Raw genomic sequence first — 227228 nt, 5'->3', positions numbered from 1 at the left:
GAGCTGGTTGTGAACCTTGCGCAGGATGTTGCCACGCCAGCCGTGCTTTTCGGCGATGGCCTCTACGCGTGTAGCGCGCAGCTTGACCATGGCGAACTCCGCAGCAACGAAGAAGCCGTTGAGCAGCACCAGCAGGAAGGCAAAGATGATCATGCCGAAGTCGGCGAATAACGAGGTGAGGCTAATACCAGAGGAAGGGTCCATGATGGAGTTTTTACGGGGTCCGTCTTTGAGATAGAGAGAAAAAAAGTGCCAGCTTTTGCTGGCACAGGGGATCCAATGTAGCGGCTGGGGCCGTAAAAGCAAAGGGCAGCGGACTCATTGCAGTCTCTGTGGGAGCAGGCATGCCCGCGAAGGCCCGCGCAGCAGCCTCAATCTCAAGCCTTTTCGTTGGCCAATTGTGCTGGCGCAAAGTGACAGGTAAAGGTGCTGCCATGCCCCGGTACACTGCTGATTTCCAGCTTGCCCCGGTGGCGCATCAGCACATGCTTGACGATTGCGAGCCCCAGCCCGGTACCGCCGGTATTCGATGCACGGCTGGAGTCTACGCGGTAGAAGCGCTCGGTCAGGCGTGGCAAATGCTTAGCATCGATGCCCACCCCCGAGTCCTGCACCGACAGGTGTGCGCCCTGGGCATCGGCCCACCAGCGGATGCGGATGCTGCCTTCGTCCTGGGTGTACTTGACTGCATTGAACACCAGATTGGAAAAGGCACTGCGCAGTTCCGACTCGCTGCCCTTCAGCTTGATGCCAGGCGCAGCTTCCAGGCTGATGCGCTGGTTGCGCGGCCCGGACAGGGCCTGGGCGTCGTTCTTGATGGCGGCGAGCAGGGCATCGACCGCCACCGGCTGGTTGTCCGATGGGTAATCGGTTGCTTCCAGTTTGGCCAATAGCAACAAATCGTTGAGCAGGGTTTGCATGCGCGAGCCTTGCTGGCTCATCTGCTGCAGGGCGCGGCTCCACCGCGGGTTCACGTCCTCGACGTTGTCCAGCAGGGTTTCCAGGTAGCCGGTGATTACCGTCAGCGGCGTGCGCAGCTCGTGGGACACGTTGGCGACGAAGTCCTTGCGCATCTGTTCCAGCTGGTGAATGCGGGTGACATCGCGCACCAGCATCAGGTGTTCATTGTTGCCGTAGCGGGTGATGTGCAACTGCACACGCATGCGGTCATTGATCGGCGAAGGGATTTCCAGCGGTTCGAGGTAGTTTTCTGCCTCGAAGTACTCTTTGAAGAGCGGGTGGCGCACCAGATTGGTCACTTGCTGGCCGCCGTCCTGTGGGGTCTTGAAGCCCAGCAGGGTCTCGGCGGCGCGGTTCCACCATTCCAGGTTGCCGTCGCTGTCGAGCATGATCACCGCGTCACGCAGCGCAGCGGTGGACTCCTGCACCCGGTCGATCACTGCCTGCAGGCGGCCCCGTACGCGCTGGTCGCGGCGTTGCAGGTGGTAGATGCTATCGAATACCTCGCCCCACAGGCCGTAGCCATCGGGCGGTGCTTCGTCGGGTTGGTGATTGCGCAGCCAGTCGTGCAAGCGCAGCAGTTGCTTGAGGGTCCAGCCCAGATAGAGCGCCAGGCCAATGGCCAGGCTCCAGCCGTAGTAGCCGCTGATCAGCCCGCCGATCAGGCAGACGGTAATCAGCAACAGCAGATGGCGAATCAGGGTTGCGTGCCAGTTCTGGTTCAATTAACGGTCCTTGTACAACGACGTGCAGCTTGGCGCTCGGGAACTCGATCAGCTCTTGGTCGAGAAGCGGTAGCCAGTGCCCCGGACGGTTTGTACCAGATTCTCGTAAGCTTCACCCAGCGCCTTGCGCAGGCGACGGATGTGCACGTCGACGGTACGTTCCTCGACGTAGACGTTGCCGCCCCACACCTGGTCCAGCAATTGGCCTCGGGTGTAGGCGCGCTCCTGGTGGGTCATGAAAAACTGCAGCAGGCGGTATTCGGTAGGGCCCATCTCGGCCGGCTTGCCGTCGATGGTCACACGGTGGCTGATCGGGTCGAGCAGCAGGCCGCCGACCTCGATCGGCGCCTCGCTGTCGCTCGGACCCGTGCGGCGCAGCACGGCTTTCAGTCGCGCTACCAGTTCACGCGGCGAGAACGGCTTGGTGATGTAGTCGTCGGCGCCCACTTCCAGGCCCTGGATCTTGTTGTCCTCTTCACCCTTGGCGGTGAGCATGATGATCGGGATATCGCCGGTCAGTTCGTCGCGCTTCAGGCGGCGGGCCAGCTCGATGCCGGAGGTGCCCGGCAGCATCCAGTCGAGCAGGATCAGGTCCGGTTTGCGGTCGACGATGATCGCGTGGGCCTGTTGGGAGTTTTCCGCTTCCAGGCAGTCATAGCCGGCCATTTCCAGGGCAACGGCGATCATCTCGCGAATGGGTGCTTCGTCGTCGACGATCAGAATGTTCCTGCCTACCATGCTCAAAACCTCTCCTGGATTCGGTGTCTTGGCCCGCATTAGATAACGGAATTATTGCAGCTGTGTGACAGGGTGTTGGCCGTTCTGGCGACATTCCATGACTGAACTAGGCTACAGAGGGCCGCTTTAATGGCAACCCGAACCCATTTCCCCCCGAAACAATGGTGAATCCAATGACACGACATACGCTGAGCTGGATGGCCCTTTTCACTGCGTTGGCGCTCCCGGGGGTGGCGTTGGCCCACCATGCCATGGAGAAGGATGGCAAGTGGGTCGATGATGCCGGCATGACCCTGTACACCTTTGACAAGGATGCGGGTGGCAAGTCGATGTGCAATGGCGAGTGCGCCAAGAACTGGCCACCGTTGATGGTCAAGAAAGAAGACGAAGCACCGAAGGATAAATGGACCCATGTAGAGCGGGACGACGGTTCGATGCAGTGGGCTTACGACGGCAAGCCGCTGTATACCTTCATCAAGGACAAGAAGGCCGGTGACATGACCGGTGACGGCATGAAAGACGTCTGGCACGTTGCCAAGCCTTGAGACAGCCGGGGCCGCTGTGCGGCCCATCGCGACACAAGGCCCCACATGGTTCGACGTACGCTGATCAATGAGTGGGGCCTTGTGTCGCGATGGGCTGCGCAGCAGCCCCAAACTACTCAGCGCAACGCGTAATCCAGCACCACCCCGATAAACACCAGCATCCCTGCCCAGTGGTTGTGCAGAAACGCCTTGAAGCACGATTCCCGGTCCAGCTTGCGCGTTGACCAGTATTCCCAGGCAAAGCACGCCGCCGCACCCAGCAACCCAAGGTGGAACCAGCCACCCAGGTCGAAGCGACTACCGGCCAGCAACAGGCAGCCCAGCGACAGCAACTGCAGGGTCAGGATGATGCTGCGATCAGCGTCGCCGAACAGGATCGCAGTGGATTTCACACCAATTTTCAGGTCGTCATCGCGGTCGACCATGGCGTAATAGGTGTCATAACCCACCGTCCACAGCAGGTTGGCGATATACAGCAGCCAGGCGCCGGCCGGCAACTCACCGCCAGCGGCTGTGAAAGCCATGGGAATGCCCCACGAATACGCCGCCCCCAGCACCACCTGCGGGTAGTAGGTGTAGCGCTTCATGAACGGGTAGCAGAACGCCAAGGCCACCGCCCCGAACGACAGCCAGACGGTGCGGCTGTTGGTGCACAGCACCAGCAGGAAACTCACCCCGACCAGAATCGCGAACAGTGTCAGCGCCTCGCGTGGCCGCACCCGGCCACTGGCCAGGGGGCGGTCGGCGGTCCGCTTGACATGGCCGTCAACCTTGCGGTCGGCAAAGTCGTTGATGCAGCAGCCGGCCGCGCGCATCAGCACCACACCAAGGCCGAAGATGAGCACATTGGCCAGGGTGGGTGACCCATTGCCGGCAATCCACACTGCCGACAGGGTCGGCCACAACAGCAGGTAGATGCCTATCGGCCGGTCCATACGGCTGAGCTGGACGAAGTCCCAGGCCCGTGGGTGCAGGCGGTTGAGCGACTTGAGCAGTTGCAGGTACATCAGCGGTTTTCCTCCTTGGCCGCTTGCCACAATGCCGGCAGAAACACTTCTGCCACCAGCAGGTCCAGACCGTTGCGCTCGAAGCGCGAGCGGCGGCCCCAAAGCGCCGCATGTGCAGCTTCGGACGGCAGCCAGGCCTGTGGATAAGTGCACACTTCGAGTGGATGACGGATGAACGCCTGGTCGCAGAACAGCAACTCGCCCAGCGAGCGGCTGCCCAAGGACTCCAGGTCCAGGCCACCACGTTCCAGTGCGCTGCGGCTGGCCACGCTGCGGGCGAACACCCAAGGTTGGCCATGGCCGCGCAGGTACACTTCGCGCACCCAGCCTTCGGCGCCAGCAGCGATGCCCAGCGCTTGGCATTCGTCATCGCGCAGCGGCTGCCAGCCCTCGAACAGCGGGGTGACGGAAAAGTGATCGATGGACAGACGGGTCAGGCGGCGGGTCAGCGAGCCCTCGTCGAACAGCCAGTCAAGGGTAGGCTGGTCGATGTCGGTCGCCAGCTGTGAATACGGCAGCCACGCGACAGCGGCTGCTTGCGGGGATTCGTACGACACGTCGGTATGCTTTGTTACAGCCAGAGAGGCGGCGAGCTTAGCATGATTGCCCCAACTGCTTGCATACTGCCGGCAGGGCCGCTACAAAGCCCCCACGCATTGCGCGCTGGCCCCATTCGCGGGCAAGCCCGCCCGGCCTGCGCGGTCACTGTAGGCGCGGGCTTGCCCGCCAAGAGGCCATCAGCCGCAACACAAGCCCCAGCCCGAACCGAGGAAATAGACCTGATGAAAAAGTGGCAATGTATTGTCTGTGGCCTGATCTACGACGAAGCCGAAGGCTGGCCCGACGACGGCATCGCCCCCGGCACCCGTTGGGAGGATGTGCCTGAGGACTGGCTGTGCCCCGACTGTGGCGTCGGCAAAAGCGACTTTGAAATGATCTCCATCGGTTAATCGAGGAAAGCACGACATGACGTCCCCTGTGGTAATCATCGGTACCGGCCTTGCGGGCTACAACCTGGCCCGTGAATTTCGCAAGCTCGATACGCAGACGCCGCTGTTGCTGATCACCGCCGACGATGGTCGTTCGTACTCCAAGCCGATGCTGTCCATGGGCTTTGCCAAGCAGAAGGACGCCGACGGCCTGTGCATGGCTGAGGCGGGTGCCATGGCCGAGCAATTGAACGCCGAGGTCCGCACCCATACCCGCATCAGCGGCATCGACCCGGGCCACAAGCGGCTGTGGATCGGCGAAGAAGCCGTGGAATACCGCGATCTGGTGCTGGCCTGGGGGGCGCAGACCGTGCAGGTGCCGATCGAGGGTGATGGCGGCCATCTGGTATTCCCGATCAACGATCTGGAGGACTACGCGCGCTTCCGTGCTGCCGCCGCGGGCAAGCAGCGTGTCCTGATCCTCGGCGCCGGCCTGATCGGCTGCGAATTCGCAAACGACATGAGCCTGGGTGGTTTCAAGGTCGACGTTGTGGCGCCGTGTGAACAGGTCATGCCGACCCTGCTGCACCCGGCCGCTGCGGCGGCTGTACAGGGTGGGCTGGAGGGGCTGGGAGTACGCTTTCACTTGGGGCCGGTGCTGACCCGCCTGCAGCAGGTGACCCAAGGCCTGGAGGCGCACCTGTCGGATGGCAGCGTGATTGCCTGCGACCTGGTGGTTTCGGCCATCGGCCTGCGCCCACGTACCGACCTGGCTGCCGCAGCTGGGCTGCAGACCAATCGAGGTGTAAGCGTAGACCGCGAGCTACGTACATCACACGCCAACATCTTCGCCCTTGGCGACTGTGCCGAAGTCGATGGCATCAACCTGCTGTACGTGATGCCGCTGATGAGCTGTGCCCGGGCGCTGGCGCAAACCCTGGCCGGCAAGCCGACGGCAGTTTCCTACGGGCAGATGCCTATCACCGTGAAAACCCCGGCCTGTCCGCTGGTCGTCTCGCCAGCGCCACAGGGTTGCGAAGGCACCTGGCAGGTAGAGGGGCAGGGCAGTGACCTCAAGGTGCTTTGCCTTGATGCCGACGGCAAGTTGCTGGGCTACGCCCTGACCGGAGCGGCGGTGATGGATAAGCTGGCGCTGAATCGTCAGTTACCAGCGGTTATGGCGTAAATAGCGGCTGTTCTGTCGGATTTATCCTGTTGTTGCCTGCACAATGGCCGCCCAGATACTGGCGCGGCCCCTGAGCTCGTGCCATTCTCACTCCCGTCTGCCGCAGATTAGAGCCTGCGGTGCCTTGAGCGCTGCTCCCAGAGGCAGCACGGCATAACAACAAGAATTCCGTCAAAGAGGCTTCACTATGCGCAAACCAGAACTCGCCGCCGTCATCGCCGATAAGGCTGATCTGACCAAGGAAAAGGCCAATCAGGTTTTGAACGCGATTCTCGACAGCATCACCGGTGCCCTGGACAAGGACACCGTGACCCTGGTCGGTTTCGGCACCTTCGAAAAACGTCATCGCGGCGCGCGTACCGGCAAGAACCCGCAAACTGGGGAACCGGTCAAGATCAAGGCCAGCAATACCGTGGCCTTCAAGCCTGGCAAGAACCTGCGCGACAGCGTTAACGCCCCCGCCAAGCCAGCCAAGAAAGGCAAGTGATCGCTCCCTGACAACCCCAGTGTCGGCCAAGCGGGCGCCTCAAGGCGCCCGTTGTGCTTTCTGCAGGCAAAATGTTTCGAACTCGCATAAATAGTTCTGGAAAAGGATAAACTGCGCGCCTTAGTCACTTTTCATTCGAGGCGCGTTGATGAAGTTCCGCTTTCTTCTCTGGGCCATGGGGCTGTTGATGGTCAGGGCCAGCCGTAATAACCCCGCATTCCAGCAGCAGCTCAAGGGCAAGGACTTGGTGTTCCAGATGCAGACCTTGGACGGCAAGGTCGCCCGACACTTCATCGTCAGCAACGAGCGCATCAGCAGCAAGGGCGGCGCGCACCCACAGCCGGCGTTCGCCATTGCATTCAGGGACGCCGCTTATGGCTTCGCCACCATGCAGGCGGGTAACAAGCAGCTGGCGTTCATGCAGGGGATTCAGGAAAAGCACATCCAGATCAAGGGCAATCCGGCGCTGGTGATGTGGTTCCAAGGGTTGATGAAATACCTGAAACCCAAGAAGAAAGGCTGAAGCCCTACGGGGATGCCCATGCTTTACCTGTGGGAGCGGGCGTGCCCGCGAAACAAGCGACGCGGTGCATGGCACCGGCTTCGCCGGTGTTCGCGGGCAAGCCCGCTCCCACAGTCCAATCGCGCCAGCTTTTAGAAATTGAGCAAGACAGTTGCTGCCACAGACTATGTGTTAATGCTTAATGCGGTGTGTGGAACTGCGAAGCCAGCTCACGCAACAGGTTCTCGGCTTCGAGCACCTTGTTCACCACATCCTCAGCCTTGTCCCGGGTAATGCTCAGGCGTTCCAACAGCTCGTCAGGAATCTCTTCCTGCGGCCCTGAGCCTATACCTCGCGAGCGCAGCAGGCGGGTGGCCAGGCACACCAAGTTGGGGAACGCGAAATATTCGCCGTCGTAGGCTGGATCGTGCTGAAAGCGCAAGGCAGTCGACAGCTCTTCTGGCATGTCCCACAGCTTCATCAGCCAGGCACCGATCTGTTCGCGGCTGATGCCCAGCAAGTGTTGTTCCACATAGGTGTGGTTCAAATGCGGGTTGACCTCAAGGTGGCGGCAAATCAGCGAAAAATGCGGTGGGAACACGTGCGCCAGCAGCAGGTAGCCAAAGTTGTGCAGTAGCCCGGCCAGGTAGGTCAGCCCGGCCTCGGGGCGTTCTGCGCGCGGCATGGCGCGGGTCAGGCCTTCGATGATCGCGGCGGTGTAGATCGATTGTTGCCAGTAGGGCGTGGCCTGCTGCGGGTGGTCTTTGGGCAGGCTCAAGGTCTTGCCCAGCGCCAGGCCCAAGGCCAGGTTGATCACCAGGTCGAAACCCAGCACACGCACGATGGCGTCTTCTACCGAGCGGATCTTGCCCGGTGATCCATAGTAGGGCGATGCAGCCCAGCTCACCACCTGTGCCGCCAGCGCCGGGTCGGTTTCGACCACGCCGGTGATGTCGTCGATGCTGGCGTTGGGATCTACCCGCAGCTTGATGATCTTCTGCGCGGTGTCGGCGAGCGGTGGAATTTCGATGGTCTCTTCCAGGCGTTTCTGAATGCGTCGGGCAGTGAAGGCCTGGACCGCATCGGTGATTTCCCGGGTGTCGTCATCGGGGCGGTCGAGATTGGGGCTGATCGCTTCGACTTGCTGGCCAAAGCTGCTGGCGCTGGCCTTGGCCAGCATGCGCTTGAAGTGTGCGCGTTCGATTTCCAGCAACAGGCCGGCTTCGCCTGACTGGATAAAGACAGTTTCGGCGTCGAGCAGGCTCTTTTCGTACTGACATGGCGAGCTGGTCAGCGCCGGGATGCCCGGCAGGGCCTTGAGGTGGTGCTTGTCGAGCATCTGCTTCAGGCGCGGCACCGACACCGCGGTCAGCTTGCGCCCGGTCAGCTCGGCCAGGCGGTTGAGGTCCAGCAGGTGGCTCTGCGGGAACAGCACCATGAGGGCGCCGACCTCGTCGTCGAGAAGGACAGCCTGCACCCGCGAAGCCGCAGGCAGGTGCGAGTGTTCGACCACCTGGCGGTAGGGCACGCCGAGCTTGTCGAGCAGCAGCCTGATGACGGAGGGGGCGTGTGGGGTTGCGGTGTCCAGGGCAACTTCAGTCATGGTCCGTATCCACTGTTTCTTTTAAACGCGAAGTATAACCAGCCTGCGAGCAAATCTGGATCCATTCTGGGACTGGCGTCACACTTGGCCATATTGTTGGCCGTGGCGCAGCCAGCGGTCCAGCAGCGGGCTGACGTGTTCCGGCCAGCGTGATACCAAGGCCTGGGCCGCGTCGCGCACGGCCGGCAGCAGGTCGGCGTCGCGCATCAGGTCGGCGACCTTGAACTGCAGCAGACCGGTCTGGCGGGTGCCGAGCATCTCACCCGGGCCCCGCAGTTCAAGGTCTTTTTCGGCGATGATGAAGCCGTCGTTGGTCTCGCGCATGATCCCCAAGCGCTCGCGGCCGATCTGCGACAGCGGCGGGTGGTACAGCAGCACGCAATGGCTCACGGCACTGCCTCGGCCTACCCGGCCGCGCAGCTGGTGCAACTGTGCAAGGCCCAGGCGCTCGGGGTTCTCGATGATCATCAGGCTGGCGTTGGGCACGTCCACGCCCACCTCGATGACCGTGGTGGCGACCAGAAGCTGCAGGTTGCCAGCCTTGAACTCGGCCATGATCTCGGCTTTTTCCGCCGGTTTCATGCGCCCGTGGATCAACCCCACCCTCAGCTCGCCTAGCGCGCTGCCAAGCTCCTCGTAGGTGCTTTCGGCGGCCTGGCAGGTGAGTTCTTCGGACTCTTCGATCAGCGTGCATACCCAATAGGCCTGGCGCCCCTCGGCGCAGGCGGCGCGTACCCGCTCGACCACTTCGAAGCGGCGGCTGTCGGCCACCAGCACGGTGTTCACCGGCGTACGGCCTGGCGGCAACTCGTCGAGCACCGAGGTGTCCAGGTCGGCGTAGGCGCTCATGGCCAGCGTGCGCGGAATAGGCGTGGCGGTCATGATCAACTGGTGCGGGCACAGCTCGCCGGCCACGCCCTTCTTGCGCAGGGCCAGGCGTTGTTGCACGCCGAACCTGTGCTGTTCGTCGATGATCGCAAGGGCCAGGTGCTTGAACCTTACCTCTTCCTGGAACAGCGCGTGGGTGCCGACCACCATGGGTGCGCCGTTGGCGATCTGCTCCAGGGAGGCGGCCCGGGCCTTGCCCTTGAGTTTGCCGGCTAGCCAGGCGACTTCGATGCCCAGCGGTTCCAGCCAGCGCTTGAAGGTAATGTAGTGCTGCTCGGCGAGGATCTCGGTGGGTGCCATCAATGCCACCTGGTAGCCAGCCTCCAGCGCCTGCAGCGCCGCCAGTGCAGCGACCACGGTCTTGCCGGCACCCACGTCGCCCTGCACCAGGCGCATCATCGGTTCGTGTTGGCTAAGGTCGTAGGCAATTTCGTTGGCTACCCGCTGCTGCGCGCCGGTCGGCTGGAAGCCCAGGTTAGCCAGGTATTGCGCCTGCAGGCGCGTGGCCTTGGGCAGTACCGGCGCACGCAGGCTGCGCAGGCTTTCGCGCAGGCGTTGCTGCGACAGCTGATGGGTCAGCAACTCTTCGAAGGCCAGGCGGTGTTGAGCCCAGTGCTGGCCTTCGGCGAGCTCATCGAGGTCAGCGTCGGCCGGCGGGTTGTGCAGGTAGCGGATGGCTTCGTCCAAGGGTGCCAGCTGGTAGTCCCGGGCAAGTTCGTCAGGCAGCCAGTCGGGCAGGCTACGCGGGCCAAGCAGCGCAAGGCTCTGCTGGCACAACAGGCGCAGGCGTTGCTGGGTAAGGCCTTCGGTGGACGGGTAGATCGGCGTCAGGGTCTGTTCCACCGGTGGTGGTGGCTCGTTGCCGTTCAGCGCACGGTACTCCGGGTGGTAGATCTCCAGGCCCGAAGCGCCGGGGCGGGCTTCTCCGTAGCAGCGCAGGTGGGTGCCCCGCTTCAGGCCCTCCTTCTGCGCGTTGCTGAAGTGGTAGAAGCGCAATGTCAGCACACCGCTCCCGTCGCCCAGGCGCACCACCAGGCTGCGGCGCTTGCCCATGGTCACATCGGCACCACTGACCACGCCCTCGATAACCGCGTCCTGGCCGGGACGCAGTTGGCCGATTGGCACCACGCGCGTACGGTCCTGGTAGCGCAGGGGCAGGTGGAACAACACGTCCTGCAGGTTTTCCAGGCCGACCTTGGCGAGTTTCTCCGCCATCGCCTCGCCCACGCCTTTCAGTACTGTGACCGGGACCTTCGACAGCTCACTCATGACTCAGGCCGGTTGTTCCGCAGGGTTTTTGGCGACCGAGCACAGGCGGATCGAATCGGCGAGGATCTCGATGGCCTTTGGCCGCGGGAAGCTGGCGCGCCAGGCGATGGCGACCGTGCGGAACGGTGCCGGTGCCGTCAGCGGGCGCACTTCGATGACGCCGGGGGCATAGTGATGGCTGTGCACTGCCGACAGCGGCAAGATCGATACGCCAAGGCCGGAAGCCACCATGTGACGGATGGTTTCCAGCGAGCTGGACTCAACCGTGGTGTGCCGTGAGCCTTCACCCCCCTTGTTCAGGGTAGGGCAGGCTTCCAGTACCTGGTCACGGAAGCAGTGGCCCTCACCAAGCAGCAGCAGGCTCTTGTCGTTGAGCATGGCGGTGTCGATGGTCTTCTTCGCCGTCCATGGGTGGTCGGCAGGCATCAGGGCGCAGAACGGTTCGTCGTATAGCGGTAGCGTCAGCACGTCGGCTTCGTTGAACGGCAGGGCGATGATCACCGCGTCCAGTTCGCCGTTGCGCAGCTTTTCGCGCAGTACGTGGGTGAAGTTTTCTTCGATGTACAGCGGCATTTGCGGCGCTACGCGGTGCAGCTGCGGGATCAGGTGCGGGAACAGGTAGGGGCCGACGGTGTAGATAGCGCCGACCTTGAGCGGAGCGGTCAGCTGATTTTTGCCGGCCTGGGCCAGCTCGCGAATGCCTTGGGCCTGCTCCAGTACCTTCTGCGCTTGGGCGACGATGTTTTCGCCGACCGGGGTCAGACGTACTGCGCTTTTGCTGCGCTCGAAGATCAGAACGCCAAGCTCGTCCTCGAGCTTCTTCACACCGACCGACAGGGTGGGTTGGCTCACATGACAGCGCTCGGCGGCATGGCCGAAGTGCTGTTCCTGGGCGAGTGTGACGATGTAGCGTAATTCTGTGAGGGTCATAACGTGCGTCCATGAAGTTGCGAGCCCAGCATAGCGGCTGCAATTGATAGACGCACGTTATCAGACTTGCCGAATTGTGACAGAAACAAAAGTCTTAGCGGCGGTCCAGTGAGTAGACGAACGGTGCCACGACTTCAATCGTGCCATTGTTCAGCAACTCGGGTGGCGGCTTGGGTACCGTGCCGGCCCGACGGATCATTTCCAGGGTCGCCCGGTCCAGTGCGGCACTGCCCGAGCCACCGGCCATGGAGTACGACACGACCTTGCCTTCGGCGTCGACCACGAAGCGCAGGCGGTTCATGCCTTGCAGGCCACGACGGCGCGCGTCTTCCGGGTAACGCTTGTACTTGGCAAGGTGGCGCAGCAGGTCGCTCTGCCAGGTTGGCAGGGCGTTGCTGTTGGACGCAATGCTTGGTGCCGGTGCCGCGGACTTCTGCGGTGGCGTGTTGCTGGGCGGTGCGTCCACCGTTTGCTCGGTGGGTGGTGCTTCCTTCGGCGGCTCAGGCTTTTTCTCGGGCTTGGGCGGCTGCGGCTTGGCCTTTGGCTTGGGCGGCTTGGGGATGGCGATCTTGGGCTTGGGCGCTTCTGCCAGCTTCGGCAACGGTGGTTCCTCGACCGGTGCCGGTGGCTGCGGAGCTGCCTTTGGGGGTGGTGGTGGCGCAGGCTCCGGCAACGGTGCCAGTTCGACCATCATCGCTGCCGGGGGCAGTTCGATGGCCTGTGGTACCGACCAGTTGAGCGTCAGCAGCACGGCGACCACGTGCACACCCAGCACGATCGCCAGGCTGCCACCGTAGCGCGCCATGTTAGAGCGCGTTTTCATCATTTCTTGGCTGCCGTCTCGAGACCTACCAGACCGACTTTCAGGTAGCCGGCCGCGCGCATGTTGTTCATCACCTCCATCAGGTCGCCGTAATCCACGCCTTTGTCAGCCTGGAAGAAGATGGTGGTTTCCTTGTCACCCTTGGTCTTGGCGTCGAGCATCGGGCCAAGCTGGTCGGGTGCAGCAACCTGATCGTCGCCGACATACAGCTTCTGGTCGGCCTTGACGCTGACGAACACCGGTTTCTCTGGCCTTGGCGCCGGTTTGGCGGTTGAGGCCGGCAGGTCGACCTTGATGTCGACCGTGGCCAAGGGGGCGGCGACCATGAAGATGATCAGCAGCACCAGCATCACGTCGATGAACGGCGTAACGTTGATTTCGTGGTTTTCGGCGAGGTCGTCGCCACCTTCGTTGAGATGCAGGCCCATGGCTTACCCCACTTTCACCATGTGCGGGGCGGCGCGCTCGCTACCCTGGTGGTCCAGATCACGGCTGACCAGCAGCAGTACCTGAGCGGAGGCATCGGACACCTGTGCCTTGTAACCGGCAATGGAGCGGGCGAAGACGTTGTAGATGACCACGGCCGGGATTGCCGCGACCAGGCCCAGAGCAGTGGCCAGCAGCGCTTCGGCGATACCTGGGGCAACGACGGCCAGGTTGGTGGTCTGGGTCTTGGCGATGCCGATGAAGCTGTTCATGATGCCCCATACGGTACCGAACAGGCCAACGAACGGTGCGGTGGAGCCGATGGTTGCGAGGACGCCGGTGCCGCTGCTCATGGTGCGGCCGCTGGCATGCACCAGGCGCTCCAGACGGAAGCTGACGCGCTCCTTGATGCCTTCTTTTTCGCGAGCGTTAGCCGAAAGACGCATCTCTTCGAGGGCATCGTGGACCAGGGTGTGGGCCAGGGTGCCTTCCTTGTTGGAGACTTCGCTGGCTTCCTTCAGGGTGGTGGACTTCTTCAACTGGGCGATTTCACCCCGCAGGCGACGCTTGGCGCCCATCAGCTCGAAGCCTTTGGCAATCCAGATGGTCCAGGTGATGATGGAGGCGATGGCCAGACCGATCATGACGATCTTCACCACGATGTCGGCGTTCTTGTACATGCCCCATGGGGACAGGTCATGGGCCATGCCCAGCGAGGTGTCTTCGACCAGGGCTTGAACGCTTGGGTCTGCATCTGCCGGGTTGGTGGCAGTGGCACCAGGCGCCGGCGCATCGACCGGGGCAGCAGCGGGTGCGGCCGGGGCAGTAGCAGCCGCAGGTGTGGCGGCGTTGGTGGTTGGCTCATCGGCCATGGCCACCGGGGCCAGCACCAGGCTGAGTGTCAGCGCGGCGATGGCGCGCCAGGCGCGCGACGGGGTTGGCGAAGCGGAAGGTTGAGTACGTGTCATGCTGGCCGGACCTGATGAAGAAAAAGTGAACGTTCTCCAAGGCCTCGATGTAGGCCGAGAACAATTTGGCGGCCATTATTGCAAGTAATTCTTGTTAACAAAAGTAATATTGTAGCTTTTTTCGCCTATGGTCTAGCCGCCCATCGTGTAGCGTGGCCAGGCTGATCAATTGGTCTAGGGAGTTTAGAGATGTCAGACCTTTCCGTGATGGTGGTGGGTTGTGGTGATGTGGGTGGGCGTCTGGCCAAGCAGATGTTGGCTAAAGGCTGGCAGGTGAGCGGCCTGCGCCGTTCTGTTGGTCAGCTGCCCGCAGGGGTTCAGCCGGTTGCCGCAGATTTGGCCGAACCGTCGATACCGCAGGCCTGGCCACAGGGCCCGCTGGACTACCTGGTGTACTGCGTGGCGGCCAGCCAGCACGATGAGGCGGGTTACCAAGCAGCCTATGTCGATGGTTTGCGCCATGTGTTGGCCTGGTTGGCCGAGCGTGGCCAGCGCCCGCGTCGCCTGCTGTTCGTCTCAAGCAGCAGTGTGTATGCGCAGAAAGGCGGCGAGTGGATAGAGGAGGGCGCTGCCACCGAGCCTGAGGGCTATTCCGGGCGTGTGATGCTGGAGGCTGAACGGTTGGCACTGGCCAGCGGCATCCCGGCGAGCGTGGTCCGCCTGACCGGTATCTATGGCCCAGGGCGTGAGTGGTTGCTGAGCCAGGTGCGTCAGGGTTACCGCGTTGCCGAGGAGCCACCGCTGTATGGCAACCGCATTCATGCCGAAGATGCCGCCAGCCTGCTGGCGTTTCTGCTGCAGGCCGATGCTGATGGCAAGGCTCTGGACGACTGCTACATTGGCGTTGATGACGACCCGGCGCCGCTGGCCGATGTGGTGGCCTGGCTACGGGCGTACATGGGGGTTACCGAATGGTCCGATGAGCAGCGGGTGCGGCGTACTGGCAGCAAGCGCTGCAGCAATGCGCGGGCGCGGGCGCTCGGCTGGGCGCCTGAGTATCCGAGCTACAAGGAAGGCTACGCCGCGATTCTGGCAGGAAAAGCCTAGCTGGCAGGTGGCGCGATCCCTTGTGGGAGCAACTGTCTTGCTCAATTTCTAAAAACTGACGCGATCCCTGTGGGAGCGGGCTTGCCCGCGAACACGGGCGAAGCCCGTGCCATCCACCGCGGTGTCTTCTTCGCGGGTAACCCCGCTCCTACAGGGACCGTGCATCATCTCAGCTGCGCTCCAGCGCCCATTGACGCTTGCCCGCTGCCAGCTCTGGCATTTCATCCGGCTGGGCACGGTTCACTGCCTGGAAAATCTCCAGCTTGTCACCATCGCGCTTGATGATGAACGGTGCACCACGCTGGTTGCGCTCCAGCCACAGGCTGTCATTGTTGCCACCCATGGTCGCGCAATCACCTGCCAGGCACAGGGCGAAGCGGTCCGGCCCCGGTAGGCCGGTGACGTTGCCGGTGTCGCTGAAGCGCACGCTGGCACCTTTGCCTTGGCCGTCGACGATCTTCCAGTCACCACCCAGGTAGGCCTGGTAAAGCGCCTTCTCGAAGCTGCTGCCCAGTGGTGCATTGGCTGTCGCCGGTGCCTTGGCGCGCACGAAGGTTTGCTTGGTGCCGTTCTGGTCGACGGCCAGCAGCTCGTCGCCATCGAGCGAAAGCTGCTCGGTCTGGCCGCCTTGGAAACGGGCCTGCCATTGCTTTTCATTGGCGCTCAGCTGGCCGTCAGCGGCCTCGAAACCATTGCTATAGCTAGCTTGCTGATTGGCCACGTCGAGCTTCCACTCGAACACTGGGCCGTGCTCATTCAGCGCCTGGCGCAGGCTGCCGGCTTTGACCGCCGCAGTGATGGCTTCCTGGTTGATCCAGATACCGTTGAAATCTTCGGGTTTGTGGCTGGTGCAGCCGCCCAGTAGCAGGGCTGCCAGCGCAAAGGGCAGTGCTTGACGCATGACGGGGTAACCTTGCAGAGGAAGGAGGGTGACGGGCAGGGCCCGTCACCAGGGCATCATTCGATGACCAGGATGGCGTCCATTTCGACCTGGGAGCCTTTCGGCAACGCGGCAACGCCGATGGCGGCGCGGGCCGGGTAGGGCTGTTCGAAGTAGCGGCCCATCACCTCGTTTACCTTGGCGAAGTGGCTCAGGTCTGTGAGGAAGATGTTCAGTTTCACGATGTCCTTGAACGAACCGCCAGCAGCTTCAGCCACGGCCTTGAGGTTCTCGAACACCTGCACGGTCTGGGCTTCGAAGCCTTCGACCAGTTCCATGGTCTTCGGGTCCAGAGGGATTTGGCCCGACATGTACACGGTGTTGCCGGCCTTGATCGCCTGCGAGTAGGTGCCGATGGCGGCAGGGGCCTTGTCGCTGTTGATGACGGTTTTGCTCATGATGACTCCTTGCGGTTGGCGGACTACGTACGCATGCGGGTGATGCGGACCACACCGGTCAGGGTACGCAGCTTCTTGATCACACGCGCCAGGTGCACGCGGTCGTGCACGCTGACCACCAGTTGGACCACGCTGATACGGCCGTCGCGTTCGTCCATGCTGATCTTTTCAATGTTGCCGTCGGCGGCGTTGACGCTGCTGGCCAGCAGGGCGATCAGCCCGCGCTGGTGTTCCAGTTCGACACGCAGTTCGACATTGAACTCGCCAGTGATGTCCTTGGCCCAGGAGAGTTGCACGCACTTTTCGGGGTTGTGGCGGATTTCACTGATGTTGCGGCAGTTCTCCAGGTGCACGACCATGCCTTTGCCGGCTGACAGGTGGCCGACAATCGGGTCACCCGGGATCGGTGTGCAGCACTTGGCGTAGCTCAGCACCAGGCCTTCGGTACCGCGGATCGCCAGCGGGCCTTCTGGCGCCGGCAACTGTTCGCCTTCGGCCGACAGCAGGCGGCGCGCGACCACGTAGGCCATGCGGTTGCCCAGGCCGATGTCTTCGAGCAGGTCTTCTAGCAGCTCCAGGCGGTACTCGGCGAGAATAGACTCGATGCGTTCCTGGGGGATTTTCTCCAGGCTGCTGTCGAAACCAGTGAGCACCTTGTTCAGCAGGCGCTCGCCCAGGCTGATGGATTCGGAACGGCGCTGTTGCTTGAGCGCGTGGCGGATATTCGTGCGTGCCTTGCCTGAGACCACAAAGTTGAGCCAGGCCGGGTTTGGCCGAGCGCCCGGGGCGCTGACGATTTCCACTGTCGAGCCGCTTTGCAGCGGTTCGGACAGCGGCGCCAGGCGGCGGTTGATGCGGCACGCGATGCAACTGTTACCAACGTCGGTGTGCACCGCGTAGGCGAAGTCGACGGCCGTGGAGCCTTTGGGCAACTCCATGATCCGGCCTTTGGGCGTGAACACGTAGACCTCGTCCGGGAACAGGTCGATCTTCACGCTCTCGATGAATTCCAGGGAGTTGCCGGCACGTTGCTGCAGTTCGAGGATACCCTTGACCCACTGGCGGGCACGCGCGTGGCTGCCCTTGGGCTGCTCGTCGTCGTTTGACTTGTACAGCCAGTGCGCGGCGATGCCGTTGTTGGCCATCTCTTCCATTTCGCGGGTGCGGATCTGGATTTCGATGGGCACGCCGTGCATGCCGAACAGGGTCGTGTGCAACGACTGGTAGCCATTGGCCTTGGGGATCGCGATGTAATCCTTGAAGCGTCCGGGCAGCGGCTTGTACAGGTTGTGCACGGCGCCGAGCACGCGGTAGCAGGTGTCAACCTTGTCGACAATGATGCGGAAGGCATACACGTCCATGATCTCGTTGAAGGCACGGCGCTTGCCGCGCATCTTCTTGTAGATGCCATAGAGGTGTTTCTGCCGCCCGCTGACCTCGCCCTCGATGCCGTCGGCGGACAGGCAGTTGGCCAGCGAGTGCTCGATCTTGGCGACGATTTCTTTGCGGTTGCCGCGTGCGCTCTTCACTGCTCGATGAATCAGCGACGAGCGCATCGGGTGCATGGCCTTGAAGCCAAGGTCTTCGAACTCCACGCGCACGGTGTGCATCCCCAGGCGGTTGGCGATGGGGGCGTAGATCTCGAGGGTTTCCTTGGCGATGCGCCGGCGTTTTTCGCCAGACAGCACTTCCAGGGTGCGCATGTTGTGCAGGCGGTCGGCCAGCTTGACCAGGATCACGCGGATATCGCGGGCCATGGCCATGGCCATCTTCTGGAAGTTTTCCGCCTGTGCCTCGGCCTTGGTCTCGAAATTCATCTGGGTCAGCTTGCTGACCCCATCGACCAGTTCGGCCACGGTCTCGCCAAACTGCTGGCTGAGGGCTTCCTTGGCGATGCCGGTGTCTTCAATCACATCGTGCAGCATGGCCGCCATCAGGCTCTGATGGTCCATGTGCATGTCGGCGAGGATGCTGGCCACGGCCAGCGGGTGGGTCACGTAGGGCTCGCCACTGCGGCGGCGTTGCCCATCGTGAGCCTGTTCGGCGTAGAAATAGGCACGCCGAACCAGGTTGACCTGTTCGGGGCCAAGATAGGTCGACAGCCGTTCGGCCAAGGCTTCTATACCCGGCATGGGTTCACCTCCTGCCGAGGAAGAGGGCCTTGCGCCGTACGACGTCGACCTGGCATCAATCAGACAGCCTCGTTGTTCTCGTCCTCGAACGCGGCGAACACCGGATCCTCGGTGACGATCTCTTCAGCGGCGATGAACTCGTTGGTGACGATGCCTTCGGCAATTTCACGCAGGGCAACAACGGTTGGCTTGTCGTTTTCCCACGCAACGCGTGGCTCTTTGCCGCCGGTCGCCAGCTGGCGAGCGCGCTTGGTCGAGAGCATGACCAGCTCAAAGCGGTTATCCACGTGTTCCAGGCAGTCTTCAACAGTTACGCGGGCCATGGTCTTCCTCAGTAGCAATTGCGGTGGGCGTGCAGCCCATTAATGGGCAGGCGGACTCGATAGTATAAAAATTCACCAGCCAATAGGGAAGCGCTGTTTTGCCGGGCGGTACCTGCAAACCCTGCGATGCCTTCTTCGCGGGTGAACCCGCTCCTACAGGGACCGCGTAGCTTGTAGCGGCGGGTTTACCCGCGAAAGAGCCGGAACAGACACCCTCAGTGCATGAGCTTGACGATAACCTCAGAGCATCGCGTCACGCAACCGCGGGGTCAGCTCTTCGAACAAGGTCTGCACCGAGCGCAACGCCCGGCAATCCGGCCGGGTCAGCAACCACAGCTGAGTGTCGCAGCCGGGCAGGGGACCGCTGAGAGCATCCACCCCAGGCAGCGCATGCACCATGTAGTCCGGGAGTGCTGCCACGCCCAGGCCGGCCATTACCAACTGGGCGATGGTCGACATGCTGCTGCACTGGTAGCGCGGGCTCAGGCCCGGGTGTTGTTGGTTGCGCCAGACCACCGTAGGGTGGTCCTGCATCGAGTCGTCTGGTGCGATCCACGGCACGCTGGCGGGGGACTCGCTCAGGCGCTCGCGCCACTGTGGCTGGCCGCAGACTACATAGGAGGTCGAACCCAGGTTGCGGCCAACCAGGTGCTCCGGAGGTGTGTTGGTCAGGCGCAGGGCGATGTCGGCGTCGCGCCGGCTGAGGTTGGCGAAGGTATTGGAGGTGCCCATCTCCAGCGACAAAGCCGGGTAGTTGGACATGAACTCGGCCAGCGCCGGCAGCAACAGGCTGTGCATCACCGCCTCTGTGCAGGTCAGGCGCACCGTGCCGCTGACCACCTGCTCGCCACTGGTCATGGCAATGCGCGCCGCTTCCAGCGCCTGCTCGGCACGTTCGGCCTGCTCGGCCAAGGCCTGTGCAGTGTCAGTCGGCAGATAGCCCTTTCGGCTCTTGACGAACAAAGCAGTGCCCAGCGCTGACTCCAATCGGCGGATCGAGCGGAATACGGTCGAAACGTCGACTTTGAGCAGTTCGGCGGCTTTGGCCAGCGAGCGGCCACGTTCCAGTGCCAGGACCAGAGAGAGGTCTGCGTGGGTTATCTGATATTGCATTGATGCACGCTCTGCTTGCCAAATTGCCAATGTCTGTTGCGTCTGGGCCATTTTATAGTGAAACGGCCCCCCGGAATCAATGCGCCCGGTCGGGTAACCAGTCCCCACGATGGGAAAGTGAAAAGAACAACAGCTGCAACCATCGTCGCCCGTGAGGCGCCAGCCGTATCCCCACATCGCCGCAGCACATCAAAGGATGTACACCATGACGTCGGTAACCCCGTGCGCCAGTTCTTCCAGCGAGATGAATGACTTCCTCCAGGCCCATCCGGACACGCAGTACGTAGACCTGCTGATCTCCGACATGAATGGCGTGGTACGTGGCAAGCGCATCGAGCGGGCCAGCCTGCACAAGGTGTACGAGAAGGGCATCAACCTGCCCGCATCGCTGTTCGCCCTTGATATCAACGGTTCCACTGTCGAAAGCACCGGCCTTGGGCTGGACATCGGCGACGCCGACCGTATCTGTTTCCCGATCCCCGGCACCTTGTCGGACGAGCCGTGGCAGAAGCGCCCCACCGCCCAGCTGCTGATGACCATGCACGAGCTGGATGGCCAGCCGTTCTTCGCCGACCCGCGTGAAGTGCTGCGCCAGGTGGTGAGCAAGTTCGACGACCTGGGCCTGGATATTTGCGCCGCGTTCGAGCTGGAGTTCTACCTGATCGACCAGGACAACCTCAACGGCCGCCCGCAGCCGCCGCGCTCGCCGATCTCCGGCAAGCGCCCGCAGTCGACCCAGGTGTACCTGATCGACGACCTCGACGAGTACGCCGACTGCTTGCAGGACATGCTCGAAGCAGCCAAGGAACAGGGCCTGCCTGCCGACGCCATCGTCAAGGAAAGCGCCCCAGCGCAGTTCGAGGTCAACTTGCACCACGTGGCGGATCCGCTGAAGGCCTGCGACTATGCGATCCTGCTCAAGCGCCTGATCAAGAACGTCGCCTACGACCATGAAATGGACACCACCTTCATGGCCAAGCCCTACCCGGGCCAGGCAGGCAACGGCCTGCATGTGCACATTTCATTGCTGGACAAGAAAACCGGCAAGAACATCTTCGCCAGTGACGATCCGCTGCAAAGCGATACGCTGCGCCACGCCATTGGTGGCGTGCTGGAAACCATGCCGGCGTCGATGGCCTTCCTGTGCCCCAACATCAACTCCTACCGCCGCTTCGGTGCGCAGTTCTACGTGCCCAATGCGCCGAGCTGGGGCCTGGACAACCGCACCGTGGCCGTACGCGTGCCCACCGACAGCAGCGACAATGTGCGCCTTGAGCACCGTGTAGCCGGCGCCGATGCCAACCCGTACCTGATGCTCGCGGCGATCCTTGCCGGCGTTCACCATGGCCTGACCAACAAGGTCGAGCCCGAGGCGCCGATCGAAGGCAACTCCTACGAGCAGCTGGAGCAAAGCCTGCCGAACAACCTGCGCGATGCCCTGCGCGCGCTGGATGACAGCGAAGTCCTCAACCAATACATCAGCCCGGACTACATCGATATCTTCGTGGCCTGCAAGGAAAGCGAACTGGCCGAGTTCGAAGTGTCGATTTCCGATCTCGAGTACAACTGGTACCTGCACACGGTGTAAGCCCATGAGCGCAAATGCGGTCCCTTTGATCGGTGTCAGCGCCTGCCGTCAGCAGGTAGGGAAGAACTCCTCGCATACGGTCGGCGACAAGTATGTCGAGGCGGCCGGCTTTGCCGGCTTGCCACTGATCTTGCCGGCCCGTGATGGCGGCAGCGACACGCAAGCGCTGCTGGCCCGCCTGCACGGCATTGTTTTTACCGGCTCGCCTTCAAATATCGAGCCGCATCATTACAATGGCGCCCCCAGTGTGGCGGGTACCCGGCATGATCTGGCGCGTGATCGCCTGACCCTGCCGCTGCTGCAGGCAGCCATTGCCGTCGGTGTGCCCGTATTCTGCATCTGCCGAGGCTATCAGGAGCTGAACGTGGCCCTTGGTGGCAGCCTGCACCAGCGTGTGCAGGAACTGCCTGGCTACCTTGACCACCGCGAACCTGAGGACGCCCCCCTGGAGGTGCAATACGGCCCTCGCCACTCGGTCAGCATCGAGCCTGGCGGGTTGTTCGAGCGCCTGGGGCTGGTGGCGCAGTTCGAGGTCAATTCGCTGCACAGCCAGGGCATCGACCGTCTGGCCCCGGGCCTGCGCGTCGAGGCACGGGCCCCGGATGGCCTGATCGAGGCGGTGTCCATGCCTGCGGCGCCGGGCTTTGTGCTCGGGGTGCAATGGCACCCGGAGTGGCGCTTCAACGAAAACCCGGTTTCGCTGCGTCTGTTTGAGGCGTTTCGCGAGGCCTGCAATGCCTACGCAGCACGGGAGGGCTCACGGCAGGAATGATTCTGGCGTCAGCCGAAGGTCTCGGATGACTCGTCCCCGATAGCAAGCTTTCAATGAGTGAAAGCGAGCCTTGTACCCAAGGCTTGTTAAAACAATTCCAAAATTTACGGCAAATACTCATGAGCAATTACACAGAAGCCGGCCGCCCACCCGATGTGGCGGCCGACGCGGGCAACACTCAGCGCAGCAAAGGCCTGGCCAAGGGCCGCTTGGGCCTGCTGGCCAGCGTGGTGCTGGGCATTTCCACCATCGCCCCGGTCTATACCCTGACCGGGGCCCTTGGCCCGACCGTACGTGAGGTGGGCGCCCACCTGCCGGCCGTGTTCATCGTGGGCTTCCTGCCGATGCTGCTGGTTGCCCTGGGCTATCGCGAGCTGAACTCGGCGGAGCCGGACAGCGGTACTTCGTTTACCTGGTCGGCGCGTGCATTCGGCCCGATGATCGGCTGGATCGGCGGCTGGGGACTGGTGGTTGCCACCACGATCGTGCTGTCGAACCTGGCAGGTGTGGCGGTGGACTTCTTCTACCTGTTCCTTGGCCAGATCACCGGCAAGCATGAGCTGGCAGCGTTGGCCGACAACCTGTTGATCAACATCGTTACCTGTTGCGTGTTCATTGGTTTGGCAGTGTGGATCTGCTGTCGGGGTATCGCCACCACAATGACTGTGCAGTACGGCTTGGTGGCCCTGCAGTTGCTGGTGTTGATCGGCTTTGCTTTCGCCGCTTTCGGCGGCACCACCGCGCCGCCACCGCTGGCGTTCGATTTCGCCTGGTTCAACCCGTTCGGTGTCGAGTCGTTCTCGGCCTTTGCCGCTGGCCTGTCACTGTCGATCTTCATCTTCTGGGGCTGGGACACTTGCCTGACCGTCAGTGAAGAATCGGTGGGCAGCGAAGAGGTGCCGGGCAAGGCCGCTACCTGGACCGTGATGTTGATTCTCGGCCTGTACCTGTTCACTGCCATCGCCACCCTGCAGTTTGCCGGTATCAGTGAAACGGGTCTGGGCCTGAACAACCCGCGCATCCAGGAGAACGTCTTTGCCCACCTGGCCGGCCCGGTCATGGGGCCGCTGGCGATCCTGATGTCCATCGCTGTGCTGGCCAGTACGGCGGCGTCGCTGCAGTCCACCTTCGTGGCGCCGGCGCGCACCCTGTTGGCCATGGGTTATTACGGCGCGGTGCCGCAGAAGTTCGCCAGCGTCTGCCCGCGCTCGCAAACGCCGCGCTATGCCACCATCTGCGCCGGCCTGGCCGCAGGCCTGTTCTACGTGACCATGCGTACGCTGAGCGAGAACGTGCTGGCAGATACCATCACGGCATTGGGCATGATGATCTGCTTCTACTATTCGCTGACCGCGTTTGCCTGCGTCTGGTATTTCCGCGGCAGCCTGTTCGACAGCCTGCGCCACTTCATCATGCGCGGCCTGTGCCCGCTGGTGGGTGGGGTGATCTTGTCGGTGATCTTCGTGCGTACCGCCATCGACAGTGCGTCGCCGGACTTCGGCAGCGGCTCGCATGTGGGCGGTCTGGGGCTGGTGTTCGTGATTGCCGCGATCATCTCGGTGCTTGGTATCGGCCTGATGATGCTGTCGCGCATGCGTGCGCCGGCGTACTTCCTCGGGGCTACCCTGCGTCAGCAGGCTACCTTGCCACTGCAGGAATAAACCAATGGGGCCGCTCTGCGGCCCTTCGCGGGCACGCCCGCTCCCACAGGCCGGTGCTCAGCCTCAGCCCAGCGCGGTATCGAGAAACATCATCACCGCAAACCCACCCATCAACCCTAGGGTCGCCGTTGTTTCCTACAGGTATGAACTGCAGATGGTCATGGTGGGGCAGCAGGACCTGGCACGGGTAATGGACTGGCGGCAGTGCTGGGCATCAAGGTCGAACCGGCGCTGGAAGCCCTAAAAGTCGCCGTCCACATCTAAAGCCTGGCGCAGTCCTTGCGGGAGCGGCCTTGTGTCGCGAAAAGGCTGCACAGCAGCCCCGGGATTTCAGCGTCGATGCAAATAATGCGGGGGCCGCTTCGCGGTCCTTTTGCGACACAAGGCCGCTCCCACTCGGATCGCGCCAGCTTTTAGAAATTGAGCAAGACAGTTGCTCCCAAAGGTGTGGCACAAGCCTCAAGGCAGTGATTAACCCGTGGGAGCGGGCGTGCCCGCGAAGGGCTGCAATGCAGCCCCATCGATCTTTAGCCGATCATTTGCTTCAGCAGCGCCGCATGACGCTGCTGCTGCTTCTTCAACAGCAGGCGATTCGAGCGGAACACCGCTTTCAAGTCTGCCAGCGCCGCGTCGAAATCATCATTGATGATCACGTAGTCATACTCGTCGTAGTGCACCATCTCGCTGACCGCTTCCTTCATGCGCCCGGCAATGATCTCTTCGCTGTCCTGCCCGCGTCCGTCCAGGCGGTGGCGAAGCGCCTCCTGGCTTGGAGGCAGGATGAACACCGACAGCGCCTCTGGCATCAGCTTGCGCACTTGCTGGGCACCTTGCCAGTCGATTTCCAGGATCAGGTCGTAGCCTTGGTCCAGGGTGTGCTGCAGCGCGCTGCGCGAAGTACCGTAGAAGTTGCCGAACACTTCGGCATGCTCCAGAAAGTCTCCTTGCGCGATCAGCGTCTTGAACTCCTCGTGGACGACGAAGTGATAGTTCACCCCGTGCTGCTCGCCCGGGCGCATGGCGCGGGTAGTGTGCGAGACCGAGACGCGAATCTGCTGGTCGTCTTTGGTCAGGGCGGTGACCAGGCTGGTCTTGCCGGCACCCGAGGGGGCCGAAACGATGTAGAGGGTGCCGCTGCTGTGGTTCATGGTAGGGGTGGCCTTACTCGATGTTCTGTACTTGTTCACGCATCTGTTCGATCAGTACCTTCAGGTTGACCGCCGCTTGCGTGCTGCGTGGGTCGAAGGCCTTGGAGCCAAGGGTGTTGGCCTCGCGGTTGAGCTCCTGCATCAGGAAGTCCAGGCGCCGGCCAGCGGCGCCGCCACCCTTGAGCACGCGGCGCACTTCGGTGACGTGGGTGCTGAGGCGGTCGAGCTCCTCTGCCACGTCGCTTTTCTGGGCCAGCAGTACCATCTCTTGCTCCAGGCGCTGTGGGTCCAGCTCGGCTTGCATGTCGCCGAAGCGGTCGAGAATCTTCTGCCGCTGCGCCGCCAGCATCTGCGGCACCAGGGCGCGCAGGGTCGTGACTTCGCTGGCCATGTTGTCCAGGCGTTCGTTGATCAGCCGCGCCAGTTCCTGGCCTTCGCGCTGGCGCCCGGCCTTGAGTTCGGCCAACGCTTCGTCGAACAGCGCCATGGCTTCGGCGTTCAGTGCCTGTGGGTCGCTGGTGTCGGCCACCAGCACGCCTGGCCATGACAGCACTTCCAGCGGGTTCAGGGGGGCAGGCTGCTTGATCAGGCCCGCCACTTCTTCGGCGGCGGCAACCAGTTGCTTGGCGCGCTCATGGTCCACTTTCAGCGGTTTGCCATTACTGTCTTCGTTGAGGCGCAAGGTGCATTCCACCTTGCCGCGTGACAGGCCCTGGCGCAGGCCTTCACGTACACCGCCTTCGAGGTCGCGCAGGGCCTCGGGCAGGCGCAGGTGCGGCTCCAGGTAACGGTGGTTGACCGAACGCAGCTCCCAGACCAGGGTGCCTTGGCTGCCGGCGCGCTCGACACGAGCAAAAGCGGTCATGCTGTGCACCATGGGGAGTACCTCGCGTAGATGAATGAACGGTGGGAGCCTCTCGGCTGCAAGGCGCAGGATTGTAGCGCAGTGTCGCCGTGGCGCCCAATCCGCCTATGTTACCGACGGGTGGCTACTGCGGTAGGAAAAGGCGACGGGCTGTGCCGGGCGCGACAATAGGCATGTCTTCCCCGGGCTGCGGGCTCTATAATGCTCGGCAGATTCAAAGTCCCAGTACAGGTATCCCAGATGAAACGTCCAAGTGGTCGCGTTGCCGATCAGCTCCGCTCGATCCGCATCACCCGCAACTACACCAAGCACGCCGAAGGGTCGGTACTGGTCGAGTTCGGTGACACCAAAGTCATCTGCACGGTCAGCGTTGAAAACGGTGTACCGCGCTTCCTCAAAGGCCAGGGCCAAGGCTGGCTGACCGCCGAGTATGGCATGCTGCCGCGCTCCACCGGCGAACGTAACCAGCGCGAAGCCAGCCGTGGCAAGCAGGGCGGCCGCACCCTGGAAATCCAGCGCCTGATCGGCCGTTCGCTGCGTGCCGCGCTGGACATGAGCAAGCTCGGTGACATCACCCTGTACGTCGATTGCGACGTGATCCAGGCCGATGGCGGTACCCGTACCGCGTCCATCACCGGCGCCATGGTTGCCTTGTGCGATGCTTTGGCAGTGATCAAGAAGCGCGGCGGCCTCAAGGGCGGCAACCCGCTCAAGCACATGATCGCTGCCGTATCGGTAGGCATGTACCAGGGCGAAGCGGTGCTCGACCTGGACTACCTGGAAGACTCCGCAGCCGAAACCGACCTGAATGTGGTCATGACCAGCGCTGGTGGTTTCATCGAAGTGCAGGGTACTGCTGAAGGCGCACCGTTCCAGCCGGAAGATTTCAACGCCATGCTCGCCCTGGCGCAGAAGGGCATGAACGAGATTTTCGAGCTGCAGCAGGCGGCACTGGCTGACTGAAGCCTGCCAAGGAGGTGCGGGGCATGAGCGATTCGAACCTGTCGATCACCCCGCCCAATGCCGAAATCCGGCAATGGGCGATGTTCTGCCACCTCTCCGCGCTGTTGGGCCTGGTAGTGCCGCTTGGGCACCTGCTGGGCCCGCTGGTGCTATGGCACCTCAAGCGTGAGCAAGACCCTTTTATCGACGCCCAGGGCAAAGAGGCGCTGAACTTTCAAATCAGCGTGACCATTGCCGGGTTCATCTGCTTCCTGCTGATGTTCGTGGTTATCGGGCTGGTGCTGTTTGCCATGCTCACGGTGGCAGTGATGATATTGATCATCATTGCGGCGGTACGGGCGAATGAGGGCAAGCCTTATCGCTACCCGATGATCTGGCGGCCGATCAAATAGCCATTGGGGCTGCAACGCAGCCCCAATGGCCTTTTAGATGGTCAGCGTCCAGTCATAGTCGACGATCAGCGGCGCATGCTGGGAGAAGCGTGGCTGACGCGGCAGGCGAGCGTTGCGTACGAAGCGGCGCAGGCCCGGGGTGAGAATCTGGTAGTCGAACCGGTAGCCCAGGTTAAGCATCTCGGCCTGCTCGTTGTCTGGCCACCAGCTGTACTGGTCGCCTTCACGGCTGACTTCGCGCAAGGCATCGACATACCCCATCTCGCCAGTGATTGCATCCATCCAGGCGCGTTCTGGCGCCAGGAAGCCTGGCGACTGCTGGCTGTCACGCCAGTTTTTGATGTCGAGCTTCTGCTGCGCCACGTAGAACGAGCCGCAATAGATGTATTCGCGACGCTTGCGACGCTGCTTGTCCAGGTACTTGGCGAAGTCGTCCATCAACTTGAACTTCTGGTTCAAGTCTTCGTCGCCGTTCATGCCCGAAGGCAGCAGCAGGCTGGCAATACTGACTTTGTCGAAATCTGCTTGCAGGTAACGCCCGTAGCGGTCGGCTGTCTCGAAGCCCAGGCCGGTGATGACTGCCTTGGGCTGCATGCGCGAGTAAAGGGCCACACCACCTTGGGCAGGCACCTCCGCGTCGCAGGCATAAAGGAAATAGCCATCGAGCTGGAAAGCTGGGTCGTCGAGTTCAAAGGCCGAGGCGCGGGTATCCTGAAGGCAGATGACGTCGGCATTCTGGGCTTGCAGCCAGCTGAGCAAACCACGCTCGGCCGCAGCCTGAATGCCATTTACGTTCACACTGATGATCCGCATAAATGGCCCCATAAATCTCGTGCGTGTATGATACCCGAGCTCAACCCATTTAGCTAAATCCGTGGTGTCCGGGACTATTCATGCAGCCGTATCAGCGCGACTTTATCCGTTTTGCCATCGATCGCGGGGTACTGCGTTTCGGTGAATTCACCCTGAAATCGGGGCGTACCAGCCCGTATTTCTTCAATGCCGGCCTGTTCAACACCGGTTCCGCCCTGGCTGAACTGGGCCGTTGCTACGCCGCCGCCATCGTCGACAGCAAAATCCCCTTCGATGTGCTGTTCGGCCCGGCCTACAAGGGTATCCCTTTGGCGGCGACTACCGCCGTGGCCCTTGCCGACCAGCATCAGCTCGACGTGCCATGGTGCTTCAACCGCAAGGAAGCCAAGGACCACGGCGAAGGTGGCAGCCTGGTCGGCGCGCCGCTGGCCGGTGAAGTGCTGATCATTGACGACGTGATTACTGCCGGTACCGCCATTCGTGAGGTCATGCAGATCATCAACGCCCAGCAGGCCAAGGCCGCTGGTGTACTGATCGCGCTGAACCGTGAAGAGCGCGGCAATGGCGAACTGTCGGCGATCCAGGAAGTGGAACGCGACTTCGGTATCCCGGTGGTCAGCATTGTTTCGCTGACCCAGGTGCTGGAGTTCCTGGCTGACGATCCACAGTTGAAGCAGCACCTGCCGGCTGTGGAGGCCTATCGGGCGCAGTACGGGATCTGATCCTGGCCTAGGAATGAAAAAGGCGACCTTCTTCAGAGGGTCGCCTTTTTTTGTGCCGCCTGATCTGGCCCTTTCGCGGGTAAACCCGCTCCTACATGGGGATTTCCTTTGTAGGAGCGGGTTTACCCGCGAAGAGGCCAGTGCAGGCTAACCGATCAATCAGCGCGGCTTGCGGTTGGTAATCAGGGTGCCCACGCCGCTGTCGGTGAAAATCTCCAGCAGCACTGCATTCGGCACGCGGCCATCAATGATGTGCGAGCTGTTCACGCCGCCCTGTACCGCATCCAGCGCGCACTTGATCTTCGGCAGCATGCCGCCATAAATGGTGCCGTCAGCGATCAGTTCGTTGACCTGCTCGGTGGTCAGGCCTGTCAACACCTGGCCCTGCTTGTCCATCAGGCCGGCGATGTTGGTCAGCAGCATCAGCTTCTCGGCCTTCAGCGCCTCGGCCACCTTGCCCGCCACCAGGTCGGCGTTGATGTTGTACGACTCACCGTTGGCACCCACGCCGATTGGCGCGATGACCGGGATGAAGTCGCCCTTCACCAGCATGTTCAACAGGTCGGTGTTCACGCTCACCACTTCACCGACGTGACCGATGTCGATGATTTCCGGGGTGGTCATCTCTGGTGTCTGGCGGCTGACGGTCAGCTTGCGGGCGCGGATCAGCTCGGCGTCCTTGCCGGTCAGGCCGATGGCGCTGCCGCCGTGGCGGTTGATCAGGTTGACGATGTCTTTGTTGACCTGGCCACCCAGCACCATCTCCACCACGTCCATGGTCGCCGAGTCGGTGACGCGCATGCCGTCGATGAAGTGGCTCTCGATCGACAAGCGCTTGAGCAGGTCGCCGATCTGCGGGCCACCGCCGTGGACCACCACCGGGTTGATGCCCACAGCCTTCATCAGCACGATGTCACGGGCGAAGCCCGTCTTGAGCTCCTCGCTCTCCATCGCGTTGCCGCCGTACTTGATCACCAGGGTCTTGCCGACAAAGCGGCGGATGTAAGGCAGTGCTTCGGACAAAACCTCGGCTACATGGGAAGCGGCATCGCGATCGAGGGTCATGCAGGGCTCCTGTAAGGAACAGATAGTCGGTCAGAACGGCAGTTGCAGCTCAGGCTCTACCCGCAGCAACTGGGTGCGGAAAACATCCTTGATACGTTGCAACTCGGCGTCGCTGTCGGCCTCGAAGCGCAGCACCAGCACCGGGGTGGTGTTGGAGGCGCGAACCAGGCCCCAGCCATTGGCGTAGTCGACCCGCACACCGTCAATGGTGGTCAGGTGGGCTTCGCCCCAGTCGGCGTCGCGTTGCAGTGCATCAATGATGCTGAATTTACCCTCGTCGGTCACATCAATATTGATTTCCGGCGTGGAAATATCGTTCGGGAAGGCGGCAAACAGGTTTTCGGCGCTCTGCTGGGTCTTGCTGAGGATCTCCAACAGGCGCGCGGCGCTGTAGATACCGTCGTCAAAACCGTACCAACGTTCCTTGATGAAGATGTGACCGCTCATCTCGCCTGCCAGCAGCGAACCGGTCTGCTTCATCTTCTTCTTGATCAGCGAATGGCCGGTTTTCCACATCAAGGCGCTGCCACCGTGCTGTTCGATCAGCGGGGTCAGGCGGCGGGTGCATTTGACGTCGAAGATGATCTCGGCACCTGGGTTGCGCGACAGCACGTCCTGGGCAAACAGCATCAGCAGGCGGTCGGGGTAGACGATGCTGCCGGTGTTGGTCACCACGCCGACACGGTCGCCGTCACCGTCGAAGGCCAGGCCGATATCGGCACCGGTTTCCTTGACCTTGGCGATCAGGTCTTCGAGGTTCTCCGGCTTGCCCGGGTCCGGGTGGTGGTTGGGGAAGTTGCCGTCGACCTCGCAGAACAGCGGGATCACTTCGCAGCCCAGGGCTTCGATCAGTTGCGGTGCAACCACGCCAGCGGCGCCGTTGCCGCAGTCCACCACCACCTTGAGCTTTTTCGCCAGCTTTACGTCGCCGACGATCTGCTGGAAGTAGCGGTCGAGGATCTCGACCTTTTCCACGCGGCCTTGGGCCAGGGTCAGGTCGTTGGTTTTCAGGCGGGTCAGCAGGGCCTGGATCTGTTCGTTGGCCAAGGTGTCACCGGCGATGACGATCTTGAAACCGTTGTAGTCCGAAGGGTTGTGGCTGCCAGTCAGCATCACACCGGACTTGCCGGCCAGCACGTTGGCTGCGTAGTACAGCGCCGGGGTAGGCACCAGGCCGACGTCGCTGACGTGGCAGCCCGCATCGACCAGGCCCTTGATCAGCTGTTCCACCAGCATCGGGCCCGACAGGCGGCCATCGCGCCCTACCGAAACCTGCGGTTCGCCCTGGGCCAGGCTTTGCGCGCCGATGGCGCGGCCGATCCAGTAGGCGGTTTCGGCGTGAAGGGTCTTGCCGACCACGCCGCGTATGTCATATGCGCGGAAAATGCTGTCGGGCAATGCGGCGGGGACCAGGTGGGCCATGTCGTTCATCTCTGGAAGCTCCATTAGTCAAAGGCTTTCTGGGCAGGCGCAAACTGAACGCTTGGACGGTGGTTTCGCCAGAGAGTTCGCCATCCTTGGCCTGAACGGTCATTTGCCGGCTCAGTGGCTGCCGGAGTGACCGAAGCCGCCAGCGCCACGCTGGCTTTCGTCGAATGCTTCGACGATGTCGAAGTGAGCCTGCACCACCGGTACCAGCACCAGCTGGGCGATGCGCTCGCCCACCGCGATGGTGAACGGCGTGTTGCCGCGGTTCCAGCACGACACCATCAGCTCGCCCTGGTAGTCCGAATCGATCAGGCCGACCAGGTTGCCCAGCACGATGCCATGCTTATGGCCCAGGCCCGAGCGCGGCAGGATGACTGCCGCCAGGCCCGGGTCGCCGATGTAGATCGACAGACCGGTAGGAATCAGAATGGTCTGGCCCGGCTCGAGGAGGGTGTCTTCCTTGAGCAGGGCGCGCAGGTCGAGGCCGGCGGAGCCGGGGGTGGCGTACGCGGGTAGCGGGAATTCGCTGCCCAGGCGTGGGTCGAGGATCTTGGCTTGAAGAGCGTGCATGTAACTTATTGAACCTGGTTAAGCCGTTCGGCGATGAAGGCGACCAGTTGCCGGGCAATCTTGCCCTTGCTGGTCTGCGCGAAGAGGGTCTGGTGCTGCTGGCGGTCGATCACGGTCAAGGCGTTTTCTTCGCTGTTGAAGCCGATGCTGGGGTTGGCCACATCATTGGCGACGATCAGGTCGAGGTTCTTGTCCTTGAGCTTGCGCGTGGCGTAATCGAGCAGGTGCTCGGTTTCGGCGGCAAAGCCGACGCTGAACGGGCGGTCGGCGCGGCCAGCAATGGTGGCAAGGATATCGGGATTACGCACCATCTGCAGCAGCATGCCGTCGCCGGTCGTAGGATCTTTCTTCAGTTTTTGTGTGGCAACCACTTCGGGGCGGTAGTCCGCAACCGCTGCCGAGGCAATGAACAGGTCGCACGGCATGGCCGCTTCACAGGCCGCGAGCATGTCTCGCGCGCTGACGACGTCGATGCGGCTGACCCGGTCAGGGGTTGGCAAGTGCACAGGGCCCGTGACGAGGGTCACCCGAGCCCCTGCTTCGGCGGCCGCTTCGGCCAGGGCGAAGCCCATCTTGCCGGAGCTATGATTGGTGATGTAGCGCACCGGGTCGATGTTTTCCTGGGTCGGCCCGGCGGTGATCAGCACGTGCTTGCCGGTCAGTGCCTGGCGCTTGAAGCTTTCCGCGGCGCACCAGGCCAGGTCGGTGGCTTCTAGCATGCGCCCCAGGCCGACGTCGCCACAGGCCTGGCTGCCGGATGCCGGGCCGAACACCTGAATGCCACGGCTCTTGAGCAGCTCGAGGTTGGCCTGGGTGGCCGGGTCGCGCCACATGGCCTGGTTCATCGCCGGCGCCACGGCGACGGTGGCGTCAGTGGCCAGCACCAGCGTGGTCAGCAGGTCGTCTGCCATGCCTTGGGCCATGCGTGCCATGAGGTCGGCGGTGGCAGGGGCGATCAACACCAGGTCCGCCCACTTGGCCAGTTCGATATGGCCCATGGCAGCTTCGGCGGCCGGGTCGAGCAGGTCCATGTGTACGGGGTGGCCCGACAGCGCCTGCAGGGTCAGCGGGGTGATGAATTCTGCACCACCCCGGGTCATGACGACGCGCACCTGCGCGCCGTGCTCCAGGAGACGGCGAATCAGCTCGGCGCTTTTGTAGGCGGCAATGCCGCCACCCACGCCGAGAACGATGCGCTTGCGATACAGCCGCTGCATAGGCTTGCCTTTTTCCAGTGAGAGCGGGCGACGACGTTTGAAATGCCTGCGGCGGAACGTCGCATGTACGAGGCGAAATAGATTAACACAGGGCCGAAATGGGCCGCAGCAAAGGCAGGGGTGGAATGAACATCAGGGAGTGGCCGGCGCAAGAACGGCCTAGGGAGAAGTTGTTGCAGCGAGGGGCAGGGAGCCTGACAGATACGGAGCTGCTGGCCGTTTTTCTCGGCTCAGGCGTACGTGGGCGTAATGTCGTGGAGCTTTCGCGAGGCTTGTTGGTGAAGTTCGGCAGCTTGCGCCGGTTGCTGGAGGCCGACCGCGAGGCCTTCGTCGGCGAGCTTGGGTTGGGCCCGGTGAGGTACAGCCAGCTGCAGGCACTGCTTGAGATCGGCCGCAGGCACCTTGCAACGTCGATTGAGCGCGAGTCTGCCATGGACAGCCCGGCAGCGGTGCGACGCTACCTGAAAGCCATGCTCAGGCATGAGGCCAGCGAGGTGTTCGGGTGTCTGTTTCTCGATACCAAGCACCGGCCACTGGCATTTGAGATCCTGTTCAGGGGCACGATAGATCGGGCGAGTGTCTATCCGCGAGAGGTGGTGCGACGGGCGTTGGTGCACAACGCTGCGGCATTGATCCTGTGCCACAACCATCCTTCAGGGATCAGTGAACCGAGTCAGGACGATGTGCATTTGACCCTGTCGTTGAAGCGGGGGCTGGCGTTGATTGATGTGCGGGTGCTGGATCACATCATCATTGGTGATGGGGAGCCGTTGTCGATGGTCGAGCATGGGTGGATTGTGGCCTGAGGGACTACTGAGAGCCTTATAGGGTCAGTACGGGCCCTTTCGCGGGTAAACCCGCTCCTACAGGGGTAGCGTCAACTACCAGGCTGGCGCTGTCCTGTAGGAGCGGGTTCACCCGCGAAGAGGCCGTTACAGGCTTACTTGGTCACCGACACCTTGCTGAAATCCAGCCGCCCGAACGGGCTCACCTGGTACCCCTCGACGCCTTGGCGCAGCAAGGTCGCCGCCGTCGGGTGCGCCAGTGGCACCCACAGCGCCTGCTGCTGGATCAGTGTCTGCGCCTGTTGGTACAGCCGGCTGCGCACGCTCTGGTCGTTGGTGGTGCGCCCGGCGCTGATCAGCTGGTCGAGGCGGCTGTCGCAGAAGCGTGCGAAGTTGGTCCCTGACTCTACCGCCGCACAGGAAAACTGCGGGCTGAGGAAGTTGTCCGGGTCGCCGTTGTCGCCCGCCCAGCCCATGAACAGCAAGTCATGCTCGCCAGCCTTGGCGCGGCGTATCAGTTCGCCCCACTCGATCACGCGGATCTCCGCTTTCACGCCAATCTTCGCCAGGTCGGCTTGCAGCATCTGCGCGCCAAGGCTGGGGTTGGGGTTGAGCAGGCTTCCCGAGGGACGGGTCCAGATGGTGGTACTGAAGCCTTCGGCCAGCCCGGCCTTGGTCAGCAGGGCCTTGGCTTTCTTCAGGTCCAGCGGGTAGCCGGGCAGGTCCTTGGCGTAGCTCCAGGTATTAGGCGGGTAGGGGCCGTTGGCAGCCACCGCAGAGTCTTCGAACACGGCCTTGAGGTAGGCCTGCCTGTCGAAGGCCAGGTTGATCGCCTGGCGCACTTCCGGCTTGTCCAGCGGCGGGTGCTGGCTGTTGATGGCGACGAAGGCAGTCATGAATGCCGGGGTGGTGGCCACCTTGAGGTTACCGTCCTTGCCCGCTTCGGCAATGTCCAACGGCTTGGGCGACAGGGCAACCTGGCACTCGCCACGCTTGAGCTTCTGCAGGCGCACGTTGGCATCGGTGGTGATGGCGAAGATCAGCGGGTCGACCGCCGGCTTGCCGGCGAAGTAGTCCGGGTTGGCGCGGTAGCGCACCACGGCGTCTTTCTGGAAACGCTGGAACACGAACGGCCCGGTGCCGATCGGTTGGTTGTTGAGATTTTCCGGTGTGCCGGCCTTGAGCAGCTTGTCGGCGTATTCGGCGGAGTAGATCGAGGCGAAGCCCATGCTCAGGGTGGCCAGGAAGGTGGCGTCCGGGTGGCTGAGGGTGAAGCGCACGGTGTTCGGCGACGGTGCCTCGATCGCCTTGATCAGGCTGCCCAGCTGCAGCGATTGGGCATGCGGGTAGCCGCCCGGCGCGGTCTTGTGCCAGGCATGGGCCGGGTAGAGCATGCGCTGGAAGCTGAACAGCACGTCGTCGGCATTCAGCTTGCGGCTTGGCTTGAAGTAGGGGGTGCTGTGAAACTTGACGTCATCGCGCAGGGTGAAGTCATACACCAGGCCGTCGGCCGATACCGTCCAGCTGGTCGCCAGGCTCGGCACCACCTTGCCTTGCGCCGCATCGAACTCCACCAGGCGGTTCATCAGCACGTCGGCGGTGGCGTTGGTGGTGGTGAGCGAGTTGTACTGCACCACGTCGAAACCTTCGGGGCTGGCCTCGCTGCAAACGCTCAGCGGAGCGGCCTGGGCAGCGCCAGTGGCGAACAGGGTGGTGAACAATAAGGAAAGTGCGGCGACACGCATGGTGGCTCCTTGGCTGTCAGTGGCCCATCTGCCAGTGCAGTCTGGAAAAGGCTTACCCTAGTGCGCCCGCCGGCAAATGACCACACCCTTTTTTGCAAATCTTGCGACGAGCGGTCGACGACTGGCGGGGCCTGCCGCTATGCTGGCCCGGCGCGTTCTGGCTAGCGGTAATGTGCATCTACTGTTGTTGCAGCCAAGTCTTTCTGGTATAAAGCAGCGCTCTTTTCTAGGGGCTCGGCCTGTCGCATAAGCGGATCCGGTCGATAAGGCCTCCAGAATCACGGCGCTCAGGCGCCAAAGACTGAGAGATTAAGCGGCCAACCCATGCCGGGTTGGGCATGTGGTTTTAGAGGGCTGAGTCATGTCGAGAGTCTGTCAAGTTACTGGTAAGGGTCCAGTAACCGGGAACAACATTTCCCACGCAAACAACAAAACCCGTCGTCGTTTCCTGCCGAACCTGCAGCACCACCGTTTCTGGGTTGAATCCGAGAAGCGTTTCGTGCGTCTGCGCGTTTCCGCCAAAGGCATGCGTATCATCGACAAGCGCGGCATCGACGCCGTTCTGGTTGACATCCGTAAAGCTGGCGCCAAGGTTTAAGGGAGAGCATCATGCGTGAATTGATCCGTCTGGTTTCGAGTGCCGGTACCGGCCACTTCTACACCACCGACAAGAACAAGCGCACCACCCCGGACAAAATCGAGATCAAGAAATATGATCCGGTTGTTCGCAAGCACGTGGTGTACAAGGAAGCCAAGATCAAGTAATTGATCGGCGACCTGAAAAAAAACCCGCATCCGAAAGGACGCGGGTTTTTTTTGGGCTGCAGCAGGGTCAGTTGAAGGCGAAGCTCTGGATCATCAGGTCGGCGTCGGCCTTGATCTGGATGCGCTCGGCGTCGTAGTCGCGGGTGGACATCTCGTTGGGGCCAACCACGCGAGTGCGCCCGGTGAGGGCGCAGATGGTGCCTTTCAGTTCCGGCACGTAGCGGGTGCCGACCAGGTGAGCGAGGGTTTGCAGAACTTCTTCGTTGGTCATGCTGATTTTCCTTGTGAGGCTGAATGGCCCGAAACGGGCAGGGTCATCCTCACGCATGCCTGCAAACTCCCTGCGCTACATAATTATTTCTGCTCGAACATCACATAGATCTTGCGGCACGGCTCCAGCACCTCCCAAGTGCCTTTGAAGCCGGCGGGGATGACAAACCGATCGCCGGCACGCAGGGTTTTAGCCCCACCGTCCTGGTCGCGCAGCACCGAAACGCCCTGGACGATCTCGCAGTATTCGTGCTCCGTGTAGTTCACTGTCCACTGGCCCACCTCACCTTCCCATACGCCAGCGGCAAACTGCCCACACGGGCTGGAATAATGGTTGTAGACCGCCTGGTCCGGTTCGCCCTTGAGAATTTTCTCTGCAGCCGGGCGGTAGCGTTCGGCTTCGGTGAGGACCTGCGCGAAGTCGATGATGCTATCGATACTCATGGTTCGGCTCCTGTTGTTGTTTAATAAAATGAACATCAGTAGGCTTTTGAGCCTCTCGTGTCAAATATATTGATAGTTTACACCGGCTGGTTTAGGGTATCGCTTGCCAGTGTGCGCTTGGCGCCCGGCCAGAATTCTGACAACGCCTGTGAGTCCTCAGTGCGGCGTTGCACCTAAACAAGAGGAGGAGTTTCGTATGACCACCCTGACCCGTGCGGACTGGGAACAACGTGCCCAGCAACTGAAGATCGAAGGCCGTGCCTTCATCAACGGCGAATACACCGATGCCGCATCCGGTGAAACCTTCGAGTGCCTGAGCCCGGTCGACGGACGCTTCCTGGCCAAGGTTGCCAGCTGCGACCTGGCCGATGCCAACCGCGCTGTTGAAAACGCCCGTGCCACCTTCAACTCCGGCGTGTGGTCGCAGCTGGCCCCGGCCAAGCGCAAGGCCAAGCTGATCCGTTTCGCCGACCTGCTGCGCAAGAACGTCGAAGAGCTGGCGCTGCTGGAAACGCTGGACATGGGCAAGCCGATTGGCGACTCCTCCAGTATCGACATCCCAGGTGCGGCCCAAGCCATCCACTGGACTGCCGAAGCCATCGACAAGGTCTACGACGAAGTTGCCCCGACCCCGCATGATCAGCTTGGCCTGGTTACTCGCGAGCCGGTAGGTGTGGTCGGTGCCATCGTACCTTGGAACTTCCCGCTGCTGATGGCCTGCTGGAAGCTCGGCCCGGCGTTGGCCACCGGTAACTCGGTCGTGCTCAAGCCGTCCGAAAAATCGCCGCTGACTGCCATCCGCATCGCCCAACTGGCGATCGAAGCCGGTATCCCGGCTGGCGTGCTGAACGTGCTGCCAGGCTATGGCCACACCGTGGGCAAGGCACTGGCCCTGCACATGGACGTCGATACCCTGGTGTTCACCGGTTCGACCAAGATCGCCAAGCAGCTGATGGTTTACGCGGGCGAGTCGAACATGAAACGCATCTGGCTGGAAGCCGGTGGCAAGAGCCCGAACATCGTCTTTGCCGACGCCCCGGACCTGCAAGCTGCCGCCGAGGCCGCCGCCAGCGCCATCGCCTTCAACCAGGGCGAAGTGTGCACTGCAGGTTCCCGCCTGCTGGTCGAGCGTTCGATCAAGGACAAGTTCCTGCCGATGGTGGTAGAGGCCCTGAAGGGCTGGAAGCCAGGCAACCCGCTGGACCCGCAGACCACTGTCGGTGCCTTGGTCGATACCCAGCAGATGAACACCGTGCTGTCGTACATCGAGGCTGGCCACAAGGACGGCGCCAAGCTGCTGGCCGGCGGCAAGCGCACCCTGGAAGAGACCGGCGGCACTTACGTCGAGCCGACCATCTTCGACGGCGTGACTAACGCCATGCGCATTGCCCAGGAAGAAATCTTCGGCCCGGTGCTGTCGGTGATTGCCTTCGACACCGCCGAAGAAGCCGTGGCCATTGCCAACGACACCCCGTATGGCCTGGCCGCTGGTATCTGGACTTCGGACATTTCCAAAGCCCACAAGACCGCCCGTGCCGTGCGTGCGGGCAGCGTCTGGGTCAACCAGTACGATGGTGGCGACATGACCGCGCCGTTCGGTGGCTTCAAACAGTCGGGCAACGGCCGTGACAAGTCGCTGCACGCACTGGAGAAGTACACCGAGCTGAAGGCGACCTGGATCAAGCTGTAACCCGGTAGGTCCTTTTCGCGGGCAAGCCCGCTCCTGCAGGTCTTAGTGACCGTTGCAGGAGCGGGCTTGCCCGCAAATGGGCCCCTGGAAATATTGGCTGGGAGGCTGTAATGCGTTGGGGTACCTACTTCGCCGTACTGGCATCGGTGCTCAGTGTCGGGCTGGCGCTTGGCGTGAGCATGCCGCTGGTGTCCCTGCGCCTGGAGGCCTGGGGCTACGGCAGCTTCGCCATCGGCGTGATGGCGGCAATGCCGGCGTTGGGCGTACTGGCCGGCGCCAGCCTGGCCAGCCGCCTGGCAGGGTGGGTTGGCGTACCGTCGGCGATGCGCCTGTGCCTGTGGGGCGGGGCGCTGTCGATTGGCCTGCTCGCGCTGCTGCCTAGTTACCCGTTATGGCTGCTGCTGCGGCTGATGATCGGCATGTCCCTGACCGTGGTGTTCATCCTCGGCGAAAGCTGGATCAACCAACTGGTGGTCGAACAGTGGCGTGGCCGGTTGGTGGCGCTGTATGGCAGCAGCTACGCCCTGAGCCAGTTGGCCGGGCCGTTGGTGCTGGGTTTCCTCGGCTCTGATGACGACTTCGGTTTCTGGGCGGCGACTGGCCTGCTGCTGGCCGCGCCGCTGGTTCTGCTGGGGCGTGGTGGGGCGCCGAGCACGGAAGCCTGCAGTGTCACCTTTGGCGACCTGTTTGCCTTCTGCCGACGCTTGCCGGTAATTGCCTGGGCCATTGCCCTGTTCGCCTCGTTCGAGGCGATGATCCTCACCTTGCTGCCGGTGTATTGCCTGCAGCAGGGCTTCAGCACCGAAATCGCCTTGTTCATGGTAAGTACCGTGGTGGTGGGTGATGCGGTGCTGCAATTGCCCATCGGCGCGCTGGCCGACCATATGTCGCGACGTACCCTGTTCACTGGCTGTGCGGTGACCCTGCTGGTGTCCAGTCTGGCGATCCCGCTGCTGTTGCACACCCCGGTTATCTGGCCGTTGTGGGTGTTGTTCGGCGCCAGTGCCGGCGGCTTGTTCACCTTGTCGCTGGTGCTGATCGGTGAGCGCTACCGCGATGATGAGTTGGTACGGGCCAATGCCCACGTGGCCCAGCTGTGGGGTATTGGCTGTTTGCTCGGGCCGTTGTTGGCGGGGGCGGGGAGCCAGTGGATCAGCGGGCATGCGTTGCTGTTCCTGATGGCGGCCGGGGCTGCGGGGTTGGTGGTATTGACCCGGCGGCGCGGAGCCTTTGAGCCGGTTTCTGCCTGATGATTTTTGGGGGCCGCAAGGCCCCCGGAATCGCAGCTACAGCATTTTCTCCAAGCCAACCGCCTTGCTGATCCAGGCATTGAGCCGCCGCCAGACCCCACCCGGCTCAGACGTCAGCACGTGCCGTTGGCCATTGTCCTCGGTCGCCCATACCAGCTTGTTACCTATCAGTTTCACCTGATAGCTCAGCGCAGGTGCCATACCCTGCTGGGCCAGCTCGCGGGTGTATTCGGCCAGCTCCGGGCTGTCCACCAGTACCCCGACCTCGGTGTTCCACAATACTGAGCGCGGGTCGAAGTTGAACGAGCCGATGAAGGTCTTGCGCCGGTCGAACACGATCGCCTTGGTGTGCAGGCTAGAATCCGAGCTGCCACGGAAACTCAATCGCCCCGCGCTGGGGTCGCCTGGCTGGCGGCGAAGCTCATAAAGCTGCACCCCGTGCTCAAGCAAGGCACGACGATAGGGGGCATAGCCTCCATGCACTGCCGGCACGTCGGTGGCTTCCAGCGAGTTGGTCAGCAGCTTCACCGAAACGCCAGCGTCGGCGCGGCCGGTCAGGTACAGCAGCCCCGGTTCGCCCGGTACAAAGTAGGCCGATGCCAGGACCAACTCGCGGTGCACGTTAGCCAGGTCCGGTGCCAGTTGCTGGCTCAGCAGTAATTGCGGGTCCGGTTCGTCTTCGGCCAACACCTTGCTGGGCGCATCCCATAGCGCCTGGGCGTGAGCCCAGATCAGCTCGTTGCGCCACACATCCAGGCGCGGCTGCGACTGGTAGGCCATCAAGCGGTCGTACAGGGCCTTGCGCTGGGTCCTGGCTTTGGCCAGCGACACTTCCAGGCGCTGGCGGCTGGCCCGCAGGTCGTTGGCATCCGGGTCATGCCAGAGGAAGTCGGTGATCGGCCGGCTGAGGGCGCTGTTCCAGTACTGGTCGAAGCTGTGCCCCAACTGCTCGGCTACCGGGCCCACGCCCAGCAGGTCGATGTCGGTGAAGTTGAGGTTGGGCTCGGCATCGAAATACTCGTCGCCCAGGTTGCGCCCGCCGACGATGGCCATGCTGTTGTCCACCAGGAACAGCTTGTTGTGCATGCGCCGGTGCTGGCGCGACAAGTTGAACAGCCGGCCCACGGCGCGCGTAACGCCGGTACTGCGCCCCAGATGCAGTGGGTTGAACACTCGAATCTGGATGTTCGGGTGGGCATTAAGGGTGCCCATGACGGTGTCCAGGCCGTCGCTGGTGGTGTCGTCGAGCAGGATGCGCACGCGCACGCCACGGTCGGCAGCGCGCAGCAGTTCATGCACAAGGGCGCGGGTACTGAGGCCGTCGTGGACGATGTAGTACTGCAGGTCGATGCTCGCCTGGGCGTTGCGTATCAGTTCGGCGCGGGCGCGAAATGCCTCGTTGCTGTTGGGCAGCAGGCGAAAGCCCGAGCGGCCGCCATAGGGCGCGGCTTGGCGCAGCACCGAGCGGCCAAAGGCCGAATCGTGGGCAGGCAACGCCTGACTGGTTTCGCGGGGCGCGCTGATGCTTGTGCAACCGGCAAGGCCGAGCAACAACACCAGCAGCAGAGGCAAGGCTCGCTGGAGTCTCAAGGGTGGACCGTCCTGTGCAGCAAGGGCTTTAGGGGTTTGACCGTGACGGGCGGCGCAAAGTTACGCGTCGGCGCTTTCGTCATCCAGTAGACGAAGGGCGGTTTCACCTACCTTACGCACGGAGGCTTCGATTTGCGGCGTTGGCCTGGCGGCGAAATTCATGCGCAGGCAGTGGCGGAACTTGCCCGAGGCCGAAAAAATGCTGCCCACGGCAACCTGCACGCCCTGCTCCAGTAAAGCGCGGTTCAGCCGAAGCGTATCGAGATGTTCGGGTAATTCCACCCACAGCATGAAGCCGCCCTGGGGCCGGCTCACCCGGGTGCCCGCCGGGAAGTAGCGGGTCACCCAGTCGCCCATCAGGTCGCGGCCACGCTGGTACTGGCTGCGCATGCGCCGCACATGGGGCTGGTAGTGGCCGCCGGCGATGAAGTCAGCGATGGCCAGCTGAGGCTGGCTGGCGGTGCTGCCGGTGCTGATGTACTTCATGTGCAGCACACGCTCCAGGTAGCGCCCGGGCGCCACCCAGCCGATCCGCAGGCCGGGCGCGAGGGTTTTGGAGAACGAACTGCAGAGCAGCACGCGGCCATCGTCGTCGAACGACTTCAGGGTGCGTGGGCGTGGGTAGGTATAGGCCAGGTCGCCGTACACATCGTCTTCCAGAATTGCCACGTCATAGCGTTGGGCGAGGCTCAACAGGGCCTTCTTGCGTGCCTCGGGCATGATGTAGCCCAGCGGGTTGTTGCAGTTGGGGGTGATCTGGATGAGCTTGATCGGCCACTGCTCCAGGGCCAGTTCCAGCGCCTCCAGGCTGATGCCGGTGACCGGGTCCGTGGGGATTTCCAGCGCTTTCATGCCCAAGCCTTTGAGGGTTTGCATGGCGCCGTGGAAGCTGGGCGAGTCGACCGCGACGATGTCGCCTGGCTCGCAGACCGCGCGGATGCTGCATGACAGCGCCTCATGGCAGCCGGTGGTGATCACCAGGTCGGCCGGCCCCAGGCGGCAGCCGGAGTCGAGCATCAGCCGGGCCACCTGTTCGCGCAGGGCCAGGTTACCGTGGATGTTGTCGTAGTACAGGCCAGGCATGTCCTGGCGTCGGCTCAACTGGGCAAGGCTGCGCAGCAGCGGCTTCAGGGTAGGGCTGTCGATGTCGGGCATGCCGCGGCCGAGTTGCACCACATCCTGGCGCGGCGTACTGCGCACCAGCTCCAGCACGTGTTCCCACTGCGAGATGTCCACCGGGCGCTGGGCCGGGCGGCTAACTGCGGGCAGTGCCGGCAACTGCCGTTGGTCGCTGACGAAGTAGCCGGACTTGGGCCGCGGCGAGACCATACCGCTGTCTTCGAGTATGCGATAGGCCTGCTGCACGGTGCTCAGGCTGACCCCGTGCTCCTCACTCAGTGCGCGCACGGACGGCAGGCGCTGGCCGGGGCGATAGAGCCCCTGCTCGATGCGGGCGCCGAGTATTTCGGCGAGATTCAGGTAGAGGGTCACGGCATACTCCTGCGCTGCATTGGCATAGCGACCGGTACAGTTGGCCCGAAAATACAGCATTCAGTCGGCCAGCGGCCAATTCTGTATGGGAATAATAAGGCTGTATTGGATCTGTATTGTCGAGGGTGCCGACGCGCATGCTTTCTCCACGGTAACCACTGAACGGGAGGATGCGGTGATGGGTGGCATGAGCGATGTGCGCTTGCAACTGTTGGCCAAGGAACTGGAAGCCGGGCAGCAGGCCAAGGTGTTCAACGCGCCAGAGGGTTTGGGGCGTTGGGGGCTGATGCTGCATCGCTGGCATACCCGCAGGGCGTTGCTGCAGCTGACCGATGACGAGTTGCACGATGTCGGGCTGAGCTGGGAGCAGGCCCGGATAGAAGGGCGGAAACCCTTCTGGAAGGACTGACACGGTGGTCGCTGAAGGGCCTGTTGTGCCCCAGACTTGAAACTTGCTCCGACCCCGTGGGAGCGGGCATGCCCGCGAAGCAGGCGTCGCGGAGGATGGCACGGGCTTCGCCCGTGTTCGCGGGCACGCCCGCTCCCACAGGGGGCTAGTCAGCTCTTAGATTTTAAGCAAGACAGTTGCTGCCACAAGGATGGGGACTTTCAGGCCAGCTCTTTGAGGCGATGCCACAGCATCCCCAGCGCCAGCAGTGGCGAGCGCAGGTGCTTGCCGCCAGGGAAGGTGATGTGCGGCACCTTGTTGAAAAGGTCGAAGCACCCGCTTTCCTGGCCACTGATGGCTTCACCCAGCAGGCGTGCGGCCAGGTGGGTGGCGTTGAGCCCATGGCCCGAGTAGGCCTGGGCGTAATACACGTTCGGCTGGCTGGCCAGGCGGCCAACCTGCGGCAGGCGATTGGCACCAATGCCGATCATGCCACCCCACTGGTAGTCGATGCGCACGTCGGCAAGCTGCGGGAACACCTTGAGCATCTTTGGCCGCATGTAGGCGGCGATGTCCTTCGGGTCGCGGCCTGAATAGTGGCAGGCACCGCCAAACAGCAGGCGGTGGTCGGCGGACAGGCGGTAGTAGTCCAGCGCCACGCGCTGGTCACACACCGCCATATTCTGCGGCAGCAATGTGCGTGCGCGTTCTTCGCCCAGCGGCTCGGTGGCGATGATGTAGCTGCCGGCCGGCAGTACCTTGCCGCCCAGCTCGCGGTTGAGGTCGTTGTGGTAGGCGTTGCAGCACAGTACCAGGGTCTTGGCGCGTACCCGGCCTTGGGCAGTATGCACCTGCACTTCTGTGCCGTAGTCGATGCGGGTGACTTCGGATTGCTCGAACAACTTCACGCCCAGGCGGGCGGCTGCGGCGGCTTCACCCAGTGCCAGATTGAGCGGATGCAGATGCCCGGAGCCCATGTCGACCAACCCGCCCACGTAGCAATCGGCACCGACCACGCTGTGGATATCGTCCTTGCCGACCAGCCGCAGCTCATGTGCATAGCCCAGACTGCGCAGGTCCTCGGCGTCTTGGGCAAAGCCCAGCAGCTCGGCGGGTTTGTTGGCCAGGTCGCAGTAGCCCCAGGCCAGGTCGCAGGCGATGGCATGCTTTTCAATCCGCTCGCGCACGATCTGTACGGCCTCCAGGCCCATCAGTTTCATGGTGCGCACGCCTTCTTCGCCGATGACCGGGAGGAACTGCTCCAGACCATGGCCGACCCCTCGGATCAGTTGCCCGCCATTGCGCCCACTGGCGCCCCAGCCAAGTTTGCGCGCTTCCAGCAGGATGACCGAGAAACCACGCTCGGCCAGCTCGATGGCTGTGTTCAGGCCGGAGTAGCCGCCGCCGATGATGCACACGTCAGCGTTGTGTTCGCCTTGCAGGAAGGCGTGGTCGGGGTGTGGCGCGCTGCTGGCGGCGTAATAGGAGGCGGCGTGCTGCGCGCTGTGGATCATTGGGGCGGCCCTGAAAAATGGAGGGGGGACGAGGATAAGCTGTGCCATCGCGGCCGGGCAACCAGCGAGGGCTTCATGCTCGTTCGCGGGTGAGCCCGCGAATAAGCCTATAATCCAATCACTTTTGTCAGCTTGTATCCCGTCATGTCCTGTAACCGCCACAAGATCCACTTCCTGCGCGAACTCATCCCCTCTTTCGAGTGCGAGCCCGGCTGCCACGACTGCTGCGGCCCGGTCACCACCTCGGCGGAGGAAATGGCCCGCCTGCCGCGCAAGTCCCAGGCCGAGCAGGACGCTGCTCTGGAGCGTCTGGACTGCGTGCACCTGGGCCCCAACGGCTGCACGGTGTATGAAGAGCGGCCGATGATCTGCCGGCTGTTCGGTACCACCCCGCGCATGGCCTGCCCGCGGGGTCGTGGCCCTGAACCGATGATCGACCCCGCCGCTGAACAGTTGGTCCACCAGTTCATTGCCACCACCCGCCAGGTGCTGGTCTAGCCTCAGTCCGGGATCGGCAGGCAGAGGCTCTCCTTCACCTCTTCCATCACGATGTAGCTCTTCGATTCGCGCACGTGCGGCAGTTTCAGCAGGATGTCGCCGAGCAGCTTGCGGTACGAGGCCATTTCCGAAATACGCGCTTTCACCAGGTAGTCGAAGTCGCCCGACACCAGGTGGCATTCCAGCACGTGGGGCAGCTTCAAAACCGCGCGGCGGAACTCCTCGAAGGTATCGCCCGACTTGTAGTCCAGGCTGATTTCCACGAACACCAGCAGGCTGCCCTTGAGGTGCTGCGGGTTCAGGCGGGCGTTGTAGCCCATGATGATGCCCTCGCGCTCCAGGCGGCGAACCCGCTCGGTGCAAGGGGTGGTGGACAGCCCAACTTTCTCGCCCAGTTCGGTGAAGGAAATACGCCCGTCATTCTGCAGGATACGCAGGATGTTGCGGTCGATCTTGTCCAGTTCACGCTTGGTCTGGTGCTGGGTTCTCATAGGGGATGCCCCTCCGTGAAAGGCGATTTTGCCGAGAATTCTCGCCAATAATAGGCTTTTATATAGTGAATTGCACTGGTCTCAAATTCCTATACTGCGCCCATTCATGCCATTTCAATAAAAGTGTGCGGCGCGCCGCGTGTGAGGGATAAAACGATGCGAGTTCTGGTACTTGGTAGCGGTGTAATCGGAACCGCCAGTGCCTACTACCTGGCCCGGCAAGGTTTCGAAGTCACGGTGGTCGACCGCCAGCCGGCGGTGGCCATGGAAACCAGCTTTGCCAACGCCGGCCAGATCTCGCCCGGCTATGCCTCACCCTGGGCTGCCCCTGGTGTACCGCTCAAAGCCATCAAATGGCTGCTGGAGCGTCACGCCCCCTTGGCCATCAAGCTCACGGGCGACGTCGACCAGTACCTGTGGATGGCACAGATGCTGCGCAACTGCACCGCCAGCCGTTACGCGGTGAACAAGGAGCGTATGGTGCGCCTGTCCGAGTACAGCCGTGACTGCCTCGACGAGCTGCGCGCCGAAACTGGCATCAACTACGAAAACCGCAGCCTGGGCACCACCCAGCTGTTCCGCACCCAGGCCCAGGTCGATGCTGCGGCCAAGGACATTGCCGTACTCGAACAGTCCGGTGTGCCCTACGAGTTGCTCGACCGCGACGGCATTGCCCGCGTCGAACCCGCCCTGGCCGGCGTGAAAGATATCCTGGCCGGCGCCCTGCGCCTGCCGAACGACCAGACTGGCGACTGCCAGCTGTTTACCACCAAGCTCGCCGACATGGCGTTGAAGCTGGGCGTGGAGTTCCGCTTCGGCCAGGACATCCAGCGCCTGGACTTCGCCGGTGACCGCATCAATGGCGTGTGGATCGACGGCAAGCTGGAGACGGCAGACCGCTACGTGCTGGCGCTGGGCAGCTACTCGCCACAGATGCTCAAGCCGTTGGGCATCAAGGCTCCGGTGTACCCGCTGAAAGGTTATTCGCTGACCGTGCCGATCACCAACGCCGACATGGCTCCGACCTCGACCATTCTCGACGAGACCTACAAGGTTGCGATCACCCGTTTCGATAACCGCATCCGCGTTGGCGGGATGGCTGAAATCGCCGGCTTTGACCTGTCGCTGAACCCGCGCCGGCGCGAAACACTGGAGATGATCGTCAACGACCTTTATCCTCGCGGCGGTGACTTGAGCCAGGCCAGCTTCTGGACCGGCCTGCGCCCGGCGACCCCGGACGGCACGCCGATCGTGGGTGCCACGGGGTTCCGCAACCTGTTCCTGAACACCGGTCACGGTACCTTGGGCTGGACCATGGCGTGCGGTTCCGGTCGCTTGCTGGCCGACCTGATTGCGCGCAAGAAGCCGCAGATCAGTGCCGAAGGCCTGGATATCTCCCGGTATGGCAACAGCCGGGAAGTGGCCAAGCACGGGCAAAGCGCGCCGGCTCACCAGCAGTAATAGCCTGTGCCGGCCCATTCGCGGGCTTGCCCGCTCCCACAGGAACACCACCGCTTTTGAAAGCTGTGCACGACCTGTGGGAGCGGGCAAGCCCGCGAAGAATCCACCACCGATTTCAACCCGAACCACCATAAGGCAGCCGCCATGCGTCCCGCCCGCGCCCTGATCGACCTCCAGGCCCTGCGCCACAACTACCGTCTGGCCCGTGAACTGACCGGTGCCAAAGCCCTCGCCGTGATCAAGGCCGACGCCTATGGCCACGGCGCCGTGCGCTGCGCCCTGGCCTTGGAGGCCGAGGCCGACGGCTTTGCGGTGGCCTGCATCGAGGAGGCACTGGAACTGCGCGCCGCCGGTATCAATGCCCCGGTGCTGCTGCTGGAAGGTTTTTTCGAAGCCAGCGAACTGGCACTGATCGCCGAGCACGACCTGTGGTGCGTGGTGCACTCGCTGTGGCAGCTGGAAGCCATCGAGAAAACCCCGCTGCACAAACCGCTCACCGTCTGGCTGAAGCTGGACAGTGGCATGCACCGCGTTGGCCTGCACCCCAAGGACTACCACGATGCCTACCAGCGACTGCTGGCCAGTGGCAAGGTTTCGCGCATCGTGTTGATGAGCCACTTCGCTCGCGCCGACGAACTGGACGCTGACGCTACCGCCCAGCAAATTGCCGTGTTCGAAGCTGCCCGACAGGGCCTGGCCGCCGAATGCAGCCTGCGTAACTCACCCGGCGTGCTGGGCTGGCCGCAAGCGCCCAGCGACTGGGTACGCCCAGGCCTGATGCTGTACGGCGCCACGCCGTTCGAAGTGACGCAGGCTGAGGCCGCACGCCTGCAACCGGTGATGACCCTGCAATCGCGGGTGATCAGCGTGCGCGAGCTGCCTGCCGGCGAGCCGGTGGGCTATGGTGCCAAGTTCGTCAGCCCTCGGCCGACCCGCGTGGGTGTGGTCGCCATGGGCTATGCCGATGGCTACCCGCGCCAGGCGCCCAACGGCACCCCAGTGCTGGTCGCCGGCAAGCGTACCCAGCTGATCGGCCGGGTGTCGATGGACATGCTCAGCATCGACCTCACCGACGTACCGCAAGCCACTGTCGGCAGCCCGGTCGAACTCTGGGGCAAGCAGGTGCTGGCCAGTGAAGTGGCCGCGCAGGCGGGCACCATTCCGTACCAGATCTTCTGCAACCTGAAGCGAGTACCACGGGACTACGTCGGCGAATGAGACGCTGAAGCGGACAGGTTGGGGGCGGTGTGTTGTAAATACTGAACGGCATTGCCATGATATCGTTCACATCCACCCCCCTTTCACCGTTTCAGGAGGCTCCAGCTTTGGACGTCGGCGAACGACTGCAAGCCATCCGCAAGCTCAAGGGCCTGTCGCAGCGCGAACTCGCCAAGCGTGCTGGCGTGACCAACAGCACCATCTCGATGATCGAGAAGAACAGCGTAAGCCCCTCTATCAGCTCGCTGCGCAAAGTGCTGAGCGGCATTCCCATGTCCATGGTCGAATTCTTTTCGGTCGAGCTGGAGCCGCAAAGCCCGACTCAGATCGTCTACAAGGCCCACGAGCTGATCGATATCTCGGACGGTGCGGTGACCATGAAGCTGGTGGGCAAGTCGCACCCCAACCGTGCCATCGCTTTTCTGACCGAGGTGTACCCGCCAGGTGCGGACACCGGTGCCGAGATGCTGACCCACGACGGCGAGGAGACCGGTATCCTGCTTGAAGGCCGCCTGGAACTGGTGGTCGGCAACGAGATTTTCGTTCTCGAAGAAGGCGACAGCTACTACTTCGAAAGCACCCGCCCGCACCGCTTCCGCAACCCATTCGACCAGCCGGCGCGGCTGATCAGTGCGGCGACGCCTTCAAACTTTTGATCCAGCGCAGTGCATTGATTCGGCAATACCCCTTTCCTGTGTGGGGTCGTTTCACGGCCTCTGGGTTCCCGCTATACTTTTCAACGCTCGCCGATCCGTGGCCGCGAGCGTGATTAGCCACCATGAGGGTGTTCGCGTGAATCAAATCAAGAAGATGCTGGCCGTACCAGCAGCCGTATTCGCCCTCTGGGCAATGAGCGCAACCGCTGCGACCAATGACGACATCGCCAAACGCCTGGAGCCGGTTGGCCAGGTGTGTGTCCAGGGCCAGGAGTGCAAAGGCATGGAAGTGGCCGCTGCAGCGGGTGGCGGGGGAGCCAAGACGCCGGATGAAATCATCGCCAAGCACTGCAATGCCTGCCATGGCAGCGGCTTGCTCGGCGCGCCTAAAATTGGTGACACCGCCGCGTGGAAAGAACGCGCCGACCACCAGGGCGGCCTGGATGGCATCCTGGCCAAGGCCATTACAGGCATCAACGCCATGCCGCCAAAGGGCACCTGTGCAGACTGCTCGGATGAAGACCTGAAAGGGGCGATCAAGAAAATGTCCGGGTTGTGATTTACAGCTGAATTGCATGAGGCCCGCCGTTGATGGCGGGCTTTGTTTTTGTGATGCCTGCGCTGGCCCTTTCGCGGGCTTGCCCGCTCCCACAGGCACAGCACAGGATTCAAGGCAGTGAGGCCCCTGTAGGGCTTTAGCCGCAAAAGGGCAGGCGCAGGCTGTCAAATCGTCAGCGTCAAAACCATGGATATCCCAGGAGGCCCCAATGGGTCTGAGTCTGATCCATGAAAACTAGCATTTTTACCAGTTCTATTTTTCGGAGGGGTGGAGAACACTCAAGTTTCTGATTGCGGTGGTGGTTAACAATGGACCCGGAAATCGTGAGCAATAACTGTACTGAGCAGGATGCAGCCGCTCGAGCACTGCCGCAAAGGCTCATCTCCGGCAGCGCTATTCGGCCTCTGCCCTATTCGCCTTATGGCTATCTCTCGACGTCCCACAGCATGCTCGGTTTTAATGGTGGCCGACAGGACCCTGTTACCGGCTGTTATCTACTGGGTAACGGTCGTCGAGCATTCAACCCATCATTGATGCGCTTCATTAGCCCCGACAGCATGAGCCCGTTCGCAGCGGGTGGTCTGAACTCATATGCCTACTGTCTAGGGGATCCGGTAAACCGGGAAGATCCGAGTGGTTATTTCTCTTTATTCAAACCTATCTCGCGATTGTTCAGGTATTTTTTTCCAAAGAAAAAGCCTACGACGTCTGGTACGTTGCAACGGGCGATTGTTGTTGAAACCGAAGTAATTACCAAGACCTACAGTGATATACCTTCCGATACAAAGATCAAAGTGGTCAAATCGCTGAAAAGTGTGCCGGATGGCTATGTATTGAGGATGGTGCATGGCACTCAGAAAAAGCATGTTCAATCATTGTTGAGCGGGCTCGATCCTGGCTATGCAAAGAATGGATCCTACGGCGCGCACGTTTATGGCACAACGAATATTGATGCGGCCAGCAACTACACAGGCCAGGACGGATCTATAGTAGGGTTTTACGTCCATGAGTCTGAATCCTGGGTCCGCGGTAAGGACTATTGGTATGTTCATAAAAATGCGATAGCGATCGATAAGAGCGCGTATCACAAGGTTCATGTGAGCGAAGAAGTGGTATTTCCATTTTTAATTAGTAAGACGCTTAAAGTAATGTGGGGTTGACCAGCGTTTGCCCTAGGCAACCAACCCGCTTGAGCTCATGTCCAACCCCTGAACCCACGGATGTTTCAGGAGGCTCTGATGCACCTCTGCGCCATCGACCAGGCTGTCGAGCAGGTCTTGTCCCGGCTGCCAGCCCATATCCACATGGGCCTGCCTTTGGGCCTGGGCAAACCCAATGCCTTCGTCAACGCGCTTTACGCCCGCGTACGCGAGCTGCCCGAACGGCGCCTGACCATCTATACCGCACTTTCCCTCGGCCGCCCGCCACTGGGCGATGGCCTGCAGCGGCGCTTTCTCGAACCCTTTGTCGAGCGAGTCTTCGCTGACTATGAAGAGCTCAGTTACCTCGCAGACCTGCGCAACGACACGTTGCCACCCAATATTCGGGTCGAACAGTTCTTCATGCAGCCCGGCAGCCTGCTGCACAGCGAATCGGCGCAGCAGGACTACGTCAGCAGCAACTACAGCCATGCCGCACGGGATATCAACGCCAAAGGCCTGAACCTGATCGCCCAGTTGGTGGCCGCCACCCCTGAAAAGCCCGTGCACCTGAGCCTGGCCTGCAACCCAGACATCACCCTCGACCTGCTGCCGATGATCGCCAAGCGCCGCGCTGCAGGCGAAACCATCCTCATGCTGGGCCAGGTGCATGCCGAACTGCCCTACATGCCAGGCGATGCCGAGCTGCCCATCGATGCCTTCGACCTGCTGCTCGATGAAGTCGAGCAACGTCGGCTGTTTTCCACACCAAACATGCCGGTCGGCATTCAGGACCACTGCATCGGCCTGCACGCCAGCAGCCTGGTACGCGATGGCGGTACGCTGCAGATCGGCATTGGTGCCATGGGCGATGCAGTTGCGGCGGCATTGCTGGCACGTCAGGGCGACAACGCCGGTTACCGAGCGGTGCTCAAGGCGCTGGATGTCGGACCGTGGCAGGCGTTGATCGAGCGAGAAGGGGGCCTGGACACCCTTACCCACGGCTTGTACGGCTGCAGCGAGATGTTCGTCAACGGCCTGCTGGTGCTGGCCGAAGCAGGGCTGCTACGACGCCCGGCGGACGAGCAGGGCGCAATACTGCATGGTGGCTTTTTCCTAGGCCCGCAAGCGTTCTACCAGCGCTTGCGCGAGATGCCGCTGGAGCAGCGCGCGCAGTTTGCCATGACCCGTATCAGCTTCATCAACGAGCTCTATGGGCAGGAGGCGCTCAAGCGCCGACAACGTCGTGATGCGCGCTTCATCAACACCGCGTTTGGCATGACCCTGCTCGGCGCCGGGGTGGCCGACCAGCTGGAAGACGGCCGCGTGCTCAGTGGCGTGGGCGGGCAGTACAACTTCGTTGCCCAGGGCCATGCGCTGGAGGGCGGGCGTTCGATCCTGCTCTTGCGCAGCTGGCGCGAGGCAGGCGGGGAGGTGACCTCGAACCTGTTCTGGACCTATGGCCACTGCACCATTCCCCGGCACCTGCGCGATATCGTGGTGACCGAGTACGGCATTGCTGACTTGCGTGGGCAGACTGATAGCGAAGTGATTGCGCGGTTGTTGGCGGTGAGCGATTCGCGGTTCCAGCCGGGCCTGATCAAGCAGGCCAAAGACGCTGGCAAGCTTGCCGACGACTTTCAGCTGGAGGCGCGCTTTACCGACAATACCCCGCAACGCCTGGAGGCGATCAGGGCACAGCATGCGCGGCTGTTCCCGGAGTATCCGATGGGCACGGACTTTACGGCCGAGGAGCGGGATCTGTTGCGGGCGCTGAACTGGTTGAAGAGCAAGTTCAAGCTGAGCGAGGTGCTGGAGCTGGGCAAGGCAGCGTTGGATGCACCGGGGCCGGAAGGGTATGAGCGGCATCTGGCGCGGATGGGGCTGGAGGTTCCGCAAGGGTTGAAAGAGGAGCTTTATCAGCGGCTACTGCTGGCAGGGTTACAGGCGACAGGATAATCGTTTGCGCACACTGGCCCCATATAGGAGCGGGTTTACCCGCGAATGCGATATTGAATCTGCCATCGCATTCGCAGGTAAACCCGTTCCTACGCCGGGGCGGTGAGGCCTTATTCGATGAAGCTGACCACACCACCTTCCAGCGACTTCACCCGGGCCAGCGATTCAACGCGGTAGCCCTGGCTGTCCAGTTCGGCACGGCCGCCCTGGAACGACTTCTCGATCACGATACCCAGGCCCGCCACGGTGGCACCTGCCTGCTTGATGATCGAGATCAGCGCCTGCGAGGCTTTGCCGTTGGCCAGGAAGTCGTCGATCACCAGCACGCGGTCGCTGCTGTTGAGGTGACGCGGCGAGATGGCCACGGTGTTCTCGGTCTGCTTGGTGAAGGAATACACCGAGGCGGTCAGCAGGTTCTCGGTCAGGGTCAGCGACTGGTGCTTGCGAGCGAAGATGACCGGCACACCCAGTTTCAGACCGGTCATCACCGCCGGGGCAATGCCCGAGGCTTCGATGGTGACGATCTTGGTCACGCCGGCATCGGCGAACAGGCGGGCAAACTCGTCACCGATCAGCTGCATCAGCGCCGGATCGATCTGGTGGTTGAGAAACGCGTCGACTTTGAGAACCTGATCGGAAAGCACGATGCCTTCTTCGCGAATCTTCTGATGCAGTGCTTCCACTGTGATTTCCTCGATGTAACAAAGGTTGCCGCTGGAGGCGGCAAAGTTAAAGAGTAATGGTTGATCAGCGTTTGAGCATTGCCCGGATATCGGCCAGGGCGTTGTTGCCGCGAGCGGCCTTCACCTCGACCGGCGCATCGTCAAGGCCCTCCCAGGCCAGGTCGTCCGGTGGCAGTTCGTCGAGGAACCGGCTGGGCGTGCAGTCGATGATTTCACCGTACTGCTTGCGCTTGGCGGCGAAGGTGAAGGCCAGGGTCTGGCGCGCGCGGGTGATACCCACGTAGGCCAGGCGGCGTTCCTCTTCGATGGTGTCGGCCTCGATGCTGGAGCGGTGCGGGAGGATTTCCTCTTCCATGCCCATGATGAACACGTAGGGGAATTCCAGGCCCTTTGAGGCATGCAGGGTCATCATCTGCACACCTTCGGCGTTCTCTTCTTCTTCCTGCTGGCGCTCGAGCATGTCGCGCAGCACCAGCTTGCCGATGGCGTCCTCGATGGTCATGTCACCCTCTTCGTCCTTCTCGAGGGTGTTCTTCAGCGCTTCGACCAGGAACCAGACGTTGCTGATGCGGAACTCGGCAGCTTTGTCGCTGGCGGTCTGCTGGCGGATCCAGTTCTCGTAGTCGATGTCGCGGATCATCTCGTGCAGTGCGGCAATCGGGTCTTCCAGGGCAACCTTGTGGCGCACCCCGTCCAGCCAGTGCTTGAAACGCTGCAAGCGCTCGGTGTAGCGCGCGTCAAGGTGCTCGCCCAGGCCCAGCTCTTCGCTGGCGGCGTACATCGAAATGCCGCGCTCGGTGGCGTAGTTGCCGAGCTTTTCCAGGGTGGTGGAGCCGATCTCGCGGCGCGGCACGTTGATTACCCGCAGGTAGGCGTTGTCATCGTCCGGGTTCACCAGCAGGCGCAGGTAGGCCATCAGGTCCTTGACCTCCTGGCGGCCGAAGAAGCTGTTACCGCCCGACAGGCGATACGGCACCTGGTGGTGCTGCAGCTTCAGTTCGATCAGCTTGGCCTGGTAGTTGCCGCGGTAAAGGATGGCAAAGTCGCTGTACGGGCGGTTGGTGCGCAGGTGCAAGGTGAGGATTTCCATGGCCACGCGTTCGGCCTCGGCTTCCTCGTTCTTGCAGCGGATCACGCGGATCTCGTCGCCCACGCCCATTTCGCTCCACAGCTGCTTTTCGAACGCATGCGGATTGTTGGCGATCAACACGTTGGCGCAGCGCAGGATGCGGCTGGTGGAGCGGTAGTTCTGTTCGAGCATGACGATCTTCAGGGAGGGGTAGTCCTCCTTGAGCAGCATCAGGTTCTCGGGGCGTGCACCACGCCAGGCGTAGATCGACTGGTCGTCGTCGCCCACCACGGTGAACTGGTTGCGCATGCCGATCAGCATTTTTACCAGCAGGTACTGGCTGGCGTTGGTGTCCTGGTATTCGTCCACCAGCAGGTAACGCACGCGGTTCTGCCAGCGCTCCAGCACCTCGGGGTGCTCCTGGAACAGCTTGACCGGCTGCAGGATCAGGTCGTCGAAGTCCACCGCGTTGAACGCCTTGAGCGTGCGCTGATAGTGGGTGTAGACGATGGCGGCGGTCTGCTCGCGCGGGTTGCGCGCCTTTTCCAGGGCTTCTGGCGGCAGGACCAGGTCGTTCTTCCAGGCACCGATCATGTTCTTGATCTCGTCGATGCCGTCGTCGCCGGAGTATTCCTTCTGCATGATGTCCGACAGCAACGCCTTGATGTCGGACTCGTCGAAGATCGAGAAACCCGGCTTGTAGCCCAGGCGCTCGTGTTCCTTGCGGATGATGTTCAGGCCCAGGTTGTGGAACGTACACACGGTCAGGCCACGGCCTTCCCCCGGGCGCAGCAAGGTGGCGACCCGCTCCTTCATCTCGCGCGCGGCCTTGTTGGTGAAGGTCATCGCCACGATGTACTGGGCGCGGATGCCGCAGTTCTGGATGAGGTGGGCAATCTTGCGCGTGATCACGCTGGTCTTGCCCGAACCTGCACCGGCGAGCACCAAAAGAGGGCCGCCGACATAGTCACGGGCTTCCTGCTGCCGGGGATTGAGTCGGGACATGCTAGAAACCGGGGGTCGCCAGAAAATAGCCGCGCATTCTAACAGGCATGGGGCCGTTGTGGCGCGACCGTCTGACGTCTGAGTCAGACTTTTGTCCGCCTAATTATTAGTTTCACTAATGCTAGTAGCTGAAAAAATCATATTTGCCGGTTTGACTCGTTTCGCGCAGGATGCACGACAAAATACGTCGGAATGCTACGCTCGAAAAAACCATGTATAAAAGTGAAAATCATTTTCATTGAATGCAGTAGCATCCCGTCCAGATCTCGTTGCACCGTCAAGCCCTAAGGAGCCCGCTTGTCCACGCCTGTCGAACCTTTGCGTTTGCTGCTGTTGGCCGATGAGCCGGAATGGGCTGCCTCGTTGCACGCGTGCATGCCCGCACTGGGTGGCAGCGCCGTGTTACTGACTGCGCCAAACTGGGAGGCGGTCGACAGCCTGTTCAGCCATGATCGTCAGGCCGTCGTGCTGGCAACACCCGCCTTGCAGCCCGCCCCCGGGCGTTGCGAGCTGCCGACTATTCTGCTGCTTGAACACGAGCCTGAGGCAGCGCCCAGCGCTGTCAGTGACTGGCTGGTGCGCGACCAGCTCAACGCCGATACCCTGCGCCGCTCACTGCGCCATGTGCGAGAGCGCGGGGTGCTGGTCGCCACCTTGCAGCGCCTTGCCGAGCAGGACCCGCTGACCGGCATCGCCAACCGCCAGGGCTTCCAGGCTTTGCTCAATGCACGCCTGGCCGAAAACGAAGGCCGTGGTGTCGCGCTTGGCCACCTGGACCTGGACAACTTCCGCCACGTCAACGACGCCCTGGGCCACCAGAGCGGTGACCGGTTGATCCTGCAGGTGGTGGCACGGCTGAAGCATCAGCTGGAGGCGGGCGACCAGCTGGCACGTCTGGGTAGCGACGAGTTCGCCCTGCTGATCGACACCCGTCGCGATGCCAACCGCGCCGAATGGATTGCCGAACGCATCGTCGAGGCCTTGGCAGAGCCCTACTGGATCGACGGCGAAAGCCTGCTGCTGGGCTGCAGCCTGGGCATTGCACATGCTCGCGCGCAGAGCGGCGCCGATCCGCTGATGTGGCACGCGCACATCGCCATGCGTCAGGCCAAGGGCAGCCAGGGCTGCACCTTCCATGTGTTCAACGAACGCATCAACCGCAACGCCCGCAGCCTTGCCGACCTGGAAAGCGAGTTGCGCCGCGCCCTGCGCCGCGATGAACTGGAGCTGCACTATCAGCCCCGCCTGAACCTGGCTGACGGGCGCATTGTTGGCCTGGAGGCGCTGGTGCGCTGGCGCCATGTCGAGCGCGGGCTGCTGCCACCCAGTGAGTTCGTGCCACTGGCCGAGCAGAGCGGCCTGATCGTGCCCTTGGGTTATTGGGTTATTTCCCGTGCCCTGCGTGACATGCAGGCATTGTGCGAGCGCGGCCTGGAACCGCTGCACATGGCGGTCAACCTGAGTTTTCGCCAATTCCAGGACAGCCAGCTACTGGCCACGTTGAGTCGCCTGATCCTCGAGCACGGTGTGGATGCCCGCTGGCTTGAGTTCGAGCTGACCGAGACGGCGGTGATGCGCCGCAACGAGGTGGTGCGCCAGACCATGGACGCGCTGGGCCGCCTGGGCGTGCGCTTCTCGCTCGATGATTTCGGCACCGGGTTTTCTTCGTTCGTGCACCTCAACAGCCTGCCGATCACCTTGCTCAAGGTGGACCGCAGCTTTGTTGCGGAAATGGAAATGCGTGAAGAGAACCGCAAGCTGGTACACGCCATGATCAACCTGGCGCACAACCTCAACCTCGAGGTGGTGGCCGAGGGTGTGGAGAGTGAAGAGCAACTGGCGTTGCTGCGCGGGTTTGGCTGCGACCAGGTGCAAGGCTTCCTGGTCAGCAAACCGCTACCGATAGGGGAATTGATGGCGTATTTGCTGCAGGCGCCCGGACGCCAGTTGGAGGCTGTCCTTTAGGGCCTCTTCGCGGGCACGCCCGCTCCCACAGGGACCGCGCAATCCTGTGGGAGCGGGCGTGCCCGCGAAGAGGCCCGGAAGTCAGGCCGAAACAGCAGCTTCTGTACGAACCCCCGCCTTCCCCAGCAACCGCTTCATCCGCCACTCAAAGCCAAAGGTCAGCGCCACCGCCGCACATGCCAGCCCCAGCGCCAGCCCCCACCAGATCCCTACTGCACCACCACCCAGGGTAAAGGTGAACAGCCAGGCACTCGGCGCCCCCACCAGCCAGTAGCACACCAGCCCGATCAGGAAGGTGGTCTTGGCATCTTTCAGGCCACGGATCGAGCCCATGGCAATCGTCTGCATGCCGTCGAACAGTTCGAACCACGCCGCCACCATCAACAACTGCACGGCCACCTGGAAGATCGCGGCAAAGGCCGGGTCATTACGGTCGATGAACAGCCCTACCAGTGCTTCGGGCAGCAGCAGGAACAGCGCGGCGAAGGCAAACATGATCATGGCCCCGAACCCGATGCCCACCCGCCCGGCGCTGCGCGCCGCCAGCAGGTTGCCAGCGCCGTAGTACAGGCCGACGCGCATGGTCACCGCATAGGACAAGCCCGTCGGCACCATGAATGCCGTGGACACGATCTGCAGGGCAATCTGGTGCGCCGCCAACTCGGTGCTACCCAGCACGCCCATGCACAGCGCGGCGAAGGCGAACAGGCCCACTTCCACCATGTAGGTACCGCCAATCGGCAGGCCCAGCCGCCACAGCTCGCGCAGGGCCGCCAGTGATGGGCGTGACAGGCCCTTGCGCAGCGGGTAGGCGGCATAGGCCGAATGCCAGCGGATATACAACGCCAAGGCAGCGGCCATGCCCATCGACACCACTGCAGTGACCAGACCGATACCCATCAGGCCCAGCTTGGGCAGGCCGAACATGCCTTCGATCAGTGCCACGTTGAACAGGTAGTTAAGCACTGTGCCGAACAAACTGATGACCATCACCGGGGTCGAGCGGCCCAGCGCGCTGGTGAAGCCACGCAAGGCCATGAAGGTCAGATAGCCGGGCAGGGCCAGTGGCAGCAGGGTGAGAAATTCGGCGGCCGAGGCCACGTTCTCGGGCTTTTGCCCGAAAAGCAGCAGCACAGGTTCAAGGTTCCAAAGCACCAGCGCGGCGAACAGCGCCAAGGCCCAGGCCAGCCACAGGCCGTTCTGCGCCAGCCGGGTGGCGCCCTCGATGTCGTTGGCACCCTTGCGAATGGCCACCAGCGTGCCGACTGCGGCGATCACGCCCAGGCAGAAGATCGATACGAACGAATAGCTGGCTGCCCCCAGGCCACCCCCCGCCAAGGCCTGGGGGCTGATGCGGGCCATCATCAGGGTGTCGGTCAGCACCATCAGCATGTGCGCCAACTGCGAGGCAATCAGCGGCCCGGCCAGGCGCAGCAAAGCCTTGAGTTCTGTGGTGGGCGCGACGTGCATGGGGGCAGTCCTTCATTCTGAGGTGATCAACGAAGGGCGATTCTGAGGCTTCGGTCAACTTTGCACAAAAGGATAAAAGCGATAGTTGGCATGAGTTGAACTCATGTATATAGGCTTCTCGGTGATTTGCCTCACACGCCCATATTGCAGGTGCCTCATGCCACGCCAGCTACCACCGCTGTATGCCCTGCGCGCATTCGAAGCTGCCGCGCGGCTAAGCTCCTTCACCCGTGCGGGCGAAGAGCTTTCTATCACCCAAAGCGCCATCAGCCGGCATATCCGTACGCTGGAGGAGCATTTTGCCTGCCGCCTGTTCGTGCGCAGTGGCCGCAGCCTGCAACTTACCGAAGCGGGGCGGGTACTGCTGCCGGGCGTGCGCGAGGGCTTCGCGGCGTTTGAGCGGGCCTGTGAAACCTTGTGCGGTGAAGACGAGATATTGCGCATGAAAGCCCCCTCGACCCTGACCATGCGCTGGTTGCTGGCGTGCCTTAGCCGCTTTCGGCATTTGCAGCCGGGCAATGAGGTGCAGCTGACTAGCGCCTGGATGGATGTCGACCATGTGGATTTCAACCAGGAGCCGTTCGATTGCGCGGTGTTGCTCAGCGACGGGGTATTCCCGCCGGAGTGGGAGGTGCGCAAACTGTTCCCTGAGCTGTTGATCCCGGTCGGCGCGCCGGACCTGCTCGACGAAGAACCTTGGGATGTACGTAGGCTGGCCTCTATCGAGCTGCTGCACCCTACGGTGGACAAGCGTGACTGGCGGGAATGGCTGGAGCGTATGGGGCTTGGCGACGAGGTGTCGCTCAAGGGCGGCCAGGTGTTCGATACCCTTGAGCTGGGCATGATTGCCGCGGCGCGTGGCTATGGAATATCCATGGGTGATTTGCTGATGGTGGCCGAAGATGTGGCGCAGAAGCGCTTGAGCCTGCCATGGCCGACGGCGGTGCCCAGCGGCATGGATTACTACCTGGTGTGGCCGCGCACCCGGCGAGGCGGCGAGCGGTTGCGGCGGTTGAGTGCGTTCCTGGAAGGCGAGGTGGCGGCAATGGATTTGCCGGATGTGGAAATCCTGCCGCCTCTTTGATCACCTGCACCGGCCTCTTCGCGGGCTCGCCCGCGAAGAGGCCGGTGCAGATTTACATCGAGCCCAGGTTCAACGCCTGTGCGCAGGCCTGCAGCGACCGGCGCTCGCTTTGCGCATACAGCGCCAGCTCATCCTGTACCTGCAACCCCAGCGCCGCTTCGAACGCTTCGCGGTTGGCGTTGCTGCCGTATTCGGCCTGCGCATCGTCACCCAGGTTGGACTGGAAGATCCCCGCCGCACTCACCGGCAGGAAGTCCTCGTACACCAGCGCCTCGAAGTGCACGTGGCCCGCGTCGATCAAGCCTTGCAGGGTGGTCGGGCGGCCTTCCTGGTCGCGTGCGGCCAGGCCTTTCTCGGTGGCGAAGTAGCGGAAGTACGCCAAGCCCTGTTCACGCATCTGCGCCAGGTCATCCGGGAATTCGGCAAAGTTTGCCTGCAGCAGCGCCATGTAACGCTCGGCATTGGCTTCGGCCGGAGCGCCACCCAGCGCAGCGCGGGTAGCGTCGAGCAACTTGTCGTAAAGCTGGCGACCTTTCGGCGTCAGCGCCGCGCCGCGTTGCTCGATTTCGCCAAAGCGCGCGGTGTGGCTGCCTTCGCGGCCTTGCTGGTCGCGGAAGGCGACCGTTTCCTGCAGGGCCTTGAAACTGGTCTGGCGCAGCAGGATCGGGTGGCGGCGGGTGGGCGGGCCTTCAACCACGGCCTTCGGCGGGATGCCCTTGGCAGGCATGCCGAGCTGGATTGCATCGATATCCAGGGTACGCGGGGTCAGGTGGTTGATGTGCGGGCCCTTGAAGGCCACCACATCGGCGATCAGGCGGTGTTGGTCGTGCAGCTGCTGGTACTGCTCGGCCGTAACGGTAGCGTCCTGGTGCCAGCGGAAGGTGTGCAGCGCTTCCTGCACGAACGTCTCTGCATCCGCGGCGTCAAGGCCACCCTCGCGCTCACACTGGGCGATCAGTTCGAGGGCGCGGGAGGTGAAGATCTGGCGCTTGGCCAGGATGCTCTGTGCCAGCTCGCGCAACTGCGGGTTGTCGATCAGCTCCAGGCGCAGCAGCGAGGTGAACACACGGAACGGGCTGACATGCAGCGATTGCTCGTGCACCGCGCGGAAGGCAGTGGAATGCACCGGTACGCCAGCGGAGCTGAGGTCATAATAGCCGACCGGCTGCATGCCCATGACGGCGAACAGGCGGGCGATGGTGGCCAGTTCTTCGGCGGTGCCGACGCGGATGGCGCCGTGACGTTCCTGGTCCAGGCGCTCGATTTCGCCGGTCCAGCGCAGGGCCTCGGCCACTTCGGGTTGCTGGGCCATGACCTGCTGGTTGATTTCGCTCACCAGCTCCAGCAGCGTGCCGTACAGCGGCACTTCCTGTTTGTACATGAGCGACATGGCGGCAGAGAACTGCGCGCGGATGCTGTCTGGGCTGACGAAATCGTTGGCGGGCATCGCTAGCTTCCTGGTTGGGTTCGGACGCTTACATGAAAGCTGGGAATGCACTTTGCTCACAAGCGAAAAAAAGTGAGTGTGTCATTCCTTTTTTGATCGACCTCGACGGCCCTTTCGCGGCTAAAGCCGCTCCTACAGGGACCGTGCAAGGTTGGGGTCTTGCGCAGGGCCCCGTAGGAGCGGCTTTAGCCGCGAAGAGGCCCTCAAGCCTGAAGCTGTTCGTGGATCCACTCCACCAGCGCCCGCACCTTGGGCACCTCCGCCGCATGTTCAGCGTACGCCAGATAGTGCGCCCCGGCACTGCGCATCGCATGGTTCCACGGCACCACCAGGCTACCGTCGGCCAGTTCCTTCGCCGCCAGGTAGCGCGGCACCAGCGCTACCCCGCACCCGGCCTGTGCTGCGCTCAACGCCATATAGAACGTATCGAAGCGCGGCCCGTGGTAGGCGCTGACGCTCTGCAGGTCCTGCTCCAGGAACCACTCATGCCAGGCCTCCGGGCGCGAGGTGCTTTGCAGCAGCACCAGCTCGGCCAGCTCCTCGGCACCGGCCAGCTTGCGCCCGGCCAGCAGCTCTGGCGCACACACCGGCACCACCTCTTCGCGAAACAACTCCACGCAAGTGGCCCCCGGCCAGGTCCCCTGGCCATAGAAGAACACCACGTCAGCCGAGCCTTGCAGCAGGGCGAACGGCTCCATTTCGTTGCGAATGTCCAGGTGGATATTGCTGTGCCGTTTGCCAAACCCCTTCAGGTGCGGGATCAACCAGCGCACGCCAAAACTCGGTTGAGTGGCTACCTTCAATATCTCGGTCTGCTCGCCGTAGGTGAGTACGTAGCGGCTGGACATGTCCACCTGGGTGAGGATTTTGTTGACCTCGGCCAGGTACAGGCTGCCGGCTGGGGTCAGCTGCAAGCGCCGGCGGATGCGCAGGAACAGGTGGTGGCGCAGCATGTCTTCCAGCTGTGCCACCTGCTTGCTGACCGCGCTCTGGGTCAGGTGCAGTTCCTCAGCGGCACGGGTAAAACTCAGATGGCGGGCTGCAGCTTCAAAGCACTGCAGGGCGGTCATGGAGGGTACCAGGCGTTTTGACATAGCGGTCTCTGCGGCTCAAATCATTACCTGACGGAATGATATGCGGAATAAAGGTCGTTTGTTGTACCTATGTGATCGGATTAATACTGATCCACATCATTTTTCCACCCCATCACCGATGTAGGAGATGCACAAATGGTTGCTGGATTGCTCGAGCGCCTTGGCGTTGCCGCCGAGGCTTACACCCAGGGCGACTACCCTGTTCACACGCCGATCGACGGCAGCCAGATCGCCTCGGTGAAACTGCTCGGCAAGGCCGAGACCATCGCCCGCATCGATCAGGCCCAGAGCGCTTTCGAAGCCTGGCGCAGTGTGCCTGCTCCGCGCCGTGGCGAACTGGTGCGCCTGTTCGGCGAAGTGCTGCGTGAGCACAAGGCCGACCTCGGCGAGCTGGTCTCGATCGAAGCCGGCAAGATCACCCAGGAAGGCCTGGGTGAAGTGCAGGAAATGATCGACATCTGCGACTTCGCCGTTGGCCTGTCGCGCCAGCTGTACGGCCTGACCATCGCTTCCGAGCGCCCGGGCCACCACATGCGTGAAACCTGGCACCCGCTGGGTGTGGTCGGCGTGATCAGCGCCTTCAACTTCCCGGTTGCCGTGTGGGCCTGGAACACCGCCCTGGCCCTGGTGGCCGGCAACTCGGTGGTATGGAAACCGTCCGAGAAGACTCCGCTGACCGCCCTGGCCTGCCAGGCGTTGTTCGAAAAAGCCCTGAAAGCCTTCGGCGATGCTCCGGCTGGCTTGGCACAACTGGTGATCGGCGGCCGTGAAGCTGGCGAAGCCATGGTCGACGACCCGCGCGTACCGCTGGTCAGCGCCACCGGCAGCACCCGCATGGGTCGCGAAGTCGGCCCACGCGTTGCTGCCCGCTTCGGCCGCAGCATCCTGGAACTGGGCGGCAACAACGCCATGATCCTGGCCCCGAGCGCCGACCTGGACCTGGCCGTGCGCGGCATCCTGTTCTCGGCTGTCGGCACTGCCGGCCAGCGTTGCACCACCCTGCGCCGCCTGATCGTGCACCGCTCGATCAAGGACGAAGTGGTTGCCCGCGTCAAAGCCGCCTACGGCAAAGTGCGTATCGGCGACCCACGTAAAGACAACCTGGTCGGCCCGCTGATCGACAAGCAGTCGTTCGACGCCATGCAGGGTGCACTGGCCAAGGCCCGTGACGAAGGTGGCCAGGTATTTGGTGGCGAGCGTCAGCTGGCCGACAAGTACCCGAACGCCTACTACGTTTCGCCAGCCATTGCTGAAATGCCGGCGCAAAGTGACGTGGTGCGCCACGAAACCTTCGCACCGATCCTGTACGTGCTGGCCTACGACGACTTCGAGGAGGCCCTGCGCCTGAACAACGAAGTGCCACAAGGCCTGTCGTCGTGCATTTTCACCACCGACATCCGTGAAGCCGAGCGCTTCCAGAGCGCTTCGGGCAGCGACTGCGGCATCGCCAACGTCAACATCGGTACCAGCGGCGCCGAGATTGGCGGTGCGTTTGGTGGCGAGAAGGAAACCGGCGGTGGCCGTGAGTCGGGCTCGGATGCCTGGAAAGGCTACATGCGTCGCCAGACCAATACCGTGAACTACTCGCGCGAGCTGCCGCTGGCGCAGGGTATCGTGTTCGACTGATGTATTGATGCTGCATGGCCGGGGGCCTGGCCCCCGGTTCGCGGGTAGACCCGCTCCTACAGGGTTCGTCCAAGCGACACCGACCCCTGTAGGAGCGGGTTTACCCGCGAATGGGCCGCCCTGCGGCCCCAACAAGAACAAATTGCTGGAGCCGGCCATGTCCGAACTGCGTCAACAATGCTTGTGGGAACACGTCAGCAAACCGACCGTCGCCGCCCAGGCCCTGGCCGGTGAGCACAAGGCCGATGTCTGTGTGATCGGCGGCGGTATTACCGGCCTGTCGGCGGCCATCCACCTGCTCGAACAGGGCAAGTCGGTGATCGTGCTGGAGGCCTGGAAGATCGGCCACGGTGGCTCCGGGCGCAACGTCGGCTTGGTCAACGCCGGTACCTGGATCCGCCCCGACGACGTCGAGGCCACCCTTGGCCAGAAGCAGGGTAGCCGCCTGAACAAGGTGCTTGGCGAAGCCCCGGCTGAAGTGTTCGCCATGATCGAACGCCTCGGCATCGACTGCCAGGCCCAGCACAAAGGCACGCTGCACATGGCGCACAACGCCACCGGTATCGCCGACCTCGAAGCGCGTCACGAACAATGGCGCCGCCGAGGTGCCGACGTCGAGCTGCTGACCGGTGCCCAATGCCAGGAATACTGCGGTACTGACAAGATTTCCGCTGCGCTGCTTGATCGCCGTGCTGGCACCATCAACCCCATGGGCTACACCCAGGGCCTGGCGGCTGCCGTGGCGCGCCTGGGCGGCAAGATTTTCCAGCAGTCTTCGGTCGAAGGCCTGGAGCGTGAAGGTGATGGCTGGCGAGTGAAGACTGCGCGTGGCGCTGTGCGCGCCGAAAAGGTGGTGATTTCCACCGGCGCCTACACCGAAGGTGACTGGAGCAACCTGCAGAAGCAGTTCTTCCGCGGTTATTACTATCAGGTAGCCTCCAAACCGCTGCAGGGCATCGCAGCCGACAAGGTACTGCCACATGGCCAAGGTTCGTGGGACACCCGCACCGTGCTCAGCAGCATCCGCCGCGACGATCAGGGCCGCCTGCTGCTCGGCAGCCTGGGGCGGGTCGACAACAAGCCAGCCTGGTTCGTGCGCAGCTGGGCCGATCGCATCCAGAGCCACTATTACCCGGAGCTGGGCAAGGTCGAGTGGGAAATGCACTGGACCGGCTGCATCGACTTCACGCCTGACCACCTGATGCGCCTGTTCGAGCCGGCGCCTGGGTTGGTGGCGGTGACCGGGTACAACGGGCGCGGTAATACCACCGGCACCGTGATTGGCCGGGCGTTTGCCGAGTTCCTGCTCAAGGGCGAGGCGGACAGCCTGCCGATTCCGTTTTCGCCGATGAGCGGTGTGAGCGCGCCTTCGCTGCGGACGGCGTTCTATGAGTCCGGCTTCTCGCTGTACCACGCGGGGCAGTGCCTGAGGGTTGTGTTGTAAGTACTGGCCTATTCGCGGGTAAACCCGCTCCTACAAATTGTTCACCGCCTGAGAGGGCTATGGTGAACCTGTAGGAGCGGGTTTACCCGCGAAGAGGCCAGCACAGGCTTACTTGTGCAGCCAGCTGAGGAAGCCACCTTTCTTGATCAGGGCCGGCTTCTGCAGCAACAACGACTCCCGGCTCTGCCGCCGGAACCGCTGCAATTTGCTCAACGCCGTCTGCACTTCGCCACGCTGCTGCAAACAGCTCTTCACCTGTTCCTTGTCGATCCGGTACAGCACGCAACTGGTCAGCGTGCGGAATTCGGCCAGCGAATCTTCGTCGTCGATGATCCCCTCGATCCCCAGCACCTCTCCCGGCCCCATGCGCCCGGCCTCCAGCCGCTTGTCTCCGTCGCGCACCGAGGCCGATACCACACCGCTGCCAATCACCAGCAGATGATCGGAATGCTCGCCCACCTCCAGGATCACCTGGTCCGCCAGGTACTCGACTGCAGTCATGCGCTGGCTCAACGCATCGCGCTCTTCATCACTTAGCGAGCGGAACACTCGAACCTCATCCAGCACCTCGCGCTGGCGACTGCGCGGCGGCACAGCCAGGTCGACGTTCCACATCACCCCGCTGGCCTCCAGATGCCGGTGCGCCAGGTCGAACAACTGGTTACGTGCATCGCCCTTGGTGCCCGCATCGGCCACGAAGCCGCTGGCCTCGTACTCCACCGACTCCAGAGTCGAGGCCTTTACCGTCACCTTCGGCTTCGGGGTCGCAAGGATGGCACTGACGCCCTGCAAGGCTTTTTCCAGCGCATCGAACACACGCTTGGGCCGCACCTTGGCCGGGACCACCACGCTGATCGATACCCCGTGCACATCGGCCGGGCGACTGTGGTTGAGCAGCCGCGCCTTGGCCGCCACCGAGTTGGGGATTACCGCCAGGCTGCCGGTACCGGTCAGCAGGCGCGTGGCGCGCCAGTCGATGTCCAGGACCTTGCCTTCGGTGCCGTCGATGGAGATTGAGTCGCCAATCTGATAGGGCCGCGTGGTGTTCAGCACGATGCCGCTGAAGACGTCAGCCAGTGTGCTCTGCAGCGCCAGGCCGATGACGATGGCCATTACCCCGGAGGTGGCCAGCAGGCCCTTCACCGGCAGTTGCAGCACGTAGCCTGCGGCCGCGACCACGGCGGCGAGGAAGATCAACGCCCCCAGCACATCCTGCAGCAAGCGCCCGCCATGGCTGCCACGGGCCACCAGCAACAGGCCGAACACCACGGTCACCGTGCGCGCACCGAACAGCCACCAGCCGATGGCCAATACCGTGGCCATCAGGTTGCGCGAGAGATCGTCGGGCCACGGCGGTGGTTGCAGCGGGCTCATGCCGGCGGCCATCAGCACCGCGCTGAACAGCAGGAAGATCACCAGGCGCGCGCTGATGCGCCAGGCATGACGCTGAATGGGGATCAGTTGCCAAAGCACGAGGTCGAGCAGGATCAGGGCGCAACCGAGCAACAACGGGGACGACTGGATGAACGCCAGCATGGTGGTCTCGGGGGTGAGGGGAGGGCTGTGGGTAGTAATAGAGCAGGTTTGCCGGGCAGGCAATGCAAGCCTGTGCTGGCCCCTTCGCGGGTTTGCCCGCTCCCACAGGTAAAGCGCTGGTTTTGAACCTTGTGCGATCCCTGTGGGAGCGGGCGAGCCCGCGAAGAGGCCAGCAAAACCAACGCCAATCTATCGTTCCTAAAACAGAACGCTAAAGCCAAAAACCGCTATCTACCGCTCCAAAGGTGATGGTTTTAATCTTCTCCCATCAACGCGAAACACCCAACTTACTGAACATCAAAACCCTTAGGAGCTACCCCCATGACCCACTTCAAATACAACCGCCTGAACAAAGACGACGCCGCCGTACTGCTGGTCGATCACCAGGCTGGCCTGCTGTCCCTGGTCCGCGACATCGAGCCGGACGCGTTCAAGAACAACGTGCTGGCCCTGGCCGACCTGGCCAAGTTCTTCAACCTGCCGACCATCCTCACCACCAGCTTCGAGCAAGGCCCCAACGGCCCACTGGTGCCAGAACTGAAAGCCCTGTTCCCGGACGCCCCGTACATTGCCCGCCCTGGCCAGATCAACGCCTGGGACAACGAAGACTTCGTCAAGGCCGTGAAGGCCACTGGCAAGAAGCAACTGATCATCGCCGGCGTTGTGACTGAAGTGTGCGTAGCTTTCCCGGCCCTGTCTGCCTTGGAAGAAGAGTTCGACGTGTTCGTGGTCACTGATGCTTCCGGCACCTTCAACGCCATGACCCGCGACGCCGCCCACGACCGCATGAGCCAGGCGGGTGCGCAATTGATGACCTGGTTCGGCGTGGCCTGTGAGCTGCACCGTGACTGGCGCAACGACATCGAAGGCCTGGCCGCGCTGTGCTCCAACCACATCCCGGACTACCGCAACCTGATGACCAGCTACAACGCCTTCAACGCCAACAAGTAAGCGCAAACGCCGCGGGCACCGCCAATCGGTGCCCGCCCAGGGCAGCACACCTATCCAATCCAGCGCCCGTCCGCCGTTGCACAGTGGATGCGGGCAAGCTCATCCCAAGGAACGCCGATGAACACCGCACTCCATGACAACCGCGAAGTGGTGACCGTATGCCTGCAACACAAGGTGCTTGATAGCTCGCCGGGCACCCCCGCAGCGCAACCGCCGCGCTGGAAACAGGCGCTGCTGACCTACCTGGTGATCTGCCCGATGACCATGGTCATCCCGCAACTGCTGGCGCCGCTGTTTGCACGCTTCCCGCAACTGGGCGGCGTGATCACCGGCAACCTGATCGTCAACCTGTTCGTCATCCTGCCCGTGGTGTTCTACATCATGCCTTGGGTAACCCGCCGCTGCGCCAACTGGCTGCGCGGCTGAGCCGACGCCTTCACCTCGAAACGTTCAAGGAGATACCGCTATGAGCACGTTCGTTACCCGCGATGGCACTTCGATCTATTTCAAGGACTGGGGCAGCGGCAAGCCCGTGCTGTTCAGCCACGGCTGGCCGCTGGATGCCGACATGTGGGATTCGCAGATGGAGTTCCTGGCCAGCCGCGGTTACCGCGCCATCGCCTTCGACCGCCGGGGTTTCGGCCGCTCGAGCCAGCCGTGGAACGGTTACGACTACGACACCTTCGCCGATGACATTGCCCAGCTGATCGAGCACCTCGACCTGCGCGACGTCACCCTGGTGGGCTTCTCGATGGGGGGCGGTGATGTCAGCCGCTACATCGCCCGCCACGGCAGCGAGCGGGTGGCCGGGCTGGTGTTGCTGGGCGCGGTGACGCCAGTATTCGGCAAGCGTGAGGACAACCCTGACGGTGTCGACCTGTCGGTGTTCGAGGGCATCCAGGCCGGCCTGCGTGCCGACCGCGCGCAGTTCATCGCCGATTTCGCCACGCCGTTCTACGGCCTGAACCATGGGCAGCAGGTGTCCCAGGGTGTGCAGACGCAGACCCTGAACATTGCGCTGATGGCGTCAATCAAAGGCACCCTGGACTGTGTGACGGCCTTCTCGGAGACCGATTTCCGTCCCGACATGGCCAAGGTCGATGTGCCGACGTTGGTGATCCATGGCGATGACGACCAGATCGTGCCGTTCGAGACCACCGGCAAGCAGGCGGCGGAGCTGATTCGCGGTGCCGAGCTGAAGGTGTATGCCGGGGCGCCGCACGGTTTTGCAGTGACCCATGCGCAGCAGCTGAATGAGGACTTGCTGGCGTTCCTTCAGCGGTAATGGTGGGAAACATTCGCGGGTAAACCCGCTCCTACAGACGTTGTAGGAGCGGGTTTACCCGCGAAGAGGCCGGCCCAGGCAGCAAAAAGCTTGACCAGGACTAACCTTCTTCAACCCACCGCACATCCATTCAAGCCCAGGCCTTGCATCAACCGGCATGCTTCGCAGTCCCCCTGCCGGCCCCTAGTCGGAGAAGCCCATGTCCCAGGATCGCAACGACAAGACCCGTCGCCAGTTCCTCGCCACCAGCACTGTGCTCGGTGCCGCTGGCGCGCTCTGGTCCGCATTGCCTTTTACCGGCCAAGCCGGTTCCGCTCACGCATCCACGCAAGGAGGTTCCATGACCGCCGACCTGATTCTGTTCAACGGCAAACTGCACACCGTTGACCGCGAAAAGCCCACCGCGACCGCCGTCGCCATCAAGGACGGCCGCTTCATCGCCGTGGGCAGCGACGCCGAGGCCATGGCCCACAAGGGCGCCGCCACGCAAATCATCGACCTCAAGCAGCGCACGGTGATCCCGGGCCTCAATGACTCGCACCTGCACCTGATCCGCGGTGGCCTGAACTACAACCTCGAACTGCGCTGGGAAGGGGTGCCGTCGGTGGCTGATGCCCTGCGCATGCTCAAGGACCAGGCCGCGCGCACGCCAACCCCGCAGTGGGTGCGGGTAGTCGGTGGCTGGAACGAATTCCAGTTCGCCGAAAAACGCATGCCCACCCTGGAAGAAATCAACCAGGCTGCGCCCGATACCCCGGTATTCCTGTTGCACCTGTATGACCGCGCGCTGCTCAACCGCGCTGCGCTCAAGGCCGTCGGCTACGACAAGAGCACCCCGAACCCGCCAGGTGGCGAAATCCAGCGTGACAAGTTCGGCAACCCGACCGGCATGCTGATCGCCCGCCCGAACGCGATGATCCTCTACGCCACGCTGGCCAAGGGGCCTAAGCTGCCGCTGGAGTATCAGGTCAACTCCACTCGCCAGTTCATGCGTGAGCTCAACCGGCTGGGCCTGACCAGCGCCATCGACGCCGGTGGCGGCTACCAGAACTTCCCCGATGACTACTCGGTGATCCAGGAGCTGGCCGACAACAACCAGCTGACCGTGCGCATCGCCTACAACCTGTTCACCCAGAAGCCCAAGGAAGAACTGGACGACTTCAAGAAGTGGACCTCCAGCGTCAAGCTGCACAGCGGCACCGATTTCTTGCGCCACAATGGCGCGGGCGAAATGCTGGTGTTCTCTGCCGCCGACTTCGAGGACTTCCTCGAGCCGCGCCCGGACCTGCCGCAGACCATGGAAGAAGAACTGGAGCCGGTGGTGCGCCACCTGGTCGAGCAGCGCTGGCCATTCCGCCTGCACGCCACCTACAACGAATCGATCACGCGCATGCTCGACGTGTTCGAGAAGGTCAACCGCGACATTCCATTCAACGGCCTGCCCTGGTTCTTCGACCACGCCGAAACCATCACCCCGCAGAACATCGAGCGCGTGCGTGCGCTGGGCGGTGGTATTGCCATCCAGGACCGCATGGCCTTCCAGGGTGAGTACTTCGTCGACCGCTACGGCGCCAAGGCCGCCGAGCAGACCCCGCCGATCAAACGCATGCTCGAGATGGGCGTGCCGGTGGGCGCGGGTACCGATGCCACTCGGGTGTCTAGCTACAACCCATGGACCTCACTGTACTGGCTGGTCAGCGGCAAGACGGTCGGTGGCATGGAGCTGTACCCGGAAGGCCTGAGCCGTGACACCGCGCTGCAACTGTTCACCCAGGGCAGCGCCTGGTTCTCCAGCGAGCAAGGCAAGAAGGGCCAGATCAAGGTGGGCCAGCTGGCTGACCTGGCAGCATTGTCGCTGGACTTCTTCAGTGTCGATGAAGAGGCGATCAAGGGCATCGAGTCGGTGCTGACCATCGTTGATGGCAAGGTGGTGTACGGTGCTGGCGAGTTCGACAAGCTTGGCCCGCCGCAGGTGCCGGTGCTGCCAGAGTGGTCGCCGGTGACCAAGGTACCTGGGCACTGGCGTGTCGGTACGCCATCGTTGGCAGCCGCGGTGCACCAGTGCTCGGGGCCGTGCGGAGTGCATGCACACAGCCATGACAAGGCGCGCAAATCGAGTGTTCCGGTCAATGACTTCCAGGGCTTCTGGGGTGCGCTGGGCTGTTCGTGCTTCGCGTTCTAAGGTGAGCTGATGTGAAGAACGGGGGCCAATAACTGGCCCCCTTTTTTGAGTTTTCAGTGCCGGCCCTTTCGCGGGTAAACCCGCTCCTACGGGCGGGTTTACCCGCGAAAGGGCCGCAAAGGCCAGCATCAATGGTGAGCCTTATGCTCCCCGCCAGCCAACAAATGCCGAATCCGCACTTCAACCCCATCGGTCTGCAGCATCCTGACCCGCGCCTCGATCTTCAGTTCACCACGGGTCACCCGGTGGTGATGCCGCAGATGCTCCAGCCACGATTCCTCGAAGAAGAACTCCAGCCACAACGCCGGATCAGCACTGTCCCGCATCAACCCCCACGACAATGCGCCATTGCGCTTGCGCATCGCTTCCAGCTCCCGCGCCGCCTGCTGGAAGGCCTCGGCCTTGGTGGGGGCGATGTGGTACTCGACGGTGACCATCACCGGTCCGACTTCCGTGTCCATGTCATCGCTGAGCACCGGCACCGGCCAATGCAGCGACGGCGTCAGCTCCTCTGCCTCGGTTTCCGGCAGCGTCACCTTGCAGGTCAGCAAGGTACCCAGCGCCAGGCCGCCTGCGGCCAGCAGCAGGCTGAAGGTGATTGTTGCATGGCTGGCCAGCGTGCCCCACAGCAGGCCGCCACAGGCCATGGCGCCGAAGAAGATCAGAATGTATACCGACAAAGCCCGCGCCCTTACCCAGGCGGGCACCGAAGTCTGCGCAGCCACCTGCAGGTTGGACAGCACCGCGATCCACGCCGCGCCACTGAGCAGCATCGCGGGCAGCAGCGCATAGAAGTTGCGCACCAGCGCCAGGGCCAGCAGGAACAGGGCATACAGCAGGCTGGCCAGTAACACCAGGCGGTCACGGCTGATGCGCTCACGCAGGCGCGGCAGCAAGGTGGCACCCGCCACTGCGCCAATACCGATGGCCGCCAGCAGCAGGCCGAAGTCCGCTGCGGTGCCGCGCATCTCGCCACGCACGATCAGCGGCAGCAGCGAAGTGCCGGCGCTGGCGCAGAAAAAGAACGCCAACGCGCGTAGCATCACGGCCTGCAAAGGCTTGGCGCTGCGGGCAAAGCGCAGCCCAGTGCGCATGGCGCCAACGAAGCGTTCGGCCGGCAGCAGTGGTTCCTTCACCTCGCGCTTCCACAGGAACAACACCAGGATCACACCCGCGAACGAGATGGCATTCAGGGCAAAGGTCAGCCACGGGCCGACCATGCTCACCACCACCCCCGCCAGTGCCGGGCCGATGGCCCGTGACACGTTGATGCCGACACTGGAAAGCGCCACCGCGTTGGCCAGGTCCTCCTTGCCCACCAGTTCCGGTGTCAGTGCGCTCCACGCCGGCATCATCAGCGCTGTACCAATGCCCAGTGCCAGGGTCAGCACCAGCAGCAAGGTGACGTTCATCATCCCGAGCAACGTCAGGGCCGCCAGCACAACCGCTACGCAAGACATCCACAGTTGCACCAGCAACAGGTAGCGGCGTTTGTCGACGATGTCCGCCGCTGCGCCAGCCGGCAGGGCCAGGAAGAACATCGGCAGCGAGCCTGCTACCTGGATCAACGCCACGTGCAGCGGGCTGGCCGACAGTGTGGTCATCAGCCAGCCGGCGCCCACCTCGTGCATCCAGGTGCCGATATTGGAGGCGATGGTGGCGATCCACAGCATGCGGAAGGTGGTGTTGCGCAACGGGCTCCAGGCACCTGAAGGTGATGTGCTCATGTCAGAAGCTGCCTTTGAGTGGGTATTCGATGATCAGGTAGATGCGGTCGATATCATTGCCCGCCTGGGCCTGGTTGGCGCGGTGGCTGACGTGGGAGAACGACAGGCTCAGGTCCTTGGCAGCCCCCGACTGCACCACGTATTTCAGGTCGATGTCGCGTTCCCAGTGCTTGCCGCCGTCGCCGTACTGGTTCACGTACGCGCCGCCCGCAGGCGCATGGCTGCCGTCGATGCCGCGGCCGCTGACATAGCGGCCCATCAGGCTCAGGCCAGGTGCGCCGAGGGTGGCGAAGTTCAGGTCATAGCGCAGTTGCCACGAGTGCTCGCCAGGGCCGTTGAAGTCGGCGTACTTGATCGCGTTGGCCAGGTAGATGGCGTCGCCGCCGACGAAGTCGAACGGGGTGTCGCCCTCGACCTTCTGGTAGGCCAGGCTCAGCGCCTGGGTGCCGAAGCTGTACCTGGCCAGCAGGCTGTAGGCGAGGGTGTCGATCGCCCCGGCGCTGGCGTTGCCGGTGTCGCGGGTTTTGTACAGGTTGCCGTCCAGGTGCCAGTTGCCCTCGGCCACGTTCAGGTTGAGGTAGGCCTGGCGCCAGGTGTTTTCCAGCTGCCCGGCATACAGTGCGGCGCCGAACGGCCCGTTGGGTGCGAAGGTGGCACCGGCCAGGCTGATGGCCCGGTTGTGGGTGGTCGCGCCGTAGCCGCTGAAGTCGTCGTGGGTGGAGCTGTTGTCCTGGTTGTTGAAGGCAGTGAAACGCCCGGCCTGCAGGCGCCAGTCGGGCTGGTCGGTGTTTTCCACCCACCAGCCGGTGGCGTATTCCGGGTGCAGGCGTTTGTCACCGGTGTCGAACACCGGGGTTTCCACCATCATCTCGCCATAGCGCAGTTGGGTGTTGCCTAACTGCATTTTGAGCGCGGCACCGGCGCTGGAGTACTCGGACTCGGCGCGGCCATCGCTGTCGCGTGGCAGCAGGCCGGTGCCGCTATGGCCGCGGCCGCCGTCGAGCTTGAGGCCAAGAAAGCCATGGGCATCGATGCCGACGCCGACAGTGCCTTCGGTGAAGCCGGAACGCACCTCGCCGATGAAGCCTTGGGCCCATTCCTGGCGGTAGTTCTGACCGCTGCCGGAGGGCGAGCGGAAGTCACTGTGCAGGAAATAGTTGCGGCTGAGCAGCGAACAGCCGGGCGCCTCGGCGTGGCTCAGCGCCGGCCAGAGGGCGAGGGTGGCGAGCAGGGCGCGGCCTGGTCCGTGAGTGGCGCGGATCATGAGGGGCTCCGGGGGATGATCCGGGAGTGTGGAAGAAGAGTAGACCCAAGGTCTTGTAAGGGTGTGCTGGGTGGGGATTTGCATTACCTGTACCGGCCCTTTCGCGGCTAAAGCCGCTCCTACAGGGCCACCACCGGCCCCGAGCCTTGTGCAATACCTGTGGGCGCGGGCAGGCCCGCGAAGAGGCCGGCTCAGCCAGCCAGGCACTCAAGCCATGTCGCTGATGGCGAACTCCTCAGCCAGATGATCGATCAGCGCTCGCACCGAAGGCAGCAACCCACGTCGCGATGGGAAGATCGCATGCACGATGCCGCAACGCGGGTGCCAGTCCGGAATCAGCTCAACCAGGCGTCCTGCCGCCAGGTCCTCACGCACCGCCACCCGCGGCAAGTGTGCAATCCCCACTCCGGCTACCACGAAGTGGCGCAAGGCAAACAGGTCATCAGTCACCATGCGTGGTGTATGCGGGATGACGATGCTGCGGCTGTTGTCCTCACCCTGGAACAGTTCCCACTGGTACTCGCGCTGGGCACTGCCCCAATGCACGCTGGGTAGTGTGCCCAGCAGCTGCGGATCAAACCCTTTGGGCAGTTGCGCCAGGTATTGAGGTTGACCGACCAGGCACTGGGTGCTGTTGCTCAGCACCTTCATCACCATGTCAGTGTTCTCCAGCGGCGGAAAGCGCACCCGCAGGGCGATGTCGAAGCCCTCATGCAGCAGGTCGACACGGCGGTTGGTACTTTCGATGAACAGCTCCACCTGCGGGTACTTGAGCATGTAGCGGGTCAGCATCGGCCCGACCCAGGAGTTGAGCAGGGTGGTCGGGCAGCTGATGCGGACCAAGCCGCGCGGTTCGCTGCGGTTGCGCTCGATGATCTCTGCTGCACCCTCGGCCTCCACGCGCATGGCCAGGCAACGGTTGTAGTAGGCCTGGCCGATTTCGGTCAGCGAGCAGTGGCGGCTGGTGCGGTTCAACAGCCGCACACCCAGGCGGTCTTCAAGGTCGGCGATTCGCCGGCTGAGTTTTGACTTGGGCATGTCCAGCGCCCGCCCGGCCGGGGCGAAGCCGCCATGTTCGACGACCTGGGTGAAGTAGTAGAGGGAGTTGAGGTCTTCCAATGATCGGTCTCCGGGTATTTGGTTGCCTGTGCCGGCCTCTTCGCTTGTAGGAGCGGCTTTAGCCGCGAAGAGGCCGGCACAGCCCCTACAAATCCATCGTTCATAAATCGGAACGCTAAAGCCAGATTCTGCTAACTACCGCCGCAAAGGTGATGATTTTAATCTGTGCCCATCAACGCGAAACACCCCGAATTGCTGAAAAATTCATAACCCTTGGGAGCACAGACCATGAGCAAATTCACCTACAACCGCCTGAACAAAGACGACGCTGCCGTACTGCTGGTCGACCACCAGGCTGGCCTGCTGTCGCTGGTGCGCGATATCGAGCCGGACAAGTTCAAGAACAACGTGCTGGCGCTGGCTGACCTGGCCAAGTTCTTCAACCTGCCGACCATCCTCACCACCAGCTTCGAGCAAGGCCCCAACGGCCCGCTGGTGCCGGAACTGAAAGCCCTGTTCCCGGACGCGCCGTACATTGCCCGCCCTGGCCAGATCAACGCCTGGGACAACGAGGATTTCGTCAAGGCGGTGAAGGCGACCGGCAAGAAGCAGCTGATCATTGCAGGTGTTGTGACCGAGGTTTGCGTGGCGTTCCCGGCGCTGTCGGCCTTGGAGGAAGAATTTGAGGTGTTCGTGGTGACCGATGCTTCCGGCACCTTCAATGAGATGACCCGTGATGCCGCGCATGACCGCATGAGCCAGGCGGGTGCCCAACTGATGACCTGGTTCGGCGTGGCCTGCGAGCTGCACCGCGACTGGCGCAACGATGTCGAAGGGCTGGCTGCACTTTGCTCCAACCACATTCCGGATTATCGCAACCTGATGACCAGCTATAACGCGCTGACTGCGGGTAAGTAATCAACCACCAGCAACGCGCACAAAGGCCGGCTCTCTCTATAGAGAGCCGGTTTTTTTGTTGCGCTTTGTTCCAGTCGTTGACCTGTATTGGCGGCATTGTTAGCGTTTCACCCGAGCGCGAAGCCAGTTGTCATTCAGCGGCAGTAACTGGATCAGGAACCCCATCGATGGCTGAATCATCAGTGTAGGGTGAGACCTCCACACCCCGGCTTGAGGTGTGCATATGAATATCGAGCATCTGATGGGCCACTGGAAACAGTGGCCCTTTTCTGTGGTTGGTACTGACACCCCGTGTCGACGAGGGCTCTGTGGGAGCGGGTTCACCCGCGAAGAGGCCGATACAGGCGACTCAGTTCATGGGCTGTGACTCAATCCCATCCAGCAATGCCTCAACCAGACCTTCTGCCATTTCAAGCGCGTTCAGGTTGCTCCAGAACAGGCTCTTGCCTGTGTCATCCAGATGTTCCAAGGCTTTGTAGCCACAGTCGTAGGCACCGCGCAGGTATTGGGCGACATGCACCAGGGCATCGTGGGCGGAAACGCCGGGGTTTACGGTGAACAATGGGGGATGGCCGGCATCGCAGCGGCTGAAAGAGCGTTGTGTGGTGTTGGGGAGGGGTGGATCGGGGACGATTCTTTTCATGGCAATTCCTTCTCCAGGATTGAACTGCAACCACCCGTTTCCACGCAGAAGGCGGCAGTTGTGCGCGGGGTGGAAAACCGGGGAGAAGGCAAGCCGGTAGGCCAAACGGCCTCACGCGCACAACTGCCATAACGGCAGCCCTTCATCACATCCGGGTTTCCACACCCGATCGCTGAACCGACAGCGACCCGGTTAGCCTAGAGAGCAGGCCTTCCCTGGACAATCAGACGGGCGTCGACACGGTGTGTAGGATAATTCCTTGGGATTGGCGTGAACGTAGGAAATGGTTCGCGGGGAAGTAGGACCAAGCTGAGAATTAGACGATTTGTGATGGTTTTTGTGTGTTCGCGTCATGGCGGCGAGGTGATCGTCAGGAAATTGCAGGATGGCTTCCAGGTGCCTGGCGATAGTTTTTGGGCGCCCATGAGATCGAGCGCCGCCCGCGCGGCGCTTCGCGGGTAAACCCGCTCCTACGTTTGTTTCTGGCCAATCCCTCCTGTGCCAGGCGCGCGCGACCGCCTTGTTTGTACGACGCGATATCGAGGCGTGCGCCAGGGGGCTCGCGTGCGCGTCCCACAGGAATAACTGGCCCGAAACAAACGTAGGAGCGGGTTTACCCGCGAAGCGCCGCGCGGGCGGCGCTCGATCTCACAGGCACTACAACCCTCAAGGCATGCGCCAAAAGGCTCAATCCGCATCCGAATCAAACAACCTTTCCAACTCCACCCGCGCCTCCTTGGCCGTCTGCATCACCTTGGCCCGGTCATCACGCACTTGCCCCTGGGCCTCCAGCACCTCTTCGTCATGCTGGGTAAACCGTGCAATGCGGTCCGCCGCCTGCTCATTGCTCAAGCCCAACCCCACCAGCGCCCGGCGGGTCATTTCCAGGCTGGAATAAAACGTCTCGCGAATCGGCTCGGCGCCCACATCCGCCAGTTTGTGCACATGCTGGCGGTTACGCGCCCGGGCCAGCACCTTCAGGTGAGGGTACAGACGCTTCACCCGTGCGGCGGTATGAATGGCGGCTTCAGGGTCATCAATGGTGATGATGAAATACTCCGCTTCACCCACCTTGGCGGCGTGCAACACCTCCGGGCGCAGCGGGTCGCCGTAGAACACCGGCACCTGTTCGAACATGCGGGTCATCTCGATGGTGTCCACCGAGGTTTCCAGGGCAACGAACGGGATCTTCTGTGCCCGCAGGATGCGCGCGACGATCTGGCCCATGCGGCCCATGCCGACGATCACCACCCGCGGCGTATCCGTCTGGATCTGCTTGTATTGCTCGGGCACTTCACGCGCCGGTTGCGGGCGTTTGAGGGCGCGGGCGCAACCCAGCATCAGCAGCGGGGTAATGGCCATCGACAGGGTAATGGTCATCAGCAGCAGGTCGTAGGTCTGGGTATCGAACAGGCCTTGGTCCTTGCCCAGCTTGAACACCACGAAGGCGAATTCGCCACCGGCCGCCAGCACCATGCCCAGGCGCAGGGCGCTGGCGCTGTTCAGGCCGCCGACCAAGCGGCCGACGCCTATCAGCAACAGCAGCTTCACGGCCACCAGCAACAGGGTCAGGCCCAGCACCACCAGTGGCATTTCCAGCAGCAGGCGCAGGTTGGCGCCCATGCCCACGCTGATGAAGAACAGCCCCAGCAGCAGGCCCTTGAAGGGTTCGATCTGCGATTCCAGCTCGTGACGGTATTCCGAGTCGGCCAGCAGCAGGCCGGCGAGGAAAGCGCCAAGGGCCATGGAGATACCCGCTTCTTCCATCAGCCAGGCGGTGCCGATCACCACCAGCAGTGCGGTGGCAGTAGACACTTCCGGCAGGCCGGTGCGAGCCACGGTGCGGAACACCGGGCGCAACAGGTAGCGACCGCCGATGATCACCACGGCGATGCTGGCGAATACCTTCAGGCCGTGTTGCAGGCTGTCGCCTTGGCTGGTGTCCGGGCCACTGGCGGCCAGCAGCGGTACCAAGGCGATCAGCGGGATCGCGGCGATGTCCTGGAACAACAGGATGGCGAACGCCAGACGGCCGTGCGGTGCATTGAGCTGCTTGCTCTCGGCCAGGCTCTGCAGGCCAAGGGCGGTGGACGAAAGCGCCAGGCCCAAGCCGAGCACGATGGCTGCTGGCAGCGTCTGGCTGAAGCCGAACAGGGCGATGGCGCCGATGACTGCACCGGTCAGCACCACTTGGGCAGTGCCGACACCAAACACCGACTTGCGCATCAGCCACAAGCGTTTGGGCGACAGTTCCAGGCCGATGATGAACAGCAGCAAGACCACGCCCAGTTCGGAAATGTGCGCCACGCTTTCTGTGTCGCGAATCAGGCCAAGTGCTTGCGGGCCGATGACCACACCGGCGAGCAGGTAGCCGAGCACGGCACCGAGTTGCAGGCGTTTGGCCAGGGGGACGGCGAGGACGGCGGCAAGCAGGAAGATCACCGCAGTTTGTAGAAGGCTGCCTTCGTGTGGCATTGGCTCGTACTCCATGAGCTGCCGGGGCAGCGTTCGAACAGTTTGACGGACAATTCTGAGGGGTGGGGTGGGGTCAGACAATCATCTGACGGGAAGAAACATTGTCCTGTTCAGGATGACAATCGGTGCCGGCGCTTACCTGGGCATGCCCGCTTCCACAGGTATTACCCAGGCTTCAAGGCCATTGCTGTCTCTGTGGGAGCGGGCGCGCCCGCGAGGAAGGCAGCGCTAATCCGACTGTTCACCGCCACCAAACTGTGCCCGATACTGCGCCGGCGTCATGCCAATTCGCTCAAAGAATACCTTGCGCATGTGTCGGTCACTGCCAAACCCGCACTGCGCCGCCACCACCTTCATCGGCAGGTCACCGCATTCGAGCAGCTTGCGCGCACGATCGATGCGCGCATTCTGCAGGTACTGCAGCGGCGTAATGCCCACCTCACGCTGAAACGTCCGGGCAAAGTTGCGCCCGCTCATGGCCACCAGTTCGGCCATTTTCTGCACGGTGAACGCCTGCTCGATGTGGTCGACGATATAGGCCTGTACCCGGGCAATCGGCGAGTCATCGCGTGGTACCGCAGCCAGCAACGGCCCGTAGGGTGTCTGCCCGCCCTGACGGTGGCGGGCAACCAGCAGTACCTTGGCCACTTCCAGGGCCAGCGCCTTGCCATGGTCCTCGGCGACCACCGCCAGTGCCAGGTCTATCCCTGCAGTGATACCGCCCGAGGTGATCAGGCAGCGGTCCATCACGTAGATCTGCTCGGTCTCCACCTTGGCTTCGGGAAACGCCTGTGCCAGGCGCTCCACGTAATTCCAGTGGGTGGTGCAGCGATAGCCATTCAGTAACCCGGCCCGCCCCAGCAGGAACACCCCGGTACAGATGGCGCCGAAGCGCTTCGCCTGGCGTACGGCCTTGGGCAGCCAGCGCTCAATCCCTGGCAGGGCGGTGTCATAGGCCCCTGGGCCGCCCGGCACCAGCAACAGGTCGACGGCCTCCGGCAAGTCCTCCAGGCGCTGGTCTGCCACCACCTTCATGCCGCATGAGCCGCGCACCACTGCTTGCCCCTCGGCCAAGGTCAGCAGCCGATATTGTCGTTCTGCAGGCAAGAACCGGTTGGCGATGGCGAATGCATCCATGGGGCCGGTGACATCCAGCAGTAGCACATCGTTGAACAGCACCATGGCCACGGTGCGGTGGGCGGGTTTTTCCTGCATGCCTCTGTCGCCTTGAATGCCGGCCGCAGGTAGCGGCCAGAAGCTGAATACGAAACGCATCTTAAGGTATCGGCAAAACGCCCAGGGCCAGCAGCGCACAATTAACAACAATTCAGGTTTGGCTCAGGACTTCGTCATGTGCCGGGGGCGAGACTTTCTGCATTGAACAGGAGAGTCGCCATGTACCCTGGGACGCCCGAAGCGCCGCTGCAAACCCCCGGCGCACTCACGCCCGCGCGGCTGCGCCGGGCCAAGGAGCTGATGTTGCACAGCCCGTTGTCGATCATTGAGATCGCTGCGGTATGCAACCTCACACGCAGCCACTTTTCCCGCGCCTTCAAAGTCAACACCGGCCTTTCGCCGCAGGCCTGGCGCCTGCTGGCGCGCATGGAAAAGGCCAAGCGCTTGCTCGCCACCGAGGCGCCTATCACCCATGTGAGCCTGGAATGCGGCTTTTGTGACCAGGCCCATTTCACCCGCGCTTTCAGCCGCCTGGTCGGCCAGCCACCCAAGGCCTGGCGGCAGGCGCAGGTACTTTCTTAAGCCGAAGCTATCCACCGGTATAACCCCCTGCGGACAGTGCCGGCCCGTTATCCCAACCCAAGGAGTCACCCCCATGAGCCAACCCGATTACAAGCGCCTGAACAAAGACGACGCCGTGGTGCTGCTGGTCGACCACCAGACCGGCCTGATCTCGCTGGTGCAGGATTTTTCGCCCAATGAGTTCAAGAACAACGTGCTGGCTTTGGGCGACCTGGCCAAGTTCTTTGGCCTGCCGACCATCCTCACCACCAGCTTCGAGCAAGGCCCGAATGGCCCGCTGGTGCCCGAGCTGAAAGAAATGTTTCCGGATGCGCCTTACATTGCCCGTCCGGGCCAGATCAACGCCTGGGACAACGAAGACTTCGTCAAGGCAATCAAGGCCACGGGCCGCAAGCAACTGATCATCGCCGGTGTGGTGACCGATGTGTGCGTCGCCTTCCCGACCCTGTCGGCGCTGGCGGAAGGCTTTGAAGTGTTCGTGGTGACCGATGCCTCGGGCACCTTCAACGAAACCGTGCAGCAAGCGGCTTGGGTGCGCATGACCCAGGCGGGTGCGCAGATGATGAACTGGTTCTCGGTGGCCTGCGAACTGCACCGCGACTGGCGCAACGACATCGAAGGGCTGGGTAACCTGCTGTCGCAGCGTATTCCCAACTACCGCAACCTGATGAACAGCTACGCGGCGCTGGCCTCGCGTTGATGTAAACCTGTACTGACCTCTTCGCGGGTAAACCCGCCCCTACAATGGCCGCGCCGACTGTAGGCGCGGGTTTACCCGCGAACAGGCCGGCACAGGCTATGCGTGATGCACAGGCAGACTGAAACGAATCCGGCATCCACCCAACTGCGACACCAGCGCCTGCAGCTGCCCGCCGTGGGCCTGAGCGACCGAACTGCAGATCGCCAAGCCCATCCCCATGCCACCGGTCTTGGTGGTATGAAACGCATCGAATACGCGCTCACGCTCGTCCGCTGCGATCCCCGGCCCGTTGTCGTCCACGCAGACCTCCACCCCATCCTCGACCACCGCCGACGCAATCTTCAGCACCCCGTCACTGCGATACCCCGACAACGCTTCCAGGGCATTGGTAATCAGGTTGAACACCAACTGCTGCAACTGTACCGGGTCGGCTGTCACGCACACCCCGGCCTTCAGCTGCGTCTGCACATCCACCTTGCCCTTGGCGGCGTCGGCTGAGGTCAGGCGCACCACCTCGCGGATCAATTCGTCCAGCTTCACCGCCTTGAGTTGCATCGGTGACTGCTTGGCCAGGGACCGCAGCGCCCGCACGATGTTGCCGGCCCGTTCGCTGTCGTTGCGGATGTCTTCCAGGCCGGCAATTGCTTCTTCCAGGTCGGGATTGGGGCGTTTCAACCAGCGCAGGCTGGCCGCGGCATTGGAGGCGATGCCCAGTAGCGGTTGGCTGATCTCGTGGGCGATGGACGCTGACAGCTCATTCATCGCCTGCAAGTGCGCACTGCGCGCCAGTTCCGCACGCGAGCGGCGCAACTCAGCCTCCATCTGTGCGCGGATCTGGTTTTCTTCGGCCAGGCGTGTGTAGAACTTGGCCGTTTGTAGCGACACCGCTGCCTGTGAAGCGAGGATTTCCAGCATGGCCAGGCGCTGACCGCCGAACAGGTTGGGCACAAGGCGGTTTTCCAGGTACACCAGACCGATCAGCACGCCCTGGATCACCAGCGGCAGGCACAGCACCGAGCGGGCGCTGCGCGCCTGCAGCTGTTGGCGGAAGGCCTCCGGGCACTCACTGAGGGCATCGTTGAGCACCAGCGGTTTGCGGGTGCGCATGGTGGTGTTGATGACTGACAGCGGTGCCTGGGTCATGAACTTCTGGCAGTTGTCCATGCTCACGTGCAGCCCGGCATCGTCGATGTAGGCCAGGGCGGCCATCTGGAATTCGGCGCCGCTCACAATCAGCAGCGCGCCATGGTCGGCACCGGAGTGCTGGGTCAGGTGGCCCATCAGGGTTTCGATCAGGCCTTCGAGCAGCACTTCCTCGGACAGCGCCCGCGCGGCTTCGATGCCGGCTTCGAGGTCCAGCCTGGCCTGGTGGGTGGCGCGATAGGTCTCCTGAATCGCCTGGGTGCGCAAAAACGGATGCAACGTCTCAAGCTGATGCACCTTGCCGGTCGCGCCCCAGATGTGGAAGCAGTCGCGGGCAATGCGCAGGTGCAGGTTGGCGCCGGAGATCAGGCCGCTGGGGATGCACACCTCGGCCAGCTGTTCGTGGGCCAGTGCCTGCTCGTGGATGAAACCGGCAGCGGTGGCGGCGATTTGCGCCTGGTCAAAGCAGCGGATCGCGGCCAGGCCGTCGCCTTCGAGCTTGGCGATGACGCCCTCGATCAGCAACTGCTTGCTGCGGAAGGTGGCCGGGTTGAAGCCGGCCCAGCGGCTGAAGCGCTCGCGCAGGGCCTGCAACTGGCGCAGCTTGTCGGCAAGACTGCCCGGGGCCTCGGGGCTGCCCAGGGCCAGGCCGCGGAACAGGTGATAGTCGGCCAGATTGATGTGCGCGGGTGCGGCCCAGGTATTGTCGCCGGCCAATGCCAGGTCGCGCATGGCCTTCGGGATATTGCCCATGTAGAAGGCGCACATGGCGGCGAACAGGTGTTGGAAGAACCGCGTGGTGGGCGACCTTGAGGCGGCGGCCGGGGCCGGGCAGGGCATGCCGCTCAGGTTGGCGACGAACGCTTGCTGGGCCAGCAGGATCTGCTCGATATCGCCGTAGCCGTGGCGGCGCACAGTGGCCAGGCCTTGCGCCACTTCCTCGACCACGTCCGGCAGGTAGCGGCCCATGAACAGCGAATCTGAAACCAGGTGGTTGCAGGCATAGCAGCTCATCGCCAGGTCACCGCTCAGGCGCGCCGAGTCGACCGCGTCCAGCGCGGTACGTCGGGCGAATTCCATGGGCGAGGTCCAGGCGCTGACCTGGTCCAGGGCCAGCAGCGCGCTGGTCAGATCAGCGTCGAAACCGTGCCGTTCGATCAGCTTGAGCGCGGCCAGGCAACAGGCATGGCCATCATGGTAAGCGCCAAAACGCTCGGCAATCATCACGCCGTACCAGGCCATGCCGTAGGTGCTGCCAGGGGCAACGCCGTGCAGTAGCGACAACTCCATGAGCTTGGCCAGGTGCAGGAAGCTGATGTCGTCCTTCACGAAGAATGATGATGACAGAGTGGCCAGCAGACTGATGGCAACCGTCACTTCCTCCGAGTCGGTGCGCGGCAGTGACTCCAGGCAATGCCGGTCCTTCTGTTCGATCAACGCCTGCACATGGGCATGACTGGCCTCGACCTGTTGCCAGTCGAGGCCCCGCACCGGGCTGATACCCAGTAAGTCCAGGCCGGCCAGGGCGCTGTCGATGGCCGCCTGATAGTCACCGCGCAAGGTGTACAGCAGTGCCTGCAGCCGGCACGCCCGTGCCTGGTCCAACACCGAGCGAGCACGCTGGCGGCATTCAGTGAGGCGGGCCTCGGCCGCGAGCGTTCGTGACAGTTGCATGTCGCACTCCGTCGCCATGCAGGCGATGGCAAAGCCATGGGTGGCGCGGCTTTCCAGCGTGGCGCTGTGCTGCAGCAACTGTTCGGCGGTGTGCAGGTAGCCAGCGGCCTGCTCGAAGGTGCCGGCGTCGCGTGCGCGTGATGCGGCTTCGCGTAAAAGCCGCAGGAACGCTTCGCAGTCATCCGCTGCAAACCCGCATGGGGTGGCGCGTTGTAGCTGGCTGGCGAGCTCGAACAGCACCTCGTGCATGTGGCCTGGCCAAGCCCGGCGCATGGCCAGGGCGATACGTGCATGCAGCGAGGCGCGCTGGTGCACGGGCGTGAGTGCATAAGCGGCCTCCATCACCCGGTCATGAGTAAAGCCCAGGCCGTTCTGGCCCGGTTGCAGGAAGCCGGCGCCAATCAAGGCTTTCAAGGGTTCGACTGGCGGTTGGGCGAGCACTTGCCGAAGCAGGTGTTCATCGCAGTGGCTGCCCGCCGCGCTGACGACCCGCAACAGGTCGCGTTGCGGTGCCGGCAGGCGCTCCAGGCGGTGGACCATCAGGTCGGCGACATTGTCGGAGTAGCAGTGCCGGGCCACGGCCTGCAGGCACCATGACCAGCGCATGGCCTGGGTGTCGAAGATGAACAGCTGGTCTTCGACCATGGCCCTGAGAATCTGGTTGATGAAAAACGGGTTGCCCGCCGTCTTGCCATGCACCCGCTCGGCCAGTTGAAATGCGGCCTCGGGGGCAACATGGAAGCGCTCGCCAATCAGCTCGGCCACCGCTCCAACGGCCAGCGGCCGCAGGTTCAGCGTGGTGCTGCGCACCGCTGCGGGTATGGCCAGCGGTGCACTGGTGGTGGGCGTATCGTTGCACCGGGTGAAAATCAGCAGCAGGTTGGCCGGCGCTTCAGCCAGCAGTTGGGCCAACAGGTGCCGGGTGGCGTCGTCGGCCCATTGCAGGTCGTCGAAGAACAGCACCAGCGGTTGGCCAGGTCGGCTGAAAACCTGCAGAAATTCAATGATCGCGTGCAGCTCCTTCTGCAACACAAGGCGCGTGGGCTTGGCGGGTAATTGGGACAGGGGGCCGAGAATCAGTTGCAGGTCCGGGGCCAGCTTGCCGAGCAGACGACCGTGACCTTTGATACGGCGCTGGATTTCGCGGCGCAGGGTGACGAGGTCCTGACTGTTCTTGGCCAGCAACTGGGTAGTCAGGGCACCGAGTATTTCGATCCAGGGCGTGTAGGGCACTGCTTGGGCGTGGCTGTTGCACGTGCCGACGGCCCAGTAACCTTCGGCGTTGTCCTTGAGAGCTGCTTTGACCAGGCTCGACTTGCCCATGCCAGTAGCGCCGTTGATGACCAGGGCTTGTGGTTTGCTGTCGCGATGCAAGGCCTTGAGCAGCAGGGTGATAGCCTTTTGCTCGGCGCTGCGGCCATATAGGTGTGCGTGGTCGGGTGCTACCGGGTCGGCGCAGCCTGGGGTGAAGGGTGCCATGGTTTTGTGGGCGGCCCACTGCCGCTGGCAGTGAGCCAAGTCCACTGCAAAGGCGCGCGCGCTCTGGTAGCGGGCGTCCGGCTCTTTGGCCAAGGCCTTTGCCAGGACCAGGCTGAGGGGGGGCGGCACCTTGCTGTCCACTTCGCTGGCCGCCCGCGGCTGCACACCAGCATGCAGCTGTCGCCAGTGCTGGGTGTCGCGCCCGGCCAGCGGCAGTTCGCCTACCAGTAACTGGTAGAGGATTGCCCCCAGGGCATAGATATCACTGCGTCGGTCGCTGCTGCTTCCGTGCGGGCAAACCTGCTCCGGCGCCAGGTAGGCCCAGTTGCCGAGCGGGGTGCCCTGTTCGCTGATCCGTTCTGCTGGGTCGGCGCGAAAGAAGCCCAGGCGCACCCGCTGGTGGGCGCGCAGGTACACATGTTCGGGCTGCAATGTACCGTGCAGCGCATTGCGTTCGTGCGCTTGCGCCAACGCATGGGCAGCGTTCACCGCGATGTCAAGAAACGGCTCCAGCGCCGCAGGGCCTTCAGCGATCAGGTCGGCGACTGAGAGGCCGGCCGGGTACACCAGCAAGGGGCCTTCGGCCGAGCGCACGAACGCCGAGGGGATCACCGCCCACTGCGGGTCCAGTTGCAGGCGGTAGTCACGCTCCAGGCGCTGACAGGCGGAAGGTGCCTCGAGCGGCGCGCGCACGGCGATCCAGGCTTGATGTGAAGCGGGGTCGCGCAGGCGGAAATAGCTGAGCTCACCTTCCTTGCCCAGCGCGCTGATCTCGCACCGGTTCAGCCAGCCCTCGTCGATTGACTGGTCGTAATCGATGGGCCTGTGGGCAAGGCGTTCATCGAGCATAAAGCACCCCCGCTAGCGACATCCTGAGGCGCGAGTATACGCAGCGGGCCCAGCGTGGATGCGGGTTACATCCTGCTTGGCAGGAACGGGCACGCTGTTGTCCGTTATCGTCCCCTGAGGGCTGGCGGGCTTTTGTATAGTCCTTTGTCCAACCTATCCCTCGGGATAATTGTCTGAACGCGTACGCTGGCCTAGGCTGCCCAGGGCAGCGAAAACGCCTGTGCCCGCGCGAGGAAGCCATGATCCGAATAGGCAATGCCCAGGTGTCGCTGGAGCGGCGCGAAGTCTTTGTCGACGGCAAGCCGATCCTGTTGGGTGGGCGCGCTTTCGACGTGCTGGCCACGCTGATCAGGGCCAAGGGCCGCGTGGTCGGCAAGGACGAGTTGTTCAGCCAGGTGTGGTCCGGCACGGTGGTCGAGGACAATAACTTGCAGGTGCAGGTGTCCTTGCTGCGCAAGGCCTTTGGCGACCGTAGCCTGATCCAGACCGTGCCGCGCCGGGGCTATCGCCTGGCCGCGCAGATCAGCCTCGAGGTGCCTGGTCAGGCACTGGGCAGGTCATTGCTGCGCAGCCTGGCCGAGACTGTCGAGCCGCTCGATGAGCGCGTGAATGTGCCGGTGCTGGTGGTGGATGACGACCCGTCAGTGCGCACCGCGTTGGGCCGGCTGTTGCGCTCGCAGGACATCCCGCACCACTTGTTTGCCAGTGCCGAGGCGCTGTTCGAGGCCCGCCTGGAAACCCCCTGTGCCTGCCTGCTGCTGGACATGCACTTGCCGGGTACAAGCGGCCTGGAGGTACAGGATGCGCTGTGCCGGCTGGCGCTGCCCTGGCCGATCGTGTTCATGACCGGCTTCGGCACCATCCCGATGACCGTCCAGGCCATGCGCGCCGGGGCGGTGGAGTTTCTGACCAAGCCGTTCGATGAAGACCAGTTGCTGACCCTGTTGCAGGCAGTGCGCGCCCGTGCCGTGGCCGAAGGCCGCAAGTGGCTGCAGGCGCGTCAGGTCGAGGAAAAGTACCAGCGCCTGACTCAGCGTGAGCGCCAGGTCTTCTCACTGGTGGTCGGCGGCTTGTCGCACAAGCAGATCGCCAGGCAGATCGGCACCAGCGAGGTGACGACCAAGGTGCACAAGAAGAACATCATGAACAAGATGCAGTCCCGCTCGCTGCTGGAGCTTGCGGCCATGCACAACCTCCTCGGAGCGCGGTCTGCGAGCCTGGGCGGCGCATGAGCAGAGGGGTGTGCATCGTCGACGACGATGCCTCGGTGCGCAAAAGCCTGGCTAACCTGCTGCGCTCGGCGGGGTTCGAGACCTTGTCGTTTTCCGCCGGGCACGCCTTCCTGGCCTCGCCACTGGCGGGCGAGGCGGGTTGTGTGTTGCTGGACCTGAAGATGCCGGGAATGAGCGGGCTGGAGGTACAGCGTGAGCTGGCACAGCGGGGGAGGCGCTTGCCGGTGATCTGCATGTCGGCACATTGGGATGATGGCTCGGTACGGGCAGCGATGGGCCTTGGGGCACTGGCCTGCCTGGGCAAGCCGTTTTCTGAAGAGGTGCTGCTGAAGGTGGTTGAAGAGGCTTTGGCCGGCGGTCAGTGAGGTATTGGCTGTGCCGGCCTCTTCGCGGGTAAACCCGCGCCTGCAGGGGCATCACAACCCCTGACGCCCAGGTGGTCATTGTAGGAGCGGGCTCGCCCGCGAATAGGCCTTCTCCTTTAAGACCCCTCTCAGCACACCTGCGCAATCAATCTCTGAATAAATGCGCAATGCTCCGCAGGTTGATCGATTAGCGAGCCCCCTTGCCATGCCACGCTTGAAACCCTTTCTCGACCCCCATCCCTCAACCCTGACCGCCACCGGCCTGCTGTTCATGCGGGTAACGGCTGCCTTGTTGTTGCTGTTCATTCACGGCCTGCCCAAGCTGTTGGACTGGAGCGAGGAATTGCAGCGCATCGAAGACCCCTTCGGCCTGGGCGCGACACTGACCTTGGCCTTGGCTGTGTTTGCCGAGGTGGTTTGCCCGCTGCTGCTGCTACTGGGGATCGCTGCACGTCTGGCTTGCCTGCCCGTGCTGGCGGTGTTGCTGGTGGCGCTGGTGGTGGTGCACCCGGACTGGACACTGGAGCAGGGCCAGTTTGCCTGGTTACTGGTGGCGCTTTATGGCGGCTTGGCTTTGACAGGGCCTGGGGTTTACTCGGTTTCCGGATTCATCTGGCGGAACAGGGTTACCTGACAGCTTTCGGGACTGCAAAGCAGCCCTGGCAATCTAACTGCTCCCCGGCCGGTACTGCAGGGCCTCGGCCAGGTGCGTCCGGCCAATCGTCTCGCATCCCTCCAGGTCCGCCAACGTCCGCGCCACCTTCAACAACCGGTGCGCCGCGCGTAGCGACAAGGTCAGCCGCTCGCAGGCCCCTTCCAGCCAGACTTGGTCCGCCGCTACCAACCCACAGTGATGCCTTAAACCTTCAAGGTCGAGAAATGCATTCGCACACCCTTGTCGCCTGTGCTGCAGCTCCCGCGCTTCAGCCACCCTGACGGCGACATCGGCACTGGTTTCACCGCAAGGCTGGTTGTTCAATGTAGTGCTCTCGCGAGCCACGGTCAGGTGCAGGTCGATGCGGTCCAGCAGTGGCCCGGACAGCTTGTTGCGATAGCGCGCGATCTGCTCGGTGCTGCAACGGCAGCGGCCAGTGGGGTCGCCCAGGTAGCCGCAAGGGCAGGGGTTCATCGCCGCCACCAGCTGGAAGCGCGCGGGGAAACGCACTTTGTCGCGGGCACGGGCAATCACGATTTCACCTGACTCCAGTGGCTCGCGAAGCACTTCCAGTACGCGCCGCTCAAACTCCGGAAGTTCGTCGAGAAACAACACGCCGTGATGGGCGAGCGTGATTTCACCTGGTTGCGGTCGGCTACCGCCACCGACCAGCGCCGGGCCGGACGCAGAGTGATGGGGGTGGCGAAAGGGGCGCTGTGGCCAGCTGTTCAGCGGCGCTTTCCCGCTGACCGACTGGATTGCCGCCACTTCCAGCGCTTCGTGCTCGTCCAGCGGTGGCAGCAGCCCGGGCAGGCGGCTGGCGAGCAAGGTCTTGCCGGTGCCGGGCGGCCCGGTGAACAACAGGTTGTGCGCCCCGGCCGCAGCCAGCAGCAAGGCACGCTTGGCTGCCAGTTGGCCCTGCACTTCGCTCAGGTCCGGGTAGGGGCGTTGCTGCAGGATCAGGCCGTTGGCTGCGTAGGGCGGCAGCGGCACCTGGCCGTTCAGGTGGGCGACCAACTCCAGCAGGTGGCCCACCGCATACACCACCAACCCGCCGGCCAGGCTGGCTTCCTCGGCATTTTCCCGTGGTACCACCAGCGCCCGGCCTGCTTCGCGTGCCGCCAGTGCCGCAGGCAGCACGCCCTGCACCGGGCGCAATTTCCCCGACAGCGCCAGTTCGCCCAGGCATTCCATATCGACCAGGGTGGCAATCGGCACCTGGCCGTCGGCGGCGAGGATGCCCAGGGCGATGGCCAGGTCATATCGGCCGCCATCCTTGGGCAGGTCGGCGGGGGCGAGGTTCTGGGTAATGCGCCGCTGCGGGTACTTCAGCCCGGAGTTGACGATGGCGCTGCGCACCCGGTCCTTGCTTTCCTTGACCGTGGTTTCCGGCAGGCCGACCAGGGTGAGATGAGGCAGGCCGTTGGCCAGGTGGGTTTCGACGCTGACCGCCGGTGCCTGCACGCCTACCTGGGCGCGGCTGTGGACGAGAGCTAGAGACATGAACACTCCGTTGTTGCTGGAAAATGCCGCTTCCTGCGGCTGGGCAAAGAATAGCCAGTGCTGCCATGGCAGGCGCAACAAGTGTGCGTCGTGGTTTTTCAGGGCAGGGGTTTTCCCTGCGCTTTCATGCGCTTCGGCAAAAATGGATCCAATAGGCTTTGCGCAGTCGTCAGGTATGACTTAGTGTTGTTGGGCAACCGCAGTTGCCATGGGATGGCACTGCGTCTTCTTTCAAATGGACTTGAGGTATTGCACCGTGCAAATGCTCACCCGCACGCACCAGGCAATTCGCGAACTGGTGCAGGCCAGTGCATTCGTTGAACTCAACCGCTTTTTCGACAGGCTTGAGGCTCAATGGCGCCAAGCCCCGCCCGGCGAGTTCCCGGCCTACCTGGCGGCCATTGAAGGGCACATGCTGCTCGACCAGGAAAACCAGGGCGACAGGGCCCTGAGCCAAGTGCTCAGAGCCTGGATTGACGCGTGCCCCAGGGCTTACCACCCACAAGTGGTAATGGGTATGCACTGCTTCCACCGGGCCTGCCAGGTGCAGGTTGATGGCCCACGCAACGCTGCACGCTTGCTGGCGGTCGCGCAAATTTGTGAATCCGCCACCGCGCACCTGTTGCGTGCAATGGACCGCTCTGCGCACCCCGTGGCAGCGGCCATTGGCATGCTGCGCATCAGTGCGCAGCTCCATGAGCCTGGTTGGTTGCTCCAACTGTTCCAGGGGGAGCCTGCACGCTTCAGGCCCAGTGCCCATGCCGATGTAGAGGTACAGGAAACTGCAGCGCCGTTGCTGGTGAGGCATGGGTTGTTGCCCTTGGCCGAGCTGCCACAGGCGCTGCCGCACTACCTGGGCAAGCGGGTCGACCATGAAAACGAGGACCCTCGCTATTACTGGCTGCGCCATGCGCTGATCGCCCGCCCCGGTTGCTTCGAAGCGATCCAGGCCCTTGCTGTGTACCTGCTGCCCCGCTGGGGCGGCAGCCTCGATGCGTTCGAGCTGTTGGTCAATGGCCCGCTGTGCGCAACCTGGGACGAGCGTTTGCGTAATGCGCTGCGCTGGATGGCTGTCGAAGGCCGGCTGAAGCTGCCACAGGCTGACAAGGTGCAGGCCGTCGCCGACTGGCAGCACGTGTTCGAAGACTGGTCACAACGCCCGTTGAGGCCCAGGGAACGTGCTGTCGTTCTGGCATGGCGGGGGGCGCTGCACAGCAGGGCATTGGGCGACCATGCTGGCGCTATGCGCGACTTTGCCGCGAGCGTGGCGTGCAATGCCGATCTTGGCGCCATCCGCGCCATGGGCGTGCCGTTTCGCTGTTTGGTCGAGCTGATACTGCGCGATGGCATGGTAGATGAGAGGCAACTGCTACACGGCGCTATTGAGCGCCTGTGTGACGGCCGTTCACATGCTGCTGCCTGTGCATTACGCGCGGCCGGGCACCGTTTTGGGCTGTGGGCGCTGCCACGCTCGGCCGAGCAGGCAAGGCTATGGTTGCAACGGGCGGTGAATCGCCAGTGCGCGGGCCAGGCACCGGGGTTCGAAGTGCTTGAAGTGGCACGGGTGCTGTGGGCAGCCAACCGGCATGAAGTGGCCTGCTACCTGTACGAACGCTTCGCCGAACTGAACCTGCCGGGTGCTGCCCTGGCCTTGTACGAGCTGCACCATGGCTGTCTGGCCAACACCCCGGCGCATTACCTGGATGACGAGGCCGCCGGGTACTGGCTGCAGCGTGCGGTGGAGGCGGGCAGCAGGCAGGCCAAATACAACCTGGCCTGCCTGCGCATGGACGGCGATGAGGATTTGAACGAGCGCAGTGCCATGCTGGCGGTCAGGCGCCTGCTTGTCGACGCGCTGGGCAACCCGCAGATCAACGCGCGTGCGCGTTTGCATCTGGGGATTTTGTTGCGCCGGTTTGGTGAGGTGCAGGAGCGGACCGAGGCGGTTGCTTACCTGCTGAGCCTGGTCGAGCACCCGGACCCGTGGCTTGCAGGGCGTGCCAGCGCCGAACTGGGGCTGGCCTGGATGCAGGGGCGTGGCACCCGCAAGCAAAGCCGCTTTGCCGCCATCGAATGGGTCAACCGAGCGGCCAGCTTGCAACCAAGGGATACGGCCATTGGTGATATCCAGGCCCAGATCCTCAATTCGCACAACCGGGTGAAGACATTGTTTACTCAGTGCGGGGCGGCGTTGTTCCGCGGCACCTTGCATGCAAGCGAGCTACCACCGAAACAGGCCTTTACCCACGCCGAGTCGTTACGGGTTCAACCTGCATCGGAGGGGCTCAGGCGCGCACATAAACCCAGGCTGTCAGGCCCGATGCGAGGGTGACGGCGACACGCTTGTAGTCGGCAACTTCATAGCGGTCCGCCGCTGCCAGTTCGTCTTCGCTGATCTGGAAGACCATACCGGCCACGCTGTCGTTGGCCTGGCTGCTGGGGGAAACGATGGGATGATGGGACTTGCCGCTGGTCGCCAGTACGTCCGGGTCAGTGATCTCGACCCAGTCCAGGCGGTAGCCCGGCATACGGTCGGCCTGGCCGTTCAGCTCACGGCCAAAGTTGGCCAGTTGCACGGCTTTATCCTGCAAGGTGCCGTAGGAAAACAACAGTACCGGGTATGCGCTGGAGGGCTGCATTCACTCATCCTGTGAAGTTGGGTTCAGCCGCGCTTCCAGCTCGGCTACCTGTTTTTCCAAGGCCTCGAGGCGTGCGCGGGTGCGCGCCAGTACGACCATCTGGCTGTCGAACTCATCGCGGCTGACCAGGTCCAGCTTGCTGAAGGCACCTTGCATCAACACTTTGAACTGGCTTTCCAGTTCCGCACGGGGCTGGGCGGCATCGCTGCTGAACAGGCGCGAGGCCTGGTCGCTCAGGGCATCGAGAAGGGCTTTGGGCGCGAGCATGGGGCTGTCCACTGAAACGGAGAAATGGCCGTTAGTGTAGCACGCACAAACCTGGCGCCTGAGTGCACATTGGCCTTTGTGGGAATGGCCTTGCGTGGCGATTGGGCTGCACAGCGGCCCCGGCAATATCGGCACCAAGGCACAAATCGTAGGGGCGCTTCGCAGCCCCATCGCGACGCAAGGCCGCCCCCACAAAGAGCGCGTGCGGTTTTCAATCAGTTGCACATTTTTCGCGCAGCTTGCCCCGCCTCGGCGCACCGAAATTGTGCATGTTTCCAATGCTGGCGACTGGCCAATCCCGACCAAATCACATAACGCTCTGTTTTTCGGCGCTTTGTCCGAACTGGCAAGGTTTCTGCAAAGACCTGTACGAGCCATGCACTGAAGCAGTTCCTTGTGACCAGGCAGTGCGCACGCGGAGCCGGATGCCGACGACGCGTTACAAAGCCAACCGCTGCGCTTAGACTTGAGACGGGTTTGTTTTCCTGGGGCAAGTCCACCAAATCGGGAGAGAGTTTCATGAAGCTAGTCACAGCCATCATCAAGCCGTTCAAGCTGGACGACGTGCGCGAGTCGTTGTCGGAAATCGGCGTGCAGGGCATCACCGTCACCGAAGTCAAAGGTTTCGGTCGGCAGAAGGGCCACACCGAGCTGTATCGCGGTGCTGAATATGTGGTCGATTTCCTGCCCAAGGTGAAGATCGATGTCGCCATCGATGACAAGGACCTTGATCGGGTAATCGAAGCCATCACCAAGGCAGCCAACACCGGCAAGATTGGTGACGGCAAGATTTTCGTGGTGAATCTGGAGCAGGCAATCCGCATCCGTACCGGCGAAACCGATACCGACGCGATCTAAGCAGCAACAAAGCCTCACCAAACCCAACGCCCCAGGAGAAAACAACATGACTCTGCGTAAGATCGCAGGGCTAGGAGCCCTATTGTCCCTCGTAATGCCCGGGCTTGCCCTGGCAGAGGAAGCTGCCCCAGCGCTGAACTCCGGCGACACCGCCTGGATGCTGACCGCAACGGCGCTGGTGCTGTTCATGACCATTCCAGGCCTGGCCCTGTTCTATGGCGGCATGGTGCGTTCCAAGAACGTGCTGTCGGTGATGATGCAGTGCTTTGCAATTACCGGCCTGATGAGCATTCTCTGGGTCGTCTACGGCTACAGCATGGCCTTCGATACCGCCGGTATGGAAAAGGGCGTGCTCAACTTCAACTCTTTCGTTGGCGGCTTCTCCAAGGCCTTCCTCAGCGGCGTCACGCCCAACAGCCTGACCTCGGCCACCGCGCTGTTCCCTGAAGCGGTGTTCATCACCTTCCAGATGACGTTCGCCATCATCACCCCGGCCTTGATCGTCGGCGCCTTTGCCGAGCGCATGAAGTTCTCGGCGATGCTGGTATTCATGGGTATCTGGTTCACCCTGGTGTATGCGCCGATCGCACACATGGTGTGGAGCGGTGACGGTGCCCTGATGTGGGACTGGGGCGTACTGGACTTCGCTGGCGGCACCGTGGTGCACATCAACGCCGGTATCGCAGGCCTGGTCTGCTGCCTGGTACTGGGCAAGCGCAAGGGCTACCCGACCACGCCGATGGCCCCGCACAACCTCGGCTATACCCTGATGGGCGCAGCGATGCTGTGGATCGGCTGGTTCGGTTTCAACGCAGGCTCTGCTGCTGCCGCCAACGGTACTGCCGGCATGGCCATGCTGGTGACTCAGATCGCGACCGCCGCCGCCGCCCTGGGCTGGATGTTCGCCGAGTGGGTCGGTCACGGTAAGCCAAGTGCTCTGGGCATCGCTTCGGGCGTGGTTGCTGGCCTGGTTGCCATCACCCCGGCTGCGGGCACCGTCGGGCCGATTGGTGCGCTGATTATCGGCCTGGTTTCGGGTGTGCTCTGCTACTTCTGCGCCACCACGCTCAAGCGCAAACTCGGCTATGACGATTCCCTGGATGCCTTCGGCGTGCACGGTGTTGGCGGCATCATCGGTGCCATCCTCACGGGTGTGTTCGCGGCCCCGGCGCTGGGCGGCTTCGGTACCGTCACCGACATCGGCATGCAAGTCTGGATCCAGGCCAAAGGTGTGATTTTCACCGTGGTCTACACCGCCATCGTCACCTACGTGATTCTCAAGGTGCTGGATGTGGTGATGGGCCTGCGGGTCAACGAAGAAGAAGAGTCGGTCGGCCTCGACCTGGCTCAGCACAACGAACGCGGCTACAACCTGTAACTGCGACGCGGTAAAAAATTGCCCGGCTTGCCGGGCATTTTTTTGCCAGTTTTTCAGCATTTCCCGCACGGCAAACGGTTTATTCGGCACGTTCGTGACGTAGGTAAAAAACTTACAAGCCACAGGGCGTTTATGGTGCTTTGCTTTTTCCACGGGCGCGCTAGAATGCGCGCCGAAGGGTGTTTGACGAGTAGTCCACACACTTCGCCAGCCTTTGCTAGGCTTGCCAATAGCGTGTGGCCAGCAGGGGCTAATGGATTTGTCAGGTCCTGCCAGGAGCAGGGCCTGCTGGGTGCCGCCTCCCATCAGGAGTGCCGACCCAAGGGCAGTGGCCTAACCCACGGCCAGTTGAATTTTCACTGGTGGCTGCCGGTCTACGGCTGCACTGGTCTATAACCAACCTGCTTTTCGCAAGTCATGAGGTAGAACATGAGCGACGACGATCTGGAAAATGATGACCTCGAAGTAGGCGACGAAGACGAGGGTGATGAGGTCCTTGAAGGGGCGGCTGACGACGGCGTGGAAGACGCTGGCGATGACGACAGCAGCCCGGCACCCGTTGCCAAGGGCAAATCCAAGGCAGCAGTCTCGGTAGACGAGATGCCGAGCATGGAAGCCAAGCAGAAAGAGCGTGATGCACTGGCCAAGGCGATGGAAGAATTCCTTTCTCGTGGTGGCAAGGTGCAGGAAGTCGAGGCCAACGTGGTCGCTGACCCGCCCAAGAAGCCGGACAACAAGTACGGCAGCCGCCCTATCTGAGTGGCTGATCGCAAAAAAGCCCGCCGTCGCTGCGGGCTTTTTTACGCCTGTGGGTTTTGTGTTGCCCGTGCCGGCCTCTTCGCGGGCATGCCCGCTCCCACAGGTTCACCACAGGGTTCAGGACCTGCGCGGTCCCTGTGGGAGCGGGCGTGCCCGCGAATGGGCCGCAAAGCGGCCCCGTCAGCGCCAGCGTGCAAGCACGTCAGGTAGTTGCGACAGGCGCTGGATCTCGGCGTCCGGCGCCTGATCGCCAGCCCAGGCCTTGCCTTGCGGGTTGAACCACACCGCCCGCAACCCGGCGCGCTGGGCACCGGCAATGTCATCGCCAGGGTGATCGCCGATGTGCACTGCCGCACCCGCGTCCACCTCGCCGCGGCGCAACGCTTCAAGGAATGGTGCAGGGTCTGGTTTGCCGATGCCCAGGTCCTCGGCGCACAGCGCAAAGCGGAAGTAATCCGCCAGCCCTAGCCGGCTGACGTCGGCATTGCCGTTGGTGACCACGCCCAGGATGTATTGATGGCGCAAGATTTCAAGCACCGGCTGCACCTCTGGGAAGATCTCCACCTGGTGGCGGGCATGCAGGAACACTTCGAAGCCTTCGTTGGCCAGCGCCTGTGCGTGCTGCTCGCTGTAGCCGACCTCTTCCAGGGCATGAAACAGCACGCGCCTGCGCAGGGCACTGATGCGGTGCTTGAGGCCGGGCTCTGCTTGCACCAGGCGCTCGCGGATGGCGAACAGGTGTTCCACCGGCACGCTGCCGAGGGTGGGTGCGTTGGCCTCGAGCCAGTCGCGCAGCACGACTTCCGCGGTGGCAATCACCGGCGCGGTGTCCCACAGGGTATCGTCAAGGTCGAAGGTGATCAGCTTGATGCTCATGAGTCTGTGCCTTTGCTGCGTTTGGCCCGAGGGTGGGCGCTGTCGTACACCGCGGCCAGGTGCTGGAAGTCCAGGTGGGTGTAGATTTGCGTCGTGCTGATGTCGGCGTGGCCGAGCATCTCCTGCACCGCGCGCAGGTCCTGGGATGATTCCAGCACATGGCTGGCGAAGGAGTGGCGAAGCATGTGCGGGTGCAGGTGTTGGCCCAGCTCACGCTCACCGGCGGCCTTTACCCGCAGCCGAACTGCCTGGGGGCTGATGCGATTGCCCTGGCGAGTGATGAACACTGCACGGTCGCGTGGGTTGCCGATGCCGCGCAAGCGGTACCAGGCCTGCAACGCCTCGCGAGCCTTGCGCCCCACCGGCAGTACGCGGGCTTTTCCACCCTTGCCCAGTACCTGCACCAGGCCAGCGGCGAGGTCGAGGTGATCAAGGTCGAGGTTGGTCAGTTCCGATAGGCGTAGGCCTGAGGAATAGAACAGCTCGAGGATCGCCTGGTCACGCCGGGCAATGAAGTCGTCGTCGACGCCACCATCGAGCAGCTGCAGTGCGCGATCGGTATCCAGTACCTTGGGCAGCCGACGCTCACCTTTGGGCGCGCTCAGGCCGGTGGCCGGGTCGTGCTGGCACAGGCCTTCGCGGTTGAGGTAGCGGTACAGGCCGCGCACTGCCGACAGCAGGCGTGCCAGGCTGCGCGGGGACTGGCCATGGTGGTGCAAACGGGCGATCAGCTGGCGCAGTTGCTGGATTTGCAGTGCCTGCCACTCGGCAATGCCGTGTTCTTTGCAGTAGGCGATGACTTTTTCCAGGTCGCGACGGTAGCCCAGCAAGGTGTGCTCCGACACCTGGCGCTCGTTGCGCAGGTGTGCGCAATAAGCCTCCAGCTGGCGTTTCATCAGCGTACCGAGCGCAGTGTCTGGGTAACGCGTGGCACAACGCGGCCGAGCACTTCGGCGATATAGCCGAGGAAAAGGGTGCCGACGCTGCTCTTGTAGTGTTGCGGGTCGCGGCTGCCGATGGCCAGAACCCCATGCAGCCCTTGGTACTCAAGAGCTGCCACGGCGCTGGAGCCTACTTCCCGGCGCTGTTCTTCACCGAACAGGAAAGCCAGCTCGTGCTCGCGCAGGTTGCCACTGACGGTCTTGCCACCGCCCAGCAGGGCACCGATGGCTTGCTGCGCCTCGGCATTGCTGACCCAGCGCCCCACCGGCGCGACGTTGTCGCCGAACAGGATCAGGCTGACGAAGGGCACCTGGAATTCCTGGCGCAGGCTGTCTTCGACCGCCATTACCACTTCTTCCAGGCTACCGGCATCGAGCAGGTCAAGGATCAGCCGGCGGGTCTTGTCGAACAGCCGGTCGTTGTCGCGGGCCACGTCCATCAGTTGCGACAGGCGATGGCGCATTTCGATGTTGCGGTCACGCAGCAGCTTGAGCTGGCGTTCCACCAGCGACACGCTGTCTCCTCGCTGGTGCGGGATGTGCTGTTCGATCAGCAGCTCGTCGTGCTCGGCGAAGAAGGTGGGGTGGGCGCGCAGGTAGGCGACCACCGCTTCGGCATCGAGCTCGGCGGACTGCTTGGGTACAACCTTGGGCTGATCGGTCATGGCGGTTACTCGTTTAGAGACGAACCTGTCCTTCGTAGACGCGTACGGCCGGGCCGGTCATCATCACGGGCTTGCCGGGGCCGGCCCATTCGATGTGCAGGCGACCACCGGGCAGGTCGAGGGACACCGGGGAATCCATCCAGCCCTGGCTGATCGCCGCCACGGCTGCGGCGCAGGCGCCGGTGCCGCAAGCCTGGGTTTCGCCGGCGCCGCGCTCCCACACGCGCAGGTTGGCGCGGTGGCGGTCGATGACTTGAATGAAGCCGGCATTCACCCGCTGTGGGAAGCGTGGGTGGTTTTCGATCTTCGGGCCCAGCTCATGCACAGGCGCAGTAGACACGTCGTCGACACGCAGCACGGCGTGCGGGTTACCCATGGACACGGCGGCTATCGAGTACAACTGGCCGTCAACTTCCAGCGGGTAGCTTGGCGCTTGTGCGTCGGCGACAAAGGGAATTTCGGCAGGGATGAAGCGCGGCGGGCCCATGTTGACACTCACCTGGCCGTCGTTCTGCACGTCCAGCACGATGATGCCGCTCTTGGTTTCCACGCGGATGCGCTTTTTCGCGGTCAGGCGCTTGTCCAGCACAAAGCGGGCAAAGCAGCGCGCACCGTTGCCGCATTGCTCGACCTCGGAGCCGTCGGCGTTGAAGATGCGGTAGCGGAAGTCCACTTCCGGGTTGTTCGGCGCCTCGACGATCAGCAACTGGTCAAAGCCGATGCCGGTGTGACGGTCACCCCATTGCTTGGCGTGCTTGGGCTGAATGTGCGCGTGCTGGCTGACCAGGTCCAGGACCATGAAGTCGTTGCCCAGCCCATGCATCTTGGTAAAACGCAGCAGCATGGGCTTACTCCGGCAGCAGGCTTTCGCCAGCATACAGTTCGGCGACGGTCTCGCGGCGGCGTACTTCGAACGCCTGGTCGCCGTCGACCAGGATTTCAGCGCAACGGCCGCGGGTATTGTAGTTGGAGCTCATGACAAAACCATAGGCGCCCGCGGACTCTACGGCCAGCAGGTCACCTTCGGCCAGGTTGAGTACGCGGTCCTTGCCGAGGAAGTCGCCAGTCTCGCAGATAGGGCCGACCAGGTCATAGGCACGGCCTTCGCCTGCACGTGGCTTGACCGCGCTGACACCCATCCAGGCCTGGTACAGGGCCGGGCGGATCAGGTCGTTCATCGCTGCATCGATGATCGCGAAGTCCTTGTGTTCGGTGTGCTTGAGGTATTCCACGCGGGTCAGCAGCACGCCAGCGTTGGCGACGATGTAGCGGCCAGGCTCGAACACCAGGGCCAGGTCGCGCTCGCCCACGCGTTCGCGGATGGCCTTGATGTAGTCGGCCACCCGTGGTGGCTGTTCGTCGCGGTAGCGCACGCCGACACCGCCACCCAGGTCCAGGTGGCGCAGGTGTATGCCGCACTCGGCCAGGCGGTCGACCAGCACCAGCAGGCGGTCGAGGGCGTCGAGGAATGGCTCGACGGTGGTCAGTTGCGAGCCGATGTGACAGTCGACACCGACCACTTCCAGGTTCGGTAGCTGTGCGGCGCGTACGTAGATGGCCTCGGCATCGGCAATGGCGATGCCGAACTTGTTTTCTTTAAGGCCGGTGGAGATGTACGGGTGAGTACCGGCATCGACGTCCGGGTTGACCCGCAGCGACACCGGGGCAACCTTGCCCATTTCGGCGGCGACTACTTGCAGGCGCTCCAGCTCGTCGGTGGATTCGACGTTGAAGCAGTGCACGCCAACTTCCAGGGCACGGCGCATGTCTTCACGGGTTTTGCCAACGCCGGAGAACACCACGCGGTCGGCACGCCCGCCAGCGGCCAGTACACGCTCCAGTTCACCACCGGAGACAATGTCAAAGCCTGCGCCCAGGCGCGCCAGCACGTTCAGCACGCCAAGGTTGGAGTTGGCCTTGACCGCGAAGCACACCAGGTGCTCGGTGCCTTGCAGGGCGTCTGCGTAGCTACGGTACTGGGCCTCGATGTGGGCACGCGAGTACACATAGGTGGGGGTGCCGTAACGTTCAGCAATGGCCGACAAGGCCACGCCTTCCGCGAACAGCTCACCGTCGCGGTAGTTGAAAGCGTTCATCTGGTTTCCTTACTGCGCTGGCGACTGCTCGGACTCGGACTGCAGCTCGGGCTGCTGTTCTTGTGCCGGGGCCGGCTTGGCTTTTGGCTGGTGCTGGTGCGACGTGTGCGCTTTGCCGTTATCGCCATCTTCAGGCAGATACAGCGGGCCTTTCTGGCCACAGGCCGAAACGAGGCAGGCAACAGCGACCAGCGCCGCGAAGGAGGAAATCAGGCGCTTCATGGGTGAAATCCTTAGAAAAATGCAGTATTGCGCCCGAGTATACCGAGCGACCGGCGGCTTGCCTATGCAAGGACCGGTCCGCCGGGCGGGCTATGCTTAGCCTCTGCGTAGCCCCCCGTAGGAGCGGGCTCGCCCGCGAAGAGGCCGGTGAACGCAACGGCTAAACCTTTGCATTCGGCGGCAAGCGCCCGTATCTTGCCCGGCTTGCCTGTAACGCAGCCAATTTCGAGGTTCCTGCAATGAGTTTGAGTGAAGCGCGTTTCCATGATCTGGTCGACGCGACCCAACAGGCCCTGGAAGATCTGTTCGACGAGAGCGGTCTGGACCTGGACATGGAGAACTCCGCCGGTGTCCTGACCGTCAAGTTCGAGGGCGGCGCCCAGCTGATCTTCAGCCGTCAGGAGCCATTGCGCCAGCTGTGGCTTGCCGACCGCTCCGGTGGTTTCCACTTCGATTACGACGAAGACAGCGGCAAGTGGGTGTGCGAAAAGAGCGAAGAGTTGCTGGGTGAAATGCTCGAGCGTATCGTCTGGGAGCGGGCCGGCGAGAAGCTGGACTTCGACGAAATCTGACATGAGTAGCGCCCAGGCCCGGCCGCCCAAGCCGCTTTACAGCAACGTCAGCCCTGCAGTGCCGTCACCGTGCATCAGCGTATGCCGGCTGGACGAACAGCGGGTGTGCACCGGTTGCCATCGACATGTCGAGCACATTCGCGAATGGCGCTCGGCCGATGACGAACGGCGCCGTCAGATCTGCCGCGAGGCCCAGGTCTTGCGCGAGCAGGCTAAGGCACACTGAGCGCAGGGGCTTGAGTATTTGCCCGGCTGTGGTAGTGTCGGGTTCTGCGTCGGTGACGCCAAAGCCTTCTCAAACCCCGCCCTTGGGCGGGGTTTTGCTTTATTTGCACATTGAAAACTGCCTGTTCAAAGGAGTCTGACTGGATCATGAGCACCAAGCCTTCCCTCATCCTCACCCGATTGGACGTACAACGTCTGGAGCGTCTGATCGACAGCCTCGACGAGAGTACGCCGGGTGTGCTCGCCCTGCAGGACGAGCTTGACCGCGCCGAGCAGGTGGTCGGTCACGAGGAAGTGCCGGCGGGCGTGGTGACCATGAACTCGCGGGTGCACTGCCGTGAGGAAGCCAGCGGCAAGGACTACCACCTGACACTGGTGTACCCCAAGGATGCCGGGCCGGAAGGCAAGGTCTCGATCCTGGCGCCGATTGGCTGCGCTTTGCTGGGGCTGTCGGTGGGCGAGCAGATCGACTGGCCGGCACCGGGGGGCAAGACCCTCAAGCTGAAGCTGCTGGAAGTGGAGTACCAGCCGGAGGCGGCGGGCGATTACGACCTGTAAGGGCCAGGGGGCCGTTTCGCGGCCCGTTTGCAGCGCAAGGCTGTTGCTACAGAGAGATGCACTCTTTTGTCGCCGCCTTGTGCTGCGAGTTCAGGCGCCCTCCGCCAAAACCTGCTCCAACCCCTCATTCAGAGCCTGCTCCAGCACCCGCTTGTAGCTCAGGTAGGCCTGCGTTGCCCCCAGCCGGTCATCCAGCAACTCGGACAAATCCAGGTCGGTGATATAGCACCGGTACTGCGCTGTGCCACGGCGCTGACCGATGATCTGCCTGGCCACCACCGCATACAGCTGCTCACCATGTTCCAGCTCGGAAAACTCCTGCTGGTCGCAGTACAGCGTCACATGCGCCACGCCCGCTACACCCGCCTGGATAATCGCCTGTACCTCATAGTAAGGCTGGTCGCTGCCCTCGGCCGGGGCCAGGCGCGGCTCGATGTTGCGTGCCTTGCCTGGGCCGGTGGGCAGCAGCTGCGCGTAGTGGATATCCAGCGAGGCGGGTCGCAGGCTATCGAGGGGCAGGCGGGCATCGCGGCGCATCACCACCGAGCGCAGAAAACGTTGCAGTGGCAACAGCAGATGCGCTTCGTCATGCAGCGGCAGGCGTTGTTGCCACAATGCGTTGTATTCATCCAGCACATACACATCGGCCCAGCCGCCCTGCAGGCGGTAGAACACCTGAATGCAGGCTGGCCGGCCTTGCTCCAGCACCAGGCGCAGGTCGTGGTCCTGCAGCGCATTGGCATCCAGGTACAGCGGGCTGTAGGTGCCTCGCTCTTCGCCCAGGTAGGCCAGTAGCGCCTCATGCTCGGCCAGGGTCGTCAGGCTGACATGCTCGGGTAACAGCTCCAGCACATGGGTGTGGTGGGCCACTTGCAGCAGGTAGCGGTGGTGGAGCCCTTGATCCCGCAGCAGCTGGGCGGTGTCGAAAATTTCCTCTACGCGCTGGCCGATCGGCTGGGCGCGGCTTTGGCAGAAGCAGCGTACTCGCACCCTTGGCCGGTGGCCGCGCTGCGCCGGGCTGTTGAGGAAGTCGCGCAGGCAGCGCACCAGCGCGTGTTCACCGTCATAGCGCTGGACCAGCACCTCGTTCCAGCTGTTGACGGTGACCTGGTCCAGGGTCAGCACCAGGTTTTCGCGCACGCCAGCGTAGCTCAACGCGTCGGTGCGCTCTGTGGTCATCAAAACGTTCAGCTCGCGGTGGTGGCGCAGCGGGTCGACGCCGACGTTGACCAGCAACAACACCTCATCGGCAACGCTGGGCTGCAAAAGGCGCACTTCGCTGACGGTCGGCAAGGGCAGGGGGATACTTTGCCGCAGACAGCCCAGCAGGTTGAACAGCTCGAATTCCCCGAGGTCGCTGGCCCCTGGATGCAGCGCCATGCGGGTGCTGCTGTCGATCACTCCGTTGCGATGGGCCCAGGTCAGCAGTTCGAGTAGCTCGCGGCAGCGTTTGATCGGGCTGAAGTGCTGCACCTCATGGGTGCTCAGGTTGCCGCTGTACAGCTCCCAGTGGTAGCTGCCGGGCTCCTTGCGGTTGGGTGCCTGGACCAGCGTCAGGGTGCCTTCGGCGAGGTCAGGGGCGATGCCGGGGTTAATCACTTCGACCTTGCCGGCGCGGCGCTCGAAGGCTGCGTACAGGCGCCGGCCCAGCACATTGAGGTCGCGCTGGTCGGCGCGGCTGCTGGCGTTCTGGGTGCGAGCGAACTGGCTGAGGAAGCGATAACTGAGGTTAAGCTCGGCCACCAGCTCACGCCGCTCGACGGCAACCTGCTGCACTTTCCATTGGCTGCGGCTGTCCAGCAGGGCCAACTGGCGCTGGTCCCAGCCCCACTCGTCGGTCAGGCGCTGCAGCAGCCGGCGTTGCCAGCCATGGCTGCGGCCCTGGTCGCTGAGCTTCTTGTTCACCTTCAGGTACAGGCTGCGCCGTACCAGCTCCAGGCGCGCGGGTTCGCCGCGTTGCAGCAGGTAACGTTCGATGCGCCGGTAGACCATCACGTAGGGGTCCAGCTCGTCGAGGTCGAGCTGGTTGGCAAATACTGCCTGCTTGTAGTCCAGGCTCAGGCAGCGCACCGCAGGGTGTTCGCCGGCGTAGGCTTCGGTCAGCAGCAGTTTGAGCAGCGATTTGTAGGGCGAGTCGATGCCTTTGAACAATTGCCACAGGCCAGCGCCGACGAACTCACCGGGCGGAATGTGCGCCAGGTTGCCGAGGTCAAGGGCTTCCTGGCTGCGGATAAAGCGCTTGGACAGCAACGTCTGGGTGTAGCTGTAGTAGTTGTGTTCCTCGTACACCGGTACCAGCCACCACAGCGGCGTACGCCCGGCCAGCCACAGGGTGGTGCGGTAGAACTCGTCCAGCAGCAGGTAGTGCTGGGTGGTGCCGCAGTCGTCGGAACCGAGCTGGCCATCGCGCTGACCCTGGGCGAAGCCCTGTGTGTCGATCAGGAAAAAGTGTGCTTCGGCGCCCAGGCTTGCCGCCCAGGCCTCCAGCAGCTGGCACTTGCGGCGCAGCTCACCCAGCAGCTGTTCGGGCAAGCCGGGCGCATGGCACACCCACAGGTCCATGTCGCTGTGCTCGGCCTGCGCCAGCGAGCCCAGGCTGCCCATCAGGAACAGGCCGTGGATCGGGCGTGGCGGGTTGCCATGCTGGGCCTTGTAAGTGAACGAGCGGGCCAGGCGTTGGGCATCGGCCACCAGCTCGGCGCTTGGCTCGTAAGCCGATACGCCCGCAGGGGTGCTGCCGGAGACGTAACCCGGCAATAGCGGGTGGTTCACGTGAAACAGCAGCGGCAGCAACGACAGTACCTGTTGCTGGCGCGTTGACAGGCCTTCCTTTGCCCGCTGCAGTCGGCCCTGGTTCAGATGCAGGAAGCGCGCACGCAATGTCGCCAGGACCTTGCGGTCGATGCCTTCGTCCAGGTCAGGGCGGATTTCGTGAGGATGGTTCATTGCGCGCTCGGGCAGGCCATTGAAGCTGTGGCGAGTTTAGCCTGAGTGGCGGGGTCGGATAAGCGGTAATTGAAATTCTGGCGCCATTTTTCCAGCGCTGGCCTGCTCCAGCTTTCGCTGCGCTTCAGGCATGATGGGCGCATTGAGTTCATGTAGAGAGTGTCCAATGCGTGTATGGATCGATGCCGACGCCTGCCCCAAGGCGGCCAAGGATCTGATCGTCAAGTTCGCCCTCAAGCGCAAGTTCGAGGTGGTGATGGTGGCGGGGCAGGCGGTGGCCAAGCCGGCGTTCGCGATCGTGCGTCTGATCGTGGTGCCCAGCGGCATGGATGCGGCCGACGATTACATTGTGGAGCACGCCGTGCCTGGCGAGCTGGTAATCTGCAGTGACGTGCCGCTGGCCGACCGTCTGGTGAAAAAGGGCGTGGCCGCATTGGACCCGCGTGGGCGTGAGTTCGACGAGCGCAACATGGGCGACCGCCTGGCGGCGCGCAACCTGTTCACCGAGCTGCGTGAGCAGGGGCAGGTGGGGGGCGGGCAGGCGGCCTATGGCGAACGTGAGAAACAGGCGTTTGCCAATGCACTGGACCGGATCATTGCCCGGCTCTCGAAAGGCTGACAGATTCCTGTAGGCGACAGCCCAGGCTGGCGCGGTGGATGGCACCGGCTCTGCCGGTGTTCGCGGGTAAACCCGCTCCTACAGGCGATCGCGCAGTTGCCCCACAGGTACCGCGTGACCTTGAAGCCTGTGCTGGACCTGTGGGAGCGGGCATGCCCGCGAAGAAGCCAACGCAATAACTTACTCGTGCGTCAGCTCCAGCACTCGGTCTACCAGCTTGTAGATCCCGCCCGCCGCCTCGCTGATCGACTTGGCCTCCATGTACGCCGGGGTCGTCACGAGCTTGCGCTGGGTGTCTTCGACAATGTCGTGTACATCGCACGCTTCATGGGTGCCGCCCATCTTCTCGACAGCCGCCGCAGTGCCGGCATCGCTCCCGATGGTGCAGACCACGCCCGGCCCGTAGATCTTCGCCGCAAGCGCCGGCGAGATGCAGATCAGGCCAACGGGTTTGCAGGCGTCGGCAAAGGCTTCGGCCAAGGCCAGCACGTCTGGGTTCACGCTGCAGTTGGCGCCTTCCACGGCAAAGTTGGACAGGTTTTTAGCCACCCCGAAACCGCCCGGCACGATCAGTGCGTCGAAGTCTTCGGCCTTGGCTTCACGGATATCCTTGACCTCGCCGCGGGCAATGCGCGCCGACTCCACCAGCACATTGCGCGATTCGGGCATTTCTTCGCCGGTCAGATGGTTGATTACATGCATCTGTGCGATGTTCGGCGCGAAGCACTGCACCTGCGCACCGCGCTGGTCGAGGCGCAGCAGCGTGATCACGCTTTCGTGGATTTCGGCGCCGTCATACACGCCACAGCCGGAAAGAATCACCGCTACTTTTTTTGTCATGCTCATTACTCCAGTGTCGAGGCGCTAAATGTCCTCTAGTTTGGCAGATGTCGCCATAGGGATTCCTGCGGGGGCGGCCTAATCTTGGTGGATAACGCCTGAGGTCGCGCCCATGGACCTGATACTGCTGGCCGTGCCGTTCTTTTTTGTGCTGATAGCCGTCGAGCTGGTCGCCGACCGCGTGCGCGGCCAGCACAACTTCACCCTGGCCGACTCGATCAACAGCCTGAGTACCGGCGCACTGTCGACCAGTACCGGCCTGCTGACCAAAGGCGTAGGGCTGGTCACCTATGCTCTGGTCTTCGAGCACCTGGCGCTGTTGCAATTGCCGGCGCAGGCAGGGTGGGTCTGGTTGCTGGCCTTTGTCCTGTACGACTTCTGCTACTACTGGCTGCACCGCCTGGGGCATGAGCGCAACGTACTGTGGGCTGCGCACTCGGTGCATCACCAGAGCGAGGAGTACAACCTCACCACGGCGCTGCGCCAGACCAGTAGCGGGTTCCTCTTCTCGTGGTTGTTCTACCTGCCGCTGGCGCTGCTGGGTGTGCCGCCACTGGTGTTCATCACCGTCGCCTCGCTCAACCTGCTGTATCAGTTCTGGGTGCATACCCGGCATATCCCTAAACTTGGCTGGCTGGAGTGGGTGTTGATCACGCCGTCCAATCATCGCGTCCACCATGCGCAAAACCCTGCTTACTTGGATCGCAATTACGGTGGTGTGTTCATTCTCTGGGACCGTCTGTTCGGCACGTTCAAGGAGGAGGACCCGGCCGAGCCGGTGGTGTTCGGGGTGACCACGCCGCTGGCCAGCTGGAACCCGCTATGGGCCAACCTGCAGTTCTATGCCCAGCTCTGGCACGACGCCCGGCGCACCACCAGCCTGTGGGACAAGCTGCGTATCTGGTTCATGCCTACCGGCTGGCGCCCGGCCGATGTGGCCGCACGCTACCCACAGGCCAAACAGGACTTGGCGCTGTTTCGCAAGTTCGAGATTGCCCTGGGGCGCGGGCAGCAAGCCTATGTGGCGGCGCAGTTCGTGGTTTATGTGGCCTTGGGCAGCTACCTGATGGACGTGGCCGACCGCGTGCCGGCCGCCGCGCTGGTGCTCGGCTGGTCACTGATGGCGTTTGGTTTGTTCGTGCTGGGCGCGTTGCTGGAGAACCGGCCCTGGTCTGCACGCCTGGAGCTGGCGCGGTTGTGTCTGAATGCGCCGGCATTGTACCTGGCCGGCGCCTTGGGCTTAGCGGTGGTCGCGCCGCTGGCCTGGTTTCTGCTCGTGGCTTACAGCCTGCTCAGCTTCTGGGGGCTGGGCCTGGCTCGCCGCCCTGCGCTCCGCGCGCAGAGTACGGAAGCGCCGGCGCAGCCACAGCAGGCCGCCCAGCGCCACCAGGCCGCCAAGCACCCATAGCTCGTAACGTTTGACGTTGCCCAGCAAGCCTTCGAGGATGGCGCCGAAGTGGTAGGCGGCGGCGCCCAGGGCCACTGCCCAGATGCCCGCGCCAATCCCGTTCAGCAGCAGGTAGCGACGTGGCGGGTAACCCGACAGGCCGATGGCCACCGGCATGACCGTGCGCAAGCCATAGACAAAGCGGAAGCTCAGCACCCAGATATCGGGGTGGCGACGGATGTGGTCCAGCGCCCGGTCACCCATTGCCTGCCAGCGCGGCTTGCGCGCCAGGATCCTGCGCCCGTGGCGTCGGCCCATGAAGTACCACAACTGGTCGCCCGCGTAGCTGCCGAAGAAGGCCACCAGGCATACCAGATTGATATCCATGTAACCGCGGAACGCAAGGAATCCCGCAAGCACCAGAATGGTCTCGCCTTCAAAGAAGGTGCCTAGAAAAAGGGCGAAGTAGCCGAAATCCTGCAGGAATTGTTGAAGCATTTTCTGAGGTGCTGGCGAAATGAACGCGCAGCCTACCCCTTCGCGCGCGTTCGTGAAAGTGTCCAAATGTGTCTCGACGTGAACATTTCCAGCGCAGACAATGCCAGAGGCCACTTGCCACGGCTTGCCCATGTGTGTAACACGGGCGTCATAATGAGCGCTTATCTTGCCGCTCAATAGATGATAGGGCGTTAACGTCCTCAGGAACGCCAGATGAATAATGAAGTGCTAAGCCCTGTCGCGATCAAGGATGCTCAGGAGCTTCCAGAAGAGATGCTGCAGACCCCGCCAGACCTGCCTCCGGTGGCCGAGCCTGTAGCGGAACAGGTGGTCGAACCTGTGGCTCCGGTGCCCGCGCCGTCCCCGGCCATCGCCGTCCCTGGCCTGGACGACAGCAGCCTGTACATTCATCGCGAACTCTCGCAACTGCAGTTCAATATCCGGGTGCTGGAGCAGGCACTGGACGAGAACTACCCGCTGCTGGAACGCCTCAAGTTCCTGTTGATCTTCTCCAGCAACCTCGACGAGTTCTTTGAGATTCGTGTCGCAGGCCTGAAGAAGCAGATCAACTTCGCCCGTGAACAGGCCGGCGCCGATGGCCTGCAGCCGCACCAGGCGCTGGCGCGTATCAGCGAACTGGTGCACATCGAGGTAGAGCGCCAGTACGCGATCCTTAACGACGTGCTGCTGCCTGAGCTGGAAAAGCACCAGATCCGCTTCATCCGCCGCCGCTACTGGACACCCAAGCTCAAGACCTGGGTACGCCGCTACTTCCGCGACGAAATTGCCCCGATCATTACCCCGATTGGCCTCGACCCGACTCACCCGTTCCCGCTGCTGGTGAACAAGAGCCTCAACTTCATCGTCGAGCTCGAGGGGGTGGACGCCTTCGGTCGCGACTCGGGCCTGGCGATCATTCCGGCGCCACGCCTGCTGCCGCGGGTTATTCGCGTGCCGGAAGAGGTGGGCGGCCCGGGCGCAAACTATGTGTTCCTGTCGTCGATGATCCACGCGCACGCCGACGACCTGTTCCAGGGCATGAAGGTGAAAGGCTGCTATCAGTTCCGTCTGACGCGCAACGCCGACCTGGCGCTTGACTCTGAAGAGGTCGACGACCTGGCCCGCGCGCTGCGCGGCGAGCTGTTCTCGCGCCGCTACGGTGACGCCGTGCGCCTGGAAGTGGCCGACACCTGCCCGAAACACCTGTCGGACTACCTGTTGAAGCAGTTCAGCCTCAGCGAAAGTGAGCTGTACCAGGTCAATGGCCCGGTCAACCTCACCCGCCTGTTCAGCATCACCGGCCTGGACAGCCACCCGGAGCTGCAATACACACCGTTCACCCCGGCGATCCCCAAGCTGCTGGCGAACGCTGACAACATTTTCAGTGTGATCAGCAAGCAGGATATCCTGCTGATGCACCCGTTCGAGTCCTTCACGCCAGTGGTCGACCTGCTGCGCCAAGCCGCCAAGGACCCGCACGTGCTCGCCGTGCGCCAGACCCTGTACCGCTCGGGGGCTAACTCGGAAATCGTCGACGCCCTGGTGGACGCAGCGCGTAACGGCAAGGAGGTCACTGCGGTGATCGAGTTGCGTGCGCGCTTTGACGAAGAGTCCAACCTGCAGATGGCCAGCCGCCTGCAAGCGGCCGGTGCGGTAGTGATCTATGGTGTGGTCGGGTTCAAGACCCACGCCAAGATGATGCTGATTCTGCGCCGCGAGCAGGGCGAGATCGTGCGTTATGCGCACCTGGGCACCGGTAACTACCACGCCGGCAACGCCCGCCTGTACACCGACTACAGCCTGCTGACCTCTGACGATGCGCTCACCGAAGACGTCGGCAAGCTGTTCAGCCAGTTGATCGGCATGGGCAAGACCTTGCGCATGAAGAAGCTGCTGCATGCGCCGTTCACCCTGAAAAAGGGCATGCTCGACATGATCGCGCGGGAAACCCAGTTTGCCCTTGAAGGTAAGCCGGCGCACATCATCGCCAAGTTCAACTCGCTGACCGACGCCAAAGTCATCAAGGCGCTGTACAAGGCCAGCCAGTCGGGCGTGAAAATCGACTTGGTGGTGCGTGGCATGTGCTGCCTGCGCCCGGGCATTCCGGGGGTTTCGCACAACATCCAGGTGCGCTCGATCATTGGCCGCTTCCTCGAGCACACGCGGGTGTTCTACTTCCTCAATGGCGGCGAAGAGCAGATCTACCTGTCCAGCGCCGACTGGATGGAGCGCAACCTCGACAAGCGTGTCGAGACCTGCTTCCCGGTGGAAGGCAAGAAACTGTTGCTGCGGGTGAAGAAGGAGCTGGAAGGCTACCTGACCGACAATACCCACGCCTGGACCTTGCAGCCGGACGGGCGCTACGTGCGCAGCACCCCGACCGGCAACCAGAACCCGCGCAGCGTTCAGGCGACCTTGCTGGAGCGCCTGAGCAACCCGGTCCTCAACGTACGCTGAGGACGAAGCCGACCCGGGCCAGCCACTCCGCCTCGTTGGCGAAGTCGGCCTGGGTCAGCTGGTTCTGCTCCAGCCAACCGTCAGGGAAGGCTACATCCAGGCTGTTGTCCCCGCCGTGCAGTTCTACCTTTGGCATTTGCTGAGTGCCGCGGATGTGGTGGAACAGGATGGCAAAGCGCAGCAGCACGCACAGGCGCAGCAGTTTGACCCCTTCATCACCCAGTTCGGCGTAACGGTCCTTGGGGATGTTGCGGCGGTGGCCGCGTACCAGCAGGGCCATCATCTGCTGATCTTCCCGGGAAAAGCCTGCCAGGTCCGAGTGCTCGATCAGATAGGCGCCGTGCTTGTGGTAGTGATAATGGGCAATGTCCAGCCCGATTTCGTGCACTTTCGCGGCCCAGCCCAGTAGATCGCGCCAGTTTCCGTCTTTCAGGTTCCAAGCGTCGGCCACCTGGTCGAATGCGTGCAACGCCTTGCGCTCGACGCGCGCCGCCTGGCCCTGGTCCACGTGATAGCGCTCCATCAGCGAGTTCAGGGTGCGTTCGCGCACGTCTTCGTGGTGGTGGCGGCCAAGCAGATCGAACAGCACACCTTCGCGCAGGGCGCCGTCGCAGTGGTCCATGCGGTTCAGTTCAAGGGCATCGAAGATCGCTTCGAGAATCGCCAAGCCCGCCGGGAAGATAGTGCGGCGGTCTGGCTTGACGCCGTCGAAGTCGATCTTGTCGACCTCGCCCAGCTTGAACAGCTTGCGTTTGACCCAGGCCAGGCCTTCGGCGTTGACCTCGCCATTGCCCAGGCCACCGGCCTTGATGGCAGCGCCGATGGCGCGAATGGTGCCGGATGAGCCGATGGCCTCATCCCAGGTCAGGCGGTGCAGGGCATTTTCGATGCTCATCAGTTCCAGGCGCGCGGCCGTGTAGGCCTGGGCATAGCGGGCCGGGGTGATCTTGCCGTCGCGGAAGTAACGCTGGGTAAAGCTCACGCAACCCATCTGCAGGCTTTCACGCAGCAGCGGCTCGAAGCGCTGGCCGATGATGAACTCGGTACTGCCGCCGCCGATGTCGGCCACCAGGCGCTTGCCGGGGGTGTCGGCCAGGGTGTGCGACACGCCCAGGTAGATCAGGCGCGCCTCTTCACGGCCAGAGATGACCTCCACCGGGTGGCCGAGGATGGCTTCGGCGCGCTGGATGAATTCGTTACGGTTGCGCGCTTCGCGCAAGGCGTTGGTACCGACGATACGCACGGCGCCTGCCGGCATGCCGTTGATCAGCTGGGAAAAGCGCTTGAGGCAATCCAGGCCCCTTTCCATTGCCTCTTCACTGAGCATGCGCTCTTCGTCGATGCCGGCGGCCAGTTGAACCTTCTCGCCGAGCCGCTCAAGGATGCGGATTTCGGTATGGTGGGCCTTGGCCACGACCATGTGAAAACTGTTGGAGCCAAGGTCGATGGCGGCGATCAGGGACAGGTTCTTCGCGATGGTATGCGGCATGATCTGGTTGTTCTCGGTCGTTAACCTGGCAATCGTGCCACGATAGCAGGCTATCGCCAACGCGTGACACTCAGCCGTTGTACTGGCCTTGATGCAAGGCAATGTGCCATTCGATTCTATGACGGCCATATGACAGTTTCGATTCGCGGCGTCTTGCGCAACTATAGTTACACTCAATCGTCCGTGGCTTCCTGTCCGGCGTAGGTGCGGCTATCATGGGCCACGTTTTTTGCTTACGACCCTGGAGATATCCATGAGCAGCGATCTGATCAAACATGTCACCGACGCCTCCTTCGAAGCCGATGTCCTGAAGGCCGAAGGCGCGGTACTGGTCGACTACTGGGCTGAATGGTGCGGTCCATGCAAGATGATCGCTCCGGTTCTGGACGACATCGCTTCCACCTACGAGGGCAAACTGACCGTCGCCAAGCTGAACATCGACGAGAACCAGGAAACCCCGGCCAAGCACGGTGTGCGTGGTATCCCGACGCTGATGCTGTTCAAGAACGGCAACGTCGAAGCCACCAAGGTTGGTGCACTGTCCAAATCGCAGCTGGCCGCATTCCTCGACGCCCACCTGTGATGTGAAAAGGCCCCGCAAATGCGGGGCTTTTCTTTTTCAGAGCACTAGACGCAGAAAAAAGCAAGTGTTACATTCGGCCTCGCACTGCTTTTCCAGTGCCCTCTACATGCCGTCGCCGAAGCATCCCTAATTCGAATCAGTACGCGATCCTGTCGCCATCCAGCGGCGCGGCCTCATTAAGCCAGAAGCTTAATTCTCCCTTCTTACATGATTACGTCATTCCCCTTATGAACCTGACTGAACTCAAGCAAAAGCCGATTACCGATCTTTTGGAAATGGCCGAACAGATGGGCATCGAAAACATGGCCCGTTCGCGCAAACAGGACGTGATTTTCGCCCTGCTGAAGAAGCATGCGAAAAGCGGCGAAGAGATCTCGGGTGACGGCGTGCTGGAGATTCTCCAGGATGGTTTCGGTTTCCTGCGTTCGGCTGATGCGTCCTACCTGGCCGGCCCAGACGATATCTATGTCTCGCCCAGCCAGATCCGCCGTTTCAACCTGCGTACCGGCGACACCATCGTCGGCAAGATCCGCCCACCGAAGGAAGGGGAGCGTTACTTCGCCCTGCTGAAGGTCGATACCATCAACTTCGACCGCCCGGAAAACGCGAAGAACAAGATCCTGTTCGAAAACCTGACGCCGCTGTTCCCGAACAAGCGCCTGAAGATGGAGGCCGGTAACGGCTCCACCGAGGACTTGACCGGTCGCGTCATCGACCTGTGCGCCCCGATCGGCAAAGGCCAGCGCGGCCTGATCGTTGCCCCGCCGAAAGCCGGTAAGACGATCATGCTGCAGAACATTGCGGCCAACATCACCCGTAACAACCCTGAGTGCCACCTGATCGTCCTGCTGATCGACGAGCGCCCGGAAGAAGTGACCGAAATGCAGCGCACCGTGCGTGGCGAAGTCGTTGCTTCCACCTTCGACGAGCCGCCAACCCGCCACGTGCAGGTTGCCGAGATGGTGATCGAGAAGGCCAAGCGCCTGGTCGAGCACAAGAAAGATGTGGTTATCCTGCTGGACTCGATCACTCGACTGGCGCGTGCCTACAACACCGTGATCCCGAGCTCCGGCAAGGTGCTGACCGGTGGTGTCGACGCCCACGCCCTCGAGAAGCCCAAGCGCTTCTTCGGTGCTGCGCGTAACATCGAGGAAGGCGGTTCGCTGACCATTATCGCCACTGCGCTGGTTGAAACCGGCTCGAAGATGGACGAAGTGATCTACGAAGAGTTCAAGGGTACCGGCAACATGGAGCTGCCGCTGGACCGCCGCATCGCCGAGAAGCGAGTGTTCCCGGCCATCAACATCAACCGCTCCGGCACCCGCCGCGAAGAGTTGCTGACCGCTGACGACGAGCTGCAGCGTATGTGGATTCTGCGCAAGCTGCTGCACCCGATGGACGAAATCGCTGCCATCGAGTTCCTGGTCGACAAGCTCAAGCAGACCAAGACCAACGATGAGTTCTTCCTGTCGATGAAGCGCAAGTAAGCGAGCGTTTCAGGCTGGATTGATTGGGGCCGCCTTGCGGCCCTTCGCGGGCAAGCCCGCTCCTACACAGGTCATTGCGGCCCTTGTAGGAGCGGGCTTGCCCGCGAAGGGGTGCAAAGCGGCCCCAATGCATTTTCACCCCCAAACAAGGCCCGAACGGCGCTACACTCTGCACCCCGACCGATACGGCCAACACGAGGCTCCTGCATGCAGTATCGCGACTTGCGCGACTTCATCCGTGGCCTGGAACAGCGCGGCGAGCTCAAGCGCATCCAGGTACCGATCTCCCCCGTCCTGGAAATGACCGAGGTCTGCGACCGCACCCTGCGCGCCAAGGGCCCGGCATTGTTGTTCGAAAAGCCCACCGGCTTCGACATCCCAGTGCTGGGCAACCTGTTCGGTACTCCGGAGCGGGTGGCCATGGGCATGGGCGCCGAGTCGGTCAGCGAACTGCGGGAAATCGGCAAGCTGCTGGCCTTCCTCAAGGAGCCCGAACCGCCCAAGGGCCTGAAGGACGCCTGGTCGAAGCTGCCGATCTTCAAGAAGGTCGTGTCGATGGCGCCAAAAGTGGTCAAGGACGCGGTGTGCCAGGAAGTGGTGGTCGAGGGTGACGATGTCGACCTTGGCACGCTGCCGATTCAGCACTGCTGGCCTGGCGACGTGGCGCCGCTGATTACCTGGGGCCTCACCGTGACCCGTGGCCCGAACAAGGACCGCCAGAACCTGGGCATCTACCGCCAGCAGGTGATCGGCCGCAACAAGGTGATCATGCGCTGGCTCAGCCACCGTGGCGGCGCCCTCGACTACCGAGAGTGGTGCGAGAAGAACCCCGGCCAGCCGTTTCCGGTCGCCGTGGCCCTGGGCGCTGACCCAGCGACCATTCTCGGCGCGGTGACCCCGGTCCCGGACACCCTTTCCGAGTACGCCTTCGCCGGCCTGCTGCGAGGCAATCGCACCGAGCTGGTCAAGTGCCGTGGCAGCAACCTGCAGGTACCGGCAACCGCCGAGATCATTCTGGAAGGGGTGATCCACCCAGGCGAAATGGCCCCGGAAGGCCCTTACGGCGATCACACGGGCTACTACAACGAAGTGGACAGTTTCCCGGTGTTCACCGTTGAGCGCATCACCCACCGGCAAAAACCGATCTACCACAGCACCTACACCGGCCGGCCGCCAGATGAGCCGGCCATTCTCGGCGTGGCGCTGAACGAAGTGTTCGTGCCGATCCTGCAGAAGCAGTTCCCGGAAATCACCGACTTCTACCTGCCGCCGGAAGGCTGCTCGTACCGGATGGCGGTGGTGACCATGAAGAAACAGTACCCAGGCCACGCCAAGCGCGTAATGCTGGGTGTGTGGTCGTTCCTGCGACAGTTCATGTACACCAAGTTCGTTATTGTCACCGATGACGATATCAACGCTCGTGACTGGAACGATGTGATCTGGGCCATTACCACGCGCATGGACCCCAAGCGTGATACGGTAATGATTGACAACACCCCGATCGACTACCTGGACTTTGCGTCACCGGTGTCGGGGCTGGGTTCGAAGATGGGCCTGGACGCTACTCACAAGTGGCCGGGCGAGACTACACGCGAATGGGGCCGGGTCATCGTCAAGGATGAGGCCGTCACCCGCCGTATCGATGAGCTGTGGGATCAGTTGGGAATAGATTGATGCAGGTAACGTTGCAGCCGTCCGGGGCGGTGCTGGCGCTTGAACCCGGGGAACGGATCCTGGATGGAGCACGGCGGCTGGGCTATGACTGCCCAAACAGCTGCCGCAATGGCAATTGCCATGTTTGCGCCGCGTTGTTGGTTGAAGGACGGGTTCGCCAGGATGGCGAAGTCCGCGACCATGGCGAGTTGTTCACCTGCATTGCCGAACCGCTGGAGGACTGCGTGTTGCTCTGGGACGGTGTGCTTGCCTTGGGCGAGCTGCCAGTGCGCAAGCTGGCGTGCAGCGTCAGTGAGTGCGTCGACGTCGGCGGCGACGTCTGGCGGGTGCGCCTGCGTGCGCCTGCCGGTAAACCTCTGCGTTATCACGCGGGGCAATACCTGATGATCGAACGTGAGGGCGGCAAGCAGGCAGCTTTTTCGCTGGCGTCCGCGCCACATGCCGGGCGTGAACTGGAGCTGCATGTGCTGGCGCGTGAGCCCAGTGCGGTGCAACTGATCGACCAGCTGAGGCGAGATGGCCTGGCGCGCATTGAAATGCCGTTTGGCGACACCCACCTGGCCGAGCTGCCCGACGGGCCGCTGGTGCTGATTGCCGCCGGCACTGGCATGGGCCAGATGCACAGCCTGGTCGAGCACTGCCGGGCTCAGGGCTTCAAGCACCCGGTACACCTGTACTGGGGGGTGCGCCGGCCCGAGGATTTCTATCAGATCGAGCACTGGGACGAATGGCAGCGTCTGCCTAATCTGTTCCTGCATCAAGTGGTCAGCGACCTGTGTGGCTGGGAAGGCCGCTGCGGCATGCTGCATGAAGCGGTCTGCGACGACATTGCCGACCTCAATAGCGTGCATGTGTATGCCAGCGGCTCACCGAACATGATCTACGCCACGCTCGACGCCTTGGTCGAAGCCGGTATGGATGCGCACCGCATGCGTGCCGATGTGTTCGCCTACGCGCCGCGCGGTTAATAACCGAAGTTTGAAAGTGTCGGTATAAGGCGGTAATTGTTACCGCCTTGGCCAATAACTTTCACCGCTGCTGAAACAGTACTTCCCAGTCGTCGGAGCCGTGTATGAAACACGTGCTCAAGGGCTTGAGTATTCCTGCAATTCTGGCCTATGGTTACTGCAAGCGCCCTTGGTAAAGCGGCCTGGGGCCGCAGCGTAATCGAAGCTCGCTACATCCGTAGTTCACAGGAATAATGGCGGCAGCTTATGTCGGCACTTGAAAGTATGTCTTGGGAAGTTTCATACCCTCCGGCACTTGATTTTGGTCAGCAACATACTCGCGAACAGTTGTTCAGCTCCATGAAAACAACCATGTCCAGGCATCAGGGTGGGCCGGTGTGGCTGTTTGCCTATGGTTCGTTGATCTGGCGCCCGGAGTGCAATTCGGTGGAGCGCCAGCGCGCGCGGGTACATGGTTATCACCGTGGCTTGTACCTGTGGTCGCATGAACATCGCGGTACCCCGGAAACGCCCGGGCTGGTGTTTGGCCTGGACCGCGGTGGCTCCTGCAGCGGCTTTGCCTACCGGCTGGATGAACGCAACCTGGACGACTCACTGATGGCCCTGTGGCAACGCGAGATGCCCTATCCGGCATACCGGCCGCACTGGCTCAACTGCCGCCTGGGCGATGGTAGCAAGGTGCAGGCCTTGGGCTTTGTACTGGAGCGGCATCTGCCGTGCTATGCCGGTAACTTGCCGGATACCTTGCTCAGCCAGATCCTGGCCAGTGCCAAGGGGCGTTATGGCACCACGCGTGACTATGTCGAGCAGACCTTGAATGCACTGCGCAGTCACCAGATGCCCGATCGCAACCTGGAAGCGCGATTCAGGCGTTGCCACAATCTGCGCGAAGTGTGAGCAACCTGTTCCGGCCTCTTCGCGGGTAATCCCTGTAGGCGCGGGTTTACCCGCGAATACGGTGGTGCCGACAACGGTGAACGGCGGGTGGAATTGGCCGGCAGGCCCGGCCCTTTCGCGGGTAAACCCGCGCCTACAGGCGACCGCGCAGAGGCCGGTACTGCCTTACCTGGCCAGCACCACCAACTTACCCACCGCCTGCCGTTGCCACAGCTTCTCGATAGCAGCCCCGGCTTCTTCCAGTGGATAAGTCTGCGACACCAGCGGCTTCAACTTGCCCTCGGCATGCCAGGCAAACAGCTGGTGAAAGTTGGCCGCGTTGTCCTCCGGCTGGCGCTGGGCAAATGCCCCCCAGAACACGCCCAGTACCGCCGCGCCCTTGAGCAGCACCAGGTTGGCCGCCAGCTGTGGAATGCTGCCACTGGCAAAACCCACCACCAGCAGCCTGCCATTCCAGGCCAACCCGCGCACCGCTTGTTCGAACAGCTCGCCACCGACCGGGTCATAGATCACGTCCACGCCCTGGCCACCGGTCAGGCGTTTGATTTCTTCGCGCAGGTTGGCCTGGCTGTAGTCGATCAGCTCATCCGCCCCGGCAGCCTTGGCCACGGCCAGTTTCTCGGCACTGCTGGCCGCCGCGATCACCCGCGCGCCCATGGCCTTGCCGATCTCCACCGCCGCCAGGCCCACCCCGCCGGAAGCGCCCAGTACCAGCAGGGTCTCGCCGGCTTGCAACTGGCCACGCTGGCGCAGGGCGTGCATCGAGGTGCCGTAGGTCATGCCGAAGGCCGCAGCGGTGGTGAAGTCCATGCTCGCCGGGATCGGCAGAACGTTATAGAACGGCACCGCCACTTGCTCGGCGAACGCACCCCAGCCGGTGAGCGCCATGACCCGGTCGCCGACCTTGAACGCGCCGGCCTTTTCGCCAACGGCGGCCACCACGCCTGCTGCCTCGCCACCTGGAGAGAACGGCAGCGGTGGCTGGAACTGGTACTTGCCTTCGATGATCAAGGTGTCGGGGAAGTTGACCCCGGCAGCCTGCACGTCCAGCAGGATCTCGTTCTTCTTCGGCAGTGGGCTGGCCACCTCTTCCAGCACCAGGTTGCGCGCCGGACCCAGGATTTTGCACAACACAGCTTTCATCGGGGCTATTCCTTTGCGGGTAGTGGCCGATAAGTGTAGGAGGGCCGCTTGGCAGGTCAACGAGCATGGCCCGCCCTGATGGGCCGGCATAAGCCCGGGCTTGGGTTTGAGCGGTGTGCTGGGTAAGCTGGCGCCAACTGTATTGAGGAGCGAATTCGTGAAAGCGTGGATCTTGATGGTGCTGGCGCTGCTGCTGCCGGCTGCGGCCATGGCCGAGGAAGCCAAGGAAGGGGTGCCCAAGGTCGCCTACATCAGTCTGAGCCCGCCCTTCGTTGGCAACTATGCGCTCGACGGCAGCCCGCGGCTGCGCGTGTACAAGGCTGACGTGGCCCTGCGCGTGACGGGCGACGAAGCGGCCAAGACGGTAAAGCACCACGAACCGCTGATCCGTAACCAGCTGGTGGCACTGTTCACCCAGCAGACGGTGGACAGCATGAGCAACGTCGAGGCCAAGGAGCACCTTCGCCAAGAGGCGCTGAAACAGGTGCAGCAGGTGCTGGAGGCGGAAGAGGGCAAGCCGATCGTTGAAGACTTGCTATTCAACAACCTGATCGTGCAGTGACCTGAAACAGGGTGAGGTCCATCACTGGTAAGTCGGATTGAATTCAGGCTTACCCCGTGTGTAGGACCCTTCTGTCTTTCCTGTAAGCCCGCCAGTTTTCAGTTTTTGGGGCCATGGCCAAGCTAGATTGTGCCTTGTCTTCAGTTGCTCGAGAGTGTTGGCAATGGCTTTGAAGTACCAGCCGAAAGAGGCGACTGTACTGATGTGCGACTTTTCAGGCTTTCAAGTGCCTGAAATGATCAAGGTGCGTCCCGTGGTCGTTCTTCACAAGCACAGTCAAAATCGCCAGTTAGTGACGATAGTCCCGTTGAGTACCACGGCACCGGATCACATGGCAGGGCATCACGTTGTGCTGCCGAGTTATCTGCCTGGTTCGGCCCTGACATGCTGGGCCAAGTGCGACATGATCTACACGGTGGCTACCTCCAGATTGGACAGATGTCTGGTCAAATCGCGGCAAGGAAGTGGTCGGGAATACATGACCTTTACAATGCGGCCAGAGCATTTCGCCGCCGTGAGGGCTGCAGTTGGCTTTACGCTGGGTTTCACATATCCAGCAACAGAGCGGTCTGTTGTCAATGTTACGCTCGATGCGTGATAATCAGCCTGTTCCCGCAAGGGGCTTGTAAGACTCTGAGGATCCTGGTTCGACCAGCAATTACAGAGCCGGGCAGGTATATGGCGATGACAAGTCGACCTGTCTGTGAGTAGGGCGCCGAAAGGCGCCCTTTGTCTTTGTGCCAGTTTTCCAATTTTCGGCGGACGCTCGCGCATGCCTTCAAGACGCCAGGCTCCGACGAAACCGTGCCAGCGCCACGCTGAAGAACACCAGGCCGATCAGCGTCAGCGCCAGGATATCCGGCCATACCACCGCCCACCCGGCATCCCTGAACAGGATTGCGGCACTCAGGCTGACAAAGTGCGTTGAGGGTGACCCTTGCATCACCCACTGCAGCCACTGCGGCATGCTGTCCAGAGGTGTGCTGCCGCCGGACAGCAACAGCATCGGGATGATCACCGGGATCGCCAGCAGGCCGAACTGCGGCGTCGAGCGCGCCAGGGTGGCGAGGAAAATGCCCAGTGATGTACTGGCGAACAGGTACAGCGCGGTCACGGCCAGGAACAGCCCCATCGAGCCAGACAGCGGCACGCCCAGTGCACCTTTGACGACTACCACCAACGAAATCCAGGTGCAGATCACCACCACCAGCGCGTTGCTGCCGATCTTGGCCAGCATGATCTCCAGCGCGGTCAACGGCAGCACCAGCAGGTGGTCGAGGGTACCATGCTCACGCTCGCGCAGCAGCGCGGTGCCAGTGAGGATGATCGCCAGGATGGTGATGTTGTTGACGATCTGGATCACGGCCAGAAACCAGCCCCCCTCCAGGTTGGGGTTGAACAGCGCCTTGGGGTTGATCAGCACCGGGCTTTGCTCGTTACCACGCTGGCTGTAGTCGAGCAGTTCGCGCTCGAAGATGCGGCCGATGTAGCCGGCGCCCATGAACGCTTGGCTCATGGCTGTAGCATCGACGTTGATCTGCAGCTCCGGCGAGCGCCCGGCCAGCAGGTCGCTCTGAAAGTTCACCGGTATGTTGATGACGAAGGTGTACTGGCCGCTGTCCATGGCCTGGTCCAGGCGCTGCGGAGGCAGCGGCACGGCTGGCTGGAACTCGGGCGGTTGCAGGGCTTCGCTGAGCTTGCGCGAGAGCAGGCTATGGTCTTCATCCACCACCGCCACGCTGGCGTTGTGTACACCGATCACCGAGCCGGCTGCCGGCATGTAGATCGCCACGCTGAAGGCATATAGCAGGAACAGCAGCAGGACGCTGTCATGGCGCAGGCTGGTCAGTTCTTTCAGGCCCAGGCGCAGGGTGTGGTTCAGGCGCGACATGTCAGGCCTCCTGCTTTTTCAGCATTGCCAGGCTCAGGCCGGTGAACGCGGCAAAGAAGCTCAGCAGGATCAGGCACTGCGGCCACAACTCGCGCAGGCCTAACGCCTTGGTGAAGGTGCCGACTGCGATGTCGAGGAAGTAGCCCGCCGGGAACAACTGGCCCATCACCGCTGCCGCGCCGTCCAGCGACGAGCGTGGCACGATCAGCCCGGAAAACTGGATGGTCGGCAGGCTGGTAATGATCATGGTGCCGAGAATGGCGGCGATCTGGGTGCGGGTGAATGCCGAAATCAGCAGGCCCAGGCTGGTGGTTGCCAGCAGGTAGGCCACGCCGCCACATGCCAAAGCCAGTACGCTGCCCTTGAGCGGTACGGCGAACAGCCAGCGGTTCATCGCCACCAGCAGCGCCAGGTTGACCAGGCTCACAGCCAGGTAGGGCATCTGCTTGCCAAGCAGGAATTCCAGGCGGGTGAGGGGTGTGGCGTAGAAGTTGGTGATGGAGCCGAGCTCCTTCTCGCGCACGATGCCCAGTGCCGTGAGCATGGCCGGAATGAAGGCCAGTATCAGTGCCATCACGCCCGGGCCGATGGCGTTCACGCTGACCACATCCTGGTTGTAGCGGAAACGCGTTTCCAGGCGCACCGGGTCCTGGCGTGGCTGCGGTTGTGGGCTGGCCTTTGCCAGTTGCTCCAGGTTGGCCTGGTGCACGGCTTCCACGTAGTTGCGGCTGGTTTCGGCGCGGAACGGCATGCCACCGTCGAGCCAGGCAGCCACCACCGGCTGGCGTCCTGCGTACAGGTCGCGACCAAAGCCGGGCGGAATTTCCAGTGCCAGTTTGATTTCCGAGCGTTGCAGGCGCTGGTGCAGCTCGCTGCTGTCGCGGATCGGCGCCTGTTCGGCGAAGTAGCGTGAGCCACGGAAGGCTTCGAGGTAGGCACGACTTTGCGGGCTCTGGTCCTGATCGTGCACGGCGAAGGCGAGGTTTTCCACATCCAGTGAAATGCCGTAGCCGAAGATCACCATCATGAACAGTGCACCCAGTAAGGCGAAGGCCAGGCGCACCTTGTCGCGCAGCAGCTCCTTGCCCTCACGGCCGGCCACTGCGAGCAGGCGACGCAGGCTGAAACCCTGGCGCAGCGGTAGGGTGGGGGTGGACGCCTGTTCCAGCACGCTGCTGTCGGTGGCGGCTGGCGCCAGTTCCTGGGCCTGTTCCAGGCAGCGGACGAACGCGTCTTCCAGCGTGTCGCCCTGGTACTGGTGCTGCAGGGCATCGGGCGTGTCGCAGGCCAGCACCCGCCCGGCGTGCATCAGCGAAATACGATCGCAGCGCTGGGCTTCATTCATGAAGTGGGTGGAGAGGAAAATGGTCACGCCCTGCTCGCGGGACAGTTCTACCAGCAGGCGCCAGAAGTCGTCGCGGGCGGCCGGGTCGACGCCGGAGGTCGGTTCGTCGAGGATCAAGACTTCCGGGCGATGCAGAACCGCCACTGCCAGCGACAGGCGCTGGCGCAAACCAAGGGGCAGGGCGCCAGACGGTTGGTCGGCGATAGCGGCGAGGTCGAAGCGCTCGATCAGCTCATCGATGCGCTGGGCGCTCTCGGCTTTGGGCAAGTCGAACAGGCGGGCATGCAGGGCCAGGTTCTGCCGGGTGCTGAGCTCGCCATACAGAGAGAAACTCTGCGACATGAAGCCGACCCGCTTGCGTGTGGCCAGGTCGCTGGCGTCCACCGGGCGCCCCAGCAGGCTGGCGCTGCCCTCGCTGGCCGGCATCAGGCCGGTGAGCACTTTCATGGTGGTGGTCTTGCCGCAACCGTTGGAACCCAGGAAGCCGAAGATCTCCCCGCGGCCAATGGCGAAACTGACCTTGTTCACCGCTGTGAAGTCGCCAAAGCGCAGGGTCAGGTCGTGTGCCTCGATGGCGACCGGGCCGTCCGTGGCTTGGCGCGGCGGGATTGCCAGTGGTTGATGCTGCGCCTTGCCCGCGCCCTGGTAGTGGGTAAAGGCATCATCCAGTTTGCCGCTCGGGGTGACTGCAGCCAGTTCGTGGCTAGGGCCGGCGGCCAGCAGCCGGCCGCCATCGAGCATCAGGCAATGCTCGAACTGTTCGGCTTCTTCCATGTAGGCGGTAGCCACCAGCAAGGTCAGTTGCGGGCGTTGTGCGCGAACCTGTTCAACCAGCTCCCAGAAGCGCCGCCGCGACAGTGGGTCGACGCCGGTGGTCGGCTCGTCCAGGATAAGCAGGTCTGGCTCGTGGATCAGCGCGCAGCAAAGGCCCAGCTTCTGCTTCATGCCCCCCGACAGCTTGCCGGCCGGGCGCTGGGCAAAGCGCTGCAGGTCGGTGGCCTGCAACAGATTGGCCATGCGCTGTTCACACTCACGGCGGCCCAGCCCGAACAGGGTGGCAAAAAAACGGATGTTCTCGCTGATCGACAGTTCCGGGTACAGGTTGTTGCCCAGCCCTTGCGGCATGAACGCCACTTTGGGGTAGAGCGCCGTGCGATGGCGGCGTTGGCGGATCGAGCCACCCAGCACCTGCAGCTCTCCCTGCTGTAGGCGTTTCACGCCGGCGATCAGCCCCAGCAGGGTCGATTTGCCCGCCCCGTCAGGGCCTATCAGCGCGCAGCGGGTACCCACAGGGAGGCTGAAGCCTAGTGGGTGGAGGGCTATCACGTCGCCGTAACGGTGGCTGATGCCTTCGGCCAGCAGTGCCGGGGCGTTCATTGCAGGTTGGCCGGCCAGTCCACCTCAGCCGTGCGTACATAGCCGGCGCCTGGCATGCCTGGTTTGGCTTGCGGCACGGCGCCTGGGTCGCTCAGGCGCAGTTTGACCCGGAACACCAGCTTTTGCCGTTCGTCGCGGGTTTCCACCTGTTTGGGGGTGAACTGGGCCTTGGCTGCGACAAAGGCCACCTTGGCCGGCAGCGCGCGCTCGGGCAGGGCGTCGAGCACGATGCGCGCCTGGTCGCCTACAGTCAGCCGGCCGCTGGTAGAGGCCGGGAGGTACAGGTTCATGTACTGGTCGCTGGGGTCGATCAGCATCAGCACACGGCCGCCGGCACCCAGCACTTCACCGGGTTCGGCCAGGCGCAGCTGGATGATGCCGTTGATGGGCGCACGCAGGCTGCTGTCGTCGATTTCACTGGTGAGCTGCGCCACTTGGGCTTCGGCGGCGCCAATGGCGGCCTTGATCGCTGCCAGTTGGGCGCGGGCAGCGACTACTGCTGCATTGGCCGTGTCAAAGCGCGCCTGCTGTTGGTCGAGCAACTGCTGGCTGGCGAACTTGCGCTGGAAGATTTCGCGCACGCGCTTGAGCTCCTGGCTGGCCAACAGCAGTTCACTCTGGCGCAGTTGCACGGTGGCCTGGGCGGCGGCGTAGTTTTCCCGGGCGCGCAGCACTTCGGCTTCGGCCTGGCTGCGCTGGGCTTCCATGGTGCGTGTGTCGATGCGTGCCAGTAGCTGGCCACGGGTCACGTTGTCGCCTTCATCGACCAGTACTTCGGCCAGGCGACCGGGGATCTTGCTGGCGATCTGCACTTCGGTGGCTTCAAGGCGGCCGTTGCCCATGCTCAGGCCTTCGGGCAACTGGTCGTGAAGCGACTTCCAGTACCCCAGCCCGCCGGCTGCAGCGAGCAGTGCGATCAGTGCAGTGGCGAAGATTCTAGGGGCGTATCGGTTCATCGTTCTGCATCCTTGCGGTCATGCACAGTCCATCATGCCTGGCGGCCATGTGTGGCGTGTTGATATCGGTCAAGCCCTTGACCTTAGCTGCGCATTCAGCGCAACGCGACAATCACCGCCCATTGCTCGGGCGTTACCGGCATGACCGACAGGCGGCTGCCTTTTTGCACCAGGGGCAACTCGACCAGACCGGCCTGCTGTTTCAGCCACCCCAGTTCCAGCACCCTTGGAAAGGTTTGTACGTGGGCCACATCCACCGCGCTCCACGGGTTCTTGTCGATCGTGGCCTTGGCATCGTGATAATGGCTTTCCGGGTCCAGCGCGGTCGGGTCCGGGTAGGCCGTGCGGGTGATTTTGGCAATGCCGGCGATGCCGGGTTGCGGGCAGCTGGAGTGGTAGAAGAAGAATTCGTCACCCACGCTCATGGCCCGCAGAAAATTACGCGCCTGATAGTTGCGCACGCCGTCCCAGCGCGCTTCGCCCAAGCGTGCGAGGGCTTCGATGGAGAGCTCGTCGGGCTCGGATTTCATCAGCCAGTAAGCCATGGATGCTGCTCCTGAAAAGGTTTGAAATAACCTGTTGCACGAAACCGACAGCCGGTTGGCGTCAAGGTTTGCGTGCGGACGCATGTTGTCGGAAAATGCGCCCCGTTTAAAGCGCGTGCGCCGGCGGTACTCAGAATATCGCCGAGTACTGAACAGTTTGCCTGGGGGGCAATCTTCGATGAATCAACGTAAAAAGCCGGATCTGCTGTGGATCCTGGTGTTCATTTTTGGCCTGGGTGTGGTCACTACCGGTTATGCGCAAGGGTTCTGGGAGCGCAAGCTGGACAACGCCTATCAGATGCCGGTCGACGCCAGCCAGCCACAACGTTGATACCCCCCGCTGGCGCCGCTCAACGTGGCGCCAGGTACCAGCCACGGTCCGAGACCGTGCCCTTCAGCGGTACATCCCAACTGGCCTGCGCCAGCCGCTCGACCTTCTGGCATTCATGCGCCAGCCCCAGCAGCAACGGTTTTTTCCAGGTTTGCCGACGCGCCTGGTAGGCCAGGCTGCGATCATAGAAGCCACCGCCCATACCCAAGCGGCCGCCCACTTCGTCAAAACCGACCAGCGGTAGCAGAATCAGATCCAGCGCCCAGATCGGCCGCTGGCGTTTGCGATCGATGATCGGCTCTGGAATACGGAAGCGGTTGGGCTTGAGCTTCTCACCCTGCTCAAAACGCTGGAACACCATGCGCGTGCGCGGCCAGGCGTGCAGCACCGGCAGGTAGGTGCACTTGCCGCGACGCTGGGCTTCGCGCATCAGCAGGCGAGGGTCGATTTCACCGTCGTTGGGCAGGTACAGGGCGATGTGGCGGGCGCGGCGGAACAAGGGGTGTTGCGCCAGTTGGCGGTACAGGCCGAGGGTGGCCTGGCGTTGCTGGGCAGGGGTAAGGGCGCGGCGGGCATTGCGAAGCAGGCGACGAAGCTGGGGGCGGGTGAGCGGCACGTTTTCGGTCATGGCACGGGCAATCCCAGATGTGCTGGCTTGGTACGAACAGTGCCTGCGCGGTGAATCGTCGTACAAAGCTTGAATAAAGTCGGCCAAAACGAATTGCCCGCCTTGGGGGGCGGGCAAGAAAATTCAGGCTCCCCGATAAGACCGCTATCGGTGTAGCCCTTGAACCCGAAAGTTCAAGGTGGAGATTGCAGGGGGCGTTAAGGCTTTCCGTCGGGCGGACATGCACACCGGCCCCAGCGTGCAACCCCCGTGGTTGTGCGTATCGGCTCAGGGACATAACCGACTGGCGCATCCCCCAGGGAGTGGCGCCAGTATACCAATCTCAGCCGATTTTGGTATCCGTGTCGTCGGACAAAGCCTTATCTACCCGATCCAGCAGGTCGCGCACCTGTTCGCGGTTTGTGCCGCTGACCGGCGCATCGTTGCGGTCTTCCTGGCGGTGCAGCATTTCGTGGGTAATGTTCAACGCCGCCATCACCGCGATGCGGTCGGCACCGATCACCTTGCCGCTGCTGCGGATCTCGCGCATCTTGCCGTCCAGGTAGCGCGCAGCGCTGACCAGGTTGTTGCGCTCTTCCGGCGGGCAGATGATCGAGTATTCCTTGTCGAGGATCTGCACGGTGACGCTATTGCTTGAACTCATGAGTCTTGCTCCAGAGCCTTGAGGCGTAAAATCATCGACTCGACTTTGCGCTTGGCGATCTCGTTCTTTTCGATGAGGTGGGCGCGCTCTTCGCGCCAGGATTTTTCCTGAGCTACTAGGAGTGCATTTTGCCGTTTTAGTTGCTCGACGCGTTCGATCAGCAACTCGAATCGGCTCATCAGTGCCTGCAGGTCGTTCTCTTGCGTGGGTTGCACTCGATTCGCTCCGTCGTTGAGTCACCTGGCGATGATGCCTCTCCCTGGGCGGCAACGGCCAGTGCCGATGGTCTTGGCGCGCCTGCCGGTGCTAGGATACAAGGTCTTCATTCTAGACATTGCGCCGTCTGGCGCCTAGCTGCCCATGCCCAATACTCAATCGCCCTACAACGCTTTCGCCATGCTGCTCTCGAGCAATGGCCATCCTGTCACCCCGGCCGAACTGCACGGCCTGCTGATTGGCCGCAGCTGCGCCGGCGCCGGCTTCGATGCCGATGCCTGGTTGGCCGATGCCGCCCAACTGCTGGAAATCGAGCCTGGTGACAGTGTCCGCAACGCCTTGGTCGGCTTGCAGGAAATGGTCAAGGGCGAGCTGACCAGCGACGACATGGCGATCGTCCTGCTGCTGCCTTCCGATGATGCTCCACTGAGCGACCGCGCCACCGCGCTGGGCCAGTGGTGCCAAGGCTTCGTGACCGGTTTCGGCCTGAACGCTGGCGGTAAGGACTTGTCCGATGAGGCCAAGGAAGTGCTGCAGGACCTGGTGGCCATTTCGCAGGTCCAGGAAGCGCTCGAAGAGTCCGAAGACGGCGAGAGCGACTACATGGAAGTCATGGAATACCTGCGTGTGGCGCCCCTGCTGCTGTTCTCCGAGCTGGCCAAGCCGGCCGCACCCGCACCCAAGCCCTCGCTGCACTGATCAACCAGGGGTAGTCTGCCCATGAGCCACATTCCCAAGGCCGAGTATGCCCGTCGGCGCAAGGCGCTGATGGCGCAGATGGTCCCCAACAGCATCGCCATTCTGCCCGCCGCCGCGGTTGCCATCCGCAACCGCGACGTCGAGCACGTGTACCGCCAGGACAGCGACTTCCAGTACCTCAGCGGCTTCCCGGAGCCCGAGGCGGTGATTGCTTTGATTCCAGGGCGCGAGCATGGCGAGTACGTGCTGTTCTGCCGTGAACGCAACCCCGAGCGCGAGCTGTGGGACGGCCTGCGGGCCGGCCAGGAAGGGGCGGTGCGCGATTTCGGCGCTGACGATGCCTTCCCCATCACGGATATCGACGAGATCCTGCCTGGCCTGATCGAAGGCCGCGAGCGGGTCTACAGCGCCATGGGCAGCAACCCGGAGTTCGACCGCCGGCTGATGGACTGGATCAACGTGATCCGCTCCAAGGCACGCCTGGGCGCCCAGCCACCGAACGAGTTCGTTGCGCTGGATCATCTGCTGCATGATATGCGCCTGTATAAATCGGCGGCGGAAGTGAAGGTGATGCGTGCTGCTGCAGACATTTCTGCGCGTGCCCATGTGCGGGCCATGCAGGCCTGCCGCGCCGGGCTGCACGAGTACAGCCTGGAAGCCGAGCTGGACTACGAATTCCGCAAGGGCGGGGCGAAGATGCCGGCCTACGGCTCGATCGTTGCGGCCGGGCGCAATGGCTGCATCCTGCACTATCAACAGAACGATGCGCCGCTCAAGGATGGCGACCTGGTGCTGATCGACGCCGGCTGCGAAATCGACTGCTATGCCAGCGACATCACCCGCACCTTCCCGGTCAGTGGGCGGTTTTCGCCCGAGCAGAAGGCCATCTACGAGCTGGTGCTCAAGGCTCAGGCGGCGGCGTTTGCCGAAATAGCCCCCGGCAAGCACTGGAACCACGCCCATGAGGCGACCGTGCGGGTCATCACCGCGGGCCTGGTGGAGCTGGGCTTGCTCGAAGGTGATGTGCAGGCGCTGATCGACAGCGAAGCCTATCGCGCCTTCTACATGCACCGCGCCGGGCACTGGCTGGGCATGGATGTGCATGACGTGGGCGAGTACAAGGTGGGCGGCGAGTGGCGGGTGCTGGAACCCGGCATGGCGCTGACCGTGGAGCCGGGTATCTACATTGGCGCCGACAATCAGGCCGTGGCCAAAAAGTGGCGCGGCATTGGGGTAAGGATCGAGGACGACGTGGTAGTGACCAGGCAAGGTTGTGAAATCCTGACTTCGGGCGTGCCGCGTACCGTCGCCGAGATCGAGGCGCTGATGCAGGCTGCCCGCAAGGCCGTGGCATGAGCCGGGTAAACCTGGCGATTATCGGCGGTGGCCTGGTTGGCGCAAGCCTGGCGTTGGCCCTGCAGGCCGGCGCCAAGGCGCGCGGCTGGAAGATCCTGCTGATCGAGCCGTTCGCCCCCGGCGACAGCTACCAGCCCAGCTACGATGCGCGCTCGTCGGCATTGTCCTTCGGCACCCAGCAGATTTATCAGCAACTGGGCCTGTGGCAGGTCATCGGCCGCCGCGCCGAGCCTATTCGCCAGATTCACGTGTCCGACCGTGGTCGCTTTGGCGCCACCCGCCTGGATGCCCTGGAAGAGGGCGTACCGGCGCTGGGTTACGTGGTGGAAAACGCCTGGCTCGGCCAGTGCTTGTGGCAAGGGCTGGACAGCGAGGTGGTGAGCTGGCGCTGCCCGGCCGAAGTGACCTCGATGCAGGCCATCGAACGCGGTTACCGCCTGCGGCTGAACGACGACACCCAGCTGGAATGTGACCTGGCGGTACTGGCCGATGGTGGCCGCTCTGGCCTGCGCGAGCAGTTGGGTATCCATGTACGCCACACGCCTTACCAGCAGAGCGCGTTGATCGCCAACATTACCCCGGGTGAGGCCCACGGCGGCCAGGCTTTCGAGCGCTTCACCGAAGAGGGCCCCATGGCCTTGCTGCCGTTGCCGGAAAACCGCTGCGCACTGGTGTGGACCCGCCAGGGCATGGATGCGCGGCGCTTGGCCGACATCGACGAGCGCAGCTTCCTGCGCGAACTGCAGGGGGTGTTCGGCTACCGCTTGGGCGCGCTGCGCCAGGTAGGCGCACGGCACCTCTACCCGCTGTCCTTGATCGAGGCCCAGGAGCAGGTGCGGCCGCACCTGGTGGTGCTGGGCAACGCAGCACACAGCCTGCACCCCATCGCGGGCCAGGGTTTCAATCTGTCGTTGCGTGACGTGCAGTCCCTGGCCGAGGCGCTGCTGGCGGGGCCACAGCAGCCTGGCGACCTGACCACGCTGCAGGCCTATCACCAGCGCCAGCGCCTGGACCAGGCGATGACCATCGGCTTCTCTGACCAGGTCACCCGCCTGTTTGGCAGCAATCAGCCGTTGCTGGCTGCCGGGCGCAACCTTGGCCTGCTTGGGCTCGACCTGCTGCCACCGGCAAAAAGCTGGTTCGCCCGCCAGGCCATGGGCCTGGGCACCCGCCCTGATCCGCGGGGCCAGGCATGAGCAACCCGCGTAAACTGGCGCGTCGGGCGCGCATGCTGCGCTGGATGCTGAACCTCTACCCACCATACCTGGGTGCCGGTATCCGTGTGCAGCACATCAGCCCGGACCTGCGTAGCGTCAAGGTGGCGATGAAACTGACTCGCTGGAACCGCAATTACGTCGGTACCCAGTTCGGTGGCAGCCTGTATGCCATGGTCGATCCGTTCTACATGCTGCTGTTGATCGAGCAGCTGGGGCGTGACTACATCGTCTGGGACAAGGCCGCCAGCATCGATTTCATCTCGCCGGGCAAAGGCCCGGTGTATGCCGAATTCCACGTCGATGATGCGCTGCTGCAGGAAATCCGCCAGCAGGCCGCCACCGGCAAGAAATGCCTGCCGCGTTTGCAGGTCGATATCCGCGATGGCGCCGGCGAGTTGGTGGCGCGGGTCGATAAAACCCTATACGTGCGGCTCAAGCCGCAAGCGAGGCTGGCGTAAGGCATGGACATGCGCGCAGATCTGTTGATTGTGGGTGCCGGTATGGTCGGCAGCGCCCTGGCCTTGGCGTTGCGCCACAGTGGCCTGCAAATTTTGTTGCTCGACGGTGGCCCGCTGACGGTCGTACCCTTCGATGCCCAGGCCCCGTTCGAGCCGCGTGTCAGCGCGCTATCGGCGGCCAGCCAGCGCATCCTCGAGCGCCTTGGCGCCTGGGATGGCATTGCCCAGCGGCGCGCCACGCCGTATTCCGACATGCATGTGTGGGATGGCAGCGGCACCGGTCAGATTCACTTCTCGGCGGCCAGTGTGCATGCCCAGGTGCTCGGCCATATCGTCGAGAACCGGGTGGTGCAGGACGGCCTGCTGGAGCGCCTGCACGACAGCGACATCGGCCTGCTGGCCAATGCGCGGCTGGAGCAATTACGCCGCTCTGGCGATGAGTGGCTGCTGACGTTGGCCGATGGCCGGCAACTGCGTGCACCGTTGGTGATCGCCGCCGACGGTGCCAATTCGGCGGTGCGGCGTCTGGCCGGCTGCGAAACCCGCGAATGGGACTACCTGCACCATGCCATTGTCACCAGCGTGCGTTGCAGCGCCGGGCACCAGGCCACGGCCTGGCAGCGCTTCACTGACGAAGGGCCATTGGCCTTTTTGCCCTTGAGCCGCGATGGCCAGCAAGACTGGTGCTCAATCGTATGGTCGACCACTCCGGAGCATGCCGAGCAGCTGATGGCGATGGATGAAGCGGCCTTCCTGCAAGCCCTCGGGCGTGCCTTCGAGGGCCGCCTGGGCGACGTGTTGCAGGCCGACCCAAGGGTATGCGTGCCGCTGCGTCAGCGCCACGCCAAGCGCTATGTGGGTGAAGGCCTGGCATTGATTGGCGATGCCGCGCACACCATCCACCCGCTGGCCGGGCAGGGTGTGAACCTCGGCTTCCTCGACGCGGCGGTGCTGGCCGAGGTGCTGGTCAATGCTTGCGAGCGCGGCGAGAGACTGGCCGATGTGAAGGTGTTGAGCCGTTACGAGCGCCGGCGCATGCCACACAACCTGGCGTTGATGGCGGCGATGGAGGGCTTCGAGAGGTTGTTCCAGGCCGATCCGCTGCCGTTGCGCTGGTTGCGCAACAGCGGGTTGAAACTGGTGGAGCAGATGCCGGAGGCCAAGGCGCTGTTTGTGCGCCAGGCGTTGGGTTTGAGTGGTGACCTGCCTGATCTGGCCAAGGCTTGAGAGTGGCGGGGCCGCTTTGCGGCCCTTTCGCGACACAAGGCCGCTCCCACAGCGTGGCGCAATCACCTGTGGCAGTCCTTTGCAACATCCGGTAACGCCTAGGTAGGTGAGCCAGAAAATGGGATTCACTACCATTCGCACCTCTCATACGATCGAGGAGTGCTTAAAATGTTGCCACGCAAGCCCCTACTGGCCGCCTTGGCCCTGACCCTGTTCGGCGGCACTGCCCAGGCAGCGGACGAAGTGGTGGTGTACTCCTCGCGCATCGACGAGCTGATCAAGCCGGTGTTCGATGCCTATACCGCCAAGACCGGGGTCAAGATCAAGTTCATCACCGATAAGGAAGCCCCGCTGATGCAGCGCATCAAGGCCGAGGGCGACAACGGCGTGGCCGACCTGCTGCTGACCGTCGATGCAGGCAACCTGTGGCAGGCCGAGCAGATGGGCATCCTGCAGCCGATCAAGTCCGACGTCATCGACCAGAACATCCCGTCGCAGTACCGCGCCTCGTCCCATGACTGGACCGGCCTGAGCCTGCGTGCCCGCACCATCATCTACTCCACCGAGCGGGTCAAACCCGAGGAGTTGAGCACCTACGAAGCCCTGGCTGACAAACAGTGGGAAGGCCGTCTGTGCCTGCGTACGGCCAAGAAGGTGTACAACCAGTCGCTGACCGCCACCCTGATCGAAACCCACGGTGAGGCCAAGACCGAGCAAATCGTCAAAGGGTGGGTCAACAACCTGTCCACCGATGTGTTCTCCGACGACAACGCGGTGATCCAGGCCATCGAGGCCGGGCAGTGTGATGTGGGCGTGGTCAACACCTACTACTACGGCCGTCTGCACAAGCAGAACCCGAACCTGCCGGTGAAGATCTTCTGGCCCAACCAGGGTGACCGTGGTGTGCACGTGAACCTGTCGGGCATTGGCCTGACCAAGCATGCGCCACACCCGGAGGCCGCGAAGAAACTGGTGGAATGGATGACCGGCGAAGAAGCGCAAAAGCTGTTTGCTGATATCAACCAGGAGTTCCCGGCCAACCCGAAGGTGAAGCCATCGGAGGAAGTGGCGGCGTGGGGCAGCTTCAAGGCCGACAGCATTCCGGTGGAAATTGCCGGCAAGCGCCAGGCTGAAGCCATTCGCCTGATGGATCGGGCTGGCTACAACTAAGCGCCAGGCCTTATCCTCTTTGGGCCCGTTAGGGCCCTTTCGCGGGTAAACCCGCTCCTACGGGATCTGCACTGCCTTGCGCGGTCCCCGTAGGAGCGGGTTTACCCGCGAACGACCGCGCAGCGGTCGCAATCGCACTCGAGATTTCAGCCTTGCCCCACACCCCCCAACGCCGCTGGTACCTCCCGGTCTCCCTGATCGCCGCCTTGGTGCTGCTGCCCCTGAGCGTGCTGCTGTTGTCCTGGCAATCCATCGACCTGCAGATCTGGTCCCACCTGCTCGACACCCAGATGGGGCGCCTGCTCGGCAATACCCTGACCCTGGTGGTGGGTGTGGGTGTGGGTGTCACCGTGCTGGGCGTCAGCCTGGCCTGGCTCACCAGCCTCTGCGACTTCCCCGGTCGACGCTGGCTGGACTGGGCGCTGATGCTACCGTTCGCCATCCCGGCCTACGTGCTGGCATTCGTCTTCGTCGGCCTGCTGGACTTTGCCGGCCCGGTGCAAAGCGCCCTGCGCGAGGTGTTCGGGCCAATGCGCCTGCCTCGTGTGCGTTCCACTGGTGGGGTAATCACCGTCCTGGTGCTGGTCTTCTATCCCTATGTCTACTTGTTGGCGCGCACGGCTTTTCTGGCTCAGGGCAAGGGCCTGATGGAGGCGGCGCGGGTACTTGGGTTATCGCCCCTGCAGGCTTTCTGGCGGGTGGCCTTACCCATGGCTCGGCCGGCGATCGGTGCCGGTATCGCCCTGGCGCTGATGGAAACCCTGGCCGACTTCGGTGCAGTGGCCGTATTCAACTTCGACACCTTCACCACGGCCATCTACAAGACCTGGTACGGCTTTTTCAGCTTGTCCAGTGCGGCCCAGTTGGCCAGCCTGCTGCTGCTGGCGGTGATGCTGGTGCTGTACGGCGAGCGCCGCGCCCGCGGTGCCAGCCGAAGCGGCAACGAACGGCCGCGCGCGCAGGCGCTGTATCACCTGCGCGGCCTCAAGGCGCTGCTGGCCAGTGGCTGGTGCCTGCTGGTGTTTGCCTGCGCTTTCGTCATCCCGCTGCTGCAGTTGCTGGTGTGGTTCTGGCAACGCGGTCGGCATGACCTGGATGAGCGTTACGTCGGCCTGGTGCTGCACACCCTGTACCTGGGCAGCATGGCGGCGCTGGTCACGGTATGCGTGGCGCTGCTGCTGGCCTTCGCCCGGCGCCAGGCACCGACGGGCGGAATCCGCGCCGGGGTTGGCCTGGCCAATCTGGGGTATGCCCTGCCCGGTTCGGTGTTGGCGGTATCGATCATGCTGGCCTTCAGTTACCTCGACAACCACCTGGTCATCCCGCTGTCCAGCTGGATGGGCGGCGCCGGCAAGCCGCTGCTGCTAGGCAGCCTCTCGGCGTTGCTGCTGGCCTACCTGGTGCGCTTCATCGCGGTGGCCTACGGGCCGCTGGAGAGCAGCCTGGAGCGCATCCGCCCGTCACTCCCTGAAGCCTCGCGCAGCCTGGGTGTTGGCGGCGCAAGATTGTTTTTCAAGGTGTATCTGCCGCTGCTGGTGCCGGGGGCACTTAGCGCCGCGCTGCTGGTGTTCGTCGATGTGCTCAAAGAAATGCCCGCCACCTTGCTGATGCGGCCGTTCGGCTGGGACACCCTCGCCGTGCGGGTGTTCGAGATGACCAGCGAAGGCGAGTGGGCGCGCGCCTCGCTGCCGGCACTGACCTTGGTATTGGTGGGGCTGCTGCCGGTCATCGGCCTGATTCGCCGTTCGGCACGTCGACCCGGTCACAGTCACTGAGGATGTCAGTTTGCGACCTTGCGGCTACAATGCGCGGCATTCGCGCGGCGGGTGTGAGTAACAAGAAAAGCTGACGACCCAACGTCATCGACCGCCGCCGCTTCGCCACGCCCGGAAGGAGAAACCCATGGGACAGCGCACGCTTTTGTATGACCTGCACCTGGCGCTAGGCGCCAAGACGGTCGATTTCGGTGGCTGGGACATGCCCCTGCACTATGGCTCGCAGGTCGAGGAGCACCACCAGGTGCGCAGCGATTGCGGCGTCTTCGATGTCTCCCATATGACCGTGATCGATGTCGACGGCACTGATGCCACCGTTTGGCTGCAGCGCTTGCTGGCCAACGATGTGGCCCGCCTCGACGACACCGGCAAGGCGCTGTATAGCCCACTGCTGAACGAACAGGGCGGTGTAATCGATGATCTGATCGTCTACCGCACGGAAACCGGCTATCGCCTGGTCAACAACGCCGCCACCCGTGCCAAGGTGCTCGATTGGCTGCAATCGCAGCGTGCCGGGTTTTCCGTGGACTTCCAGGTCCGCCCTGATCTGGCCATCCTTGCCATCCAGGGGCCGCGGGCCCGCGAAAAGGTCGCGGCCCTGCTCAGCCCCGCGCGCGCTGCACTCATCCGCGAACTGCGCCCGTTCGAGGGCGTTGCTGACGGCGACTGGTTCATTGCCCGCACCGGCTATACCGGTGAGGACGGCTTGGAGATCATCTTCCCGGGCGATCAGGCGGTGGCCTTCTTCAACGACCTGGTCGGCGCCGGTATCGCCCCAAGCGGCCTGGGCGCCCGCGATACCCTGCGCCTGGAAGCCGGCATGAACCTGTACGGCCAGGACATCGACGAAAACCACACCCCGCTCACCTCCAACCTGGGCTGGAGCATCGCCTGGGAACCGGCCGAGCGCGACTTCATCGGCCGTGTCGGCCTGCTTGCGGAAATCGAGCACGGCGTGCAGGAAAAACTGGTGGGTCTGGTGCTGGAAGAGCGCGGTGTACTGCGCGCCCATCAGGTCGTGCGTGTAGCCGGCATTGGCGAAGGGGAGATCACCAGTGGTAGTTTCTCGCCTACGCTGAGCAAGTCCATTGCGTTGGCGCGCGTGCCTATGGCTACCGGTGATCGGGCCGAGGTGGAAATTCGCGGCAAGTGGTATCCGGTGCGGGTGGTCAAACCGACCTTCGTGCGCCACGGCAAGATCCTGATCTGAACAATTTATAACCGGCGGGCGTACCGCTGAGCCAATCGAGGAATTCAAGACATGAGCAATATCCCCGCCGAACTGCGTTTTGCCGAAAGCCATGAGTGGGCTCGCCTGGAAGCCGACGGCAGCGTGACCGTGGGTATCAGCGATCACGCCCAGCAAGCCTTGGGTGATGTGGTGTTCGTCGAACTGGCTGAAGTCGGCAAAGTGTTTGGCGCTGGCGACGCTGCAGGTGTGGTGGAGTCGGTCAAGGCCGCTTCGGACATCTATGCCCCGGTCGGTGGCGAAGTGATTGCGGTCAACGAAGAGCTGGCCGATAGCCCGGAACTGCTCAACGAAGAGCCTTACGGTTCGTGGATCTTCAAATTGAAGCCAAGCAACCCGGCCGAGCTGGACAACTTGCTGGATGCGGCTGGCTACCAGGCGCTGATTGGCGAGTAAGACCGCGTCGCTTGCTTCGCGGCTAAAGCCGCTCCTACACAGGTACAGCGCTGCATTCGAGACCGGTGCAGCCCCTGTAGGAGCGGCTTCAGCCGCGAAGAGGCCGGGCCTGCAGACAAGTTTCCCCGCACAATCGGCAATCCCTTCCTAGACTTGTAAGTCTCCATGAGGCCTGGTCTAGGAAGAGAGCGTCGTCATGTCCCAGTCGCCATCCCTGCATCAACTGCAAGAGCTCAACCCATTTCTGCGCCGCCACCTGGGCCCCGATGCCACAGAGCAGCAGGCCATGCTCAACGCGCTGGGTATCGCCAGCCGCAACGAGCTGATCGAGCAGACCGTTCCCCCAGACATCCGCCTCAATCGCCCCCTCGACCTCCCTGCGGCACTGGACGAGCAAGCCGCCCTGGCCAAGCTGGCCGGTTATGCCGAACAGAACCAGGTCTGGACCAGCCTCATCGGCATGGGCTACCACGGTACCATCACCCCCACGGTCATCCTGCGCAACGTGCTGGAAAACCCCGGTTGGTACACCGCCTACACGCCCTACCAACCCGAAATTGCCCAAGGCCGGCTGGAGGCGCTGCTGAACTTCCAGCAAATGGTCATCGACCTCACCGGCCTGCCTCTGGCCAATGCCTCGCTGCTTGATGAAGCCACCGCTGCCGCCGAAGCCATGGCCCTGGCCAAGCGGGTGGCACGCAACAAGAGCAACGCCTTCTTCGCCGACGAGCACTGCCACCCGCAGACCCTTTCGGTACTCAAGACCCGCGCCGAGGGGTTCGGCTTCGAGCTGATCGTCGATTCTGTGGATAACCTTGCCAAACACTCGGTGTTCGGCGCTTTGCTGCAGTACCCCGACACCCACGGCGAAGTGCGCGATTTGCGCCCGCTGATCGACCAGTTGCACGGCCAACAGGCCTTGGCCTGCGTAGCCGCTGACCTGCTGAGCCTGGTGGTGCTGGCACCGCCCGGAGAGCTGGGCGCCGATGTGGTGCTGGGCTCGACCCAGCGCTTTGGTGTGCCGATGGGCTACGGCGGGCCTCACGCGGCCTATTTCGCCTGTCGCGACGACTACAAGCGAGCCATGCCGGGGCGCATCATCGGCGTGTCCCGCGATGCCCGTGGCAACACCGCATTACGGATGGCCCTGCAAACCCGCGAGCAGCATATTCGCCGCGAAAAGGCCAACTCCAACATCTGCACGGCCCAGGTGCTGTTGGCCAACATTGCCGGCTTCTACGCGGTGTACCACGGCCCGGAAGGCCTGCAACGCATTGCGCAGCGTGTGCACCGGCTGACCTTCATCCTGGCTGCCGGCCTTGAGGCCAAAGGCATCAAACGCCTCAATCAGCACTTCTTCGACACCCTTACCCTGAATGTTGGTGGTGCCCAGGCGGCCATCATTGAAAGCGCCGAGGCCGCGCACATCAATTTGCGCATTCTCGGTCGCGGGCACCTGGGGGTGAGCCTGGACGAAACCTGCACCGAACAGACGGTGCTGCGCCTGCTCGACATCTTCCTGGGGGTGGATCATGGCCTGGAAATCACCGCCCTCGACCAGCTGGCCCTGCCTGAAGGCATCCCCGCCAGCCTGGTGCGACGCACGCCATTCCTCGCCCACCCCGTGTTCAACCTGCATCACAGCGAAACAGAGATGCTGCGCTACCTCAAGCAGCTAGAGAACAAGGACCTGGCGCTGAACCAGTCGATGATTCCGCTGGGCTCGTGCACCATGAAGCTCAACGCCACCAGTGAGATGATCCCCATCACCTGGCCCGGTTTTGCCCAGCTGCACCCGTTCGCTCCGGCGGCCCAGGCGGCAGGCTACAAGGCGATGATCGACGAACTGGAAAGCTGGCTGTGCGCGATCACCGGCTTCGATGCGATCTGCATGCAGCCCAACTCCGGTGCTCAGGGTGAATACGCCGGCCTGATGGCCATTACGCGCTATCACCGCAGCCGCCATCAGCCGATGCGCACGTTGTGCCTGATCCCTTCGTCGGCCCACGGCACCAACCCGGCGTCGGCACAGATGGCCGGCATGGACGTGGTGATCGTCGATTGCGACAACGATGGCAACGTCGACCTGGCTGACCTCAAAGCCAAGGCGCACGCGGCCGGGGAGCGTCTGTCGTGCCTGATGATTACCTACCCTTCGACCCACGGTGTGTACGAGGAAGGGATACGCGAAATCTGCGATGTGGTGCACCAGCACGGCGGCCAGGTTTACATGGACGGTGCCAACCTCAATGCCCAGGTGGGCCTGGCGCGCCCCGCAGACATTGGGGCCGATGTTTCACACATGAACCTGCACAAGACGTTCTGCATTCCCCACGGCGGTGGCGGCCCGGGTATGGGGCCGATCGGTATCCGCGCGCACCTCAAGCCGTTCGTCGCCAGCCACCCGGTGGTGCCGGTGCCTGGGCTGGACCCGAACAACAGCGCGGTCAGCGCCGCGCCCTGGGGCAGCGCAAGCATCTTGCCGATCAGCTGGATGTATATCGCCATGATGGGCCCGCAGCTGGCCGACGCCAGCGAGGTGGCCATCCTTTCGGCCAACTACCTGGCCAGCCAGTTGGGCGCGGCGTTCCCGGTGCTCTACCGCGGCCGCAACCAGCGCGTGGCGCATGAATGCATCCTCGACCTGCGGCCGTTGAAAGCGCTGACAGGCATCAGCGAAGAGGACGTGGCCAAGCGCCTGATGGACTATGGCTTCCACGCACCGACCATGTCGTTCCCGGTGCCGGGCACGCTGATGGTGGAGCCGACCGAGAGTGAATCGAAGGCCGAGCTGGACCGGTTCGTCGAGGCGATGCTGGCGATTCGGGCGGAAATTGACGAAGTACAGCAGGGCAACTGGCCAGCGGAGAACAACCCGCTGAAGCATGCACCGCATACCTTGGCTGATGTGCTGGGGGGGTGGGACAGGCCGTATAGCCTGGAGCAGGCGGTGGCCCCCAGTGCTCACGTGCGCCAGCACAAATACTGGCCGGCGGTGAACCGGGTAGACAACGTGTATGGGGACAGGAATCTGTTCTGTGCGTGTGTGCCGGTGGAGGCTTATCGCTGAGGTAGGTGTTGGATGCTTCGCGGGTGCCTGTAGGAGCGGGTTTACCCGCGAAGCAGGCGACGCAGTTACTCGGCTACTGCATTTTTGGCCAGGATGGCATTGGCCAACTCCATGTCGGAAGCCTGCATCCCTGGGTTCTCTGCCCGTGCCTCGCGCATGGCCGCTTCCAGGAACGGCCCGCGGATGGCGCCTTCGCTGGCGACGAAGCTGCTGGCGTCATCCTGCGCGGCCACTACCAGCTTGTGATCCCGCGAGGTCAGGTAGCTCGATGCCGTGGTAGCACCGGAAGTCATCACGTTACGCCAGAAGGTATCGGCCATGGCCGAGCCAAGAGGCAGCGAAAGCAAGGTAGCGGCGGCAATGGCGGTTTTGAGACGCATGTTGAAACACCTCGAAGGGTGATGGTTGAAGATGCGCGCTTGGATCTTTTCGGGCGAGGCAAGTTCCTTGAATACAAAGGACTTTTCGTCAGTTGCAGACGCGCAGCACTTCCTCGGCACGGGTCTGCCCAGCGGCCACTTTGGCCTCGCCGCAATGGCGCAGGTCAACCAGGCCATCGGCCAGTGCCTGTTGCCGCAATCGGGTCAGGTCGGCATGAGGGCCGATCAATGCACGCAAGGTGTCGCTGGGCTCGAGCAGTTCGAATAATCCTGTGCGCCCCTGAAAACCGGTGCCGCGGCAGGCTCGGCAGGTGGCTGATGAACCTGCCTGGCAGTCGGTGCAGACGGTTCGCACCAGGCGCTGGGCCATCACCCCGATAAGCGTCGCCTTGATCAGGTAGTCGGCCACACCCAGCTCTTGCAAGCGGGTAATTGCTGCACAGGCGTCGTTGGTATGCAGGGTCGACAGTACCAGGTGCCCGGTCAGCGCTGCCTGAACTGCCACCAGTGCGGTTTCGCGGTCGCGAATTTCACCGATCATGATGATATCGGGATCTTGGCGCAGCATGGCCCTGACCGCGTTGGCAAACCCCAGGTCCAGCGCGGGCTGCACCTGCAGCTGGTTGAAGGCAGGCTCCAGGCGCTCGATCGGGTCTTCGATGGTGCACAGGTTGACCTGTGGGGTGGCCAGCAGTTTGAGGCTGGTGTACAGCGTGCTGGTTTTGCCGGAACCGGTGGGGCCGGTGACCAGGATGATGCCTTGGCGCTGACGTAGCAGGCGCTGCCATTGGGCCAGTTGCTGGCCGTGCAGGCCAAGGCGGTCGAAGCCCTCTTGCAACTGGTGCGGGTCGAACAGGCGCAGCACCAGTTTCTCGCCAAACGGGGTGGGCAGGGTCGAAAGCCGCAGCTCCACTTCGCCACCACCGGGCAGGCGGCTTTGCAACCGGCCGTCCTGCGGCCGGCGTTTCTCGGCAACGTCCATGCGCCCCAGGTGTTTCAGGCGGCTGACGAGGGCCAGGGTGACCCCGGCGGGGAAGGCATAGACGGTGTGCAGCAGGCCATCGATGCGGTAGCGCAGCTGGCCCTGTTCGCGGCGCGGTTCCAAGTGGATATCGCTGGCGCGTTGCTCAATGGCGTACTGCAGCAGCCAGTCGACGATATGCACAATGTGTGCGTCGTCTGCGCTGGCCTCGGCCTGGCGTTTGCCCAGCTCCAGCAATTGCTCAAGTTCCCCCAGGCTGGCCGACTGCTGGTATTGCGCGCCTTTTACCGACTGGGCCAGGCGGTGGAACGACTGCGCTGACTCACGGATCTGCTGCGGGCTGGCCAGTACGCGACGGATCGACCGGCCGAGGCTACGGGCCAGGTCGGCCTGCCAGTCATCCTGGAAAGGCTGGGCGCTGGCGACGGTGACGCTGGAGGCATCGGCCGCGACGATGAGGATGCCGTGGCGCTGGGCGAAGGCTGGGGAGATCAGGCCGGTGACCTGGGGCAGGTCGAGTTGCATGGGGTCGATGCGCAGGTAGGGTTGGCCGACCTTGTCGGCCAGCCATTGGCAAAGGTACTCCAGGTCCAGAGGCTGACCAGGGTGCTGGCGGTTTTCCAGGCTGCAGGCGGCGATGTGTTCCAGCGGGTGGCTAGCGGGGTGGGCAGCGGCGTGTTCGAGTACTTGCAGGGTATCGCTGGCGTGCAGGTGCTGGTCAGCGAGCAGGGCCTGGAGCACTCGCTTGAGGTCGAGTGCCGGATTGTCGGGGGTATGCATGGGTGGCGTCCGTGCCTGATTGGGTAGTGCTGATCAAGGCTAGCCGGGCGGTGGGAGGCTATCGGAGGTGAAAGGTTTCGGGATTTTGCTGCGCCTGTTCCGGACGCTTCGCGGGTGAACCCGCTCCTACAGGGATCGCACGGGCCTTGAGTGCTATGCGGTACAGGCCCGGGAGAGAGGGGGTTCAGACCACTGCCAACGCCACTCGCTGCAAGTTGGTCAGGCTCACCTCACCCACACACACCAGGTTACGCAGTTTCTGTGCAATGACCTCGGCCCGGTGCCAGCTCAACCCGCCAATGCCGATTTCGATATCCAGCCAGTCATCCTGCTGGCTGACCTGCACGCTATGCGGGGTCAGGAACTGCAAGGCGAACAGGTTGAGCACCCGGCACAGGCTATCGGGCTCGGCCTCGGCCTGCAGGCGATAGTGCACGGTGCTGTGGGCGTTGGTGGCGGCCCAGGCGTCGGTACGGGGCTGTGCGTTCATGCTGGTCTCCGCAAATGAGGGAGAAATTCTTGCACGTTGGTGGCGGTTTTTTTTCGCTATTATTGGGTGATTTCGCCTTATTGGTGAATTCTTTTATTCAAAAAAATCTGATGTGGAGAATAAACAATGCACAGCGAGCTGGACGCCTACGACCGTCGCATCCTCGAACTGCTGCAGGAGGACGCTTCGCTGTCCAGTGCACAGATCGCCGAGCGCGTCGGGCTGTCGCAATCGCCGTGCTGGCGGCGCATTCAGCGCTTGAAGGAAGAGGGGGTGATTCGGGGGCAGGTGACCTTGCTGGACCGCAAGAAGGTCGGCCTGAACACGCAGATTTTCGCCGAAGTGAAACTGAACGCCCACGGGCGCTCCAACTTCACCGAGTTCACCGAGGCGATCCGCGGGTTCCCTGAGGTGCTGGAGTGTTATGTACTGATGGGGGCTGTGGACTTTCTGCTGCGCATCGTCACGTCTGACATCGAGGCCTACGAGCGGTTCTTCTTCGAAAAACTGTCGAACGTGCCGGGGATTCAGGAGGTGAATTCGATTGTGGCGCTTTCCGAGATCAAGTCCACCACTAGCCTGCCGCTATCGCGTTGAGGCCATTCGCGGGTAAACCCGCTCCTACATCGGTGAGGCCATTCGCGGGTGGACCCGTTCCTACACTGGCCCCACGCCTGGCGCGGATCGTACGTAGGAGCGGGTTTACCCGCGAAGCAGGCGACGCGGTATCACGCCTTGAGCAGGTGCTTCCAGCCGCGGCTCTGGTCCACCGCCCGAGCCTGTTCGATACGCGCTTCCAGCACTTCATCGCTGATAGGCTGCTCGGCCAGCTCGTGCAGCTTTTTCAGGTCGCCGTACAAGCGGTCCATTTGCGGCGCTTCCAGCACCTGGCGGGCGTGGTGCAGCCAAGCCAGAAGTTGCTCGATACGTGGCAGCTGCTCAGCCAGGTCTTCCGGGCGCTGGGTGTACAGCGGCAGCTTCAGCGCGCGGCCTTCCTCGCCCAGCAGGTGACCCAGCCAGCTGGCCAACTGCGCCTTGCCCTGGCGTTCGCCGCGGCCCTTGCGCTCTGTGGTCCAGGTCCGGGCCATCAGCCAGCGTGAGGTTTCCAGCGAGAACTGGCCCCAGCGTACGTCTTCCAGTTCTTCGGCGAACTGCTCGGGCGCGGCGCGACGGATGTCTTCGTCATCGTTGCCGGCCTGAACCAGCGGGCGCCAGTCTTCAAGCAAGGCATCAAGGCTGGCGCGCAGGTCGCGGGTGGTGGCGCGCGGTGCTGCCTGGCCCAGGCTGGCGGTGAGTGCGCGCAGCTCGCTCAGGCACTCGACCCAGTCCTGGAGCAGGCGCCAGTGACCGTTGTGGCGGTACTGCTCGGCCAGGCGCTGGCTGCTGCCCAGCAGTTGCCAGGCGAGGGCGGCATAGGCGTCGTCCAAGGCCATTTCGGCTTCCAGCGCGGTGTGCGGCAGGTCCAGCTCGTAGCTGTCCGGTTCCAGCAGGCGGTAACCGCGCTCAGCCTTGCTGATGTCGCACGGCATCAGTGGCAGGCTGGCGGCCAGTTCTGCAGCCAGTTCCAGCAGTGCTTGCGGTTCACCTTCACGCAGCTCCAGCTCCAGCTCGCAGATCTCTTCCTTGCGCTTGCCGGCGATCACGAAGCCTTGGTCCAGCGCGGCCTCGATCACCACCTTGCTCTTGCCACGGCCCCAGGCGATTTCAGCGTATTCACGGCTGAAGTCGGTGGTGAACAGCGGCTTGATGGTTTTCTTGTCCAGGTTGGCCAGTTGCTCTGGCCAGCAGGTGGCGTCCAGCTTCTTCAGGTCGAGCTTGACCTTGTCCAGGTTCCATTCGTACTCGTTGCGCTCGGACAGGCCAGCCACGCTCTGACCGCGGCACTTGAGGGTTTGGATGACAGCGTCGCCATCGCGGCGCAGGCGCAGGGCGACACGGGCGGCGGACAGCTCACGCTCGGGGGTGTCGAAGTACTGGTTGAGCAGTTCACGGGTCTGCCAGCCGGACTTGTTGCGCTTTTTCAGCAGAGGGTGCTCGCGCAGTGCGGCAAGGGTCTCGCGGCTGGCGCGGAGCTTCAGTTCGGTTTCTTTGTGCATCACAGACTCGAAAGAGGGGGGCGTGGTTGGCAGAGAGTCTACAGCAGTCAGCCCTCAACGGTTTATTCCAGACAGCGGATAGTCCTATGATGGGCAACGTTTCCGAGGAGTACGCGCATGCCGTTGCCGACGCTGAAAGACCAGTTTGCCGCCTTGATCGCCGCGCCTTCGGTCAGCTGTACCCAACCTGCGCTGGACCAGTCCAACCGCCAGGTTATCGACCTGTTGGCCGGTTGGCTCGGCGACCTGGGTTTCAAGTGCGATATCCAGCAGGTCAGCCCCGGCAAGTTCAACCTGCTGGCCAGCCGTGGCACCGGCCCGGGAGGGCTGGTGCTGGCCGGGCACAGCGATACCGTGCCCTATGACGAACAGCTGTGGGCCAGCGACCCGCTGAAGCTGACCGAGACCGATGGCCGTTGGGTCGGCCTGGGCAGCTGCGACATGAAGGGCTTCTTCGCCCTGGTCATCGAAGCGGTCATCCCGCTGCTGGAGCACGACTTCAAGGAGCCGCTGCTGATCCTTGCCACCTGCGATGAAGAAAGCTCCATGTCCGGCGCCCGTGCCCTGGCCGAGGCCGGCCAGCCACTGGGGCGTGCAGCGGTCATCGGTGAGCCTACCGGGCTGCGGCCGATCCGCATGCACAAGGGCATCCTCATGGACCGCATCGACATCCTCGGGCGCAGTGGCCATTCGTCGGATCCAAGCCTGGGCCGCAGCGCCATGGAAGCCATGCATGCGGTCATGGGCGAGCTGATGGGCCTGCGCCAGCACTGGCAAAACACCTATAGCAACCCCCAATTCACCGTGCCGACCCCGACCATGAACTTCGGCTGCATCCACGGCGGTGACAATCCCAACCGCATCTGCGGCCAGTGCGCCCTGGAGTTCGACCTGCGGCCGCTGCCGGGCATGGACGTGGACCAGCTGCGCGCGGCCATTCGCGAAAAGCTGGTACCCGTGGCCGAGCGCCATGAGGTGCGCATCGACTATGCACCGCTGTTCCCGGAGGTGCCGCCGTTCGAGCAGGCTGCCGATGTCGAACTGGTACAGGTCGCGGAGCGCCTGACCGGCCATCGCGCTGAAGCGGTGGCGTTCGGCACCGAAGCACCTTATCTTCAGCAACTGGGCTGCCAGACCATCGTGCTGGGCCCTGGCGACATTGCCTGCGCCCACCAGCCCGGCGAATACCTTGAAATGTCACGAATCGAGCCTACCGTGCGTCTATTGCGTGACCTGATCCGGCACTATTGCCTGCACTAAACGTCAATCGAACTGATTCGTTCCTGCCTAGAGGAGACCGCGCGTGACCGCAAGCCTGTTCCGACGATGATCCTGAACGCCCCCTGCATCGCCGTTCTCCGTCCACTTATCCACAGGCCCTGTCATGCCCGATTACGTCAACTGGCTGCGTCATGCATCCCCTTATATCAATGCCCATCGCGACTGCACCTTTGTGGTCATGCTCCCTGGCGATGGGGTGGAACACCCTAATTTCGGCAACATCGTCCACGACCTGGTGCTGCTGCACAGCCTGGGCGTGCGCCTGGTGCTGGTGCATGGCTCGCGCCCGCAGATCGAAAGCCGGCTGGCCGATCGCGGCCTGACGCCGCACTATCACCGGGGCATGCGTATTACTGATGCGGCCACCCTGGACTGCGTGATCGATGCCGTCGGCGCCCTGCGCCTGGCCATTGAAGCGCGGCTGTCGATGGACATCGCCGCTTCGCCCATGCAGGGCTCGCGCCTGCGCGTGGCCTCCGGCAACCTGGTCACTGCGCGGCCGATCGGCGTGCTCGAAGGCGTGGACTACCACCACACTGGCGAAGTGCGCCGCGTCGACCGCAAGGGCATCAGCCGCCTGCTCGACGAGCGCTCTATCGTGCTGTTGTCGCCCTTGGGCTACTCGCCTACCGGTGAAATCTTCAACCTGGCCTGCGAAGACGTGGCTACCCGCGCGGCCATCGAACTGGGTGCCGACAAATTGTTGCTGTTCGGCGCCGAGCCGGGCCTGTTGGACGCTGACGGTAGGCTGGTGCGTGAACTGCGCCCGCAGCAGGTTGCTCCGCATCTGCAGCGTCTAGGCAGCGACTACCAGGGCGAACTGCTGGATGCTGCGGCCGAGGCTTGCAAAGGCGGTGTGGCGCGCAGCCATATCGTCAGCTATGCCGAGGACGGCGCGCTGCTCACCGAGCTGTTCACCCGGGGCGGTGGCGGTACGCTGGTGTCGCAGGAGCAGTTCGAAGTGGTGCGCGAGGCGACCATCGAGGACGTCGGTGGCCTGCTGGAGTTGATCAGCCCGCTGGAAGAGCAGGGCATCCTGGTGCGCCGTTCGCGCGAAGTGCTGGAGCGAGAGATCGAGCAGTTCAGCGTGGTCGAGCGCGAGGGCATGATCATCGCCTGTGCGGCGCTGTACCCGATTGCCGATTCCGAGGCCGGGGAGCTGGCTTGCCTGGCGGTGAACCCAGAGTACCGCCATGGCGGACGTGGCGATGAGCTGCTGGAACGCATCGAGAGCCGGGCACGGCAGATGGGTTTGAGTACTTTGTTCGTGCTGACTACGCGCACTGCGCACTGGTTTCGCGAGCGCGGCTTTGCGCCCAGTGGCGTGGAGCGGCTGCCGGCGGCGCGGGCTTCGCTGTACAACTACCAGCGCAATTCGAAGATTTTCGAGAAGCCCCTGTAAGCCTGGGCCGCCCTCTTCGCGGGCACGCCCGCTCCCACAGGTAAGCCACAGGCTTCAGCCCTCGAAATTACCCTGTGGGAGCGGGCGAGCCCGCGAAGAGGGCGACACCGGTCTCAAACAAAAACGCCGCCCTTGAGGGGCGGCGTTTTCGTTTACACGGTATGCAGGTACCAGTTGTACTCGAGGTCGGAGATCGAGTGCTCGAACTCTTCCAGCTCGCTTTCCTTGCACGCGACAAAGATGTCGATGTACTTCGGATCGATGTACTTGTTCAGGATTTCGCTGTCGTCCAGCTCGCGCAGGGCATCGCGCAGGTTGTTCGGCAGGCTCTGCTCCAGCTGCTCGTACGAGTTGCCTTCGATCGGCTCGCCCGGTTCGATCTTGTTGGTCAGGCCGTGGTGCACGCCCGCCAGCACCGCAGCCATCATCAGGTACGGGTTGGCGTCGGCACCGGCCACGCGGTGCTCGATGCGCACGGCGTCCGGCGAGCCGGTCGGTACGCGCAGGGCCACGGTGCGGTTGTCCAGGCCCCAGCTTGGCGCGTTCGGTACGTAGAACTGCGCGCCGAAGCGGCGGTACGAGTTGACGTTCGGGCAGAGGAACGCCATGGACGCGGGCAGGGTCTCGAGCACACCGCCGACAGCGTGACGTAGCGCGGCGTTCTGCTCGGGATCCTCGCTGGTGAAGATGTTGTTGCCATCTTTGTCCAGCACGGAAATGTGTACATGCAGGCCGTTACCAGCCTGGCCCGGGTAGGGCTTGGCCATGAAAGTGGTGTCCATTTCATGGTCGTAGGCGATGTTCTTGATCAACCGCTTGAGCAGTACCGCGTAATCGCAGGCCTTGAGCGGGTCGGGCACGTGGTGCAGGTTGACTTCGAACTGCGCCGGGGCGCTTTCCTTGACGATGGCGTCGGCCGGGATGCCTTGCTCCTTCGCGCCTTCGAGGATGTCCTGCAGGCAGTCGGCATACTCGTCGAGGTCGTCGATCAGGTACACCTGGGTCGACTGCGGGCGCTTGCCCGAGATTGGCGAGCGCGGCGGCTGCGGGCGGCCATTCACGTTCTCCTGGTCGATCAGGTAGAACTCCAGCTCGAATGCGGCGCAGATGGTCAGGCCCATATCGGTGAACTTGCTCACCACCTGGCGCAGCACTTCACGCGGGTCGGCGAAGAACGGCTCGCCTTCCAGCTCGTGCATGGTCATCAGCAGCTGGGCGGTAGGGCGTTTTTGCCACGGCTCATTACAGAGCGTGTCGGGGATTGGATAGCAGATGCGGTCAGCATCGCCGATGTCCAGGCCCAGCCCGGTGCTTTCGACGGTGGAACCGTTGATGTCCAGGGCAAAGAGGGAGGCCGGCAGATTGATGCCTTTCTCGTAAACCTTGTGGAGGCTGGTGCGCTCTATGCGCTTGCCACGCACCACACCATTCATATCTGCAATCAGAAGGTCAACGTAGAGAACCTCAGGATGTTCCTTAAGGAACGCGTTCGCTTCGTTAAGCTGAACGGCACGCGGGGGTACCGACATGATGCAACACCTTTGTTGTTAAAAATATCAATCAAGGGGGGCTTGCAGGACCAGTCAACCGAAAAGCCATACTGATGTCAAGCCAACCCCATGACGCCCTGAAATGGCACATCTACGGCAGATTTGCTGCATATCGGGGCAGGCCATTATCCGCTATTTCTGCCTGAAAGGGTGATCTCAAACGTGCCGTGTTTTATTTTTTACGGAAGTGTTGTGTAAAAAAATGAACAAGGCTAAGCTCGGTCACAACCCAGAACACAATAATACGAGGGTCACATGGTCCGCTTGCCGCGACCTGAAAGTACTGCGTGCGCAGTGCAATCGGGTACTTCCGTCGTTTTTGCAAGCTTCGTCAATGGCGTGGTCGCCCTGGCCGCAATAATTGACGTTTGGCGTTCCCGGACCCGTCCTCGTAGCGGCTTGCCGCCCTTCGCTTCGTCTTCCTGCCTTTTGAACTCATTACGGACACAGCTGATTTCAGTGTATCCACTGTGGCTCTGCGCGTGGGTTTTTGCTTTAGCAATCGACTCCATCCAGAATCAAGTCGCGGACCACCTTACCTCCTGAGGTATTTATGAGTAACAACCTCGACCAGCTCACCGATTGGTTGAAAGAGCACAAGATCACCGAAGTCGAATGCATGATCAGCGACCTGACCGGCATCACGCGCGGCAAGATTTCGCCAACCAACAAATTCATCGCTGAAAAAGGCATGCGGCTGCCCGAAAGCGTGCTGCTGCAGACCGTGACCGGCGACTACGTCGACGACGACATCTATTACGAACTGCTCGACCCTGCAGACATCGACATGATCTGCCGCCCTGACGAGAACGCTGTGTTCCTCGTGCCGTGGGCCATCGAGCCAACCGCACAGGTCATCCACGACACCTACGACAAGAAGGGCAACCCGGTCGAACTGTCGCCGCGCAACGTGCTGAAGAAAGTGCTCAAGCTATACGCTGACAAGGGCTGGCAGCCGATCGTCGCACCGGAGATGGAGTTCTACCTGACCAAGCGCAGCGAAGACCCGGACTTCCCGCTGCAGCCCCCGGTAGGCCGTTCCGGTCGCCCGGAAACCGGCCGTCAGTCGTTCTCGATCGAAGCTGCCAACGAATTCGACCCGCTGTTCGAAGACGTCTACGACTGGTGCGAGCTGCAGCAGCTGGACCTCGACACGCTGATCCACGAAGACGGCACGGCGCAGATGGAAATCAACTTCCGTCACGGCGACGCTCTGCACCTGGCCGACCAGATCCTGGTGTTCAAGCGCACCATGCGCGAGGCGGCGCTCAAGCACAACGTGGCTGCCACTTTCATGGCCAAACCGATGACCGGCGAGCCGGGCAGTGCCATGCACCTGCACCAGAGTGTGGTCGACGTGGCCACCGGCAAGAACATCTTCAGCAATGAAGACGGCAGCATGAGCGAGCTGTTCCTCAACCACATTGGTGGCCTGCAGAAGTTCATCCCCGAGGCGCTGCCGCTGTTCGCGCCCAACGTCAACTCGTTCCGCCGCTTCCTGCCCGACACTTCGGCGCCGGTAAACGTGGAGTGGGGCGAAGAAAACCGCACCGTCGGCCTGCGTGTACCGGATGCCGGCCCGCAAAGCCGGCGCGTCGAAAACCGCCTGCCGGGCGCCGACGCCAACCCATACCTGGCCATCGCCGCCAGCCTGCTGTGTGGCTACATCGGCATGGTCGAAGGCATCGAGGCCAGCGCGCCAGTGCAGGGCCGTGGTTACGAACGCCGCAACCTGCGCCTGCCCCTGACCATCGAAGACGCTTTGGAACGCATGGAAAACAGCCGTGCGCTGGTGCAGTACCTGGGCAAGAAATTCATTACCGGGTATGTCGCGACCAAGCGCGCCGAGCACGAAAACTTCAAACGTGTCATCAGTTCGTGGGAGCGTGAGTTCCTGCTGTTCGCTGTCTGATCAACCCTGGTGCCGCAGGAGCGCGGCGGTCCAATAACGGAGAAGCACATGAGCGTCAACAACCCGCAAACCCGTGAATGGCAAACCCTGAGCGGGGAGCATCACCTCGCACCTTTCAGTGACTACAAGCAACTGAAGGAGAAGGGGCCGCGCATCATCACCAAGGCCCAGGGTGTGCATTTGTGGGATAGCGAGGGGCACAAGATTCTCGACGGCATGGCCGGTCTGTGGTGTGTGGCGGTCGGCTACGGCCGTGAAGAGCTGGTGCAGGCGGCGGAAAAACAGATGCGCGAGCTGCCGTACTACAACCTGTTCTTCCAGACCGCTCACCCGCCTGCGCTCGAGCTGGCCAAGGCGATCACCGACGTGGCGCCGAAAGGTATGACCCATGTGTTCTTCACCGGCTCCGGCTCCGAAGGCAACGACACTGTGCTGCGCATGGTGCGCCACTACTGGGCGCTGAAGGGCAAACCGCACAAGCAGACCATCATCGGCCGCATCAACGGTTACCACGGCTCCACCTTCGCCGGTGCTTGCCTGGGCGGTATGAGCGGCATGCACGAGCAGGGTGGCCTGCCGATTCCGGGCATCGTACACATCCCTCAGCCGTACTGGTTCGGCGAGGGTGGCGACATGACCCCTGACGAATTCGGTATCTGGGCCGCCGAGCAGTTGGAGAAGAAGATCCTCGAAGTCGGCGAAGACAACGTCGCTGCCTTCATCGCCGAGCCGATCCAGGGCGCAGGTGGCGTGATCATCCCGCCGCAAACCTACTGGCCGAAGGTGAAGGAGATCCTCGCCAGGTACGACATTCTGTTCGTCGCCGACGAGGTGATCTGCGGCTTCGGCCGTACCGGCGAGTGGTTTGGCTCTGATTACTACGACCTCAAGCCCGACCTGATGACCATCGCGAAAGGCCTGACCTCCGGTTACATCCCCATGGGCGGTGTGATTGTGCGTGACACCGTGGCCAAGGTGATCAGCGAAGGCGGCGACTTCAACCACGGTTTCACCTACTCCGGTCACCCGGTGGCGGCCGCGGTGGGCCTGGAAAACCTGCGCATCCTGCGTGACGAGAAAATTGTCGAGAAGGCGCGCATGGAAGCGGCACCGTATTTGCAAAAGCGTTTGCGTGAGCTGCAGGACCATCCACTGGTGGGTGAAGTGCGCGGCCTGGGCATGCTGGGTGCGATCGAGCTGGTCAAGGACAAGGCCACCCGCAGCCGTTACGAGGGCAAGGGCGTGGGCATGATCTGCCGCACCTTCTGCTTTGAGAACGGGCTCATCATGCGTGCGGTGGGTGACACCATGATCATCGCGCCGCCGCTGGTAATCAGCCATGCGGAGATCGACGAACTGGTGGAAAAGGCGCGCAAGTGCCTGGACCTGACCCTTGAGGCGATTCGATAAGCGTTTGCTAGGCTAGCGTTGTGACATTAAGTCGTTACATGGCCCTGCTTTCCTTGATACAGGGCCTTGTAACTTGCCAGACTAGCGACTGTTTCAGTCGCCGCGCGCTCTGCACCGTGGGTTCTGGCTGCTGGACAGTTGCTAAATAAAAATTCTGGAGCATTACGCATGAATAAAATGGGCAAGACGTTGCTGGCCGCCGCCCTGATGGGTGCCATGGCCTCCGCTGTTCAGGCTGAAGACAAAGTGTTGAACGTCTATAACTGGTCGGACTACATCGCTCCGGACACCATCGCCAAGTTCGAGAAGCAGACGGGGATCAAGGTCAAGTACGACGTCTTCGACAGCAACGAAACCCTGGAAGCCAAGCTGCTGGCAGGCAAGTCGGGCTATGACATCGTCGTGCCTTCGAACAATTTCCTGGCCAAGCAGATCAAGGCGGGCGTGTACGAGGAGCTGGACCGGTCCAAGCTGCCGAACTGGAAGAACCTCGACCCCGACCTGCTCAAGGCCGTTGGCGATGCCAGCGACAAGGACAACAAGCATGCCTTCCCTTACATGTGGGGCTCGATCGGCATTGGCTACAACCCGGAAAAGGTCAAGGCTGCGCTGGGCGTGGACAAGATCGATTCGTGGGATGTGGTGTTCAAGCCTGAGAACATCGCCAAGCTCAAGAGCTGCGGCGTGAGCTTCCTCGACGCCCCGACCGAAATGCTCCCGGCTGCGCTGCACTACCTCGGCAAGCCGACCGACAGCACCAAGAAAGAAGACCTGAAGGCCGCCGAGGACCTGTTCCTCAAGATCCGTCCTTCGATCACCTATTTCCACTCGTCCAAGTACATCGGCGACATGGCCAACGGCAACATCTGTGTAGCCGTCGGTTACTCGGGTGACCTGGAGCAATCCAAGGCCCGTGCCCATGAAGCGGGCGACAAGGTCAAAGTGGACTACGTCATTCCGAAGGAAGGTGCCGGTACTTTCTACGACATGGTCGCCATCCCGAAAGATGCCGAGCATAAAGACGCGGCCTACGAGTTCATGAACTTCCTGATGCAGCCGGAAATCATGGCTGAAATCACCAACGCCGTGCGCTTCCCGAACGGTAACGCTGCTGCCACCCCGTTCGTGGACAAAGACATCACCAGCGACCCAAGCATCTACCCGCCTGCCGAAGTGAAGAAGCAGCTGTACGCGATCGCTGCGCCTGACGCTTCCGTGCAGCGAGTGATCACCCGCAGCTGGACGAAGATCAAGTCGGGCAAGTAAGCCTGATGCGACACCTCTGGGCCGGGTTTGCCGGCCCAGAGCCATTGAAAGGTAATTGATGATTGCGGCATCGAAGCTGCGAAGTTAAGTTGCGCGCCGGTTTTGCGTGTGCGGCAGCATTGTCGCTACCCAGGCACTGATTGTGAGGACCCCCACTTGTCTATTTCTGTATTCCGCAAGGCCTTGATGGCCAGCGCGGGCCTGACGCTGGCATGCAGCGTCCAAGCGGCGCCGACGGTGCACTTCTATAACTGGTCCGACTACATCGGCCCGACTACACTCGCGGACTTCGAGAAAGCTACGGGCATCAAGCCTGTGCAAGACGTGTTCGACTCCAACGAAACCCTGGAAGGCAAGCTGCTGGCCGGTAATACCGGCTATGACGTGGTGGTGCCGTCCAACCATTTCCTGGGCAAGCAGATCAAGGCGGGCGCCTTCCAGAAGCTCGACAAGAACCTGCTGCCCAACTATTCCAATCTCGACCCGGCGTTGATGAAGCGCCTGGAAAAGAACGACCCGGGCAACCAGTACGCGGTGCCTTACCTGTGGGGTACCAACGGCATCGGTTACAACGTCGACAAGGTCAAGGCTGCGCTGGGCGTGGATACCATCGATTCCTGGGCCGTGCTGTTCGAGCCCGAAAACATGAAGAAGCTCTCCAAGTGCGGTGTGGCCTTCCTCGACTCGGCAGACGAAATGCTGCCCGCGGTGCTCAACTACATGGGCCTCAACCCCAACAGCACCGACCCCAAGGATTACGCCAAGGCCGAGCAGAAGCTGCTGGCGGTGCGCCCGTATGTGACCTACTTCCACTCGTCCAAGTACATCACCGACCTGGCCAACGGCGACATCTGCGTCGCGGCAGGTTTTTCGGGTGATGTGTTCCAGGCCAAGGCCCGTGCTGAAGAAGCGAAGAAGGGCGTGAACCTGGCCTACGCCATTCCCAAGGAAGGCGGCAACCTCTGGTTCGACGTGCTGGCGATCCCCAAGGACGCCAAGAACGTCAAAGAGGCGCATGCCTTCATCAACTATTTGCTGAAACCTGAGGTTATCGCCCAGGTCAGTGATTACGTCGGTTACGCCAACCCGAACCCCAAGGCTGGCGCCCTGATGGACCAGGCCGTAAGGACTGACGCCGCGGTTTACCCACCGCAGGAAGTGCTGGACAAGATGTTCGTGAACTCAGAGTTGCCACCCAAGGTGCAACGGCTGATGACCCGCAGCTGGACCAAGGTCAAGTCGGGCAAGTAAAAATCCAGACCCGCGACGGCACCGTAGAACAGGCCACGCGGGCACAAAAATCTTGTTGGGAGTTTCACTCATGGCAGTTGCCTCCGGTGCCTATAAAAAAGCCCTCGAGGGTGGCCAGCAACCCAAGCAGGTGCTGGTCAAGATCGACCGGGTCACGAAAAAGTTCGACGAAACGGTAGCCGTGGACGATGTGTCCCTGGAAATCCGCAAGGGCGAGATCTTTGCCCTGCTGGGCGGCTCCGGTTCCGGCAAGTCCACCTTGCTGCGCATGCTGGCCGGCTTCGAGCGCCCGTCCGAAGGGCGGATCTTCCTCGATGGCGTCGACATCACCGACATGCCGCCGTACGAGCGGCCGATCAACATGATGTTCCAGTCCTACGCGCTGTTCCCGCACATGACCGTGGCGCAGAACATCGCCTTCGGCCTGCAGCAGGACAAGATGCCCAAGGCCGAGATCGATGCCCGCGTGGCCGAGATGCTCAAGCTGGTGCACATGACCCAGTACGCCAAGCGCAAGCCGCACCAGTTGTCGGGCGGCCAGCGTCAGCGTGTGGCGTTGGCCCGCTCGCTGGCCAAGCGCCCCAAACTGCTGCTGCTCGACGAGCCGATGGGTGCACTGGACAAGAAACTGCGTTCGCAGATGCAGCTGGAGCTGGTCGAGATCATCGAGCGCGTGGGTGTAACCTGCGTGATGGTGACCCACGACCAGGAAGAGGCCATGACCATGGCCCAGCGCATCGCGATCATGCACCTGGGCTGGATCGCCCAGATCGGCTCGCCAGTGGACATCTACGAGACACCTACCAGCCGCCTGGTGTGCGAGTTCATCGGTAACGTCAACCTGTTCGAAGGTGACGTGGTCGACGACGCCGAAGGCTACGCGATCATTGCCAGCCCGGAGCTGGAGCGCAAGATCTATGTGGGCCACGGCATCACCACCTCGGTGGAAGACAAGCACATCACCTACGCCCTGCGCCCGGAAAAGATGCTGGTCACCACCCAGCAGCCAACCTGCGAGCACAACTGGTCGCGCGGCAAGATCCACGACATTGCCTACCTGGGCGGCCACTCGGTGTTCTATGTGGAGCTGCCGAGCGGCAAGATCGTGCAGTCGTTCGTTGCCAACGCCGAGCGCCAAGGTACCCGTCCTACCTGGGGCGATGAAGTGTACGTATGGTGGGAAGACGACAGCGGCGTGGTACTGCGGTCATGAAACTGCGCAAGCTCAAGCGAGCCTTCCAGCGTCTGGTCCCGGAGGGGCGGCACTTGGTGATCGGCGTGCCGTTCATCTGGCTGTTCCTGTTCTTCATGCTGCCGTTCTTCATCGTCCTGAAGATCAGTTTTGCCGAAGCTGATGTGGCAATCCCGCCGTATACCGAGATCTACACCTACGTCGAAGACAAGATCCAGCTGGTCCTCAACCTGGCCAACTACGGGCTGTTGACCGAGGATGAGCTGTACCTCTCGGCCTACCTGGGTTCGTTGAAGATGGCGTTCTTCAGCACCCTGCTGTGCCTGCTGATCGGCTTCCCGATGGCCTACGCCATTGCCAACGCCAAGAAGGAGACCCAGACGGTCCTGCTGTTGCTGATCATGATGCCAACCTGGACCGCGATCCTGATCCGCGTCTATGCCTGGATGGGTATCCTCAGCAACAACGGCCTGCTCAACGGTTTCCTCCTGTGGACCGGGTTGATCGACCAGCCGTTGCAGATCCTCAACACCAACCTGGCGGTCTACATCGGCGTGGTCTATTCGTACCTGCCGTTCATGATCCTGCCGCTGTTCGCCAACCTGGTGAAGCATGATCCGAGCCTGCTCGAAGCTGCCTCCGACCTGGGTTCGAGCACCTTCAACAGCTTCTGGAAGATTACGGTACCGCTGTCGAAAAACGGCATCATCGCCGGCTGCATGCTGGTGTTCATCCCGGTGGTGGGCGAGTTCGTGATCCCGGAACTGCTCGGCGGCCCGGAAACCCTGATGATCGGTAAAGTGCTGTGGCAGGAGTTCTTCAACAACCGTGACTGGCCGGTGGCATCCGCCCTGGCAGTGGTGATGCTGGCGATCCTGATCGTGCCGATCCTGCTGTTCAACCGTAGCCAGGCCAAAGAGATGGAGGGCCGCGCATGAAACGCTTCAGTTTCTCCAAGCTGATGCTGGTGCTCGGCTTGCTGTTCATCTACCTGCCGATGTTGATCCTGGTGATCTACTCGTTCAACGCCTCCAAGCTGGTGACGGTGTGGGGCGGCTGGTCGATCAAATGGTACGTCGGCCTGCTCGACAACACCCAGCTGATGGGTTCGGTGATGCGCTCGCTGGAAATCGCCTGCTACACGGCGGTGGCGGCAGTGGCGCTGGGTACCCTGGCGGCCTTCGTGCTGACCCGCGTCACCCGCTTCAAGGGGCGCACGCTGTTCGGTGGCCTGGTCACTGCGCCGCTGGTAATGCCCGAAGTGATCACCGGTCTGTCGCTGTTGCTGCTGTTCGTGGCCATGGCGCAGATGATCGGCTGGCCGCAGGAGCGGGGTATCGTCACCATCTGGATCGCCCATACAACGTTCTGTGCGGCGTATGTGGCGGTGGTGGTGTCGGCTCGCCTGCGTGAGCTGGACCTGTCGATCGAGGAAGCGGCGATGGACCTGGGTGCCAAGCCGTGGAAGGTGTTCTTCCTGATCACCATCCCGATGATCGCGCCATCGCTGGCGGCGGGCGGCATGATGTCGTTCGCCCTGTCGCTGGACGACCTGGTACTGGCCAGCTTCGTCTCCGGGCCTGGCTCGACCACCTTGCCGATGGAAGTGTTCTCGGCGGTGCGTCTGGGTGTGAAACCGGAGATCAACGCCGTGGCCAGCCTGATCTTGCTGTCGGTATCGCTGGTGACCTTCTTCGTCTGGTACTTCAGCCGCCAGGCCGAAGAGCGTCGTCGCAAGGCGATTCAGCAGGCGATCGAAGAGGGTGCTGCAGCCAACGCTTCGCAGCCGCAGGTCAAGCGCCCGGCGCAGGTGGCTGCGTCGGCCTGACCTGGCCCTTTCGCGGGCACGCCCGCTCCCACAGGGACCTCACAGCCTTCAGGGTTGTGGTGAGCCCTGTGGGAGCGGGCATGCCCGCGAAGGCTCCAGCACCGATTCAAAGCCATACCGCATCCCAATGTGGATAGTCCCTGATACTTCTGACCAATCCAGCCCTCAAGGGATTGGCAACAATGTACCGGGCTACATGAACCACACACTCTTCGCGCCGCAGCGCATGGTCCTGGTAACCCGATTGCCATATCGGCTTGTGCCCGACACCGGCCTTGCGCAAGGCAATCGCTGTGCGTGATTTGAACTTGCGCATCAGCGTTCCCAATGTCACTTCTTTCAGCTCGATCAGCCAATGCAGATGGTCCGGCATCACTACCCAGGCCAACGATTGGCAGTCCTGAATGTCATCTGAGACCCGAAGGTGTTTGACCACCAGACGGGCATGGTGGAAGTCGCGGAACAGTGGTTTGCGTTGATGCGTGATGGTGGTCAGCATGTAGAGCCTGCCAGGCTCGGAGAAGCGCCCGCGGCGCAGTCGGTGGGATTCGGCTAACGGCATTTTGATCTTCCTTGAATGTGAGCCTCCCCGTGAAAGGTAGCGGTTGGAGCGGGGATGGCAGAAGACCGATGGTTTCTGGATATGGCAGATACTGATACCTGGCTGTGGAGGCCTCTTCGCGGGCTCGCCCGCTCCCACAGGTACCGCGCAGGTCTCAAATAGTGCGCTCTCTCTGTGGGAGCGGGCGTGCCCGCGAAGAGGCCCCCACAGGCACCAAAAATGCCAGCATGGCCCCCGCCAGTGATGTTTATCGAACCCTGAACTACGCTCACAGTCGCATCCCACAAATCATTTGTGCGCAAGCAAGGAGCCAGCATGGCGTTGATGCGTCCGCTGTCGGTCATCTGTCTGGTGTTGTTGTACATGCTCACCGGCTGTAGCAAGGAAGAGGTCCCCAAGACGCTGCCTCGGGTGGGGGTGCAGCAGGTACAACCCACCGATTTCGCTGCCAGGGTCACCCTGACCGGCGACGTACAGGCACGGGTGCAGACCGATTTGTCATTCCGCGTCGGCGGCAAGATCATTTCGCGTAGCGTCGACGTAGGCGATCACGTCAAGGCCAACCAGGTGCTGGCCCGGCTTGACCCGAAAGACCTGCAGAACAATGTCGACTCGGCCAAGGCCGAAGTATTCGCCGCGCAGGCGCGGGTCACCCAGACCAGTGCGGCCTTCGTGCGCCAGCAAAAACTGCTGCCCAAGGGCTACACCAGCCAGAGCGAGTACGATGCTGCCGAGGCCGCGCTGCGCAGCAATCAGAGCGCACTCAAGGCCGCCCAGGCGCAACTGGCCAATGCCAACGAGCAGCTCAGCTACACCGCACTGGTCTCCGAGGCCGCCGGGGTCATCACCGAGCGCCAGGCCGAGGTTGGCCAAGTGGTGCAGGCGACCATGCCGATCTTCAGCCTGGCCGTCGATGGCGACCGCGATGCGGTGTTCAACGTCTACGAGTCGCTGCTGGTGGCGCCGCCCAGCGATGCCGGGGTAGTCGTGAGCCTGCTGGACGATCCCAAGGTCCAGGCCCGTGGCTTCGTGCGCGAAATAACCCCCACCGTGTCGGCGCAAAGCGGCACCGTGCAGGTCAAGGTGGGGCTCAAGGACGTGCCGCCCGGGATGCAATTGGGGGCACCGGTTACTGCCACCACCAATGCCCAGGGCCGGCCCAGCATCGAGCTGCCGTGGTCGGCGCTGACCAAGGCCTTGCATGAGCCTGCCGTGTGGGTGGTGGGCGAGGGCGACAAGGTGGAACTGCGCAAAGTCAAAATCCGCCGTTACCTCACCGGCAAGATCGTGGTCGCCAGCGGCCTGAAAGCCGGCGAGACCGTAGTGGTCAATGGCGGCCAGTTGCTGCACCCCGGCATGCAGGTACAGAAGGTCGACGCCAAGGGCCCAGGGGGTGAGCTATGAAGCGTCTGCTGCTGATGCTGTCGGCCGGGGTGCTGCTGGTCGGTTGCAGTAGCGAAGAAGAGGCACCAGAGGCGATCCGGCCCGTGCTGTCGGTCAAGGTCGAACCCCAGGTGCAGTCGCAGCTGGGCCGCTTCGCCGGCAGTATCCAGGCGCGCTTCGAAAGCACCTTGGGCTTCCGGGTTTCCGGGCGCATTGCCCGGCGCTGGCTGGACGTGGGCGCCCAGGTGAAACCGGGCGACACCTTGGCCACCCTGGACCCCACCGACCAGCAGAACCAGCTGCGCGCCGCCGAAGGCGATCTGGCCAAGGTGCAGGCACAGTGGATCAACGCCCAGGCCGATGCCCGTCGCCAGCAGCAGTTGTATGACCGTGGGGTAGGCGCCCAGGCACAGCTGGATATTGCCCAGACCAACCTGAAAACCACCAGCGCGGCGTTGGAGCAGGCACGCTCCGCCGTCAGCCAGGCCCGCGACCAGCTCGACTACAGCACCCTGCGTACCGACCACGCTGCCGTGATTACCGCGTGGCAGGCCGAAGCCGGGCAAACCGTTACCGCCGGGCAAGCCGTGGTGACCCTGGCCCGGCCGGACGTGAAAGAAGCGGTAATCGACCTGCCGATCGATCTGGCCGAGCAGTTGAGCAAAGGCCTGACCTTCACCGTTGCTTCGCAACTGGACCCGACCATCAACACCACGGCCAGCCTGCGCGAACTGGAGCCCCAGGCCGATGCCACCACCCGGACCCGCCGTGCTCGCCTGACCCTGGCCAGCACACCGGCGGCCTTTCACCTTGGCACCGCCATCAGTGTGACCCTTAGCTCGGAAGTGTCCCCGCGCAGCGAACTGCCCTTGAGTGCCTTGCTCGAGCGCGACGGCAAGACCCAGGTGTGGGTGATCGATACGCAGCACAAGACCGTGGCCACCCGTGACGTGGCGCTGATCGACCGCACCGATGACAGCATCGTACTGAGCGCCGGCGTGCAGCCCGGTGAGCGTGTGGTCACTGCCGGCGTCAACAGCCTCAAGCCTGGCCAGAAGGTCATCTTCGACGAGGATGCGCAATGAAAGGAAGCTTCAACCTGTCCGACTGGGCGCTCAAGCATCAATCGTTCGTCTGGTATCTGATGTTCGTTGGCCTGTTGATGGGGATTTTCTCCTACTTCAACCTGGGCCGTGAGGAAGACCCGTCGTTCACCATCAAAACCATGGTCATCCAGACCCGCTGGCCCGGTGCGACCCAGGACGAAACCCTCTACCAGGTCACCGACCGTATCGAGAAGAAGCTCGAGGAACTCGATTCACTCGACTACACCAAAAGCTACACCCGCCCCGGCGAGTCCACGGTCTACGTGTACCTTCGCGACACCACCAAGGCCAAGGACATCCCGGAAATCTGGTACCAGGTGCGCAAGAAGATCCAGGACATTCGTGGCGAATTTCCTGCCGGTATCCAGGGGCCGGGCTTCAACGACGAATTCGGTGATGTGTTCGGTTCGATCTATGCCTTTACCGCCGACGGCCTGACGCTGCGCCAACTGCGGGACTACGTGGAACAGGCAAGGGCCGAGGTCCGTGATGTACCCAACATCGGCAAGATCGAGCTGGTCGGCACCCAGGACGAAGTGCTTTACCTGAACTTCTCCACCCGCAAGCTGGCTGCCCTGGGCATTGACCAGCGCCAGGTAATGCAGGCACTTCAAGCACAGAATGCGGTGACGCCGGCCGGCATGATCGAGGCCGGCCCGGAGCGCATCTCGGTGCGCACGTCCGGGCAGTTTGCCTCGGAAAAAGACCTGCAAACCGTCAACTTGAGGATCAACGACCGCTTCTTCCGCCTGGCCGATATCGCCGACATCGAGCGCGGTTACGTCGACCCGCCTTCGCCAATGTTCCGTTACAACGGCCAGACAGCCCTTGGCCTCGCCATCGGCATGAAGGCCGGCGGCAACATCCAAGTGTTCGGTGCGGCGTTGAAAAAGCGCATGGACCAGGTGGTCCAGGATCTGCCGGTGGGTGTCGGTGTACACACCGTTTCTGACCAGGCCGTGGTGGTCAAGCAGGCGGTCGGCGGTTTCACCAGCGCGCTGTTCGAGGCGGTGGTGATCGTGCTGGCCGTGAGCTTTGTCAGTCTTGGCGTGCGCGCCGGGCTGGTGGTGGCCTGCTCGATCCCACTGGTGCTGGCCATGGTGTTCGTATTCATGGAGTACAGCGGCATCACCATGCAGCGGATTTCGCTGGGTGCGCTGATCATTGCACTTGGCCTGCTGGTGGACGATGCGATGATTACCGTGGAGGTGATGGTCACGCGGCTGGAAATGGGTGAAAGCAAGGAGCAGGCAGCGACGTTCGCCTACACCTCCACAGCCTTCCCCATGCTTACCGGCACCTTGGTGACCGTGGCCGGGTTCGTGCCTATCGGCCTCAACGCCAGCTCTGCGGGTGAATACACCTTCACCCTGTTCGCGGTGATTGCCGTGGCCCTGATCGTGTCGTGGGTGGTGGCTGTGTTCTTCGCGCCGGTGCTTGGCGTGCATATTCTCAAAGGCGACAAGCTCAAGGCTCACGAGGCTGAGCCTGGCCGGGTCGGGCGGGCATTTGAAGGCGGGTTGCTGTGGTGCATGCGCAACCGCTGGTTGACCATCATCGGCACCGTGGTGCTGTTTGCCCTGGCGATCTTCTGCATGCGTTTTGTGCAGAACCAGTTTTTCCCGTCCTCGGACCGCCCGGAAATTCTCGTCGACCTCAACCTGCCGCAGAACGCCTCGATCGAGGAGACGCGCAAGGTGGTCGACCGCTTCGAGGCACGGATCAAGGACGACCCGGACCTGGTGCACTGGAGTACCTACATCGGCCAGGGCGCGATCCGCTTCTACCTGCCCCTCGATCAGCAGTTGCAGAACCCTTACTACGCGCAGTTGGTGATTGTCAGCAAGGGCTTCGAAGAGCGTCAGGCCATGATGGACCGCCTGCGGAAGATCCTGCACGAAGAGTTCGTCGGCGTCGGCACCAACGTGCAATCGCTGGAGATGGGCCCGCCGGTAGGCCGGCCGATCCAGTACCGGGTCAGCGGTGCCGACATCGACCAGGTGCGCAAACACGCCATCGAGCTGGCCACCTTGCTCGACCAGAACGAGCACATCGGCGAGATGATCTACGACTGGAACGAGCCGGGTAAGGTGCTGCGCGTGGAAATTGCCCAGGACAAGGCACGCCAGCTGGGGCTGTCGTCCGAAGATGTTGCCAATGTGATGAACAGCATCGTCAGTGGCGTGCAGATCACCCAGGTCAACGACAACATCTACCTGGTCGATGTGGTCGCGCGCGCCGAAGACAGCGAACGTGGCTCGCCTGATACCCTGCAGAACCTGCAAATTCTTACCCCTAACGGCACGTCGATCCCGCTGCTGTCGTTCGCCACCGTGCGCTACGAACTGGAACAGCCGCTGGTGTGGCGCCGCGACCGCAAGCCGACCATCACCATCAAGGCCTCAGTCAATGGCGAGATCCAGCCCACTGACCTGGTGGCCCAGCTGAAGCCAAAAATTGACGAGTTCGCCAGCAAGCTGCCGGTCGGTTACGAAGTGGCCACGGGGGGTACGGTTGAAGAAAGCAGCAAGGCCCAGGGGCCGATCGCCAAGGTCATCCCACTGATGCTGTTCCTCATGGCGACCTTCCTGATGATCCAGTTGCACAGCGTGCAGAAGCTGTTCCTGGTGGTCAGCGTGGCGCCGCTGGGGCTGATTGGCGTGGTGTTGGCGCTGGTGCCTACGGGTACGCCGATGGGCTTTGTGGCGATCCTCGGCATCCTTGCGCTGGCGGGCATCATCATTCGTAACTCGGTGATCCTGGTGACCCAGATCGACGAGTTCGAAGCCCAGGGCCTGTCGCCGTGGGATGCGGTGGTGGAGGCCACCAACCATCGGCGCCGGCCGATCCTGCTGACCGCGGCGGCGGCGAGCCTGGGCATGATCCCGATTGCACGCGAGGTGTTCTGGGGCCCCATGGCCTACGCCATGATTGGCGGGATCATCGTGGCGACCTTGCTGACGCTGCTGTTCCTGCCGGCGCTGTACGTGGCCTGGTACAAGATCCGCGAGCCGCAGAAACACGCCTGAAGGCCCATATGGCCCCTTGTAGGAGCGGGTTTACCCGCGAATGCGATGGTGCATCGACCACCGTATTCGCGGGTAAACCCGCTCCTACAAGGGGCGTGTGCTTTTAAATGGTTATATAAAAATTCTTAAACAGTATTTTTAAGAATAATCCCGCCTCACTACTATTGCCCTCAAGCCAGGCGCAAATCCCCTTCAAACCTCTGCCCGGCGCCCTCACTCCAAGGAGAACGAGCATGAGTGCATCTCTGCGTAGCATCGACGGTCAGGACGAAGCCACCATCTTGCGTGAAATCCAGAGCGCCTTGCGCGACCTGCGTTTCGGTGCGGTGGAGATCACCGTGCACAACGCTCAGGTCGTACAGATCGAGCGCAAGGAGAAGTTCCGCCTGCAACAGCCCGGCAACAAGCCCGGCTGATCGGCGCCACAACATCCAAAACTAGAAAAATGCCAATCGGGAGCTTCACCATGTCCATCCGCCGTTATGCGCTCGCCGCTCTGGCCAGTGCTGTTTTTGCCGGTTCCGCCATCGCCAAGGACTACGAACTGCTCAACGTGTCCTACGACCCGACCCGTGAGCTGTACCAGCAGTACAACGCTGAGTTCATCAAACACTGGCAACAGGCCCATCCGGGTGACAAGGTGAAAATCCAGCAATCCCATGGGGGGTCGGGCAAGCAGGCCCGTGCGGTGATCGACGGCCTGCGCGCTGACGTGGTGACCCTGGCCCTGGCCGGTGACATCGACGAAGTGGCCAAGCTTGGCAAGACACTGCCCGAGAACTGGCAGACCCGCCTGCCTGACGCCAGCACCCCGTACACCTCGACCATCGTGTTCCTGGTGCGCAAGGGCAACCCGAAAGGCATCAAGGACTGGGGCGACCTGATCAAGAAGGACGTGTCGGTCATCACCCCGAACCCGAAAACCTCCGGCGGTGCGCGCTGGAACTTCCTCGCAGCATGGGCGTACGGCTTGAAGGCCGGCGGTAGCGAAGAGAAGGCCAAGGCCTATGTGCAGGAGCTGTTCAAGCATGTACCGGTGTTGGATACCGGCGCCCGTGGTTCGACCATCACCTTCGTCAACAATGGCCAGGGCGACGTGTTGCTGGCCTGGGAAAACGAGGCCTTCCTGGCCCTGAAGGAAGACGGGGGTGCCGACAAGTTCGACATCGTCGTGCCGTCGCTGTCGATCCTGGCCGAGCCGCCAGTGGCCGTGGTCGACAAGAACGCCGAGAAGAAGGGCAATACCGAGATTGCCACCGAATACCTCAAGCACCTGTACAGCCCGGCCGGGCAGAAGATTGCCGCCGAGAACTTCTACCGCCCGCGTGACGAGAAAGTCGCTGCGGAGTTCGGCAAGCAGTTCCCGAAACTGGACCTGGTGACCATCGACAAGGACTTTGGTGGGTGGAAGACTGCACAACCGAAATTCTTCAATGATGGCGGTGTGTTCGACCAGATCTATCAGGCACAGTAAGGGCCAAAGGAACGCGGGGCAGCGTTACGGCCCATTCGCGGCACAAGGCCGCCCCCACAAGGAACCATCGTCCCCTGTGGGAGCGGCCTTGTGTCGCGAATGGGCTGCCAAGCAGCCCCAGGATACAAAAGCTTGCACCGGCCCGGGATTGTTTCCGGGCTTAGTGCGTTCAACCAGGGATATTTATGTCGCGTCGCATCTCCCCCGTCATACCCGGCTTCGGGCTGACGCTGGGCTACACCTTGGTGTACCTCAGCCTGATCGTGCTGATACCGCTGGCGGCCATGTTCATCCATGCCTCGCAGCTGACCTTCGAGCAGTTCTGGAACATCATCAGTGCGCCGCGGGTGATCGCTGCGCTCAAGCTGAGCTTCGGCACCGCCCTGTTCGCCGCCATCATCAACGGTGTGATCGGTACCCTGCTGGCTTGGGTGCTGGTGCGTTACACCTTCCCTGGGCGCAAGATCATCGATGCGATGATCGACCTGCCGTTCGCCTTGCCCACCGCGGTTGCCGGTATCGCCCTGACTGCCCTGTACGCGCCGCAGGGCTGGGTCGGCCAGTTCGCCACCGACCTGGGCTTCAAGATCGCCTATACCCCGCTGGGCATCACCCTGGCACTGACCTTCGTCACCCTGCCGTTCGTGGTGCGCACGGTGCAGCCGGTACTGGCCGACATCCCGCGTGAAGTGGAAGAGGCCGCAGCCTGCCTGGGGGCCAAGCCATTGCAGGTGTTCCGCCACATCCTGGCGCCGGCCCTGCTGCCGGCATGGCTCACCGGCTTTGCCCTGGCCTTCGCCCGTGGCGTGGGCGAGTATGGTTCGGTGATCTTCATTGCTGGCAACATGCCGATGAAGACCGAGATCCTGCCGCTGCTGATTATGGTCAAGCTCGACCAGTACGACTACACCGGCGCGACCGCCATCGGCGTGTTGATGCTGGTGGTTTCCTTCATCCTGCTGCTGCTGATCAACCTGCTGCAGCGCCGCATCGAAACCCCTTGAAGGAGGCCGGCATGTCCAGTTCATCCCTGAGTGCAAGTGCCGCAGCCAACGCCGCCCGCCGTGGCAGCGCCACGTCACGGCGTATCCTGATCGGCCTTGGCTGGCTGGTGTTCGCCCTGTTCCTGCTGCTGCCGCTGGTGATCGTGGTATCGCAGGCGCTGAAGAACGGTTTTGGCACCTTCTTCGAGGCGATCTTCGAACCCGATGCGTTGTCGGCGCTGAAGCTGACCCTGCTCGCCGTGGTTATCTCGGTGCCGCTGAACCTGGTATTTGGCGTAAGCGCTGCCTGGTGCGTGAGCAAGTACACCTTCCGTGGCAAGAGCATCCTGGTCACCCTGATCGACCTGCCGTTCTCGGTGTCACCCGTGATCGCCGGCCTGGTCTACGTGCTGATGTTCGGCGCGCAAGGCCTGTTCGGTCCGTGGCTGCAGGACCACGATATCCAGATCGTGTTCGCCCTGCCGGGCATTGTCCTGGCGACCATTTTCGTTACCGTACCGTTCGTGGCCCGTGAGCTGATCCCGCTGATGCAGGAGCAAGGCACGCAGGAGGAGGAGGCTGCACGGCTGCTCGGTGCCAACGGCTGGCAGATGTTCTGGCACGTGACCCTGCCGAACATCAAATGGGGGCTGATCTACGGCGTGGTGCTATGTACCGCGCGGGCCATGGGCGAGTTCGGTGCGGTGTCGGTGGTGTCGGGCCACATCCGTGGCGTGACCAACACCTTGCCGCTGCATGTGGAGATTCTCTACAACGAGTACAACCACGTCGCAGCCTTCAGCGTGGCCAGCCTGTTGCTGATCCTGGCGCTCTTCATCCTGCTGCTCAAGCAGTGGAGCGAGAACCGTATTAACCGCCTGCGCCATAGCGCCGCGGAGGAATGATTCATGTCGATCGAAGTTCGTAACGTCAGCAAGCGCTTCAACAGCTTCCAGGCCCTGAACGCAATCAACCTGGACATCAACAGCGGCGAGCTGGTGGCTCTGCTCGGCCCGTCCGGCTGTGGCAAGACCACCCTGCTGCGCATCATTGCCGGCCTGGAAACCCCGGACCAGGGCAACATCGTGTTCCATGGCGAGGACGTTTCCGGCCATGACGTGCGTGACCGTAACGTCGGGTTCGTGTTCCAGCACTACGCGCTGTTCCGCCACATGAGCGTGTTCGACAACGTTGCTTTCGGCCTGCGCATGAAGCCCAAGGGCGAGCGCCCAAGCGAGAGCAAGATTGCCGAGAAGGTGCATGAGCTGCTGAACATGGTGCAACTGGACTGGCTGTCCGACCGCTACCCCGAGCAGCTTTCCGGTGGCCAGCGTCAGCGTATCGCCCTGGCCCGTGCCCTGGCGGTGGAGCCGAAGGTGCTGCTGCTGGACGAGCCATTCGGTGCGCTGGATGCCAAGGTGCGAAAAGAGCTGCGGCGCTGGCTGGCGCGGCTGCACGAGGATATCAACCTGACGTCGGTGTTCGTTACCCACGACCAGGAAGAAGCCATGGAAGTAGCCGACCGCATCGTGGTCATGAACAAGGGCGTGATCGAGCAGATCGGCTCGCCGGGTGAGGTGTACGATCAGCCGGCCAACGATTTCGTCTACCACTTCCTCGGTGACTCCAACCGCCTGGCCTTGAGCGAAGGGCATCACGTGCTGTTTCGCCCGCACGAGGTGTCGCTGTCGCGGCATGAGACCGAAGGGCACCATGCGGCCGAGGTGCGCGACATTCGGCCGTTGGGCGCGACCACGCGGGTGACCTTGAAGGTGGAAGGGCAGAGCGAGCTGATCGAGGCCGAGGTGGTGAAAGACCATGACAGCCTGACCGGGCTGGCGCGGGGAGAGACGTTGTTCTTCCGGCCGAAGGTATGGCAGAAGGTGGCGGATATCTGAGTCGCACAAGGAAAAGAGAGCCCGGGCATGGTCCCGGGTTTTTCTTGCCTGAACGTTTGACAGGGCAGCTTTACAGCCTTTTACAAGCGAGTGGCGGTAGCGCACTTGTTATGCCCTATGGGTATTAATAAATATCTTCTTATTCCTTTACGAATATTTCGCCCTCCCTATACTTGTCTCCAAGCACGCAAACTTACTGGAGGCGTCCCCATGCGCAATGAGTCGATTCGCTACCTGATTGTGCCGGGTTGGCAAGGATCGCCAGACAACCATTGGCAGAGTCACTGGCAGCGCACCCTGCCCAACAGTGCACGGGTTGAACAGCAAGACTGGCTCACCCCGCAGCGGCAGGACTGGGTGCACGCGCTGGAGCAGGCGATTGCCGCCGAGCGCTCGCCGGTGATCCTGATTGCCCACAGCCTTGGTTGCATCACTGTCGCCCATTGGGCAGCGCAGGCAAGCCCAGCCTTGCTGCGGCAGGTGCGTGGTGCACTGCTGGTGGCGCCGGCAGATGTCGAACGGTCCACATGCGCACCCGTGCTGCGCAACTTTGCGCCGATCCCTACCGAGGTGCTGCCGTTCCCTAGCCAGGTTGTCAGCTCGGACAACGATCCGGCCGTGAACGTGCCACGGGCGCTGTACCTGGCCCAGGCATGGGGCGCCGAAGCGGGTTTGCTGAGCAATGCCGGGCACATCAACGTCAAGTCCGGTCATGAGCGCTGGGAACAAGGCTTCGCCTACCTGTATCGCTTGCAGAGCCGGATCGAGCAGCGTGCACTGCGCCGCGCCTGATCGCCCTTACTGTTCACCCTTTGCCTGACGCCTGGCCATTACGGGCCTGGGGCGGGAGTTCGTCATGACGTTTCAAAACCCGTTCGGCCAGCCGCTGCTGACCTTCCCCGAGCTGGACAAGAGCCCGCTGAGCATTCGTGCCAAGGCGCTGGTGTTCATCGACCCGCGCTCGCAGCAGCTGCGCGAGGACCTTGAGCGCCTGGCGCCACAACCTTTGCCGGTGCTGATCCGAGGCGAGACCGGCACCGGCAAGGAGCTGCTGGCTCGGCAGATCCACCGTACCAGCGACCGTGGAGGGCTGTTCGTGTCGGTCAACTGCGCGGCCATCAGCCCCACCTACGCCGATGCCGAGCTGTTTGGCTATAGCGCGGGCACCCATGGCGGTACGGCCAGCAGCCGCGCCGGCTGGTTCGGTTCGGCCAGCGGCGGCACCTTGTACCTGGATGAGATTGCCGACTTGCCGTTGGCCATCCAGGGCAAGCTGCTGGCGGCCCTGGAAAACCGCGAGGTCACTCGGGTGGGCGCGCAGCAGCCACAGCCGGTGGATGTGCGCCTGGTAGCCGCCACCAGCATCGACCTGGCCCGTGTAGTACGTGCAGGGCGCTTCAACGAGCGCCTGTACCAGTATCTGCGCGAGGGCGCGCTGGAACTGCCGCCGCTGCGCGAGCGGCCGGGCGATATCCTGCCGCTGGCCGAGTACTTCGTGGGCATCTACAGCGTGCGCCTGCAACGGCCTGTGCCCTTGGTGAGCGAGGCGGCGCAGCGGGTGCTGGAGGCGCATTTCTGGCCGGGCAATACCCGCGAACTGGAGAACGTCATCCACTTTGCCTTGCTGGTCAATGACGGCGAAGAGATCCTGCCGGAGGATCTCGAACTGCCTGACCCCGCGCGTTAGACATCGCTCATGGGTAAAGAGGCTGATGGTATTGTGTTTTTGGAATAAGCAGCTAAGTAAAAGATATTGTTGCGGAATAAAAAATTTGGGTATCGTCCGCCTCAAGCCCACTGGTGAACCGGTTGGGCACCCGATTTGCCATCGTCGATGGCCCAGATTCAGAACAAGGACCACCATGAAGAAGACCCTGCTGACCACTGCCCTGGCTGCTGCCCTGTCGTTCTCCGGCCTGGCCGCTGCTGCCGAGAAACTGGTGGTTGCCGCTACCCCGGTACCGCACGCCGAAATTCTCGAACTGATCAAGCCGACCCTGGCAAAAGAAGGCGTGGACCTTCAGATCAAGGTCTTCACCGATTACGTACAGCCGAACGTGCAGGTGGACCAGAAGCGTCTGGACGCCAACTACTTCCAGACCCTGCCGTACCTGCAAAACTTCAACGAAGGCAAGGGCACCCACCTGGAAACCGTGGTGGGTGTACACGTAGAGCCCTTCGGTGGCTACTCGAAGAAGGTCAAGGCCCTGAGCGAGCTGAAAGAAGGCGCAACCGTTGCCATCCCTAACGAGGGCAGCAACAGCGGCCGTGCGCTGCTGCTGCTGCAGAAGGCCGGCCTGATTACCTTGAAAGACCCAAAGAATGCCCTGGCCACCCCCAAGGACATCGCCGAGAACCCGAAGAAGCTGAAGTTCCGCGAGCTTGAGTCGGCGATGCTGCCCCGCGTGCTGGACCAGGTCGACCTGGACATGATCAACACCAACTACGCCCTGGAAGCTGGCCTGAACCCGGCTAAAGATGCACTGGTGATCGAAGGTGCCGACTCGCCTTACGTGAACTTCCTGGTGGCTCGCCCGGACAACAAGGACAGTGAGGCCATCCAGAAACTGGCCAAGGCCCTGACCAGCCCTGAAGTCAAGGCATTCATTGCCAAGAAGTACCAAGGTGCCGTACTGCCGGCGTTCTGATTTCGCTAGCAACGCCTGATATGTGCCTACGCCGACACCTTGTGTCGGCGTTTTTCTTCAGCCCTGCCCGCACAGCACCGTAGAAGCCCTTTTGCTGCGAGGCGGCTGCAAAGCAGCCTCTTACTTCGGGGGTACCAGCCGTAAGGTACTTTGCGCCGGAATCACCCCCATCTGCGCCCGCTGATACTGCCCCTGCACATACCCCTCGGCTTGGTCCGCGTAATGGCGGTCAAACGGCACGCCACTCTGCCCAACCGGGTTGCTGGTCAGCGCCTGCCCGGCATCGGCAAAGTCGATCAGCCGCCGCGTCGACGGCCCGTACGTCACCGGCCATGGCGCCGGGCCGATCTTCGCCGAAAGGTTGTTCGGTACTTCATGAGTACCCGGTGCGGCAAACGGTCCAACGTTGAACAGCAGGTTCAGCGGCTTTTTCACCCCAAGCGGATGGTTGTGGGTCAGGGTATGGGCCTTGCCCCATTGCCAGCTGGCCGGATCACTGCCCAGGGTGTCGCGCAGGTGCTTCAAGCTGCTTTGCCACGCTGTGCGCACGACGGTGGTACGGTCCGTTCGCTGGCTGCCACCACGGGTGTTCCACCAGGGTGAATCGGCTTGCGCTGCCAGGCGTGGCAGGGCGGCGTCGATGGCGCGGGTGCTGATCAGCACCGGGAACCAGGTATCGCCCAGCTCGTCATGCAGGGCCGCGAATGCCAGTTCATAAAGGAATTGGTTGAACAGCGTGGCGCTGGTCGAGTCGAGCGGGTAGTCCCCAGCCCAAGCCGCCAGTTGCTCGACCAGCTCTTGCTCTTCATCACCTTCTGCCACCGCCCGCAGGGTTGCCAGAAGCGGGGCAAGCGTGCGCGGGCCATAGTCACTGGCGGTGTCCAACTGCAGTGCCTGGCTGTTTTGGGTGTCCCATTTCACCTCTGGGTTGGCCAGGTGGCGATCGAGCTGGCGGCCACGGTCGGGCAGGTTGTAGTAGCCCGGTATCGGCACCGCCGCCGGTGGCTGGTAGTTGGCCGAGACGATATAGCCGCGGGCCGGGTTTTCCTGTTGTGGGTTGACGCTGAAGGGGTAGAAACCGAGCTTGTCGGCCTGTGCGCGGGTGCCGTCGAGGATGAACGCCGGGTCGACCCCGTCGGGGCGGATTGGCAGCTTTGCCGCCGCCCACCAGCCGATGTCGCCACGGGCATTGGCCCAGACAAGGTTGAGCCCCGGCGCGTGAACCTTGGCGGCGGCCTCGCGCATCTTGCCCAGGGTGTCGGCGCGGTTGAGCTGGTAGAAGCCGTCGAGGATCGGGTTTTCGGTTTCCAGGAATGCCCACCACATGGCGATTGGCGTGGGGCCAGTGGTGCTGCCCAGTACGTCGTTGACGATCGGGCCATGGGGCGAGCGGCGCAGGCTGATGGTGACAGGCTGCTCGCCTTTGACGGCAATCGTCTGCTCGGTCTTTTCCAGTGTGCGCCACTGGCCATCGACCATCACCTGATCGGCGTTGGCAGGGTTGGTCTTTTCGGCGATCAGGTCGACGTCATCGTTCTGGAACATGGTCAGGCTCCAGCCAAAATCACGGTTGTGGCCGAGCAGAGCGAACGGGTTAAGTGCCTGAAAATAGCCGTAGAGGTTGAAGCCGGGCGCTGACAGCTCGGCCTCGTACCACACCGCAGGTACGGCGAAGCTGATGTGCGGGTCGCCAGCCAGCAACGGCTTGCCACTGCGGGTGCGGCTACCCGCGACCGCCCAGGCGTTGCTGCCTTCGAACTGCGGGATGCCGGCGTCGCCCAGTGCCTCATTGCTTAAGCGCGCAAGTGCTTCCAGGCTTTGCCAGTCGGCAGCGGCCAGTGGCGTGCCCAGTGCGCCCTCGGGTTGCCAGCCAAGGTCGAATATTTTCAGGTAGTCAGGCCCCAGCTGGTCGCGGATGTAGGTCAGCGCTGGCTCGGTGCGGAACGCGGCGGCAAAACTGTAGGCCAGGTAGCCGGCGATGCTCAGCGTGTCCTCGGCGGTGAACGGGCGCGGGGTGATGCCGAGCAGGTCGAATTCCGTGGGCTTGGGGTGGCTGGCCTGCCAACTGTTGACCCCCTCGAGGTAGGCTTGCAGGGCCTGCCATGCCGGCGCCTGCGGATCCTGCCGCTTGGCCATCAGCGCGGCCTGCTCGCGTATGCGCAGGCTGCGGAACAGGGTATCGGTGGGCAGCAGCTTGTCGCCGAGCACCTCAGCCAGTTCGCCACGGGCCAGGCGGCGCAAAATCTCCATCTGGAACAGCCGGTCCTGGGCATGCACGTAGCCCAGTGCACGGTAAAGGTCCGGCTCGCTCTGTGCCTGCAGGTGTGGCACGCCGCGGGCGTCGTAGCGCACGCTGACCGGCGCTTGCAGGCCGGTAATGGCGACCTCGCCCTCGCGCTGCGGCAGCTTCCCCTGCACGTACCAGTAACCGGCGGCGCCAGCGGAAACGGTGACTACCACCGCCAGCAGGGTCAGGCTGCGCTTCATTCAGACTCCTTGTGCATTCAAACGAAAAATGTGGTCCGATCATCGGCGGATTCGCGAACAGAGCATAGCCCCAGGAAGGAGTTTCCATGTCCCTCAGCGAAAAACACAAAATGCTCACCGGCCAGCTCTACCATGCTGGCTGCCCTGAACTGCAGGCCGAGCAGATCGCCAACAAGCACTGGATGCACCGCTACAACAACAGTGTCGAACTGCTCAACGACGCACGCCACGGGCTGCTTGTGGAGCACTTTGGCCAGGTTGGCGAAGGCGCGGTGATTCGCCCGCCGTTCTATTGCGACTACGGCTACAACATCAGCGTTGGCCGTAATACGTTCATGAACTTCAACTGCGTGATCCTCGACGTGGTACCGGTGCGTATCGGCGAGGACTGCCAGATCGGCCCCAACGTGCAGATCTATACCGCCGACCATCCGCTCGATCCTGAAGTGCGGCGCAGCGGGCTGGAGAGTGGGCGGCCGGTGACCATCGGCGACAACGTGTGGATCGGCGGTGCGGCGATCATCCTGCCGGGGGTGACCATCGGTGATAACGCCATCGTCGGCGCCGGCAGTGTGGTGACCCGGGATGTGCCCGCGGGCGCGACGGTGGTGGGTAACCCGGCGAGGGGCCGTCAGCCCGACCAAGGGCAGTAGCAGCCTACCGCCAGGGTATTGGAGGCGTTGACCTGGCGGCCGTCGAGCAAAGCCTTGAGGATTGGCTCGATGAAGCTGTTGCTGGCGTTGCACACGGCGCCTTCGCTGTAGGGGCCAAAATAAGCCAGGCGGCCTTGCCGGTCCCAGATGGCCACGGCCGGGGACGCAGGCAGGTGCTCGCTGCCGGGCAGGTGGGTGATGGGGTGCAAGCCACCGATATTGGCCGGTAGCTGGCCGTGGCTGCCGGGCTTTTGCAGCACATGGAAGGTAACGTCGTGGCCAGCGAACTGGCTGATAAGGTCGCCCAGGTGCTGTCGGTTGCCAACGTTGCATGGGCAGGCCGGGTCCCAGAAATGCACGACGCGGATCGGGCCAGCACCGGCCAGCTCGGCAGGTAACTGTAACTGGCTGCCGTCGAACAGCGTGGCCTGGTTGTCGAACGGACGCAGGTAGCGAGCCTGAAAGGCGCTGTAGGCCTGCCAGAGAATTACGGCGCCGACCAACAAGGCGATGACCGTGCACAGCGGTTTGATGATTCGGCTATTCATGAAGAGTCGGTGGCCCTTGTGGGAGCAACTGTCTTGCTCAATTTCTAAAAGCTGGCGCGATCCCTGTGGGAGCGGCCTTGCGTCGCGAAAGGGCCGCGCAGCGGCCCCAGGATCTCGGCATCATGCACAGATCGCTGGGGCCGCTTTGCGGCCCGCTCGCGACACAAGGCCGCTCCCACAATTAGTTCGGTGCTGGTTGTTCGAGGTGAGCAAGCTTGCCATGGCGCCGGCCAGAGCTGAAGATTCCAGATCAATACTTGCATCAATGTGGATGTACCCGATGCCCCCTGCCTTTCACCCCGACCGCCTGCGCACCAGCCTGGCGCCGTTCACCACTCGCCAGCCACTGTCGGCACAAGCGCAGGACTACCAGCGCTTCTATGGCCTGAACCTGCCGGCACACAGCTGGCTGGGCAGCTTTCAGGCAGCGGGGTTCGACCTGGTCGGGCAGGCATGGCTGCCCGAGCAGCCAAGCGCGACGCTGTTCCTGCTGCACGGCTATTACGACCACATGGGCCTCTACCGACATGTGATCGAGTGGGCACTCAAGCAGGGTTTCGCCGTGATCAGCTGTGACCTGCCCGGCCACGGCCTGTCCAGCGGTGAGCGGGCCAGCATCAATGATTTTGCGGTGTACCAGCAGGTGCTGGAGGCCTTGTTCGAACAGGCGCACACGCTGCAACTGCCGCACCCGTGGCACCTTTGTGGGCAGAGCACGGGGGGGGCGATTGCCGTGGACCATCTGCTGCACCAGGGCGCACGCAGCCCCGTCGATGGCCAGGTCATCCTGCTGGCCCCGCTGGTGCGGCCAAGTTCCTGGCGCTGGTCGAAGTTCAGTTATTGCGTGCTGCGCCACTTCGTCAATGGCATCGAACGGCGCTTCAGTGAGAACACCAACGACCCGGCCTTCCTGCCGTTCCTGGAGGCCGACCCGCTGCAACCGCGTCGCCTGCCAACGGCTTGGGTGGGCGCACTGATCGCCTGGGTCAAACGCATCGAGGCCGCGCCGCGCAGTGCGCGTCGGCCATTGATCGTGCAGGGGGAGGCGGATGGCACGGTGGACTGGCCCTACAACCTCGAAGTGCTCAAGGCCAAGTTTGCCGAGCCGCAGATCCTGATGCTGCCCGAGGCCCGTCACCACCTGGCCAACGAGTTGCCGGGTATCCGCCAGCGCTACTTCGACTTCATCGACCAGCGCCTGGGCTGATCACTTCAGGTCGTTGGTGCTTTGGCCAACCGCCAGGCCGGCGCGTACAGCGGCCAGGGCCGCCTGGTAGTAAGCCTTGCCCTCGGGCGACTCGGCAAAGGTGGCGAACGCTTCCAGCTCGGCATCGGACAGGTCGCGGTAGACGTACAGCAGGGTGTTGTTCAGGTCTTCGCCAATCTGCCCCATCAACCGCTGGCGCTGGCCATCCAGCAGGCTCTGGGCCTGGCCGCCGCCGAACAGGCCGGGGATCATCGAGCTGAGGCTGTCGGCGGCTACACCGGCGATGGCAAGGCTCACTTCGGCGCCGGCTTCACGCGCAGGCAGGGCTTGGGCCAGGTGGCCGATGACCAGCAGGCGATCGTCGCTGGCCTGGATCTTGGGCAGGCCTTTGGCGTTCTTGGCCAGTTCGTCCTTGCGGGTGGCCTTGAGCTCGGCCGCCACCACTTTGCGCCCTAGCGGTGACTGGAAGAAGGCCAGGGCCGGTGCCGGGTTGGCCAGGGTGGCGCGCAGCTTTGTCTGGGCGCGACGGTCCACCGCCTGGGCCTGGAAGCGCTGGTTGCTGTTGTTGACCAGCGCCTGGTAGACGGCGGGTGGCAAACTGTTGCGGTAGCGCTCCTGGGCAGCGGTCAGGGCATCGTTGAAGTGGGCGCGCTGGTCGGGCCAGCCGGCGGCCTTGTACAGTTGATCCAGGTTGTCTGCCCAGACAGGCATGGTGCAGATCATCAGCAGAATCAGGGAAAACAGACGGCGCATTCAGGACTCCTGTCGGCAGGTGGCTATTGTCCTTGGCCCGGCGCCGGTTTGTCGAGATACCCGCGTGTTTCTCGGCCAAGTGGCGCTGTGCGGCGACAGGGCGAATGGATATGATGCGCGCCATGCACATATCCCCTGAACACCCGATGCTTGCGGCCGTCGTCGACGATCTGGCCACCCATGGCTGGTCCCAGCAGGCGCACTTTCTGCCTGCCGACCTGGTGCGCGCGCTGGCGGCCGAGTGCCGGCGGCGTGATGCCGAAGGCGAACTGAACCCCGCAGGGGTTGGGCGGGGTGCTACCCAGGAGGTGCGCGAAGCCATTCGCGGTGACCAGATTCAGTGGATCGACCCAGGGCAGGCCGAGGCCTGCGACCAGTACCTGGCGGCGATGGATCAGCTGCGCCTGGCAATCAACCAAGGCCTTTTCCTGGGCCTGGAAGACTTTGAGTGCCACTTTGCCCTGTACCCACCGGGGGCGTTCTATCGCCGGCACCTGGACCGCTTCCGCGACGATGACCGTCGCATGGTCTCAGCGGTGCTTTACCTCAATGAAGGCTGGCAATCGCATGACGGTGGCCAGTTGCGTATGTTCCTGGCCGACGGTGTCGAGCACGATGTCGAGCCAGTGGCCGGTTGCCTGGTGGTATTCCTGTCGGGCGAAGTGCCTCACGAAGTCCTGCCGGCCGGGCGTGAGCGGTTGTCGTTGACCGGCTGGTTCAGGCGGCGTGGCAATGACCCGTTCTGAGAGGCCCAAGGTGCTGGTGAGCGCCTGCCTGTTGGGGCAGCCAGTACGCTATGACGGCCGGGCAAGCGGTCATCCCGATTTGTTGCAGCAGTGGCAGGCCGAAGGGCGCGTGGTGCCTTTGTGCCCGGAGGTAGCCGGTGGCTTGCCGACACCGCGGCCGCCAGCAGAGATCCCGGGAGGGCAGGGCAGCGCAGTGCTCGATGGCGACACGCAGGTGCTGACGGTGACGGGTGAAGATGTCAGTGCCGCGTTTCTGGCGGGTGCGCAGTTGGCGCTGGAGCTGGTACGGCGGCATGGCATTCGCGTAGCGGTGCTGAAGTCTGGCAGCCCTTCGTGTGGCAACCGGTTGACCTATGATGGCACCTTCAGGGGTGTGAAAGTGGCGGGGGAAGGGGTAACCACGGCGCTGCTGCGGCGGGCGGGCGTGCAGGTGTTCAGCGAGCTGGAGCTGGACCAGGCGCAGCGGGCTTTGGCTGATAGAACTGCTTGAACCTGTGCCGGCCCTTTCGCGGGTGAACCCGGTCCTACCACGGTGGTGGACACCCATCGGGGGTTGGACACAGGCCGTCGTGTAGGAGCGGGTTCACCCGCGAAGAGGCCGGCCCTGCTGGCCAATCTCCACCCGCCGTTCACCATTGCCGCCGCGAACGTATTCGCGGCTACAGGTTGCAAAGAAGACCTCACTGCCCGGCTGCAGTCTCCTGCACACCCTTGAACCACTTCTGCTCAAGCTCGGCAGTCCGGCCACTCTCTTTCAAACGCTGCAACGCATTGTTTACGGCACTTTCAAAAGCCGGGTTGTCCTTCTGGAACGGGATTACCAGCTTCTTATCACCAATCGGCAGGCTCACATCGAGCGGGCCGTCGTCTGTGAGCGATTCACTCGATGGGGTGAATGCGATGTCGTACTTGCCACTCTCGACACCCGCCAGCACTTCGGCAGACGGGGCTTCGACGAACTCGGCGCGCAAGTCCAGTTCCTTGGCCAGGGCCTGGCCAAATTCGATGTCGAAACCTGTCAGGTGGTCGTCTTGTTTGAAGGCGTATGGCGAGTTCTCGGCCTGTACGGCAATGCGCAGTTCGCCCCGGTCGGCGATTTCGTCGATCAGCTCTGCCTGAGCCAATGGACTGATCAGTACTGCCAGCAGTACCCCTATGGTCGAACGCATGTATGCCCCTTTTCATTTAGCAGTTTGAAATCGATCGTCACGGCTTTCTTCCTCGCCGTGATCGAGCGCAGCCTATGACCTTCAAGCCTCGGCATTGTTTAACCCTGACTGAAATATTTCTGCCAGGCAATGTGAACACCTTGGCGGATATTTCAACTAAGGTGAACTACCGCCGCGTTTGGATGACAGGCTGCGGTCAATAAGTGAATCACAGGAGAAGTGAATGAACAGCCTATTTTCGCGTGCTGCCGTTGCCGGTCTGCTGATGGGAGCGTCGGTGTTCGCCAGTGCCACTGACGCCCTGAAGAGCCAGGAGCCGCCCAAGGAGGCGAAGGTCTTCATCGTTTCCCCCGCCGATGGTGCAACGGTCGACAAGACCTTCACCGTCAAGTTCGGTATCGAGGGTATGGGCCTCAAGCCTGCGGGAGACCAAACCCCGCACACCGGGCACCACCATCTGCTGGTGGATGTCGACAAAGAGCCGGTGGCTGACATGCCGCTGCCAACCAGCCTGATGCCAGAGGCCGGCGTCGCACTGCCGAAGGGCCCGCAAGTGCTGCACTTTGGCAAGGCACAGACCGAAACCAGCATTACCCTGACCCCGGGCAAGCACACCCTGCAACTGATTCTGGGTGACCAGTATCATGTGCCGTTCAAGCCTAGCGTCGAGTCGAAGAAGATCACGGTTGAAGTGAAATAAAAAAAGGGAGGCCACCAGGGCCTCCCTTTTTCATACCGCCAGCGACCTTAGAACAGGACGCGCGAACGGATGGTGCCTTTGACCTGTTGCAGTTTTTCCTGCGCCAGGTCCGAGTACTCGGCGTCAACGTCGATTACCACGTAACCGACTTTCTCGTTGGTCTGCAGGAACTGACCGGAGATGTTGATACCGTTCTCGGCGAAGACCTTGTTGATCTCGCTGAGCACGCCCGGGATGTTTTCGTGGATGTGCAGCAGACGGTGTTTGCCTGGGTGAGCCGGCAGGGCCACTTCTGGGAAGTTGACCGAGGACACCGAAGTACCGTTGTCGCTGTACTTGACCAGTTTCTCGGCCACTTCCAGGCCGATGTTGGCCTGGGCTTCGGCGGTGGAACCACCGATGTGCGGCGTCAGGATCACGTTGTCGAGGCCGCGCAGCGGGCTTTCGAACTCTTCGTCGTTGGAGCGTGGCTCGACCGGGAACACGTCGATGGCGGCGCCGATCAGGTGCTTGTCCTTGATGGCAGCGGCCAGGTGGTCCAGTTCGACCACGGTGCCACGGGCGGCGTTGATCAGGATCGCGCCCTTCTTCATCGAGCGGATTTCCTTCTCGCCGATCATCCACTGGGTGGAGGGCAGCTCAGGCACGTGCAGCGAGACGATGTCAGCCAGGCCCAGCAGCTCGTTCAGGCTGGTGACCTGCACGGCGTTGCCCAGTGGCAGCTTGGTCAGCGGGTCGAAGAAGTACACCTGCATGCCCATGTTCTCAGCCAGTACCGAAAGCTGGGTACCAATCGAGCCGTAGCCGACGATGCCCAGTTTCTTGCCGCGGATTTCGAACGAGTTGGCCGCGCTCTTGATCCAGCCACCACGGTGGCAGGAGGCGTTCTTCTCAGGGATGCCGCGCAGCAGCAGGATGGCTTCGGCCAGCACCAGCTCGGCCACCGAACGGGTGTTGGAGTACGGTGCGTTGAACACGGCGATACCGCGCGCGCGGGCAGCTTCCAGGTCAACCTGGTTGGTACCGATGCAGAAGCAGCCAACAGCGACCAGTTTCTTGGCGCAGTCGAAGATCTCTTCAGTGAGCTGGGTACGCGAACGGATGCCGATGAAGTGGGCATCGGCGATCTTTTCCTTCAGCTCGGCTTCCGGCAACGAACCAGTGAGGTATTCGATGTTGGTGTAGCCGGCGGCCTTGAGAGTATCGACCGCGTTCTGGTGCACACCTTCAAGAAGAAGGAACCGGATCTTGCTCTTGTCGAGAGAAGTCTTGCTCATCTGCGTAAACCTGTATCCCGGAGATAAATTGGCGAGGGGTGATGCCAGGCGCGAGGGCAGCCTTAGCATGAACAGCGGGAGGGCTATGCTAGCATACGCGACACAATCTGAGCTTATCCCGACAGGTGAAGAGTGCTCAGGGTGACCATGAATAAGTCGAGAGTTCCAGCGATGACCCACCCCGCTGTTATTGAAGAACTGATGACCCTTGTCGACCCTGGCAAGGTCCTGACTGACCCGGTTTCCCTCGAAGCGTATGGCAAGGACTGGACCAAGCATTACCCGCCAGCGCCCAGCGCCATCGTCTTTCCCAAAACGATAGAACAGGTGCAAGCCATTGTGCACTGGGCCAATGCGCACAAGGTGGCGCTGGTGCCCTCTGGCGGGCGCACCGGGCTTTCTGCCGGCGCCGTGGCGGCCAATGGCGAGGTTGTCGTCGCCTTCGACTACATGAACCAGATCCTTGGCTTCAATGCTTTCGACCGTACTGTGGTTTGCCAGCCAGGGGTCGTCACCCGCCAGTTGCAAACCTACGCCGAAGAGCAAGGTCTCTATTACCCGGTGGACTTCGCTTCCAGCGGTTCCAGCCAGATTGGCGGCAATATCGGCACCAATGCCGGCGGGATCAAGGTGATTCGTTACGGTATGACCCGCAACTGGGTGGCCGGGCTGAAAGTGGTCACCGGCAAGGGCGAGTTGCTGGAGCTGAACAAAGACCTGATCAAGAACGCCACCGGCTACGACCTGCGCCAGCTGTTCATTGGTGCCGAGGGTACGCTGGGCTTCGTGGTCGAGGCCACCATGCGCCTGGACCGCGCACCGCGCAACCTCACCGCCATGGTGCTGGGCACACCGGACTTCGACGCTATCATGCCGGTGCTGCACGCCTTCCAGGGCAAGCTGGACCTGACCGCTTTCGAGTTCTTCTCCGACAAGGGGTTGGCCAAGATCCTCGCCCGCGGCGATGTGCCTGCGCCCTTCGCGACGGATTGCCCGTTCTATGCGCTGCTGGAGTTCGAGGCCAGCACTGAAGAGGTTGCCAATGAAGCATTGGCTACCTTCGAGCACTGCGTCGAGCAGGGTTGGGTGCTGGATGGGGTGATGAGCCAGAGCGAAAGCCAGCTGAGAAACCTGTGGAAGCTGCGCGAGTACCTGTCTGAAACCATCTCGCACTGGACACCGTACAAGAACGATATTTCCGTCACCGTCTCGAAAGTGCCTGCGTTCCTGCGCGATATCGATGCCATTGTCTCAGCGCATTACCCGGACTATGAAGTGGTGTGGTACGGCCATATTGGTGACGGCAACCTGCACCTGAACATCCTCAAGCCTGAGCATATGAGCAAGGACGACTTCTTCGCTTCGTGTGCCAAGGTCAACAAGTGGGTGTTCGAGATCGTCGAGCGTTACAACGGGTCGATTTCTGCCGAGCATGGCGTGGGCATGACCAAGCGTGACTACCTGGGCTACAGCCGCTCCCCCGAAGAAATCGCCTGCATGAAGGCAATAAAGGCCGTGTTCGACCCTAACGGCATCATGAATCCGGGTAAGATCTTCGCACCTGAATAAAAAGCAGTATCCAGAAGGAGTCGGCCATGAGTTACCAGCACCAGTACGTAGACGGCACGCGCATTCACTTCCCGCTGGGCAAGGTGGTGTGCATCGGCCGTAACTATGCCGAGCACGCCAAGGAACTGGACAACCCGATCCCCACCGAGCCGCTGCTGTTCATCAAGCCAGGCAGCTGCGTGGTGCCGGCCGAAGGTGGCTTCAAGATCCCGGCCGAGCGTGGGTCGGTGCACTATGAAGTTGAAATTGCCGTGCTGCTGGGCAAGCCGCTGTCGACCCACCCGAGCGAGGAAGAGGTGCTGGACGCCATTTCCGGTTACGCACCGGCGCTGGACCTGACCCTGCGCGACGTGCAGGCCAAACTGAAGGAAAAGGGCCTGCCTTGGGAGCTGGCCAAGTGCTTTGACGGCGCTTGCGTGCTGCCACCGTTCGTCTCGGCCGCCAGCTTTGAGGACGTGGCAGACATCCCGGTGCGCCTGACCGTGAACGGCGAAGTGCGCCAGGAGGGTAGCAGCGCGATGATGCTGAACCCGATCGTGCCGATGATCCAGTACATGGCAGCGCATTTCTCGCTACAAGCGGGGGATGTAATCCTCACCGGTACCCCGGCGGGTGTTGGGCCGTTCAATGTCGGTGACGAGCTGGTGCTGGAACTGCCGGGTGTGAGCCGCTTCGAAAGCCGGGTGCTTTAACTCGAAACCGCGTCGCCTTTTTCGCGGGTAAACCCGCTCCTACAGGGATTGCAGCACCTTGGGAGCGGGCATGCCCGCGAATGGGCCGGCACTGTTTACCGATTTTTCACACCCAATCCGGATAATGCGCGCACCTACGCCCATTTCCCCAGGATCACCGCATGCCATCCTCCTCCAGCGCCCCGGCAACTCCCAAGCGTCGCTTCTACCTGCGCTGGCCCTTCGGCCTGGCCGTGGCGGCGGTGATCGGCTATGGCGTGGCCGTGGCCATGCACTGGGATGACCGCGGTGCACTGTGGGTAAAAGAAGGCTTCGAAAGCACCGCCGAGCGCAGCGAAAGCGTGTGGCTGCCGGATTACCAGGTGGACATCGACGCCAAGCCGTTGCCAGGCATGGAGGATGACGAAGCCTCGGACGTTGCCTTCAACCCGCAAACCCGCACCCTGTTTGCGGTCATGGGCAAGAACCCGATCCTGGTCGAGCTGAGCCTGGAGGGCGATGTACTGCGCAAGATCCCGCTCAACGGCTGGAACAACCCCGAAGGCATCGCGGTGCTGGAAGACGGCAACCTGGCCATCACCGACGAGCGCCTGCATGACCTGACCGTGGTCAAGGTGAACGCGCAGACCACCGCGCTGAATCACGATGACTTCCCGAGCCATGACCTGGGCCCTTCGGCCAAGAGCAACAAGGGCTTCGAGGCCATCGCCTGGGACCCGCTGCGCCAGCGCCTGATCATTGGTGAGGAGCGCCCGCCCAAGCTGTACACCTGGAACACCGATGGCCGCAGCCCGCTCAAGGGTGAGAAGCAGCCGTTGCCTAGCGATGAGCTCGACTTGCGCAACCTGTCTGCGCTGGGTGTCGACCCGCGTACTGGCCACCTGCTGGTGCTTTCTGCCGACTCCAACATGCTGCTGGAGCTGGACGAGCAGGGCCAGCAAGTCAGCTTCATGACGCTGCTGGGCGGCTTCAACGGGCTTGAAGGCACCATTCCGCGGGCTGAAGGGGTGGCCATGGACGACAAGGGCACCTTGTACATGGTCAGCGAGCCGGCGCTTTTCTATCGATTCAAAAAGAACTGACAACATCATCAGAATTGCCTGACGCTTGCATTAAGCTTTGCTTCAGCCATTCATGATTAGATTCGCCACCCCTGTGTCGAGTCTGTCCCTATGCGTCGTTTTGTTCGCCTGTTTCTTGTTCTGGCTGCCCTTGGTCTGCTCCTGCTTGGCTGGGCAGGGCAGGAGTTTCGCCTGTTCGAGCGTGGCTGGTTCAATCTGAAGACCTGGTGGCAGCCTGCGGAGCGCAGCATTGGCCTGGATCGCTACCGGGTGGTGCTGGAGGCGCAACCGATCGAAGGGCTGGATGATGACATTTCGGCGCTGACCTACGACCCCGACCGCAAAACCCTCTTCACGGTCACCAACGCCCGTTCGGAGCTGATCGAGCTGTCGCTGGATGGCCGTATCCTGCGGCGTGTGCCGCTGACTGGCTTCGGCGACCCGGAGGCTGTGGAGTACGTTGGGCCTAACAGCTATGTGATCACCGACGAGCGTCAGCAACGGCTGATTCGCGTACGGCTGGAAGACGACACGATGTTTCTCGATGCCGCTGATGCCGAACAGCTGACATTGGGTATTGGTCTCAATGGCAACAAAGGCTTCGAGGGCCTGGCCTACGATTCGGCGGGCAAGCGCCTGTTCGTGGCGAAAGAGCGTGACCCGATGCTGATCTATGAGGTGCATGGCTTCCCGCATGACAATCCGGAAAAGCCCTACGCCGTGCATGTGGTGCAGGACCGCAAGCGCGATTCACGGTTGTTTGTACGGGATTTGTCGAGTTTGCAGTTCGATGAACGCAGCGGGCATTTGCTGGCATTGTCGGACGAGTCGCGGTTGGTGCTGGAGCTGGATGTACAGGGCCAGCCGCTGAGTACCTTGTCGTTGCGCAAGGGCTTCCAGGGGTTGCAGGCGACGGTGCCGCAGGCGGAGGGCATTGCGATGGATGACGCGGGGACCATTTACCTGGTCAGTGAGCCCAACCTGTTCTATGTGTTCAAGCAGCCGACTGATTGATCGCCTGTCAGGGCCTGTTCGCGGGTAAACCCGCTCCTACAGGGATCGCCACGGTTCCAGGCCGGTGGGGTACCTTGTAGGAGCGGGTTTACCCGCGAAGATTGTTACTCGGCTTTGAGGCTCTTAACGCCCTCAGCAGTGCCCAATAACAGCAGATCCGCCGGCCGCGCCGCGAACAGGCCGTTGGTCACCACGCCGACGATGGCGTTGATCTGCGCTTCCAGCTCCACCGGGTTGGTGATCTGCAGGTTGTACACATCCAGGATCACGTTGCCGTTGTCGGTGACCACGCCTTCACGGTACACCGGGTCACCACCCAGCTTCACCAGCTGACGTGCCACGTGGCTGCGGGCCATGGGGATCACTTCGACCGGCAGCGGGAAGGCCCCCAGTACCGGCACCAGCTTGCTGCCGTCGGCGATGCAGATGAAGGTCTTGGCCACGGCCGCGACGATCTTTTCGCGGGTCAGGGCTGCGCCGCCGCCCTTGATCAGGTGCAGGTGTGCGTCGCTCTCGTCAGCACCGTCCACGTAAAACTCAAGCTCGCTGACGCTGTTCAGTTCGTAGACCGGGATGCCATGGCCCTTCAGGCGCTGGGCAGTGGCTTCGGAGCTGGCGACTGCACCGTCGAACGCGGTCTTGTGCTGAGCCAGGGCATCGATGAAGAAGTTGGCGGTCGAACCGGTACCGACGCCTACGACGCTCTTTTCATCCAGCTTGGGCAGAATGAAGTCGACAGCGGCCTGGGCGACGGCCTGTTTGAGTTGGTCCTGGGTCATGCGGGCTCCGGAAGGGGCAGGGCGGTTTCAAAGTTGCCTAGTATAACGGCTCGCACGGCTTTGCTGTGGTCGCCCGACGTAGCGCTAGGGTAGACTCCCAGCCCTCGTCCCGCGGCCCAGTGATGCTTTCCCGATGCTCGAACAGTACGTCAAGAAGATCCTCACCTCGCGCGTCTATGACGTTGCCGTCGAAACCCCGTTGCAGAGCGCCGGGCAGCTGAGCAAGCGCCTGGGCAACCAGATTTTGCTCAAGCGCGAAGACCTGCAGCCAGTGTTCTCGTTCAAGATCCGCGGCGCGTATAACAAGCTGGCCCAGCTGAGCCCGGAAGAACTGGCCCGTGGCGTGGTCACCGCCTCGGCCGGCAACCACGCCCAAGGCCTGGCCCTGGCCGCGCGCGAAATGGGCATCAAGGCCACCATCGTGATGCCCAAGACTACTCCGGAGATCAAGGTCGAAGGCGTGCGCTCGCGCGGTGGCAAGGTGGTGCTGCATGGCGATTCGTTCCCTGAAGCGCTGGCCTACTCGCTGAAACTGGTCGATGAAAAGGGCTTCGTCTACGTTCACCCTTACGACGATCCGCACACCATCGCCGGGCAGGGCACCGTCGCCATGGAAATCCTGCGCCAACACCCTGGCCAGCTGGATGCGATCTTCGTGCCGGTGGGCGGTGGCGGCCTGATCGCTGGCATTGCTGCCTACGTGAAGTACCTGCGCCCGGAAATCAAGGTAATCGGTGTCGAGCCGGACGATTCCAATTGCCTGCAGGCGGCCATGGCTGCCGGTGAGCGCGTGGTGCTGCCGCAGGTCGGGCTGTTCGCCGATGGCGTGGCGGTGGCGCAGATTGGCCAGCACACGTTCGATATCTGCCGCCACCATGTGGACGAAGTCGTCACTGTCAGTACCGATGAGATCTGTGCAGCAATCAAGGATATCTACGACGATACCCGCTCGATCACCGAGCCTGCTGGCGCGCTGGGTGTGGCGGGCATCAAGAAGTACGTCGAGCTATACGGCGTCAGCGGCCAGACCCTGGTGGCCATCGACTCCGGTGCCAACGTCAATTTCGATCGCCTGCGCCATGTGGCCGAGCGTGCCGAGCTGGGTGAGAAGCGCGAGGCGATCATCGCCGTGACCATCCCTGAGCGCCCGGGTAGCTTCAAGGCCTTCTGCGAGGCTATCGGCAAGCGTCAGATCACCGAGTTCAACTACCGCAAGCACACCTCTGACGAAGCGCATATCTTCGTTGGGGTGCAGACCCACCCGGAAAACGACCCCCGCGCAGCGCTGGTGCAGCAACTGACCGAGCAGGGCTTCCCGGTTACCGATCTGACCGACAACGAACTGGCCAAGCTGCATATTCGTCATATGGTCGGCGGCCACTCGGCCGGTGCCAGCGACGAAATGGTGCTGCGCTTCGAATTCCCCGAGCGGCCGGGGGCGCTGTTCAACTTCCTCAACAAGCTGGGCGGGCGCTGGAACATCTCGATGTTCCACTACCGCAACCATGGCGCGGCTGATGGGCGCGTGGTGGCGGGTCTGCAGGTGCCGGAGGACGAACGTCACCTGGTGCCGGCAGCGCTGGCCAAGATCGGTTACCCGTACTGGGACGAGACCGAAAACCCGGCCTACAAACTGTTCCTGGGCTGAGCGGCTAAGCTAGGGCTGATGGCCCGTTCGCGGGCTTGCCCGCTCCCACAGGTACGCGCAGGCCTCAAGGCCTGAGATACCTTGGCAGGAGCGGGTAAGCCCGCGAAGAAGCGACCGCAAAATGCCCGTTTAAGGACGACCGAGACATGGAACACCTGACCACGCTCAAGACCCTGCACATCATCGCCACCGCGCTGCTGCTTCTGGGCGCCCTGGGCCTGGCGATCTGGACCTGGCGCGCCCGCCGCCAGGGCGATGCCGAGGCCTACGCCAAGCTGCTGCGCCGGCCATTGGTGTTCGTCTGGCTGGTGATGGGCCTGTGCCTGGTGAGCATGCCGTTCACCGGCTGGTGGCTGGTACACCTGGTGGGCTGGCCACTGGGGCAGACCTGGGTGTTGGCATCCAGTGTCATCTATACATTTGGCGCGTTTGCCGTGTGGTGGCTGCTGGTGCGGCTGAACCGGCTGCGCAAGGCCGAGGTGGTAGGGTTGCGGTTTACCCTGGCGCTGGCGGTATTCAGTGGGGTTTGCTTCCTGTCCATTGCCGGGCTGATGGGGGCCAAGCCGGTCTGACAGCCTTGTGCTGATTGTGCCGGCCTATTCGCGGGTGAACCCGCTCCTACAGGTACAGCGCAGCCCTCAAGGCCTGTGGTGATTCCTGTGGGAGCGGGCGTGCCCGCGAAAAGACCGGCACGGAAAACCTCAATCCCGCAGCGAGATCACCGGCCACCCACGCTTATCCGCCTCGGCCCGCAGGTCCGGGGCCGGGTCCACTGCCACTGCATGCGTCACCCGCTGCAACAACGGCAGGTCATTCATCGAGTCGCTATAGAAGTAGCTGTCCTCAAGATCAAAGCCGTTCTCCAGCATCCAGCGTTCCAGCCGCGTCACTTTGCCTTCACGGAAACACGGTATATCGGTACTACGCCCGGTGTAGCGGCCGTCGCGCACCTCGCATTCGGTTGCCAGCAACACCCGCACCCCCAGGCGCCGGGCGATCGGTGCGGTGACGAAGCGGTTGGTAGCGGTGATGATCACCAGCTGGTCGCCCGCCTCGCGGTGCTGCTGCAGCAGGGTCAGGGCCTTGGGCAGGACGAGGGGCTCGATGCAGTCGCGCATGAAGTCGCGGTGCCATTCGTCGAGCTGGGGCATGGGTGTTGCCGCCAGGATTTCCATTGAAAAGGCCAGGTAGGCCTGCAGGTCCAGGGTGCCATTGAGGTAATCCTGGTAGAAGCTGTCGTTGCGTTGCTTGTAGGCGACCGGGTCGAGAATGCCGCGCTCGCAAAGATAGTCACCCCAGGCATGGTCGCTGTCGCCACCGAGGAGGGTATTGTCCAGGTCGAATAAAGCCAGGCGCATCGCGGTCACTCGCATCAGCCACAGGGTAGGCCCGCAGAATACGGAGTTTTCACGCAGCTGCACATAAGCTTGGCGGGCGCGTTGCTGCGCTCGCAAGCTTTGTGGAACAATGCGTTGACATGCGTTTGCGAGGTTGCTGCCGTGATCGACCCGGATGGTTTTCGCCCCAATGTCGGGATCATTCTCACGAATGATGCCGGGCAGGTGCTATGGGCTCGACGGATCAACCAGGATGCCTGGCAATTCCCCCAGGGTGGTATCAACCCTGACGAGACGCCGGAAGACGCCCTGTACCGCGAGCTGAACGAAGAAGTTGGCCTTGAACGCGACGATGTAGAAATTCTTGCCTGCACCCGTGGCTGGTTGCGTTATCGTTTACCCCAGCGATTGGTACGTACCCACAGCCAGCCGCTGTGCATCGGCCAGAAGCAGAAGTGGTTCCTGCTGCGCCTGGTGAGCAACGAACAACGGGTGCGGATGGACCTGACCGGCAAGCCGGAATTCGACGGCTGGCGCTGGGTGAGCTATTGGTATCCGCTGGGCCAGGTTGTGACATTCAAGCGCGAGGTGTACCGGCGCGCCCTGAAAGAGCTAGCACCGCGTCTGTTGACGCGCGACTGACGACGGAGTTCGACCCCGAGCCATGCTCAATACGCTGCGCAAGATCGTCCAGGAAGTAAACTCCGCCAAAGATCTCAAGTCGGCGTTGGGGATCATTGTCTTGCGCGTCAAGGAAGCCATGGGCAGCCAGGTCTGCTCGGTCTACCTGCTCGACCCGGAAACCAACCGCTTCGTGCTGATGGCGACCGAAGGCCTGAACAAGCGCTCCATCGGCAAGGTCAGCATGGCCCCCAACGAAGGCCTGGTTGGCCTGGTCGGTACCCGGGAAGAGCCGCTGAACCTGGAAAACGCCGCCGACCACCCGCGTTACCGCTACTTTGCCGAAACCGGCGAAGAGAAATTCGCCTCCTTCCTGGGTGCGCCGATCATCCACCACCGCCGTGTGGTCGGGGTACTGGTCATCCAGCAAAAGGAGCGCCGTCAGTTCGATGAGGGCGAGGAAGCCTTCCTGGTCACCATGAGCGCCCAGCTTGCCGGGGTTATCGCCCACGCCGAGGCTACCGGCTCGATCCGTGGCCTGGGCCGTCAGGGCAAAGGTATTCAGGAAGCGCGCTTCGTGGGTGTGCCGGGTTCGCCTGGTGCCGCGGTGGGGCGTGCGGTGGTGATGTTGCCGCCGGCCGACCTGGAAGTGGTCCCGGACAAGACCGTCGATGACATCGACGCCGAACTCAAGCTGTTCCAGAACGCCCTGGAAGGTGTGCGCGACGACATGCGCAAGCTGTCGGCCAAACTGGCCACCCAGCTGCGCCCGGAAGAGCGTGCGCTGTTCGACGTCTATCTGATGATGCTGGAAGACGCAGCCCTGGGCGGTGAGGTGACCGAGGTCATCAAGACCGGCCAGTGGGCCCAGGGCGCCCTGCGCCAGGTGGTTGGTGAGCACGTCAACCGCTTCGAGCTGATGGACGACGACTACCTGCGTGAGCGTGCCTCCGACGTCAAGGACCTGGGGCGCCGCCTTTTGGCCTACCTGCAGGAAGCGCGCTCGCAGTCGTTGGTGTATGCCGACAACACCATCCTGGTCAGTGAGGAACTGACACCGGCCATGCTCGGTGAAGTGCCGGAAGGCAAGCTGGTCGGCCTGGTCTCGGTACTCGGCTCGGGCAACTCCCACGTCGCCATCCTCGCGCGGGCCATGGGCATCCCCACGGTGATGGGCCTGGTCGACCTGCCATACTCCAAAGTCGACGGTATTGAACTGATCGTCGACGGCTACAAGGGCGAGGTGTTCACCAACCCCAGCGAAGTGCTGCGCAAGCAGTACAGCGAAGTGGTCGAGGAGGAACGCCAGCTGGCCCAAGGGCTGGATGCACTGCGCGAACTTCCGTGCGTCACCCCCGACGGCCACCGCATGCCCCTGTGGGTCAACACTGGCCTGCTCGCTGACGTGGCCCGTGCCCAGCAGCGCGGTGCCGAAGGGGTAGGCCTGTACCGCACCGAAGTGCCGTTCATGATCAACCAGCGCTTCCCCAGTGAGAAAGAGCAGCTGGCCATCTACCGTGAGCAGCTGGCGGCCTTCCACCCGCTGCCGGTGACCATGCGTACCCTCGACATCGGTGGCGACAAGGCTCTGTCGTACTTCCCCATCAAGGAAGAAAACCCGTTCCTCGGCTGGCGCGGCATTCGCGTCACCCTCGACCACCCGGAAATCTTCCTGGTACAGACCCGCGCCATGCTCAAGGCCAGCGAGGGCCTGAACAACCTGCGCATCCTGCTGCCGATGATTTCCGGCATTCACGAGCTGGAAGAGGCGCTGCACCTGATCCACCGTGCCTGGGGTGAAGTGCGTGACGAAGGTACCGATGTACCGATGCCGCCCGTGGGTGTGATGGTGGAAATTCCGGCGGCGGTGTACCAGACCAAGGAGCTGGCGCGGCAGGTGGACTTCCTGTCGGTAGGCTCCAACGACCTGACCCAGTACCTGTTGGCGGTGGACCGCAACAACCCGCGGGTCGCCGACCTGTACGATTACCTGCACCCGGCGGTACTGCAGGCGCTGAACACGGTGGTGCGCGACGCCCATGGCGAAGGCAAGCCGGTGAGCATCTGCGGCGAGATGGCCGGTGACCCGGCGGCAGCGGTCCTGTTGATGGCCATGGGTTTCGACAGCCTGTCGATGAACGCCACCAACCTGCCGAAGGTCAAGTGGATGCTGCGCCAGATCAATATGGGCAAGGCCAAGGAACTGCTGGCCGAGGCCTTGAGCCATGACAACCCGCAGGTTATCCACAGCTCGCTGCAGCTGGCCCTGAAGAACCTTGGGTTGGCGCGGATGATTGGGCCTGGGGCTAATAAAACCTTGTGAGGGTGATGTGGCCTGTCCCGGCCTCTTCGCGGGTGAACCCGCTCCTACAACGGCCTGGGTCCATCCCCAGATGTGTGTACGTGGTAGGAGCGGGTTTACCCGCGAAGAGGCCCGAACAGACAACATCAAATGTTCAGGCCAACAACTCAATTTCCCCCAAATGCCCGCCAAAAGGCCCGAAACTGCGCTCAACCAGCCGTCTTTGCCCCTGATCATCCACAATGAGCACTGTGCTCGCCCGGGTCCCGTAATTCTGGCTGGCGATGAAGACGCTCGACAGCAACTTCTCGGTTGCCAACCCCACGCCTGTCTCGGGTAGGTCGCCATCAGCCGCGGGCTCGTTATCCGCGAGTAAAGCCAGCAGCCTGTGCGGCTCCGGCGTGTCCAGCAGGTTTTCCAGCCCGTCACGTGCCTTCACCAGCTTCGGCCACGGTGTATCCAGCCCGGCGTTCGAAAGCCCATAAACCCCAGCCTTCAGCAGGCGCGGCGTGGCCTCACGGGCATGCAGATAACCCAGTCGCTGCCCATCACCCACCAGCAAATTGAACCCCGAGTACTGCCCGCTACGGCTGGCCACCTGGTCCAGGTAAGCTTCGACCCCTAGCTCGCCCTGCAGAAACGCCGCCACCAGCTCACCCCGCGAGCGAGGCCCCGGCGCTTGGCCCGGGTCGCGGATGTTGGTCAGCGCGGCAAAGCGCCCCTGTGGGCCTACGCCCAGCCAGGTACCGCCTGCCTCCAGGTCGCGCCCGGCATGCACCCCAGGTGCATCCTCCCAGGCCGCCAGGGGCTGAGTGGGGCGGGCATAGAATTCGTCGCGGTTGGCCGCCACGATCAGCGGCAGGGCGTGCCCCGGCCGCCAGGCAAATACGATCAGGCACATAGGTTGGGCCTCTGTGTTTTTTTGTCACTGTACCCACAGGAACGATGCGGATCCATCCTGACACAGAGTTCACTAGAGCCCCGAGCCCGGCTTCCGTTACCATGCCGGATTGATTTCTAGGGGATGCCGAATGGAATTCGTGCTCTATCTGTTGTTGGGCGCCTGTGCCGGTGTGCTGGCCGGGCTGTTCGGCGTGGGCGGCGGCATCATCATCGTGCCGGTGCTGGTGTTCAGCTTTACCCTGCAGGGTTTCGACGCTTCGGTGCTGACCCACCTGGCCGTTGGCACGTCACTGGCCACCATCGTCTTCACCTCGATCAACGCCGTGCGGGAGCACCACCGCAAGCGCGCGGTGCAATGGCCGATCTTCATCTGGATGACCGTCGGCATCCTCCTGGGGGCCGGTGTCGGTGCCAAGACCGCTTCGCTGATCCAGGGCCCACTGCTGCAAAAGATCATCGGTGTGTTCGCCCTGGTCATCGCCGCGCAGATGGCCCTTGACCTCAAGCCCAAGGCCAGCCGTGGCGTTCCCGGTAAACCTGGGCTGATCGGTGCAGGCGGCGTGATTGGCTGGGCCTCGGCCATTTTCGGCATTGGCGGTGGTTCGCTGACGGTGCCGTTCCTCACCTGGCGTAGCCTGCCCATGCAGCAGGCAGTGGCCACGTCATCGGCCTGTGGCCTGCCGATTGCTGTAGCCAGTGCCCTGAGCTTCATGCTGCTGGGTTGGCACGAGGAGCACCTGCCGCCCCACAGCCTGGGTTACGTGTACCTGCCCGCGCTGGTCGGCATTGCCGTGACCAGCATGTTTTTCGCCCGCTTCGGCGCGCGCCTGGCGCACAAGCTGTCGCCCCGTTTGTTGAAACGCCTGTTCGCAGCCCTGCTGTTCTGTGTCGGCCTCAGCTTTTTGATTTGAATCGAGAGGAAGTTCCATGCTGCCTTACCCGCAGATAGACCCCGTGGCCCTGGCCATCGGGCCGCTGAAAATCCATTGGTACGGCCTGATGTACCTGATCGGCATCGGCGGTGCCTGGTTGCTGGCCTCACGCCGGCTGAATCGCTTCGACCCCACCTGGAGCCGCGAGAAGCTGTCCGACCTGGTGTTCTGGCTGTCGATGGGGGTGATTGTCGGCGGGCGCCTGGGTTATGTGCTGTTCTACGACTTGCACGCCTACCTGGCCAACCCGACGCTGATCTTCGAGGTGTGGAAAGGCGGTATGTCGTTCCACGGCGGCTTCATCGGCGTGATGCTGGCGGCCTTGTGGTTCGGCAAGCGCAACAACAAGTCGTTCTTCGAGCTGATGGACTTCGTCGCCCCGCTGGTGCCGATTGGCCTGGGTGCCGGGCGTATCGGCAACTTCATCAACGCCGAACTGTGGGGCAAACCCACCGACGTGCCATGGGCGATGATCTTCCCGCCGTTCAGCGACCCGGCCCAGTTTCCGCGCCACCCGTCGCAGCTGTACCAGTTCGCCCTTGAGGGCGTGGCGCTGTTCGTCATCCTGTGGCTGTTCTCGCGCAAGCCACGGCCGACCATGGCGGTGTCAGGCATGTTCGCGCTGTTCTACGGTATCTTCCGTTTCATCGTCGAATTCGTGCGGGTGCCGGATGCTCAGCTGGGTTACATCGCCTGGGGCTGGCTGACCATGGGTCAGATTCTCTGTGTGCCGATGATCCTGGCTGGCCTCGGTCTGATCTGGTGGGCTTATAATCGCAAGCCCACGGCGAAACCCGCCTGATTAATCCCACGGCAGGGGCGATCCCCCTGCCGTTTTTGCTACAGGTAAGCCATGAAACAGTATCTGGACCTGGTCCGCGACGTCATTGATAACGGCACGTTGCAGGGAAACCGCACCGGCATCCGCACCATCAGCCTGCCGGGCGCGATGCTGCGTTTCGACCTGCAGAAGGGCTTTCCGGCCATTACCACGCGCAAGCTGGCGTTCAAGTCGGCGATCGGTGAAATGGTCGGTTTCCTGCGTGGCGTGAAGAACGCCGGTGAGTTCCGCGAGCTGGGTTGCAAGGTCTGGGACCAGAACGCCAACGAAAACGCCCAGTGGCTGGCCAACCCGTTCCGTCAGGGCCATGACGACCTGGGCGAGATCTATGGCGTGCAATGGCGCCAGTGGCCGGGCTACAAGCGCATCCCGCTGAGCAACCCGGCGGCCATCGAAATGGCCGAGCAAGCCGGTTTCCGCCGTATTGCCCAGGACGAAGAGGACGGCGTCGCGTTCGTCATCCTGTACAAGGCAATCGACCAGGTGCGCCAGTGCCTGGACACCATCGCCAACGACCCGGGTAGCCGCCGCATCCTGTTCCACGGCTGGAACTGCGCGCAACTGGACGAAATGGCACTGCCACCGTGTCACTTGCTGTACCAGTTCCACCCGAATGTCGAGACCAGGGAAATTTCCCTGACCCTCTACATCCGCTCCAACGACCTGGGGCTGGGCACGCCGTTCAACCTCACCGAAGGCGCGGCGCTGCTGTCGCTGTTTGGCCGCCTGACCGGCTATACACCGCGCTGGTTCACCTACTTCATCGGCGATGCCCATGTGTATGAAAACCACCTGGACATGCTCAACGAGCAGCTCAAGCGCGAGCCGCTGGAAGCGCCGAAGCTGGTCATCAGCGACCGTGTGCCGTCGTTTGCCGAGACTGGTAAGTACGAGCCGGAGTGGCTCGAGAAGATCGAACCGAGTGATTTCTGGCTGGAAGGCTATGAGCACCATGCGCCGATGACAGCGCCGATGGCGGTCTGATAGATCTCCATTGTTTGAACTGGCCTCTTCGCGGGTGAACCCGTTCCCACAGGGTACTGCACAGGCCTAAGTCGTGCGCGGTCCCTGGGGGAACGGGTTCACCCGCGAAGCTTTTGGCTCAGTGCCCGTGACTCCGCCCCACATGCGAATGTTCGGTATCCGGCACCGATACCGCCCCGTTTGTCTCCAGTTGCTGCAAGATCGCGCATTCACTCCCCTGCGTGTTGCAGCGCCGCCGCAGCTCCACCAGCTGCTCTTGCAATGCCACCAAGCCATCGATCCGCGCCTGAACATGCTCGATGTGCTCGTCGATCAGCGCATTGACGCTGCCGCATGCGTCGTCGGGGCTGTCGCGCAGGCGTAGCAGGCTGCGAATTTCATCCAGGGTCATGTCCAGCGTGCGGCAGTTGCGGATGAAGGTCAGCCGCTCCACATGGGCCTGGGTGTACAACCGGTAGTTGCCCTCGCTGCGCGCCGGCTCTGGCAGCAGGTTTTCACGCTCGTAGTAGCGGATGGTTTCCACCGCGCAGTCGGTGGCTTTGGCCAGTTCTCCGATCTTCATCACGAAATCTCCAGCAAGTGGCTTGACCCTATAGTGGCTACAGGGTGTTCACTTGGCAACAGGCTCAATTTAAGGATGACCCCATGAACCAGCCTGTCAGCCACGAACACAAGCATCCGCACGATCACGCTCATGGTGATGACGACCATGGCCATGCTGCCCACGGCCACAGCTGCTGCGGCGCCAAAACCGCGCCGCCGCTGGTGCAACTGAGCGAAACGGCCAGTGCCCAGGCACAACTCAGTCGTTTCCGCATCGATGCCATGGACTGCCCCACCGAGCAGACCCTGATTCAGGACAAACTGAGCAAGCTGGCCGGTATCGAACAGCTGGAATTCAACCTGATCAACCGCGTGCTTGGCGTGCGCCATACCTTGGACGGCACCGCCGATATCGAGCGGGCTATCGACAGCCTGGGCATGAAGGCCGAGCCGATTGCCGCCCAGGACGACGGCAGCGCCAGCGTGCCACAACCGGCCAAGGCCCGCTGGTGGCCACTGGCATTGTCGGGCGTCGCCGCGATCGCCGCCGAAATCGTGCACTTTGCTGCACTGGCCCCTGAGTGGGTGGTAGCGGGACTGGCGCTTGCCGCGATCCTCGGTTGCGGCCTGGGTACCTACAAGAAGGGCTGGATTGCCCTGAAAAACCGTAACCTCAACATCAATGCGCTGATGAGTATCGCCGTGACGGGGGCCGTATTGATCGGCCAGTGGCCGGAAGCGGCTATGGTGATGGTGCTGTTCACCGTTGCCGAACTGATCGAAGCGCGCTCGCTGGACCGTGCGCGCAATGCCATCGGCGGGTTGATGCAGCTGACCCCGGACATGGCTACGGTGCAGCAGGCCGATGGCCAGTGGCGCGAGCTGGAAGTGCGTGAGGTGGCCATCGGCGCACTGGTGCGGGTGCGCCCCGGTGAGCGCATCGGCCTGGACGGTGAAGTGACCAGCGGGCAATCCAGCGTCGATCAGGCGCCGATTACCGGCGAAAGCCTGCCTGTGGAGAAGGGGGTGGGCGACAAGCTGTTCGCTGGCACCATCAACCAGGCGGGGGCGCTGGAGTTTCGCGTCACCGCCGCTGCCGGGCAGTCGACCCTGGCGCGGATCATCAAGGCTGTGGAGGAAGCGCAGGGCGCGCGGGCGCCTACCCAACGCTTCGTCGACCGTTTCTCGCGTATCTACACCCCGGTGGTATTCGCCATTGCCCTGGCCGTGGCGCTGTTACCCCCGCTGTTCATGGCTGGCGCCTGGTTCGACTGGGTTTACCGCGCCTTGGTGCTGCTGGTGGTGGCCTGCCCCTGCGCGCTGGTGATCTCGACCCCGGTGACCATCGTCAGTGGCCTGGCCGCCGCTGCGCGCAAAGGCATCCTGATCAAGGGTGGCGTGTACCTGGAGGGTGGCCGCCACCTGGATTTCCTGGCCCTGGACAAGACCGGCACCATCACCCATGGCAAGCCGGTGCAGACCGACGCCAAGGTGCTGGCGCCGCTGTTCGAAGACCGTGCGCAAGCCTTGGCGGCCAGCCTGGGCGAGCGTTCGGACCACCCGGTGTCCCGCGCCATTGCCGAGTTCGGCAAGCAGCAAGGCCTGGCCTTGAGCGAGGTCAGTGACTTCGCCGCCCTGGCCGGGCGTGGCGTGCGTGGTGTCATCGCCGGTGAGGTCTACCACTTGGGCAACCACCGCCTGGTCGAGGAACTGGGGCTGTGTTCGCCAGCGCTGGAGGCCCAGCTTGATGCGCTGGAGCGCCAGGGCAAGACCGTGGTCCTGCTGCTCGACCGATCCGGCCCTCTGGCACTGTTCGCCGTGGCCGACACGGTCAAGGACAGCAGCCGTCAGGCGATCGCCGAATTGCATCAACTGGGTATCAAGACTGTCATGCTGACCGGTGACAATCCGCATACTGCGCAGGCCATTGCCGCCGTGGTGGGGATCGACCGCGCCGAGGGCAACCTGTTGCCGGCCGACAAGCTGAAAACCATTGAGGCGTTGTACGCCCAAGGCCATCGGGTAGGCATGGTCGGTGACGGCATCAACGACGCCCCGGCGCTGGCCCGCGCCGAAATCGGTTTTGCCATGGCTGCTGCCGGCACCGACACCGCCATCGAGACGGCTGATGTGGCACTGATGGACGATGACTTGCGCAAAATCCCGGCCTTCGTCAGGCTGTCGCGCCAAAGTGCGGCGATCCTCATGCAGAACATCGTTCTGGCGTTGGGCATCAAGGCGATATTTCTGGCGATCACCTTTGCCGGCATGGCCACGATGTGGATGGCGGTGTTCGCTGATATGGGCGTGAGCTTGCTGGTGGTGTTCAACGGCTTGCGCCTTTTGCGCAAATAGAGGACGTGCATGCTGAGTTCCGAGCTGAAGGCCTTCTACATGGTGGCCCGTCTGGGCAGCATTACCCAGGCGGCGAAGAAGCTAGGCCTCAGCCAGCCCACGGTGACCACGCAGATCCGCAGCCTGGAAGGCCAGTACGCCGTGGAGTTGTTCTACCGCGGCGGGCGGCGCCTGGTGTTGAGCGAGGAGGGCTTACGCCTGCTGCCGATGGTCAAGGCGCTGCTGCAGCAGGAAGCCGACATCGAGTTCGAGCTGCGCAACAGTGGTCAGGCCCAGGGCAGCCTGCGCATTGCGGCCACTGCGCCTTACTACATTCTCGACCTGGTCAAGATCTATCGCGAACGCTTGCCGCAGGTTGAAGTGGCGGTGGAGATCGGCAACTCGCAGCAGGTGCTGGAAATGCTCGAGGATTACCGGGTGGATATTGCCGCGTCGTCGCAATGGGTGGAGGACGCGCGGTTGGTGCGGCGGATACTGGGCACTGACCCCTTGGTGGTGGCGGTGCACCGCAACCACCCTCTGGCCCAACGCCAGACGGTGTCGATCGAGGTGGTGTCGGGGCATTGCCTGCTGATGCGCGAGAAGGGCTCGACCACACGCAAGCTGACCGAGCAGATGATGCAGGAGGCCGGGGTCAAGGCCGGCGCCCTGATGGAGATCGGCAGTCGCGAGTCGATCCGCGAAGCGGTGCTGCGCAATATCGGCATCAGCGTGATTGCCCGTCATGAGGTGCCGCACAATCCCGAACTCCGGGTGCTGGCGCTGGAAAATGCGCCGGTGATGCATGAGTACCTGTATTGCCTGAAGGAACGGCGCCAGGCCCGGTTGCCGGCGGCATTCCTGGGGGTGGCGCAGGAAGTGGCCGGTTCGCAGTTCTAGATTCGCGTTGGCTTGTTCGCGGGTAGACCCGCTCCTGCATTTCTGCGTACATTTTCCGCAAACACGCATTCCGTTGTAGGAGCGGGTTTACCCGCGAAGAGGCCGGCACAGGCCACTACTAAATCTGCCTATACCACTATCACCGGCTTTTGCCTTAAAGCCACAGAACCTTCGCACAGCCTGCCTAGCATGGCCCCATCTCTTCGATGAGGACATGCCATGAACCACACCACCCCCGGCGCACAGATAAAAGTGTGCAACATCCACAAGCGCTTCGGTGCCTTTACGGCGCTCAACGATGTCTCGCTGGACATCGCCGCGGGCGAACTGGTGTGCCTGCTCGGCCCGTCCGGTTGTGGCAAGACCACGCTGCTGCGCTGCATTGCCGGCCTGGAGCGCCAGGACCGCGGTACGCTGTACATCGGCGAACGCGATATCTCCAAGCTGTCACCCCAGGCGCGGGACTACGGCATCCTGTTCCAGTCCTATGCGCTGTTTCCCAACCTTACCGTCGAAGCCAATATCGCCTATGGCCTGACGGGCAGTGGTCGCGAGCAGGCCCGTCAGCGGGTGGCCGAAATGCTCGAACTGGTTGGCCTGTCTGGCAGCGAGAAGAAGTACCCAGGCCAGCTCTCCGGTGGCCAGCAGCAACGTGTGGCCCTGGCCCGCGCGCTGGCACCGTCGCCATCGCTGCTGCTGCTCGATGAGCCGATGTCGGCGCTGGACGCCCGGGTGCGCGAGCACTTGTGCACCGAACTGCGTCAGCTGCAGCGCCAACTGGGCATCACCACGTTGATGGTTACCCACAACCAGGACGAGGCCATGTTGATGGCCGACCGCATTGCGGTGATGAACAACGGTCAGGTCGAGCAGTACGCCACCCCGCAGGAAATCTACGACCACCCGGCCACGCCGTTCGTGGCCGAGTTCGTCGGCCAGGGCAACTGGCTGCCGTTCCAGCGCCGCAGCGACAGCCATGCCCTGGTCGGCGACATGAACATGCGCCTGGCGCCGGGTTCAGCCCAGGCCAGCAGTGGCCGGCTGTTCTGCCGCCCGGAAGCGATCACGGTCAACCCGGTGGTGCACGAAGAGAACCTGTTCCCGGCCATGGTCCGCGAAATCACCTTCCTCGGTAACCGCTGCCGCATGAGCTTTGAACTCAAGGCCCTGCCAGGCCATGCCCTGCTGGCCGAACTGGCACCCGAGGCCATGCCGCGCCTGGGTTCGCAGGACATCTGGGTGGCATTGCCGCCGCAGAGCCTGCAGGTGTTTGCCTGAGATGGCCGCGCCAATGTCCCTGCCGTTGAGCCAGGCCAACGTCGCGCCGCGTGCTGGCATCGCCCTGGGTGACCGGCTGTTCGTCATCGGCGGCAAGAGCCTGCTGCTGATTCTGTTGGTGCTGGCCGTGCTGATGCCGTTGCTGGCGATCTTCTGGCGTGGTTTCAGCGGTGAAGCGGGCCAGGGCGGTGGCTTGCTGGCGGCCCGTGAATTGTTCACCAGCGCCAGCTTCCATTGGTTGCTTGGCAACAGCCTGTCGGTGGCCTTCACTGTCGCGGCCATTGTGGTACCGCTGGCCTATTTGTTCGCCTTTGCCCTGCAACGCACGTTGATCCCGGCCAAGGGCCTGTGGCGGGGGATTTCGCTGCTGCCATTGCTGGCACCGTCGATGCTGCCGGCGATCGCCCTGGTCTACCTGTTTGGCAATCAGGGCCTGCTGCGTGGGTTGCTCAGCGACAATATCTACGGCTTCTGGGGCATCGTGCTGGGCGAGGCCATCTATACCTTCCCGCATGCGCTGATGATTCTGCTGTCGGCACTGTCACTGGCCGATGCTCGCCTGTTCGATGCGGCCTCCAGCATGGGGGCAGGCTCGTGGCGTGCGTTCACCAGCATCACCTGGCCGGCCTCGCGCCAGGCGGTATTCGCGGCGTTTTGCCTGGTATTCACGCTGACTATCACAGACTTCGGTGTACCGGTCGTGGTGGGGGGCGACTATCAAGTGCTGGCGCTGGAAGCCTACAAGGCGGTGGTGGGCCAGCAACAGTTCGGCCGTGGCGCGCTGATCGGCATGGTGCTGCTGTTGCCGGCCCTGTTCAGCTTTACCGTCGACGCCTGGCTGCGTAGACGCCAGGGCGAGGCCATGGGTGGCCGTGCCCAGGTGTTCGAACCCAAGCCATCACGCGGCCGCGATGCCTGCTTCCTGACCATTGTGCTGCTGGTGTGCGCGGCGTTGCTGGTGGTGATCGGTATGGCGGTGTACTCCTCGCTGGTCACTTTCTGGCCCTACAACCTGTCCTTGTCGCTGCGCCACTACCTGTTCGAAGACACTGCCGGTGGCGGCTGGCTGGCCTACCGCAATAGCGTGACCATGGCCATTGGCACCGCGCTGATCGGCAGCATCGTGATCTTCACTGGTGCCTACCTGATGGAGAAGACCCAGGGCCAACGCCTGCTCAATCATGCGCTGCGCCTGCTCAGCTTCATTCCCATGGCCGTGCCGGGCCTGGTGCTGGGCCTGGGCTACGTATTCTTCTTCAACCTGAACGGCAACCCGCTGCATGTGCTGTACGGCGGCATGGGGTTGCTGGTGGTGTGCACCATTGCCCATTACCTGACCACCGCGCAGATGACCGCGACCACCGCCCTGCGCCAGCTCGACGGCGAGTTCGAGGCTGCCGCGATGTCGCTGAAAGCGCCGCTGTACAGGCACTTCCTGCGCGTGACCGTGCCGATTTGCCTGCCGGCACTGCTGGACATCATCCGCTACCTGTTCGTATCGGCAATGACCACCGTGTCGGCAGCGATTTTCCTGTACAGCCCCGACACCCTCCTGGCTGCCGTTGCCGTGCTGAACATGGACGACGCCGGCAACGTTGGCGGTGCCGCCGCCATGTCCACCTTGATCCTGCTGACCAGTGCCGGCGCTTCACTGTTGCTGGCTGCAGCCTCGCGCGGCCTGCTGCGCCGCTCCCAAGCCTGGCGCCAACGCGCCGCGACCGTCTGACCTGAAAGGAACCTACCCATGCACAAGCACCTTGCCCTTGCCGCTGCTGTTTCCGCCGTGTTCAGCCTGCAGGCTTCGGCCGCTGCTACCCAGCTGACGGTCTACACCGCCCTGGAAGCCGAGCAGCTGAAAACCTACAAACAGGCCTTTGAGAAAGCCAACCCGGATATCGAGATCAAGTGGGTGCGTGATTCCACCGGCATCATCACTGCCAAGCTGCTGGCGGAGAAAGAGCGCCCGCAAGCCGACGCTGTGTGGGGGCTGGCGGCATCGAGCCTGGCCATCCTCGATCAGAACGGCATGCTCGAAGCTTATGCGCCCAAGGACCTGGGCAAGATTTCCGGCAATTATCGTGACGCCGCCAACCCGCCAGCCTGGGTCGGCATGGACGTGTGGGCCGCCACCATTTGCTTCAACACCATCGAGGCCGAGAAACAGGGCCTGAGCAAACCGGTGAGCTGGCAGGACCTGACCAAGCCTGAGTACAAAGGCAAGATCGTCATGCCCAACCCGGCCTCGTCCGGCACCGGCTTCCTGGATGTCAGTGCCTGGTTGCAAACCTTTGGCGAGCCGCAGGGCTGGGCCTACATGGATGCGCTGCACCAGAACATCGGCCAGTACGTCCATTCCGGCTCCAAACCGTGCAAGTTGGCGGCGGCGGGCGAGTTCCCGATCGGAATTTCGTTCGAATACCCGGCCGTTCAGCTCAAGCGCCAAGGCGCGCCGTTGGACATCGTGTTGCCAAAGGAGGGTTTGGGCTGGGAGATCGAGGCAACCGCAGTGATCAAAGGCTCGCCCAAGGCCGATGCGGCCAAGCGTCTGGCCGATTTCTCAGCCAGCCCGGCGGCCATGGAACTGTACAAGGAAAACTTCGCCGTACTGGCCGCGCCGGGCATCGCCAAGCCGCAGACCGAGCTGCCGGCGGATTATGAGCAGCGGTTGATCAAGAACGACTTTGTCTGGGCTTCTAAAAACCGTGACCAAATTCTGGCCGAATGGCGCGAGCGCTATGACGGCAAGTCGGAGAAGGTGGCCCAGCAGTAACGATTCACTATTGCAGGGCCGGCCTCTTCGCGGGTAAACCCGCTCCTACACAGATTGGTGGTGGGCACACATCGGGGGTTGGACACAGGCCGCCGTGTAGGAGCGGGTTCACCCGCGAAGAGGCCGGCCCTGCTGGCCAATCTCCACCCGCCGTTCACCGTTGCCGCCGCCACCGTATTCGCGGGTAAACCCGCTCCTACGCAGATTGGTGGTGGGCACACTACACAGGCCGCCGTAGGAGCGGGTATACCCGCGAAAGGGCCGACCCTGCTGGCTCAAATCTGTGAAACCAGCGCCTCCAGCTGCTCCTGCCGCTCAGCCTGATTCAGCTTCGCCCCGGGATTCAGGGTGGACCACTGCGGGTGCGCCCGCGCTTTGACCAACGCCTCCGGCAACTTGCCCTCGCGCCAGGCCTTTTCATCCAGCTCGCCCAGGCGAATGCTGTCCTGCGCCGCATGCCCGCGGTTATCCAGCGCCACCATCAACTGCTGCTGACGCAAGGCCAGCAAACGCAATACCGTGTCATCCACGGTCAGCTCGCGCTTGCCCTTGAGCTTGCCCATCAACCGCGAACCATAGTTGCGCGCCGTCTGCAGCGCGCCACCGGCAATCGCCCCGGCCAGCGCCGCTGCGCCGAGGGTAAGGCCACCAACCAGCAAATCGACCCCGGCACCGGCCGCAGCACCCGCCGCCACACCGCTGCCCAGGCGCACGCCCAGCAGTTTCAACGTCTCTGGATTGAACAAATCATCGCCCCAGCGGCCGTCCAGCAACGGCAGGTCGCTGGCATGGGCATCCTCGCGTCGGAAGGCATACAGCTTGAGCAAGGCTTCGACGCAGCGTTGTTCACGTTGGCGAATGTCCTGGCGCAGCGCCGCGATGGCCCGGGCTTCTGCCGCCGGTTCGGCCTCGACACTGCGCCGGCATGCAGCGCAATCGAGCAGCAGTTCGGCGATCAGGCGCTTGCCGCTGTGCCGGCGTGCCAAGCGCTGCGCCTGCTGGTCGTCGATCAGCCGTTGCAGCGCCGGGCGGGCGTTTTCCAGCAGCAGCGCCAGGCTTTCATACAAACGGCGCTCCCCATCTTCCGGCGGGGCCACGCTGTCGAACCGCACCAGTGCGTGAAGCCCAAGCCGGGCAAGGGCTTCACGCCATTCCGGTTCGCGGTGCTGGCTGCTGGCGACGAAGTTGAGCACCGGCAGCAACGGCTTGCCGCAGTTGGCCAGTACTTCCAGTTCGTCGCGGTACTTGGCCAGCACCGGCTCGCGCGCATCGATCACATACAGCCCGGCATTACTGGCCAGCAGTTGGCGCAATACCTTGGCCTCCTGCTCGAAACGTTGGCGCGCTTCGCTGCCCTGCAGAAAACGCTCCAGCCGGGCCGGGCCGTCCAGGCGCTCGCCCGGGCGTTCCAGACGTTCAAGGTAGTCGAGCAGGGCGATGGCATCTTCCAGGCCGGGCGTGTCGTACAGCTCCAGCAAGGGTTCACCGTCCACAGACAGCCGCGCACCTTCCACATGGCGGGTAGTGCTGGGGCGGTGGGACACTTCGCCAAAACCGACGTCGCGGGTCAGGGTGCGCAGTAGCGAGGTTTTGCCAACATTGGTATGGCCGACCACGGCCAGTTTCAGTGGCTCAGTCATGGCCATGCTCCAGCCAGGTCAGCGGTGAGGTGTCGGCATGTTGCAGGCCAAGGCGATCAAGGGCTTCGTGCCAATCGCCCAGGCGCTCGGCATCGAGAGGCTGGCCTGGTGCAGCCTGCAGCAGCCAGATACGGGTTGCGCCGGCATTGCGCGCCAGTTCGGCGAGCAGCGCCAAACTGCCGCGGTCCGGCGAGCGACGTGGGTCGCAGGCGATGGCCAGGCGTGCCGGTGGGAAGCGGCTGAGCTGTTCCAACAGCCGGTTGCGTGATTCGCGGCTGTCGAGCACGCCGGCATCGGTCACGCTTTTCGGCAGGGCGGGTGGCCAGGGGCGCTGGTCGTCCAGCTCCAGGCCCACCAGCAGGGCACCGCTGCTGCCGCTTTCCAGCTGCCCGGCGGCAAACTGCGGCAAGGCTTGCGGGGCAGCATCCTGCACGCCCATGCGTTCGCTGCGCGGCATCAGTGCCTCGCGCAGTTGCGCGTAGCCGGGCAACCCCAGGTCCAGCGTCAGGCGTTCACGGCCCTGGCGCCAGCGCCACAGGCATAGCCCGGCCAGCAGCAGGCGGGGCAGCAGGCCGTATACCAGCACCACGCCGAGCAGCCAGCTGGCCCAGGCCTGGCGGGCCACGTCCAGGGCTGGCAGGCTGTCGCCGCTGGCGCGGATCATGGCTTCGTCGGGCACGGCGAAGCCCAGCAACGAGGGGAGGGCGCCCAGCGCTTGGGTCAGGTGAATGAACGGGTCGGCGGCGAGCAAGGTGGTTTCCCAGACAAAGCCATAGCGTCGGGTCGCCAGCAAGACCAGCAGCATGCCCAGCGCGGTGAGCATCGCCAGCAGCCACAGGCCGTGTACCAACAGGCCGAGCAGCCACCGGTTGAGGCGTTGACGTTGCAGCAGCACCAGCAGCGCTGGCGCCAGGTGCGCGGCCTTGGCATCGCGGGCAAAGCGTTCGCTTAGCCACAGCCACAAGCGGCCCAGCCCTGCGCCATGCTCGCCGCTCAGGGCAAAACCCATGCCCCAGCCAAGTAGCATCAGCAGGTTCAGCCCGAGTAGGCTGCCCAGCGCCCAGAACACATTCACCGGGCGCTGCCCGTCACCGAGGGCGGCCAGCCCCAGGCCCGCGCCGCTGAGCACGGCCATCAGCAACAAGGCCAGCAGCGCCAGGCGCGCGCCCTGCTTCCAATGGCGCAGGGCGCCGGTCATGTCATCGCGCTCGGCCAGGAACAGCGCACGTGTTTCGATGCGCGTGGCCAGGTCGCCACCTAGCTGGCGGGCGTAGCGGTTGGCTTCCTGGTCTTCCAGCGGGCCGGCATGTTCTTCGCGCAGGCGTACCGCTTCGGTGAGCCAGCGCTTGTCCAGTGGCGTGGGTGCAGTCACAAGGTCTTCCATTGCACAGGTCAAGGCAGAAGCATAACCCACACGCCCGGTGCTATCCTCGCTGGCATGAATACATCACTCCCCCTCAGCCTGATCGCGGCTTATGCCGAGAACCGCGTGATCGGCATCGACAACTCCATGCCCTGGCATTTGCCGGGGGACTTCAAGTACTTCAAGGCCACCACCCTGGGCAAGCCGATCATCATGGGGCGCAAGACCTGGGACTCGCTGGGGCGGCCGCTGCCTGGGCGGCTGAACATCGTGGTCAGCCGCCAGCCGGGGCTTGAACTGGCGGGTGCCGAAGTGTTCGCCTCGCTTGAGGAGGCGTTGGTGCGGGCCGAGCAGTGGGCGCGCGAGCAGGGCGTCGGTGAGCTGATGCTGATTGGGGGCGCGCAGCTGTATGGGCAGGCGCTGGAGAAGGGGCTGGTCAGCCGCATGTACCTGACGCGGGTTGAGTTGGCGCCAGAGGGGGATGCGTGGTTCCCGGCGTTTGATGAAGGGCAGTGGAGGCTGACTTCTAGCGAGGCACAGGCTGAGGAAGGTAAGCCGGTGTATCACTTCGAGGTTTGGGATAAGGGGTGAGATTGTTGGGGGCTGCTCTGCAGCCCTTTCGCGGGTGAACCCGCTCCTACAGCGGCCTGTGTCCAACCCCCGATGTGTATCCACCACCCTGTAGGAGCGGGTTTACCCGCGAATACGATAGCGGCGGCAACGGTGAACGGCGGGTGAAAATTGGCCAGCAGGCCTGGCCCTTTCGCGGGTAAACCCGCCCCTACGGGGGACCGCAGGGTGTTCAGATTTTGAGCAAGACACAAGCGGCCTTGTTGCGAAAGGGGCGCAACGCGCCCCCGGCAATCTATCAGGTGTGGCTCAGCTCGGCATGTTCATCACCGGCCAGCACTGCCTTGTCAGTCTCTTTCAACAGCTGGCTGGTGACAACGCCCGCCGTCATCGAACCGTTCACGTTCAACGCCGTACGGCCCATGTCGATCAGCGGCTCCACCGAAATCAGCAACGCCACCAGTTCCACCGGCAAGCCCATGGCTGGCAGCACGATCAGCGCGGCAAAGGTGGCACCGCCGCCCACGCCGGCAACCCCTGCAGAGCTCAGCGTGACGATGGCCACCAGGGTAGCGATCCACAGTGGGTCGAAGGTGTCGATGCCCACCGCTGGCGCGACCATCACCGCCAGCATGGCAGGATAGAGCCCGGCACAGCCGTTCTGGCCAATGGTGGTGCCGAACGATGCGCTGAAGCTGGCGATCGATTGCGGCACGCCCAGACGGCGGGTTTGTGCTTCGATGTTCAGCGGAATGCTGGCGGCGCTGGAGCGGCTGGTGAAGGCGAAGGTCAGCACCGGCCACACCTTGCGGAAGAAGCGCAGCGGGCTCACGCCGGTGGCGGCGAGGATGATGCCGTGCACCACGAACATCAACCCCAGGCCCAGGTACGACACCACCACGAAGCTGCCCAGCTTGAGGATGTCCTCTGTGTTGGAACTGGCCACTACTTTGGTCATCAACGCCAGCACGCCATAGGGGGTCAGCTTCATCACGACCCGCACCAGGCGCATTACCCAGGCCTGCAGGGTGTCGATGGCCGACAGGGCGCGCTCGCCTTTCTCGGCGTCGTCCTTGATCAACTGGAGCGCGGCCAGGCCGAGGAACACGGCAAAAATCACCACGCTGATGATCGAGGTCGGCTTGGCCCGCGCCAGGTCGCCTACCGGGTTGCTGGGGATGAACGACAGCAGCAGTTGCGGGATGTTGAGGTCGGCAACCTTGCCCGCGTAGTCACTGTGGATAACCTGCATGCGTGCGCTTTCCTGGGCGCCGGCCACCAGGCCCTCGGCGCTGAGGCCGAACAGGTTGGTCAACACAATGCCAATCAGGGCGGCAATGGCCGTGGTCAGCAGCAGGGTGCCGATGCTCAGCACGCTGATGCGGCCCAGCGAAGAGGCAGTGTGCAAACGTGCCACGGCACTGAGGATCGAGGCGAAGATCAGCGGCATGACGATCATCTGCAGCAGGCCGACATAGCCGTTGCCGACCAGATCGAGCCAGGCGATGGTTGCCTTGAGCACGGGGTGGCCAGCGCCATAGATCGTGTGCAGCACAAGGCCGAAGACCACGCCCAGCACCAGGCCAAGCAGTACCTTCTTGGCCAGGCTCCAGTCGGTGCGGCGGGTTTGTGCCAGGCCCAGCAACAGGGCCAGGAACGCCAGCAGGTTGAGTGACAGCGGCAGATTCATTGAAGCTCCAGCAGAAAAAAGCAGAAGTGGCATCGCCTCTGTGAGCGATTGCGAACGGAAATGCTAACAGCCTGAAAACAAACGAATTTATACCCAAATGGAATTTGCATAGTCGTTTATGGAATAACGGGATGTCGCAGATTGCAATGAACAAGGCGTTTGCGGCTGCCTGGAGGTCGTTATCGGGGGCTTGCAGTGGGGATTGTTGCACTAGCGTTTCTGGGTCATTTCAGGAGATTCGTACATGAAAGTCGCTGTGAAAGCCGCCGCCATTGGCCTGTCCCTGCTGTTCAGTATCGAAACCTTCGCCACGGAGCTCAAACACTGGCCCGCCGACGCGGCCAAACAGCTCGACAGCATGATCGCCGCCAATGCCAACAAGGGTAACTACGCGGTATTCGACATGGACAACACCAGTTACCGCTATGACCTGGAAGAAGCCTTGCTTCCGTTCATGGAAAACAAAGGCCTGCTAAGCCGCGACAAGCTCGACCCTTCGTTGAAGCTGATGCCGTTCAAGGACACTGCCGAGCACAAGGAAAGCCTGTTCAGTTATTACTACCGGCTGTGTGAAATCGATGACATGGTCTGCTACCCGTGGGTAGCCCAGGTGTTCTCCGGCTTTACCTTGCAGGCGCTGAAGGTGCAGGTGGATGAGCTGATGGCTTCGACCAAGCCGATCCCCAGCACCTATTACGAAGGCGACCAGGTCAAGGCCATCGAGGTTCAGCCGCCCAAGGTCTTCAAGGGCCAGGCCGAGCTGTACAACAAGCTGATGGAGAACGGCATCGAGGTCTATGTGATTTCGGCGGCCTCCGAGGAGCTGGTGCGCATGGTCGCCTCGGACCCCAAGTATGGTTATAACGTGAAGCCCCAGAACGTGATTGGCGTGAGCCTGCTGCTCAAGGACCGCGCCAGCGGACAGCTGACCACTGCGCGCAAGCAGATCAGCGCCGGGCACTACGATGCCAAGGCTAACGAGGGCCTGGAGCTGACCCCTTACCTGTGGACCCCAGCCACCTGGATGGCGGGCAAGCAGGCGGCGATCCTTACCTACATCGATGAGTGGAAGAAACCGGTGCTGGTGGGCGGCGACACGCCGACCAGCGATGGCTACATGCAGTTCCACGGGGTGGATGTAGGCAAAGGTGGTATCCACCTGTGGATAAACCGCAAGGCCAAGTACATGGACCAGCTCAACGGGATGATTGCCAAAAATGCAGCGGCGCAGGCCAAGGAAGGGTTGCCGGTGACGGCAGACAAGAACTGGGTGATCGTCACGCCGGAGCAGATCCAGTAACGGGAATATCAACCATCGCGGCCCACAATGAGGGTCTGGGCCGCTTTCTGGTCAATGTTCTGTGCCAACAGGGTCACTTGTTCAATGGCACTTTCACGAATCCTGGCGCCCTCAGGGCCGAGGGTTTGTTCGACCACTACACTGTGCGCCTGGTTAATCCCAACGAAGCGAAACCATGTGTCGATGAAGGTTTTTTCCAGGCCAAAAAACTGGTCGGGTGTCTGTGAGGTGGGCCCGTACCCCAAACCACGGGTGTAGATGGCAACCGCTCGACGCCCGCCAAGCATGCCGTTCAGCCCGTGTTCATCGAAGGTGAACAGCACGTCTTTGTGCGAAATTGCGTCGATCAGGTGCTTTAGCTTGTACGGAATGCCGAAATTCCACAACGGTACGCTGAACACCAAGGTATCCGCCCGGTGGAACCGTTGAGCGAGGGTCTTGATCCGATCCCATGCAGCTGCCTGTGCGGTTGACAGCGGGGCATCGCCAAGCCCTGCGTATTTCGCCGCGAGCAAGGCGCCATCTACTTCAGGCAGGTCGCATTCCCAAGGATTCAGGTGGTCGATTTCCACCGCTTTGCGCTCGGCCAATGCCGCCAGGAATGCGTCGGTAATCTGAGCGGAAACGGACCGCTCTCCTCTGGGTGAGGCGCAGACATACAAGATACGTTCAACCACGGGGCTTCTCCCAGGTAGTGTTGATGAGCCTTGCCTGACGCTTCACCGCCCAGGCGTTCGGCGCACAGTCTGATTCAGGGCGATTCATTATAGAAATGACGTATGCTCGCGAGATTGAGTGAGATAGGTGATGAATCTGTGTTCGATACTGTGCTTTTGCGGAGCTTGATTGCCGTTGCCGACACCGGTGGTTTCACCCGCGCTGCGCACAGGCTGCACCTTACGCAGTCGGCGATCAGCGCTCATATTCGGCGGCTTGAACGCGAAGCTGGACAAAAATTGCTGGAGCGTACGACCCGTTCGGTCAGCCTGACACCCGCAGGCGCTCGGTTGGCAGGCTATGCCCGCACCATCCTGGCGTTGCACGATGATGCCCGCGCAAGCCTTGGAGCAGGGCGGCGGGTGTCAGGCACGGTGTACGTGGGGTTGAGCGAGGAAATGGTGAAAGCCCCGATCATCGACTGCATGCGTCGTTTTTCGGTGGCACATCCCGATGCAGAGGTGTCCCTGACCGTCGGCCTGACTGGGGAGTTGCTCTCGCTCGTCCACTCGGGTGGGCTGGATATCGTATTGGGCAGCCGCTGCAGCGATGAAGAACGGGGCGAGGTGCTTTGGTCCGAACCATTGGTGTGGGCGAGAGGGCCGATTGCGCTGGGCAGCGATGAGGTCACCACGCCTGTGCCCTTGGCGGTATTTTCTGATCAATGCCCTTATCGGGCCGCAGCTATCGAGGCCTTGGTACGCGCCGGGCGGCAATGGCGCATCGTTTGCCAGAGCCCGAGTGTCGGGGGGCTGATGACCGCCGTAAGTGGGGGGCTTGGGGTAACGCCTGTCACGCGATCGTCTGCTCTGGCTGCCGGCCTTGTAGAAGTGTCGACGTTGCCAGCCTTGCCTCAAGCACAGTTCGTGCTGACGTCGGCGGCGACACCGAAGCGCTCGGCTGCCCTGCTGCTGGCGCAATTACGCCAATGTGTCGCGAAGGGAGAGCTTTGATCCGGCCTTTATCCACAGGCAAAAAAAACCGGCGTACGAGACGCCGGTTGTGCAAATGCCAGAAAAGCCCTTACAGCCCTTCGAGCATTGCCTTGTTACGCACTGCGCCTTTGTCGGCACTGGTGGCCAGCAGGGCATAGGCCTTGAGCGCGGTGGTCACCTTGCGTGGACGGACCTCGGCTGGCTTCCAGCCCTTCTTGTCCTGTTCGACACGGCGTTCCGCCAGCTCTTCATCGCTGACCAGCAGGTTGATCGAACGGTTAGGGATGTCGATCAGTACCTTGTCGCCGTCGCGCACCAGGCCGATGGCGCCGCCCGCCGCGGCCTCTGGCGAGGCGTGGCCGATCGACAGGCCCGAGGTACCGCCCGAGAAGCGACCGTCGGTGAGCAGGGCGCAGGCCTTGCCCAGGCCTTTGGACTTGAGGTACGAGGTCGGGTAGAGCATTTCTTGCATGCCCGGGCCGCCTTTCGGGCCTTCGTAGCGGATGATGACGATGTCGCCGGCTTTCACCTCGTCGGCGAGGATGCCGCGCACGGCGCTGTCCTGGCTTTCGAAGATCTTCGCGGTGCCCTCGAACACGTGGATCGATTCGTCCACACCGGCCGTTTTGACCACGCAGCCATCCAGTGCGATGTTGCCGTACAGCACGGCCAGGCCGCCCTCTTGCGAGTAGGCGTGTTCGAAGCTGCGGATGCAGCCGTTTTCACGGTCGTCGTCGAGGGTTTCCCAACGGGTCGACTGGCTGAATGCGGTCTGGGTCGGGATACCGGCCGGGCCGGCCTTGAAGAAGGTGTGCACCGCTTCGTCATCGGTCTGGGTGATGTCCCATTTGGCGATGGCTTCTTCCATGCTGCGGCTGTGCACGGTCGGCAGGTCGGTGTGCAGCAGGCCACCACGGGCCAGCGAACCGAGGATGCTGAAGATGCCGCCGGCGCGGTGGACGTCTTCCATGTGGTACTTCTGGATGTTTGGCGCCACTTTGCACAGCTGCGGCACTTTGCGTGACAGGCGGTCGATGTCGCGCAGGTCGAACGCCACTTCACCTTCCTGTGCTGCGGCCAGCAGGTGCAGGATGGTGTTGGTCGAGCCGCCCATGGCGATGTCCAGCATCATGGCGTTTTCGAACGCTTTGAAGTTGGCGATGCTGCGTGGCAGGACCGACTCGTCATTCTCGCCGTAGTAGCGCTTGCACAGCTCGACGATGGTGCGGCCGGCCGTGAGGAACAGCTGCTCGCGGTCGGAGTGGGTGGCCAGGGTCGAACCGTTGCCCGGCAGGGCCAGGCCCAGGGCTTCGGTCAGGCAGTTCATCGAGTTGGCGGTGAACATGCCGGAGCACGAACCGCAGGTCGGGCAGGCGCTGCGCTCGTATTCGGCGACTTTTTCGTCGGAGGCCGTGGAGTCGGCCGCGATGACCATGGCATCGACCAGGTCCAGGCCGTGGCTGGCCAGCTTGGTCTTGCCGGCTTCCATCGGGCCGCCGGAAACGAAGATCACCGGGATGTTCAGGCGCAGGGCGGCCATCAGCATGCCGGGGGTGATCTTGTCGCAGTTGGAGATGCAGACGATGGCGTCAGCGCAGTGCGCATTGACCATGTACTCCACCGCGTCGGCAATGATTTCGCGGCTTGGCAGCGAGTACAGCATGCCGTCGTGGCCCATGGCGATGCCGTCATCGACCGCGATGGTGTTGAATTCCTTGGCCACGCCACCGGCGCGTTCGATTTCGCGAGCCACCAGCTGGCCCAGGTCCTTCAGGTGCACATGGCCCGGTACGAACTGGGTGAACGAGTTGGCGATGGCGATGATCGGTTTCTTGAAGTCTTCGTCCTTCATCCCGGTGGCGCGCCAAAGGGCACGGGCGCCTGCCATGTTGCGGCCTTGGGTGGAAGTCTTGGAACGATAATCAGGCATGAAACACTCCTGGCGGCTTAATCAGGTCACAAATAGGGGAGTGAGCTTCTCTTGTCCTTTGCGCCGCAGGCCGGTTGCCACTGGCACGGATGGGGCCAAGACCGCGCGGGATCGCCGCGTGCTTGACCAGAGCTCATAAACCCGCCGGGGATGACTGGCGATGAATAGGCCGATTCTACACCGCTGGCGCGGTGAGGGAATGCAGATGTGGATGGTTGGCGGGGGGATTGCGGCAGGAAAGGGCCGCTGGGCGGCCCTTTTTGGCAGATATCAGCTGTTTGGCAGTAACCGGCAGGTGATGCTTTTGATGTAGCGGGTTTCGGCGATGGCCGGGTGTACCGGGTGATCCGGGCCCTGACCGCCTCGCTCGAGCAGCTGCATGTTGCGGTCCAGGTGGCGGGCGCTGGTCAGCAGGATGTTGTTCAGGTCGTCCTCGGGCAGGTGCATCGAGCACGAGGCGCTGACGAGGATGCCGTCTTTGTTCAACATGCGCATGGCCTGTTCGTTCAGGCGGCGGTAGGCCGCTTCGCCGTTTTTCAGGTCTTTTTTGCGCTTGATGAAGGCAGGTGGGTCGGCAATGATCACGTCGAAGCGTTCTTCGGCCGCCTTGAGTTCGCGCAGGGCTTCGAACACGTCGCCTTCGATGCAGGTCAGCTTCTCGCTGATGCCGTTCAGTGCAGCGTTACGCTCCACGCCGTCCAGGGCAAAGCCCGAGGCATCGACACAGAACACTTCGCTGGCGCCGAAGGCACCGGCCTGTACGCCCCAGCCACCGATATAGCTGAACAGGTCGAGTACACGCTTGCCCTTCACGTACGGTGCCAGGCGGGCGCGGTTCATGCGGTGGTCGTAGAACCAGCCCGTCTTCTGGCCTTCGCGCACCGGGGCTTCGAACTTGACGCCGTTCTCTTCCAGCGGCACCCAGTCCGGTACTTCGCCGTAGACGGTCTCGACATAGCGCTGCAGGCCTTCGGCGTCGCGCGCGGCCGAATCGTTCTTGAACAGGATGCCGCTGGGCTTGAGCACCTGCACCAGTGCGGCGATCACGTCATCCTTGTGCGCTTCCATGGTGGCCGAGGCCAACTGCACCACGAGGATATCGAAGAAACGGTCGACCACCAGGCCTGGGAGCAGGTCGGAGTCACCGTAGACCAGGCGGTAGCACGGCTGGTCGAACAGGCGCTCGCGCAGCGACAGGGCGACGTTCAGGCGGTGTACCAGCAGCGACTTGTCCAGCGGCAGCTTGATGTCGCGTGACAGCAGGCGGGCGCAGATCAGGTTGTTCGGGCTCAGTGCGACGATGCCCAGCGGCTTGCCGTTGGCTGCCTCGAGAATGGCCTGCTGACCCGCCTGGAAGCCTTGCAAAGGGGTCGCGCTGACATCGACTTCGTTGCTGTAGACCCACAGGTGGCCGGCGCGCAGGCGGCGGTCGGCATTGGCTTTGAGGCGAAGGCTGGGCAGGGACATGACGTCGCTCCGGGAAAAAGAGCGGGATTATAGCGTGTCTGCAGTGCTTTAGCTTTTACAGGTGTGGTGCCCGGGGGCGCTTAGAGGGTTAAAATCCCCCGTCCTAAACGAGTGTGTACGTATGTCCCAAGAACTCAGCGCCGAACAGATCCAGCAAGCCTTGCAAGGCATCACCATCCCGCCTCAACCGCAGATCATGGTCGATCTGCAGTTCGAGCAGTACATGCCTGACCCAGACCTGGAAACCATCGCCAAGCTGATTTCCCAGGACCCGGGCCTCTCTGGCGCCTTGCTCAAGCTGGTCAACTCTCCGCACTTCGGGTTGTCCAACAAGATCGGTTCGATCCAGCGTGCGGTGAACCTGCTGGGGAGCCGTTCGATCATCAACCTGATCAACGCCCAGTCGATCAAGGGCGAGATGAGTGACGAGACCATCGTTACCCTCAACCGCTTCTGGGATACCGCCCAGGACGTCGCGATGACCTGCCTGACGCTGGCCAAGCGTACCGGCATACAGGCGGCGGACGAGGCCTATACCCTTGGCCTCTTCCATGACTGTGGCGTGCCGTTGATGCTCAAGCGCTTCCCCAATTACATGGACGTGCTGGAAGAGGCATACGCCAAGGCCGACGAAGAAACACGCGTGGTCGATACCGAAAACCGCACGTTCAACACCAACCATTCAGTGGTCGGCTACTTCACAGCCAAATCCTGGCGCTTGCCCGAGCACCTCAGTGCGGCCATCGCCAACCACCACAATGCCTTGGCCGTGTTCCGCGACGATACCTCGCGCAATACCCAGAGCCAGCTGAAAAACCTGCTGGCGGTGCTGAAGATGGCCGAGCATATCTGCGCGTCCTACCGTGTGCTGGGCAACCAGGCGGTGGACCACGAATGGAATGTGGTCGGCCCGTTGGTGCTCGATTACATTGGTTTGTCGGAATACGATTTCGAAAACCTCAAGCAGAACATTCGCGAGTTGGGCGGACACTGACACATGCCGGAATTGCCAGAAGTAGAAACCACCCGGCGCGGTATTGCGCCACACCTGGAAGGCCAGCGCGTCAGCCGTGTGGTGGTACGCGACCGGCGTCTGCGCTGGCCGATTCCGGAAGACCTCGATGTGCGCCTGTCAGGGCAGCGCATCGTCAGCGTGGAGCGACGTGCCAAGTACCTGTTGATCAATGCCGAAGTGGGTACGCTGATCAGCCACTTGGGCATGTCGGGCAACCTGCGGCTGGTCGAGCTGGGCTTGCCGGCGGCCAAGCATGAGCATGTCGACATCGAGCTGGAGTCCGGGCTGATGCTGCGCTACACCGACCCGCGCCGCTTTGGTGCCATGCTGTGGAGCCTGGACCCTCTGAACCATGAGCTACTGCTGCGCCTGGGGCCTGAGCCGCTGACCGACCTGTTCGATGGTGAACGGCTGTTCCAGCTGTCCCGCGGGCGGTCGATGGCGGTCAAGCCGTTCATCATGGACAACGCGGTGGTGGTAGGGGTGGGCAACATCTACGCCACCGAGGCGTTGTTTGCCGCCGGTATCGACCCACGCCGGGAGGCGGGCGGGATTTCCCGGGCGCGCTACCTGAAGCTGGCGACCGAGATCAAACGGGTGCTGGCGGCGGCCATCGAGCAGGGCGGTACCACCCTGCGCGACTTTATCGGTGGCGACGGGCAGCCGGGGTACTTCCAGCAGGAACTGTTTGTGTACGGGCGTGGCGGGCAGCCGTGCAAGGTATGCGGCACTGAGTTGCGCGAAGTGAAGCTGGGGCAGAGGGCGAGCGTGTACTGCCCGCGCTGCCAACGATGAAGCGTTCGCTGCGAACCTGTTGAAGCGAAACCTGAACTGTGGGAGCGGGCATGCCCGCTCTCACAGGGACCGTGCAGGGAAGGGCAGTGATCAGCCCTTGCCAGTGATCCGGCGATACTTGGCCATCAGCTGTTCTTCGGTTTCCGGGTGCGCTTCATCCAGCGGGATGCAGTCGACCGGGCAGACCTGCTGGCACTGCGGCTCGTCGTAATGGCCTACGCACTGGGTGCACAGGTTAGGGTCGATCACGTAGATCTCTTCGCCTTGGGAGATAGCCTCGTTCGGGCACTCGGGTTCGCAGACGTCGCAATTGATGCAATCGTCGGTGATGATCAGGGACATGGGGACTCCGGCCGGGGCTCACAGCCCGGGCATGTTCAACGCAATGGGCACAATTGTGCCGCATTCGCGCCCGCAGTGCACGCGGGCGCGACAATCAGGCGTCAGGCTTACTTCTTGAAGCGTTCAGTCAGTGCCTCGGCCACCACCGGGTGGACGAACTTGCTGATATCACCGCCCAGCGCAGCAATCTCCCGGACCAGGGTCGAGGAAATGAACGAATAGCGCTCCGACGGCGTCAGGAACAGGCTCTCGACATCGGGTGCCAGTTGCCGGTTCATGTTCGCCAGTTGGAACTCGTACTCGAAGTCGGACACCGCACGCAGGCCACGCAGGAAGACGTTGGCGCCCTGTTCCTTGGCGAAATGCGCCAACAGGGAAGAGAAGCCGATGACTTCGACATTGGGCAGGTGCTTGGTGACCTCACGGGCGAGCTCAACCCGTTGTTCCAGTGGGAACAAGGGGTTTTTCTTGGGGCTGGCCGCCACCGCGATGATCACGTGGTCGAATAGCCGCGAAGCGCGCTCGACCAGATCGCCATGGCCTTTGGTAATGGGGTCGAAAGTACCCGGGTACAACACTCGGTTCATCGCGTCATCCTGGCTGGAGTGCGTTGGGGAGTCGGATGGTAGCGCAGCGACGGCGCCCCGGCCAAGTCATGCGGCCGACTGATGGCACTATAGACAGGGGCCATGTTCGTTGTCATGCGCTGTGTGCCAGGCGGCTGACCAGTGCTTCGCTGAGCCTGGCGCTGATGGCATACACCGACAATTGCGGGTTGGCGCCGATGCTGGTGGGGAACAGCGAGCCGTCGTGAATCGACAGGTTTTCCAGCTGGTGATGGCGCCCCAGGCTGTCGCACACCGCCTGACGCGGATCTTCGCCGAGGGCGCAGCCGCCCATCACATGGGCACTGCCCAAGCGCGTGCGGAAGGGCTCCAGGCGCAGTTTGTCGATCATGGTCAGGGCCTGTTCCAGGCGAGAGGCGGCGCTGGCGTCGCTGTGCACCGGGGTTACCTGGGTGGCGCCAGCGGCGAACTGTATGTGCGCCATGCTGCGGTAGGCGCGCCGCAGGCCATCCCGCAGGTAGTCGGTGACCGGGTAATCGAGCACGGGTGAACCATCGCCGCGCAGTTCCACGGCCCCGCCCTGGCTTTCGGGGTGAAAACCATCGCGTAGCAGCGCCAGCATCACATGGGTATGTGGCAGCTCGGCCATGCGCTCGGCACTCTCGTGGCCGTACCCGCCCAGCAGGGTGCTGGCCAGGGCCGGATGCAGCGGCGGTACTTCCAGCTTGTAGCCAACCGGGCCGTCTACGCCGCCTTGCCACTGAAAGTGATCGCTGTAGATCGATTGCGGGGCACCATGGTAGGGGTCGATACGCTCGCTGAAGCGTGCCGCACTGAAGTTGACCAGGTGCAGGAAGGTTCGCTTGCCCAGGCGACCATGCGGGTCGGGCGCGGTAGAGCGCAGCAGCAGGGCCGGGCTGTTGATACCGCCACCGGCCAGGAGGTAATGACGTGCCCGCACGCCGACCTGCCGGCCAGTAGGGTGTATGCCCTGGGCGTCCAGGGCCTGGCATGTCAGGCTCTGAATGCGTTCGCCGTTGTGGGTGAAGCGCTCGGCCCGCGCCAGGTACAGCAGTTCGCCGCCTTGCTCGAGGGTGGCAGGTATACGGGTCACCAGCATCGATTGTTTGGCATTCACCGGGCAGCCCATGCCGCAGTAGCCCAGGTTCCAGCAGCCGCGCACATTGCGCGGGATCACCCCCCAGCGGTAACCCAGCTGTTCGCAGCCCCGGCGCAGCACCTCGTTGTTGGCATTCGGCGGCAAGGCCCAAGGGCTGATGCCCAGTTCCTGCTCCATGCGCTCGAACCAGGGGCGCAGTTCATCCTCGCCCAAACCGTTCACGCCATGGACCGACGCCCAGTGCGCCAGGGTTTGCGGCGGGGTACGAAAGCTTGAGGTCCAGTTCACCAGCGTGGTGCCACCCACGGCGCGGCCCTGCAGGATGGTAATGGCGCCATCCTTGCTCATGCGTCCCAGGCCTTCCTGGTACAGGCTTGCGTAGGCTTCACTCTCCAGCAGGTGGAAATCGCCACTGGTTTTCAGGGGGCCTTCTTCGATCAGCAGTACCTTGAAACCGGCAGCGCTGAGCATCTGCGCGCTGGTGGCGCCGCCGGCACCGCTGCCGATCACGGCAATGTCGGCCTCCAGAAACAGGTCGTGCTCCAGGCGCGAGGCGTCGTGGGTGATCCAGCCGCGTTCGAGGCCTTGGCGAAACGGGTCGGGGACAGGCATTGGCGATGCTCTTGTTGTTTTCAGATTTTCGGTGGGCCCGGGTAACCGCAGTCTGCCCAGGATTCGGGGCGTTCGTACCAGGCCATTTGCAGCAGTTGCAGCAACGAGGCGTGCCCCATGCGTAGCAGGTTCAGCGAGCTGTCCTGCCAACGCTGCAGGAACGCCGTGACCTGCGTGGCGCAAGCTTGGCCCCAACTGCCCCAGACGCCGGTCAGCGGGCCGCGAGTCAGCGGCAGGCTGAGCACGTCGAATAATTGCCGGGTGAGCTTGAGCATTTCCGGCGACAACGCCGCCAGCTTGTTGTCGAGGCTGCGCAACACCGGCGCATCGGTGGCCTGTGTACCGGCCAGGACCACCGGGATCAGCGCACGCAGCAGGGGCAGGTCGTCGTCACGGAGTACCTGATAGCCGGTCGCGGCGGTTTGCACGCTGCACCCCACCAGGCTGGCACCCGCCAGAAAAGCACTGGCGCCGAGGCTGAAACGCAGCAGGTTGCGGCGGTGCATGGTGCGATCCTCAGCGGATGAACAGTTTGTAGACCAAGCGCTGCAAGGCTTTGCCATAAGGTGGGTAAATCAGCCGTGCGGCGTTGAAGCGTTGTTTGGCAAGTACTGCCTTGGCCTTGCTGAAGGTGAGGAAGCCGTCATGACCATGGTAGTGGCCCATGCCTGAAGGGCCGATGCCGCCGAAGGGTAGATCGTCCTGGGCAACATGCAGCAAGGTGTCGTTCAGGCACACACCGCCGGAGTGGGTGTGACGCAGCACATGCTCCTGGGTGTGGCGGTCATAGCCAAAGAAGTACAGCGCCAGTGGGCGTGGGCGCTGGTTGATGTAGGCCAAGGCCTGGTCGAGGCCGTCATAAGGCACTAACGGCAATAGCGGGCCGAAGATTTCGTCCTGCATCACCTGCATGCTGTCGTTCACATCCAGCAGCAAGTGTGGTGGCAGGCGCCGCCCCTGAGGGGCTTCGCCTGGGTACAAGTCGAGTACTTGCGCGCCTTTGGCGCGGGCATCGTCCAGCAGGTGCTGCAAGCGCTGCAACTGGCGCGGGTTGATGATGGCGGTGTAGTCGGGGTTGTCGGCAATACGCGGGTACAGTCGGTGCACGGCGCGCTGGTAGGCGTCGCTGAAGGCGGGCAGCCGTTCGCGCGGCACCAGTACGTAGTCGGGAGCGACACAGGTTTGGCCGGCGTTGAGGGTCTTGCCGAAGGCGATGCGCTCGGCGGCGCTGTCCAGCGGCACATCCTCAGAAACAATAGCGGGGGATTTGCCACCCAGCTCCAGGGTGACCGGGGTCAGGTTGTGTGCGGCAGCCTGCATCACCTGGCGGCCCACGCTGGTGGCACCGGTGAACAGCAGGTGATCGAACGGCAGGCGGGCGAAGGCCTGGCCCACCTCGACCTCACCGAGCACAACGCTGACCAGGTCTGTGGGGAACACACGCTCGAGCAGTTGCTGTAGGGCCAGGCCAGTCGCGGGCGTGGCCTCGCTAAGCTTGAGCATGACCCGGTTGCCGGCGGCCAGGGCGCAGGTCAACGGGCCGATGGCGAGGAACAGCGGGTAGTTCCACGGCACGATGATGCCGACCACGCCCAAGGGTTGATAGCGCACCTGTGCGCTGGCCGGCTGGAACGCCAGGCCGACGCGGCGTCGGCGGGTGCGCATCCAGCTTTGCAAGTGCTTTTCGGCGTGGCGCAGGCCCTGCACCGACGGTAGCAGTTCGGCCAGCAAGGTCTCATCGGCGCTGCGCCCGGCAAAATCCTGGCTGATGGCTTCGATCAGTTCTGCCTGGCTGCTCAGCAAGGCTTCACGCAGGCTTTTCAGCCACTGCCGCCGCTGCGCCGCTGGTGGCAGCGGGTTACCGGCAAAGGCCTGGCGCTGGGCCGCGAACGTCGTTGCGAGGTCGAGGTCGAATTGCAGAGGGGGCAAGGCGCTGGGCGAGTTCATGGTGGTGTCGAGTCCGGGCCGGGGTGCCTAGAGCCTATACTCTAATTTGTACCATGGTGCGAATTTTTCCATGCCGCTCAACGGTGCATTCCATCTGTAATACGCCGTAAGATAAACCTTTGATGAAAGCCCGCAGACTGGGAGCTGAGCATGGCCCCGCGCATGAAGACCCGAGAGCGCATCGTGCAGAACAGCCTGGAGCTGTTCAACCAGCAGGGCGAACGCAGCGTCAGTACCAACCACATTGCCGCGCACATGGAAATCTCGCCCGGCAACCTGTATTACCACTTCCCCAACAAGCAGGCGATCATTGCCCTGTTGTTCAGCCAGTACGAAGCGCTGGTGGACAGCTTTCTGCGCCCGCCGCAGGGCCGCGCGGCAACCGTGGAAGACAAACGCTTCTACCTCAAGGCCTTGTTGGCGGCGATGTGGAACTACCGCTTCCTGCACCGTGACCTGGAGCATCTGCTGGACAGCGACGCCGAACTGGCCGCCCGTTACCGGCGTTTTTCCGAACGCTGCCTGCGCCAGGGCCAGGCGATCTACCGCGGCTTTGTCGAGGCTGGGATCCTGGCCATGGTGCCGGCGCAGATCGAATCGCTGACCATCAATGCCTGGATCGTGCTGACATCATGGGTACGTTTTCTCAGCACCACGCGTGAACATTCCGCGCACTTGGGTGAAGAAGCCTTCAAGCGCGGCGTCTATCAGGTGTTGGTGCTGGAGCTCGGTTTCGTCACCGACAATGCCCGTCCTGCCGTGGACGCGCTGTGTCAGGAATTCCATGTACCGTTCAACCAGGCCCTGGAGCACTAGCCCAGGGCCCTAGTGCCATCGATCAGGAGATTGTCATGCCCCTTGCGCAATTGATCACCCCGCAGCAGTTGGCCGAGCGTCTGGGCTCGCCCAAGTTGGTGATCCTCGACTGCCGCTTTGCCCTCGAGGATGTGGACTATGGCCAGCGCAGCTATGCCCAGGGGCATATTGAGGGGGCGCATTTTGCCGACCTGGACCGGGATCTCAGCGGACCGGTGAGCAAGGGGCGCACCGGGCGCCACCCGCTGCCCGATGCCCAGCGGCTGGTCGAGCGCCTGCGAGAGTGGGGCCTGAACAACGACAGCGAGGTGGTGCTGTACGACGACGGCCCCGGCGCCTTTGCCGCCCGCGCCTGGTGGCTGCTGGTCTGGCTGGGCAAGCGCAGCGGTGTGGCGATTCTCGACGGTGGCCTGAAGGCCTGGCACGCGGCGCACCTGCCGTTGAGCCTGGACCCGCCGCCCAAACGTGAGGGCACTTTCAGTGGTGAACCTGACGCGAAGCTGCTGATCGATGCCGACCATCTGGGCAAGCGCCTTGGTAGTGCAGACCTGACCTTGATCGATGCGCGTGCCTTGCCGCGTTTTCGCGGTGAAGTGGAGCCGATCGACCCGGTGGCAGGGCATATTCCCGGGGCCCAGTGCGCGGCGTTTACCGACAACCTGGGGGCTGACGGGCGTTTTTTGCCGGCGGATCAGCTAAAGCAGCGTTTTGCCGAAAAGCTGGGTGGACGGGCGCCGGAGCAGTTGGTGTCTTATTGCGGGTCTGGGGTAACTGCTTGCCATAACCTGTTTGCAATGGCCCTGGCGGGGTACCCGCTGGGCAAGCTGTATGCGGGGTCGTGGAGCGAGTGGATCAACAACCCGCAGCATGCTGTGGCCACCGGCGAGTAAGCAGATCGGGTTAAATCTCTGTGGGAGCGCGCAGCCTTTACGCATTCGAGCGCTAGCTGCCGTCCACCAGCCACTGCGGAATCCGTCGTTCCAGGTAGTACCCCGGATTTCGCAGGCTGCCATCGACAAAGCCCACATGCCCACCGCGGTCATGCAGTTCGAAGCGGGTTTGTGGTGACAGTTCACGGGCCGTCGGCAGGCTGTGGCTGGACACGAAGGGGTCATCGCTGGAATGGATGATCAGCGTTGGCGTGCGGTTCTGGCCAAGGAAGAAGTGGCTGGATGAGCGACGATAGTAGTCGTGCGCATCGCGAAAGCCATTGAGCGGTGCAGTGACTTTACCGTCGAAGTCCCAGAATGTGCGCAAGTTGGTGAGTTGGCCCAGGCGCTCCAGTGTCGCCAGCTGTTCATGCTGGCCCTGGTCGTGGAAGTGCCGCTGCTTGAGCTGAACATACGCCAGCATCTCGCGCATGAAATGCGCCTGATACACCTTGGAGAACCCTTGGCCGATACGGTCGGCACAGTGGTCCAGGCGAAAGGGCACCGAAACTGCAGCCGCTGCTTCCAGTTGGCTGGCGACGCCGCTCTCACCCAAGTATTTCAACAATACATTGCCACCCAGCGAATAACCCACTGCATACAGCGGCGCCAGCGGGCGCTGGGCGCGAAGATGGCTGACAATTTCCGCCAGGTCTTCGCTGGCGCCGGAATGGTAGCTGCGCGGCAACAGGTTGGGCTCGCCTGAACAACCCCGCCAGTTCACTGCCACGCTGGCCCAGCCGCGACCTTGCAGCGCTTGCTGCAAGCCTTTCACGTAGGGCGAGTGAGACGAGCCGGTCAGCCCATGCAGCACCAGTACCAGTGGCGCATGGGGTTGGTGCGGGCCATGCCAGTCCAGGTCGATGAAGTCGCCGTCAGCCAGCCACAGTCGTTCGCGGTCACGCTGCAGCTCAGGCAGCTTGCGCCAGAGTGGCCCCCACAAGGTCTGCAGGTGGGGATTGGACAGGCCGATGGCCGGACGGAATGTGGCGTTGGGGCTGGGCATGCTGGGTGGCTCATGATGTGCCTTGCTAGCTTGCCACGAAACAGCGCCGCAGTACCTGCGCCATTGGTGGGAGTGAAGGTGCAGCTCCAAGCATGGCACAGGTGGGGTGTGGCAACCCATTACACCCCACCCGGCGGGTAATCAGCCCCGCTGCCAGAGTGCGTAGTGCACCTGGCCGGTCTTCTTCTCGCGGTGCAGGCGCCAGTTGCCTGGCAGTTGCAAGGTCGAGGGTGCCGCTTCGCTTTCGGTGTAGACCCAAGCCTGCTCGCTCAACCACTGATGCTGCTCCAGCATGTTGCAGGTGTTGGCCAGCAGGTCCTGGTGGAACGGCGGGTCGAGGAACACGACATCGAACTGCTGCTTGGCCGGGCCTTGCAGGTAGCGCAGGGCGTCGGTTTGCAGAATTTGCCCGCGGGGACAGCGCAGGATTTCGAGGTTGTTCTTCAGGTTGGCGATGGCCGCAGGGTTGCTGTCCAGCGCCACGGCATCCTCGGCCCCACGGGACAGGGCTTCGAGCACCAAGGCACCGCTGCCGGTGAAGGCGTCCAACACGCGGGCGCCCTCGATGTAGGGTGCCAGCCAGTTGAATACGGTTTCCCGTACGCGGTCAGGCGTTGGCCGCAGGCCTTCGCCTTCCGGCACCGCCAGGCGGCGGCTGCGCCACTCGCCGGCGATGATGCGCAGGTGGCCCTGGCCCTTGCTTTGGCCCGCTTGCGGGCGGGCGGGAGGGGTGGATCTTGGCATTAGTGCTCCGGTACCCCGAGCGGTTGCTCGGAGGGCTTGTCAGTGGGTGCTGGCAGCGGTTTTTGTGGCACTTTCGGGCCAACGGTGACGATCACCAGTTTATCGGCTGACAGGTGTTTGTTCATGGCTGCCTTGACCTGTTCGACGGTAAGGGCCTGGGACTGTTGCATGAAGTCCTCTAGCCAGGTCAGTGGCAAGTTGTAGAAGCCGATCGCGCCCAATTGGCCGACGATGCTGGCATTGCTGGCATTGGACAGCGGGAAGCTGCCGGCCAGCTCGCGCTTGGCATCGTCCAGTTCCTGTTGGGTAGGGCCCGTCTTCAGGTAGTCGGCGAGAATGCCTTGCACCAGCTTGAGCGTACCTTCGCTGAGCTCGGCACGGGTTTGCAGGTTGATCATGAACGGACCGCGTACCTGCATCGGGCTGAATACCGAGTAAACGCCGTAGGTCAGGCCACGCTTCTCTCGCACCTCGCTCATCAGCCGGGTACCGAAGGCGCCACCACCAAGGATCTGGTTGCCCAGCGACAGGGCTGGCCAGTCCGGGTCCTGGCGGTCGATCCCCAGTTCGGCCAGCATCAGGTGGGTCTGCTTGGACGGGAAGTCGATGTGGGTCAGGCCGGCCTTGGCGTCTGTGGGTTGGGCCGGTGCGGCCAGCGCAGGGCCCTTGGGCAGGCCAGCCGACACCTGGGCGGCGATGGCTTCGGCCTCTGCACGGCTGAGGTCGCCGACCAGGGCGATTACCGCATTGCCGCCGGTATAGGCCTTGGCGTGGAACGCGCGCAGCTGGGCAAGGCTTATGCCCGTGATGCTCTCTGCGGTGCCGTCGCTTGGGTGGGCGTAGGGGTGGTCGCCATAGAGCTTGCCGAAAAGGGCCTTGCCGGCGATCTTGCCGGGGTTTTGCTTCTCATATTCGAAGCCAGCCAGCATCTGGTTCTTGATGCGTTTGAGGGCATCCTCGGGGAATGTTGGCTTGCCCGCCACCTCTGTAAACAGTTTGAGGGCCGGTTCGCGCTTGTCCTTGGTACTGAGGCTGCGCAGCGATGCGACGGCCATGTCGCGGTAGGAACCGTTGCCAAAGTCTGCGCCCAGGCCTTCGAAGCCCTCGGCGATGGCGGTGACGTCCTTGCCGGCCACGCCCTCGTTGAGCATGGCGTTGGTCAGAGCGGCCAGGCCTGGCGTGCCGCCGTCCTGGCTGCTGCCGGCAGCGAAGGTGACGCGCAGGTCGAACATGGGCAGTTCGCGGGCCTCGACGAACAGCACCCGGGCACCTTCGGC

Annotated in this window: 207 protein-coding genes, 1 other RNA gene and 2 pseudogenes (2 of these 210 running past the window's edge); 116 read left to right on the top strand and 94 right to left on the bottom strand. The window is 62.8% G+C overall.

The window, feature by feature from the left end; genetic code table 11:
• The 3 genes from REH59_RS28270 to phoB all read right to left on the bottom strand — a co-directional run.
• Positions 1-204: the beginning of a hemolysin family protein gene (locus REH59_RS28270; protein WP_003253336.1), read on the bottom strand. 1137 nt of this gene lie to the left of the window's left edge; only the first 204 of its 1341 coding nucleotides appear in the window; its start codon is at positions 202-204; its stop codon lies off the left edge, out of view.
• A 173-nt stretch (positions 205-377) separates the two neighbouring features.
• On the bottom strand, positions 378-1685 hold the full coding sequence (phoR, locus tag REH59_RS28265) for a phosphate regulon sensor histidine kinase PhoR (RefSeq protein WP_014861175.1): 1308 nt from the start codon (positions 1683-1685) through the stop codon (positions 378-380).
• 48 nt (positions 1686-1733) lie between these two features.
• Positions 1734-2423 (bottom strand): phosphate regulon transcriptional regulator PhoB, encoded by a 690-nt coding sequence (gene phoB / locus REH59_RS28260; protein ID WP_003253341.1) that lies wholly within the window; start codon positions 2421-2423, stop codon positions 1734-1736.
• A 173-nt stretch (positions 2424-2596) separates the two neighbouring features.
• Here phoB and REH59_RS28255 point away from each other — a divergent pair, with 173 nt between their 5' ends.
• Entirely contained in the window at positions 2597-2968 is a 372-nt protein-coding gene (locus tag REH59_RS28255; RefSeq protein WP_003253343.1) for a hypothetical protein, read from the top strand.
• Between the two features lie 116 nt (positions 2969-3084).
• Here REH59_RS28255 and ubiA read toward each other — a convergent pair whose 3' ends face one another.
• Together ubiA and REH59_RS28245 are read right to left on the bottom strand one after the other, a co-directional pair.
• Positions 3085-3975, bottom strand: a complete 891-nt coding sequence (gene ubiA, locus REH59_RS28250) for a 4-hydroxybenzoate octaprenyltransferase (RefSeq protein WP_004575206.1) — start codon at positions 3973-3975, stop codon at positions 3085-3087.
• On the bottom strand, positions 3975-4532 hold the full coding sequence (locus REH59_RS28245) for a chorismate--pyruvate lyase family protein (RefSeq protein ID WP_012054112.1): 558 nt from the start codon (positions 4530-4532) through the stop codon (positions 3975-3977). Before REH59_RS28245 ends, ubiA begins: the two co-directional genes overlap by 1 nt.
• A 225-nt stretch (positions 4533-4757) precedes the next feature.
• Between REH59_RS28245 and REH59_RS28240 the strand changes: the two genes are divergently transcribed.
• The 4 genes from REH59_RS28240 (at position 4758) to REH59_RS28225 (ending at position 7100) form a co-directional block, all read left to right on the top strand.
• Positions 4758-4925 carry a rubredoxin gene (locus tag REH59_RS28240; protein WP_003253349.1) on the top strand — a complete coding sequence of 56 codons (168 nt, stop codon included), beginning with the start codon at positions 4758-4760 and terminating at the stop codon, positions 4923-4925.
• Between the two features lie 16 nt (positions 4926-4941).
• Positions 4942-6090, top strand: coding sequence for an NAD(P)/FAD-dependent oxidoreductase (locus REH59_RS28235; RefSeq protein ID WP_014861177.1), 1149 nt, complete (start codon positions 4942-4944; stop codon positions 6088-6090).
• Positions 6091-6277: 187 nt separating this feature from the next.
• Complete coding sequence (locus tag REH59_RS28230; RefSeq protein WP_003253355.1) at positions 6278-6577, top strand: HU family DNA-binding protein; 300 nt, start codon at positions 6278-6280, stop codon at positions 6575-6577.
• A gap of 148 nt (positions 6578-6725) precedes the next feature.
• Complete coding sequence (locus REH59_RS28225) at positions 6726-7100, top strand: helicase (RefSeq protein ID WP_014861178.1); 375 nt, start codon at positions 6726-6728, stop codon at positions 7098-7100.
• A 178-nt stretch (positions 7101-7278) separates the two neighbouring features.
• Here the strand turns inward: REH59_RS28225 and REH59_RS28220 are convergent, their stop codons facing one another.
• From REH59_RS28220 to exbB, 6 genes are all read right to left on the bottom strand, one after another.
• Complete coding sequence (locus REH59_RS28220; RefSeq protein ID WP_003253359.1) at positions 7279-8682, bottom strand: aminoacyl-tRNA deacylase and HDOD domain-containing protein; 1404 nt, start codon at positions 8680-8682, stop codon at positions 7279-7281.
• Between the two features lie 78 nt (positions 8683-8760).
• Positions 8761-10839 (bottom strand): ATP-dependent DNA helicase RecG, encoded by a 2079-nt coding sequence (gene recG, locus REH59_RS28215; RefSeq protein ID WP_014861179.1) that lies wholly within the window; start codon positions 10837-10839, stop codon positions 8761-8763.
• Between the two features lie 3 nt (positions 10840-10842).
• Positions 10843-11769: a hydrogen peroxide-inducible genes activator gene (locus REH59_RS28210; RefSeq protein WP_003253362.1), complete on the bottom strand. Its 927-nt coding sequence runs from the start codon at positions 11767-11769 to the stop codon at positions 10843-10845.
• 94 nt (positions 11770-11863) lie between these two features.
• Positions 11864-12595 (bottom strand): energy transducer TonB, encoded by a 732-nt coding sequence (locus REH59_RS28205; protein ID WP_003253366.1) that lies wholly within the window; start codon positions 12593-12595, stop codon positions 11864-11866.
• The gene (gene exbD / locus REH59_RS28200; protein ID WP_003253367.1) at positions 12592-13020 is read right to left on the bottom strand and encodes a TonB system transport protein ExbD; all 429 of its coding nucleotides are present in this window, start codon (positions 13018-13020) and stop codon (positions 12592-12594) included. Before exbD ends, REH59_RS28205 begins: the two co-directional genes overlap by 4 nt.
• Positions 13021-13023: 3 nt before the next feature.
• Entirely contained in the window at positions 13024-13986 is a 963-nt protein-coding gene (gene exbB / locus REH59_RS28195) for a tonB-system energizer ExbB (RefSeq protein ID WP_014861181.1), read from the bottom strand.
• 189 nt (positions 13987-14175) lie between these two features.
• Here exbB and REH59_RS28190 point away from each other — a divergent pair, with 189 nt between their 5' ends.
• On the top strand, positions 14176-15033 hold the full coding sequence (locus tag REH59_RS28190; RefSeq protein WP_014861182.1) for an SDR family oxidoreductase: 858 nt from the start codon (positions 14176-14178) through the stop codon (positions 15031-15033).
• 169 nt (positions 15034-15202) lie between these two features.
• On the opposite strand, the gene REH59_RS28185 is transcribed toward REH59_RS28190, so the two are convergent.
• From REH59_RS28185 to REH59_RS28165, 5 genes are all read right to left on the bottom strand, one after another.
• Entirely contained in the window at positions 15203-15934 is a 732-nt protein-coding gene (locus REH59_RS28185) for a hypothetical protein (RefSeq protein WP_014861183.1), read from the bottom strand.
• Between the two features lie 56 nt (positions 15935-15990).
• A complete protein-coding gene (locus tag REH59_RS28180) occupies positions 15991-16371 on the bottom strand; it encodes a RidA family protein (RefSeq protein ID WP_003253379.1) in 381 nt (126 codons plus the stop codon).
• Positions 16372-16394: 23 nt separating this feature from the next.
• On the bottom strand, positions 16395-18503 hold the full coding sequence (gene spoT, locus REH59_RS28175; protein ID WP_004575214.1) for a bifunctional GTP diphosphokinase/guanosine-3',5'-bis pyrophosphate 3'-pyrophosphohydrolase: 2109 nt from the start codon (positions 18501-18503) through the stop codon (positions 16395-16397).
• Between the two features lie 59 nt (positions 18504-18562).
• Positions 18563-18826 (bottom strand): DNA-directed RNA polymerase subunit omega, encoded by a 264-nt coding sequence (gene rpoZ / locus REH59_RS28170; RefSeq protein WP_003253383.1) that lies wholly within the window; start codon positions 18824-18826, stop codon positions 18563-18565.
• A 240-nt stretch (positions 18827-19066) separates the two neighbouring features.
• Positions 19067-19939 carry a LysR family transcriptional regulator gene (locus tag REH59_RS28165; protein WP_003253385.1) on the bottom strand — a complete coding sequence of 291 codons (873 nt, stop codon included), beginning with the start codon at positions 19937-19939 and terminating at the stop codon, positions 19067-19069.
• A gap of 205 nt (positions 19940-20144) precedes the next feature.
• On the opposite strand from REH59_RS28165, the gene REH59_RS28160 reads away from it, so the two are divergent.
• The 3 genes from REH59_RS28160 to REH59_RS28150 all read left to right on the top strand — a co-directional run bounded on the left by REH59_RS28160 (position 20145) and on the right by REH59_RS28150 (position 23960).
• Positions 20145-21527, top strand: a complete 1383-nt coding sequence (locus REH59_RS28160) for a glutamine synthetase family protein (RefSeq protein ID WP_003253387.1) — start codon at positions 20145-20147, stop codon at positions 21525-21527.
• A gap of 4 nt (positions 21528-21531) precedes the next feature.
• Positions 21532-22299, top strand: a complete 768-nt coding sequence (locus tag REH59_RS28155; RefSeq protein ID WP_003253389.1) for a gamma-glutamyl-gamma-aminobutyrate hydrolase family protein — start codon at positions 21532-21534, stop codon at positions 22297-22299.
• A gap of 119 nt (positions 22300-22418) precedes the next feature.
• Positions 22419-23960: an APC family permease gene (locus REH59_RS28150; RefSeq protein ID WP_003253391.1), complete on the top strand. Its 1542-nt coding sequence runs from the start codon at positions 22419-22421 to the stop codon at positions 23958-23960.
• Positions 23961-24487: 527 nt separating this feature from the next.
• Here REH59_RS28150 and gmk read toward each other — a convergent pair.
• Together gmk and REH59_RS28140 are read right to left on the bottom strand one after the other, a co-directional pair.
• Complete coding sequence (gene gmk / locus REH59_RS28145; RefSeq protein ID WP_004575215.1) at positions 24488-25108, bottom strand: guanylate kinase; 621 nt, start codon at positions 25106-25108, stop codon at positions 24488-24490.
• Between the two features lie 13 nt (positions 25109-25121).
• A complete protein-coding gene (locus REH59_RS28140) occupies positions 25122-25985 on the bottom strand; it encodes a YicC/YloC family endoribonuclease (RefSeq protein ID WP_003253395.1) in 864 nt (287 codons plus the stop codon).
• Positions 25986-26213: 228 nt separating this feature from the next.
• Here REH59_RS28140 and rph point away from each other — a divergent pair, with 228 nt between their 5' ends.
• Both rph and REH59_RS28130 read left to right on the top strand, forming a co-directional pair.
• The gene (gene rph, locus REH59_RS28135; protein ID WP_003253397.1) at positions 26214-26936 is read left to right on the top strand and encodes a ribonuclease PH; all 723 of its coding nucleotides are present in this window, start codon (positions 26214-26216) and stop codon (positions 26934-26936) included.
• 23 nt (positions 26937-26959) lie between these two features.
• Complete coding sequence (locus REH59_RS28130) at positions 26960-27328, top strand: DUF4870 domain-containing protein (RefSeq protein ID WP_014861507.1); 369 nt, start codon at positions 26960-26962, stop codon at positions 27326-27328.
• A gap of 33 nt (positions 27329-27361) precedes the next feature.
• Here the strand turns inward: REH59_RS28130 and REH59_RS28125 are convergent, their stop codons facing one another.
• Positions 27362-28141 (bottom strand): exodeoxyribonuclease III, encoded by a 780-nt coding sequence (locus tag REH59_RS28125; RefSeq protein WP_003253401.1) that lies wholly within the window; start codon positions 28139-28141, stop codon positions 27362-27364.
• Between the two features lie 80 nt (positions 28142-28221).
• Here REH59_RS28125 and pyrE point away from each other — a divergent pair, with 80 nt between their 5' ends.
• A complete protein-coding gene (pyrE, locus tag REH59_RS28120; protein WP_014861506.1) occupies positions 28222-28863 on the top strand; it encodes an orotate phosphoribosyltransferase in 642 nt (213 codons plus the stop codon).
• 159 nt (positions 28864-29022) lie between these two features.
• On the opposite strand, the gene argB is transcribed toward pyrE, so the two are convergent.
• The 4 genes and pseudogenes from argB to coaBC all read right to left on the bottom strand — a co-directional run bounded on the left by argB (position 29023) and on the right by coaBC (position 33143).
• Positions 29023-29928, bottom strand: a complete 906-nt coding sequence (gene argB, locus REH59_RS28115) for an acetylglutamate kinase (RefSeq protein ID WP_004575216.1) — start codon at positions 29926-29928, stop codon at positions 29023-29025.
• 30 nt (positions 29929-29958) lie between these two features.
• Positions 29959-31326 (bottom strand): annotated as a pseudogene (locus tag REH59_RS28110) (phosphomannomutase/phosphoglucomutase); the annotation flags it as partial.
• A gap of 144 nt (positions 31327-31470) precedes the next feature.
• Positions 31471-31926: a dUTP diphosphatase gene (dut, locus tag REH59_RS28105; RefSeq protein ID WP_003253408.1), complete on the bottom strand. Its 456-nt coding sequence runs from the start codon at positions 31924-31926 to the stop codon at positions 31471-31473.
• Between the two features lie 5 nt (positions 31927-31931).
• Positions 31932-33143 (bottom strand): bifunctional phosphopantothenoylcysteine decarboxylase/phosphopantothenate--cysteine ligase CoaBC, encoded by a 1212-nt coding sequence (coaBC, locus tag REH59_RS28100; RefSeq protein ID WP_003253409.1) that lies wholly within the window; start codon positions 33141-33143, stop codon positions 31932-31934.
• 125 nt (positions 33144-33268) lie between these two features.
• On the opposite strand from coaBC, the gene radC reads away from it, so the two are divergent.
• Positions 33269-33949: a RadC family protein gene (gene radC / locus REH59_RS28095; protein ID WP_004575218.1), complete on the top strand. Its 681-nt coding sequence runs from the start codon at positions 33269-33271 to the stop codon at positions 33947-33949.
• Between the two features lie 134 nt (positions 33950-34083).
• Here radC and REH59_RS28090 read toward each other — a convergent pair whose 3' ends face one another.
• Positions 34084-35673, bottom strand: a complete 1590-nt coding sequence (locus tag REH59_RS28090) for an ABC transporter substrate-binding protein (protein WP_014860511.1) — start codon at positions 35671-35673, stop codon at positions 34084-34086.
• 361 nt (positions 35674-36034) lie between these two features.
• On the opposite strand from REH59_RS28090, the gene rpmB reads away from it, so the two are divergent.
• Entirely contained in the window at positions 36035-36271 is a 237-nt protein-coding gene (gene rpmB, locus REH59_RS28085) for a 50S ribosomal protein L28 (protein WP_003253504.1), read from the top strand.
• An 11-nt stretch (positions 36272-36282) separates the two neighbouring features.
• A complete protein-coding gene (gene rpmG / locus REH59_RS28080; protein WP_003253507.1) occupies positions 36283-36438 on the top strand; it encodes a 50S ribosomal protein L33 in 156 nt (51 codons plus the stop codon).
• A 67-nt stretch (positions 36439-36505) separates the two neighbouring features.
• On the opposite strand, the gene REH59_RS28075 is transcribed toward rpmG, so the two are convergent.
• Positions 36506-36709, bottom strand: a complete 204-nt coding sequence (locus REH59_RS28075; protein ID WP_003253508.1) for a hypothetical protein — start codon at positions 36707-36709, stop codon at positions 36506-36508.
• 83 nt (positions 36710-36792) lie between these two features.
• The gene (locus REH59_RS28070; protein ID WP_003253509.1) at positions 36793-37152 is read right to left on the bottom strand and encodes a cupin domain-containing protein; all 360 of its coding nucleotides are present in this window, start codon (positions 37150-37152) and stop codon (positions 36793-36795) included.
• Between the two features lie 196 nt (positions 37153-37348).
• Between REH59_RS28070 and REH59_RS28065 the strand changes: the two genes are divergently transcribed.
• Positions 37349-38842: an aldehyde dehydrogenase gene (locus REH59_RS28065; RefSeq protein ID WP_003253510.1), complete on the top strand. Its 1494-nt coding sequence runs from the start codon at positions 37349-37351 to the stop codon at positions 38840-38842.
• A 110-nt stretch (positions 38843-38952) separates the two neighbouring features.
• Positions 38953-40092 carry an MFS transporter gene (locus REH59_RS28060; protein WP_003253511.1) on the top strand — a complete coding sequence of 380 codons (1140 nt, stop codon included), beginning with the start codon at positions 38953-38955 and terminating at the stop codon, positions 40090-40092.
• Between the two features lie 36 nt (positions 40093-40128).
• Here REH59_RS28060 and REH59_RS28055 read toward each other — a convergent pair whose 3' ends face one another.
• Positions 40129-41682, bottom strand: coding sequence for a phospholipase D family protein (locus REH59_RS28055; RefSeq protein WP_019752787.1), 1554 nt, complete (start codon positions 41680-41682; stop codon positions 40129-40131).
• Between the two features lie 60 nt (positions 41683-41742).
• Positions 41743-43173: a PLP-dependent aminotransferase family protein gene (locus REH59_RS28050; protein WP_003253513.1), complete on the bottom strand. Its 1431-nt coding sequence runs from the start codon at positions 43171-43173 to the stop codon at positions 41743-41745.
• A 178-nt stretch (positions 43174-43351) separates the two neighbouring features.
• On the opposite strand from REH59_RS28050, the gene REH59_RS28045 reads away from it, so the two are divergent.
• On the top strand, positions 43352-43582 hold the full coding sequence (locus tag REH59_RS28045) for a DUF1127 domain-containing protein (protein ID WP_014860509.1): 231 nt from the start codon (positions 43352-43354) through the stop codon (positions 43580-43582).
• A gap of 200 nt (positions 43583-43782) precedes the next feature.
• Here the strand turns inward: REH59_RS28045 and REH59_RS28040 are convergent, their stop codons facing one another.
• Positions 43783-45075 (bottom strand): NAD(P)/FAD-dependent oxidoreductase, encoded by a 1293-nt coding sequence (locus REH59_RS28040; RefSeq protein ID WP_014860508.1) that lies wholly within the window; start codon positions 45073-45075, stop codon positions 43783-43785.
• A 144-nt stretch (positions 45076-45219) separates the two neighbouring features.
• Between REH59_RS28040 and REH59_RS28035 the strand changes: the two genes are divergently transcribed.
• Positions 45220-45573: a YkgJ family cysteine cluster protein gene (locus tag REH59_RS28035; RefSeq protein ID WP_003253518.1), complete on the top strand. Its 354-nt coding sequence runs from the start codon at positions 45220-45222 to the stop codon at positions 45571-45573.
• A 2-nt stretch (positions 45574-45575) separates the two neighbouring features.
• Here REH59_RS28035 and REH59_RS28030 read toward each other — a convergent pair whose 3' ends face one another.
• Entirely contained in the window at positions 45576-46064 is a 489-nt protein-coding gene (locus REH59_RS28030; RefSeq protein ID WP_003253520.1) for an Lrp/AsnC ligand binding domain-containing protein, read from the bottom strand.
• Positions 46065-46220: 156 nt separating this feature from the next.
• On the opposite strand from REH59_RS28030, the gene dadA reads away from it, so the two are divergent.
• The 6 genes from dadA (at position 46221) to REH59_RS28000 (ending at position 53056) form a co-directional block, all read left to right on the top strand.
• Positions 46221-47525, top strand: a complete 1305-nt coding sequence (dadA, locus tag REH59_RS28025) for a D-amino acid dehydrogenase (protein ID WP_012054090.1) — start codon at positions 46221-46223, stop codon at positions 47523-47525.
• Positions 47526-47669: 144 nt separating this feature from the next.
• Positions 47670-48743, top strand: coding sequence for an alanine racemase (alr, locus tag REH59_RS28020; RefSeq protein ID WP_014860507.1), 1074 nt, complete (start codon positions 47670-47672; stop codon positions 48741-48743).
• Between the two features lie 107 nt (positions 48744-48850).
• The gene (locus tag REH59_RS28015; RefSeq protein ID WP_003253526.1) at positions 48851-49399 is read left to right on the top strand and encodes a cupin domain-containing protein; all 549 of its coding nucleotides are present in this window, start codon (positions 48851-48853) and stop codon (positions 49397-49399) included.
• Positions 49400-49553: 154 nt separating this feature from the next.
• The gene (locus tag REH59_RS28010) at positions 49554-49958 is read left to right on the top strand and encodes a c-type cytochrome (protein ID WP_033723760.1); all 405 of its coding nucleotides are present in this window, start codon (positions 49554-49556) and stop codon (positions 49956-49958) included.
• A gap of 308 nt (positions 49959-50266) precedes the next feature.
• The gene (locus REH59_RS28005) at positions 50267-51118 is read left to right on the top strand and encodes an RHS repeat-associated core domain-containing protein (RefSeq protein ID WP_014860506.1); all 852 of its coding nucleotides are present in this window, start codon (positions 50267-50269) and stop codon (positions 51116-51118) included.
• A gap of 78 nt (positions 51119-51196) precedes the next feature.
• Positions 51197-53056 (top strand): acetyl-CoA hydrolase/transferase C-terminal domain-containing protein, encoded by a 1860-nt coding sequence (locus REH59_RS28000; RefSeq protein ID WP_014860505.1) that lies wholly within the window; start codon positions 51197-51199, stop codon positions 53054-53056.
• Positions 53057-53166: 110 nt separating this feature from the next.
• Here REH59_RS28000 and REH59_RS27995 read toward each other — a convergent pair whose 3' ends face one another.
• Complete coding sequence (locus REH59_RS27995; RefSeq protein WP_003253535.1) at positions 53167-53739, bottom strand: xanthine phosphoribosyltransferase; 573 nt, start codon at positions 53737-53739, stop codon at positions 53167-53169.
• A gap of 64 nt (positions 53740-53803) precedes the next feature.
• Positions 53804-55813: a DNA helicase Rep gene (gene rep / locus REH59_RS27990; protein ID WP_003253537.1), complete on the bottom strand. Its 2010-nt coding sequence runs from the start codon at positions 55811-55813 to the stop codon at positions 53804-53806.
• Between the two features lie 297 nt (positions 55814-56110).
• Here rep and REH59_RS27985 point away from each other — a divergent pair, with 297 nt between their 5' ends.
• Positions 56111-57778 (top strand): putative bifunctional diguanylate cyclase/phosphodiesterase, encoded by a 1668-nt coding sequence (locus REH59_RS27985; protein ID WP_014860504.1) that lies wholly within the window; start codon positions 56111-56113, stop codon positions 57776-57778.
• An 81-nt stretch (positions 57779-57859) separates the two neighbouring features.
• Here REH59_RS27985 and REH59_RS27980 read toward each other — a convergent pair whose 3' ends face one another.
• Positions 57860-59248, bottom strand: a complete 1389-nt coding sequence (locus REH59_RS27980) for a NorM family multidrug efflux MATE transporter (RefSeq protein ID WP_121784208.1) — start codon at positions 59246-59248, stop codon at positions 57860-57862.
• A gap of 157 nt (positions 59249-59405) precedes the next feature.
• Between REH59_RS27980 and REH59_RS27975 the strand changes: the two genes are divergently transcribed.
• Positions 59406-60332, top strand: coding sequence for a LysR substrate-binding domain-containing protein (locus REH59_RS27975; RefSeq protein WP_014860501.1), 927 nt, complete (start codon positions 59406-59408; stop codon positions 60330-60332).
• Between the two features lie 52 nt (positions 60333-60384).
• Here the strand turns inward: REH59_RS27975 and REH59_RS27970 are convergent, their stop codons facing one another.
• Positions 60385-61779 (bottom strand): 2-oxoadipate dioxygenase/decarboxylase HglS, encoded by a 1395-nt coding sequence (locus tag REH59_RS27970; protein ID WP_004575228.1) that lies wholly within the window; start codon positions 61777-61779, stop codon positions 60385-60387.
• 203 nt (positions 61780-61982) lie between these two features.
• Entirely contained in the window at positions 61983-62873 is an 891-nt protein-coding gene (locus tag REH59_RS27965; protein ID WP_003253545.1) for a LysR family transcriptional regulator, read from the bottom strand.
• 135 nt (positions 62874-63008) lie between these two features.
• Between REH59_RS27965 and REH59_RS27960 the strand changes: the two genes are divergently transcribed.
• Positions 63009-64499 (top strand): aldehyde dehydrogenase family protein, encoded by a 1491-nt coding sequence (locus REH59_RS27960; protein ID WP_014860499.1) that lies wholly within the window; start codon positions 63009-63011, stop codon positions 64497-64499.
• A gap of 157 nt (positions 64500-64656) precedes the next feature.
• Positions 64657-65943, top strand: a complete 1287-nt coding sequence (locus REH59_RS27955; RefSeq protein ID WP_014860498.1) for an NAD(P)/FAD-dependent oxidoreductase — start codon at positions 64657-64659, stop codon at positions 65941-65943.
• A 108-nt stretch (positions 65944-66051) separates the two neighbouring features.
• Here the strand turns inward: REH59_RS27955 and REH59_RS27950 are convergent, their stop codons facing one another.
• Positions 66052-67479: a mechanosensitive ion channel domain-containing protein gene (locus tag REH59_RS27950; protein WP_003253551.1), complete on the bottom strand. Its 1428-nt coding sequence runs from the start codon at positions 67477-67479 to the stop codon at positions 66052-66054.
• A 321-nt stretch (positions 67480-67800) separates the two neighbouring features.
• On the opposite strand from REH59_RS27950, the gene ycaC (REH59_RS27945) reads away from it, so the two are divergent.
• The 4 genes from ycaC (REH59_RS27945) (at position 67801) to REH59_RS27930 (ending at position 71897) form a co-directional block, all read left to right on the top strand.
• A complete protein-coding gene (gene ycaC / locus REH59_RS27945) occupies positions 67801-68430 on the top strand; it encodes an isochorismate family cysteine hydrolase YcaC (RefSeq protein WP_003253552.1) in 630 nt (209 codons plus the stop codon).
• A gap of 117 nt (positions 68431-68547) precedes the next feature.
• Positions 68548-68856, top strand: coding sequence for a hypothetical protein (locus REH59_RS27940; RefSeq protein ID WP_003253554.1), 309 nt, complete (start codon positions 68548-68550; stop codon positions 68854-68856).
• Positions 68857-68896: 40 nt separating this feature from the next.
• Entirely contained in the window at positions 68897-69715 is an 819-nt protein-coding gene (locus REH59_RS27935) for an alpha/beta fold hydrolase (protein WP_003253555.1), read from the top strand.
• A gap of 199 nt (positions 69716-69914) precedes the next feature.
• Entirely contained in the window at positions 69915-71897 is a 1983-nt protein-coding gene (locus REH59_RS27930; RefSeq protein WP_098089554.1) for an amidohydrolase, read from the top strand.
• A 128-nt stretch (positions 71898-72025) separates the two neighbouring features.
• Here REH59_RS27930 and REH59_RS27925 read toward each other — a convergent pair whose 3' ends face one another.
• The 3 genes from REH59_RS27925 to REH59_RS27915 all read right to left on the bottom strand — a co-directional run bounded on the left by REH59_RS27925 (position 72026) and on the right by REH59_RS27915 (position 76007).
• A complete protein-coding gene (locus tag REH59_RS27925) occupies positions 72026-73624 on the bottom strand; it encodes an MFS transporter (RefSeq protein WP_014860495.1) in 1599 nt (532 codons plus the stop codon).
• A gap of 1 nt (position 73625) precedes the next feature.
• Positions 73626-74888, bottom strand: coding sequence for an OprD family porin (locus REH59_RS27920; RefSeq protein WP_320450374.1), 1263 nt, complete (start codon positions 74886-74888; stop codon positions 73626-73628).
• Positions 74889-75095: 207 nt separating this feature from the next.
• Positions 75096-76007, bottom strand: coding sequence for a LysR substrate-binding domain-containing protein (locus tag REH59_RS27915; protein WP_010955764.1), 912 nt, complete (start codon positions 76005-76007; stop codon positions 75096-75098).
• Between the two features lie 228 nt (positions 76008-76235).
• Here REH59_RS27915 and ycaC (REH59_RS27910) point away from each other — a divergent pair, with 228 nt between their 5' ends.
• Positions 76236-76865, top strand: coding sequence for an isochorismate family cysteine hydrolase YcaC (gene ycaC, locus REH59_RS27910; RefSeq protein ID WP_010955763.1), 630 nt, complete (start codon positions 76236-76238; stop codon positions 76863-76865).
• A gap of 349 nt (positions 76866-77214) precedes the next feature.
• Here the strand turns inward: ycaC (REH59_RS27910) and REH59_RS27905 are convergent, their stop codons facing one another.
• The 3 genes from REH59_RS27905 to REH59_RS27895 form a co-directional block, all read right to left on the bottom strand.
• Entirely contained in the window at positions 77215-77508 is a 294-nt protein-coding gene (locus tag REH59_RS27905) for a hypothetical protein (RefSeq protein WP_012054079.1), read from the bottom strand.
• 687 nt (positions 77509-78195) lie between these two features.
• Positions 78196-79983, bottom strand: coding sequence for a monovalent cation:proton antiporter-2 (CPA2) family protein (locus REH59_RS27900; RefSeq protein ID WP_265536568.1), 1788 nt, complete (start codon positions 79981-79983; stop codon positions 78196-78198).
• Positions 79984-80211: 228 nt separating this feature from the next.
• Positions 80212-81198 (bottom strand): GlxA family transcriptional regulator, encoded by a 987-nt coding sequence (locus REH59_RS27895; RefSeq protein WP_014861340.1) that lies wholly within the window; start codon positions 81196-81198, stop codon positions 80212-80214.
• A gap of 180 nt (positions 81199-81378) precedes the next feature.
• Between REH59_RS27895 and REH59_RS27890 the strand changes: the two genes are divergently transcribed.
• Positions 81379-81741, top strand: coding sequence for a helix-turn-helix domain-containing protein (locus REH59_RS27890; RefSeq protein ID WP_012054076.1), 363 nt, complete (start codon positions 81379-81381; stop codon positions 81739-81741).
• A 73-nt stretch (positions 81742-81814) separates the two neighbouring features.
• Positions 81815-82441, top strand: a complete 627-nt coding sequence (gene ycaC, locus REH59_RS27885; RefSeq protein ID WP_003253573.1) for an isochorismate family cysteine hydrolase YcaC — start codon at positions 81815-81817, stop codon at positions 82439-82441.
• 96 nt (positions 82442-82537) lie between these two features.
• Here the strand turns inward: ycaC (REH59_RS27885) and REH59_RS27880 are convergent, their stop codons facing one another.
• On the bottom strand, positions 82538-87586 hold the full coding sequence (locus tag REH59_RS27880) for a trifunctional serine/threonine-protein kinase/ATP-binding protein/sensor histidine kinase (protein WP_320450373.1): 5049 nt from the start codon (positions 87584-87586) through the stop codon (positions 82538-82540).
• A 239-nt stretch (positions 87587-87825) separates the two neighbouring features.
• Between REH59_RS27880 and REH59_RS27875 the strand changes: the two genes are divergently transcribed.
• The 3 genes from REH59_RS27875 (at position 87826) to REH59_RS27865 (ending at position 89817) form a co-directional block, all read left to right on the top strand.
• Entirely contained in the window at positions 87826-88818 is a 993-nt protein-coding gene (locus REH59_RS27875; protein ID WP_004575820.1) for a response regulator, read from the top strand.
• Positions 88815-89183, top strand: a complete 369-nt coding sequence (locus tag REH59_RS27870) for a response regulator transcription factor (protein WP_173881306.1) — start codon at positions 88815-88817, stop codon at positions 89181-89183. The genes REH59_RS27875 and REH59_RS27870 overlap by 4 nt, the downstream gene beginning before the upstream one ends.
• Before the next feature lie 205 nt (positions 89184-89388).
• A complete protein-coding gene (locus tag REH59_RS27865) occupies positions 89389-89817 on the top strand; it encodes a DoxX family protein (RefSeq protein ID WP_014861342.1) in 429 nt (142 codons plus the stop codon).
• A gap of 33 nt (positions 89818-89850) precedes the next feature.
• On the opposite strand, the gene REH59_RS27860 is transcribed toward REH59_RS27865, so the two are convergent.
• Positions 89851-91341: a YifB family Mg chelatase-like AAA ATPase gene (locus REH59_RS27860; RefSeq protein ID WP_108079038.1), complete on the bottom strand. Its 1491-nt coding sequence runs from the start codon at positions 91339-91341 to the stop codon at positions 89851-89853.
• A 262-nt stretch (positions 91342-91603) separates the two neighbouring features.
• Between REH59_RS27860 and REH59_RS27855 the strand changes: the two genes are divergently transcribed.
• A complete protein-coding gene (locus REH59_RS27855) occupies positions 91604-93673 on the top strand; it encodes a DUF4034 domain-containing protein (RefSeq protein WP_121784204.1) in 2070 nt (689 codons plus the stop codon).
• Here the strand turns inward: REH59_RS27855 and REH59_RS27850 are convergent.
• Both REH59_RS27850 and REH59_RS27845 read right to left on the bottom strand, forming a co-directional pair.
• Positions 93627-93980, bottom strand: coding sequence for a gamma-glutamylcyclotransferase family protein (locus REH59_RS27850; RefSeq protein WP_004575824.1), 354 nt, complete (start codon positions 93978-93980; stop codon positions 93627-93629). The two genes, REH59_RS27855 and REH59_RS27850, sit on opposite strands and share 47 nt — an antisense overlap.
• Positions 93981-94247, bottom strand: coding sequence for an accessory factor UbiK family protein (locus tag REH59_RS27845; RefSeq protein ID WP_003253640.1), 267 nt, complete (start codon positions 94245-94247; stop codon positions 93981-93983).
• A gap of 519 nt (positions 94248-94766) precedes the next feature.
• Here REH59_RS27845 and glnK point away from each other — a divergent pair.
• The 3 genes from glnK to sutA all read left to right on the top strand — a co-directional run bounded on the left by glnK (position 94767) and on the right by sutA (position 97242).
• Positions 94767-95105, top strand: a complete 339-nt coding sequence (gene glnK / locus REH59_RS27840) for a P-II family nitrogen regulator (RefSeq protein ID WP_002555808.1) — start codon at positions 94767-94769, stop codon at positions 95103-95105.
• A gap of 46 nt (positions 95106-95151) precedes the next feature.
• The gene (locus tag REH59_RS27835; RefSeq protein ID WP_003253642.1) at positions 95152-96483 is read left to right on the top strand and encodes an ammonium transporter; all 1332 of its coding nucleotides are present in this window, start codon (positions 95152-95154) and stop codon (positions 96481-96483) included.
• Between the two features lie 429 nt (positions 96484-96912).
• Complete coding sequence (sutA, locus tag REH59_RS27830; RefSeq protein WP_003253643.1) at positions 96913-97242, top strand: transcriptional regulator SutA; 330 nt, start codon at positions 96913-96915, stop codon at positions 97240-97242.
• Between the two features lie 180 nt (positions 97243-97422).
• On the opposite strand, the gene REH59_RS27825 is transcribed toward sutA, so the two are convergent.
• Genes REH59_RS27825 through lptM form a run of 6 tightly spaced genes read right to left on the bottom strand, consistent with a single transcriptional unit; the run spans position 97423 to position 102042 of the window.
• Positions 97423-98118 carry an HAD family hydrolase gene (locus REH59_RS27825; RefSeq protein WP_003253644.1) on the bottom strand — a complete coding sequence of 232 codons (696 nt, stop codon included), beginning with the start codon at positions 98116-98118 and terminating at the stop codon, positions 97423-97425.
• The gene (gene xerC, locus REH59_RS27820) at positions 98115-99014 is read right to left on the bottom strand and encodes a tyrosine recombinase XerC (RefSeq protein ID WP_003253645.1); all 900 of its coding nucleotides are present in this window, start codon (positions 99012-99014) and stop codon (positions 98115-98117) included. The genes REH59_RS27825 and xerC overlap by 4 nt, the downstream gene beginning before the upstream one ends.
• A complete protein-coding gene (locus REH59_RS27815; protein WP_003253646.1) occupies positions 99014-99724 on the bottom strand; it encodes a DUF484 family protein in 711 nt (236 codons plus the stop codon). Before REH59_RS27815 ends, xerC begins: the two co-directional genes overlap by 1 nt.
• 13 nt (positions 99725-99737) lie before the next feature.
• Complete coding sequence (gene dapF, locus REH59_RS27810) at positions 99738-100568, bottom strand: diaminopimelate epimerase (protein WP_014754812.1); 831 nt, start codon at positions 100566-100568, stop codon at positions 99738-99740.
• 4 nt (positions 100569-100572) lie between these two features.
• Entirely contained in the window at positions 100573-101820 is a 1248-nt protein-coding gene (gene lysA, locus REH59_RS27805) for a diaminopimelate decarboxylase (RefSeq protein ID WP_010955746.1), read from the bottom strand.
• A 9-nt stretch (positions 101821-101829) separates the two neighbouring features.
• Positions 101830-102042 (bottom strand): LPS translocon maturation chaperone LptM, encoded by a 213-nt coding sequence (lptM, locus tag REH59_RS27800; protein ID WP_014861347.1) that lies wholly within the window; start codon positions 102040-102042, stop codon positions 101830-101832.
• A gap of 239 nt (positions 102043-102281) precedes the next feature.
• On the opposite strand from lptM, the gene cyaY reads away from it, so the two are divergent.
• From cyaY to rnk, 3 genes are all read left to right on the top strand, one after another.
• Entirely contained in the window at positions 102282-102614 is a 333-nt protein-coding gene (gene cyaY / locus REH59_RS27795; protein ID WP_004575827.1) for an iron donor protein CyaY, read from the top strand.
• Position 102615: 1 nt separating this feature from the next.
• A complete protein-coding gene (locus REH59_RS27790; protein WP_003253651.1) occupies positions 102616-102840 on the top strand; it encodes a DUF1289 domain-containing protein in 225 nt (74 codons plus the stop codon).
• Between the two features lie 146 nt (positions 102841-102986).
• Positions 102987-103397, top strand: a complete 411-nt coding sequence (gene rnk / locus REH59_RS27785) for a nucleoside diphosphate kinase regulator (protein WP_003253652.1) — start codon at positions 102987-102989, stop codon at positions 103395-103397.
• 90 nt (positions 103398-103487) lie between these two features.
• Here rnk and REH59_RS27780 read toward each other — a convergent pair whose 3' ends face one another.
• Positions 103488-106343 (bottom strand): class I adenylate cyclase, encoded by a 2856-nt coding sequence (locus tag REH59_RS27780; protein ID WP_004575828.1) that lies wholly within the window; start codon positions 106341-106343, stop codon positions 103488-103490.
• A gap of 166 nt (positions 106344-106509) precedes the next feature.
• Between REH59_RS27780 and REH59_RS27775 the strand changes: the two genes are divergently transcribed.
• On the top strand, positions 106510-106962 hold the full coding sequence (locus tag REH59_RS27775; RefSeq protein ID WP_014592810.1) for a YaiI/YqxD family protein: 453 nt from the start codon (positions 106510-106512) through the stop codon (positions 106960-106962).
• A gap of 180 nt (positions 106963-107142) precedes the next feature.
• Here REH59_RS27775 and elbB read toward each other — a convergent pair whose 3' ends face one another.
• Positions 107143-107802 (bottom strand): isoprenoid biosynthesis glyoxalase ElbB, encoded by a 660-nt coding sequence (gene elbB / locus REH59_RS27770; protein ID WP_003253655.1) that lies wholly within the window; start codon positions 107800-107802, stop codon positions 107143-107145.
• A 112-nt stretch (positions 107803-107914) separates the two neighbouring features.
• Between elbB and REH59_RS27765 the strand changes: the two are divergent.
• A pseudogene (locus REH59_RS27765) lies at positions 107915-108493 on the top strand (sterol desaturase family protein); the annotation flags it as partial.
• A gap of 549 nt (positions 108494-109042) precedes the next feature.
• On the opposite strand, the gene REH59_RS27760 reads toward REH59_RS27765, so the two are convergent.
• Complete coding sequence (locus REH59_RS27760; RefSeq protein WP_012054060.1) at positions 109043-109687, bottom strand: DedA family protein; 645 nt, start codon at positions 109685-109687, stop codon at positions 109043-109045.
• A gap of 213 nt (positions 109688-109900) precedes the next feature.
• Between REH59_RS27760 and ppk1 the strand changes: the two genes are divergently transcribed.
• Positions 109901-112144 carry a polyphosphate kinase 1 gene (gene ppk1 / locus REH59_RS27755; protein ID WP_014754802.1) on the top strand — a complete coding sequence of 748 codons (2244 nt, stop codon included), beginning with the start codon at positions 109901-109903 and terminating at the stop codon, positions 112142-112144.
• On the opposite strand, the gene ppx is transcribed toward ppk1, so the two are convergent.
• On the bottom strand, positions 112131-113633 hold the full coding sequence (gene ppx / locus REH59_RS27750; RefSeq protein WP_003253659.1) for an exopolyphosphatase: 1503 nt from the start codon (positions 113631-113633) through the stop codon (positions 112131-112133). The genes ppk1 and ppx overlap by 14 nt on opposite strands.
• Before the next feature lie 253 nt (positions 113634-113886).
• On the opposite strand from ppx, the gene trxA reads away from it, so the two are divergent.
• From trxA to REH59_RS27725, 5 genes are all read left to right on the top strand, one after another.
• Complete coding sequence (gene trxA / locus REH59_RS27745) at positions 113887-114216, top strand: thioredoxin TrxA (protein WP_003253660.1); 330 nt, start codon at positions 113887-113889, stop codon at positions 114214-114216.
• Between the two features lie 227 nt (positions 114217-114443).
• Entirely contained in the window at positions 114444-115703 is a 1260-nt protein-coding gene (rho, locus tag REH59_RS27740) for a transcription termination factor Rho (protein ID WP_003253661.1), read from the top strand.
• 207 nt (positions 115704-115910) lie between these two features.
• Complete coding sequence (gene ubiD, locus REH59_RS27735; protein WP_003253663.1) at positions 115911-117377, top strand: 4-hydroxy-3-polyprenylbenzoate decarboxylase; 1467 nt, start codon at positions 115911-115913, stop codon at positions 117375-117377.
• Complete coding sequence (locus tag REH59_RS27730) at positions 117377-118345, top strand: CDP-6-deoxy-delta-3,4-glucoseen reductase (protein ID WP_003253665.1); 969 nt, start codon at positions 117377-117379, stop codon at positions 118343-118345. Before ubiD ends, REH59_RS27730 begins: the two co-directional genes overlap by 1 nt.
• Before the next feature lie 246 nt (positions 118346-118591).
• Positions 118592-119242, top strand: coding sequence for a gamma-glutamylcyclotransferase (locus tag REH59_RS27725; protein ID WP_012054059.1), 651 nt, complete (start codon positions 118592-118594; stop codon positions 119240-119242).
• A 165-nt stretch (positions 119243-119407) separates the two neighbouring features.
• On the opposite strand, the gene REH59_RS27720 is transcribed toward REH59_RS27725, so the two are convergent.
• Positions 119408-120385, bottom strand: coding sequence for an NADPH:quinone oxidoreductase family protein (locus REH59_RS27720; RefSeq protein WP_014861350.1), 978 nt, complete (start codon positions 120383-120385; stop codon positions 119408-119410).
• Between the two features lie 157 nt (positions 120386-120542).
• On the opposite strand from REH59_RS27720, the gene REH59_RS27715 reads away from it, so the two are divergent.
• Together REH59_RS27715 and REH59_RS27710 are read left to right on the top strand one after the other, a co-directional pair.
• A complete protein-coding gene (locus tag REH59_RS27715) occupies positions 120543-120947 on the top strand; it encodes a flagellar basal body-associated protein FliL (RefSeq protein ID WP_003253671.1) in 405 nt (134 codons plus the stop codon).
• 163 nt (positions 120948-121110) lie between these two features.
• A complete protein-coding gene (locus tag REH59_RS27710; protein WP_167551137.1) occupies positions 121111-121545 on the top strand; it encodes a type II toxin-antitoxin system PemK/MazF family toxin in 435 nt (144 codons plus the stop codon).
• Positions 121546-121725: 180 nt separating this feature from the next.
• Here REH59_RS27710 and REH59_RS27705 read toward each other — a convergent pair whose 3' ends face one another.
• The 4 genes from REH59_RS27705 to REH59_RS27690 form a co-directional block, all read right to left on the bottom strand.
• Positions 121726-122838 (bottom strand): ABC transporter permease, encoded by a 1113-nt coding sequence (locus REH59_RS27705; RefSeq protein WP_003253673.1) that lies wholly within the window; start codon positions 122836-122838, stop codon positions 121726-121728.
• 1 nt (position 122839) lies between these two features.
• Entirely contained in the window at positions 122840-125560 is a 2721-nt protein-coding gene (gene rbbA / locus REH59_RS27700) for a ribosome-associated ATPase/putative transporter RbbA (protein WP_014754796.1), read from the bottom strand.
• Positions 125557-126516 carry an HlyD family secretion protein gene (locus REH59_RS27695; protein WP_003253678.1) on the bottom strand — a complete coding sequence of 320 codons (960 nt, stop codon included), beginning with the start codon at positions 126514-126516 and terminating at the stop codon, positions 125557-125559. The genes rbbA and REH59_RS27695 overlap by 4 nt, the downstream gene beginning before the upstream one ends.
• 95 nt (positions 126517-126611) lie before the next feature.
• On the bottom strand, positions 126612-127061 hold the full coding sequence (locus REH59_RS27690; RefSeq protein WP_014861351.1) for an EVE domain-containing protein: 450 nt from the start codon (positions 127059-127061) through the stop codon (positions 126612-126614).
• Positions 127062-127239: 178 nt separating this feature from the next.
• On the opposite strand from REH59_RS27690, the gene REH59_RS27685 reads away from it, so the two are divergent.
• The gene (locus tag REH59_RS27685) at positions 127240-127392 is read left to right on the top strand and encodes a hypothetical protein (protein ID WP_003253683.1); all 153 of its coding nucleotides are present in this window, start codon (positions 127240-127242) and stop codon (positions 127390-127392) included.
• Between the two features lie 19 nt (positions 127393-127411).
• On the opposite strand, the gene REH59_RS27680 is transcribed toward REH59_RS27685, so the two are convergent.
• The 4 genes from REH59_RS27680 to REH59_RS27665 all read right to left on the bottom strand — a co-directional run bounded on the left by REH59_RS27680 (position 127412) and on the right by REH59_RS27665 (position 128842).
• Positions 127412-128020, bottom strand: a complete 609-nt coding sequence (locus REH59_RS27680) for a 5-formyltetrahydrofolate cyclo-ligase (RefSeq protein WP_003253685.1) — start codon at positions 128018-128020, stop codon at positions 127412-127414.
• Positions 128021-128145: 125 nt separating this feature from the next.
• Positions 128146-128325: non-coding RNA, 6S RNA (gene ssrS, locus REH59_RS27675), on the bottom strand.
• Between the two features lie 17 nt (positions 128326-128342).
• Positions 128343-128663, bottom strand: a complete 321-nt coding sequence (locus REH59_RS27670; protein WP_003253687.1) for a cell division protein ZapA — start codon at positions 128661-128663, stop codon at positions 128343-128345.
• Positions 128660-128842 carry a TIGR02449 family protein gene (locus REH59_RS27665; protein ID WP_029886233.1) on the bottom strand — a complete coding sequence of 61 codons (183 nt, stop codon included), beginning with the start codon at positions 128840-128842 and terminating at the stop codon, positions 128660-128662. Before REH59_RS27665 ends, REH59_RS27670 begins: the two co-directional genes overlap by 4 nt.
• A gap of 181 nt (positions 128843-129023) precedes the next feature.
• On the opposite strand from REH59_RS27665, the gene REH59_RS27660 reads away from it, so the two are divergent.
• From REH59_RS27660 to gcvP, 10 genes are all read left to right on the top strand, one after another.
• Positions 129024-129578, top strand: coding sequence for a YecA family protein (locus REH59_RS27660; protein WP_014861353.1), 555 nt, complete (start codon positions 129024-129026; stop codon positions 129576-129578).
• 21 nt (positions 129579-129599) lie between these two features.
• Positions 129600-130934, top strand: coding sequence for a Xaa-Pro aminopeptidase (gene pepP / locus REH59_RS27655; protein WP_003253692.1), 1335 nt, complete (start codon positions 129600-129602; stop codon positions 130932-130934).
• Positions 130931-132130 carry a 2-octaprenyl-6-methoxyphenyl hydroxylase gene (ubiH, locus tag REH59_RS27650; RefSeq protein WP_003253694.1) on the top strand — a complete coding sequence of 400 codons (1200 nt, stop codon included), beginning with the start codon at positions 130931-130933 and terminating at the stop codon, positions 132128-132130. Before pepP ends, ubiH begins: the two co-directional genes overlap by 4 nt.
• Complete coding sequence (locus tag REH59_RS27645; RefSeq protein ID WP_003253696.1) at positions 132127-132609, top strand: DUF4442 domain-containing protein; 483 nt, start codon at positions 132127-132129, stop codon at positions 132607-132609. The genes ubiH and REH59_RS27645 overlap by 4 nt, the downstream gene beginning before the upstream one ends.
• A gap of 9 nt (positions 132610-132618) precedes the next feature.
• Positions 132619-133836 (top strand): 2-octaprenyl-3-methyl-6-methoxy-1,4-benzoquinol hydroxylase, encoded by a 1218-nt coding sequence (locus tag REH59_RS27640; RefSeq protein WP_162996151.1) that lies wholly within the window; start codon positions 132619-132621, stop codon positions 133834-133836.
• Between the two features lie 168 nt (positions 133837-134004).
• Complete coding sequence (locus REH59_RS27635; RefSeq protein ID WP_003253699.1) at positions 134005-135006, top strand: extracellular solute-binding protein; 1002 nt, start codon at positions 134005-134007, stop codon at positions 135004-135006.
• Positions 135007-135158: 152 nt separating this feature from the next.
• Positions 135159-136781, top strand: coding sequence for an ABC transporter permease (locus REH59_RS27630; RefSeq protein ID WP_019752724.1), 1623 nt, complete (start codon positions 135159-135161; stop codon positions 136779-136781).
• Positions 136782-136908: 127 nt separating this feature from the next.
• Positions 136909-137991, top strand: coding sequence for a glycine cleavage system aminomethyltransferase GcvT (gene gcvT / locus REH59_RS27625; protein ID WP_003253703.1), 1083 nt, complete (start codon positions 136909-136911; stop codon positions 137989-137991).
• Between the two features lie 51 nt (positions 137992-138042).
• Complete coding sequence (gcvH, locus tag REH59_RS27620) at positions 138043-138426, top strand: glycine cleavage system protein GcvH (RefSeq protein ID WP_014754789.1); 384 nt, start codon at positions 138043-138045, stop codon at positions 138424-138426.
• A 196-nt stretch (positions 138427-138622) separates the two neighbouring features.
• Positions 138623-141496 carry an aminomethyl-transferring glycine dehydrogenase gene (gcvP, locus tag REH59_RS27615; protein WP_014861355.1) on the top strand — a complete coding sequence of 958 codons (2874 nt, stop codon included), beginning with the start codon at positions 138623-138625 and terminating at the stop codon, positions 141494-141496.
• A gap of 65 nt (positions 141497-141561) precedes the next feature.
• Here gcvP and REH59_RS27610 read toward each other — a convergent pair whose 3' ends face one another.
• From REH59_RS27610 to REH59_RS27600, 3 genes are all read right to left on the bottom strand, one after another.
• A complete protein-coding gene (locus REH59_RS27610) occupies positions 141562-141876 on the bottom strand; it encodes a DUF2388 domain-containing protein (RefSeq protein ID WP_003253711.1) in 315 nt (104 codons plus the stop codon).
• A gap of 88 nt (positions 141877-141964) precedes the next feature.
• On the bottom strand, positions 141965-143638 hold the full coding sequence (locus tag REH59_RS27605; RefSeq protein WP_014861356.1) for a GspE/PulE family protein: 1674 nt from the start codon (positions 143636-143638) through the stop codon (positions 141965-141967).
• A gap of 184 nt (positions 143639-143822) precedes the next feature.
• Positions 143823-144128, bottom strand: a complete 306-nt coding sequence (locus tag REH59_RS27600; protein WP_003253715.1) for a hypothetical protein — start codon at positions 144126-144128, stop codon at positions 143823-143825.
• Between the two features lie 126 nt (positions 144129-144254).
• Here REH59_RS27600 and REH59_RS27595 point away from each other — a divergent pair, with 126 nt between their 5' ends.
• The gene (locus tag REH59_RS27595; protein WP_003253717.1) at positions 144255-144725 is read left to right on the top strand and encodes an Lrp/AsnC family transcriptional regulator; all 471 of its coding nucleotides are present in this window, start codon (positions 144255-144257) and stop codon (positions 144723-144725) included.
• A gap of 131 nt (positions 144726-144856) precedes the next feature.
• Here the strand turns inward: REH59_RS27595 and REH59_RS27590 are convergent, their stop codons facing one another.
• Positions 144857-146224 carry an inorganic triphosphatase gene (locus tag REH59_RS27590; RefSeq protein ID WP_014861357.1) on the bottom strand — a complete coding sequence of 456 codons (1368 nt, stop codon included), beginning with the start codon at positions 146222-146224 and terminating at the stop codon, positions 144857-144859.
• Positions 146225-146341: 117 nt separating this feature from the next.
• On the opposite strand from REH59_RS27590, the gene argE reads away from it, so the two are divergent.
• Entirely contained in the window at positions 146342-147484 is a 1143-nt protein-coding gene (gene argE / locus REH59_RS27585; RefSeq protein ID WP_014861358.1) for an acetylornithine deacetylase, read from the top strand.
• 124 nt (positions 147485-147608) lie between these two features.
• Positions 147609-148907, top strand: coding sequence for an amino-acid N-acetyltransferase (gene argA, locus REH59_RS27580; protein WP_003253723.1), 1299 nt, complete (start codon positions 147609-147611; stop codon positions 148905-148907).
• A gap of 152 nt (positions 148908-149059) precedes the next feature.
• Here argA and REH59_RS27575 read toward each other — a convergent pair whose 3' ends face one another.
• Positions 149060-150436 carry a glutamine synthetase family protein gene (locus REH59_RS27575; RefSeq protein WP_003253725.1) on the bottom strand — a complete coding sequence of 459 codons (1377 nt, stop codon included), beginning with the start codon at positions 150434-150436 and terminating at the stop codon, positions 149060-149062.
• A 574-nt stretch (positions 150437-151010) separates the two neighbouring features.
• Here REH59_RS27575 and REH59_RS27570 point away from each other — a divergent pair.
• The 7 genes from REH59_RS27570 (at position 151011) to REH59_RS27540 (ending at position 159316) form a co-directional block, all read left to right on the top strand.
• Positions 151011-152369, top strand: a complete 1359-nt coding sequence (locus tag REH59_RS27570; RefSeq protein ID WP_003253727.1) for a glutamine synthetase family protein — start codon at positions 151011-151013, stop codon at positions 152367-152369.
• 48 nt (positions 152370-152417) lie between these two features.
• Positions 152418-153779 carry an aspartate aminotransferase family protein gene (locus REH59_RS27565; RefSeq protein WP_014861359.1) on the top strand — a complete coding sequence of 454 codons (1362 nt, stop codon included), beginning with the start codon at positions 152418-152420 and terminating at the stop codon, positions 153777-153779.
• A gap of 168 nt (positions 153780-153947) precedes the next feature.
• On the top strand, positions 153948-155045 hold the full coding sequence (locus REH59_RS27560) for a polyamine ABC transporter substrate-binding protein (RefSeq protein WP_010955708.1): 1098 nt from the start codon (positions 153948-153950) through the stop codon (positions 155043-155045).
• Positions 155046-155201: 156 nt separating this feature from the next.
• Positions 155202-156296, top strand: a complete 1095-nt coding sequence (locus REH59_RS27555; RefSeq protein ID WP_003253732.1) for a polyamine ABC transporter substrate-binding protein — start codon at positions 155202-155204, stop codon at positions 156294-156296.
• A gap of 70 nt (positions 156297-156366) precedes the next feature.
• Entirely contained in the window at positions 156367-157509 is a 1143-nt protein-coding gene (potA, locus tag REH59_RS27550) for a polyamine ABC transporter ATP-binding protein (protein ID WP_003253733.1), read from the top strand.
• The gene (locus REH59_RS27545; RefSeq protein WP_003253736.1) at positions 157506-158426 is read left to right on the top strand and encodes an ABC transporter permease subunit; all 921 of its coding nucleotides are present in this window, start codon (positions 157506-157508) and stop codon (positions 158424-158426) included. Before potA ends, REH59_RS27545 begins: the two co-directional genes overlap by 4 nt.
• Entirely contained in the window at positions 158423-159316 is an 894-nt protein-coding gene (locus REH59_RS27540; protein WP_016712586.1) for an ABC transporter permease subunit, read from the top strand. The genes REH59_RS27545 and REH59_RS27540 overlap by 4 nt, the downstream gene beginning before the upstream one ends.
• 106 nt (positions 159317-159422) lie before the next feature.
• Here REH59_RS27540 and REH59_RS27535 read toward each other — a convergent pair whose 3' ends face one another.
• On the bottom strand, positions 159423-159878 hold the full coding sequence (locus tag REH59_RS27535) for an REP-associated tyrosine transposase (protein ID WP_012054041.1): 456 nt from the start codon (positions 159876-159878) through the stop codon (positions 159423-159425).
• Between the two features lie 315 nt (positions 159879-160193).
• Here REH59_RS27535 and REH59_RS27530 point away from each other — a divergent pair, with 315 nt between their 5' ends.
• The 11 genes from REH59_RS27530 to REH59_RS27480 all read left to right on the top strand — a co-directional run bounded on the left by REH59_RS27530 (position 160194) and on the right by REH59_RS27480 (position 172399).
• Positions 160194-161282, top strand: a complete 1089-nt coding sequence (locus REH59_RS27530; protein WP_014861361.1) for an efflux RND transporter periplasmic adaptor subunit — start codon at positions 160194-160196, stop codon at positions 161280-161282.
• Positions 161279-162346 carry an efflux RND transporter periplasmic adaptor subunit gene (locus REH59_RS27525; RefSeq protein WP_012054039.1) on the top strand — a complete coding sequence of 356 codons (1068 nt, stop codon included), beginning with the start codon at positions 161279-161281 and terminating at the stop codon, positions 162344-162346. Before REH59_RS27530 ends, REH59_RS27525 begins: the two co-directional genes overlap by 4 nt.
• Positions 162343-165396, top strand: coding sequence for an efflux RND transporter permease subunit (locus REH59_RS27520; protein ID WP_014861362.1), 3054 nt, complete (start codon positions 162343-162345; stop codon positions 165394-165396). The genes REH59_RS27525 and REH59_RS27520 overlap by 4 nt, the downstream gene beginning before the upstream one ends.
• A 233-nt stretch (positions 165397-165629) precedes the next feature.
• Entirely contained in the window at positions 165630-165812 is a 183-nt protein-coding gene (oscA, locus tag REH59_RS27515; protein WP_003248957.1) for a sulfur starvation response protein OscA, read from the top strand.
• Between the two features lie 50 nt (positions 165813-165862).
• Positions 165863-166870: a sulfate ABC transporter substrate-binding protein gene (locus tag REH59_RS27510; protein ID WP_003248959.1), complete on the top strand. Its 1008-nt coding sequence runs from the start codon at positions 165863-165865 to the stop codon at positions 166868-166870.
• 185 nt (positions 166871-167055) lie between these two features.
• Positions 167056-167874, top strand: coding sequence for a sulfate ABC transporter permease subunit CysT (cysT, locus tag REH59_RS27505; RefSeq protein ID WP_010955699.1), 819 nt, complete (start codon positions 167056-167058; stop codon positions 167872-167874).
• 11 nt (positions 167875-167885) lie between these two features.
• Complete coding sequence (gene cysW, locus REH59_RS27500; protein ID WP_004575843.1) at positions 167886-168758, top strand: sulfate ABC transporter permease subunit CysW; 873 nt, start codon at positions 167886-167888, stop codon at positions 168756-168758.
• Positions 168759-168761: 3 nt separating this feature from the next.
• Positions 168762-169751 carry a sulfate/molybdate ABC transporter ATP-binding protein gene (locus REH59_RS27495; protein ID WP_003248965.1) on the top strand — a complete coding sequence of 330 codons (990 nt, stop codon included), beginning with the start codon at positions 168762-168764 and terminating at the stop codon, positions 169749-169751.
• 210 nt (positions 169752-169961) lie between these two features.
• On the top strand, positions 169962-170543 hold the full coding sequence (locus tag REH59_RS27490; protein ID WP_014861364.1) for an alpha/beta hydrolase: 582 nt from the start codon (positions 169962-169964) through the stop codon (positions 170541-170543).
• A gap of 64 nt (positions 170544-170607) precedes the next feature.
• Entirely contained in the window at positions 170608-171438 is an 831-nt protein-coding gene (locus REH59_RS27485; protein ID WP_004575844.1) for a sigma 54-interacting transcriptional regulator, read from the top strand.
• A gap of 175 nt (positions 171439-171613) precedes the next feature.
• Positions 171614-172399 (top strand): MetQ/NlpA family ABC transporter substrate-binding protein, encoded by a 786-nt coding sequence (locus tag REH59_RS27480; protein WP_010955695.1) that lies wholly within the window; start codon positions 171614-171616, stop codon positions 172397-172399.
• A gap of 120 nt (positions 172400-172519) precedes the next feature.
• On the opposite strand, the gene REH59_RS27475 is transcribed toward REH59_RS27480, so the two are convergent.
• Positions 172520-174886 (bottom strand): penicillin acylase family protein, encoded by a 2367-nt coding sequence (locus REH59_RS27475; protein WP_014861365.1) that lies wholly within the window; start codon positions 174884-174886, stop codon positions 172520-172522.
• Positions 174887-174972: 86 nt separating this feature from the next.
• On the opposite strand from REH59_RS27475, the gene REH59_RS27470 reads away from it, so the two are divergent.
• Positions 174973-175539 (top strand): sugar O-acetyltransferase, encoded by a 567-nt coding sequence (locus tag REH59_RS27470; RefSeq protein WP_014861366.1) that lies wholly within the window; start codon positions 174973-174975, stop codon positions 175537-175539.
• Here the strand turns inward: REH59_RS27470 and REH59_RS27465 are convergent.
• Positions 175518-176087, bottom strand: coding sequence for a DUF6436 domain-containing protein (locus REH59_RS27465; RefSeq protein WP_014861367.1), 570 nt, complete (start codon positions 176085-176087; stop codon positions 175518-175520). The genes REH59_RS27470 and REH59_RS27465 overlap by 22 nt on opposite strands.
• Before the next feature lie 280 nt (positions 176088-176367).
• Here REH59_RS27465 and REH59_RS27460 point away from each other — a divergent pair, with 280 nt between their 5' ends.
• The gene (locus tag REH59_RS27460; RefSeq protein WP_047603667.1) at positions 176368-177294 is read left to right on the top strand and encodes an alpha/beta hydrolase; all 927 of its coding nucleotides are present in this window, start codon (positions 176368-176370) and stop codon (positions 177292-177294) included.
• Here the strand turns inward: REH59_RS27460 and REH59_RS27455 are convergent, their stop codons facing one another.
• A complete protein-coding gene (locus REH59_RS27455; RefSeq protein ID WP_014861369.1) occupies positions 177295-178047 on the bottom strand; it encodes a DUF2059 domain-containing protein in 753 nt (250 codons plus the stop codon). It lies immediately after the preceding gene.
• 113 nt (positions 178048-178160) lie between these two features.
• Here REH59_RS27455 and REH59_RS27450 point away from each other — a divergent pair, with 113 nt between their 5' ends.
• Positions 178161-178793 carry a 2OG-Fe(II) oxygenase gene (locus tag REH59_RS27450; protein WP_014861370.1) on the top strand — a complete coding sequence of 211 codons (633 nt, stop codon included), beginning with the start codon at positions 178161-178163 and terminating at the stop codon, positions 178791-178793.
• Positions 178780-179283 carry a DUF523 domain-containing protein gene (locus REH59_RS27445; RefSeq protein ID WP_128573796.1) on the top strand — a complete coding sequence of 168 codons (504 nt, stop codon included), beginning with the start codon at positions 178780-178782 and terminating at the stop codon, positions 179281-179283. Before REH59_RS27450 ends, REH59_RS27445 begins: the two co-directional genes overlap by 14 nt.
• A 190-nt stretch (positions 179284-179473) precedes the next feature.
• Here the strand turns inward: REH59_RS27445 and REH59_RS27440 are convergent, their stop codons facing one another.
• Positions 179474-179962 (bottom strand): transporter substrate-binding domain-containing protein, encoded by a 489-nt coding sequence (locus REH59_RS27440; protein ID WP_014861372.1) that lies wholly within the window; start codon positions 179960-179962, stop codon positions 179474-179476.
• A 223-nt stretch (positions 179963-180185) separates the two neighbouring features.
• Between REH59_RS27440 and REH59_RS27435 the strand changes: the two genes are divergently transcribed.
• Positions 180186-180662: a DUF4399 domain-containing protein gene (locus REH59_RS27435; RefSeq protein WP_014861373.1), complete on the top strand. Its 477-nt coding sequence runs from the start codon at positions 180186-180188 to the stop codon at positions 180660-180662.
• 47 nt (positions 180663-180709) lie between these two features.
• Here the strand turns inward: REH59_RS27435 and serA are convergent, their stop codons facing one another.
• Complete coding sequence (gene serA, locus REH59_RS27430) at positions 180710-181939, bottom strand: phosphoglycerate dehydrogenase (RefSeq protein WP_003248995.1); 1230 nt, start codon at positions 181937-181939, stop codon at positions 180710-180712.
• 171 nt (positions 181940-182110) lie between these two features.
• On the opposite strand from serA, the gene REH59_RS27425 reads away from it, so the two are divergent.
• The 4 genes from REH59_RS27425 (at position 182111) to REH59_RS27410 (ending at position 186275) form a co-directional block, all read left to right on the top strand.
• Complete coding sequence (locus REH59_RS27425; RefSeq protein WP_003248997.1) at positions 182111-183508, top strand: FAD-binding oxidoreductase; 1398 nt, start codon at positions 182111-182113, stop codon at positions 183506-183508.
• 26 nt (positions 183509-183534) lie between these two features.
• A complete protein-coding gene (locus REH59_RS27420) occupies positions 183535-184200 on the top strand; it encodes a fumarylacetoacetate hydrolase family protein (protein ID WP_014861374.1) in 666 nt (221 codons plus the stop codon).
• A gap of 161 nt (positions 184201-184361) precedes the next feature.
• Positions 184362-185282: an SdiA-regulated domain-containing protein gene (locus tag REH59_RS27415; RefSeq protein ID WP_014861375.1), complete on the top strand. Its 921-nt coding sequence runs from the start codon at positions 184362-184364 to the stop codon at positions 185280-185282.
• A gap of 90 nt (positions 185283-185372) precedes the next feature.
• Positions 185373-186275 carry an SdiA-regulated domain-containing protein gene (locus tag REH59_RS27410; RefSeq protein ID WP_014861376.1) on the top strand — a complete coding sequence of 301 codons (903 nt, stop codon included), beginning with the start codon at positions 185373-185375 and terminating at the stop codon, positions 186273-186275.
• Positions 186276-186379: 104 nt separating this feature from the next.
• Here the strand turns inward: REH59_RS27410 and rpiA are convergent, their stop codons facing one another.
• Positions 186380-187054, bottom strand: coding sequence for a ribose-5-phosphate isomerase RpiA (gene rpiA / locus REH59_RS27405; protein WP_003249004.1), 675 nt, complete (start codon positions 187052-187054; stop codon positions 186380-186382).
• Between the two features lie 133 nt (positions 187055-187187).
• Here rpiA and ilvA point away from each other — a divergent pair, with 133 nt between their 5' ends.
• Together ilvA and REH59_RS27395 are read left to right on the top strand one after the other, a co-directional pair.
• A complete protein-coding gene (ilvA, locus tag REH59_RS27400) occupies positions 187188-188702 on the top strand; it encodes a threonine ammonia-lyase, biosynthetic (RefSeq protein WP_003249006.1) in 1515 nt (504 codons plus the stop codon).
• Positions 188703-188848: 146 nt separating this feature from the next.
• Complete coding sequence (locus tag REH59_RS27395; protein WP_012054018.1) at positions 188849-189274, top strand: DUF2269 domain-containing protein; 426 nt, start codon at positions 188849-188851, stop codon at positions 189272-189274.
• Between the two features lie 129 nt (positions 189275-189403).
• Here REH59_RS27395 and REH59_RS27390 read toward each other — a convergent pair whose 3' ends face one another.
• Positions 189404-190060, bottom strand: a complete 657-nt coding sequence (locus REH59_RS27390) for an HAD family hydrolase (RefSeq protein WP_128573938.1) — start codon at positions 190058-190060, stop codon at positions 189404-189406.
• Positions 190061-190201: 141 nt separating this feature from the next.
• On the opposite strand from REH59_RS27390, the gene REH59_RS27385 reads away from it, so the two are divergent.
• Entirely contained in the window at positions 190202-190681 is a 480-nt protein-coding gene (locus REH59_RS27385; RefSeq protein WP_003249017.1) for an RNA pyrophosphohydrolase, read from the top strand.
• Positions 190682-190703: 22 nt separating this feature from the next.
• The gene (gene ptsP, locus REH59_RS27380) at positions 190704-192983 is read left to right on the top strand and encodes a phosphoenolpyruvate--protein phosphotransferase (protein WP_003249020.1); all 2280 of its coding nucleotides are present in this window, start codon (positions 190704-190706) and stop codon (positions 192981-192983) included.
• A gap of 133 nt (positions 192984-193116) precedes the next feature.
• Here the strand turns inward: ptsP and REH59_RS27375 are convergent, their stop codons facing one another.
• On the bottom strand, positions 193117-193863 hold the full coding sequence (locus REH59_RS27375; protein WP_014861378.1) for an NRDE family protein: 747 nt from the start codon (positions 193861-193863) through the stop codon (positions 193117-193119).
• Positions 193864-193993: 130 nt separating this feature from the next.
• On the opposite strand from REH59_RS27375, the gene REH59_RS27370 reads away from it, so the two are divergent.
• Genes REH59_RS27370 through REH59_RS27360 form a run of 3 tightly spaced genes read left to right on the top strand, consistent with a single transcriptional unit; the run spans position 193994 to position 196622 of the window.
• Positions 193994-194776 (top strand): sulfite exporter TauE/SafE family protein, encoded by a 783-nt coding sequence (locus REH59_RS27370; protein WP_014861379.1) that lies wholly within the window; start codon positions 193994-193996, stop codon positions 194774-194776.
• A 16-nt stretch (positions 194777-194792) separates the two neighbouring features.
• Positions 194793-195599, top strand: a complete 807-nt coding sequence (gene lgt / locus REH59_RS27365) for a prolipoprotein diacylglyceryl transferase (protein WP_014861380.1) — start codon at positions 194793-194795, stop codon at positions 195597-195599.
• A gap of 51 nt (positions 195600-195650) precedes the next feature.
• The gene (locus REH59_RS27360; RefSeq protein WP_003249029.1) at positions 195651-196622 is read left to right on the top strand and encodes a thymidylate synthase; all 972 of its coding nucleotides are present in this window, start codon (positions 195651-195653) and stop codon (positions 196620-196622) included.
• Between the two features lie 118 nt (positions 196623-196740).
• Here REH59_RS27360 and cadR read toward each other — a convergent pair whose 3' ends face one another.
• On the bottom strand, positions 196741-197184 hold the full coding sequence (gene cadR, locus REH59_RS27355; RefSeq protein WP_003249034.1) for a cadmium resistance transcriptional regulator CadR: 444 nt from the start codon (positions 197182-197184) through the stop codon (positions 196741-196743).
• 83 nt (positions 197185-197267) lie between these two features.
• Between cadR and REH59_RS27350 the strand changes: the two genes are divergently transcribed.
• From REH59_RS27350 to REH59_RS27330, 5 genes are all read left to right on the top strand, one after another.
• Complete coding sequence (locus REH59_RS27350; protein WP_014861381.1) at positions 197268-199520, top strand: heavy metal translocating P-type ATPase; 2253 nt, start codon at positions 197268-197270, stop codon at positions 199518-199520.
• A 9-nt stretch (positions 199521-199529) separates the two neighbouring features.
• Complete coding sequence (locus REH59_RS27345) at positions 199530-200399, top strand: LysR family transcriptional regulator (protein ID WP_003249038.1); 870 nt, start codon at positions 199530-199532, stop codon at positions 200397-200399.
• A 219-nt stretch (positions 200400-200618) separates the two neighbouring features.
• The gene (locus REH59_RS27340) at positions 200619-201677 is read left to right on the top strand and encodes a putative 2-aminoethylphosphonate ABC transporter ATP-binding protein (protein ID WP_003249040.1); all 1059 of its coding nucleotides are present in this window, start codon (positions 200619-200621) and stop codon (positions 201675-201677) included.
• Between the two features lies 1 nt (position 201678).
• Positions 201679-203403 carry a putative 2-aminoethylphosphonate ABC transporter permease subunit gene (locus REH59_RS27335; protein ID WP_014861382.1) on the top strand — a complete coding sequence of 575 codons (1725 nt, stop codon included), beginning with the start codon at positions 201679-201681 and terminating at the stop codon, positions 203401-203403.
• Positions 203404-203421: 18 nt separating this feature from the next.
• Complete coding sequence (locus tag REH59_RS27330) at positions 203422-204447, top strand: putative 2-aminoethylphosphonate ABC transporter substrate-binding protein (RefSeq protein WP_014861383.1); 1026 nt, start codon at positions 203422-203424, stop codon at positions 204445-204447.
• 275 nt (positions 204448-204722) lie between these two features.
• Here the strand turns inward: REH59_RS27330 and REH59_RS27325 are convergent, their stop codons facing one another.
• Together REH59_RS27325 and REH59_RS27320 are read right to left on the bottom strand one after the other, a co-directional pair.
• A complete protein-coding gene (locus REH59_RS27325) occupies positions 204723-206087 on the bottom strand; it encodes a GTPase/DUF3482 domain-containing protein (RefSeq protein ID WP_012053978.1) in 1365 nt (454 codons plus the stop codon).
• Complete coding sequence (locus tag REH59_RS27320; RefSeq protein ID WP_014861704.1) at positions 206080-207471, bottom strand: DUF2868 domain-containing protein; 1392 nt, start codon at positions 207469-207471, stop codon at positions 206080-206082. The genes REH59_RS27325 and REH59_RS27320 overlap by 8 nt, the downstream gene beginning before the upstream one ends.
• A 54-nt stretch (positions 207472-207525) precedes the next feature.
• Between REH59_RS27320 and REH59_RS27315 the strand changes: the two genes are divergently transcribed.
• Positions 207526-208041 (top strand): dihydrofolate reductase, encoded by a 516-nt coding sequence (locus REH59_RS27315; RefSeq protein ID WP_003249048.1) that lies wholly within the window; start codon positions 207526-207528, stop codon positions 208039-208041.
• Positions 208042-208318: 277 nt separating this feature from the next.
• Here the strand turns inward: REH59_RS27315 and REH59_RS27310 are convergent, their stop codons facing one another.
• Complete coding sequence (locus tag REH59_RS27310) at positions 208319-209710, bottom strand: L-cystine transporter (protein ID WP_014861503.1); 1392 nt, start codon at positions 209708-209710, stop codon at positions 208319-208321.
• Between the two features lie 244 nt (positions 209711-209954).
• Here REH59_RS27310 and REH59_RS27305 point away from each other — a divergent pair, with 244 nt between their 5' ends.
• A complete protein-coding gene (locus tag REH59_RS27305) occupies positions 209955-211010 on the top strand; it encodes a phosphorylcholine phosphatase (protein WP_014861502.1) in 1056 nt (351 codons plus the stop codon).
• An 8-nt stretch (positions 211011-211018) separates the two neighbouring features.
• Here REH59_RS27305 and REH59_RS27300 read toward each other — a convergent pair whose 3' ends face one another.
• On the bottom strand, positions 211019-211672 hold the full coding sequence (locus REH59_RS27300) for an FMN-dependent NADH-azoreductase (RefSeq protein ID WP_245150106.1): 654 nt from the start codon (positions 211670-211672) through the stop codon (positions 211019-211021).
• A gap of 117 nt (positions 211673-211789) precedes the next feature.
• Between REH59_RS27300 and REH59_RS27295 the strand changes: the two genes are divergently transcribed.
• On the top strand, positions 211790-212680 hold the full coding sequence (locus REH59_RS27295) for a LysR family transcriptional regulator (RefSeq protein ID WP_177331261.1): 891 nt from the start codon (positions 211790-211792) through the stop codon (positions 212678-212680).
• A gap of 70 nt (positions 212681-212750) precedes the next feature.
• Here the strand turns inward: REH59_RS27295 and ilvD are convergent, their stop codons facing one another.
• Together ilvD and REH59_RS27285 are read right to left on the bottom strand one after the other, a co-directional pair.
• The gene (ilvD, locus tag REH59_RS27290; protein ID WP_003249056.1) at positions 212751-214592 is read right to left on the bottom strand and encodes a dihydroxy-acid dehydratase; all 1842 of its coding nucleotides are present in this window, start codon (positions 214590-214592) and stop codon (positions 212751-212753) included.
• 270 nt (positions 214593-214862) lie between these two features.
• Positions 214863-216059, bottom strand: a complete 1197-nt coding sequence (locus REH59_RS27285; RefSeq protein ID WP_004575470.1) for a class I SAM-dependent rRNA methyltransferase — start codon at positions 216057-216059, stop codon at positions 214863-214865.
• A 175-nt stretch (positions 216060-216234) separates the two neighbouring features.
• Here REH59_RS27285 and REH59_RS27280 point away from each other — a divergent pair, with 175 nt between their 5' ends.
• Positions 216235-217053 (top strand): HDOD domain-containing protein, encoded by an 819-nt coding sequence (locus REH59_RS27280; RefSeq protein WP_173881454.1) that lies wholly within the window; start codon positions 216235-216237, stop codon positions 217051-217053.
• Positions 217054-217056: 3 nt separating this feature from the next.
• Positions 217057-217869, top strand: a complete 813-nt coding sequence (gene mutM, locus REH59_RS27275) for a bifunctional DNA-formamidopyrimidine glycosylase/DNA-(apurinic or apyrimidinic site) lyase (protein ID WP_004575471.1) — start codon at positions 217057-217059, stop codon at positions 217867-217869.
• 90 nt (positions 217870-217959) lie between these two features.
• Here mutM and REH59_RS27270 read toward each other — a convergent pair whose 3' ends face one another.
• The 5 genes from REH59_RS27270 to REH59_RS27250 all read right to left on the bottom strand — a co-directional run bounded on the left by REH59_RS27270 (position 217960) and on the right by REH59_RS27250 (position 222456).
• Positions 217960-218211, bottom strand: coding sequence for a YfhL family 4Fe-4S dicluster ferredoxin (locus REH59_RS27270; RefSeq protein WP_003249063.1), 252 nt, complete (start codon positions 218209-218211; stop codon positions 217960-217962).
• Positions 218212-218318: 107 nt separating this feature from the next.
• The gene (gene coaD / locus REH59_RS27265) at positions 218319-218798 is read right to left on the bottom strand and encodes a pantetheine-phosphate adenylyltransferase (protein ID WP_014861498.1); all 480 of its coding nucleotides are present in this window, start codon (positions 218796-218798) and stop codon (positions 218319-218321) included.
• Between the two features lie 112 nt (positions 218799-218910).
• Complete coding sequence (locus tag REH59_RS27260) at positions 218911-220509, bottom strand: GMC family oxidoreductase (RefSeq protein WP_014861497.1); 1599 nt, start codon at positions 220507-220509, stop codon at positions 218911-218913.
• A 20-nt stretch (positions 220510-220529) separates the two neighbouring features.
• Complete coding sequence (locus REH59_RS27255; protein ID WP_014861496.1) at positions 220530-221015, bottom strand: hypothetical protein; 486 nt, start codon at positions 221013-221015, stop codon at positions 220530-220532.
• A 10-nt stretch (positions 221016-221025) separates the two neighbouring features.
• Entirely contained in the window at positions 221026-222456 is a 1431-nt protein-coding gene (locus REH59_RS27250) for a coniferyl aldehyde dehydrogenase (protein ID WP_014861495.1), read from the bottom strand.
• 150 nt (positions 222457-222606) lie between these two features.
• On the opposite strand from REH59_RS27250, the gene REH59_RS27245 reads away from it, so the two are divergent.
• A complete protein-coding gene (locus tag REH59_RS27245; protein ID WP_003249070.1) occupies positions 222607-223272 on the top strand; it encodes a TetR/AcrR family transcriptional regulator in 666 nt (221 codons plus the stop codon).
• 35 nt (positions 223273-223307) lie between these two features.
• On the top strand, positions 223308-224162 hold the full coding sequence (locus REH59_RS27240) for a sulfurtransferase (protein WP_003249071.1): 855 nt from the start codon (positions 223308-223310) through the stop codon (positions 224160-224162).
• 52 nt (positions 224163-224214) lie between these two features.
• Here the strand turns inward: REH59_RS27240 and REH59_RS27235 are convergent, their stop codons facing one another.
• The 3 genes from REH59_RS27235 to REH59_RS27225 form a co-directional block, all read right to left on the bottom strand.
• On the bottom strand, positions 224215-225207 hold the full coding sequence (locus tag REH59_RS27235) for a hydrolase (protein ID WP_003249073.1): 993 nt from the start codon (positions 225205-225207) through the stop codon (positions 224215-224217).
• Between the two features lie 141 nt (positions 225208-225348).
• On the bottom strand, positions 225349-225951 hold the full coding sequence (rsmD, locus tag REH59_RS27230; RefSeq protein ID WP_003249075.1) for a 16S rRNA (guanine(966)-N(2))-methyltransferase RsmD: 603 nt from the start codon (positions 225949-225951) through the stop codon (positions 225349-225351).
• Positions 225951-227228, bottom strand: partial view of a M16 family metallopeptidase gene (locus REH59_RS27225; RefSeq protein WP_003249076.1) — the 3' portion only. It continues 213 nt past the right edge of the window; only the last 1278 of its 1491 coding nucleotides appear in the window; its start codon lies beyond the right edge, outside the window; the stop codon is at positions 225951-225953. The genes rsmD and REH59_RS27225 overlap by 1 nt, the downstream gene beginning before the upstream one ends.

It is taken from the genome of Pseudomonas sp. BO3-4, from assembly GCF_034044115.1.
GTDB lineage: Bacteria > Pseudomonadota > Gammaproteobacteria > Pseudomonadales > Pseudomonadaceae > Aquipseudomonas > Aquipseudomonas alloputida.
This window is presented reverse-complemented; position numbering and strand designations above follow the sequence as displayed.

Coding starts and splice junctions, on each gene's coding strand:
- REH59_RS27390 (WP_128573938.1), bottom strand. CDS start 190,060: ATGCGCCTGGCTTTATTCGACCTGGACAATACCCTCCTCGGTGGCGAC.
- REH59_RS27720 (WP_014861350.1), bottom strand. CDS start 120,385: ATGAAAGCTGTGTTGTGCAAAATCCTGGGTCCGGCGCGCAACCTGGTG.
- REH59_RS28065 (WP_003253510.1), top strand. CDS start 37,349: ATGACCACCCTGACCCGTGCGGACTGGGAACAACGTGCCCAGCAACTG.
- REH59_RS28045 (WP_014860509.1), top strand. CDS start 43,352: ATGGGTGGCATGAGCGATGTGCGCTTGCAACTGTTGGCCAAGGAACTG.
- REH59_RS27395 (WP_012054018.1), top strand. CDS start 188,849: ATGGAACACCTGACCACGCTCAAGACCCTGCACATCATCGCCACCGCG.
- REH59_RS27660 (WP_014861353.1), top strand. CDS start 129,024: ATGCCCAATACTCAATCGCCCTACAACGCTTTCGCCATGCTGCTCTCG.
- elbB (WP_003253655.1), bottom strand. CDS start 107,802: ATGACAAAAAAAGTAGCGGTGATTCTTTCCGGCTGTGGCGTGTATGAC.
- REH59_RS27525 (WP_012054039.1), top strand. CDS start 161,279: ATGAAGCGTCTGCTGCTGATGCTGTCGGCCGGGGTGCTGCTGGTCGGT.
- REH59_RS27465 (WP_014861367.1), bottom strand. CDS start 176,087: ATGAATAGCCGAATCATCAAACCGCTGTGCACGGTCATCGCCTTGTTG.
- gcvT (WP_003253703.1), top strand. CDS start 136,909: ATGGGACAGCGCACGCTTTTGTATGACCTGCACCTGGCGCTAGGCGCC.
- REH59_RS27565 (WP_014861359.1), top strand. CDS start 152,418: ATGAGCGTCAACAACCCGCAAACCCGTGAATGGCAAACCCTGAGCGGG.
- lptM (WP_014861347.1), bottom strand. CDS start 102,042: ATGAAGCGCCTGATTTCCTCCTTCGCGGCGCTGGTCGCTGTTGCCTGC.
- REH59_RS27480 (WP_010955695.1), top strand. CDS start 171,614: ATGAAGAAGACCCTGCTGACCACTGCCCTGGCTGCTGCCCTGTCGTTC.
- REH59_RS27375 (WP_014861378.1), bottom strand. CDS start 193,863: ATGTGCCTGATCGTATTTGCCTGGCGGCCGGGGCACGCCCTGCCGCTG.
- gmk (WP_004575215.1), bottom strand. CDS start 25,108: ATGAACCACAGCAGCGGCACCCTCTACATCGTTTCGGCCCCCTCGGGT.
- REH59_RS27920 (WP_320450374.1), bottom strand. CDS start 74,888: ATGATCCGCGCCACTCACGGACCAGGCCGCGCCCTGCTCGCCACCCTC.
- REH59_RS27970 (WP_004575228.1), bottom strand. CDS start 61,779: ATGCCCGCCAACGATTTCGTCAGCCCAGACAGCATCCGCGCGCAGTTC.
- REH59_RS28255 (WP_003253343.1), top strand. CDS start 2,597: ATGACACGACATACGCTGAGCTGGATGGCCCTTTTCACTGCGTTGGCG.
- exbB (WP_014861181.1), bottom strand. CDS start 13,986: ATGACACGTACTCAACCTTCCGCTTCGCCAACCCCGTCGCGCGCCTGG.
- cysT (WP_010955699.1), top strand. CDS start 167,056: ATGTCGCGTCGCATCTCCCCCGTCATACCCGGCTTCGGGCTGACGCTG.
- cadR (WP_003249034.1), bottom strand. CDS start 197,184: ATGAAGATCGGAGAACTGGCCAAAGCCACCGACTGCGCGGTGGAAACC.
- coaD (WP_014861498.1), bottom strand. CDS start 218,798: ATGAACCGAGTGTTGTACCCGGGTACTTTCGACCCCATTACCAAAGGC.
- REH59_RS28040 (WP_014860508.1), bottom strand. CDS start 45,075: ATGATCCACAGCGCGCAGCACGCCGCCTCCTATTACGCCGCCAGCAGC.
- REH59_RS27360 (WP_003249029.1), top strand. CDS start 195,651: ATGAAACAGTATCTGGACCTGGTCCGCGACGTCATTGATAACGGCACG.
- REH59_RS28140 (WP_003253395.1), bottom strand. CDS start 25,985: ATGGTGCACAGCATGACCGCTTTTGCTCGTGTCGAGCGCGCCGGCAGC.
- REH59_RS27295 (WP_177331261.1), top strand. CDS start 211,790: ATGCTCGCGAGATTGAGTGAGATAGGTGATGAATCTGTGTTCGATACT.
- gcvP (WP_014861355.1), top strand. CDS start 138,623: ATGTCCCAGTCGCCATCCCTGCATCAACTGCAAGAGCTCAACCCATTT.
- REH59_RS27880 (WP_320450373.1), bottom strand. CDS start 87,586: ATGCTCGATGAACGCCTTGCCCACAGGCCCATCGATTACGACCAGTCA.
- REH59_RS27665 (WP_029886233.1), bottom strand. CDS start 128,842: ATGAGCCGATTCGAGTTGCTGATCGAACGCGTCGAGCAACTAAAACGG.
- REH59_RS27530 (WP_014861361.1), top strand. CDS start 160,194: ATGGCGTTGATGCGTCCGCTGTCGGTCATCTGTCTGGTGTTGTTGTAC.
- ubiH (WP_003253694.1), top strand. CDS start 130,931: ATGAGCCGGGTAAACCTGGCGATTATCGGCGGTGGCCTGGTTGGCGCA.
- REH59_RS27850 (WP_004575824.1), bottom strand. CDS start 93,980: ATGCAGCCCTCCAGCGCATACCCGGTACTGTTGTTTTCCTACGGCACC.
- oscA (WP_003248957.1), top strand. CDS start 165,630: ATGAGTGCATCTCTGCGTAGCATCGACGGTCAGGACGAAGCCACCATC.
- argA (WP_003253723.1), top strand. CDS start 147,609: ATGCCCGATTACGTCAACTGGCTGCGTCATGCATCCCCTTATATCAAT.
- REH59_RS27535 (WP_012054041.1), bottom strand. CDS start 159,878: ATGCCGTTAGCCGAATCCCACCGACTGCGCCGCGGGCGCTTCTCCGAG.
- REH59_RS27870 (WP_173881306.1), top strand. CDS start 88,815: ATGAGCAGAGGGGTGTGCATCGTCGACGACGATGCCTCGGTGCGCAAA.
- REH59_RS27950 (WP_003253551.1), bottom strand. CDS start 67,479: ATGCTGGCGTTCATCCAGTCGTCCCCGTTGTTGCTCGGTTGCGCCCTG.
- recG (WP_014861179.1), bottom strand. CDS start 10,839: ATGAGTGAGCTGTCGAAGGTCCCGGTCACAGTACTGAAAGGCGTGGGC.
- REH59_RS28150 (WP_003253391.1), top strand. CDS start 22,419: ATGAGCAATTACACAGAAGCCGGCCGCCCACCCGATGTGGCGGCCGAC.
- REH59_RS27730 (WP_003253665.1), top strand. CDS start 117,377: ATGCAGGTAACGTTGCAGCCGTCCGGGGCGGTGCTGGCGCTTGAACCC.
- REH59_RS27305 (WP_014861502.1), top strand. CDS start 209,955: ATGAAAGTCGCTGTGAAAGCCGCCGCCATTGGCCTGTCCCTGCTGTTC.
- REH59_RS28240 (WP_003253349.1), top strand. CDS start 4,758: ATGAAAAAGTGGCAATGTATTGTCTGTGGCCTGATCTACGACGAAGCC.
- REH59_RS27255 (WP_014861496.1), bottom strand. CDS start 221,015: ATGCACCGCCGCAACCTGCTGCGTTTCAGCCTCGGCGCCAGTGCTTTT.
- REH59_RS27640 (WP_162996151.1), top strand. CDS start 132,619: ATGCGCGCAGATCTGTTGATTGTGGGTGCCGGTATGGTCGGCAGCGCC.
- REH59_RS27790 (WP_003253651.1), top strand. CDS start 102,616: ATGAGTAGCGCCCAGGCCCGGCCGCCCAAGCCGCTTTACAGCAACGTC.
- REH59_RS28010 (WP_033723760.1), top strand. CDS start 49,554: ATGCTGGCCGTACCAGCAGCCGTATTCGCCCTCTGGGCAATGAGCGCA.
- rep (WP_003253537.1), bottom strand. CDS start 55,813: ATGTCCCGACTCAATCCCCGGCAGCAGGAAGCCCGTGACTATGTCGGC.
- REH59_RS27250 (WP_014861495.1), bottom strand. CDS start 222,456: ATGAACTCGCCCAGCGCCTTGCCCCCTCTGCAATTCGACCTCGACCTC.
- REH59_RS27310 (WP_014861503.1), bottom strand. CDS start 209,710: ATGAATCTGCCGCTGTCACTCAACCTGCTGGCGTTCCTGGCCCTGTTG.
- REH59_RS28165 (WP_003253385.1), bottom strand. CDS start 19,939: ATGCAATATCAGATAACCCACGCAGACCTCTCTCTGGTCCTGGCACTG.
- REH59_RS27595 (WP_003253717.1), top strand. CDS start 144,255: ATGCACAGCGAGCTGGACGCCTACGACCGTCGCATCCTCGAACTGCTG.
- REH59_RS28155 (WP_003253389.1), top strand. CDS start 21,532: ATGAGCGCAAATGCGGTCCCTTTGATCGGTGTCAGCGCCTGCCGTCAG.
- REH59_RS27865 (WP_014861342.1), top strand. CDS start 89,389: ATGCCACGCTTGAAACCCTTTCTCGACCCCCATCCCTCAACCCTGACC.
- rpmB (WP_003253504.1), top strand. CDS start 36,035: ATGTCGAGAGTCTGTCAAGTTACTGGTAAGGGTCCAGTAACCGGGAAC.
- REH59_RS27955 (WP_014860498.1), top strand. CDS start 64,657: ATGTCCGAACTGCGTCAACAATGCTTGTGGGAACACGTCAGCAAACCG.
- ubiA (WP_004575206.1), bottom strand. CDS start 3,975: ATGTACCTGCAACTGCTCAAGTCGCTCAACCGCCTGCACCCACGGGCC.
- sutA (WP_003253643.1), top strand. CDS start 96,913: ATGAGCGACGACGATCTGGAAAATGATGACCTCGAAGTAGGCGACGAA.
- REH59_RS28180 (WP_003253379.1), bottom strand. CDS start 16,371: ATGAGCAAAACCGTCATCAACAGCGACAAGGCCCCTGCCGCCATCGGC.
- rpiA (WP_003249004.1), bottom strand. CDS start 187,054: ATGACCCAGGACCAACTCAAACAGGCCGTCGCCCAGGCCGCTGTCGAC.
- ppk1 (WP_014754802.1), top strand. CDS start 109,901: ATGAATAATGAAGTGCTAAGCCCTGTCGCGATCAAGGATGCTCAGGAG.
- spoT (WP_004575214.1), bottom strand. CDS start 18,503: ATGCCGGGTATAGAAGCCTTGGCCGAACGGCTGTCGACCTATCTTGGC.
- ubiD (WP_003253663.1), top strand. CDS start 115,911: ATGCAGTATCGCGACTTGCGCGACTTCATCCGTGGCCTGGAACAGCGC.
- REH59_RS27610 (WP_003253711.1), bottom strand. CDS start 141,876: ATGCGTCTCAAAACCGCCATTGCCGCCGCTACCTTGCTTTCGCTGCCT.
- REH59_RS27845 (WP_003253640.1), bottom strand. CDS start 94,247: ATGCTCGCGCCCAAAGCCCTTCTCGATGCCCTGAGCGACCAGGCCTCG.
- REH59_RS27855 (WP_121784204.1), top strand. CDS start 91,604: ATGCTCACCCGCACGCACCAGGCAATTCGCGAACTGGTGCAGGCCAGT.
- REH59_RS27570 (WP_003253727.1), top strand. CDS start 151,011: ATGAGTAACAACCTCGACCAGCTCACCGATTGGTTGAAAGAGCACAAG.
- REH59_RS27335 (WP_014861382.1), top strand. CDS start 201,679: ATGGCCGCGCCAATGTCCCTGCCGTTGAGCCAGGCCAACGTCGCGCCG.
- REH59_RS27690 (WP_014861351.1), bottom strand. CDS start 127,061: ATGGCTTACTGGCTGATGAAATCCGAGCCCGACGAGCTCTCCATCGAA.
- pyrE (WP_014861506.1), top strand. CDS start 28,222: ATGCAGCCGTATCAGCGCGACTTTATCCGTTTTGCCATCGATCGCGGG.
- REH59_RS27670 (WP_003253687.1), bottom strand. CDS start 128,663: ATGAGTTCAAGCAATAGCGTCACCGTGCAGATCCTCGACAAGGAATAC.
- REH59_RS27960 (WP_014860499.1), top strand. CDS start 63,009: ATGGTTGCTGGATTGCTCGAGCGCCTTGGCGTTGCCGCCGAGGCTTAC.
- REH59_RS27605 (WP_014861356.1), bottom strand. CDS start 143,638: ATGCATACCCCCGACAATCCGGCACTCGACCTCAAGCGAGTGCTCCAG.
- REH59_RS28210 (WP_003253362.1), bottom strand. CDS start 11,769: ATGACCCTCACAGAATTACGCTACATCGTCACACTCGCCCAGGAACAG.
- dut (WP_003253408.1), bottom strand. CDS start 31,926: ATGCACGCTCTTCAAGCCAAGATCCTCGACCCACGCCTGGGCAGCGAA.
- REH59_RS27520 (WP_014861362.1), top strand. CDS start 162,343: ATGAAAGGAAGCTTCAACCTGTCCGACTGGGCGCTCAAGCATCAATCG.
- REH59_RS27695 (WP_003253678.1), bottom strand. CDS start 126,516: ATGAACCGATACGCCCCTAGAATCTTCGCCACTGCACTGATCGCACTG.
- REH59_RS27900 (WP_265536568.1), bottom strand. CDS start 79,983: ATGCCACACGAAGGCAGCCTTCTACAAACTGCGGTGATCTTCCTGCTT.
- REH59_RS28125 (WP_003253401.1), bottom strand. CDS start 28,141: ATGCGGATCATCAGTGTGAACGTAAATGGCATTCAGGCTGCGGCCGAG.
- REH59_RS27460 (WP_047603667.1), top strand. CDS start 176,368: ATGCCCCCTGCCTTTCACCCCGACCGCCTGCGCACCAGCCTGGCGCCG.
- REH59_RS27475 (WP_014861365.1), bottom strand. CDS start 174,886: ATGAAGCGCAGCCTGACCCTGCTGGCGGTGGTAGTCACCGTTTCCGCT.
- ilvD (WP_003249056.1), bottom strand. CDS start 214,592: ATGCCTGATTATCGTTCCAAGACTTCCACCCAAGGCCGCAACATGGCA.
- REH59_RS27940 (WP_003253554.1), top strand. CDS start 68,548: ATGAACACCGCACTCCATGACAACCGCGAAGTGGTGACCGTATGCCTG.
- cysW (WP_004575843.1), top strand. CDS start 167,886: ATGTCCAGTTCATCCCTGAGTGCAAGTGCCGCAGCCAACGCCGCCCGC.
- REH59_RS28130 (WP_014861507.1), top strand. CDS start 26,960: ATGAGCGATTCGAACCTGTCGATCACCCCGCCCAATGCCGAAATCCGG.
- REH59_RS27470 (WP_014861366.1), top strand. CDS start 174,973: ATGTCCCTCAGCGAAAAACACAAAATGCTCACCGGCCAGCTCTACCAT.
- REH59_RS28000 (WP_014860505.1), top strand. CDS start 51,197: ATGCACCTCTGCGCCATCGACCAGGCTGTCGAGCAGGTCTTGTCCCGG.
- REH59_RS27575 (WP_003253725.1), bottom strand. CDS start 150,436: ATGTCGGTACCCCCGCGTGCCGTTCAGCTTAACGAAGCGAACGCGTTC.
- gcvH (WP_014754789.1), top strand. CDS start 138,043: ATGAGCAATATCCCCGCCGAACTGCGTTTTGCCGAAAGCCATGAGTGG.
- REH59_RS28005 (WP_014860506.1), top strand. CDS start 50,267: ATGGACCCGGAAATCGTGAGCAATAACTGTACTGAGCAGGATGCAGCC.
- REH59_RS27435 (WP_014861373.1), top strand. CDS start 180,186: ATGAACAGCCTATTTTCGCGTGCTGCCGTTGCCGGTCTGCTGATGGGA.
- REH59_RS28235 (WP_014861177.1), top strand. CDS start 4,942: ATGACGTCCCCTGTGGTAATCATCGGTACCGGCCTTGCGGGCTACAAC.
- REH59_RS28185 (WP_014861183.1), bottom strand. CDS start 15,934: ATGCGTCAAGCACTGCCCTTTGCGCTGGCAGCCCTGCTACTGGGCGGC.
- REH59_RS27455 (WP_014861369.1), bottom strand. CDS start 178,047: ATGCGCCGTCTGTTTTCCCTGATTCTGCTGATGATCTGCACCATGCCT.
- REH59_RS27440 (WP_014861372.1), bottom strand. CDS start 179,962: ATGCGTTCGACCATAGGGGTACTGCTGGCAGTACTGATCAGTCCATTG.
- REH59_RS27780 (WP_004575828.1), bottom strand. CDS start 106,343: ATGAACCATCCTCACGAAATCCGCCCTGACCTGGACGAAGGCATCGAC.
- argE (WP_014861358.1), top strand. CDS start 146,342: ATGCCGTTGCCGACGCTGAAAGACCAGTTTGCCGCCTTGATCGCCGCG.
- REH59_RS27245 (WP_003249070.1), top strand. CDS start 222,607: ATGGCCCCGCGCATGAAGACCCGAGAGCGCATCGTGCAGAACAGCCTG.
- mutM (WP_004575471.1), top strand. CDS start 217,057: ATGCCGGAATTGCCAGAAGTAGAAACCACCCGGCGCGGTATTGCGCCA.
- REH59_RS27425 (WP_003248997.1), top strand. CDS start 182,111: ATGACCCACCCCGCTGTTATTGAAGAACTGATGACCCTTGTCGACCCT.
- exbD (WP_003253367.1), bottom strand. CDS start 13,020: ATGGGCCTGCATCTCAACGAAGGTGGCGACGACCTCGCCGAAAACCAC.
- ptsP (WP_003249020.1), top strand. CDS start 190,704: ATGCTCAATACGCTGCGCAAGATCGTCCAGGAAGTAAACTCCGCCAAA.
- REH59_RS27560 (WP_010955708.1), top strand. CDS start 153,948: ATGAATAAAATGGGCAAGACGTTGCTGGCCGCCGCCCTGATGGGTGCC.
- REH59_RS27490 (WP_014861364.1), top strand. CDS start 169,962: ATGCGCAATGAGTCGATTCGCTACCTGATTGTGCCGGGTTGGCAAGGA.
- REH59_RS28205 (WP_003253366.1), bottom strand. CDS start 12,595: ATGATGAAAACGCGCTCTAACATGGCGCGCTACGGTGGCAGCCTGGCG.
- REH59_RS27590 (WP_014861357.1), bottom strand. CDS start 146,224: ATGCACAAAGAAACCGAACTGAAGCTCCGCGCCAGCCGCGAGACCCTT.
- REH59_RS28070 (WP_003253509.1), bottom strand. CDS start 37,152: ATGAGTATCGATAGCATCATCGACTTCGCGCAGGTCCTCACCGAAGCC.
- dapF (WP_014754812.1), bottom strand. CDS start 100,568: ATGCTGCTGCGTTTTACCAAGATGCATGGGCTGGGCAACGACTTCATG.
- REH59_RS27485 (WP_004575844.1), top strand. CDS start 170,608: ATGACGTTTCAAAACCCGTTCGGCCAGCCGCTGCTGACCTTCCCCGAG.
- rsmD (WP_003249075.1), bottom strand. CDS start 225,951: ATGCCAAGATCCACCCCTCCCGCCCGCCCGCAAGCGGGCCAAAGCAAG.
- REH59_RS27725 (WP_012054059.1), top strand. CDS start 118,592: ATGTCGGCACTTGAAAGTATGTCTTGGGAAGTTTCATACCCTCCGGCA.
- REH59_RS28090 (WP_014860511.1), bottom strand. CDS start 35,673: ATGCGTGTCGCCGCACTTTCCTTATTGTTCACCACCCTGTTCGCCACT.
- coaBC (WP_003253409.1), bottom strand. CDS start 33,143: ATGCAGCGGCTGTATCGCAAGCGCATCGTTCTCGGCGTGGGTGGCGGC.
- REH59_RS28035 (WP_003253518.1), top strand. CDS start 45,220: ATGTCCTGTAACCGCCACAAGATCCACTTCCTGCGCGAACTCATCCCC.
- REH59_RS27645 (WP_003253696.1), top strand. CDS start 132,127: ATGAGCAACCCGCGTAAACTGGCGCGTCGGGCGCGCATGCTGCGCTGG.
- lgt (WP_014861380.1), top strand. CDS start 194,793: ATGCTGCCTTACCCGCAGATAGACCCCGTGGCCCTGGCCATCGGGCCG.
- rnk (WP_003253652.1), top strand. CDS start 102,987: ATGAGCACCAAGCCTTCCCTCATCCTCACCCGATTGGACGTACAACGT.
- phoB (WP_003253341.1), bottom strand. CDS start 2,423: ATGGTAGGCAGGAACATTCTGATCGTCGACGACGAAGCACCCATTCGC.
- REH59_RS27510 (WP_003248959.1), top strand. CDS start 165,863: ATGTCCATCCGCCGTTATGCGCTCGCCGCTCTGGCCAGTGCTGTTTTT.
- ycaC (WP_010955763.1), top strand. CDS start 76,236: ATGAGCAAATTCACCTACAACCGCCTGAACAAAGACGACGCTGCCGTA.
- REH59_RS27450 (WP_014861370.1), top strand. CDS start 178,161: ATGCGCGCCATGCACATATCCCCTGAACACCCGATGCTTGCGGCCGTC.
- ppx (WP_003253659.1), bottom strand. CDS start 113,633: ATGCCGCATACCATCGCGAAGAACCTGTCCCTGATCGCCGCCATCGAC.
- REH59_RS27935 (WP_003253555.1), top strand. CDS start 68,897: ATGAGCACGTTCGTTACCCGCGATGGCACTTCGATCTATTTCAAGGAC.
- REH59_RS28230 (WP_003253355.1), top strand. CDS start 6,278: ATGCGCAAACCAGAACTCGCCGCCGTCATCGCCGATAAGGCTGATCTG.
- REH59_RS27270 (WP_003249063.1), bottom strand. CDS start 218,211: ATGTCCCTGATCATCACCGACGATTGCATCAATTGCGACGTCTGCGAA.
- pepP (WP_003253692.1), top strand. CDS start 129,600: ATGAGCCACATTCCCAAGGCCGAGTATGCCCGTCGGCGCAAGGCGCTG.
- REH59_RS27815 (WP_003253646.1), bottom strand. CDS start 99,724: ATGACCGATCAGCCCAAGGTTGTACCCAAGCAGTCCGCCGAGCTCGAT.
- REH59_RS27420 (WP_014861374.1), top strand. CDS start 183,535: ATGAGTTACCAGCACCAGTACGTAGACGGCACGCGCATTCACTTCCCG.
- ilvA (WP_003249006.1), top strand. CDS start 187,188: ATGCTCGAACAGTACGTCAAGAAGATCCTCACCTCGCGCGTCTATGAC.
- REH59_RS27315 (WP_003249048.1), top strand. CDS start 207,526: ATGAATACATCACTCCCCCTCAGCCTGATCGCGGCTTATGCCGAGAAC.
- ycaC (WP_003253552.1), top strand. CDS start 67,801: ATGACCCACTTCAAATACAACCGCCTGAACAAAGACGACGCCGCCGTA.
- REH59_RS27890 (WP_012054076.1), top strand. CDS start 81,379: ATGTACCCTGGGACGCCCGAAGCGCCGCTGCAAACCCCCGGCGCACTC.
- rpoZ (WP_003253383.1), bottom strand. CDS start 18,826: ATGGCCCGCGTAACTGTTGAAGACTGCCTGGAACACGTGGATAACCGC.
- REH59_RS27930 (WP_098089554.1), top strand. CDS start 69,915: ATGTCCCAGGATCGCAACGACAAGACCCGTCGCCAGTTCCTCGCCACC.
- serA (WP_003248995.1), bottom strand. CDS start 181,939: ATGAGCAAGACTTCTCTCGACAAGAGCAAGATCCGGTTCCTTCTTCTT.
- REH59_RS28030 (WP_003253520.1), bottom strand. CDS start 46,064: ATGAGAACCCAGCACCAGACCAAGCGTGAACTGGACAAGATCGACCGC.
- REH59_RS27370 (WP_014861379.1), top strand. CDS start 193,994: ATGGAATTCGTGCTCTATCTGTTGTTGGGCGCCTGTGCCGGTGTGCTG.
- rbbA (WP_014754796.1), bottom strand. CDS start 125,560: ATGAACGCCCCGGCACTGCTGGCCGAAGGCATCAGCCACCGTTACGGC.
- ycaC (WP_003253573.1), top strand. CDS start 81,815: ATGAGCCAACCCGATTACAAGCGCCTGAACAAAGACGACGCCGTGGTG.
- REH59_RS27350 (WP_014861381.1), top strand. CDS start 197,268: ATGAACCAGCCTGTCAGCCACGAACACAAGCATCCGCACGATCACGCT.
- cyaY (WP_004575827.1), top strand. CDS start 102,282: ATGAGTTTGAGTGAAGCGCGTTTCCATGATCTGGTCGACGCGACCCAA.
- REH59_RS27545 (WP_003253736.1), top strand. CDS start 157,506: ATGAAACTGCGCAAGCTCAAGCGAGCCTTCCAGCGTCTGGTCCCGGAG.
- REH59_RS27285 (WP_004575470.1), bottom strand. CDS start 216,059: ATGTCCCTGCCCAGCCTTCGCCTCAAAGCCAATGCCGACCGCCGCCTG.
- REH59_RS27320 (WP_014861704.1), bottom strand. CDS start 207,471: ATGGAAGACCTTGTGACTGCACCCACGCCACTGGACAAGCGCTGGCTC.
- REH59_RS27325 (WP_012053978.1), bottom strand. CDS start 206,087: ATGACTGAGCCACTGAAACTGGCCGTGGTCGGCCATACCAATGTTGGC.
- REH59_RS27330 (WP_014861383.1), top strand. CDS start 203,422: ATGCACAAGCACCTTGCCCTTGCCGCTGCTGTTTCCGCCGTGTTCAGC.
- REH59_RS28190 (WP_014861182.1), top strand. CDS start 14,176: ATGTCAGACCTTTCCGTGATGGTGGTGGGTTGTGGTGATGTGGGTGGG.
- REH59_RS28220 (WP_003253359.1), bottom strand. CDS start 8,682: ATGACTGAAGTTGCCCTGGACACCGCAACCCCACACGCCCCCTCCGTC.
- REH59_RS27835 (WP_003253642.1), top strand. CDS start 95,152: ATGACTCTGCGTAAGATCGCAGGGCTAGGAGCCCTATTGTCCCTCGTA.
- REH59_RS27635 (WP_003253699.1), top strand. CDS start 134,005: ATGTTGCCACGCAAGCCCCTACTGGCCGCCTTGGCCCTGACCCTGTTC.
- alr (WP_014860507.1), top strand. CDS start 47,670: ATGCGTCCCGCCCGCGCCCTGATCGACCTCCAGGCCCTGCGCCACAAC.
- REH59_RS27875 (WP_004575820.1), top strand. CDS start 87,826: ATGATCCGAATAGGCAATGCCCAGGTGTCGCTGGAGCGGCGCGAAGTC.
- REH59_RS27760 (WP_012054060.1), bottom strand. CDS start 109,687: ATGCTTCAACAATTCCTGCAGGATTTCGGCTACTTCGCCCTTTTTCTA.
- REH59_RS27235 (WP_003249073.1), bottom strand. CDS start 225,207: ATGCCCAGCCCCAACGCCACATTCCGTCCGGCCATCGGCCTGTCCAAT.
- REH59_RS27860 (WP_108079038.1), bottom strand. CDS start 91,341: ATGTCTCTAGCTCTCGTCCACAGCCGCGCCCAGGTAGGCGTGCAGGCA.
- rpmG (WP_003253507.1), top strand. CDS start 36,283: ATGCGTGAATTGATCCGTCTGGTTTCGAGTGCCGGTACCGGCCACTTC.
- potA (WP_003253733.1), top strand. CDS start 156,367: ATGGCAGTTGCCTCCGGTGCCTATAAAAAAGCCCTCGAGGGTGGCCAG.
- radC (WP_004575218.1), top strand. CDS start 33,269: ATGAACATCAGGGAGTGGCCGGCGCAAGAACGGCCTAGGGAGAAGTTG.
- REH59_RS27680 (WP_003253685.1), bottom strand. CDS start 128,020: ATGACCGAAAACGTGCCGCTCACCCGCCCCCAGCTTCGTCGCCTGCTT.
- REH59_RS27340 (WP_003249040.1), top strand. CDS start 200,619: ATGAACCACACCACCCCCGGCGCACAGATAAAAGTGTGCAACATCCAC.
- REH59_RS27345 (WP_003249038.1), top strand. CDS start 199,530: ATGCTGAGTTCCGAGCTGAAGGCCTTCTACATGGTGGCCCGTCTGGGC.
- REH59_RS27925 (WP_014860495.1), bottom strand. CDS start 73,624: ATGAGCACATCACCTTCAGGTGCCTGGAGCCCGTTGCGCAACACCACC.
- REH59_RS27410 (WP_014861376.1), top strand. CDS start 185,373: ATGCGTCGTTTTGTTCGCCTGTTTCTTGTTCTGGCTGCCCTTGGTCTG.
- REH59_RS27260 (WP_014861497.1), bottom strand. CDS start 220,509: ATGCCTGTCCCCGACCCGTTTCGCCAAGGCCTCGAACGCGGCTGGATC.
- REH59_RS27905 (WP_012054079.1), bottom strand. CDS start 77,508: ATGAAAAGAATCGTCCCCGATCCACCCCTCCCCAACACCACACAACGC.
- REH59_RS27965 (WP_003253545.1), bottom strand. CDS start 62,873: ATGTCAAAACGCCTGGTACCCTCCATGACCGCCCTGCAGTGCTTTGAA.
- REH59_RS27895 (WP_014861340.1), bottom strand. CDS start 81,198: ATGCAGGAAAAACCCGCCCACCGCACCGTGGCCATGGTGCTGTTCAAC.
- REH59_RS27775 (WP_014592810.1), top strand. CDS start 106,510: ATGCGTGTATGGATCGATGCCGACGCCTGCCCCAAGGCGGCCAAGGAT.
- REH59_RS28225 (WP_014861178.1), top strand. CDS start 6,726: ATGAAGTTCCGCTTTCTTCTCTGGGCCATGGGGCTGTTGATGGTCAGG.
- rph (WP_003253397.1), top strand. CDS start 26,214: ATGAAACGTCCAAGTGGTCGCGTTGCCGATCAGCTCCGCTCGATCCGC.
- REH59_RS27825 (WP_003253644.1), bottom strand. CDS start 98,118: ATGAGCATCAAGCTGATCACCTTCGACCTTGACGATACCCTGTGGGAC.
- REH59_RS27415 (WP_014861375.1), top strand. CDS start 184,362: ATGCCATCCTCCTCCAGCGCCCCGGCAACTCCCAAGCGTCGCTTCTAC.
- glnK (WP_002555808.1), top strand. CDS start 94,767: ATGAAGCTAGTCACAGCCATCATCAAGCCGTTCAAGCTGGACGACGTG.
- REH59_RS27240 (WP_003249071.1), top strand. CDS start 223,308: ATGCCCCTTGCGCAATTGATCACCCCGCAGCAGTTGGCCGAGCGTCTG.
- lysA (WP_010955746.1), bottom strand. CDS start 101,820: ATGAACGCTTTCAACTACCGCGACGGTGAGCTGTTCGCGGAAGGCGTG.
- REH59_RS27980 (WP_121784208.1), bottom strand. CDS start 59,248: ATGCACGTCGCGCCCACCACAGAACTCAAGGCTTTGCTGCGCCTGGCC.
- REH59_RS27445 (WP_128573796.1), top strand. CDS start 178,780: ATGACCCGTTCTGAGAGGCCCAAGGTGCTGGTGAGCGCCTGCCTGTTG.
- REH59_RS28160 (WP_003253387.1), top strand. CDS start 20,145: ATGACGTCGGTAACCCCGTGCGCCAGTTCTTCCAGCGAGATGAATGAC.
- trxA (WP_003253660.1), top strand. CDS start 113,887: ATGAGCAGCGATCTGATCAAACATGTCACCGACGCCTCCTTCGAAGCC.
- REH59_RS27540 (WP_016712586.1), top strand. CDS start 158,423: ATGAAACGCTTCAGTTTCTCCAAGCTGATGCTGGTGCTCGGCTTGCTG.
- REH59_RS27495 (WP_003248965.1), top strand. CDS start 168,762: ATGTCGATCGAAGTTCGTAACGTCAGCAAGCGCTTCAACAGCTTCCAG.
- REH59_RS28060 (WP_003253511.1), top strand. CDS start 38,953: ATGCGTTGGGGTACCTACTTCGCCGTACTGGCATCGGTGCTCAGTGTC.
- REH59_RS27705 (WP_003253673.1), bottom strand. CDS start 122,838: ATGTCGCGCCTGAACCACACCCTGCGCCTGGGCCTGAAAGAACTGACC.
- argB (WP_004575216.1), bottom strand. CDS start 29,928: ATGACCCTCGATCGCGATGCCGCTTCCCATGTAGCCGAGGTTTTGTCC.
- REH59_RS27685 (WP_003253683.1), top strand. CDS start 127,240: ATGAATCAACGTAAAAAGCCGGATCTGCTGTGGATCCTGGTGTTCATT.
- REH59_RS27975 (WP_014860501.1), top strand. CDS start 59,406: ATGCCACGCCAGCTACCACCGCTGTATGCCCTGCGCGCATTCGAAGCT.
- rho (WP_003253661.1), top strand. CDS start 114,444: ATGAACCTGACTGAACTCAAGCAAAAGCCGATTACCGATCTTTTGGAA.
- dadA (WP_012054090.1), top strand. CDS start 46,221: ATGCGAGTTCTGGTACTTGGTAGCGGTGTAATCGGAACCGCCAGTGCC.
- REH59_RS27710 (WP_167551137.1), top strand. CDS start 121,111: ATGGCTTTGAAGTACCAGCCGAAAGAGGCGACTGTACTGATGTGCGAC.
- xerC (WP_003253645.1), bottom strand. CDS start 99,014: ATGAAACGCCAGCTGGAGGCTTATTGCGCACACCTGCGCAACGAGCGC.
- REH59_RS28075 (WP_003253508.1), bottom strand. CDS start 36,709: ATGACCAACGAAGAAGTTCTGCAAACCCTCGCTCACCTGGTCGGCACC.
- REH59_RS27600 (WP_003253715.1), bottom strand. CDS start 144,128: ATGAACGCACAGCCCCGTACCGACGCCTGGGCCGCCACCAACGCCCAC.